This window comes from Microbacterium rhizosphaerae (genome assembly GCF_034120055.1).
GTDB lineage: Bacteria > Actinomycetota > Actinomycetes > Actinomycetales > Microbacteriaceae > Microbacterium > Microbacterium rhizosphaerae.
Window position 1 is genome coordinate 2,398,942 of record NZ_CP139368.1, and the last position, 224,882, is coordinate 2,623,823.

General features: G+C 70.3%; 220 protein-coding genes, 5 tRNA genes, 1 other RNA gene and 1 pseudogene (2 of these 227 only partly in view). 99 read left to right on the plus strand and 128 right to left on the minus strand.

What is annotated here, in order from left to right:
• The 4 genes from murA to SM116_RS10725 all read right to left on the minus strand — a co-directional run.
• Positions 1-568: the start of a UDP-N-acetylglucosamine 1-carboxyvinyltransferase gene (murA, locus tag SM116_RS10710; protein WP_320940973.1), read on the minus strand. The gene continues 797 nt to the left of window position 1, outside the view; 568 of the gene's 1,365 nt are visible here — the first part of the coding sequence; the start codon lies at positions 566-568; the stop codon falls past the left edge of the window.
• Between the two features lie 21 nt (positions 569-589).
• Positions 590-1,201: a 3-isopropylmalate dehydratase small subunit gene (gene leuD / locus SM116_RS10715; RefSeq protein WP_320940974.1), complete on the minus strand. Its 612-nt coding sequence runs from the start codon at positions 1,199-1,201 to the stop codon at positions 590-592.
• Between the two features lies 1 nt (position 1,202).
• Positions 1,203-2,687: a 3-isopropylmalate dehydratase large subunit gene (leuC, locus tag SM116_RS10720; protein WP_320940975.1), complete on the minus strand. Its 1,485-nt coding sequence runs from the start codon at positions 2,685-2,687 to the stop codon at positions 1,203-1,205.
• A 161-nt stretch (positions 2,688-2,848) separates the two neighbouring features.
• Entirely contained in the window at positions 2,849-3,874 is a 1,026-nt protein-coding gene (locus SM116_RS10725; protein ID WP_320940976.1) for a TerC/Alx family metal homeostasis membrane protein, read from the minus strand.
• Between the two features lie 238 nt (positions 3,875-4,112).
• Between SM116_RS10725 and SM116_RS10730 the strand changes: the two genes are divergently transcribed.
• Entirely contained in the window at positions 4,113-4,673 is a 561-nt protein-coding gene (locus SM116_RS10730; RefSeq protein WP_320940977.1) for an RNA polymerase sigma factor, read from the plus strand.
• Positions 4,674-4,681: 8 nt separating this feature from the next.
• Complete coding sequence (locus SM116_RS10735) at positions 4,682-5,809, plus strand: DUF4349 domain-containing protein (RefSeq protein WP_320940978.1); 1,128 nt, start codon at positions 4,682-4,684, stop codon at positions 5,807-5,809.
• Positions 5,810-5,890: 81 nt separating this feature from the next.
• On the opposite strand, the gene SM116_RS10740 is transcribed toward SM116_RS10735, so the two are convergent.
• Positions 5,891-5,966, minus strand: a tRNA-Glu gene (locus tag SM116_RS10740).
• 108 nt (positions 5,967-6,074) lie between these two features.
• On the opposite strand from SM116_RS10740, the gene SM116_RS10745 reads away from it, so the two are divergent.
• Positions 6,075-6,713 carry an MBL fold metallo-hydrolase gene (locus tag SM116_RS10745; RefSeq protein ID WP_320940979.1) on the plus strand — a complete coding sequence of 213 codons (639 nt, stop codon included), beginning with the start codon at positions 6,075-6,077 and terminating at the stop codon, positions 6,711-6,713.
• Positions 6,714-6,745: 32 nt separating this feature from the next.
• Positions 6,746-7,657, plus strand: a complete 912-nt coding sequence (locus SM116_RS10750) for a phosphotransferase (protein ID WP_320940980.1) — start codon at positions 6,746-6,748, stop codon at positions 7,655-7,657.
• Here SM116_RS10750 and SM116_RS10755 read toward each other — a convergent pair.
• Positions 7,629-8,381, minus strand: a complete 753-nt coding sequence (locus SM116_RS10755) for a hypothetical protein (RefSeq protein ID WP_320940981.1) — start codon at positions 8,379-8,381, stop codon at positions 7,629-7,631. The two genes, SM116_RS10750 and SM116_RS10755, sit on opposite strands and share 29 nt — an antisense overlap.
• 84 nt (positions 8,382-8,465) lie before the next feature.
• On the opposite strand from SM116_RS10755, the gene SM116_RS10760 reads away from it, so the two are divergent.
• Entirely contained in the window at positions 8,466-10,466 is a 2,001-nt protein-coding gene (locus SM116_RS10760) for a mannosyltransferase YkcB-related protein (RefSeq protein ID WP_320940982.1), read from the plus strand.
• Positions 10,467-10,528: 62 nt separating this feature from the next.
• Here SM116_RS10760 and SM116_RS10765 read toward each other — a convergent pair whose 3' ends face one another.
• The 4 genes from SM116_RS10765 to SM116_RS10780 form a co-directional block, all read right to left on the minus strand.
• Positions 10,529-10,708, minus strand: a complete 180-nt coding sequence (locus tag SM116_RS10765; RefSeq protein WP_320940983.1) for a CsbD family protein — start codon at positions 10,706-10,708, stop codon at positions 10,529-10,531.
• A gap of 173 nt (positions 10,709-10,881) precedes the next feature.
• Positions 10,882-11,961, minus strand: coding sequence for a YihY/virulence factor BrkB family protein (locus SM116_RS10770; RefSeq protein WP_320940984.1), 1,080 nt, complete (start codon positions 11,959-11,961; stop codon positions 10,882-10,884).
• Between the two features lie 173 nt (positions 11,962-12,134).
• A complete protein-coding gene (locus SM116_RS10775; protein ID WP_320940985.1) occupies positions 12,135-13,142 on the minus strand; it encodes a zinc-dependent alcohol dehydrogenase in 1,008 nt (335 codons plus the stop codon).
• Positions 13,143-13,238: 96 nt separating this feature from the next.
• Positions 13,239-14,954: an IlvD/Edd family dehydratase gene (locus tag SM116_RS10780; RefSeq protein WP_320940986.1), complete on the minus strand. Its 1,716-nt coding sequence runs from the start codon at positions 14,952-14,954 to the stop codon at positions 13,239-13,241.
• Positions 14,955-15,015: 61 nt separating this feature from the next.
• Here SM116_RS10780 and SM116_RS10785 point away from each other — a divergent pair, with 61 nt between their 5' ends.
• Positions 15,016-15,849, plus strand: a complete 834-nt coding sequence (locus SM116_RS10785) for an aldo/keto reductase (RefSeq protein WP_320940987.1) — start codon at positions 15,016-15,018, stop codon at positions 15,847-15,849.
• An 18-nt stretch (positions 15,850-15,867) separates the two neighbouring features.
• On the opposite strand, the gene SM116_RS10790 is transcribed toward SM116_RS10785, so the two are convergent.
• From SM116_RS10790 to SM116_RS10800, 3 genes are read right to left on the minus strand one after another with little or no spacing between them, the layout of a single operon-like run.
• On the minus strand, positions 15,868-16,503 hold the full coding sequence (locus SM116_RS10790) for a response regulator transcription factor (RefSeq protein WP_320940988.1): 636 nt from the start codon (positions 16,501-16,503) through the stop codon (positions 15,868-15,870).
• Between the two features lie 46 nt (positions 16,504-16,549).
• On the minus strand, positions 16,550-17,056 hold the full coding sequence (locus tag SM116_RS10795) for a flavodoxin family protein (protein ID WP_320940989.1): 507 nt from the start codon (positions 17,054-17,056) through the stop codon (positions 16,550-16,552).
• Entirely contained in the window at positions 17,053-17,511 is a 459-nt protein-coding gene (locus SM116_RS10800) for a universal stress protein (RefSeq protein WP_320940990.1), read from the minus strand. Before SM116_RS10800 ends, SM116_RS10795 begins: the two co-directional genes overlap by 4 nt.
• Before the next feature lie 156 nt (positions 17,512-17,667).
• On the opposite strand from SM116_RS10800, the gene SM116_RS10805 reads away from it, so the two are divergent.
• Together SM116_RS10805 and SM116_RS10810 are read left to right on the plus strand one after the other, a co-directional pair.
• Positions 17,668-18,240 (plus strand): pyridoxamine 5'-phosphate oxidase family protein, encoded by a 573-nt coding sequence (locus SM116_RS10805; RefSeq protein WP_320940991.1) that lies wholly within the window; start codon positions 17,668-17,670, stop codon positions 18,238-18,240.
• Positions 18,240-19,274: a zinc-dependent alcohol dehydrogenase family protein gene (locus SM116_RS10810; protein WP_320940992.1), complete on the plus strand. Its 1,035-nt coding sequence runs from the start codon at positions 18,240-18,242 to the stop codon at positions 19,272-19,274. Before SM116_RS10805 ends, SM116_RS10810 begins: the two co-directional genes overlap by 1 nt.
• Before the next feature lie 6 nt (positions 19,275-19,280).
• Here SM116_RS10810 and SM116_RS10815 read toward each other — a convergent pair whose 3' ends face one another.
• Positions 19,281-20,048, minus strand: coding sequence for a universal stress protein (locus SM116_RS10815; RefSeq protein WP_320940993.1), 768 nt, complete (start codon positions 20,046-20,048; stop codon positions 19,281-19,283).
• A gap of 191 nt (positions 20,049-20,239) precedes the next feature.
• Between SM116_RS10815 and SM116_RS10820 the strand changes: the two genes are divergently transcribed.
• The 3 genes from SM116_RS10820 to SM116_RS10830 are packed head-to-tail and all read left to right on the plus strand — an operon-like array spanning position 20,240 to position 22,160.
• Complete coding sequence (locus SM116_RS10820; protein WP_320940994.1) at positions 20,240-20,389, plus strand: hypothetical protein; 150 nt, start codon at positions 20,240-20,242, stop codon at positions 20,387-20,389.
• Positions 20,386-21,114: a cytochrome b N-terminal domain-containing protein gene (locus SM116_RS10825; RefSeq protein WP_320940995.1), complete on the plus strand. Its 729-nt coding sequence runs from the start codon at positions 20,386-20,388 to the stop codon at positions 21,112-21,114. The genes SM116_RS10820 and SM116_RS10825 overlap by 4 nt, the downstream gene beginning before the upstream one ends.
• Entirely contained in the window at positions 21,111-22,160 is a 1,050-nt protein-coding gene (locus tag SM116_RS10830) for a hypothetical protein (RefSeq protein WP_320940996.1), read from the plus strand. The genes SM116_RS10825 and SM116_RS10830 overlap by 4 nt, the downstream gene beginning before the upstream one ends.
• A gap of 43 nt (positions 22,161-22,203) precedes the next feature.
• On the opposite strand, the gene SM116_RS10835 is transcribed toward SM116_RS10830, so the two are convergent.
• Genes SM116_RS10835 through SM116_RS10845 form a run of 3 tightly spaced genes read right to left on the minus strand, consistent with a single transcriptional unit; the run spans position 22,204 to position 24,557 of the window.
• On the minus strand, positions 22,204-23,508 hold the full coding sequence (locus SM116_RS10835; protein ID WP_320940997.1) for an erythromycin esterase family protein: 1,305 nt from the start codon (positions 23,506-23,508) through the stop codon (positions 22,204-22,206).
• Entirely contained in the window at positions 23,505-24,140 is a 636-nt protein-coding gene (locus SM116_RS10840; protein ID WP_320940998.1) for a phosphoribosyltransferase, read from the minus strand. The genes SM116_RS10835 and SM116_RS10840 overlap by 4 nt, the downstream gene beginning before the upstream one ends.
• Positions 24,141-24,179: 39 nt before the next feature.
• The gene (locus SM116_RS10845) at positions 24,180-24,557 is read right to left on the minus strand and encodes a DUF805 domain-containing protein (protein ID WP_320940999.1); all 378 of its coding nucleotides are present in this window, start codon (positions 24,555-24,557) and stop codon (positions 24,180-24,182) included.
• A gap of 385 nt (positions 24,558-24,942) precedes the next feature.
• On the opposite strand from SM116_RS10845, the gene SM116_RS10850 reads away from it, so the two are divergent.
• A complete protein-coding gene (locus tag SM116_RS10850) occupies positions 24,943-25,605 on the plus strand; it encodes a BON domain-containing protein (RefSeq protein WP_320941000.1) in 663 nt (220 codons plus the stop codon).
• A 6-nt stretch (positions 25,606-25,611) separates the two neighbouring features.
• Here SM116_RS10850 and SM116_RS10855 read toward each other — a convergent pair whose 3' ends face one another.
• The 3 genes from SM116_RS10855 to SM116_RS10865 all read right to left on the minus strand — a co-directional run bounded on the left by SM116_RS10855 (position 25,612) and on the right by SM116_RS10865 (position 27,620).
• Positions 25,612-26,160, minus strand: a complete 549-nt coding sequence (locus SM116_RS10855) for a flavodoxin family protein (RefSeq protein WP_320941001.1) — start codon at positions 26,158-26,160, stop codon at positions 25,612-25,614.
• Positions 26,161-26,201: 41 nt separating this feature from the next.
• Entirely contained in the window at positions 26,202-26,471 is a 270-nt protein-coding gene (locus SM116_RS10860) for an SHOCT domain-containing protein (RefSeq protein ID WP_320941002.1), read from the minus strand.
• A 183-nt stretch (positions 26,472-26,654) separates the two neighbouring features.
• Entirely contained in the window at positions 26,655-27,620 is a 966-nt protein-coding gene (locus SM116_RS10865; protein ID WP_320941003.1) for a baeRF11 domain-containing protein, read from the minus strand.
• Positions 27,621-27,948: 328 nt separating this feature from the next.
• Here SM116_RS10865 and SM116_RS10870 point away from each other — a divergent pair, with 328 nt between their 5' ends.
• Complete coding sequence (locus SM116_RS10870; protein WP_320941004.1) at positions 27,949-29,043, plus strand: baeRF11 domain-containing protein; 1,095 nt, start codon at positions 27,949-27,951, stop codon at positions 29,041-29,043.
• A gap of 128 nt (positions 29,044-29,171) precedes the next feature.
• On the opposite strand, the gene SM116_RS10875 is transcribed toward SM116_RS10870, so the two are convergent.
• The 4 genes from SM116_RS10875 to SM116_RS10890 form a co-directional block, all read right to left on the minus strand.
• Positions 29,172-29,612: an Hsp20/alpha crystallin family protein gene (locus SM116_RS10875; RefSeq protein WP_320941005.1), complete on the minus strand. Its 441-nt coding sequence runs from the start codon at positions 29,610-29,612 to the stop codon at positions 29,172-29,174.
• Positions 29,613-29,626: 14 nt separating this feature from the next.
• Positions 29,627-30,289, minus strand: coding sequence for a BON domain-containing protein (locus SM116_RS10880; RefSeq protein WP_320941006.1), 663 nt, complete (start codon positions 30,287-30,289; stop codon positions 29,627-29,629).
• Between the two features lie 155 nt (positions 30,290-30,444).
• Positions 30,445-33,090: a cation-translocating P-type ATPase gene (locus SM116_RS10885; protein WP_320941007.1), complete on the minus strand. Its 2,646-nt coding sequence runs from the start codon at positions 33,088-33,090 to the stop codon at positions 30,445-30,447.
• Positions 33,090-33,554 carry a GyrI-like domain-containing protein gene (locus SM116_RS10890; RefSeq protein ID WP_320941008.1) on the minus strand — a complete coding sequence of 155 codons (465 nt, stop codon included), beginning with the start codon at positions 33,552-33,554 and terminating at the stop codon, positions 33,090-33,092. The genes SM116_RS10885 and SM116_RS10890 overlap by 1 nt, the downstream gene beginning before the upstream one ends.
• A gap of 160 nt (positions 33,555-33,714) precedes the next feature.
• Between SM116_RS10890 and acsA the strand changes: the two genes are divergently transcribed.
• The 8 genes from acsA (at position 33,715) to SM116_RS10930 (ending at position 44,561) form a co-directional block, all read left to right on the plus strand.
• Complete coding sequence (acsA, locus tag SM116_RS10895; protein ID WP_320941009.1) at positions 33,715-35,517, plus strand: acetate--CoA ligase; 1,803 nt, start codon at positions 33,715-33,717, stop codon at positions 35,515-35,517.
• Complete coding sequence (gene pdhA, locus SM116_RS10900; protein WP_320941010.1) at positions 35,514-36,515, plus strand: pyruvate dehydrogenase (acetyl-transferring) E1 component subunit alpha; 1,002 nt, start codon at positions 35,514-35,516, stop codon at positions 36,513-36,515. The genes acsA and pdhA overlap by 4 nt, the downstream gene beginning before the upstream one ends.
• The gene (locus tag SM116_RS10905) at positions 36,512-37,492 is read left to right on the plus strand and encodes an alpha-ketoacid dehydrogenase subunit beta (protein ID WP_320941011.1); all 981 of its coding nucleotides are present in this window, start codon (positions 36,512-36,514) and stop codon (positions 37,490-37,492) included. The genes pdhA and SM116_RS10905 overlap by 4 nt, the downstream gene beginning before the upstream one ends.
• Positions 37,485-38,885: a dihydrolipoamide acetyltransferase family protein gene (locus SM116_RS10910; protein ID WP_320941012.1), complete on the plus strand. Its 1,401-nt coding sequence runs from the start codon at positions 37,485-37,487 to the stop codon at positions 38,883-38,885. The genes SM116_RS10905 and SM116_RS10910 overlap by 8 nt, the downstream gene beginning before the upstream one ends.
• A complete protein-coding gene (locus tag SM116_RS10915) occupies positions 38,882-39,124 on the plus strand; it encodes an acyl carrier protein (RefSeq protein WP_320941013.1) in 243 nt (80 codons plus the stop codon). Before SM116_RS10910 ends, SM116_RS10915 begins: the two co-directional genes overlap by 4 nt.
• A gap of 18 nt (positions 39,125-39,142) precedes the next feature.
• Positions 39,143-41,104, plus strand: coding sequence for an ABC1 kinase family protein (locus SM116_RS10920; protein WP_320941014.1), 1,962 nt, complete (start codon positions 39,143-39,145; stop codon positions 41,102-41,104).
• 343 nt (positions 41,105-41,447) lie between these two features.
• Positions 41,448-43,121 carry a GAF domain-containing sensor histidine kinase gene (locus SM116_RS10925; protein ID WP_320941015.1) on the plus strand — a complete coding sequence of 558 codons (1,674 nt, stop codon included), beginning with the start codon at positions 41,448-41,450 and terminating at the stop codon, positions 43,119-43,121.
• A gap of 69 nt (positions 43,122-43,190) precedes the next feature.
• A complete protein-coding gene (locus SM116_RS10930; protein ID WP_320941016.1) occupies positions 43,191-44,561 on the plus strand; it encodes an MBL fold metallo-hydrolase in 1,371 nt (456 codons plus the stop codon).
• On the opposite strand, the gene mgtA is transcribed toward SM116_RS10930, so the two are convergent.
• From mgtA to SM116_RS10945, 3 genes are read right to left on the minus strand one after another with little or no spacing between them, the layout of a single operon-like run.
• A complete protein-coding gene (mgtA, locus tag SM116_RS10935; RefSeq protein ID WP_320941017.1) occupies positions 44,547-47,216 on the minus strand; it encodes a magnesium-translocating P-type ATPase in 2,670 nt (889 codons plus the stop codon). The genes SM116_RS10930 and mgtA overlap by 15 nt on opposite strands.
• Positions 47,213-49,660, minus strand: coding sequence for a phosphoenolpyruvate synthase (gene ppsA / locus SM116_RS10940; RefSeq protein WP_320941018.1), 2,448 nt, complete (start codon positions 49,658-49,660; stop codon positions 47,213-47,215). The genes mgtA and ppsA overlap by 4 nt, the downstream gene beginning before the upstream one ends.
• 50 nt (positions 49,661-49,710) lie before the next feature.
• Positions 49,711-50,184, minus strand: a complete 474-nt coding sequence (locus tag SM116_RS10945) for a hypothetical protein (RefSeq protein ID WP_320941019.1) — start codon at positions 50,182-50,184, stop codon at positions 49,711-49,713.
• A gap of 180 nt (positions 50,185-50,364) precedes the next feature.
• Between SM116_RS10945 and SM116_RS10950 the strand changes: the two genes are divergently transcribed.
• Together SM116_RS10950 and SM116_RS10955 are read left to right on the plus strand one after the other, a co-directional pair.
• Positions 50,365-50,931, plus strand: a complete 567-nt coding sequence (locus SM116_RS10950) for a flavodoxin family protein (RefSeq protein WP_320941020.1) — start codon at positions 50,365-50,367, stop codon at positions 50,929-50,931.
• An 88-nt stretch (positions 50,932-51,019) separates the two neighbouring features.
• Positions 51,020-51,457 carry a pyridoxamine 5'-phosphate oxidase family protein gene (locus SM116_RS10955; protein ID WP_320941021.1) on the plus strand — a complete coding sequence of 146 codons (438 nt, stop codon included), beginning with the start codon at positions 51,020-51,022 and terminating at the stop codon, positions 51,455-51,457.
• Positions 51,458-51,516: 59 nt separating this feature from the next.
• Here the strand turns inward: SM116_RS10955 and SM116_RS10960 are convergent, their stop codons facing one another.
• The 4 genes from SM116_RS10960 to SM116_RS10975 all read right to left on the minus strand — a co-directional run bounded on the left by SM116_RS10960 (position 51,517) and on the right by SM116_RS10975 (position 55,411).
• Positions 51,517-53,097 carry a hypothetical protein gene (locus tag SM116_RS10960; protein WP_320941022.1) on the minus strand — a complete coding sequence of 527 codons (1,581 nt, stop codon included), beginning with the start codon at positions 53,095-53,097 and terminating at the stop codon, positions 51,517-51,519.
• Positions 53,079-53,849: an ABC transporter ATP-binding protein gene (locus SM116_RS10965; RefSeq protein ID WP_320941023.1), complete on the minus strand. Its 771-nt coding sequence runs from the start codon at positions 53,847-53,849 to the stop codon at positions 53,079-53,081. Before SM116_RS10965 ends, SM116_RS10960 begins: the two co-directional genes overlap by 19 nt.
• A gap of 74 nt (positions 53,850-53,923) precedes the next feature.
• On the minus strand, positions 53,924-54,646 hold the full coding sequence (locus tag SM116_RS10970) for a glycosyltransferase family 2 protein (RefSeq protein ID WP_320941024.1): 723 nt from the start codon (positions 54,644-54,646) through the stop codon (positions 53,924-53,926).
• Between the two features lie 126 nt (positions 54,647-54,772).
• On the minus strand, positions 54,773-55,411 hold the full coding sequence (locus tag SM116_RS10975) for a TetR/AcrR family transcriptional regulator C-terminal domain-containing protein (protein ID WP_320941025.1): 639 nt from the start codon (positions 55,409-55,411) through the stop codon (positions 54,773-54,775).
• A 77-nt stretch (positions 55,412-55,488) separates the two neighbouring features.
• Here SM116_RS10975 and SM116_RS10980 point away from each other — a divergent pair, with 77 nt between their 5' ends.
• From SM116_RS10980 to SM116_RS11005, 6 genes are read left to right on the plus strand one after another with little or no spacing between them, the layout of a single operon-like run.
• The gene (locus SM116_RS10980) at positions 55,489-56,112 is read left to right on the plus strand and encodes a biotin transporter BioY (protein WP_320941026.1); all 624 of its coding nucleotides are present in this window, start codon (positions 55,489-55,491) and stop codon (positions 56,110-56,112) included.
• The gene (locus tag SM116_RS10985) at positions 56,058-57,215 is read left to right on the plus strand and encodes a class I adenylate-forming enzyme family protein (protein ID WP_320941027.1); all 1,158 of its coding nucleotides are present in this window, start codon (positions 56,058-56,060) and stop codon (positions 57,213-57,215) included. The genes SM116_RS10980 and SM116_RS10985 overlap by 55 nt, the downstream gene beginning before the upstream one ends.
• Positions 57,205-58,326, plus strand: coding sequence for a thiolase family protein (locus tag SM116_RS10990; protein ID WP_320941028.1), 1,122 nt, complete (start codon positions 57,205-57,207; stop codon positions 58,324-58,326). Before SM116_RS10985 ends, SM116_RS10990 begins: the two co-directional genes overlap by 11 nt.
• Positions 58,323-59,006, plus strand: a complete 684-nt coding sequence (locus tag SM116_RS10995) for an energy-coupling factor ABC transporter ATP-binding protein (RefSeq protein ID WP_320941029.1) — start codon at positions 58,323-58,325, stop codon at positions 59,004-59,006. Before SM116_RS10990 ends, SM116_RS10995 begins: the two co-directional genes overlap by 4 nt.
• Complete coding sequence (locus SM116_RS11000; protein WP_320941030.1) at positions 59,000-59,611, plus strand: CbiQ family ECF transporter T component; 612 nt, start codon at positions 59,000-59,002, stop codon at positions 59,609-59,611. The genes SM116_RS10995 and SM116_RS11000 overlap by 7 nt, the downstream gene beginning before the upstream one ends.
• The gene (locus SM116_RS11005) at positions 59,608-59,949 is read left to right on the plus strand and encodes a CHY zinc finger protein (protein ID WP_320941031.1); all 342 of its coding nucleotides are present in this window, start codon (positions 59,608-59,610) and stop codon (positions 59,947-59,949) included. Before SM116_RS11000 ends, SM116_RS11005 begins: the two co-directional genes overlap by 4 nt.
• Here SM116_RS11005 and SM116_RS11010 read toward each other — a convergent pair.
• The 4 genes from SM116_RS11010 to SM116_RS11025 form a co-directional block, all read right to left on the minus strand.
• A complete protein-coding gene (locus tag SM116_RS11010; protein WP_320941032.1) occupies positions 59,939-60,994 on the minus strand; it encodes a zinc-dependent alcohol dehydrogenase family protein in 1,056 nt (351 codons plus the stop codon). The genes SM116_RS11005 and SM116_RS11010 overlap by 11 nt on opposite strands.
• Before the next feature lie 119 nt (positions 60,995-61,113).
• Entirely contained in the window at positions 61,114-61,875 is a 762-nt protein-coding gene (locus tag SM116_RS11015) for an SDR family oxidoreductase (protein WP_320941033.1), read from the minus strand.
• An 81-nt stretch (positions 61,876-61,956) separates the two neighbouring features.
• Complete coding sequence (locus SM116_RS11020; protein ID WP_320941034.1) at positions 61,957-62,322, minus strand: sigma-70 family RNA polymerase sigma factor family protein; 366 nt, start codon at positions 62,320-62,322, stop codon at positions 61,957-61,959.
• 52 nt (positions 62,323-62,374) lie between these two features.
• Positions 62,375-63,283, minus strand: a complete 909-nt coding sequence (locus SM116_RS11025) for an RNA polymerase sigma-70 factor (protein WP_320941035.1) — start codon at positions 63,281-63,283, stop codon at positions 62,375-62,377.
• A gap of 198 nt (positions 63,284-63,481) precedes the next feature.
• Here SM116_RS11025 and SM116_RS11030 point away from each other — a divergent pair, with 198 nt between their 5' ends.
• On the plus strand, positions 63,482-64,030 hold the full coding sequence (locus SM116_RS11030; RefSeq protein ID WP_425563284.1) for an NUDIX hydrolase: 549 nt from the start codon (positions 63,482-63,484) through the stop codon (positions 64,028-64,030).
• On the opposite strand, the gene SM116_RS11035 is transcribed toward SM116_RS11030, so the two are convergent.
• Together SM116_RS11035 and SM116_RS11040 are read right to left on the minus strand one after the other, a co-directional pair.
• A complete protein-coding gene (locus tag SM116_RS11035; protein ID WP_320941037.1) occupies positions 64,031-64,606 on the minus strand; it encodes a YdcF family protein in 576 nt (191 codons plus the stop codon).
• Positions 64,607-64,745: 139 nt separating this feature from the next.
• On the minus strand, positions 64,746-65,813 hold the full coding sequence (locus SM116_RS11040; RefSeq protein WP_320941038.1) for a TIGR03118 family protein: 1,068 nt from the start codon (positions 65,811-65,813) through the stop codon (positions 64,746-64,748).
• 209 nt (positions 65,814-66,022) lie between these two features.
• On the opposite strand from SM116_RS11040, the gene SM116_RS11045 reads away from it, so the two are divergent.
• The 3 genes from SM116_RS11045 (at position 66,023) to SM116_RS11055 (ending at position 69,604) form a co-directional block, all read left to right on the plus strand.
• Complete coding sequence (locus SM116_RS11045) at positions 66,023-66,499, plus strand: hypothetical protein (RefSeq protein WP_320941039.1); 477 nt, start codon at positions 66,023-66,025, stop codon at positions 66,497-66,499.
• 101 nt (positions 66,500-66,600) lie between these two features.
• On the plus strand, positions 66,601-68,607 hold the full coding sequence (locus tag SM116_RS11050) for an ATP-dependent helicase (protein WP_320941040.1): 2,007 nt from the start codon (positions 66,601-66,603) through the stop codon (positions 68,605-68,607).
• A 73-nt stretch (positions 68,608-68,680) separates the two neighbouring features.
• Positions 68,681-69,604, plus strand: coding sequence for a DMT family transporter (locus SM116_RS11055; protein ID WP_320941041.1), 924 nt, complete (start codon positions 68,681-68,683; stop codon positions 69,602-69,604).
• A gap of 177 nt (positions 69,605-69,781) precedes the next feature.
• Here the strand turns inward: SM116_RS11055 and SM116_RS11060 are convergent, their stop codons facing one another.
• Together SM116_RS11060 and SM116_RS11065 are read right to left on the minus strand one after the other, a co-directional pair.
• Positions 69,782-71,005 carry a sensor histidine kinase gene (locus SM116_RS11060; RefSeq protein WP_320941042.1) on the minus strand — a complete coding sequence of 408 codons (1,224 nt, stop codon included), beginning with the start codon at positions 71,003-71,005 and terminating at the stop codon, positions 69,782-69,784.
• Positions 71,002-71,652: a response regulator transcription factor gene (locus tag SM116_RS11065; protein ID WP_320941043.1), complete on the minus strand. Its 651-nt coding sequence runs from the start codon at positions 71,650-71,652 to the stop codon at positions 71,002-71,004. The genes SM116_RS11060 and SM116_RS11065 overlap by 4 nt, the downstream gene beginning before the upstream one ends.
• 122 nt (positions 71,653-71,774) lie before the next feature.
• On the opposite strand from SM116_RS11065, the gene SM116_RS11070 reads away from it, so the two are divergent.
• The 7 genes from SM116_RS11070 to SM116_RS11100 all read left to right on the plus strand — a co-directional run bounded on the left by SM116_RS11070 (position 71,775) and on the right by SM116_RS11100 (position 79,150).
• Complete coding sequence (locus SM116_RS11070) at positions 71,775-72,386, plus strand: hypothetical protein (protein ID WP_320941044.1); 612 nt, start codon at positions 71,775-71,777, stop codon at positions 72,384-72,386.
• Positions 72,387-72,498: 112 nt separating this feature from the next.
• Positions 72,499-73,467: an efflux RND transporter periplasmic adaptor subunit gene (locus SM116_RS11075; RefSeq protein WP_320941045.1), complete on the plus strand. Its 969-nt coding sequence runs from the start codon at positions 72,499-72,501 to the stop codon at positions 73,465-73,467.
• A 14-nt stretch (positions 73,468-73,481) separates the two neighbouring features.
• On the plus strand, positions 73,482-74,150 hold the full coding sequence (locus SM116_RS11080; RefSeq protein WP_320944158.1) for an ABC transporter ATP-binding protein: 669 nt from the start codon (positions 73,482-73,484) through the stop codon (positions 74,148-74,150).
• A complete protein-coding gene (locus SM116_RS11085) occupies positions 74,147-75,349 on the plus strand; it encodes an ABC transporter permease (RefSeq protein ID WP_320941046.1) in 1,203 nt (400 codons plus the stop codon). Before SM116_RS11080 ends, SM116_RS11085 begins: the two co-directional genes overlap by 4 nt.
• Before the next feature lie 276 nt (positions 75,350-75,625).
• Complete coding sequence (locus SM116_RS11090; RefSeq protein ID WP_320941047.1) at positions 75,626-76,411, plus strand: alpha/beta fold hydrolase; 786 nt, start codon at positions 75,626-75,628, stop codon at positions 76,409-76,411.
• 381 nt (positions 76,412-76,792) lie between these two features.
• Positions 76,793-78,343 carry a hypothetical protein gene (locus SM116_RS11095; protein ID WP_320941048.1) on the plus strand — a complete coding sequence of 517 codons (1,551 nt, stop codon included), beginning with the start codon at positions 76,793-76,795 and terminating at the stop codon, positions 78,341-78,343.
• A gap of 597 nt (positions 78,344-78,940) precedes the next feature.
• On the plus strand, positions 78,941-79,150 hold the full coding sequence (locus SM116_RS11100; protein ID WP_320941049.1) for a hypothetical protein: 210 nt from the start codon (positions 78,941-78,943) through the stop codon (positions 79,148-79,150).
• A gap of 89 nt (positions 79,151-79,239) precedes the next feature.
• Here SM116_RS11100 and SM116_RS11105 read toward each other — a convergent pair.
• From SM116_RS11105 to SM116_RS11115, 3 genes are all read right to left on the minus strand, one after another.
• Positions 79,240-79,311: transfer RNA gene (locus tag SM116_RS11105), tRNA-Gln, on the minus strand.
• A gap of 84 nt (positions 79,312-79,395) precedes the next feature.
• A complete protein-coding gene (gltX, locus tag SM116_RS11110; RefSeq protein WP_320941050.1) occupies positions 79,396-80,934 on the minus strand; it encodes a glutamate--tRNA ligase in 1,539 nt (512 codons plus the stop codon).
• A gap of 27 nt (positions 80,935-80,961) precedes the next feature.
• Positions 80,962-81,918: a LysR family transcriptional regulator gene (locus tag SM116_RS11115; protein ID WP_320941051.1), complete on the minus strand. Its 957-nt coding sequence runs from the start codon at positions 81,916-81,918 to the stop codon at positions 80,962-80,964.
• Positions 81,919-82,029: 111 nt separating this feature from the next.
• Here SM116_RS11115 and SM116_RS11120 point away from each other — a divergent pair, with 111 nt between their 5' ends.
• Positions 82,030-83,070: an aminotransferase class V-fold PLP-dependent enzyme gene (locus tag SM116_RS11120; RefSeq protein WP_320944159.1), complete on the plus strand. Its 1,041-nt coding sequence runs from the start codon at positions 82,030-82,032 to the stop codon at positions 83,068-83,070.
• A gap of 1 nt (position 83,071) precedes the next feature.
• On the opposite strand, the gene SM116_RS11125 is transcribed toward SM116_RS11120, so the two are convergent.
• The 4 genes from SM116_RS11125 to SM116_RS11140 form a co-directional block, all read right to left on the minus strand.
• Positions 83,072-84,310, minus strand: coding sequence for an MFS transporter (locus tag SM116_RS11125; RefSeq protein WP_320941052.1), 1,239 nt, complete (start codon positions 84,308-84,310; stop codon positions 83,072-83,074).
• Positions 84,303-85,067, minus strand: coding sequence for a fumarylacetoacetate hydrolase family protein (locus SM116_RS11130; protein WP_320941053.1), 765 nt, complete (start codon positions 85,065-85,067; stop codon positions 84,303-84,305). The genes SM116_RS11125 and SM116_RS11130 overlap by 8 nt, the downstream gene beginning before the upstream one ends.
• Positions 85,068-85,147: 80 nt before the next feature.
• Complete coding sequence (locus SM116_RS11135) at positions 85,148-86,260, minus strand: branched-chain amino acid aminotransferase (protein WP_320941054.1); 1,113 nt, start codon at positions 86,258-86,260, stop codon at positions 85,148-85,150.
• Positions 86,261-86,329: 69 nt separating this feature from the next.
• Positions 86,330-87,394 (minus strand): 3-isopropylmalate dehydrogenase, encoded by a 1,065-nt coding sequence (locus SM116_RS11140; protein ID WP_320941055.1) that lies wholly within the window; start codon positions 87,392-87,394, stop codon positions 86,330-86,332.
• 219 nt (positions 87,395-87,613) lie between these two features.
• Here SM116_RS11140 and SM116_RS11145 point away from each other — a divergent pair, with 219 nt between their 5' ends.
• Positions 87,614-87,871 (plus strand): DUF6458 family protein, encoded by a 258-nt coding sequence (locus tag SM116_RS11145; RefSeq protein WP_320941056.1) that lies wholly within the window; start codon positions 87,614-87,616, stop codon positions 87,869-87,871.
• Positions 87,872-87,902: 31 nt separating this feature from the next.
• Here the strand turns inward: SM116_RS11145 and SM116_RS11150 are convergent, their stop codons facing one another.
• Positions 87,903-89,456: an MFS transporter gene (locus SM116_RS11150; protein WP_320941057.1), complete on the minus strand. Its 1,554-nt coding sequence runs from the start codon at positions 89,454-89,456 to the stop codon at positions 87,903-87,905.
• A 60-nt stretch (positions 89,457-89,516) separates the two neighbouring features.
• Between SM116_RS11150 and SM116_RS11155 the strand changes: the two genes are divergently transcribed.
• Entirely contained in the window at positions 89,517-90,074 is a 558-nt protein-coding gene (locus SM116_RS11155; protein WP_320941058.1) for a TetR/AcrR family transcriptional regulator, read from the plus strand.
• A 4-nt stretch (positions 90,075-90,078) separates the two neighbouring features.
• On the opposite strand, the gene SM116_RS11160 is transcribed toward SM116_RS11155, so the two are convergent.
• From SM116_RS11160 to SM116_RS11225, 14 genes are all read right to left on the minus strand, one after another.
• On the minus strand, positions 90,079-91,314 hold the full coding sequence (locus SM116_RS11160; protein ID WP_320941059.1) for an RNA polymerase sigma factor: 1,236 nt from the start codon (positions 91,312-91,314) through the stop codon (positions 90,079-90,081).
• Between the two features lie 3 nt (positions 91,315-91,317).
• On the minus strand, positions 91,318-91,716 hold the full coding sequence (locus tag SM116_RS11165; RefSeq protein ID WP_320941060.1) for a YciI family protein: 399 nt from the start codon (positions 91,714-91,716) through the stop codon (positions 91,318-91,320).
• Between the two features lie 135 nt (positions 91,717-91,851).
• Positions 91,852-93,456: a phosphoglycerate dehydrogenase gene (serA, locus tag SM116_RS11170; RefSeq protein ID WP_320941061.1), complete on the minus strand. Its 1,605-nt coding sequence runs from the start codon at positions 93,454-93,456 to the stop codon at positions 91,852-91,854.
• 121 nt (positions 93,457-93,577) lie between these two features.
• A complete protein-coding gene (locus SM116_RS11175) occupies positions 93,578-93,943 on the minus strand; it encodes a bacitracin resistance protein (RefSeq protein WP_320941062.1) in 366 nt (121 codons plus the stop codon).
• Positions 93,940-94,437, minus strand: a complete 498-nt coding sequence (locus tag SM116_RS11180) for a DNA polymerase III subunit gamma/tau (RefSeq protein WP_320941063.1) — start codon at positions 94,435-94,437, stop codon at positions 93,940-93,942. Before SM116_RS11180 ends, SM116_RS11175 begins: the two co-directional genes overlap by 4 nt.
• Positions 94,438-94,465: 28 nt before the next feature.
• The gene (locus SM116_RS11185; protein ID WP_320941064.1) at positions 94,466-95,293 is read right to left on the minus strand and encodes a peptidoglycan-binding domain-containing protein; all 828 of its coding nucleotides are present in this window, start codon (positions 95,291-95,293) and stop codon (positions 94,466-94,468) included.
• Positions 95,294-95,352: 59 nt separating this feature from the next.
• Positions 95,353-96,081 (minus strand): copper homeostasis protein CutC, encoded by a 729-nt coding sequence (locus tag SM116_RS11190; RefSeq protein ID WP_320941065.1) that lies wholly within the window; start codon positions 96,079-96,081, stop codon positions 95,353-95,355.
• Between the two features lie 64 nt (positions 96,082-96,145).
• Complete coding sequence (locus SM116_RS11195; protein WP_320941066.1) at positions 96,146-98,011, minus strand: bifunctional metallophosphatase/5'-nucleotidase; 1,866 nt, start codon at positions 98,009-98,011, stop codon at positions 96,146-96,148.
• Between the two features lie 153 nt (positions 98,012-98,164).
• Positions 98,165-99,190 (minus strand): ketol-acid reductoisomerase, encoded by a 1,026-nt coding sequence (gene ilvC / locus SM116_RS11200; RefSeq protein ID WP_320941067.1) that lies wholly within the window; start codon positions 99,188-99,190, stop codon positions 98,165-98,167.
• A gap of 88 nt (positions 99,191-99,278) precedes the next feature.
• Positions 99,279-99,788: an acetolactate synthase small subunit gene (gene ilvN / locus SM116_RS11205; protein WP_320941068.1), complete on the minus strand. Its 510-nt coding sequence runs from the start codon at positions 99,786-99,788 to the stop codon at positions 99,279-99,281.
• A 1-nt stretch (position 99,789) separates the two neighbouring features.
• Positions 99,790-101,595: an acetolactate synthase large subunit gene (locus SM116_RS11210; RefSeq protein WP_320941069.1), complete on the minus strand. Its 1,806-nt coding sequence runs from the start codon at positions 101,593-101,595 to the stop codon at positions 99,790-99,792.
• Between the two features lie 38 nt (positions 101,596-101,633).
• Complete coding sequence (ilvD, locus tag SM116_RS11215; protein WP_320941070.1) at positions 101,634-103,340, minus strand: dihydroxy-acid dehydratase; 1,707 nt, start codon at positions 103,338-103,340, stop codon at positions 101,634-101,636.
• Between the two features lie 9 nt (positions 103,341-103,349).
• Complete coding sequence (otsB, locus tag SM116_RS11220; RefSeq protein WP_320941071.1) at positions 103,350-104,135, minus strand: trehalose-phosphatase; 786 nt, start codon at positions 104,133-104,135, stop codon at positions 103,350-103,352.
• Positions 104,132-105,544, minus strand: a complete 1,413-nt coding sequence (locus SM116_RS11225) for an alpha,alpha-trehalose-phosphate synthase (UDP-forming) (protein ID WP_320941072.1) — start codon at positions 105,542-105,544, stop codon at positions 104,132-104,134. The genes otsB and SM116_RS11225 overlap by 4 nt, the downstream gene beginning before the upstream one ends.
• Positions 105,545-105,600: 56 nt before the next feature.
• Here SM116_RS11225 and SM116_RS11230 point away from each other — a divergent pair, with 56 nt between their 5' ends.
• On the plus strand, positions 105,601-105,810 hold the full coding sequence (locus tag SM116_RS11230) for a hypothetical protein (RefSeq protein WP_320941073.1): 210 nt from the start codon (positions 105,601-105,603) through the stop codon (positions 105,808-105,810).
• 31 nt (positions 105,811-105,841) lie between these two features.
• On the opposite strand, the gene SM116_RS11235 is transcribed toward SM116_RS11230, so the two are convergent.
• From SM116_RS11235 to SM116_RS11250, 4 genes are all read right to left on the minus strand, one after another.
• A complete protein-coding gene (locus SM116_RS11235; protein WP_320941074.1) occupies positions 105,842-106,276 on the minus strand; it encodes a GNAT family N-acetyltransferase in 435 nt (144 codons plus the stop codon).
• A gap of 43 nt (positions 106,277-106,319) precedes the next feature.
• A complete protein-coding gene (locus SM116_RS11240; RefSeq protein ID WP_320941075.1) occupies positions 106,320-107,504 on the minus strand; it encodes an acetyl-CoA C-acetyltransferase in 1,185 nt (394 codons plus the stop codon).
• Between the two features lie 77 nt (positions 107,505-107,581).
• Complete coding sequence (locus tag SM116_RS11245; RefSeq protein ID WP_320941076.1) at positions 107,582-108,229, minus strand: 3-oxoacid CoA-transferase subunit B; 648 nt, start codon at positions 108,227-108,229, stop codon at positions 107,582-107,584.
• A 2-nt stretch (positions 108,230-108,231) separates the two neighbouring features.
• Positions 108,232-109,011: a CoA transferase subunit A gene (locus SM116_RS11250; protein ID WP_320941077.1), complete on the minus strand. Its 780-nt coding sequence runs from the start codon at positions 109,009-109,011 to the stop codon at positions 108,232-108,234.
• 118 nt (positions 109,012-109,129) lie between these two features.
• Here SM116_RS11250 and SM116_RS11255 point away from each other — a divergent pair, with 118 nt between their 5' ends.
• From SM116_RS11255 to SM116_RS11275, 5 genes are all read left to right on the plus strand, one after another.
• Positions 109,130-109,915, plus strand: coding sequence for an IclR family transcriptional regulator (locus SM116_RS11255; protein ID WP_320941078.1), 786 nt, complete (start codon positions 109,130-109,132; stop codon positions 109,913-109,915).
• Between the two features lie 39 nt (positions 109,916-109,954).
• Positions 109,955-110,389, plus strand: a complete 435-nt coding sequence (locus SM116_RS11260; protein WP_320941079.1) for a MarR family winged helix-turn-helix transcriptional regulator — start codon at positions 109,955-109,957, stop codon at positions 110,387-110,389.
• Entirely contained in the window at positions 110,386-111,618 is a 1,233-nt protein-coding gene (locus SM116_RS11265; protein WP_320941080.1) for an MFS transporter, read from the plus strand. The genes SM116_RS11260 and SM116_RS11265 overlap by 4 nt, the downstream gene beginning before the upstream one ends.
• Positions 111,619-111,713: 95 nt before the next feature.
• Positions 111,714-112,547, plus strand: coding sequence for a 3-methyl-2-oxobutanoate hydroxymethyltransferase (panB, locus tag SM116_RS11270; protein ID WP_320941081.1), 834 nt, complete (start codon positions 111,714-111,716; stop codon positions 112,545-112,547).
• On the plus strand, positions 112,544-113,299 hold the full coding sequence (locus tag SM116_RS11275) for an SDR family oxidoreductase (RefSeq protein WP_320941082.1): 756 nt from the start codon (positions 112,544-112,546) through the stop codon (positions 113,297-113,299). The genes panB and SM116_RS11275 overlap by 4 nt, the downstream gene beginning before the upstream one ends.
• A gap of 1 nt (position 113,300) precedes the next feature.
• Here the strand turns inward: SM116_RS11275 and panC are convergent, their stop codons facing one another.
• Positions 113,301-114,176 carry a pantoate--beta-alanine ligase gene (gene panC / locus SM116_RS11280; RefSeq protein WP_320941083.1) on the minus strand — a complete coding sequence of 292 codons (876 nt, stop codon included), beginning with the start codon at positions 114,174-114,176 and terminating at the stop codon, positions 113,301-113,303.
• Between the two features lies 1 nt (position 114,177).
• Positions 114,178-114,250, minus strand: a tRNA-Lys gene (locus tag SM116_RS11285).
• A gap of 116 nt (positions 114,251-114,366) precedes the next feature.
• Here SM116_RS11285 and SM116_RS11290 point away from each other — a divergent pair.
• Positions 114,367-115,245, plus strand: a complete 879-nt coding sequence (locus SM116_RS11290; protein ID WP_320941084.1) for an inositol monophosphatase family protein — start codon at positions 114,367-114,369, stop codon at positions 115,243-115,245.
• Positions 115,242-115,817 (plus strand): hypothetical protein, encoded by a 576-nt coding sequence (locus SM116_RS11295; RefSeq protein WP_320941085.1) that lies wholly within the window; start codon positions 115,242-115,244, stop codon positions 115,815-115,817. The genes SM116_RS11290 and SM116_RS11295 overlap by 4 nt, the downstream gene beginning before the upstream one ends.
• Positions 115,818-115,890: 73 nt before the next feature.
• Here SM116_RS11295 and SM116_RS11300 read toward each other — a convergent pair whose 3' ends face one another.
• The 4 genes from SM116_RS11300 to ssrA all read right to left on the minus strand — a co-directional run bounded on the left by SM116_RS11300 (position 115,891) and on the right by ssrA (position 119,136).
• On the minus strand, positions 115,891-116,661 hold the full coding sequence (locus SM116_RS11300; protein ID WP_320941086.1) for an amino acid ABC transporter ATP-binding protein: 771 nt from the start codon (positions 116,659-116,661) through the stop codon (positions 115,891-115,893).
• The gene (locus SM116_RS11305; RefSeq protein ID WP_320941087.1) at positions 116,654-117,628 is read right to left on the minus strand and encodes an amino acid ABC transporter permease; all 975 of its coding nucleotides are present in this window, start codon (positions 117,626-117,628) and stop codon (positions 116,654-116,656) included. Before SM116_RS11305 ends, SM116_RS11300 begins: the two co-directional genes overlap by 8 nt.
• Positions 117,629-117,630: 2 nt before the next feature.
• Entirely contained in the window at positions 117,631-118,533 is a 903-nt protein-coding gene (locus SM116_RS11310) for an ABC transporter substrate-binding protein (RefSeq protein ID WP_320941088.1), read from the minus strand.
• A gap of 233 nt (positions 118,534-118,766) precedes the next feature.
• Positions 118,767-119,136, minus strand: a transfer-messenger RNA (tmRNA) gene (gene ssrA / locus SM116_RS11315).
• Between the two features lie 121 nt (positions 119,137-119,257).
• Here ssrA and SM116_RS11320 point away from each other — a divergent pair.
• The 3 genes from SM116_RS11320 to SM116_RS11330 all read left to right on the plus strand — a co-directional run bounded on the left by SM116_RS11320 (position 119,258) and on the right by SM116_RS11330 (position 122,821).
• The gene (locus SM116_RS11320; protein ID WP_320941089.1) at positions 119,258-119,923 is read left to right on the plus strand and encodes an SIMPL domain-containing protein; all 666 of its coding nucleotides are present in this window, start codon (positions 119,258-119,260) and stop codon (positions 119,921-119,923) included.
• A gap of 77 nt (positions 119,924-120,000) precedes the next feature.
• Positions 120,001-121,290, plus strand: coding sequence for a M20/M25/M40 family metallo-hydrolase (locus tag SM116_RS11325; protein ID WP_320941090.1), 1,290 nt, complete (start codon positions 120,001-120,003; stop codon positions 121,288-121,290).
• 52 nt (positions 121,291-121,342) lie between these two features.
• Complete coding sequence (locus tag SM116_RS11330; protein ID WP_320941091.1) at positions 121,343-122,821, plus strand: MFS transporter; 1,479 nt, start codon at positions 121,343-121,345, stop codon at positions 122,819-122,821.
• On the opposite strand, the gene smpB is transcribed toward SM116_RS11330, so the two are convergent.
• The 5 genes from smpB to prfB all read right to left on the minus strand — a co-directional run bounded on the left by smpB (position 122,822) and on the right by prfB (position 127,532).
• The gene (gene smpB / locus SM116_RS11335; RefSeq protein ID WP_320941092.1) at positions 122,822-123,298 is read right to left on the minus strand and encodes an SsrA-binding protein SmpB; all 477 of its coding nucleotides are present in this window, start codon (positions 123,296-123,298) and stop codon (positions 122,822-122,824) included. It lies immediately after the preceding gene.
• 85 nt (positions 123,299-123,383) lie between these two features.
• Positions 123,384-124,298 carry a permease-like cell division protein FtsX gene (gene ftsX / locus SM116_RS11340; RefSeq protein ID WP_320941093.1) on the minus strand — a complete coding sequence of 305 codons (915 nt, stop codon included), beginning with the start codon at positions 124,296-124,298 and terminating at the stop codon, positions 123,384-123,386.
• Positions 124,295-125,380 (minus strand): cell division ATP-binding protein FtsE, encoded by a 1,086-nt coding sequence (gene ftsE, locus SM116_RS11345; protein WP_320941094.1) that lies wholly within the window; start codon positions 125,378-125,380, stop codon positions 124,295-124,297. The genes ftsX and ftsE overlap by 4 nt, the downstream gene beginning before the upstream one ends.
• A 12-nt stretch (positions 125,381-125,392) precedes the next feature.
• Positions 125,393-126,290 (minus strand): IS5 family transposase gene (locus tag SM116_RS11350; protein ID WP_320941095.1). Its coding sequence is split into 2 segments (ribosomal slippage): positions 125,393-125,938 and positions 125,940-126,290, totalling 897 coding nucleotides; the frame shifts between segments, so codons are not numbered across the junction.
• Between the two features lie 129 nt (positions 126,291-126,419).
• Complete coding sequence (gene prfB / locus SM116_RS11355) at positions 126,420-127,532, minus strand: peptide chain release factor 2 (protein WP_320941096.1); 1,113 nt, start codon at positions 127,530-127,532, stop codon at positions 126,420-126,422.
• On the opposite strand from prfB, the gene SM116_RS11360 reads away from it, so the two are divergent.
• Positions 127,531-128,874, plus strand: a complete 1,344-nt coding sequence (locus tag SM116_RS11360; RefSeq protein WP_425563260.1) for an MFS transporter — start codon at positions 127,531-127,533, stop codon at positions 128,872-128,874. The two genes, prfB and SM116_RS11360, sit on opposite strands and share 2 nt — an antisense overlap.
• Before the next feature lie 336 nt (positions 128,875-129,210).
• Positions 129,211-129,804 carry a response regulator transcription factor gene (locus tag SM116_RS11365; RefSeq protein ID WP_320941097.1) on the plus strand — a complete coding sequence of 198 codons (594 nt, stop codon included), beginning with the start codon at positions 129,211-129,213 and terminating at the stop codon, positions 129,802-129,804.
• Between the two features lie 21 nt (positions 129,805-129,825).
• On the opposite strand, the gene SM116_RS11370 is transcribed toward SM116_RS11365, so the two are convergent.
• The 7 genes and pseudogenes from SM116_RS11370 to SM116_RS11400 all read right to left on the minus strand — a co-directional run.
• Positions 129,826-130,272, minus strand: a complete 447-nt coding sequence (locus tag SM116_RS11370) for a pilus assembly protein TadG-related protein (protein WP_320941098.1) — start codon at positions 130,270-130,272, stop codon at positions 129,826-129,828.
• Positions 130,269-130,751, minus strand: coding sequence for a TadE/TadG family type IV pilus assembly protein (locus tag SM116_RS11375; protein WP_320941099.1), 483 nt, complete (start codon positions 130,749-130,751; stop codon positions 130,269-130,271). Before SM116_RS11375 ends, SM116_RS11370 begins: the two co-directional genes overlap by 4 nt.
• A complete protein-coding gene (locus tag SM116_RS11380) occupies positions 130,726-131,127 on the minus strand; it encodes a TadE/TadG family type IV pilus assembly protein (protein WP_425563268.1) in 402 nt (133 codons plus the stop codon). Before SM116_RS11380 ends, SM116_RS11375 begins: the two co-directional genes overlap by 26 nt.
• Positions 131,128-131,180: 53 nt before the next feature.
• On the minus strand, positions 131,181-131,372 hold the full coding sequence (locus SM116_RS11385) for a hypothetical protein (RefSeq protein ID WP_320941101.1): 192 nt from the start codon (positions 131,370-131,372) through the stop codon (positions 131,181-131,183).
• 15 nt (positions 131,373-131,387) lie between these two features.
• Complete coding sequence (locus SM116_RS11390; protein WP_320941102.1) at positions 131,388-132,320, minus strand: type II secretion system F family protein; 933 nt, start codon at positions 132,318-132,320, stop codon at positions 131,388-131,390.
• On the minus strand, positions 132,317-133,183 hold the full coding sequence (locus SM116_RS11395) for a type II secretion system F family protein (protein ID WP_320941103.1): 867 nt from the start codon (positions 133,181-133,183) through the stop codon (positions 132,317-132,319). The genes SM116_RS11390 and SM116_RS11395 overlap by 4 nt, the downstream gene beginning before the upstream one ends.
• Positions 133,180-133,707 (minus strand): annotated as a pseudogene (locus tag SM116_RS11400) (ATPase, T2SS/T4P/T4SS family); the annotation flags it as partial. The gene SM116_RS11395 and the pseudogene SM116_RS11400, both read right to left, overlap by 4 nt.
• 39 nt (positions 133,708-133,746) lie before the next feature.
• Here SM116_RS11400 and SM116_RS11405 point away from each other — a divergent pair.
• The 14 genes from SM116_RS11405 (at position 133,747) to SM116_RS11470 (ending at position 143,555) form a co-directional block, all read left to right on the plus strand.
• Positions 133,747-135,126, plus strand: coding sequence for a recombinase family protein (locus SM116_RS11405; RefSeq protein WP_320941104.1), 1,380 nt, complete (start codon positions 133,747-133,749; stop codon positions 135,124-135,126).
• Between the two features lie 119 nt (positions 135,127-135,245).
• Positions 135,246-135,551: a hypothetical protein gene (locus SM116_RS11410; RefSeq protein WP_320941105.1), complete on the plus strand. Its 306-nt coding sequence runs from the start codon at positions 135,246-135,248 to the stop codon at positions 135,549-135,551.
• An 84-nt stretch (positions 135,552-135,635) separates the two neighbouring features.
• Positions 135,636-135,857 (plus strand): hypothetical protein, encoded by a 222-nt coding sequence (locus tag SM116_RS11415; protein ID WP_320941106.1) that lies wholly within the window; start codon positions 135,636-135,638, stop codon positions 135,855-135,857.
• A gap of 124 nt (positions 135,858-135,981) precedes the next feature.
• Entirely contained in the window at positions 135,982-136,944 is a 963-nt protein-coding gene (locus SM116_RS11420; RefSeq protein ID WP_320941107.1) for a hypothetical protein, read from the plus strand.
• Entirely contained in the window at positions 136,944-137,168 is a 225-nt protein-coding gene (locus SM116_RS11425) for a hypothetical protein (RefSeq protein WP_320941108.1), read from the plus strand. Before SM116_RS11420 ends, SM116_RS11425 begins: the two co-directional genes overlap by 1 nt.
• A gap of 202 nt (positions 137,169-137,370) precedes the next feature.
• Positions 137,371-137,598 (plus strand): hypothetical protein, encoded by a 228-nt coding sequence (locus SM116_RS11430; RefSeq protein WP_320941109.1) that lies wholly within the window; start codon positions 137,371-137,373, stop codon positions 137,596-137,598.
• On the plus strand, positions 137,595-138,038 hold the full coding sequence (locus SM116_RS11435; RefSeq protein WP_320941110.1) for a hypothetical protein: 444 nt from the start codon (positions 137,595-137,597) through the stop codon (positions 138,036-138,038). The genes SM116_RS11430 and SM116_RS11435 overlap by 4 nt, the downstream gene beginning before the upstream one ends.
• 150 nt (positions 138,039-138,188) lie before the next feature.
• Positions 138,189-140,267, plus strand: a complete 2,079-nt coding sequence (locus tag SM116_RS11440; RefSeq protein ID WP_320941111.1) for a phage tail protein — start codon at positions 138,189-138,191, stop codon at positions 140,265-140,267.
• A gap of 20 nt (positions 140,268-140,287) precedes the next feature.
• Positions 140,288-140,560, plus strand: a complete 273-nt coding sequence (locus SM116_RS11445; protein ID WP_320941112.1) for a hypothetical protein — start codon at positions 140,288-140,290, stop codon at positions 140,558-140,560.
• Positions 140,561-140,751: 191 nt separating this feature from the next.
• On the plus strand, positions 140,752-141,180 hold the full coding sequence (locus tag SM116_RS11450; RefSeq protein WP_320941113.1) for a hypothetical protein: 429 nt from the start codon (positions 140,752-140,754) through the stop codon (positions 141,178-141,180).
• Complete coding sequence (locus SM116_RS11455) at positions 141,180-141,629, plus strand: hypothetical protein (RefSeq protein WP_320941114.1); 450 nt, start codon at positions 141,180-141,182, stop codon at positions 141,627-141,629. The genes SM116_RS11450 and SM116_RS11455 overlap by 1 nt, the downstream gene beginning before the upstream one ends.
• On the plus strand, positions 141,629-142,168 hold the full coding sequence (locus SM116_RS11460) for a hypothetical protein (RefSeq protein WP_320941115.1): 540 nt from the start codon (positions 141,629-141,631) through the stop codon (positions 142,166-142,168). Before SM116_RS11455 ends, SM116_RS11460 begins: the two co-directional genes overlap by 1 nt.
• Positions 142,169-142,598: 430 nt before the next feature.
• Positions 142,599-143,366, plus strand: coding sequence for a hypothetical protein (locus SM116_RS11465; RefSeq protein WP_320941116.1), 768 nt, complete (start codon positions 142,599-142,601; stop codon positions 143,364-143,366).
• Between the two features lie 15 nt (positions 143,367-143,381).
• The gene (locus SM116_RS11470; RefSeq protein WP_320941117.1) at positions 143,382-143,555 is read left to right on the plus strand and encodes a hypothetical protein; all 174 of its coding nucleotides are present in this window, start codon (positions 143,382-143,384) and stop codon (positions 143,553-143,555) included.
• Here SM116_RS11470 and SM116_RS11475 read toward each other — a convergent pair.
• The 3 genes from SM116_RS11475 to SM116_RS11490 form a co-directional block, all read right to left on the minus strand.
• A complete protein-coding gene (locus SM116_RS11475; RefSeq protein ID WP_320941118.1) occupies positions 143,536-143,787 on the minus strand; it encodes a hypothetical protein in 252 nt (83 codons plus the stop codon). The genes SM116_RS11470 and SM116_RS11475 overlap by 20 nt on opposite strands.
• Before the next feature lie 585 nt (positions 143,788-144,372).
• Entirely contained in the window at positions 144,373-145,149 is a 777-nt protein-coding gene (locus tag SM116_RS11485) for an ATPase, T2SS/T4P/T4SS family (protein WP_425563261.1), read from the minus strand.
• A 68-nt stretch (positions 145,150-145,217) separates the two neighbouring features.
• The gene (locus SM116_RS11490; RefSeq protein WP_320941120.1) at positions 145,218-146,525 is read right to left on the minus strand and encodes an alpha/beta hydrolase; all 1,308 of its coding nucleotides are present in this window, start codon (positions 146,523-146,525) and stop codon (positions 145,218-145,220) included.
• Positions 146,526-146,651: 126 nt separating this feature from the next.
• On the opposite strand from SM116_RS11490, the gene SM116_RS11495 reads away from it, so the two are divergent.
• Positions 146,652-146,733: transfer RNA gene (locus tag SM116_RS11495), tRNA-Leu, on the plus strand.
• A 34-nt stretch (positions 146,734-146,767) separates the two neighbouring features.
• Positions 146,768-147,589, plus strand: a complete 822-nt coding sequence (locus tag SM116_RS11500) for a DedA family protein (RefSeq protein ID WP_320941121.1) — start codon at positions 146,768-146,770, stop codon at positions 147,587-147,589.
• 3 nt (positions 147,590-147,592) lie between these two features.
• Here the strand turns inward: SM116_RS11500 and ku are convergent, their stop codons facing one another.
• Positions 147,593-148,399, minus strand: coding sequence for a non-homologous end joining protein Ku (gene ku / locus SM116_RS11505; protein WP_320941122.1), 807 nt, complete (start codon positions 148,397-148,399; stop codon positions 147,593-147,595).
• Positions 148,400-148,506: 107 nt separating this feature from the next.
• Here ku and SM116_RS11510 point away from each other — a divergent pair, with 107 nt between their 5' ends.
• A complete protein-coding gene (locus SM116_RS11510; protein ID WP_320941123.1) occupies positions 148,507-150,900 on the plus strand; it encodes an ATP-dependent DNA ligase in 2,394 nt (797 codons plus the stop codon).
• On the opposite strand, the gene SM116_RS11515 is transcribed toward SM116_RS11510, so the two are convergent.
• The 4 genes from SM116_RS11515 to murI all read right to left on the minus strand — a co-directional run bounded on the left by SM116_RS11515 (position 150,897) and on the right by murI (position 154,201).
• Positions 150,897-151,811, minus strand: a complete 915-nt coding sequence (locus tag SM116_RS11515; RefSeq protein WP_320941124.1) for a cation diffusion facilitator family transporter — start codon at positions 151,809-151,811, stop codon at positions 150,897-150,899. The genes SM116_RS11510 and SM116_RS11515 overlap by 4 nt on opposite strands.
• Positions 151,812-151,901: 90 nt before the next feature.
• Positions 151,902-152,615, minus strand: a complete 714-nt coding sequence (rdgB, locus tag SM116_RS11520; protein WP_320941125.1) for an RdgB/HAM1 family non-canonical purine NTP pyrophosphatase — start codon at positions 152,613-152,615, stop codon at positions 151,902-151,904.
• Positions 152,612-153,352 carry a ribonuclease PH gene (rph, locus tag SM116_RS11525; protein ID WP_320941126.1) on the minus strand — a complete coding sequence of 247 codons (741 nt, stop codon included), beginning with the start codon at positions 153,350-153,352 and terminating at the stop codon, positions 152,612-152,614. The genes rdgB and rph overlap by 4 nt, the downstream gene beginning before the upstream one ends.
• Before the next feature lie 3 nt (positions 153,353-153,355).
• Positions 153,356-154,201 (minus strand): glutamate racemase, encoded by an 846-nt coding sequence (gene murI, locus SM116_RS11530; RefSeq protein WP_320941127.1) that lies wholly within the window; start codon positions 154,199-154,201, stop codon positions 153,356-153,358.
• A 39-nt stretch (positions 154,202-154,240) separates the two neighbouring features.
• Here murI and SM116_RS11535 point away from each other — a divergent pair, with 39 nt between their 5' ends.
• Positions 154,241-155,578, plus strand: a complete 1,338-nt coding sequence (locus tag SM116_RS11535; RefSeq protein ID WP_320941128.1) for a nicotinate phosphoribosyltransferase — start codon at positions 154,241-154,243, stop codon at positions 155,576-155,578.
• 5 nt (positions 155,579-155,583) lie between these two features.
• Here SM116_RS11535 and SM116_RS11540 read toward each other — a convergent pair whose 3' ends face one another.
• The 3 genes from SM116_RS11540 to SM116_RS11550 all read right to left on the minus strand — a co-directional run bounded on the left by SM116_RS11540 (position 155,584) and on the right by SM116_RS11550 (position 158,670).
• On the minus strand, positions 155,584-155,850 hold the full coding sequence (locus tag SM116_RS11540) for a DUF3039 domain-containing protein (protein ID WP_320941129.1): 267 nt from the start codon (positions 155,848-155,850) through the stop codon (positions 155,584-155,586).
• A gap of 73 nt (positions 155,851-155,923) precedes the next feature.
• Positions 155,924-157,492: a hypothetical protein gene (locus tag SM116_RS11545; protein ID WP_320941130.1), complete on the minus strand. Its 1,569-nt coding sequence runs from the start codon at positions 157,490-157,492 to the stop codon at positions 155,924-155,926.
• Positions 157,468-158,670: an ABC transporter ATP-binding protein gene (locus SM116_RS11550; RefSeq protein WP_320941131.1), complete on the minus strand. Its 1,203-nt coding sequence runs from the start codon at positions 158,668-158,670 to the stop codon at positions 157,468-157,470. The genes SM116_RS11545 and SM116_RS11550 overlap by 25 nt, the downstream gene beginning before the upstream one ends.
• 197 nt (positions 158,671-158,867) lie before the next feature.
• Between SM116_RS11550 and SM116_RS11555 the strand changes: the two genes are divergently transcribed.
• Genes SM116_RS11555 through SM116_RS11570 form a run of 4 tightly spaced genes read left to right on the plus strand, consistent with a single transcriptional unit; the run spans position 158,868 to position 161,013 of the window.
• Complete coding sequence (locus SM116_RS11555) at positions 158,868-159,560, plus strand: phosphocholine cytidylyltransferase family protein (protein ID WP_320941132.1); 693 nt, start codon at positions 158,868-158,870, stop codon at positions 159,558-159,560.
• 37 nt (positions 159,561-159,597) lie between these two features.
• Positions 159,598-160,422 (plus strand): hypothetical protein, encoded by an 825-nt coding sequence (locus SM116_RS11560; protein WP_320941133.1) that lies wholly within the window; start codon positions 159,598-159,600, stop codon positions 160,420-160,422.
• Between the two features lie 52 nt (positions 160,423-160,474).
• Positions 160,475-160,780 carry a hypothetical protein gene (locus SM116_RS11565; RefSeq protein ID WP_320941134.1) on the plus strand — a complete coding sequence of 102 codons (306 nt, stop codon included), beginning with the start codon at positions 160,475-160,477 and terminating at the stop codon, positions 160,778-160,780.
• Between the two features lie 26 nt (positions 160,781-160,806).
• The gene (locus SM116_RS11570; protein ID WP_320941135.1) at positions 160,807-161,013 is read left to right on the plus strand and encodes a hypothetical protein; all 207 of its coding nucleotides are present in this window, start codon (positions 160,807-160,809) and stop codon (positions 161,011-161,013) included.
• Here the strand turns inward: SM116_RS11570 and SM116_RS11575 are convergent.
• Entirely contained in the window at positions 161,010-161,324 is a 315-nt protein-coding gene (locus SM116_RS11575) for a helix-turn-helix domain-containing protein (RefSeq protein WP_320941136.1), read from the minus strand. The two genes, SM116_RS11570 and SM116_RS11575, sit on opposite strands and share 4 nt — an antisense overlap.
• Before the next feature lie 129 nt (positions 161,325-161,453).
• On the opposite strand from SM116_RS11575, the gene SM116_RS11580 reads away from it, so the two are divergent.
• Both SM116_RS11580 and SM116_RS11585 read left to right on the plus strand, forming a co-directional pair.
• Positions 161,454-162,848 carry a maltokinase N-terminal cap-like domain-containing protein gene (locus SM116_RS11580; RefSeq protein ID WP_320941137.1) on the plus strand — a complete coding sequence of 465 codons (1,395 nt, stop codon included), beginning with the start codon at positions 161,454-161,456 and terminating at the stop codon, positions 162,846-162,848.
• Positions 162,849-162,924: 76 nt separating this feature from the next.
• A complete protein-coding gene (locus tag SM116_RS11585) occupies positions 162,925-163,950 on the plus strand; it encodes a glycosyltransferase family 2 protein (protein ID WP_320944161.1) in 1,026 nt (341 codons plus the stop codon).
• Between the two features lie 13 nt (positions 163,951-163,963).
• Here the strand turns inward: SM116_RS11585 and SM116_RS11590 are convergent, their stop codons facing one another.
• Genes SM116_RS11590 through SM116_RS11600 form a run of 3 tightly spaced genes read right to left on the minus strand, consistent with a single transcriptional unit; the run spans position 163,964 to position 168,414 of the window.
• Positions 163,964-165,400, minus strand: a complete 1,437-nt coding sequence (locus SM116_RS11590) for a CDP-glycerol glycerophosphotransferase family protein (protein ID WP_320941138.1) — start codon at positions 165,398-165,400, stop codon at positions 163,964-163,966.
• On the minus strand, positions 165,397-166,686 hold the full coding sequence (locus tag SM116_RS11595; protein ID WP_320941139.1) for a CDP-glycerol glycerophosphotransferase family protein: 1,290 nt from the start codon (positions 166,684-166,686) through the stop codon (positions 165,397-165,399). Before SM116_RS11595 ends, SM116_RS11590 begins: the two co-directional genes overlap by 4 nt.
• 45 nt (positions 166,687-166,731) lie before the next feature.
• Positions 166,732-168,414: a S1C family serine protease gene (locus SM116_RS11600; RefSeq protein ID WP_320941140.1), complete on the minus strand. Its 1,683-nt coding sequence runs from the start codon at positions 168,412-168,414 to the stop codon at positions 166,732-166,734.
• Positions 168,415-168,514: 100 nt separating this feature from the next.
• On the opposite strand from SM116_RS11600, the gene SM116_RS11605 reads away from it, so the two are divergent.
• Positions 168,515-169,714, plus strand: coding sequence for an aminotransferase class I/II-fold pyridoxal phosphate-dependent enzyme (locus tag SM116_RS11605; protein ID WP_320941141.1), 1,200 nt, complete (start codon positions 168,515-168,517; stop codon positions 169,712-169,714).
• 16 nt (positions 169,715-169,730) lie between these two features.
• On the opposite strand, the gene SM116_RS11610 is transcribed toward SM116_RS11605, so the two are convergent.
• Together SM116_RS11610 and SM116_RS11615 are read right to left on the minus strand one after the other, a co-directional pair.
• The gene (locus SM116_RS11610) at positions 169,731-170,537 is read right to left on the minus strand and encodes a carbon-nitrogen hydrolase family protein (RefSeq protein WP_320941142.1); all 807 of its coding nucleotides are present in this window, start codon (positions 170,535-170,537) and stop codon (positions 169,731-169,733) included.
• Positions 170,538-170,587: 50 nt separating this feature from the next.
• The gene (locus tag SM116_RS11615; protein WP_320941143.1) at positions 170,588-171,439 is read right to left on the minus strand and encodes a LysR family transcriptional regulator; all 852 of its coding nucleotides are present in this window, start codon (positions 171,437-171,439) and stop codon (positions 170,588-170,590) included.
• Between the two features lie 70 nt (positions 171,440-171,509).
• Here SM116_RS11615 and SM116_RS11620 point away from each other — a divergent pair, with 70 nt between their 5' ends.
• Complete coding sequence (locus SM116_RS11620; RefSeq protein ID WP_320941144.1) at positions 171,510-172,472, plus strand: DMT family transporter; 963 nt, start codon at positions 171,510-171,512, stop codon at positions 172,470-172,472.
• A gap of 69 nt (positions 172,473-172,541) precedes the next feature.
• Here the strand turns inward: SM116_RS11620 and SM116_RS11625 are convergent.
• The 3 genes from SM116_RS11625 to SM116_RS11635 all read right to left on the minus strand — a co-directional run bounded on the left by SM116_RS11625 (position 172,542) and on the right by SM116_RS11635 (position 176,787).
• Positions 172,542-172,615, minus strand: a tRNA-Met gene (locus tag SM116_RS11625).
• Between the two features lie 46 nt (positions 172,616-172,661).
• Positions 172,662-175,574, minus strand: coding sequence for a UPF0182 family membrane protein (locus SM116_RS11630; RefSeq protein WP_320941145.1), 2,913 nt, complete (start codon positions 175,572-175,574; stop codon positions 172,662-172,664).
• Between the two features lie 88 nt (positions 175,575-175,662).
• Complete coding sequence (locus SM116_RS11635) at positions 175,663-176,787, minus strand: YlbL family protein (protein WP_320941146.1); 1,125 nt, start codon at positions 176,785-176,787, stop codon at positions 175,663-175,665.
• 128 nt (positions 176,788-176,915) lie between these two features.
• On the opposite strand from SM116_RS11635, the gene SM116_RS11640 reads away from it, so the two are divergent.
• Complete coding sequence (locus tag SM116_RS11640) at positions 176,916-178,286, plus strand: zinc-dependent metalloprotease (protein ID WP_320941147.1); 1,371 nt, start codon at positions 176,916-176,918, stop codon at positions 178,284-178,286.
• 750 nt (positions 178,287-179,036) lie between these two features.
• Here SM116_RS11640 and SM116_RS11645 read toward each other — a convergent pair.
• Positions 179,037-180,821: an ATP-dependent helicase gene (locus SM116_RS11645; protein WP_425563262.1), complete on the minus strand. Its 1,785-nt coding sequence runs from the start codon at positions 180,819-180,821 to the stop codon at positions 179,037-179,039.
• Positions 180,800-181,705: an NAD(+) diphosphatase gene (nudC, locus tag SM116_RS11650; protein ID WP_320941149.1), complete on the minus strand. Its 906-nt coding sequence runs from the start codon at positions 181,703-181,705 to the stop codon at positions 180,800-180,802. The genes SM116_RS11645 and nudC overlap by 22 nt, the downstream gene beginning before the upstream one ends.
• Before the next feature lie 64 nt (positions 181,706-181,769).
• Here nudC and SM116_RS11655 point away from each other — a divergent pair, with 64 nt between their 5' ends.
• Entirely contained in the window at positions 181,770-183,170 is a 1,401-nt protein-coding gene (locus SM116_RS11655) for a protein kinase family protein (protein ID WP_320941150.1), read from the plus strand.
• Here SM116_RS11655 and SM116_RS11660 read toward each other — a convergent pair.
• Together SM116_RS11660 and SM116_RS11665 are read right to left on the minus strand one after the other, a co-directional pair.
• Positions 183,104-186,550 (minus strand): ATP-dependent helicase, encoded by a 3,447-nt coding sequence (locus SM116_RS11660; protein WP_320941151.1) that lies wholly within the window; start codon positions 186,548-186,550, stop codon positions 183,104-183,106. The two genes, SM116_RS11655 and SM116_RS11660, sit on opposite strands and share 67 nt — an antisense overlap.
• On the minus strand, positions 186,547-189,798 hold the full coding sequence (locus tag SM116_RS11665) for a PD-(D/E)XK nuclease family protein (RefSeq protein WP_320941152.1): 3,252 nt from the start codon (positions 189,796-189,798) through the stop codon (positions 186,547-186,549). The genes SM116_RS11660 and SM116_RS11665 overlap by 4 nt, the downstream gene beginning before the upstream one ends.
• 160 nt (positions 189,799-189,958) lie before the next feature.
• Between SM116_RS11665 and SM116_RS11670 the strand changes: the two genes are divergently transcribed.
• Complete coding sequence (locus SM116_RS11670; RefSeq protein WP_320941153.1) at positions 189,959-190,183, plus strand: DUF3107 domain-containing protein; 225 nt, start codon at positions 189,959-189,961, stop codon at positions 190,181-190,183.
• 1 nt (position 190,184) lies between these two features.
• On the plus strand, positions 190,185-190,472 hold the full coding sequence (locus tag SM116_RS11675) for a GlsB/YeaQ/YmgE family stress response membrane protein (protein WP_320941154.1): 288 nt from the start codon (positions 190,185-190,187) through the stop codon (positions 190,470-190,472).
• A gap of 16 nt (positions 190,473-190,488) precedes the next feature.
• Here the strand turns inward: SM116_RS11675 and SM116_RS11680 are convergent, their stop codons facing one another.
• Entirely contained in the window at positions 190,489-191,202 is a 714-nt protein-coding gene (locus SM116_RS11680; RefSeq protein WP_320941155.1) for a ferritin-like fold-containing protein, read from the minus strand.
• A 163-nt stretch (positions 191,203-191,365) separates the two neighbouring features.
• Between SM116_RS11680 and SM116_RS11685 the strand changes: the two genes are divergently transcribed.
• On the plus strand, positions 191,366-192,883 hold the full coding sequence (locus tag SM116_RS11685; protein WP_320941156.1) for a DEAD/DEAH box helicase: 1,518 nt from the start codon (positions 191,366-191,368) through the stop codon (positions 192,881-192,883).
• A gap of 137 nt (positions 192,884-193,020) precedes the next feature.
• Positions 193,021-193,410 (plus strand): SHOCT domain-containing protein, encoded by a 390-nt coding sequence (locus SM116_RS11690; protein ID WP_320941157.1) that lies wholly within the window; start codon positions 193,021-193,023, stop codon positions 193,408-193,410.
• Between the two features lie 34 nt (positions 193,411-193,444).
• On the opposite strand, the gene SM116_RS11695 is transcribed toward SM116_RS11690, so the two are convergent.
• A complete protein-coding gene (locus tag SM116_RS11695) occupies positions 193,445-194,311 on the minus strand; it encodes a PHP domain-containing protein (RefSeq protein WP_320941158.1) in 867 nt (288 codons plus the stop codon).
• A gap of 117 nt (positions 194,312-194,428) precedes the next feature.
• Between SM116_RS11695 and SM116_RS11700 the strand changes: the two genes are divergently transcribed.
• From SM116_RS11700 to SM116_RS11710, 3 genes are read left to right on the plus strand one after another with little or no spacing between them, the layout of a single operon-like run.
• Positions 194,429-195,454, plus strand: coding sequence for an endonuclease/exonuclease/phosphatase family protein (locus SM116_RS11700; RefSeq protein WP_320941159.1), 1,026 nt, complete (start codon positions 194,429-194,431; stop codon positions 195,452-195,454).
• Between the two features lie 38 nt (positions 195,455-195,492).
• A complete protein-coding gene (locus tag SM116_RS11705) occupies positions 195,493-196,932 on the plus strand; it encodes an aminopeptidase P family protein (RefSeq protein ID WP_320941160.1) in 1,440 nt (479 codons plus the stop codon).
• Positions 196,929-198,752, plus strand: a complete 1,824-nt coding sequence (locus tag SM116_RS11710; RefSeq protein WP_320941161.1) for a gamma-glutamyltransferase family protein — start codon at positions 196,929-196,931, stop codon at positions 198,750-198,752. The genes SM116_RS11705 and SM116_RS11710 overlap by 4 nt, the downstream gene beginning before the upstream one ends.
• Positions 198,753-198,797: 45 nt before the next feature.
• On the opposite strand, the gene SM116_RS11715 is transcribed toward SM116_RS11710, so the two are convergent.
• Together SM116_RS11715 and SM116_RS11720 are read right to left on the minus strand one after the other, a co-directional pair.
• Positions 198,798-199,490 carry an alpha/beta hydrolase family protein gene (locus SM116_RS11715; protein WP_320941162.1) on the minus strand — a complete coding sequence of 231 codons (693 nt, stop codon included), beginning with the start codon at positions 199,488-199,490 and terminating at the stop codon, positions 198,798-198,800.
• A 27-nt stretch (positions 199,491-199,517) separates the two neighbouring features.
• Positions 199,518-200,219, minus strand: a complete 702-nt coding sequence (locus SM116_RS11720; protein ID WP_320941163.1) for a YflT domain-containing protein — start codon at positions 200,217-200,219, stop codon at positions 199,518-199,520.
• Between the two features lie 112 nt (positions 200,220-200,331).
• On the opposite strand from SM116_RS11720, the gene SM116_RS11725 reads away from it, so the two are divergent.
• Genes SM116_RS11725 through SM116_RS11735 form a run of 3 tightly spaced genes read left to right on the plus strand, consistent with a single transcriptional unit; the run spans position 200,332 to position 203,302 of the window.
• Entirely contained in the window at positions 200,332-201,606 is a 1,275-nt protein-coding gene (locus SM116_RS11725) for a magnesium transporter MgtE N-terminal domain-containing protein (protein ID WP_320941164.1), read from the plus strand.
• The gene (locus tag SM116_RS11730; protein ID WP_320941165.1) at positions 201,606-202,151 is read left to right on the plus strand and encodes a DUF1003 domain-containing protein; all 546 of its coding nucleotides are present in this window, start codon (positions 201,606-201,608) and stop codon (positions 202,149-202,151) included. Before SM116_RS11725 ends, SM116_RS11730 begins: the two co-directional genes overlap by 1 nt.
• Positions 202,148-203,302 carry an Mrp/NBP35 family ATP-binding protein gene (locus SM116_RS11735; protein ID WP_320941166.1) on the plus strand — a complete coding sequence of 385 codons (1,155 nt, stop codon included), beginning with the start codon at positions 202,148-202,150 and terminating at the stop codon, positions 203,300-203,302. Before SM116_RS11730 ends, SM116_RS11735 begins: the two co-directional genes overlap by 4 nt.
• Before the next feature lie 19 nt (positions 203,303-203,321).
• On the opposite strand, the gene SM116_RS11740 is transcribed toward SM116_RS11735, so the two are convergent.
• Positions 203,322-203,687 carry a twin-arginine translocase TatA/TatE family subunit gene (locus SM116_RS11740; RefSeq protein WP_320941167.1) on the minus strand — a complete coding sequence of 122 codons (366 nt, stop codon included), beginning with the start codon at positions 203,685-203,687 and terminating at the stop codon, positions 203,322-203,324.
• 75 nt (positions 203,688-203,762) lie between these two features.
• Here SM116_RS11740 and SM116_RS11745 point away from each other — a divergent pair, with 75 nt between their 5' ends.
• Entirely contained in the window at positions 203,763-204,416 is a 654-nt protein-coding gene (locus tag SM116_RS11745) for an O-methyltransferase (RefSeq protein WP_320941168.1), read from the plus strand.
• Positions 204,417-204,488: 72 nt separating this feature from the next.
• On the opposite strand, the gene SM116_RS11750 is transcribed toward SM116_RS11745, so the two are convergent.
• The 3 genes from SM116_RS11750 to dapE all read right to left on the minus strand — a co-directional run bounded on the left by SM116_RS11750 (position 204,489) and on the right by dapE (position 207,052).
• Positions 204,489-204,662, minus strand: a complete 174-nt coding sequence (locus SM116_RS11750; RefSeq protein WP_320941169.1) for a DUF3117 domain-containing protein — start codon at positions 204,660-204,662, stop codon at positions 204,489-204,491.
• A gap of 102 nt (positions 204,663-204,764) precedes the next feature.
• On the minus strand, positions 204,765-205,994 hold the full coding sequence (locus SM116_RS11755; RefSeq protein WP_320941170.1) for a hypothetical protein: 1,230 nt from the start codon (positions 205,992-205,994) through the stop codon (positions 204,765-204,767).
• A complete protein-coding gene (dapE, locus tag SM116_RS11760) occupies positions 205,976-207,052 on the minus strand; it encodes a succinyl-diaminopimelate desuccinylase (protein WP_320941171.1) in 1,077 nt (358 codons plus the stop codon). Before dapE ends, SM116_RS11755 begins: the two co-directional genes overlap by 19 nt.
• Positions 207,053-207,134: 82 nt before the next feature.
• Here dapE and dapD point away from each other — a divergent pair, with 82 nt between their 5' ends.
• Complete coding sequence (gene dapD / locus SM116_RS11765; RefSeq protein ID WP_320941172.1) at positions 207,135-208,091, plus strand: 2,3,4,5-tetrahydropyridine-2,6-dicarboxylate N-succinyltransferase; 957 nt, start codon at positions 207,135-207,137, stop codon at positions 208,089-208,091.
• A 13-nt stretch (positions 208,092-208,104) separates the two neighbouring features.
• Here dapD and SM116_RS11770 read toward each other — a convergent pair whose 3' ends face one another.
• Positions 208,105-208,584: a hypothetical protein gene (locus SM116_RS11770; protein ID WP_320941173.1), complete on the minus strand. Its 480-nt coding sequence runs from the start codon at positions 208,582-208,584 to the stop codon at positions 208,105-208,107.
• Positions 208,585-208,666: 82 nt separating this feature from the next.
• Entirely contained in the window at positions 208,667-211,393 is a 2,727-nt protein-coding gene (locus SM116_RS11775; protein WP_320941174.1) for a choice-of-anchor D domain-containing protein, read from the minus strand.
• 279 nt (positions 211,394-211,672) lie between these two features.
• Between SM116_RS11775 and ppk2 the strand changes: the two genes are divergently transcribed.
• A complete protein-coding gene (ppk2, locus tag SM116_RS11780; RefSeq protein WP_320941175.1) occupies positions 211,673-212,554 on the plus strand; it encodes a polyphosphate kinase 2 in 882 nt (293 codons plus the stop codon).
• Positions 212,555-212,566: 12 nt separating this feature from the next.
• Here the strand turns inward: ppk2 and SM116_RS11785 are convergent, their stop codons facing one another.
• A complete protein-coding gene (locus tag SM116_RS11785; protein WP_320941176.1) occupies positions 212,567-213,136 on the minus strand; it encodes a TetR/AcrR family transcriptional regulator in 570 nt (189 codons plus the stop codon).
• Positions 213,137-213,294: 158 nt separating this feature from the next.
• On the opposite strand from SM116_RS11785, the gene SM116_RS11790 reads away from it, so the two are divergent.
• Positions 213,295-214,731 carry an MFS transporter gene (locus SM116_RS11790; RefSeq protein WP_320941177.1) on the plus strand — a complete coding sequence of 479 codons (1,437 nt, stop codon included), beginning with the start codon at positions 213,295-213,297 and terminating at the stop codon, positions 214,729-214,731.
• 61 nt (positions 214,732-214,792) lie between these two features.
• Here SM116_RS11790 and ddaH read toward each other — a convergent pair whose 3' ends face one another.
• The 9 genes from ddaH to SM116_RS11835 form a co-directional block, all read right to left on the minus strand.
• Complete coding sequence (gene ddaH / locus SM116_RS11795) at positions 214,793-215,554, minus strand: dimethylargininase (RefSeq protein WP_320941178.1); 762 nt, start codon at positions 215,552-215,554, stop codon at positions 214,793-214,795.
• Positions 215,555-215,584: 30 nt separating this feature from the next.
• Positions 215,585-216,883, minus strand: a complete 1,299-nt coding sequence (locus SM116_RS11800; RefSeq protein WP_320941179.1) for a citrate synthase — start codon at positions 216,881-216,883, stop codon at positions 215,585-215,587.
• A gap of 165 nt (positions 216,884-217,048) precedes the next feature.
• Positions 217,049-218,167, minus strand: a complete 1,119-nt coding sequence (gene dapC, locus SM116_RS11805; protein WP_320941180.1) for a succinyldiaminopimelate transaminase — start codon at positions 218,165-218,167, stop codon at positions 217,049-217,051.
• 27 nt (positions 218,168-218,194) lie between these two features.
• Positions 218,195-218,515 (minus strand): ferredoxin, encoded by a 321-nt coding sequence (gene fdxA / locus SM116_RS11810; RefSeq protein ID WP_179489533.1) that lies wholly within the window; start codon positions 218,513-218,515, stop codon positions 218,195-218,197.
• A 10-nt stretch (positions 218,516-218,525) separates the two neighbouring features.
• Complete coding sequence (locus SM116_RS11815; protein WP_320941181.1) at positions 218,526-218,924, minus strand: DUF6113 family protein; 399 nt, start codon at positions 218,922-218,924, stop codon at positions 218,526-218,528.
• 51 nt (positions 218,925-218,975) lie between these two features.
• Positions 218,976-219,290, minus strand: a complete 315-nt coding sequence (locus tag SM116_RS11820; RefSeq protein WP_320941182.1) for an AzlD domain-containing protein — start codon at positions 219,288-219,290, stop codon at positions 218,976-218,978.
• Positions 219,287-220,027 carry an AzlC family ABC transporter permease gene (locus SM116_RS11825; RefSeq protein WP_320941183.1) on the minus strand — a complete coding sequence of 247 codons (741 nt, stop codon included), beginning with the start codon at positions 220,025-220,027 and terminating at the stop codon, positions 219,287-219,289. The genes SM116_RS11820 and SM116_RS11825 overlap by 4 nt, the downstream gene beginning before the upstream one ends.
• Before the next feature lie 67 nt (positions 220,028-220,094).
• Positions 220,095-222,008, minus strand: a complete 1,914-nt coding sequence (gene typA / locus SM116_RS11830; protein ID WP_320941184.1) for a translational GTPase TypA — start codon at positions 222,006-222,008, stop codon at positions 220,095-220,097.
• Between the two features lie 71 nt (positions 222,009-222,079).
• Positions 222,080-223,858 carry an ABC transporter ATP-binding protein gene (locus tag SM116_RS11835; protein WP_320941185.1) on the minus strand — a complete coding sequence of 593 codons (1,779 nt, stop codon included), beginning with the start codon at positions 223,856-223,858 and terminating at the stop codon, positions 222,080-222,082.
• A gap of 71 nt (positions 223,859-223,929) precedes the next feature.
• Here SM116_RS11835 and SM116_RS11840 point away from each other — a divergent pair, with 71 nt between their 5' ends.
• Entirely contained in the window at positions 223,930-224,532 is a 603-nt protein-coding gene (locus tag SM116_RS11840; RefSeq protein WP_320941186.1) for a PH domain-containing protein, read from the plus strand.
• A 5-nt stretch (positions 224,533-224,537) separates the two neighbouring features.
• On the opposite strand, the gene SM116_RS11845 is transcribed toward SM116_RS11840, so the two are convergent.
• Positions 224,538-224,882: the end of an ABC transporter permease gene (locus SM116_RS11845; protein ID WP_320941187.1), read on the minus strand. It continues 684 nt past the right edge of the window; only the last 345 of its 1,029 coding nucleotides appear in the window; its start codon lies off the right edge, out of view; it ends in the stop codon at positions 224,538-224,540.

Genomic DNA, 224,882 nt, shown 5'->3' on the forward strand with positions numbered 1-224,882 from the left:
GCTCGGTCGCGCCGACGCTCGGGTACGGCAGGTGGATGTTCGCACCGCGCAGGCCCGCCGGCGCCGAGAGGCGGATGCCGGTCGGCAGCTTGTCGACCACGGCGCCGAACTTGCGCAGGGCATCGAGGTGGAAGTCGATCGGGCGGTCGCCGATGCGGCATCCACCGAGGTCGGGGATGAACGCCTGCCCCAGACGGTGCAGCAGCGGTCCGCAGAAGAGGATCGGGATGCGGGACGCCCCGGCGTGCGCGTCGATCTCCTCCATGTGCGCCGACTCGACGTCGCGCGGATCGAGCATGAGCGAGCCCGGCTCGTCCGCCTCCTGCACGCGGACACCGTGGACCTCCAGCAGGGAGCGGACGACCGCGACATCGCTGATGTCCGGGACATCGCGCAGGATGCTGGGACTCTCGCCGAGCAGAGCAGCGACCATCGCCTTCGTGACGAGGTTCTTCGCGCCCTTCACCTCGACGCGACCGGTGAGGGGACGGCCGCCGCGGATCGAGAGGATCTCGCCTGCGCCTTCCTTACGACCGTCGGCCGAAATGGTGTCGTGCAGGAGAGTCATGCAGCCTCACAGGTGTCGGAATCAGGGAGTTGGCAGGGGCGGCACCGGAAGTGTGCGCGGCCTCCAACTCTCGCGGCGCGCCTCGTAAGCGGCGATTCGGTCTTCGTTTCGGAGGGTGAGCCCGATGTCGTCGAGTCCCTCCAGGAGCCGCCACCTAGTGTAGCCGTCGATCTCGAACGGAACGCGGATATCGCCCAGGACCGCCTCCTGCGCCTCCAGATCGACGGTCATCTCCACGCCGGGATGGGCCTCGATCGCGTCCCAGAGCCGCTCCACATCCGCCTCGCCGACCACCCCGGCGAGCAGCCCCTGCTTGCCGGCGTTCCCGCGGAAGATGTCGGCGAAACGAGGGCTCAGCACGACGCGGAAGCCGTAGTCGCGAAGCGCCCACACGGCGTGCTCGCGGCTGGAACCGGTGCCGAAGTCAGGGCCGGCGACGAGGATCGATGCGTGGCGATACGGGTCCCGGTTCAGAACGAACTCGGGATCCTGCCGCCAGCTGGCGAACAGGGCATCCTCGAAGCCGGTCTTGGTGACCCGCTTGAGGTACACGGCCGGGATGATCTGGTCGGTGTCGACGGCGGAGCGACGCAGCGGTGCGGCGATGCCGGTGTGGGTCTCGAACGTGTCCATGTCAGGCCTCCGCCCCGCTCGCGATGGGCTGTTGTGTGCTGATGGGCTCGAGATCCGACGGACTCGAGAGCGTTCCGCGGACCGCGGTCGCGGCGGCGACCAGCGGCGATACGAGGTGCGTGCGCCCGCCCTTGCCCTGGCGGCCCTCGAAGTTGCGGTTGCTGGTGGATGCGCAGCGCTCCCCCGGTGCCAGCTGGTCGGGGTTCATGCCGAGGCACATCGAGCAGCCGGCGAAGCGCCACTCGGCGCCGAACTCGGTGATGATCTTGTCGAGGCCTTCGGCCTCTGCCTCGAGCCGCACGCGGGCCGAGCCCGGCACCACCATGACCCGGACGTTCTCCGCCTTCGTCCGGCCGCGGATGACCGAGGCGAAGGCGCGGAGGTCCTCGATGCGGCTGTTGGTGCACGACCCCATGAAGACGGCATCCACCGGGATGTCCTTCATGCGCGTGCCGGCCGTGAGATCCATGTACTCCAGGGCGCGCTCGGCGGCGGCGCGCTCGTTGGCGTCCGCGAAGTCCGACGGGGTCGGCACGACGTCGCTGAGCGACACGCCCTGTCCCGGGTTCGTGCCCCAGGTCACGAAGGGCTCGAGTTCGTTCGCGTCGAGGTAGACCTCGGCGTCGTAGACGGCGCCCTCGTCACTGGGCAGCGTGCGCCAGTAGGCGACGGCATCCTCCCAGTCCTTGCCCTGCGGGGCGTGCGGCTTGTCCTTGACGTACGCGAAGGTCGTCTCGTCGGGGGCGACCATGCCGGCGCGTGCGCCGGCCTCGATCGACATGTTGCAGATCGTCATGCGGCCCTCCATCGAGAGGGCGCGGATGGCGCTGCCGCGGTACTCGAGCACGTAGCCCTGCCCGCCGTTCGTGCCGATCTTCGCGATCACCGCGAGGATGATGTCCTTCGCCGTCACACCGGGCTTCAGCGCGCCCTCGACCGTGATCGCCATCGTCTTGAAGGGCTTCAGCGGGAGCGTCTGCGTGGCGAGCACATGCTCGACCTCGCTCGTGCCGATGCCGAACGCCATGGCGCCGAAGGCGCCGTGCGTGGAGGTGTGGCTGTCGCCGCAGACGACGGTGATGCCGGGCATGGTCAGACCCAGCTGGGGGCCGACGACGTGCACGATGCCCTGCTCACGGTCGCCCAGCGAGTGCAGGCGGACGCCGAACTCCTCGGCGTTGCGGCGCAGCGTCTCGATCTGCGTGCGGCTCGTGGGGTCGGCGATCGGCTTGTCGATCGCGAGGGTCGGCGTGTTGTGGTCCTCGGTCGCGATCGTCAGGTCGAGCCGCCGCACGGGGCGCCCCTCGGCGCGGAGGCCGTCGAAGGCCTGCGGGCTCGTGACCTCGTGGACGAGGTGCAGGTCGATGTAGACGAGGTCGGGCCGGCCGTCCTCGCCCTTGACCACCACGTGGTCGTCCCAGACCTTCTCGGCCAGTGTGCGCGGCCGATCGGGGATGACGGATGCGTCGGAAACAGGCGTGCTCATGTGCTTCGTTCTCCTCGGATTGCCGGGCTGCTCTCCCGGCGAGAGATTCGGCCCGTAACGAACTCCGCGACGAGGGAGGCCTGGGACTAGGACTCGTCGCGGCCGCTAAGAAGGAGGCGAGCGATCCGCACGAGGCCAGGCTACCATCCTGGCCGAGACGGTCAGTCCGGTGAGTCGCCCGGTGCCGCCGCATCCGTCGCCACGGCCTTTTTCTCGCGACGCGACGAGATGACGCTCGCGACCGTCGCGACCGCCATCGCCGCGACGATCACGACGAGCGACGCCCACGTCGAGATCTCCGGCGCCCACTCCACGGGCTCGCCGCCGTTGATGAACGGCACCGAGTTCTCGTGCAGGGCGTGGAAGAAGAGCTTCACGCCGATGAAGGCGAGGATGAACGCGATGCCGTAGTGCAGGTACTTCAGGCGCTCCAGCAGACCGCCGAGCAGGAAGTACAGCTGGCGCAGGCCCATGAGCGCGAAGACGTTCGTCGCGAAGACGATGAACGCGCTGCGGGTGATGCCGAAGATCGCGGGGATCGAGTCGATCGCGAACATGAGGTCGGTGAAGCCGATGGCGACGAACACGAGCACCATCGGCGTCCAGATGAGCTTGCCGTCCACGCGCGTGCGCAGTCTCGAGCCGTCGTAGTGATCGCTGATGTCGATGAAGCGCCGCAGGAACCGCACGATCCCCGCCTCGGTCTGCGCGTCGTCCTCGAGCCTGCCCGGGAAGGCCTGCCGCCATGCCGTGTAGACGAGGAAGGCGCCGAAGACGTAGAAGATCCAGACGAAGTTCTCGATGAGGGCGGCGCCGAGCATGATGAACACCGCCCGCAGCACGAGCGCGATGATGATCCCGACCATCAGCACCTCCTGCTGATAGCGACGCGGGACCGCGAACTGACTCATCAGCAGCACGAAGACGAAGAGGTTGTCGATCGACAGGCTGTACTCGGTGAGCCATCCGGCGACGAACTGGCCGGCGGCGTCGGCGCTTCCCGTGACCCAGAACAGCAGCACGGCGAAGATGAGCGCCAGCACGACGTAGAACACGATCCATCCCGTCGCCTCCCTCATCGACGGGATGTGCGGGCGCTTCAGGATGAGGAGCAGATCCGCGACGAGGATCAGGGTCAGCACGATCAGCGAGGTGATCTCGAACCAGACGGGGATCTCGAATCCCATGGAGGCGGCCTTTCGGGGTCGGCTGTTCGCCGAGAGTCTCTCCCCCGCCTGCCGGCGGTGCGCACCCGGAGCCCCTCCGACGGAGCTCGTGATGACGAGTGCGCGAGTGTGCGGGATACTCCCCCTCGCGCCCCCAGCCTACGGGATGCACCGGGTGCGAGACGATCCGCCCGCTGCCGACACTTCCACAGAGAGACAATGAGATCCGCGGGCCCCATGGCTCGCGGGCGGAGGACCCATGGCGATTCCCCTGCGCTCGGATGCCGAACTGGCCGCGCTCGCGGGCGGCGGCAGCGAGCTGGCGTTCCGTGAGATCTACCGCGCCTACGCACGGCCGGTGTACTGGCTGGCGCACGGCATCGTGGGGAACGCGCCGGATGCCGAGGACGTGCTGCAGGAGACGTTCCTCGTCGCGTGGCGCAAGCTGCCGCAGCTGACGCTCGCGGGCGACTCGCTGCTGCCGTGGCTCGCGACGATCTGCCGGTTCCAGGCGTCGAACCGCGCACGCATGCTGCAGCGCGACCGCCACCGGACGGCATCCGATCCCGAGGAAGCCGACCGCGTCGCCGCGCCCGTCGACGTCGCGCAGCAAGTGGTGGATGGACAGCTCGTCGAGCTCATCCTCGCCCAGGTCGCAGAACTGGGTCCGCTCGACCGCGAGATCTTCCGGCTGTGCGCTGCGGAGGGCTACGCCTATCAGGCGGCCGCCGAGGCGCTCGGGGTGTCGCACGGCGTCGTCCGCAATCGTCTCTCGCGCATCCGCACCCGGCTGCGCACGACAGCGCGAGAGGAAGCATGATGACCGGAATGGATGCCGCGTCCCCGCGGCTGCCCGAGATCGACGACGCGCGCCTGGACGTCGTCGAAGCGGGACTGTTCGCCGGCATCGCCCGCGAACGCGAGGCACGCGGTCGCCGCAGGCGGAGGATCTGGATCGGCGCGGGAGCGGTGGCCGCCGTGGTCGTGGTCGCCCTGGTCATCGTGCCCGCGGCCGGGCTGCTGGGCGTCGGGGGCGCGACGAGCGGGTCCGGCGGCATCGCCGTCGCCCCCGTGCCGCCGCAGGGCGTGTCCGGCACCGGCGCCAACGACTCGGAGAAGTCGGTCGGATCCGGCTCCGCCGGCTCCGGTGCTGCGAATTCCACGGCCGGCGGCTCGGGCGCGTCGAGCGGCTCGGGCACCAGCGCCTCCCCGCGTGATGTCGTGACGACGGCGTCGGCGACCGTGCAGGTGGCGGACGTGCGCACAGCGGCATCACGGATCGGCGCGAACGCCAAGAGCCATGGCGGCTACGTGCAGAGCATGAACGTCGGCCAGACGGGAGCGGCGCCGCTTCCGCAGACCGGTCAGGGCGTGTCCCAGCCGATCGAGCCGTCCCCGCCGGTGTCCGGCGCCTGGATCACGGTGCGGGTTCCCGCCGATCGCCTCGACGACGTCGTGACGTCGCTCTCCGACGTCGGCACGGTCGAGGCATCCACCGTCGATCGTCAGGACGTCACGGACCAGGCCACCGTGCTGCGTTCCCAGGTGGCGGCCTCGCAGGCATCCGTCGACCGGCTCACGGAGCTCATGGGCAAGGCCGGATCGGTCGCAGACCTCCTGGCGGCCGAGTCCGCCCTCACCGACCGGCAGGCGGCGCTCGCGTCCGAGCAGCAGCAGCTGAAGGCGCTCGACGACCAGGTGGCCATGTCGACCCTCACCGTCACTCTCCTCCCGCACGAAGCGGCCAAGCCGGCGAGCGCCGCAGGCTTCGGCTCGGGGCTCGTCGCCGGCTGGAACAGCCTCGTCGCGGCACTGAACGGGATCGTGGTCGCGATCGGGTTCCTGCTGCCCTGGCTCGTCGTGGCGGCGATCGTCGCACTCGTCGTATGGGGCATCGTGGCGCTGGTGCGCAGGAGACGGCGCCCGTTGCCCCAGCCCATGCCGCCCGCGGAATAGGCCGGCCGGTCGGCGCCGGCATGGCGCAGCGCGCATGCCGAAAAGCCCTCCGGATCATGAGATTCGGAGGGCTCTTCGTGTTGGTGACCCCAGCGGGATTCGAACCCGCGTTACCGCCGTGAGAGGGCGGCGTACTAGGCCGCTATACGATGGGGCCGCGTTCGCAACCGTTCAATTATGGCATGGGCTCGGACAGGGACAAAATCGAGCCGCTCGGGCATCCCTCGCCCTTGCCGACTGCCGGACGGCGCGGTTGACTCGAGGTATGCGAGTCACCAAGCACGAGCACGCAGCGCTGCTCGTCGAGGACGCCGGCAAGGCCCTCATCGTCGATCCCGGATCCTTCACGAACCCCTTCACGGAGCTGCACAACGTGATCGGCATCGTGATCACGCACGAGCACGCCGACCATTGGACGCCCGAGCACCTCGAGCGCATCCTCAAGCAGACCGGACCCATCCCGATCCTCGGACCGGCCGGCGTCGTGACGGCCGCAGCCGACTTCGATGTCACCGAGGTGAGCCCCGGCGACACGGTGACGATCGACCCGTTCACGCTCCGGTTCTTCGGCGGCAGGCACGCCGTCATCCACGAGAGCATCCCCGTGGTCGACAACGTGGGAGTGCTCTTCAACGACGTCTTCTACTACCCCGGGGACTCGTACGCCGTGCCCGAGGGCGTCGACGTGAAGCTTCTCGCCGCGCCGGTGGGCGCCCCCTGGCTGAAGATCGGCGAGGCGATGGACTTCGTCCTCGCGGTGAAGCCGCGTCGCGTGTTCGGCACCCACGACATGACCCTGTCGGTGGCCGGTCGCGACATGGGGCGCGCCCGACTGGGCTGGGCGGCGGAACAGGACGGCGGAGAGCTCGTGGCACTCGATCCCGGCGACTCCGCGGATGTCTGAACGGCCGCTCTCGAACCTCGCGAACCCCTGACGTGGCGGAGCGACCGCCTGCGGAGGTCCGGATCGACGAGTCCGTCGTGCGCGGGCTCGTCGCGACACTGGGCGACGCGGTCCCGGATGCGCGCGGCCTCGCGCTCGCGCATGTCGCCGAGGGCTGGGACTGCAGCGTCTGGCGGCTCGGCGACGACCTGGCGCTGCGGGTTCCTCGCCGCCGGGCGGTGGCCGACCTGCTGGTCGGAGAGTCTCGCGCGCTTGCGGAGGTGGCGCCGTACGTCGAGGCGACCGGGGTCCATGTGGCCGCCGCAGTCGTCGTCGGGCAGCCGTCGGAGGACTTCCCGTGGCCGTGGACCCTCGTGCGCTTCCACCCGGGAACATCCGGTCTAAACGTGCCGCGCGAACGACGCGCCCCCTGGGCTGCGCCGCTGGCAGCGGCACTCGCAGCGCTTCACCGTCCCGCAGCCGACGAGCATCCGCGCAATCCGTTCCGCGGGGTTCCGCTCGCCGACCGGGCGGCAGCGGTCGGGGAACGACTCGATCGGGTCGCCGATGCGCTCACCCCCGAGGAGCACCGCGCCCTCGTCGAAGCGTGGCGCGACGGGCTCGGCGCCGCACCGTGGGCAGGACGACCCCTCTGGATCCACGGGGACCTGCATCCGGGCAACGTGATCGCCCGCGGCGCGGAGCTCGTCGCGATCATCGACTTCGTGGACATCACGGGCGGCGACCCCGCTTACGACCTCGCGGCCGGGTGGCTCGTGTTCGACGAGGCCGGGCGGCGTGACTTCGTGGATGCCTCGCCCCACGTGGATTCCCACACCTGGGCGCGTGCGCGCGGCTGGGCGGCCGCGATGGCCGCGATGCTGCTCCTCGCCGGCGACGACGATCCGTCCTACGCGCGGCTCGCGCGCGAAACGGTCACAGGCTTGGCGCAGTCGTCGGCATGATCGCCGTCCAGACCTCCACGGCGTCACCGGACTGGACGAAGCGCACGATCGAGCCGGCCGGCAGATCGAGGCCCGTGTACGTCTTCGTCCAGCCGGGGAAGATGAACAGGTCGACGCTCGCGGGGAGGGGACGCGGCGAGCAGCTCGTGCCGACCGCATCCTCCGTTCCGATCATGAGCACCATGCACTCCGAGCCGTCGCGGGCGGTCCCGGTGAACACATGGACGTGTCCGTACGCCTCGTGGCCGCGGAATGAGCCGGTGATGCCGTACATCTCCTTCAGCCACAGATCGGTGCCTTGCACGACAGGGGTGTAGTGCGAGTCGTCGGCGGCCAGGATGCGATCGGGGTGCGGCTGTGCGGCCGCCCAGCCGATCGCGCCGCCGACCGCGGCGATCACGACGCCCGCCGCGAGGATCGACGCGATGCGCCCAGGGCGCCTCGCAGTGAATCGGGCGGCGCCGTCCCGCAGGCGGGCGGAGAGCCGGGCGGGCTGCGGCTGCTCGAGGGCGTCGGGCTCGTCGCGCGGGGTGCCGCCGATCCGTTCCTCGGCGGCGGCAGGCATCGACACCGCAGCGAGGGGCGGCAGGACGATCTCCTCCAACTCGCGCAGGCGCTCCAGCGCCGCCGGATCGTCGAAGATGTCGGCATCCGGCCCGAACGCGCGTCGCCGCAGTACGGCGAGTTCGGCGCGTCCCTCATCATTGAGAACGGCACCGTTCACATGTCCAGTATCCGCTTTTCTGCACACAGGAACCGCACAAACAGCGCAAAGGACGGGCCTCAACCGCTCCCCTACGTTCGCATCATGACCATCACCGTTCCCGTCGCCCCCTCCGTGCCGGGCCCGCCGCTCGCCGAACCGACGACCGCGTCCGCGGCTCGGCCGGCGCGATCGGGCCGATGGCTGTGGACGGGCGGCCTCATCGCCCTCACACTCCTCGCCGCCGGCCTCACCGTGTGGGGGATCGGCAGCGGCTCCCGCTCCGAGTACTACGCATCCATCGCCCTGTCGATGAGCAAGAGCTGGTCGAACTTCTTCTTCGGCTCGTTCGACCCGGCCGGCACCGTCACCCTCGACAAGATTCCGGGCTCGTACTGGCTCCCCGCGCTGTTCGTGAAGGTCTTCGGCTTCTCGACCTGGTCGATCATCCTGCCGAACGCGCTCGCCGCGATCGGCGCCGCCGTTCTGACGGCCTTCGCGGGCAAGCGGCTCGCCGGACCCACCGCGGGACTGCTGGCGGGCGCCGCCGTGGCGACGACCCCGATCCTCGTGGCGGTCTCGCGGTCGAACCAGCCCGAGACGTTCTTCGTCCTCGGTCTCGCGCTCACCGCGTGGGCGGCGGTCAAGGCGCTGACGAGGTCCAGCTTCGGATGGCTGATCGTGGCGGGGCTGTTCATCGCCCTCTCGTTCCAGACCTACATGCTCGAGGCGTGGGCGGTGTGGCCGGCGCTCGCTGCCGCGTACCTCTGCACCCGGCAGCCGTGGGTGCGCAAGATCTGGCACACGCTCGCAGCGGGCGTCGTCAGCCTCGCGGCGTCGCTGTCCTGGATCGCCGTGGTGTCGCTGGTGCCCGCATCCTCCCGCCCCTACATCGGCTCGACCCTGCACAACAGTGCGTGGGAGATGGTGTTCGGCTACAACGGCCTGGGCCGTTTCGGCGACAGCACGGCGGATTCCACGGCGTACCGCTCGTTCACTCCCCCGTTCTCGGGCGACCCGGGCGCGTTCCGCCTGTTCAACGAGCAGCTCGCCGGCCAGATCGCCTGGCTGCTGCCGGCCGCGGCCCTCGGCATCGTGATCCTCGCGGTGCTGCGCTACCGCCCGGCGGTCACGGTCTTCCTCGGCGTCTGGTTCGCGACGTTCGCGGCGATGTTCTCGGTCGTCGCCGGAATGCACCAGTTCTACACGGCGGCCCTCTCGGTGCCGGTGGCCCTGTCGGTGGGCGTGGCGTTCGCCGTGGCGCGCCGGCGAGGCGTGCGCTGGGCGCAGATCTCGCTGATCGGGGTCGCAGCGGCCACCGCATTAAGCATCTCGTTCATCTACGGCGGCTACTCCATCGCCTTCGCCGTGGCCCAGCTCGTCACGGCCGTCATCGCTGTCGCGCTCATCGTCTGGGGGCGCGGGCGCATCGTCCGCGGTGCCACGTCTCTCGTGGCCGGAATCGCCATGCTCCTCACGCCCCTCGCCTGGTCGGTCGTCACGATCTCGCACCCGAGCTCGATCAACCCGGTCGCGGGCGGCGTCGCGGACATGGGCGGCGGCGGCGGCCAAGGGGGTCCCGGTGGCTTCGCCGGCGGTCAGGGCGGGCCCGGCGGCTTCACCGGCCCGCGGGGCGGCCAGGCGGGCCCGGGCGGTGCGCAGGGCGGGACTCCCCCGCAAGCGGGCTCCGGTCGGGGCGGCTTCACGGGCGGACAGACAGGCCCCGGCGGCGGTGCGGGCGGTGACACGGCGTCGTCGAGCCTGCTCTCCTACCTCGAGCAGAATCGCGGCACCGCGAAGTACCTCGTGGCGGTGTTCGGTGCGCAGAGCGCGGCGAGCCTCATCACGGCCACCGACGGCGAGTCGGTACTGCCCATCGGCGGATTCAACGGCACCGACCCCGCGCCGACCTTCGCCGCCTTCACCGAGATGGTCGCAAGCGGCGAGCTGAAGTACGTGATGGTGTCCGGCCAGGGCGGCTTCGGCGGCGGATTCGGAGGCGGCTCCCAGTCGGGCGAGGCCGCGCAGATCCGCTCGTGGGTCGAGCAGAACTGCACGCAGGTGACGGATGCGGGCACCTCCGGCCTCTACGCGTGCACCCCGTAGCATCCGCGCAGACGGCGGGGCCGGTCGCACACGCGACCGGCCCCGCCGTTCGTTCAGACCGCTCAGCGGTCGTCGGTGAGGTCGTCCTTGACGTCCTCGACACCGTTCTTCATGTCGGCCGACGCCTGGTCGACCTTGCCCTTGACTCGCGTGGAGTCATCGCCCGTGACCTTGCCCCAGGCCTCCTCGGCCTGACCCTTCAGGTGCTGAGCATCGTTCTCGATACGGTCGCCTTCACCCATTGGAACGCTCCTTCCCGCGGTGGGTCTCACCGCCCTCACGCTGTGCGCATCCTGGTCGGCGCGCAGCATCCAGTGAACCCGGCGTCCCCGGACAGGTCACGGGGATTGCCACCGGAGCACGCGGCGGGTACCCTCTGGCGCCTGGCGCCGAGACCGCCGCGCGGTCCCGAGGCTCAGCGCTCGCGCTCCTGCTGCTCCGCCTTCTGCGCGTCCTCGACCGCGAACCGGGCCTCCTCGAGGAGGAACTGCGCACGCCGCACGCGACGCTGAGCCAAGGTCGCCGCGGGCTCCAGGTGCGGGCCGCGACTCTCCGCCTCCTCGGTGGCGGTGATGATGTAGCTGCTGGACAGGAGGATCACCTGCGCCGACAGGTTGAACCAGAGCAGCAGCGCGACGAGCGATGCGAACGAGGCGAGGAGCGGGTTCGAGGATGCACCGCGCACGAACAGACCCGACAAGACCTGCAGGACGGTCAGCCCGATTCCTCCCAGAGCCGCGCCGACCCAGAGGTCGCGCGCCCGCGACCTGACTCCGGAGAGCAGGCGGAACACGAGCGCGATCGCCACCGTGTCGATGACGAACACGATGACCACGCCGAACGTCTGCGTGCCGACGACGGCCGGCCAGTCGTTCGGCGAGACGCCGAACCATCCGAGGACGGCTGCGATGCCCGCGGAGCCGAGGAAGGTCGCGGCGGCGGCGGCGAGGAGGAGCACGCCGAAGGCGAGGCCGACCAGCACGTTCCGGAGGATGACAGAGAGCCAGAGCGTATCGTCGACGAACTCGTCGGCGAGCACGCGCAGCGCCGTGCGCAGGCTCGTGATCGCACCGATCGCCGCACCGATCAGAGCGATGAGCGACACGATCCCCACCACGGTGAATCCGGCGGGCGCCTGGATCTTGTTGACGTCGACCACGTTGGCGATGCCCGGGATCACCGCCTCGAGAGCCTTCGTCAGAGCGTGCATGGCACTCGGGTTGTTCCCGAGCCAGATCGCGGCGAGCGAGAAGCCGAGGAGCACGCCGGCGAAGACGCTGAACAGCGCCCGGTACGTGACGCTGTCGGCGAGCATCGGACCGCGGTGCTCGGTGTAGAGCAGGACGGCCCGCACGACCCGGAATCGGAGGGCCCACGCCACCGCCGTGCGCTGCAGGGCCACGAACCCGCCCGGCCTCTTCTTCGCCCGGGCATCCCCCGCGCGACTCTGCTCGTCCACGTGCTTGCCGTCCACCACATGCTCGCTGTCCACCACGGGTGCCACGATAATCGCGCAGCTCTCCGGTGCAGTGGGGCTCGACAGCCCGCGCCCGGGCGGCTATTGAGAGCGTTCGGGAGCGCGCATGCCTGCACGTGGAGGATGTCACCACCCGCGCGATCATCCACCGCGGCGCCATGGGGACGAGCCGCCCGCTCGTCTCGTGCGTCTCAGAGGGCGACGTGGAATTTGGGTCCGGCGCCGGCACCGGCGGGCCGTGCGCCGGCGAGGATCCCGGGGAGCTCGTCGAGCGTGACCGTGGCGGCGATCAGGGGACGGGGGTCGACAGCGCCCGACGCATACGCCTCGATCGTCCCGGCGAGCCCGGGAGAGCCGCTGAGCACGCCCACCGCCGTGACATCCCGGAGCACGATCTCGCGGGTGTCGATGACACTCGGCACGCCGGCGAGGCCGATGTAGACGACCCGCCTCCCGGGTTCGACCAGCTCCAGCGCGCGACCGGGCAGGTGGGATGCGTTGGACGCGTCGATCACGGCATCCCACGGCAGATCCGGAAGCTCGTCCTGCCCCCACACGCCCGCGAACCCCAGCGAGCGGGCGAAGGCGAGCGAGCGCTCGCCGCGACCCAGGAGATGCACCTCGGCGCCGGCGGCCTGGGCGAACAGGGCGGACAGCAGCCCGATGGTGCCCGGGCCGAGAACCAGGCACCGATCACCGAGATGGATGTCGGCGCCCTGAGCGGCCCGGAACGCGTTGCCGCCCGGCTCGACCATCGCTCCCGCCGCATCGTCCACCGAGCCGGGAAGCCGGTGCAGGGAGGTCGCGGGGACGGCCACCTGCTCGGCGAGCGCACCGTGCCAACCTCCCCGGATGCCCACCTCGTGACGGAACTCGCACACGTGCTGATAGCCCCGGAGACAGCGGCGGCAGACGCCGCATCCCAGCATCGTGTCGCCCGTGACCCGCACGCCGACCCACGTCTCCTCGACGCCCGCGCCGACGGCGGCGACCGTGCCCATCCATTCGTGCCCGATGCGGATCGGATACGCCGCGTGGCCGCTGTGCAGGTAGGCCATCCCGCCCGTGAGAAACTCGACGTCGGTACCGCAGATGCCCGCGCGCTGCACATCGACCACGACCTGGCCGGCGGCGGGCTCGGGCCGTGCGACGTCCTGCACCTCCGCACGGTTCGGGCCGGTGATGACGAGGGCCCTCATCGCCGCCCGAACCCGCCCTCGATCAGCCGCCTGCCGTCACGGATGGATCCGTCGACGTCGATGCGATGCAGCCCGTCGGTGCCCGCGACGCCGGTGTCAGTGGGATTCACGGGTGACCTGTGATCCGCTGGAGCCGACGAGGAAGTCCAGGTCGGCGCCCCGGTCGGCTTGGAGGACGTGGTCGACGTAGAGGCGCTCCCATCCGCGCCGCGGTGTCGCGTATCCGTCGAGGGTCGCCTGGTTCGGGGTCCTGGCGGCGAGTTCGTCGGCGGGCACGTCCAGATCGAGCCTCCCGGCGCGCACGTCGAGGCTGATCCAGTCCCCGGTCTGCACGAGTGCGAGCGGGCCGCCGGCGGCGGCCTCCGGGGTGACATGCAGCACCACGGTGCCGTACGCGGTGCCCGACATGCGTCCGTCGCAGATGCGCACCATGTCCCGCACGCCCTTCTCGAGGAGCTTGGTGGGCAGCGGCATGTTGGACACCTCGGGCATGCCGGGGTATCCCTTGGGACCGCATCCGCGCAGGACCATCACGCTGTTCTCGTCGATGTCGAGGTCCGGGTCGTCGACGCGGGCGTGGAAGTCCTCGATGGAGTCGAACACCACCGCGCGTCCGCGATGCTTGAGCAGGTGCGGCGAGGCGGCGGCCGGCTTGACCAACGCGCCGCCGGGGGCCAGCGACCCGCGCAGCACCGTGATCCCCGCATGCGGCTGCAGCGGGTTGTCACGCGGAGTGATCACGTCGGGGTCCCAGATCTGCGCGTCGTCGAGGTAGTCGACCAGCGGGCGGCCGGTGATCGTCAGCGCGTCCGGGTCGAGCAGGTCGCGCACCTCCCGCATCACGGCCAGGAACCCGCCCGCGCGGTACAGGTCGTCCATCAGGTAGCGCCCGGCAGGCTGCAGGTTCACCAGCAACGGCACCTGTGCCCCGATGCGGTCGAAATCGTCGACCGTCAGCTCGATCCCGAGTCGTCCGGCGATCGCGAGCAGGTGCACCACCGCGTTCGTGGAGCCCCCGATCGCGGCCAGCGCGACGATCGCGTTGTGGAAGCTTCCCTTCGTGAGGAAGGTGGACGGACGCCGATCCTCCGCGACGAGCCGGACCGCCAGCATCCCCGTCTCGTGGGCTGCTTCCAGCAGTCGCGCATCCGGTGCCGGCGTGCCGGCCAGCCCCGGCAGCACCGTGCCCAGCGCCTCGGCGACGAGGGCCATCGTGGACGCGGTGCCCATCGTGTTGCAGTGCCCCTTCGAGCGGATCATCGACGACTCGCTCCTGAGGAACGCCGCCTCGCTGAGCGTGCCTGCACGCACCTCTTCGCTCAGGCGCCACACATCCGTCCCGCAGCCCAGCGCCTCATTGCGGAAATGCCCGGTCAGCATCGGGCCGCCCGGCACCACCACCGCGGGCAGGTCGACGGATGAGGCGGCCATCAGCAGAGACGGGATCGTCTTGTCGCATCCGCCGAGCAGCACCACGCCGTCGATCGGGTTCGCGCGGAGCATCTCCTCCGTCGCCATCGCCGCCATGTTGCGCCACAGCATGGCGGTCGGACGCACCTGCGTCTCCCCCAGTGACACCACCGGGAGCTCGAGCGGGATGCCTCCCGCCTCGTAGATCCCGTTCTTCACCGACTGCGCCACCTCCGTCAGGTGCGCGTTGCACGGCGTCAGATCCGACGCCGTGTTCGCGATCGCGATCTGCGGCCGTCCCTCGAACGCGCTCGACGGCACGCCCCGCCGCATCCACGCCCGATGGATGTATGCATTCCGGTCATCACCCGAATACCACTCAGAACTGCGCAACGAAGACATGCATTCACCAAAGCGTGAGCGAGCCCGTCTGGCAAGGGGCGATCTGGGCGAGGATGGAGTCATGGTCAGCATTCCGACGATCTCGCTGAACGATGCCACGTGGTTCCCGGAACTGGGGCTGGGCACCTATGGCCTGCGCGGCGATCACGGCATCGCCGCGATGGTCTCGGCGGTCGAATCGGGCTACCGTCTGCTCGACACGGCCGTCAACTACGAGAACGAAGCCGAGGTCGGCGAGGCCGTGCGCCGCTGCGGACTCGACCGCGACGAGCTCCTGGTGACCTCCAAGATCCCCGGACGCGATCATGGCTTCCAGAAGGCGATCGCGAGCATCGAGCGGTCGCTGAAGACGCTCCGCCTCGAGCGCATCGACCTGCAGCTCATCCACTGGCCCAACCCCGGCGTCGGCAGATGGCTGGACACGTGGCGGGGCATGATCGAGGCGCGCGAGCGCGGACTCGTGCGCTCGATCGGCGTATCGAACTTCACCGAGCAGATGCTCACGACGCTCATCGACGAGACCGGCGTGACGCCGGCCGTCAATCAGGTGGAGTTGCACCCGTACTTCCCGCAGGGCCCACTGCGCGCCTTCCACCGCGAGCACGGCATCCGCACCGAGAGCTGGAGCCCGCTCGCGCGTCGGACGGAGTTGGCCTCCGAGGCCGTCGTCGAGCAGATCGCCTCCGGGCACGGCGTCACCCCGACGCAGGCGGTGCTGCGGTGGCACGTCCAGATCGGGTCGACCCCGATCCCGAAGTCGGCGTCGCCGCAACGACAGATCGAGAACGCCGACGTGTTCGGGTTCGCGTTGACGCCGGAGGAGGTCGACGCGCTCACCGCGCTCGAGCGCGGACGCCTGTGGAACGGCGACCCGAACCACCACGAGGAGATGTAGCCGGCGGCGGGCGGCTCGTCAGACCCGGCGATCGCGTTCGATCTCGAACACGGCGGCCTGCGTGCGGTGCTCGAATCCCAGCTTCGACAGCAGGGACGACACGTAGTTCTTCACGGTCTTCTCCGCCAGGCCGAGATGCTCGCCGATCTGACGGTTCGTGAGCCCGTCGGCGATGAGCGCCAGGATCTGACGCTCACGGAGACTGAGCGATCCGAAGCGCGGATCCTCGTCGGGAGCCGCCCGCAGCAGCTGCGTCGCCTGCCGCTCCGCCGCCGGATGCAGCAGGCGCTTTCCGGATGCCACGGCTCGCACGGCCTGGGTGAGCTCATCGCCGCGAACGGCCTTGAGGAGGTAACCGGACGCGTCCGCGAGGACCGCCGCGAACACCGCCTCGTCGTCGTCGTACGCCGTGAGGATCAGGCAGCGGACGGACGGGAACTCCTGGCGGATCTGACGGCACACGTCGATGCCGCTCCCGTCGGGCAGGTGCACGTCGAGGATGGCGACGTCGGGAGTCGTCGCGGTGATCCGGGTCATCGCATCCCGGCACGTCGCGGCCTCGCCGACGACCGTCATGTCCGCCTGACCGTCGAGCAGCTCCGAGATGCCGCGTCGCACGATCTCATGATCGTCCACCAGGAACACCGTGATCATGGGAGGACCTTACCGGTCCTCGGGGACCGCTCACCCGATTCGCTGTTCACTCGCCCGTGATCACCCTTCCGACGCCCTCCCCCCATCGGCGTGCACGCTCCAGTTCGCCCTCCACGAGCGGACCCTCATAGCCCTCGACGAGGAAGCTCTGCGGCTCGAGCACGCGAAAGCCTCGCTTCCTGGCATAGCGCGTCGCACTGTGCGAGGCCGCGCCGGGCATGAGCGGCATGTCGACCTTCGTGTCGAAGGCCACGAAGACGACGGGATGCTCCGGGTCGGGCAGAGCTTGCATCCATTCCCGGATGCCGATCGGGACGTCGCCCTCGGCGGCGCCCCGGCCGGCCGCCTCTCTCCGGGTGGAGAGCCGTGACATCGAGAACGCGTGCGTCGGCCCGCCCACCACGAGCGCGGCCACGTCCGCGGAAAGCTCGCGAGGCGCTTCCGCGACATCCTCGACGGTGACCTCGGCGACACCGGACATCCCGTCCGCGACCGCCTCGGCGATCTGCTTCGTGTTGCCGAACATCGACTCGAACACCAGCCGGATCCTCATGGCGTGTCCTCGGATGCGCCGACGGCACGCCGCTCATGCACGATGAGCACCGGGCAGTGCGCGTGTTCGGCGCACGCGGCACTCACGGATCCGAGCAGGAGTCCCGCGAAGCCGCCGTGTCCCCTGCTGCCGAGGACGAGCATCGCACTGTCGGCACTGAGATCGATCAGCGTGCGCGACGGCGGGCCGGCGATGACGTGACGGGTCAGCTCGGGGGGATCGTCGGCGAACGCTTCCGCGATCGCCTGGTCGAGGATGTCCGCCGCGTCTTGCTGCGGCGACCAGTCCGTCGCGAACTCGAACTCGGTGAAGGCCGGGTAATACCACGTGGTCACGGCCTCGAGGGGGGCGTCGAACGCCTCCGCCATCCGTGCGGCGTACCGCAGTGCGTGGATCGAGGACGCAGACCCGTCCACGCCGACGAGGATCCGGTCGGAGTCGGTGAGCTCTTCCATGCGCCCACCCTCACGCCGACGGCGACCGATGGACGGGACGAAAGTCACATCGGCCGCGATGCGCATCCGTCGACGGGACTTTCGTCCCGCGACCACGCAACAGCGCGCCGTTGACTGATCCGAGGCTTCGGCAGGAACGACAGGAAGGACGCCCGGATGTCTGCATCCGCGTATTCAGCCGATTCCCGCGGTCAAGAGGTGGAGACGCTGGGTGTCGAGGAGTGCTGGCGACTCCTGCGCCTGGCGACGATCGGCCGCCTCGCCGTCTCCGGTCTGGATGGCGGCCTCGACATCGTCCCCCTCAACTACCTCACCTACGAGCGCTGCGTCTACTTCCGCACCGCTCCCGGCAGCAAGCTCGGAAAGCTTCAGGCGCACCCCGAGGTCGCCTTCGAGATCGACGGACAGGACGACCGGCGCCGCTGGAGCGTGGTCGTCCACGGCACCGCGCACCTCGTGCTGGACCCCGCCGAGATCGAGCGGTCCGGCATCGACTGGCTCATCTCCTGGAATCCGACGGCGAAGTCGCACTTCGTCCGCATCGACCCGGATGCCGTCACCGGCCGCCGCTTCCCCAAGCACTACCACGCCTCGTCTCTCGCCGAGCCGATGACGCCGGCCGCGGATGCGGCGCCGGACGACGACGCGCGCGAGTTCACTTCGCACGACGGCGTCCTCCCGAAGCCCTGGCCCATTCCGCATCGCACGCCGACGACGCCGGGCGACTGATGGACGAGTCGGCCGCGGCATCGCCCCCGCGCTCGGCGACGGGGCGGATGGCGGCGTGGGTCACCGACGCGGCTGCGGGATCCCTGACGCTCGGCGCGCGCCCGGTACCGGTGCCCCGAGCCGACGAGGTCCTCGTGCGCGTCGAGGCATGCGGCGTGTGCCGCACCGATCTCCACGTCATCGACCAGGAGCTTCCGGTGCACCGGCCGGGCGTCATCCCCGGTCATCAGGTCGTCGGCATCGTCGTCGATGCCGGTGCGCGCGTCTCGCAGCTGGCGCGCGGCGACCGCGTGGGGATCGCATGGCTGCGACGCACGTGCGGCTCGTGCCGCTGGTGCCGTGAGGGCCGGGAGAACCTGTGCCCGTCCTCGTCGTACACCGGCTGGGATGCCGACGGCGGCTTCGCGCAGTTCACGACCGTGCCGGAGGCCTTCGCCTACGCCCTGCCCGCCGACGCGGACGCGGCCCGCACCGCGCCGCTGCTGTGCGCCGGCATCATCGGGTACCGGGCGCTCTCCCGCACCGGGCTCCCGCCCGGCGGTCGTCTGGGCATCTACGGCTTCGGTTCGAGTGCGCACATCACGGCGCAGCTCGCCCGGGCGGCCGGGGCGCAGATCTACGCGATGTCGCGGGCTGAGCAGGACCGCACGCTGGCGCGGCAGCTCGGCGCGGTCTTCGTCGGGGATGCGACGGCCGAGCCGCCCGATCCGCTCGATGCGGCGATCGTCTTCGCGCCGGCGGGCGAGCTCGTCCCCGTGGCGCTGCGAGCGGTCACCCGGGGAGGAACCGTCGTGCTGGCCGGCATCCACATGTCCGACATTCCGGCGATGGACTACACGGAGGAGCTCTTCTACGAGCGCGACCTGCGCACCGTGACGGCGAACACGCGCGCGGACGGGGCCGCACTGCTGCGCCTCGCCCGCAACCTCGACGTCGGCCCGACGGTCACCGGGTACTCGTTCGCGCGGGCCGGGGAGGCCGTCTCCGCGCTGCGCGACGGGCGCGCATCCGGCTCGCTCGTCATCGTCATGTGATGCGACTCATTCGACCCACGACGGCTGCCGGTCCCCCGCGCGCGGGCGCGTGATCAGGATCGGCGCATTCGCGTTGAACAGCACATCCAGTGCGATGTCACCCGGGCCCCCGCTCCGGCGGTCGGATTGCGCCAGTCCGGGATCGATCACGAGCAGGGTCGCCGCCTGGGCCGCGTCGAGAAGCGCCGTCGCGGTATCGGCCGTCCGCGCTCGCGTACGCACCGTGAGCTGCGGCCATCCGTCGTGGATGACGCGCTCCGCGACCTTGACGGCGTCATCATCGCTATCAGAGCCGCCGCGACGTCCTGCGGATGAGATCACCTGGACGGCCTCGCCCCGTCGCGCAGCCTCCGTGGCAGCCATCGCGGCCGACGCCGCGGCGGTCTCGGCACCGTCGACGCCCAGAACGACGCCCGAGCGGAACCGGAGATCGACATCCGGGATCACGACGACCGGACACGGCGCCAAGGCCACGATCCGCACCCCGGTGAATCCGAACACACGTCCGTGCGCGAAGCCCGTCTTGCCCGTGCCGATGACGAGTACATCGTCGGGCCCGGCGAACGCCGCCAGCGTCTCGGGAACCTCGCCGGTCAGATGGACCGCCTCCGACGGTTCGCGACCCGGAGGGCGATCGTCCGTCCCCCGATCGTCGGCGAGGACGTGCACGGCGACGCACTGCACGCCTTCCGCGTCGGCGCGCGTACGCGCCCATTCCCATGCGAGCCGGGCGGGGTGGGAATCGTCGAAGGCCACCACATATCGCCGCACCATGGGACTCCCCCCGATCCACTTCGCCGTCCGGAACATCATCGTGCGCGACGCCGGGCCGCCCTCGCAGGGCCGAAAGTCCCGTCGACCGCGACGACGTCGAAGCCGCACCCGCGTCACGCGTCCGGACAGGACCTTCGTCCCGAACCGAGAGTCTGAGGCCTCCTACGGTGGCGACGAAAGAGGAGGCCAATATGGTCATCGTCGCCAGCGCGCCGGGAATCTACCTCGGCTGGGGCCCATACACCATCCAGCTCGGCAATCTCATCGTCATCGTGACCATGCTCCTGCTGTTCGCCCTGGCGCTGCTGCTGCCCTTCCCGAAGCCGAGGCGCCGGCGATGAGCGCGCGGCAGTCTCAGTCCGAGCGGTCGCCGGAGCGCGGCGTATGGCCGTCGGAACCGCCCGCTCAGCCGGAGGACGAGATCTACACGTGGACCGGGCGCGCGCGCCGCTGGCTTCTGAAGCGTCTCCCCCCGGACAAGCTGCTCCCCCAGGACCAGCCGAGCTACGTCGCGTCGTGGATCTACGTCTTCGGGATGGCGTCGCTGACGTCCCTGGCGGTCGTGATCATCTCCGGATTCGTACTCGCCCTCAATGGACCGGCCTGGTACCACCTGTCGAGCCTCGGGAGATTCACCAACAGCACGCATCTGTGGAGCGTCGAGCTGTTCTTCCTCTTCATGGTCGTGCACCTCTGGGGCAAGTACTGGATGGCGGCCTGGCGCGGCGGCCGGGTGCTCACCTGGATCACCGGTGTGATCGCGTTCGCGGTCTCGATCGCCGCGGCGTTCACCGGCTACCTCCTGCAGACGAACTTCGACTCCCAGTGGATCGCCTTCGAGGCCAAGGACGCCCTCAACGCCGTCGGCATCGGCGCGTGGTTCAATGTGGCCGACCTCGGGCAGATGTTCACGTGGCACATCGTGCTGCTGCCGCTCGGCGTGGGCGCCGTCGTCGCGCTCCACGTGCTGCTCGTGCGCATGCACGGCGTCGTGCCCCCCATCGATGCGAAGGAGACCGACGACCAGCTCGTCCATCCCGGCAACGAGTCGGAGGTGTCACGATGAACAGCACTCCGAGCATGACGTGGCGCGCACGGGGCGATCTGTTCAGCAAGCCGTGGCGCGGCCGCGTCCGCGACTACGACCTCTTCAAGGAGGTCACGATCGGATTCCTCGTCGTGGCCACGCTGACCCTGGTGCTCGCGGCGGTCTTCGGATCACCCGATGAACCGGGTGTCACCTTCGCCTCCTGGTCTGCGCACGACCCCGTGGACTTCGCCACGACGGCGACCGCGGAGCTCGCCGGCACCAGTGACACCGCGCAGTACGGGCCGCCGTACAACAGCACGGCGGATGCCACCCAGACCCTCGGTCCGCTCGACCTGCAGAGCCTGTCGGGGGTGCGCATCCCGATCGACACGGCGAACGCGTTCGTGATCGCCCCGCTCAAGACGCTCGTCCCCGTCCCGCCGGAGGTCGCGCAATGGACGGACGCGACGAACGCGCAGAAGACGGCCTGGACCGACGCCTACACGAAAGCGCTCGCCGCCGACAAGGGATCGACGCTGCCCGATCCGGCGGCGGGCGATTACGGTCCGGTTCCCGGGCTGATCACCGCGCTCACCGGGATGGCGCGCAGCGGCGCTCTCGACGGCGCGCTGTCGAGCCAGAGCGGCTTCTACGAGCTGAACTACACGCCGGCGATCCTGTTCCTCGGCGACGGGCAGTACTTCCAGAACCTGGCGGCCGAGCAGCACCTCACGGGAGACCAGTGGGGGATGATGAACGAGACCGGCAACACGCCCGGGCAATCCTGGCTGTGGCTGTTCTCGCTGTTCTATCAGGTGCCGCCCTTCTCGTCGGCCGACAACGCCGATCTGGTCGTCGTCCTGATCATGGGCGTGCTCACCGTCCTCCTGGCGCTCCTGCCCTTCATCCCGGGTCTGCGCACGTTCCCGCGATGGATCCCGCTGCACAAGCTCGTCTGGCGCGACTACTACCGCGCCGCGGGCGGTGCGCGGACGGAGCAGCACGCGACGAGCCCGGATCGACGCGAGCAGAGCGTGCTCGGATCGCCGGATGCGGATCTGCCCGCGCGGACTGCTCCCTGACGTCGGCGCCGGTCGCGTCCGCCTCGAGCGGATGCGACCGGCGTCAGTAGCCGCTGGGCGCCGTCTCGAACTCGTTCTCCTCGGGCGCCGTCTCGTGGTGGAGCGGCCGGAGCGCTCGGGTCTGCTCGACCCAGATGAGCGCGTCGTACCGCCGACCCATGACCGTCGGTACGTAGTTCCCCTCTTCGCGAGCAGGGTCGTAGACCACGCCGATCGCCCGATGTCCCGCGCGCGCCGAGAGCCACGGCGCCTCGCCGGCGCCCGTCCCACCGCCGAAGTCGAGCACGGCGGCCCCGTCGAATGCATGGTGCAGCACGTCCTCGTGACTGCCGGGGCGGGCGGCGGGGACGGGCATCCGCTCTTCGACGGCTCCCCATTCCTGCGCGGCCGTGACCTCCCCGGCATACGACGCCATCCCGACGAGCAGCACGTGGTCGGCGCCATACCTCTCACGCAGCAGCTGCCCGACGTTGAGCAGTCCGGCATGGCGCATGGATGTCGCGCGCGCATCTCCGACGTGCGTGTTGTGCGCCCAGATGGCGGCCTTGGCGCGCGGGCCCAGATGCTCCGTGAGCCGGTCGGCAGTGTCGACCATATGGATGTCGCGGATGTTCCATGACCCCCGGTCGGTGCGCACCATCGCCCGGTAGTACTGCTCGGCATCCGCCGCGACGATGGCGTTCTGGAGCGCGTCGAACGCGTCGTCGCCGTCCGCGGCCGCGCGCCGGCGCACCTCGACGAGGAGGTCGACGACATCGTCCTCGCACGAGAGCGGGACGAGCCGTGTCTCCCACGCGTAGCGCTGCGGGTCCTCGTCGAACGGCGCGAAGCAGCGCCATGCCTTCATGGCGACCGGCAGTGCGTCCGGCTGGCGCTCGGCCAGCCAGGAGATCGTCCGCGCCAGCGAGTCCCACAGGGAGTACACGTCGAGCCCATAGAATCCGACCCGCTCGCTCTCGGGTCGACCGAGGTTGTGCGCGCGCAGCCAGTCGAGGAAGTCCGCGACCTCGGCGTTCGCCCACATCCACGTCGGCCACCGGCTGAATCCCGCGAGAACCTCGCGCGCGTCCATCGCCGGGCCGGCGAGACCGCGGACCCAGCGGTCGATCCGCCAGCAGTCGGGCCAGTCGCCCTCCACCCCGATCCACGTGACGCCGGCTTCCTCGATCAGCCGCCGGGTCAGCAGCGCTCGCAGCGTGTAGAACTCGTGCGTGCCGTGCGACGCCTCGCCGATCGCGATGATCCTCCGGGATCGCGCACGCTCGACGATCGCGTCGAACGATCCGGCCCCGGTCAACGGCACCGCCAGCCGGCGGACGTCCGAGAGGATGTCCGACGTGCCGCTCATGATCCCACCCGTGCGGCGTCGAGGTGTGCGGCGACCTCGGCATCGGTCGTCGGGTCGAAGTTCCGGTAGTACTCACCGACGGCACGGAAGTCCGCGGGCGGCCTCAGGCAGATCACCCGGTCGGCTCCCTCGACCTGATGCATCGCGTCGCGTGCGCCGACAGGGGCGGCGACGATCACCCGGGCCGCGCCGAAGCGCCGGGCGACCGCGCACGCCGCCGAGGCGGTGGCGCCGGTCGCTATGCCGTCGTCGACGATCAGCGCGGTCTTGCCGCTCAGGTCCAGACGCGGTCGAGATCCGCGCAGACTCGCCACACGGGCCTCCAGCGTCTGGCGCTCGCGGCGCTCCACGGCCTCGAGCTGGGCCGTGGTGACACCCAGCCGGCGGATGAGGTCGGCATCCACGATCCGGACGCCGTCCTCCCCGATCGCCCCCATCGCGACCTCGGGATGGTAGGGCAGGCCGAGTTTGCGCACCACGATCACGTCGAGCGGCAGCCCGAGACACGAGGCCACCTCGGCCGCGACGGGGACGCCCCCGCGCGGCAGCCCGAGCACGACCGACGCTCTGATCCCCTCGTCGACCAGGTAGCGCCCGAGCCGCTGCCCGGCGTCTTTGCGATCCGAGAACATCTGATGCTCCTCCCCCTCCTGCGCCTGCAGAGCCTGCACTCACAGCGGCGTCGAGGCCGCGGGATGCGCGCGCGTGCCGACCCGGTCGGGCTGGGCGCAGAGCACGATGAGGATGATGAGTCCTGCGACGGGGAGCAGGAGCCAGAACAGGTTCGCCCACGAGCGATCCGCGGAGCGCAGTCGGCGCACGGTCACGGCCAACGTCGGCACGAGGACGGCGATGGCCCAGAGACCCGTGAGGTTCGGTCCCACGGGGAATGTCGAGTGCACGGACACGTTCCAGACGCTGAGCGTGCTCAGCGCGGCGTTCACGAGTGCGGTGAAGAGGATCCACCACCAGAACTCCGCGCGTGACGCCGTGCCGGTGAAGTCCGCGTACTTGCGGAACACCGTCGAGATCGATTGCGGAAATGTCATGACAGGATCCTCGCGCCGCCACGCCGACGGGATCGGGCCTAAGGTCCCTCGGGCTTGCGTCGAGCGCGACGCATCCCGACCGGCGCGCAATGCCGGCCGCGTGGCGGGGAGGCGCCCTCCGCCGAGAGCGCCTCCCCTGACTGCGACGGCCTGGGCAGTGCATCGACGCAGCTGATCGATCACTCCGTCCGAATCGGCCGTCCGGGGGCTGCCCGTGGCACAACGGTAACTCGCGCCCGCCTGCCCCCTCGGGACATAGGTCCCGCGACGCAGAGCGAGTGCGCCGATCGTTCGACCCGGCGACGGGACCTAGGACCCTGTCCCACCGCTTCGCGCAGACCAGGGTGGTGGTGTGCATCCACGCACCGCATGGAAGGAGAGCCCGATGGCCACCGCAACTGATCGCGACCTCGACGTGCAGACCCTGGTCCGCGCCGAGCTCATGTGGACCCCGGACGTCGACGCCGCCGGCATCGGGGTCGAGGTGAAGGACGGCGCTGTCACGCTCTCGGGTGACGTCGACACCCTCGCCGAGAAGCTCGCGGCCGAGAAGGCCGCATTCCGGGTGAGAGGAGTCCGCGCACTCGTGAACGGCCTCGAGGTGAGGCCGAAGACCTCGTGGTGGGTCGGAGAGACCGACGTCGCGCAGGAGGTCGACCACGCGCTGCGCGCGGCCAGCAATGTGCCGGAGACCGTCAAAGCCACGATCGCCGGCCACGCGGTGACCCTGATCGGCGAGGTGTCGCGGGAGTTCCAGCGGCGCGCGGCCGAGCATGCGGTGCGCAACCTGCGTGGCGTGTTCTCCCTGACCAATCTGATCACGCTCGCCGAGCGGCCCTCGGCACCGGATACCGAGAAGCGCATCCGCGAGGCCATCGCCCGCAACGCCCAGCTTGATGCGGACAGCATCCACGTCGCCGTCGACGGCAACGTCGTGAGGCTGACCGGCACGGTGAAGTCCTGGGCGGAGCGCCACCAGGCGGCAGAGGCGGCATGGGCTTCACCGCACGTCACCGAGGTGCGGAATGACATCTACATCGTCGCCTGAACCGTCTCAGCCGTCGCTGTCGCCCGGCACGGGCGGGACCGACTGCGCGCCTTGTCCGGTGAGGATCGTCGCGAGCTCCGCGCCCCAGCGGCGCGCCCGGTCGAGTTCACCCTCCACGAGCGGACCCCGGTAGCCCTGGACGTAGAAGCTCTTCGGCTCCAGGACGTGGAACCCCCGCCGGCGTGCGAGACGCGTCGCACTGCGGGATGCGGCGCCCGGGACGAGGGCCATGTCGGTCCGGGTGTCGAACGCCGCGAAGAAGAACGGTCGCGGATGCTCCGGCAGGGATTGCATCCATTCGCGGATTCCGAGCGGCGCGTCCTCGGGCGAGCCGCCGTGGCGAGCCGCATTCTCGCGTGTCGAGGGCCGCGACAGGGAGAAGACGTGCGTCGGTCCGCCCAGGATCAGCGCATCGAGATCCGCGGGGAGCGTGGTCGGCGCATCTCCGACATCATGGATCTCCACCTCGGTCGAGGCCGCCAGGCCGGCGGCGACGGCCTGCGCGATCTGCTTCGTGTTGCCGAACATCGTCTCGAACACGACGAGAACTCTCATGGCTCACCCGGCTCTTCCGTCAGTGTGTGCGACCGTCCGGGTCATCGTCCGCTGTGTGCGAGCTCGTCACGGCGTCGGATGTACTCGTCGTGGTCGATCTCGCCGCGCGCGTAGCGCTGGTCGAGGATGTCACGGGCCGGCGGTGCCGCCTCCGCTCCGACGGTCGGCCGCGCGCCGCCGCTCCTCGTGAGAAGACCGGCGATCGCGACGGCGGCAGCGATGATCAGGAGAGCCGTCACGATCCAGACCACCCACCACACCGGGTCGGTGCCTGTCATCATCCATCCGTACATCAGGTGCTCCTTCGACACGTCTTCATCTGTCAGGATGCCTTCCGGCGCCGCCACCCGATCAGGCCTTTGGTCCCGCGTCGTCGTCTCTCGACCGGGTTCACCCGCTGCCCGTGCTCGTCGTGCACGGCAACAGGTCGCTTTCGGAGTGACCTCCGCGCCTGCGGATCGGCGCGTACCGCCCGGCCCGTCCCGCGAGCTCGATCACCTCTCGGCGTCGGTACCAGGCTCCGGCGTATCGATCAGCCGCGTGTCCCTGGCGCCCTCCCGCAGGCCGGCTTCCATGGATGCGATGTCCCGCAGCGTCAGGAGCGGGTCCGTGTCGGACAGGCGCGAGCGCTCCGCCTCTCGCGCGCGCTGCGTCTGCTCCTTCACGACCGGGGCGGCGAGATCTGCGAGCTGGTCGGCGTCCAGCTCGTCCGCAGCGGCGAGCCCGGGCGCGAGGGGGAGGATCTGGGACGGTACGACCGAGTGCAGGATGACGTTGGCCTCGAGCATGCTGGCCAACGGCTCCGCGGCCGCGATGGCGAGCATCGCCCCGGCCTCCTGGACCACCGGCGCGACGTGCCTGATGAGCGCTTCGGCGTAGACGCGCAACCGCGTCATAGCCTCCTCCGAGAGGTGCGCGCCCGGAGCGGCTCGCTCATCCTCGGACTCGGTCTCTCGCTCGATGCCGGGAGGCGCGGGCGGGTCCTCGAGGTCGATGCTCCGCGCAGGATGCGCCGTCACGTCGATCAGTCGGGCCGAATCCTCGGAGGCGGCGAGGACGAACACGCGGGATGTCAGCGAGAGGGCCGCATCGACGAGCGGAGCGACGTCGAATCGATCGGATACCGTGACGCCCGGCGCGGCATCGGTGGTGAGGGGGAACACGTCGCACTCCTCAGGCGTCACGAAGATGCCGACGGAGCGGGGCCGGTGACCGAGCGGCGCAACGGCGAGACGCAACGAGGATGCCGCCCCCTCGAGCCGATCACGAACGCCGCCGATCACGCGCTCGGATGCCGCGGCATCCGTCAGTGCGCGTGCGACAAGCCGGATCTGGACCTCGGCCGCAGCGCTCGGGCGGTCCGATCCCAGCCACGCGTCCGCATCGCCGTAGACCGTGACGCACCACGGCGCCCGCACATCCGCGATGCGGCGAACCTCCGCCAGAGACAACGTCGCCACGGCGCGCTCCCTCCCTCGAACGTCACGTGCTCTCAGACTCGCCCGCCGCGCGGCCGGGAAGCAGAGACTTTGGTCCCGTCCTGCGTTCCGTGGAAGAGCCGGATGCACAGCATCACACCGACGGCGAACCGGCCGATCACCGCCAGGACGAACAGGCGGTACCCACCCCCGACACGGGGCATCGACGCCGGCCCGGCTACCCGGAGGACTTTCGTCCCGATGACGAACCTCGTGCGGGCCGTAGCGTGCTCCCCACGCATCGCGCCCGTCTGGAAGAGCCACGGAGGTGGCGCCGGGCAGACGATGTGGAAGGGAACGGGTGAAAGCCATGGATGCGGCACCGCTGTCCATGTCCGAAGTCCTCCGCGTGGCGAGCGTCGCCTCGCCGTGGTGCGTCTCCGTCTACAGCGACGACGACACGTGGCTCCGCGGGAACCACCGCAACGAGGCCGCGCAGGTGCAGATCCGGCTTGCTGCTCATGCGATGAACCGCGCGGGAGCACCCGCACACGTCGTCGCCGCGGTGCGCGCCCAGATGGAGCAGGCAGCGTCGCCCTCCCGCCCGGAGGCGGTCTCGTTCGACCATCGGATCCGTTCGGTCGGCATCTTCGCGACCCCGGAGTCGTGCGACGTGTTCGCCCTCGCCACCCTGCCCGCCCCGCGCGTGCACGTGTCGAATCGGTTCGTGATCGGCCCCCTGCTGGATGCCGCCCTGGCGCTCGGCCCGCGGATCTGCGTGCTCGCCGCGTCGGAGAACGCGGCGCGCCTGGTCGATGTCACGTCGTACCCCGCGCGGCTCATTGAGGTGCCCGACCTTCCTCAGGACCTGGCCAGCACCGTGAACCTCGACCTCACCCACGACCGGCAGACTCTGGCGCACCGGCGGATATCGGAGGAGCCGAAAGAGCGGCTTCGCGTCTACGCGAAAGCCCTCCTGCGCGCGGTGCATGAGCCCGTCAGACACGCCAAAGCGATGCTCGCCATCGTGGCCGCGGAGCCTCTCGCGAGCCTTCTGCACGCCGAAGCCGACCCGCAGTTCGCGGCGCTGGCGCCCGTGCCGGGCAACCCGGACCGGCTCAGCCTCGAAGACCTCGCCAACCTCGTCACGCCGCGCGCCGATGCACACCGAGAGCGTGCGCGCCGGCTGCAGATCTCGCGCCTCGAGAGCACCGATCCCGGCCTCGTCCTGGCGGACGTCGCCCAGATCCACGCGGCTCTGCGAAACGGCGCGGTGGACACGCTCTTCGTCGACCCGGATCCGCAGCGGGCCGTCGACGACGACCGACCGGAGAGTGCCGACCGCGCGGACGAGCTCATCCGCGAGGCCCTGGCCACCGATGCGACGATCGTGCCCTTGCGAGCCGGCGACCCGCGCAGCAGCCGGCGGGTCGCCGCGATCCTCCGCTACCGCGTCGCGGAGTGAACCGACTCGGCCGACGCGTTCCGCCTCCCACCCGGCCTCCCGCCGACTGCGTCTCGTCGGGGCGTCCGATCGTCCATCCGCCGCCCGCACGAGCGCGGGGAGCCGTGTCGGTGCACGGCTCCCCGCGTCTACTCGCCGGGCTGGCTCGTCGTGCTGATGGCGATCTGCCGTGGCGCGCTGGCGCCGTTGAGCGGGACGGTCACCTTCAGGATGCCGCCGCTGAAGGTGGCGGTGATGTGCTCGTCGTCGGCGCCGTCGGGAAGCGGGACGCTGCGGTAGAAGCTGCTGCTGCTCTCGCGGAGCATGTACGTCTTCTGCTTGTCCTCTTCCTTCTCGTGGTGCTCCGCATGGATGACGAGGGCGCCCTGGTCGACGTTCACCGTGATGTCCTTCTCCTCGAAGTTGGGGAGCTGGGCCTCGACGATCACCGTCTTCTCGTCCTCGGTGTACACATCCGTCGTCGGCATCGCGAATCCGCGCAGCGCGCGGAAGAACCGGTTGTCGAACAGCTCCCGGCTGAGGGAGTCGAGCTCGGCCAACGGGTCGAAACGGACGATGGTTCCTGCCATGATTCCTGCCCCTTTCAGAAGGCCTTGATGATGAGATGGTTGAGCACCTCGGTGACGTGGGGAGACGCCCAGGCGGCATCTGCAGCCTGCGCCGACTCCGCCCACGAATGCACGATGCCGGTGAGCGTGACTCTGCTGCCCTCCACGGCCACGTGGATGCTCTCGGCATCCAGCTGGGCGTGACGGGTCAGCGCGTCGGCGATGCGCTGCTGCGTGTCCGGCGCGGAGGGACGCTGCGTCAGCCTGATCATGTTGCTGATCGTGTAGACCCCGGGCAGATACTGCACCGCGTGCTGTGCGGCGTGCCGCTGGTACTCCCAGGCCGCCTCCCCGATGAGCAGCACGTGGTGGTCGGTGACCTCCGCCTGCACGCTCCGCGGCACGTTGACGGCGGTCTTGAGCGCATGATCGACCTCTCGCACGATGTCGATCTCACTCGGAGGAGTCCCCTTCGACCGCACGATGAGGTCGTCGGCGACCGTACGGACCCCGCGCACCCGCAACGCCGCGCTCTTGGCGGCGAGCTTCTCCGCATACGAGTCGACCTCGCCGGACAGGGTGACCGCGCCCTCCTCGACACTGACGCCGATGCCCGCGGAATCGACATCCGGCACCCACTCCAGTTCGTCACGGACCATGTCCTGGACGTCCAGGTCGCTCAGCGTCGCCTTGGTCATCTGTTCCCCCTTCCTCCCGTGCACCTCGTGCACACCCCCAGACTCGCCCGCAGCCGGCTCGGACGCAGAGACTAAAGTCCCGTGCCCCGGGCACCTCTTGCGCCGTGTAGCCGGGGCCGCGGGACCTTGGTCCCGGAGCGCACCGGACACGCGCCTCATCCTGGAAGGGAGGAGCTCCCCCCGGTTCGAGGTCGATCCGCGCGAATTCGGGAATCGCCGGAATCCCTCCCGGGGGCCGAATGCGAGGGGGCGTCGCTGGCGCGGACGCCCCCTCGTGCTCCACGGCGGATGAGCTTGTAGACGGCATCCACCACCGCCACGGCCGGGATGGCGGCTGCGGCGAGCAGCCATCCGGCCGGTGTCGGCCACGAGCCGCCGAGGACGGACGCCACCGCCGGGATGCCGAGGAGCGCGATCAGGAGTGCCACCTGGGCCCCCACGGCATACAGCACCAGCCGATTGGTCCGCAGGTCCAGGCGCCAGACGGGCCGCACGCTGCTCCGGCACGCGAACGCGTTGGCCGCCTGGCCGAGTACGATCGCCGCGAAAGCGGCCCCGGATGCGGTGCTCAGCAGCGCAGCCGACACGGAGGCGCCCCAGTGCCAGCCGCCGGCGAGAAGGATCACGAGGAACGCCGACATCGCCACGACGGCCTCCGTCATGCCGAGCACCACGAATGCGCGCACGATGAGTCCGCCGTCGACGATGGACCGCCGGCGGCGACCCTGCATCACGTCGTCGCGCGGCGGCTCGGCCCCGAGCGCCAGGGCGGGGAGCATGTCGCTTCCGATGTCGAGGGCGATCACCTGGAGCACCCCGATGGCGAGCGGAACCAGACCGCCCGTCAATGCCCAGACCACGAACGGCGCGAGTTCGGCCACATTGTCGGTGAGGTGGTACGTCAGGAACCTGCGCACGTTCTTGAAGGTCGCACGACCGAGCTCGACCGCGATCACGATGGTGGCGAAATGGTCGTCGAGCAGGACCAGATCGGCAGCCTCGCGCGCCACATCGCTGCCGCTCGCGCCCATCGCGACTCCCACGTCGGCCTCGCGCAGCGCCGGTGCGTCGTTCACCCCGTCGCCTGTCATGGCGACCACATGCCCGTGGCCGCGCAGCGCCCGCGCGATCCGCAGCTTGTCGGAGGGGGTCGCCCTCGCCACCACCACGCCGTCGTCGTGGTCGAGCGCGTCGGCGAGCTCGGCATCCGTCACCGGCAGGCTCGGTCCGTCCAGGACGACGCCGTGCGGACCGAGAAGTCCCACCTCGCGTGCGATCGCGGCACCGGTCCTGGGGTGGTCGCCCGTGATCATGGCGATGCGGATGCCGGCCGACCGACAGCGGTCGAGGGCCTCCGTCACGCCCTCCCGCGGCGGGTCCTCGAGGGCGAGCACCCCGACGAGATCGAGGTCGTGCTCCATCTCTACAGAGGCCTCGCCGGCCCAGTCCCTGCTCGCAACCGCGAGCACGCGCCGCCCGAGCCCGGTGAGCTCGTGCACCGCACGGGTCATCTCCTCGGGAACGCTCCGGCAGCGGGCGAACACCGCCTCGGTGCCGCCGAGGACGGAGACCCGGCCGGCGTCGAGCGACGAGCTGAGCATGCGATCCGCGGAGTAGGGGATCCGCCGGCCGTCCGGCTCGACGTCGAGCCCGACGCGCAGGGCGAGGCAGTGGAACGCCGCCTCCATGGGATCGCCGGATGCGTTCCACCCGGCCGCTCCCTCTTCGACGCGGCCGGTGACGCAGCGCAACGCCGTGCGGGCGACCGCCGGCACACGTGCGACCGCCGCATCCGATCCCTCGATCCGGCCCGTGGGGGCATAGCCGTCGCCGTGCACATGGACGAGGCCCGCGGGGGTCACCACCTCGACGACGTTCATCCGATTCTGCGTCAGCGTGCCGGTCTTGTCGGTGCAGATGAAGGTGGTCGCACCGAGCGTCTCGACGGCATCCAGTCGCCGCACGAGCGCACGACGCTCCGCCATCGTCTCGGCGCCGCGGGCGAGCGAGAGCGTGACGGTGGGGAGCAGGCCCTCCGGGATCAGCGCCACCGCCACGCCGATGGCGAAGATGAATGCGCCCGTGAGCGTCAGGCCCAGCAGCAGAGAGGCCGCGCCGAGACCGACCCCGACGATCGCGGCGATGACCGCCACGATCCGGACGACGCGCTTGAGCTCCACCGTCAGCGGGCTCGGCGGCCGCTTCGCGGAGACCGCGAGTCGTTCGATCTCGGCGAGCGCGGTGCCCGCACCCGTGGCCGCCACCACCGCGCGTCCCTCGCCCTGGACGACGAAGGTGCCGCTGCGCAGGCGGTCGCCCGCGCTGTGTGCAACCGCGACGCTCTCCCCTGTCACGAGCGACTCGTCCAGCTCGAGCCCGACCGCGTCCAGGACGTCGAGATCGGCGCCCACCCTGTCTCCGGCGGCCACCATGAGCAGGTCTCCCGGGACGAGCTCGGCAACCGGGATCGTCACCGTCACCCCGTCGCGGACGACCCGGGCAGCCGCGGGCAGCAGCTCTCGCAGACGCTGGACCGAGCGATCGGCTCGGTACTCCTGCCAAAAGGCGAACATCGCGTTCAGGAGCACGATCGCGACGATCGCGACGGCGAGCACCGGTGTCCCGGCGAGCAGCGCCAGGCCGGCAGCCACCCACAGCAGCACAGCGAGAAGATGCGTGAGCTCGGCGAGCAGCATCCGCCAGGGCGGCTCCCGCTTCGCCGTCTCGACGGTGTTCGGTCCGACCTCGGCCAGTCGGGCCGCCGCCTCCGCGGTCGTGAGCCCACCGACCGCGGCCGTCATCAGGTGACCGGCCAGTGGATGAGCGTTCGCCAGTGCGACGGATCGGGCTCGACGCGAGGGTCGCTCAGATAGCTCTCCCACATCGCGCCACCCGGAACCAGGCTGTGCGCCTCGATGAAGTCCTCGATGTCGTCATACGAGTCCGACATCGTCTCGTACGGCCCGATGTGGGTGGCTTCGACGGCGCGACCGCCGGGAAGGATGCCGGGTGCGACCTCGCCCGAGGCCGCGATCACCCGATCGACCGGGAAGCCGGCCTCGACATCGACGACGTCGGTCGGCATGCCGTAGTACTTGGCGAACGGGGGGCCGACGGGATGCGCACCCTGCGCGGAGACAGCCCGCATCGTGGCCGAGAAGGCCGTGGAGAAGAAGTCGCGCAAGTCGTCCATCGGCACGGTCCGGCGGACACCCGCCGTGTGCACCTCCTCGACCTGCTCGGTGATGTGGATGTCGTTCGCCATGGTCCTGCTTCCTTTCGCTTGCCGCAGCACACACCTTGCGCTACGCCGTCCGAGCCCCGTAGGCCGTTGGTCCCGCGGGGATGCGCGTCGACCGGCGCATCCCGCCCGCGAAGGGACCAAAGACCCGGGCGGCTCCGGTTCGCCGCCATAGCGTCTGGGCATGAAGGTGACGACGCCCGCGCCCACGCGATGGCCCGTGATCACGAAGGATCCGGCGCATCTCGCGGTCATCCCCAATCTCGTCGACTACGACCGCACGTATGCGACGTTCCGGTGGGCGGACGAGCAGCGGACGCTCGCCGGACTCGCCGACGGTCGCGTCAACATCGCCCATGAGGCCGTCGACCGGCACGCCCGCGGCGATCGCGCCGGCCGCGATGCCCTGCGGTTCGTGCGTGCGGACGGGAGCGTGCGCGCCGTGAGCTTCGCGCAGCTCGCCGACGAGACGGACCGGTTCGCGAGCGTCCTGCGCCGGCTGGGGGTCCAACGCGGTGAACGCGTGTTCTCGCTGCTCGGGCGTGCGCCGGCCCTGTACACGACCGCTTTGGGGACATTGAAGCACGGAGCGGTCTTCTGCCCGCTGTTCTCGGCATTCGGCCCCGAGCCCGTGTGTCAGCGGCTCGAGCTCGGCAGCGGGTCGGTGCTGGTCACGACCCGGTCGCTCTACCTGAAACGAGTCGCCGACGAGCGCGGACGGCTGCACGCGCTGCGCCACGTGCTGCTCGTCGACGCGGACGGCGCTCCGGAACCCGACACCCTCGACTTCGCCGCCCTCATCGCCGAGGCGCCGCCCTACGGCCGGATCGCGGCGATGGATGCCGAGGACATGGCCCTGCTGCACTTCACGAGCGGCACGACCGGTCGCCCGAAGGGCGCGGTCCACGTGCATGGGGCCGTGACCGCGCACTCCGCCACGGGCCGCTACGCCCTCGACCTCCACCCGGACGACATCTACTGGTGCACCGCCGACCCGGGCTGGGTCACCGGAACCTCCTACGGCATCATCGCGCCTCTCGTCCACGGCGTCACGACCGTCGTCGACGAGGAGGAGATGGAACCGGAACGCTGGTACGGGATCCTCGCCGAGCAGCACGTCACGGTGTGGTACACGGCGCCCACCGCGCTCCGCATGCTCATGAAGGCGGGCGCCGATCGTGCGCGGGAGCACGATCTGTCCTCGCTGCGGTTCGTCGCGAGCGTGGGAGAGCCGCTCAATCCCGAGGTCGTCGTCTGGGGACTCGAGGCGTTCGGCCTCCCCGTCCACGACAACTGGTGGCAGACCGAGACCGGCGGAATCATGATCTCCAACTACGCGGCGATGGACATCCGGCCGGGCTCGATGGGCCGGCCGCTGCCCGGCATCCAGGCCGCCATCGTCGCGCGCGACCAGACCGGGTCGCCCGTGGTCCGCGGAGGCGCCGCCGAACTCGTCACGGATCCCGACGTGGTCGGCGAGCTGGCACTCGAACCGGGATGGCCCTCCATGTTCCGCGGATATCTCGACGAGGACGAGCGGTACCGGCGCTGCTTCGTCGGCGGGTGGTACCTCACGGGCGACCTCGCGAGGCGGGACGCGGACGGCTGGTACTGGTTCGTGGGCCGCGGCGACGACGTCATCAAGTCCGCGGGGCATCTCATCGGCCCGTTCGAGGTGGAGAGCTGCCTGCTGGAGCACGAGGCGGTCGCGGAGGCGGGCGTGATCGGGGTGCCGGACGATGTCGCCGGCGAGGTCGTGAAGGCGTTCATCGAACTCAAGCCCGGGTACGAGGCGTCGGATGCGCTGCAGCGAGAGCTCATCGGCTTCGCGCGCAAACGGCTCGGCACGGCCGTCGCGCCCCGGCGGCTCGAGTTCGTCGCGGCACTGCCCAAGACCCGGAGCGGGAAGATCCTGCGGCGCCTGCTGAAGGCGCGCGAGCTCGGGCTGCCCGAAGGCGACACGTCGACATTGGAGGCAGGGCGATGACCGGTGAAGTGATCGCCGAGCGCATCTCCGGCGACCCGGCGCAGGCCCGGCACCTGCTGAAGCAGATGCTGCGCGTGCGACGCTTCGAAGAGGCGTGCGTCGAGCTCTACAGCGCGACGAAGATCCGCGGATTCCTGCACGTGTACATCGGCGAAGAGGCCGTCGCGGCCGGCGTGATGTCGGCGATCGGACCGGAGGACGCGGTCGTCGCGACGTACCGTGAGCACGGTCACGCGCTGCTGCGCGGTGTGCCCGCGAACACGATCATGGCCGAGATGTGCGGGCGTGCCGAGGGATGCTGCCGCGGACGCGGCGGCTCCATGCATCTGTTCGACGCGTCCACCCGGTTCTACGGCGGCAACGCCATCGTCGCGGGCGGACTTCCCCTCGCGGTCGGCCTGGCACTGGCCGACCGGATGTCGCATCGCGATCGCGTGACGGTGTGCTTCTTCGGGGAGGGCGCCGTGGCCGAGGGCGAGTTCCACGAGAGCATGAATCTGGCCGCGCTCTGGAACCTGCCCGTGCTGTTCTGCTGTGAGAACAATCTCTACGCGATGGGAACGGCACTGGATCGATCCGAGTCCCAGACCGACCTCGCACTCAAGGCCGCCGGCTACGAGGTCGCCGCCTGGTCGGTGGACGGCATGGACGCGCTTGCCACCCAGGACGCGGCGCGGCGCGCCGTCGACGCCATCCGTGCCGGAGGCGGGCCGCACTTCCTCGAGATGCGCACCTACCGGTTCCGAGCGCATTCGATGTTCGATCCCGAGCTGTACCGCGACAAGGCTGAGGTTCAGCGCTGGATGGAACGCGATCCCCTCACGCAGCTGCGCGACGCGCTGACGTCGGCGGACGCCCTGAGCCCCGAGGCGTGGTCGGCCCTCGAGCAGGAGGTCGACGCGGAGATCCGCGCCGCCGTCGCGTTCGCCGACGCCGGCACGCTCGAACCGGTCGAGGAGCTCACGCGCTTCGTATACAGCGAACGGACGGCATCGTGAAGACCACCTATCGAGAGGCCATGCGCGCCGCCATGCGGGAGGCCATGCAGCGGGATGACCGTGTGTTCCTCATGGGAGAGGACGTGGGCCGCTACGGCGGCGGGTTCGCGGTGAGCCTCGGCCTGCTCGAGGAGTTCGGTCCTGCCCGCATCCGCGACACACCCCTGTCGGAGGCGGGCTTCGTCGGCGCAGGGATCGGCGCCGCGCTCGGCGGCATGCGGCCCATCGTCGAGATCATGACCGTCAACTTCAGCCTGCTCGCCCTCGACCAGATCGTGAACAACGCCGCGACGCTCCTGCACATGTCGGGAGGCCAGTTCAACGTGCCCCTCGTCATCCGCATGACGACGGGCGGCGGACGACAGCTCGCCGCGCAGCACTCGCACAGCCTCGAGGGCTGGCTCGCGCACATCCCCGGCCTCCGCATCCTCGCACCGGCCACTCTCGAGGATGCGCGCGGCATGCTGTGGACCGCGCTCGAGGATCCCGACCCGGTCCTGATCTTCGAGCACGGATCGCTCTACAACGTCGGCGGCGAACTCCCCGACGACGCGGGTGCGGTGGACATCGATCGCGCGGCGATCCGCCGAGCGGGCGGCGACGTCTCGATCATCACGTACGGCGGAACGCTGCCGACGACGCTCGAGGCGGCCGCCTCCCTCGCTGAGGACGGCATCGATGCCGAGGTGATCGATCTCCGGTCGCTGCGCCCGCTCGACGACGCGACGATCCTCGCGAGCGTCGCGAAGACGCATCGCGCCGTGATCGTCGACGAGGGCTGGCGAAGCGGGAGCATCTCCGCCGAGATCAGCGCCCGCATCGGCGAAGCGGCCTTCTACGAGCTCGACGCGCCCGTGACCCGGGTCTGCAGCGCCGAGGTCCCCGTCCCCTATGCACGCCACCTCGAACTGGCGACTCTCCCGTCGGCGGCGCGCGTCGCCGCCGCCGCGCACGAGACGGTCGGGGCTCATGGGTGAGTTCCGCATGCCCTCGCTCGGGGCGGACATGGAAAGCGGCAAGGTCGTCGAATGGCTGGTCGCACCCGGCGACTACGTCCACCGCGGCGACCTCATCGCGGAGGTCGACACCGAGAAGACGGTGATGGAGATCGAGTCGTTCGAGGAGGGCGTCGTCACCGAGTTCCTCGTCGACCTCGGCCAGTCGGTGCCCGTGGGAACCCCCATCGCCCGCATCACCGGGACACCGGCCGACGGTGCGCACGTCGGCGCCCCTGTCGCGTCGGGGACGACCACGCCGAGTGCTCCGTCGCCGATGGCGACGACCCTCGCCGAGCCTCCCGAGGCGGAGGAACCGGCACCGGCGGTGACGCCGCCCGTCCGACGTCTGGCCCACGTGCTCGGCGTGGATCTCACGCGGCTCCAGGGCACCGGGAAGCATGGCGCCATCACCCGGTCGGATGTGGAGACCGCCGCGGGCCACGGCATCCCGCCCGCCGCATCCGCGCCCCTCGCTCCGTCGCCCGCGCCGGCAGGGGTTCGCCTGCGCTCCTCTCCTCGCGCGCGCCGGCTCGCCGCCGAGCGGGGCATCGACCTCGCCGAGGTCCGCGGCAGCGGACCCGACGGCGCCGTGCTCGCCGAGGACATCGCCCGCGCGGGCAGCCGCGAGACGCCTCCGCCGACGGCTGAGTCCTCCCCCGCCCCCGCCGCACCCGAGGCTCGTGCCCCTGCGGAGAGCACCACCGACCGCGTCGCGAAGATGCATCGGGCCGTGGGAACGCTGATGGCGCGATCGAAGAGAGAGATCCCTCACTACTACCTGAGCACGACCATCGACCTCACCGCGGCGGTCGACTGGATGCAGCGCACCAACGCCGGCCGGCCCATCGCGCAGAGGCTCGTCCCGGCCGCACTGCTCCTGTCCGCGTGCGCGCGGGCGGCGAAGGAGGTCCCCGACGTGAACGGGTTCTTCCTCGACGGGGCGTTCCAGCCGAGCACCGCCGTCCATCTCGGCGTCGCCGTGGCGCTGCGCGGCGGCGGTCTCATCGCGCCGGCCATCCACGATGCGGACACCCTGTCGGTCGACGAGGTCATGGGCCGACTGCGCGACCTGGTCGCGCGGGCCCGCGCCGGACGCCTCCAGCGCGCGGAGATGGCCGATCCGACGATCACGGTGACCAACCTCGGCGATCTCGGAGTCGAGTCGATCTTCGGCGTCATCTATCCGCCGCAGGTCGCGCTCGTCGGCTTCGGCCGCGTCGTCGAGCGGCCGGTCGCCCGCGACGGCCTGATCGGCGTGCGACCGACCGTCATCGCTACTCTGTCCGCAGATCATCGTGCGAGCGACGGCCTGGTGGGCGGCCGCCTCCTCGCACGGATCGACGAACTGCTGCAGAAACCGGAGGAGCTGTGAACGAACAGGATGCACGCGCGGCCGTCCTGGCCGCGATCACCGACGTCGCACCGGACATCGACGTGGACGGGTTGGACGAATCCGCCCGACTCCGCCAGGATCTCGAACTCGACTCGCTCGATTTCCTCGGAATCCTCGAGCGTCTCGCCGCATCGACCGGGGTGACCACGCCGGAGGAGGACTACGGGGCGCTGACCACCGTGCAGGCCCTCACCGGCTACATCGCCTCGCGCGCCTGACGGCGGGGCGGACCGCACATGCCCTACTGGCTCGCCGTCGGTCTGTTCGGGGTGGGATTCGCCGTGCTCGCGGCCTGGGCGGCACGCCGCCTCCTCGACCGATCGGTGGGATGGATGCGCTCCGTCGTGACCGCTTTCATCGTCTTCATCGTCGCGCTGCCCCTCACCACGTGGTCGCTGGACGCCGCGGGGGTCGTCCGCGGTGGTCAGGTCGTCGCCGAGCTCCCCATCGCCGTGTCGTTCTTCGTGGTGACGCTCGGGTGGCTGTTCGCCGGGGTGGTGGTGTGCATCGTGACCCTCGAGTTCGCCTGGCCCTCCCACGGGCTGCGCAATCCGATCGCATCCGTCCGGGAGGCGTTCCGCCGCCGCGACCGCGCGAAGAGGTACACGCAGATCCTGTCGATCGCCTCGCGACACGGGGTCGCGCTGTTCGGCGCGCCGCGCACGGCGCCCCGCGACCTTCCCACCGCGCTCGTGGACGCGATGAACGAGGCCGGCGTGACGTTCGTCAAGCTCGGTCAGGTGCTCTCGGCCAGGGACGATCTGCTTCCGCGCGAGTTCGTGGACGCCTTCGCGACTCTGCAGATGGAGTCGACGCCGATCTCCTGGGCGGACGCGGAGGCGGCGATCCGTGCCGAGCTGCGCCGGCCGCTCGACGAGGTCTTCGCCCGGATCGATCCGGAGCCCCTCGCCGCGGCATCGGTCGCGCAGGTGCATGCCGCGCAACTGCGGGACGGGAACGAGGTGATCGTCAAGATCCAGCGACCCCTCGCACGCCGGCAGGTGACGACCGATCTCGACATCCTGCGTCGCCTCGCCGCTGACCTCGAGCGCCGCACGGACTGGGCGAAGGAGTATGGTGCTGCGGCGCTGGTCGAGGAGTTCGCGAGAGGGCTGTATGACGAACTCGATTACCGGATCGAGATCGACAACGCCGAGATGCTCCGCGTCGCGACCGCCCAGTCGCCGTCACGGCTGCGCATCCCCATGAGCTACGCACAATTGTCCACCGAGCGCATGCTCGTGCAGGAGCGCGTGCGAGGGACCCCGCTGACGCACGTGTCCTCGGTCGAGCTGCCCGCGCAGGAGGCATCCGCGATCGCCGATGAGATCGCGTCGGCTGTCTTCGACCAGGTCCTGCTGCGCGGTGTGTTCCATGCCGACCTCCATGCGGGCAACCTCATCCTCGGCGCGCGGCGCGGCGAGGGAGAGCCCCGAGATGTCACCCTCATCGACTTCGGCTCGGTGGGAATCATCGAGAAGAGCCTCCGGCGCCTCCTCGTCCCGCTCCTCATCGCCATCGCGAACGAGGACGACACCGTGGCGACGGACCTCGTGCTGCTGATCTGCGGCTACGGCGACTCGCTGCGCAAGCCCGCCCTGCAGCGCGACATCGGTGTCGTCATCACCCGCGTGCGCAACAGCCCGACGCACGACGACATCTTCCGTCTGCTGCTCGATGCTCTGCGCCGGCACCGCCTCGCCATCCCCCCGTCCCTGCTGCTGGTGCTGCGCACGTTGAGCTCGCTGGAAGGCACGCTGCGGCTGATCCAGCCGGACTACGACCTGACCCGGCGGGGGCTCGAGCTCGCCCCCACCGCCGCCGTGCAGCAGCTCTCGATCCGGGATGCGATCCTCAGCGCTCAGTCGCGAGGGGCCGTTCTGATGGAGGGCGCTCGGCGACTCAGCCGACGGATCGAGAGCGTGTCACGCGCCCTCGACGAGGGTACGTTCTCGCTGCGGATGCGGGTCTTCGAGACCGGTGCGGAGCGCTCATGGGTCGACGCGCTGATGTCGCGCATGACGATCACGGTCATCGGCGTCACCCTCGTGATCGCCGGTGTCCTGCTCGCCGTCAGCAGCACCGGCCCGATGCTGACGACGGACGTGCGCGCCTTCGGGTTCCTCGGCAGCGTGCTCGCCCTCGGCGGCCTGCTCCTGCTGCTGCGCAGCCTCGGTCGCTCGTTCCGCGGCCGCTGATCGGCTCCGCGTGGGCAGCGCCGTGCGGTCCGGGGTCAGGGGAGGCGGCCCCCAGCGCACGCCTCCCCTTTGCTGCCGCAACCTCGGCTCCGATTGATGCAGCCCATCAATTCCTGCCGTCTTCGCCGGTCGCCGCGGGAGCTACCCGTGCGACACAGGTTAGAGCCCGGACGGATGGCACGGTCGGGACCAAAGTCCCGCAGGGCCGCCACACTCCCGCGCCGGGGAGCTGTCGAGGCGCGAGTGCTTTCCGGCGAACGTGCCAGGCGGGCCGCCCACCACTTTCTCCATCCGTCGGACCCATGCGGGTAGGATGTGGCCCGGACATGGTGAGGCTGGGGTCATGGAACATGAATCTCTGCGGTTCCCCGATGTTCCGCGCGCAGAGCTCGAGAGCACGATCAACGACCTGATCTCACAGGCGCAGCGTGTCCTCACGGCGCAAGGGCGTCTTCGTGCCCTGCTGCAGGCCTACCGCGCGGTGATCGAGGAGCTCGATCTCGATCGCGTGCTGTCGCGCATCGTCGAGGCCGGCGCCACCCTCGTCGGCGCGGGTTACGCCGCCCTGGGCGTCATCGACAGCCGAGGCCAGCTGGAGCGCTTCATCCATGTCGGAATCCCGCCGGAGCAGGTCGATCTGATCGGCCACCTCCCCCAGGGCCGGGGACTGCTGGGCGCCGTCATCGACGCGGGTGCGACCATCCGCTTGGAGCGTCTCGGCGACGACCCGCGGTCGGTCGGGTTCCCCGAGCACCATCCGCCGATGGACGGGTTCCTCGGCGTCCCGGTGCGAGTGCGTGACCAGATCTTCGGGAATCTCTACCTCACCGAACCTCAGGCGGGCGCGTTCACGGAGGAGGACCAGGAGCTCATCGAGTCGCTGGCGGTCGCCGCTGGGATCGCCATCGAGAACGCCAGGCTGTACGACGAGGCTCGCCGCCAGGAGCGGCTGAGCACGGCCCTGTCGGAGGTGCGGGCAGCGCTCCTCTCTCCCGACACCGTGGACGTCTTCGGCGTCGTGGCCGAACGCGTCGCATCCGTCGTCCCGGTCGAGCTGGTCATGATCGTGGTGCCGATGGACTCCGACCATGAGATGCGCGTGGATGCCGCGCGCGGGCCGGATGCCGAACGCCTCGCCCGCATCGTGCTTCCGGCCGACTCGACGCCGGGTCGCGCGATGAGTTCGGGCGGTCTCATCACCGACGAGGCCTGGGCGATCCCGGATCGCGGCATCGAGCTCGGTCCCACGGCCGCCGTGCCCTTGATGACGGCCGGGCGGCCCATCGGCGCCCTGTGCGTCTCGCGGAGCCCGGGTGGCGGTGCGTTCACGCATCCCGAGCTGTCGGCGATCTCGGAATTCGCCGCGCAGGCCGGCATCGCCGTCACCCTGGCGTGGGCACGCCAGGACCGCGAGCGCCTCGAAGTCGTCGAGGAGCGCAGCCGCATCGCCCGCGACCTCCACGACCACGTCATCCAGAGGCTGTTCGCGACCGGGCTGGGCCTGCAGGCGCTCGCCTCATCCGATCCGGCCCATGCCGTCGAGCTCGACGAGCGTGTCGGAGAGATCGATGCCGCCATCACCGACATCCGCACGGCCATCTTCGCGCTGCGGGGCAGGGGCACCGCGACCGTTCTGGCCCGGCACCGCCTCCTCGATGTCGTCAGTGAGCTCGCCCCGGCGCTGATCTCCACCCCCCGCATCACCTTCACCGGCCCGGTCGATCTGATCCTCCGAGAGTCGCTCGCCGACGACGTGGTCGCCGTCGTGCGCGAGTCCCTCGCCAACGTCGCTCGCCACGCGAACGCCGAGACCTCGGAGGTGATCGTCCTCGTCACCGACTCCGAGGTCGCGGTGAGCATCGAGGACGACGGAGACGGCGTGGATCCCGATGCCATTGGAAAGGGCGGCACCGGCAACCTCGCCCAGCGGGCCGCGGGCCGCGGCGGCACTTACACACTGGAGCGCCGCGCCGTGCGGGGAACCCGCGCGCAGTGGAGAGTACCGATCCCGGGGTGACCGCGGGGCGCCGCATCCGGGGTGACCAAAGTCCCCCGCCGCGACGACGCGGTCGACGATCATGGCGGAATGTCCGCGACTCTCACGTTCCTCGGCGCCACCGACACCGTCACCGGCTCGCGCTACCTGATCGAGGCCGACGGTACGCGGCTGCTCGTCGACTGCGGTCTCTTCCAGGGCTACAAGCTGCTCCGCGAGCGCAACCGGCGGCCGTTTCCCGTCGAACCGGCGAGCATCGACGCCGTCGTGGTCACGCACGCGCATCTCGACCACACGGGCTACCTCCCGGCCCTGGTCCGAGACGGCTTCCGCGGCCGCATCCACAGTACGCACGGCACAGCGGAGCTGAGCACCCTGGTGCTGCCCGACGCGGGCCGGCTGCAGGAGGAGGAGGCGTCGCACCACCGGCGGCACGGCACATCCCGGCACGATGCGCCCCAGCCGCTCTACACCGAGGAGGACGCGCACCTCGCGCTCGAGCACTTCGCACCGCACCCGTTCGACGAGGACGTCTCGATCGGCGGGATCCGCGTGCGCTTCGTGCCGGCGGGCCATATCCTCGGGGCGGCCCAGCTGCAGATCACCGCGGATGCGCGGCGCGTGCACTTCACGGGAGACCTCGGTCGCGTGGACGATCCGCTGATGCGTCCGCCGCGGCCCCTGGAGACGACGGATGTGCTCGTCTCGGAGTCCACGTACGGCGACCGCCGTCATCCCGGGGAGGACCCCACGGCGGCGCTGGGACGGATCGTCCGTGACGTCACCGGACGCGGCGGCGTCGTCATCCTGCCCGCGTTCGCCATCGGCCGCGCGGAGACGCTCCTGCTGCACCTCAGCCGGCTGGGCGAATCGGGCGCCATCCCCGAGGTCCCGATCTTCCTCAACAGCCCGATGGCCGTCGACGGCAGCGAGATCTACGCGCGTCATCCGGAGGAGCACCGCCTCCCGCCCGACCAGTTCCGCGCGATGTACCGGCTCGCGACTCTCGTGCGCACGGTCGATGAATCCAAGCTGCTGAACCTTCGCGGCGGCCCCGCCGTCATCATCTCGGCGAGCGGGATGCTCGAGGGCGGTCGCGTGCTCCACCACATCGCCGCGTACGGCTCGGACCCCGCGAACGCCATCGTGCTGACCGGCTTCCAGGCGGGCGGCACGCGCGGCCGCGCTCTGGAGCAGGGCGAGCGTACGCTGCGCATCTACGGGCGCGACGTCCCGATCAGAGCCCAGGTCCACGTGCTCGAGATGCTCTCGGCGCATGCGGACGCCGGGCAGATCGTCGACTGGATGCGCACGGCTCCCCAGCCGCCGCACGCGGTCTACCTCACCCACGGCGAGCCACCGGCATCCGACGCGCTCCGCATCCGCATCCGCCGCGAGCTCGGCTGGACCGCGCGCGTGCCCGAGCTGGCTCAGACCGTCGACCTCTCAGCGAGCCTGTGAGGGCGCGGAACGCTCCGTGAACCGCGCGGCGCGGCGCAGCACCCTCGTCGTGAGGCCGCGGCGTCGCACCGTCGGCACCGGAGCGCTGAGCTTCCTGAAGTACCAGACCTTCGCCGTCTCCACCAGCACGAGGTAGCCGAGGATCATGGCCACGAGCGCCAGAAAGAACGGGGCGGGCAGCGGCGAGAACCCGAGCAGCGCGCTCAACGGCGAATACGGCAGCAGCGCGCCGATGAGGACGACCCCGAGGACCGACACGGTCAGCGCGAGGGACGGGCGGCTGCGCAGGAACGGAACCCGTCGCGTGCGGACGGCGAACACGATCAGCGTCTGCGTCGCGATCGACTCGATGAACCATCCGGATCGGAATTCCGGGGGCGCGGCGTGGAAGACGGTCAGCATCATCCAGAACGTCGCGAAATCGAAGATCGACGAGATGGGTCCGAACAGGAGCATGAATCGCCGAATGGCGCCGATGTCCCAGTGCGAGGGTGCACGCAATTGCTCGGCATCCACCCGGTCGGTCGGAATGGCGAGCTGGCTGCTGTCGTAGAGCAGATTGTTGAGCAGGATCTGACCGGGGAGCATCGGCAGGAACGGCAGGATGACCGACGCGATCGAGGCGCTGAACATGTTGCCGAAGTTGCTCGAGGTGCCCATCATCACGTACTTGATGGTGTTCGCGAAGATGCGCCTCCCCTCGGTCACACCTGCGGCCAGCACGTCGAGATCCTTGTCCAGGAGCAGCACATCCGCCGCGTCTTTCGCGACGTCGACCGCGGAGTCCACCGAGATCCCGATGTCCGCCCGGTGCAGGGCGAGCGCATCGTTGACGCCGTCGCCGAGGAAGCCGACCGCCCGTCCTTTGTGGCGGAGCGCCCGGATGACGCGTGCCTTCTGCTCCGGCGAGACCCTCGCGAAGATCGTCGCGTCCACGGCCGCCGCGGTCAGTCGTCTATCGTCCAGCGCGTCGACCTGGTCGCCGGTGAGCGTGACCCCCTTCGGCATCCCCAACCGCTCCCAGACGTGCTCCGCGACCGCGGCGCTGTCGCCGGTGGCGATCTTCACCGCGACCCCGAGCTCCGACAAGCGACGCAGCGAGTCCGCGGCCCCGATCTTCACCGCATCCGTGAAGACGAGGAAGCCTCGCAGGAGGAGGTCGTGCTCCTCCCCGGCCTCGAGGCTCCGCACGTCGCCGACGGATCTCGTCGCCACCGCCACGACTCGGCATCCCTCCTCGTAGAGCTGCTCGAGGGCCGTCAGGGACGTAGCCGACACCGCCCCGCACAGGGGCAGGACCGACTCGGGCGCGCCCTTCACGACGAGAAGCCCACCGTCGTCCGCCGCGACGATCGCGCTCGACCTGCGACGCTCATGGTCGAAAGGCAGCACGTCGATCCGACGGAAGGCGAGGATCTCGTCGTCCGCGGCGCTTCGGACCTCCGCCAGCGCGGCATCCAGGGTGTTGAGCCCGACGACCGTGGCCGTTCCCGGATCGACATCGGACGCGAGGATGCCCAGGGCGAGCAGCCGCGATTCACCTGCACCCTCGACGGGGACGGCGCGCTCGAACTCGATGCGTCCCGTGGTGAGGGTGCCCGTCTTGTCGGTGACCAGCAGATCCAAGTCGCCGAGATCCTCGATGCACACCATGCGCTTCACGAGCACCCGGCGGCGTGCCATCGCCTTCGAGCCGGCGGCCAGGCTCGTGCTGACGACCGCCGGAAGCAGCTGCGGCGTGATCCCGACGGCGATCGCGAGGGAGAAGAGCAGCGATTCGATGATCGGTCTTCCCAGGAGCACGGCCGTGACGAAGATCCCGGTGGTCAGCACGAGCGCGACGATCAGCAGGAAGGAGGAGAACTGCCCGAGTCCTCGCTGGAACTCGGTCTGCGGTTCATGCGCGGACAGCCCGACGGCGATGCGCCCGAACTCCGTCTGCGACCCGGTCGCCACGACGACGCCCACCCCGCCCCCCGCGTGCACGACGGTCCCCATGAGCGCGCAGCCCGTGAGGTCTCCGACCCCGGTGCCCGGTGCGACGGCCGCTGTGGACTTCTCCACGGCGACGGACTCCCCCGTGAGGATGCCCTCATCGCATCTGAGGGCATCGCACGCCACGAGACGCAGGTCTGCCGGGACGACCGTTCCGACCGACAGGACCACCCGGTCGCCGGGGACGATCTCGGTCACATCGATGTTCCGCCGCGCGCCCTCGCGGATCACGACGCACATGTGGCGGAGTCGATCGTGCATCGCGTCGGCGGCCCGCTCGGCCCGGAACTCGTTCACGAACCCGAGCACCACGCTCACCACCAGGATGACGGCGATCACCGCGGCATCCGTGCTGTCGCCCACGAGAGCGGCGATCGTCGCGGTGGCGAACAGCAGCAGCAGGATCGGGCTGCGGAGCTGTCTGAGAAGCACATGCCAGGGCCGCGCGCGATGCATATGGATGACGTTCTCGCCATACCGCTCGAGCCGCTCGTGCGCTTCGGCCGTCGAGAGGCCCCCGCTGCCCGAGCCGAGCCCCGCATCCACGTCCGCCGCGACGACGGTCGCCGCCTGCCGAATCGGGCTGATCAGCGGAGCGTCGGCCCCTCTCGGTGGGCTCGCATCCACGATGCCGACGTCCACCCCGGGATCGGTCCTCACGCCGTACCCGACGTGGGCGCACCCGCGGTTCCGCTCCGGCTGTGCGGTGCGGGGCCGGCCAGCCGCGTCCACGTCGAGACCACGGCATCCGGGTTGAGCGACATCGATCGGATGCCGTGCTCCAGCAGCCACGCGGCGAAGTCGGCGTGGTCCGACGGTCCCTGCCCGCAGATTCCGACGTACTTCCCGCGCCGGTTGCAGGCGCTGATCGCGAGGTCGAGCAGCGCCAGCACCGCGGGGTCGCGCTCATCGAACGATCCGGCGACGAGCTCCGAGTCCCGATCGACGCCGAGAGTCAGTTGGGTGAGGTCGTTCGACCCGATCGAGAAGCCGTCGAACAGGTCGAGGAATGCGTCGGCCAGCAGGGCGTTGGAGGGGATCTCGCACATCATCATGACCTCGAGGCCGTTCTCTCCCCGTCGCAGGCCGTGGCTCGCCAGGGCGTCCAGCACCGCGGTGGCCTCGTGCGTCGTCCGAACGAACGGGACCATGATCCGGAGGTTCGTCAGGCCCATGTCGTCGCGCACGTGCTTGAGGGCCTCGCACTCCATGGCGAAGCACTCGGCGAAGCCCGCGGTGACGTACCGCGAAGCGCCGCGCCATCCGAGCATCGGGTTCTCCTCATGCGGCTCGTAGAGCTCGCCGCCCAGGAGGCCCGCGTACTCGTTGGTCTTGAAGTCGCTCAGACGCACGATCACCGGCTTCGGCGCGAACGCGGCCGCGATCGCCGACACCCCTTCGGCGACGCGCCGGACGAAGTAATCGCGCGGCGACGGGTAGGCGGCGGTGCGCGCCAGGACCTCGCTCCGCAGGGCGTCGGGCAGCCGATCGGCCTCGGCGAGCGCGCGGGGATGGATCCCGACCATCGAGCTGATGATGAACTCGAGGCGTGCGAGGCCCACGCCGGCGTTCGGAAGCCGGGCGAGCGAGAACGCCTGGTCCGGGATGGCCACGTTCATCATGATCTCGACCGGCAGCTCAGGAAGGTCGTCGACGACGGTCTCCTCGACCTCGAAGGCGAGCGCACCGCGGTAGACGCGTCCCTCATCGCCGCCGGCGCACGAGACCGTGACGCTGCCTTCGTCGTCGAGACGCGAGGTCGCGTCGGCGGTGCCGACGACCGCGGGGATGCCGAGCTCCCGGGCCACGATCGCCGCGTGGCAGGTCCGGCCGCCCTCGTCGGTGACGATCGCCGCGGCCCTGCGCATGATCGGCTCCCAGTCGGGGTCCGTGCGCTCGGCCACGAGCACCTCGCCGTCCGCGAACAGGTGCATGTCGGCGAGGCTGCGCATCACACGGGCCGGGCCCGCGCCGATCTTCGCGCCGACCGCGTGCCCGCTGACCAGCACCTCGCCCGGTTCGGTGAGCCGGTAGGTCTCGACCCGACTCGGATCCCGGAGGCCGACCGTCGTCACCGGCCGCGCCTGCACGATGTACAGCGTCCCGTCGACGCCGTCCTTGGCCCATTCGATGTCCATCGGGCGCCCGTAGTGCGCCTCGATGACGAGTCCCATCCGGGCGAGCTCCTCGGCCTCGTGGTCGTCGATGCTGAACCGCGCCCGCTCGGACGCGCCAACCGGGACGACCTCGGTGCTCGTCCCGGAGCGCGTCGTGGCGGTGAATCTCATCGCCACCGCCTTGGCGCCCACCTCGCGCTTGACGATCGCGGGTCGGCCGGCGCGCAGTGCCGGCTTGTAGATGCAGAACTCGTCGGGGTTGACGGCGCCCTGCACGACCATCTCCCCGAGTCCGTATGTGCTCGTGACGACCACGACGTCGTCGAAGCCGGACTCCGTGTCGACGGTGAACATCACGCCGGATGAGCCGATGTCGGACCGCACCATCCGCTCGACCCCCGCAGAGATGGCGACCGATTCCGCGCCGTACCCGTGCTGCGCCCGGTAGACGATGGCGCGATCGGTGTAGAGCGACGCGTACACCTTGCGCACGGCATCCAGGATGTTCTCGACGCCGGCGATGTGCAGGTAGGTCTCCTGCTGTCCGGCGAACGACGCATCCGGCAGGTCCTCCGCCGTCGCGGACGAGCGTACGGCCCAGGTCACCGACGCCGGGTCGTCCTCGGATGCGACGAGCTCCTGGTGCGCCGATCGGATGTCGCGCTCCAGCTCCTCGGGGAAGGGCTGGGATCGCACCCACTCGCGGATCGACGACGCGGTGGCGGCGAGAGCCGTCACATCCTCGACGTCCAGCGCGGCGATCGCATCCTCGATCCGCCGGTCGAAGTCGCCGTGCCGCAGGAATTCGCGGAAGGCGTCGGCGGTGGTCGCATACCCCTCGGGCACCCGCACGCCCGCCTGGGAGAGTGTGCCGATCATCTCGCCGAGCGACGCGTTCTTGCCGCCGACCACGGGAAGATCCGACATCGTGATGTCGCGGAACCAGAGAACGCGATCCGTCGCCTGGCGCACAGAGGTGGTGTTCATGCCTTGAGCCTCCGGCCTCGCGGGCGGCTCGCCAGGGACGAAGGTCCTATCTATCGCGCGCGCATCACGGGGTGGCGGGTCGATGCTCGGCGGACGGAGCCGTGGCGCAGGACGCCGGCGGGATGCAGCACCCCCATCCCGAGGAGCAGCAGCCCCAGCTCCAGCATGCCGAAAGCGAAGTAGACCGCCTGGAGCGGGCTGAAGGGGATGTAGATCATCTGCACGAAGATCCAGATCAGGCACGAGAATCCGGCTGCCGCACACGCGGCCGGCGCCCACGGCCAACGGACCCCGCATCCGATCGATGCGACCGCCTGCGGACCTCCCACGAGAAGCATCAGGACGAGGCCCGGCACGGCATAGCCGGAGAACGGCGATCCCCGCAGATAGTCGGCGGGCGGCACCAGGACGCTGCCGAGCCCGGGAGAGAGACTGCCCATGATCAGCACGGCTCCGCCCAGGAACGCCGTGAGCGCGACGAAGCCGGTCACCGCCACCAGCGTGAGCCGGATGCCTCTGTTCATCTCCCCCACCTCCGGGTGCGCCGGCACGGCGGCGCTTCACCGGAACGCTAAGGCGCCTGCAGCAGGTCTGCGGGGTCGAAAGTCCCGCGGACCGGCGGGACCTTCGACCCACATGCGAGAGGGGACTCCACGTGGACTGGGCTGAACGAACGGACCGGGCTGAACAGAAGGGGCCGTGCGATGAACGGACGAATCCACCACCCGCCGCGCGTCTCGATCGTGTACGAGTCGATGTTCGGGAACACGCGCCGGATCGCCGAGGCCATCGGCGAGGGACTGCGCGAGACGGTGCCGGTCGAGGTCGCTGCGGTGCATCGCCTCGAGCCCTGGCCCCTCGAGCCGGACATCGCCATCGTCGGCGCGCCGACGCATGTCCACGGATTGAGCCGGCCGTCCACACGGTCGGAGGCGGCCCGCTGGGCCGAGGATGCCGAGCGTGGACTGGAGCTCGACACGTCCGCACGCGGGATCGGGATGCGGGAGTGGCTCGACGACGCCCGGCTCGAGGTGGAGTTGTTCGCGGCATTCGACACGCGGGCCGACATGCCCGAGATCTTCACGGGCTCGGCCGCCGCGTCGATCGACCGCCGACTCCGATCGGAGGGCATCGCGCGGCTCGCGGACCCCCACAGCTTCCTCGTGGACCGGGAGAACCGTCTCGAGGAGGGCGAGGTCGAACGCGCGCGGGCATGGGGACGCGAACTCGGCGCGGCGCTGGCTCCCTACCGCGGCGAGTCGGAGGTATGAAGCGCGGCAGGACCTTCGGCCCACCGGGCCCGGGCACGCCGTCGCATCCTGATGCTCACGATGGCGACGCAGAGGGGATGGTGGATCGATGAACGAGCTCTCAGAGCCTGTCCTGGTCATGTCCGACGACGAGTGCTGGGGACGGCTTGCCACGCAGGAGGTGGGACGGATCGTCACCCGCATCGCGGACCGCATCGACATCTTCCCGGTGAACTACGTGGTCGACGACGGGAGTCTGCTGATGCGCACCGCGCAGGGCAGCAAGCTGTTCGAGCTGACGGTCAACGACGAAGTCCTCTTCGAGGTGGATGGTCACGACGACGCGCATGCGTGGAGCGTCGTGGTGCGCGGCCGGGCGCACGCACTCGACACGTCCGCGGAGGTGGAGCATGCCGACAGCCTGGGCTTGCGGCCGTGGATCCCGACGCTCAAGCGCGTCTACGTGCGGATCGTGCCGGAGTCCATGAGCGGGCGCAGCTTCGAACGCGGCCCCGAGCCGGACCGGTACGGAGTCCAGCCGTATTGAGGATCGCCGGGGTTCGGTGCAGGCCCCTGCCGGCGTCGACGACCTCGGGCTGAGCGCGCTCAGAGGGGGAAGGCCTTGACGCGCCGAAGAAGGTCGGGACCCGTGCGGTCCAGGATGCGGCCGCCGACGGTCACGCCCGCGACGATGGCACCGACTCCCACGAGGATGCCGACGACCAGCGCGAGCGCGCCGAGCGGGGCGGATGCGGTGGCCATCGCGACGATCGCGAGCACGGAGGCCGGCGCGCCCAGCACCAGGCAGGCTCCCATCACGACGAACACGATGAGGCCGCTGGCGACGCTCTGCCCCGGCACCGTCTTGAAGGGGCTGTCGCCGGCGGCGGGGACCGGTACGACCACGAGCGCCGACGACACGGCCGACGCGCCATAGCCGACCAGGAGCAGTCCGAGCGCGCCGCCCAGCACGGCCAGGAGGTGGTCCCACGTGCCCCCGATCGCCGCGACGGCGACCGCGACGGCGGTGACGGCTGGCAGCCCGACGGATGCCGCACCCAGCACTCGGCCCCAGCGGTCGGCGCGACCCGTGGCCCCCGAGGACAGCACGGCAGCGAATGCCGTGCCGTCATAGGAGATGTCGGCATAGCCGGTGACCGCCAGGATCAGCGCGACCATCACGGCCGAGACGCTGAAGAGCCATCCGTGGATTCCGCCGGTGAACGCGAACAGCGCCGGGAAGAGCGGGATGAAGATCAGCTGTCGCACGTAGCGCGGATCGCGCAGCCATGACGTCAGCGAGCGCGCCCAGGTCGCGCCCACCGCGCCCGTGGGCATGCCGCCGAACAGCCCGAGGGCACCCGACTTCGCCACCCGGGCGGCGCGTGCCGGCCGCGTCCCGCTCGACGCGTGCAGTGCGGAGGCCCACGCGGCCCACAGCAGCGCCAGGGTCGCCGCCGCGATCGCCAGCTTGCACACGGCCGACAGCCACCTCCCCGCAGCGACGTCACCGGGAACCGCCCACGCGGCGCCGATCGGCGTCCACCCGAGGATCGCGCCGGCGCGTCCGATCTGCGCGGAGAGGTCGCCCGCAGCGTCCAGCACACCGAGGATGCCCGTCAGGATCGGCCCGACCATGATCACGAGACCCAGCATCACGGTTCCGACGATCTCGCGGCCCCTCCGCCGCCCCGCAAGGCCCGTCGACACCGTGGTGACCAGCCGGCTCGCGACGACGCAGGTCAGCACACCGATCGCGATCGCCGGCAGCGCGGACACGGCCGCTGCCGGCCACCGCACCCACAGGACGATCGTCGCCGCAGCGGCAAGGGCCGTCACGATCCCGGGTATGCCGGCCAGTCCGGCGCCGGTCAGCGCGGCCATGAGCTGCGCCCTCGTGAGCGGGAACGGCGCGAGGCGCCCGGCATCCACCATCGCATCCGTCCCCGCGATCAGCAGTGGGCCGAGCACCCAGCCGAGCACGAGGAACGAGCCGCCGACGACCGCGATCGCGCGCGCGGTGGCGAGATCCCCCAGGATGCTCGCGGCGACTAGTCCGGCCACGACGGCCCCGAGCAGCCACAGCGCACCGAGGATGCCGAAGATGAAGCCGACCATCTGCCACGGGCTGCGGGCGAGGGTGTTCCCGAGGAGGCGGTAGCGCAGCCTCAGGACTGTCGCAACCACTCGGGCCCCTCCGAGGTGTGTCGACCGCCGACGAGCGTCAGGAACCGGGACTGCAGGCTCTCGCCACCGCGGACCTCTTCCACCGTTCCCGCGGCACGTACGCCGCCGGCGACGATGATCGCGACGTGATCGCACATGCGCTGCACGAGGTCCATCGAGTGACTCGAGACGACGACGCTGCCGCCCGAGGAGGTGTAGCTGCGCAGGACATCCTCGATGTTGGCCGCCGACACGGGGTCGACGGACTCGAAGGGCTCGTCGAGCACGAGCAGGCGCGGCGCATGCACGAGCGCGCACGCGAGGGCGATCTTCTTCGTCATGCCCGCGGAATAGTCCGCGACCATCGTGCCGGCCGCCTCGCGGAGATCCATGAGGTCCAGGAGGTCGGCGACCCGCGGCGCGATCTCGGGGCGCGGGATGCCGAACATCATCGCCGTGAAGGTGATGAGCTGCTCACCGGTGAGCCGGTCGAACAGCCGCACCCCGTCGGCGAGGTTGCCGATGATCCGCTTGGCTTCGACCGGGTGCTGCCACACGTCGATGCCGTGGACCTCGGCCGTCCCGGCATCGGGGCGCAGCAGTCCCGTCGCCATGGAGAGTGTCGTCGTCTTGCCGGCCCCGTTCGGCCCGACGAGCCCGAAGAACGATCCCGTCGGCACCTCGAGGTCGAGGCCGGCGACGGCGAGCTTCGCGCCGAACCGCTTGACGAGTCCCGACAACCGCAGGGCGGGAGCGGCTGGTGTCTGCTGCACAGTCACGACCCTAACGAGTCCGCCAGAAGGCGCGGCCGGGCGCTCATCGCCGCACCGTGTCCGGGATGCGGCGACTATCGCCCGCGCCGCACCGGACGTCGGCGATACTTGGCGATCGTCAGCCGGTTCGTGCGGTGATACGCGACGAGTTTGCGGTAGCGGAGCGTGCGTTCCACGGCGATGGTGACCAGCATTCCCGGATCGTGGCCGATTCTCTGGCCTGAATGCAGGAGCGCCAGCGTGACGTCGAGGTCTTCGCTGATGGCAGCATCGCCGCTGGTGACGACATCCCGGATCGCAGCCCACGCGGTGCGCCTGAGCGCCATGTTGTGGCCGTACATCACCGGTCGCTCGCCGATGATCAGCTCGTGCATCGTCCGGCCGAACGCATAGGCCGCGCGGCCGACCACGTGATCGCCCGACGAGAGGCGGGTGAAGCCGGCCGGCCCGGTCAGTCCCGCGAGGTCCGGATCGGCCGCGAACGCTCGACGGATGGATGCCGCCCAGCCTCGGGTGACCATCGTGTCCGTATCGATGCGCGCGATGACCTCGCTACTCGCGGCGTCGAAACCGGTGGTGCGGGCGTACGTGATGCCGCGCCGCGGCTCGGTCATGACGACCACACCGGCGTGCGAACGAGCGGTGGCAGCGGTGCCGTCGCTCGAGTCGTTGTCGACCACGATGATCTCGTCCACGGGATCGGATTGGAGGCTCAGGGCGGTCAGGCAGGCCTCGAGCATGACCTCGTCGTCGCGCGCCGGGATGACGACGCTGACGCTCACACGCTCATCGGTCACAGACCTGATTCTCCCGCACCCCGCTCCCGAGCGCCGAGCCCGTTGACAGCGACGGATGCGCGAGGTACCCCGGGCTCCCGCGGCTGCTCCGGCGCGACGAGTCTTGGTCGGTCCGGGAGCCCATGCTCACTCGGCGAGCGGCGAAGCGGTCCCGCCCGGCAGGTTCGACGGGGCGCGGCGGAGGCGCTCGAGTCCGCCGACGAACAGCTCGACGCCGAAGGCGAACTCGTCCGCGGTGTCGCCGCCGTTCTGCGGCGAGAGGCCGGCGGCGGGCACGACCACGCCGAGGCTGTCGTACTGCATGCGCTGCTGCTCGTGCGACACATGCCCGATGACGAAGTGCAGCAGGACGGTCGCGGCACGCGCCGCGAGGTCGGCGTCGTATCCGTCCGCCACGATGGCCGCTGTCAGCCGATCGTGAGCGGTCGTGCTGCCGAGCCCGAGCGCGAGGGTGCTGGAGACCACCTCCGCGCCGTCGCGGTAGGCGAGCAGAGCGTCGCGGAGCGCGGCCGCCGCGCCGTGGGTGTGCGACGCATCCCTCCCCGTACGCGGTGGGGCGGGCTGCGCGACGATCCGGTCCGCGAGGTCGGCGAGCAGGCTCTGCTTGTTCGGGAAATGCCAGTAGAGCGCGCTGGGCTGCAGGTCGAGGGCGGCCGCCAGTCGCCGCATCGTCAGCTCGGGCAGCCCGTCGTCGTCGAGGATGCGCAGGGCTGCCCGCGCGACATCGTCTCGCGTGTGACGACGCCCGCTTTCCGTTCCGGCCATCCCCCCACTATAGTGAACGCCGTTCAGGTGAACGGTGTTCAGGTGAACGGTGTCCAAGAACGGTGAAGGAGACGTAGATGACCGATCAGCCCCGAGCGCGACGCATGGATGCGACGGACATGGCGCGCGTGGCCGTGTTCGCGGCGATCGTCGCAGTCCTCGGCCTCCCGGGAGGCTTCACGGTCTTCGGCGCTGTGCCGATCACGGCGCAGACGCTCGGCGTGATGCTCGCCGGCGCGATCCTCGGGCCGTGGCTCGGCGCGCTGTCGATGACGGTGCTCCTCGCGCTGGTCGCCGTCGGGCTGCCCCTGCTGGCCGGTGGACGCGGAGGGATCGGGGTCTTCTTCGGGCCCTCCGCGGGCTACCTGGTCGGGTGGGTCGCCGGTGCGCTCGTGATCGGCCTCATCGTGCATGCCGGCGGTCGCAAGCCGGTGACCTGGCGGACCGTCCTGGGAATCGTCACGGGCGGGATCCTCGTCGTGTACGTGCTCGGCATCCCGGTGCAGAGTGCCGTGACCCACCTGCCTCTGGCCGACACCGCACTCCTGAGCCTCGTGTTCGTCCCGGGTGATCTCGTCAAGGCCGTGATCGCGACGGCGGTCGTGATGACGCTCGTGCGCGCGTACCCGCGTGCGTTCCGCCGCACGTGGCCGGCGCGCGTGCACGCCGCCGAGCCCGCAGAGCCGGTGCGCGTGCCGTGATCGTCCCGGTCCGCGGCGACACCGCAGGGCTTCTCAACCGACTCGGCGCCCTGCGCGCGGCCGGCGACGTTCCACTCGTCGGCGACGAGCGCTGGCCGCAGGCGCATCGGGATGCGGTTCAGGCCATCGCCGGCGGCACCGAGCCGCCGGCGGACGCCGCCTGGGCGACCCTGACGTCGGGCAGCAGCGGATCGCCCCGGATCGTGCTGCGTACCGCCGAGTCGTGGTCGGCGTCGTTCGCCGCCGTCGGGCGCTTGATGGATGCCGGCCCCGACGACGCGGTGCTGCTGCCGGCCCCGCCGGCAGCCTCCATGACGCTGTTCTCTCTCGCGCACGCACTCGGCGGCGGGCCGCGCCCGGTACTGGGCTCCGCGGACCGGTCCCGCGCGAGCTGCCTGCACGGCACGCCGCAGGCCCTGCGCGCCGTCCTGGACGCCGGGCCCCCGCCGGGGCTGCGCGCGGCGCTCGTGGGCGGTTCCCATGTCGATGATGCGCTGCGGGCTCGGGCGGCGGATGCCGGCGTCCGCGTGTGCGGGTACTACGGGGCTGCGGAGCTCTCCTTCGTCGCGGTCGACGAGGGAGACGGCCTCCGCGCGTTCCCCGGGGTGGAGCTGAGCATCCGGGATGGCGAGCTGTGGGTGCGCTCCCCCTTCATCGCCCTCGGCTACCTGGGCCCGGGCGGCCCGCTGCGGCGGGACGGCGACTGGGCCACGGTCGGCGACCGGGCGGAGCTGGTCGACGGACGACTGCGCCTGCTCGGCCGGGCGGATGATGCCATCCTCAGCGCATCGGCGACGATCGTGCCCGAGGAGGTCGAGGCTGTGCTCCGAGCCGTTCCGGGCGTCCGGGATGCCGTCGTGTTCGGACTGCCGCAGACGCGCGTCGGCGCCCTCGTCGCGGCCTTCGTGGAACTGGACGGCACATCGGGCGGAGCCGGGGCGAGGAAGAGCCTCCGCGCCGCGAGCCTCACTCGACTCGCCCCGGCGCACCGACCGCGGCGCTGGTACGCGGGAGAGCTCCCCCGCACAGCCTCGGGCAAGCCGGCGCGGGCCGAGGCGATCCGCCGAGCACGGGCCGGGGAGGTCGATCGCCTTGGCGTCTGACCGGCATCCCGTCATCATCGCCGCGCGGCGCACTCCCATCGGCACCCGCGGTCGCGCCCTCGCCGAGCTCGACGTCGCAGCGCTGGCCGCTCCCGTCATCCGCGCCACGCTCGCGGATGCGGAGGCGGCCCTGGGCCGACGTGTCACCGTCGCCGACGTGCTGCTCGGCAACTGCATGGGACCGGGCGGCAATCCGGGGCGCGTGGCGGCGCTCGCCTCGGGCCTCGGCCCTCTCGTTCCGGGCGGCACGGTCGACCGACAGTGCGGCAGCGGTCTCGCCGCGATCCTCGACGCCGCCGCCGCGACCCGCGGCGACGAGCGGATGCGCATCGCGGGAGGTGTCGAGAGCGCCTCCACGGCCCCCGTGCGCTCGAGGGGCGGTGTCCCGTACGCCAAGGCCCCGTTCGCCCCGGACGGCTTCCCCGACCCCGACATGACGCGCGCCGCCGAAGACCTGGCCGCAGAGGACGACATCCCCCGATCGCGCCAGGACGCGCACGCCGCGCGCAGCCACGCCCGCGCGCGGACGGCGCGCGACGCCGGTCGCTTCGACGCCGAGCTCGTCCCGTTCGCCGAGCTCGATCACGACGACGCCATCGGCACCGCCGAGCGTCTGCTCCCCCGTCTGGCCCCCCTCTTTCCCGGCGGGTCGCTGACGGCGGGGACCTCGACCCGCATCGGTGACGGCGCCGCCGCCGTCCTCGTCTCCCCCGGCGGCACGGGGCCCGGCCTCGCCGTCCGCGCCTGCGCGATCGTCGGCTGCGACCCGGCGCTGCCCGGCATCGGTGCGGCGCCTGCCGTACGGGCCGCTCTCACGTCCGCCGGTGCGACGGTCGCCGACGTCACCGCCTTCGAGATCGTGGAAGCGTTCGCAGCACAGAGCCTCGCCGTGCTCGACCGGCTCGGCATCGCCGAGGACGATCCGCGCGTGTGCGCGGACGGCGGCGCGCTCGCCCTCGGGCACCCCTGGGGAGCGAGCGGAGCCGTCGCCGTCGTGCGCCTGTTCAGCCGTCTCGTGCGCCGCGGCGCCGTGCCCGGCACTCTCGGGGTCGCCGCGGCATCCGTCGGCGGCGGTCTCGGCGTCGCCGCCGTCCTGGAGGTGGTCCGATGAGCATCCAGCTGGAGACCGTGTCGGTGCGCCTCGGGGATGCCGTCGTCCTGCGCGACGTGTCGGCCGACCTCGACGCGCGCACCGTCGCGGTGATCGGCGAGAACGGGTCGGGCAAGTCGACGTTCGCCCGGCTCATCGGCGGCCTCGTCGGTCCCACCGGCGGAACGATGCGGATCCTCGGTCTCGACCCCGTCACGCACGCCAAGCAGCTCCAGCGGCGCACCGCGCTCGTCTTCAGCAATCCGGATGCGCAGATCCTGATGCCCACCGTCGCCGAAGACGTCGCCTTCTCCCTCCGCGCCGACCGCCTCCCCGCGGTCGAGTTGCGTGAGCGCGTCCGCATCGCCCTCGACGGATTCGGACTCGCGGACCTCGCCGACCGCGCATCCCACGACCTGTCCGGCGGGCAGAAGCAGCTGCTGGCCCTCTGCGGTGCCTTCATCCGCAGGCCCGAGCTCGTCGTCGCCGATGAACCGACCGCCTATCTCGACGCCCGCAACGCGCGTCGCGTCGCCGATCATCTGTTCGCCGACACCGGGCACCGCCTCGTGCTCGTCACGCACGACCTCGACCTCGCACGGCGATGCGACACCGCCGTCCTGTTCGCCGAGGGACGGCTGGTCGCCGCCGGAGAGCCTGCGGCGATCGTCGCAGACTACGAAGCGATCCTGCGATGCTGACCCTCTACCGCCCCGGAGAAGGGCGCCTGCACCGCATGCCCGCGGGCCGCAAGACTCTGCTCGTCCTCGCCCTCGTGCTCGGCGTCTCCCTCCTGCCGTCGTCGTGGTGGGCCGCCGTGGTCGCCGCCTCGGCGACACTCCTCGCGTACGTCCTCGCCGAACTGCAGGACGGGATGCTGGGCATGCGCGAACTCGCCCGCCAGGTCGCCGCGCTGCGCTGGATCCTCGTGATCACGATCGTCAGCCAGCTCGTCTTCCTCGGCCCCGAGGCTGCCGTCGCCAACACGGCTCGCGTCGCCGCGGCGATCGTCCTCAGCGCGCTTCTGGTGCTGACCACCCGCGTCACCGCGCTGCTGGATGCGCTCGAACGCGGACTGCGACCGCTCGCTCGCCTCCGGCTCGACCCTCAGCTGGCGGCCCTCCTGCTCACCGTGACCCTGACCACCATCCCCACGCTCGCCCGGCTCGCGAGGGAGGTGCGCGACGCGCAGCGCGCCCGTGGCGCCCGCGGCAGCCTGCGCACCTTCGCCGTGCCGTTCCTCATCCTCGCCTCCCAGCACGCGTTCGAGCTCGGCGACGCCCTCACCGCGCGAGGCATCCGGTGATCGACCCCCGGCCGCGCGTCCTCGGCGCGGTCGTCGACGACCAGACCCGGTGCATCCACTACGGCACGCCGCTCGACATCATCGCCATTCGATTCGCGTGCTGCCGCGAGTTCTACCCCTGCCACCTCTGCCACGCCGAGACCGCCGGACACCCCGCAGAACAATGGCCCATCGCAGACCGGGAGGAGCACGCCCTCCTCTGCGGGGTGTGCGGACACCTGCTCACCATCGCCGAGTACCTCGAAGCCGACCGCTGCCCGGCGTGCCGCTCGGCCTTCAACCCCGGGTGCAAGCTCCACACCCACCTGTACTTCCGGGTGGATGCGATCAAGCCGTGAGGATGACCTTCAGCGCCTTCGTCTCGGCCGCTCGGCCGAACGTGTCGTAGGCGCTCAGGATGTCATCGAGGGCGAAGCGATGGCTGATGAACCCCGCCACGTCGATCTTTCCCTGGGCGAGCAGTTTGATCAGCATGCGCGACGTGTCTGTGTTGACGAGCCCGGTGGTGATCGTGAGGTTCTGTATCCAGGCCTTCTCGAGCGGGAACGTCACGGGCTTGCCGTGCACGCCCACGTTGGCGACATGGCCGCCGGGCCTCACGATGGCCAGCGTCATGTCCCAGGTGGCCGGCACGCCGACCGCTTCGATGGCGACATCCACGCCGAGACCGTCCGTCAGGGCGATCACCTGCTCTTTCCAGTCCGCGTCCGACGAGACGATGCCGTCGCTCGCGCCGAAGCGCTTCGCCTGCTCCACGCGGTTGGCATCCAGGTCGATCGCGATGACACGGCTCGGTCCATAGAGGGCGGCTGTGGTCATCGCCGCAAGACCGACCGGACCCGCGCCGATGACCGCGACGACATCGCCCGGCTTGACGGCGCCGTAGCGGATGCCGATCTCATGCCCCGTGGGCAGGATGTCGCTGATCATCGCCGCTTCCTCGGGCACAACGCCCTCCGGCAGCTTGTGGAGCGACGTCTCGGCGAAGGGGACCCGCACGTATTCGGCCTGCGTGCCGTCGATCAGATGCCCGAGGATCCAGCCGATCCCCGATGCTCCTTCGTCGGCCAGACAATGGGAGTACATGCCCTCGAGACAGTAGCTGCACTTGCCGCAGGCCGAGATGCACGAGACGATCACGCGATCTCCCACGGCGATCTCGGTCACCGCCTCACCGACCTCGGTGACGACGCCGACTCCTTCGTGACCGAGGATGCGACCGGGTTGCACCGCGGGCACGTCCCCCTTGAGGATGTGCAGGTCCGTCCCGCAGATCGTCGTCGTCGCGATCTTGACGATCGCGTCTGTCGGCTTCAGAATCCGGGGATCCGGCACCTCCTGCCAGACGATCGAATTCGGTCCCTGATACACCAACGCTCTCATGATCTCTCCTCGGCATTTCGCGGTGTGCGCTGATACCCATCGTGCGGCGCGCGGAAGGCGGGGCCGGGACCTTCGTCCCACCGTCTGGTGCGGGGATCCTCCTGCCCGCCCTGCCGTGGTCAGGAACGCGGGGGGTTGGCGGGAAGCCACTCCGCCAGCGTGGTGGGGAAGATCTCCGCACCGTCCAGGGGAATGAGAGTGCGCTCCTCGATGTGTGCGCCGTAGTACTGCGCGTCCGGATCCTGCACGACCGTCCGGGGATCGCCACGGAACGCGAGGCCTCGCCGGACGAACTCGTCCATGGGGAACTGCTCGGGTCCGGCGATCTCGAGATCGCCGTTGATCGGCCGCCCGGCTGCCGTGCGAGCCACGGCGGTGGCGACATCCTCCGCGGCGATCGGCTGGATGAGGGCTCCGGGCAGATGCACGGTGCCGTCGGCCACCACCGAGATGTCGGCGATGCTGCCCAGGAACTCGAAGAACTGGGTGGCGTGGACGAGCGAGTACGGCATCCCGGACTCCGTGATGAGCTTCTCCTGCGCGGTCTTGGCCCGGAAGTAGGGGATGTTCTGGGGGCGGTTGGTGCCGACGATGGTCAGCGCCACGTGGTGACCGACACCGGCGGCCGCCTCCGCGGCGAGCAGGTTGCGAGTGGAGGTGGTGAAGAACTCCAGCACGGCGTTCTCTTCGAAGGACGGCGAGTTCGAGACGTCGACGACGACCTGCGCTCCCGTCATCGCATCTGCGAGTCCCTCACCCGTCAGGGTGTCGACGCCGGTGCTGGGCGCCGCCGCGACGGCTTCGTGACCGTGCTCGGACAGCTTCGCGACCACTTTGGATCCGATGAGCCCGGTTCCGCCGACGACGATGATCTTCGCCATGTTCGTGCCTTTCGTTCGGGGGTGGCGCCGGAAGGGCGCCTCATGAGTGGTGACCGATCGTCGGGTCGCTTTGTGACACCGTCAGGGCATGTTCCAGTGCCGGAGCTTGTCGGGATTGACCACGAGCCATACGTCCGACGCCCTTCGTCCGCGAAGACGCAGAGCGAGCACCGCGACCACGCGCGCACCTTCATGGAACGCGATCGCGGGCGCGCCGTTGACGGTGGCCATCGTGGAACTCGACGCCGCGGTGGGCGTCAGCAGCTCGACAAGCGCACCGGCGGCGGCCCTGCGTCCCACGATCGGCGCGCTCGGCGCGGCGACGCGTCCCCCGCCGTCGACCAGCAGCGTGACCCCGCGGCGCAGCATCCGCTCCACACGCGTGCGATCGCCGACGCCCAGCGAGTCGCGGATCGCCTCGGCGACAGCCGCCTCGCGGCACGTCATCGGCTCTTCCGAGGGGCGATGCTGCGAGACCACGACGCGGCGACGCGCGGCGTCATGCTCCGGCCGGTGCGATGTGATGCAGCTTGTCGGGGCTCATCTGCCAGAGGAGCTGTAGGATGCCGTTCTCGGATGCGGTGACCGTCACAGCGGTGGTGACGACGCCGTTCTCAGACAGCGTCGCCGCCGGCTGACCGTTGATCTCGACCCAGCCGACGGTCTTCCCCGTCCAGAAATGCCCGGAGAACGCGGCGACGAACTTCGCGACGCGCTCGCGCCCGCGCACCGGGACCCGTGCCGCGAGCTTCACGCCGTTGCCATCGGTGTAGCTGACCACGTCCGAGGCGAACAGGTCCTCCAGGGCGCCCACATCCCCGCTCTTGGCCGCCGTGAGGAACGTCTCCAGCAACCGTCGATGCTCGCTCGCGGGGACCTCGGTGCGTCTGCTCCCGGAGAGATGCTTGCGCGCTCTGCTCACCAGCTGGCGCGCCGCGGGCGCCGTCGACCGCACGATGACGGCGATCCGCTCGTACGGATAGTCCAGGGCTTCGCGAAGCACGTACGCGGCACGTTCGGTCGGTGTGAGCTTCTCGAGCAGGAGCAGCACCGCGAACTGCAGGGCCTCCCCGCGCTCTGCCCCGAGCAGTGGATCGTCCTCCGTGTTCACCGGCTCGGGCAGCCACGGACCGATATACGTCTCCCGGCGCGAGTGGGCCGACTTCGCCTCGTTGATGCAGAGCCGCGTGGTCACTGTCGTCAGAAACGCCGCCGGCTCCTTCACCGCCGACCGATCCGTGTGCTGCCACCGGATCCACGCCTCCTGCACGATGTCTTCGGCGTCTGCGACGGTGCCCAGCATCCGATAGGCGATGCCGAACAGTCGGCGCCGCTCGCCTGCGAACACCGCTGCCGCCGCGTCGAGATCCGCCCGATCGCCCATCTCCCGGTCGTCCGTGTGTCTCACCCTTCGCCGGACCGATTCTGTCTCGCGCCGTCGTTCTTCGCAGCGCCCTACTCATCTTGACCGGATCGCCCTTCCGGATGTGACGTGCACCGCGGATCTTCCGCGCGATCGCACCGCCGAACTCTCCGGTGGGTCTCCCCGGCACCGGCTGGGGAGACCGGTTTGCGTCAGCGTGATCAAGCAGGAGACGATCTGGGGATGCCCGTGCACGATCTGCTCGCCAGCCTCGAGGAACTGCCGGCAAGCGATCTGCGGGACTCGTACATCCGCTGGGTCCGCACCGAAGGTGACACGGCGCTGCGTCGCGAGGGTGGGCCCGAGCACGTGACCGCATCCTGCCTCGTGTTCTCGCCGGAGTTCGACCGGGTCCTGCTCTGCTTCCACCGCAAGGGCCAGTTCTGGCTGCAGTTCGGCGGCCACATCGAGCCGGCCGACGCATCGGTGGCCGACGCGGCGCAGCGGGAGGCTCGGGAAGAGTCCGGCATAGCCGACCTCACGCTGCTCTCCCCTGCCATCGTCGATCTGGATCGCCACGACCTGCACGCGGGATTCTCCTGCGCCGCGCACTGGGACGTCGTGTACGCCGCCGTGGTACCCGCCGACGCCCATCTCACCGTGAGCGAGGAGAGCGAGGATGTCCGCTGGTTCCCGCTCGATGAGCTTCCCGAGAATGTGCCGCCGGGCTGGCGGTTGCGGGTACGGCAGGCTGCGCGCGAGGCGTCCTCGCGACAGCTTCGCCACAGCTGACTATGACGCGCAGGGCTCGAATATCGCGGGGACCATGGCCGCCGTCTGGTACGCGAATTCATACAGCCACCCGAGGATCGATCGGTGGGAGTCGTCTGCGACGAACTGCGCGCGGCCACCGAAGCACCGAGCGAAGATGAGGCGGGCGCGGAGGATGTGCGGTGCTTGGGTGACGACCACCACCGTGCTGAGCTGGCCGCGGTCGTACATCTCCTGCGCGTACGCCGCTTCCCCCCTCGTGGTGAACGGCGACGGGACGAAGCACGCGACGTCGATGCCTGGAGGCGGCGCGGGGCAGTACACGAGCTTTCCGGACGACGGCACGCGGTCGCTCGGAATCGAGACGATGACTTTGTCGGACACGCCCGCCTCCGCCAGGCGGTAGGCGGTGCGGATGCGGGGCTCCAGGGGCGGGCCGAGAACAAGAATCGCGTCGGCTTTCACGGGCGAGTCAGTCGCAGGGGTCACGTACAGCGCGACGCACACCGCTGCGAGCAGCGCCGCGACGGCCGCAGCCCCGGCAGCGAACCTGACCCACAGCGATACGCGTCGACCTTGCTTTCGCGCATCACCCACGGTCTTCCACCATAGGCGCCTCGGGTTCCGGCGCCCTCGCATCAGCAGTCGCGAGCCGATATCTACCGTCGACGGATAACACCGGTGTGGCCGGAGGCTGCTGGCGCGGCCCCCGGCCATCTCGCCCGCTCGTCGGCGCCTAGCCCTTCATAGCGGGCTGGAGCAGGCCCAGCAGGCCGTCCGACTCCCCGTTCGGCCCCGCGCTGAACCACACGGACTCGGTGCCACCGGCAACCTGGGTGCCGACGATGAGGCCCCAGAGGCCGTCGATGACCAGCGGTCCGCCAGACGTGCCGCGGAGAAGTCCGAGGACCGCCCCGGTCTGCGGGTCGAACACGTGGATGCGCCCGTCGCCGAAGTTCCCGACGAGCAGGTCGCCGCCGAACTGGCCGAAGCTCGCGGGTGCGAGCGTCATGCCCCACGGCGAGTTGAGCACGCCGTGGGTCGCGAACCGCTTCACGAAGTCGCCGCCCGTCGTGTAGACGTCGATGAATCCGTGGGCCGGCCCCGCGACGTCGTCGTGCAACGTCGCATCCTGCTTGGCGTACGTCACGAACACCTGGCCGTTGATCTCAGCCACGTTGAAGGGCGCGTAGCCGGCGGGCAGGTTCGGGTCGTGGAACATCGACGGCGTCGACACGAGGGTCCACGACGAGTTCCATGCGTCGATCCGGTTGGCGCGGAAGTTCGTCGCGAGCAGCAGCGGTCCGGTCGGGCTCTGCACCAGCGCCAGGCCTTTGAAGACCGAGTCGGGCATCTGCCCGCCGACCTGTGTGGCTGCGGCGCCTCCGGCCCATGCGGAGATGAAGCCGTCCTCGCCGGCGAAGATGAACCGTGCCGGTGTGGTGGTCCCCGGGACGTCGAACCCCGATCCGCTGTTGTTGAACACCTGGCCGGTCGGGGCTCCGCCCGGGATGGCGACCGAGAGCACCTTGGTCACCGGGCTGCCGGCGATGTCCGTCCGGTAGAGCGTCGTCTGATCGGATCCGTTGTCCGAGACCCAGACGGGCGTGTTGGGCCCGTGCGACAGGCCCCACGCGTTCACGAGCGCCGGATCCGTGAGCGCCGCGACCCCCGGTTGGTTCGACACGAGGTTGATCTGCTGAAATGTGCCGGTTCCGGCCGCGTTCGCCGGTCCGGCGGCCGCCACGGCCAGTGCCAGCGCTAGGCTCGCGGCTCCCCCGACGATGGTTCCTTTGGCAACCATGACATGTGCCTCCTCAAGGTTCGGCCTGCAACGGCGCAGACCCGTCCTCACACACACGAGGTGGACGCCGCCAGGGTTCATGCTGTGGTGGTTCTTCGGCGAACGCGGGACCTTCGCCCCTGTCGGTCGGTCGGCTGACTCGAAAGACTCGGCATGAGTACACGCGCCATCGCGTGCTCATCAGCCGGGTTGATGGAGGAGGCGAGACGATGTCGGCGAACCTGCAGACGACGCCCGAGCTGCCGGCGACTCGTCGCAGACCGAGCACGGCAGCCCGACGGTTCGGGTATCTGATCGCCATCCTCGTCAACGCTGCGATCCTGTATCTCATCAACGTGGAGCCGAGTTGGCGCGTGGTGCCATTCCTCACATCCGCGACTGTCGCGGTCCTTCCGTGGATCAATGGATCGATCATCGTCGGCATGGCGGCGAATCTGGTCTACCTCTTCACCGATCAGCGATGGGTGAGGGCGGCCGGCGACCTGGCGACAACGGCAGTCGGCCTTGCGGCGATGTTCCAGCTGTGGATCGTCTTCCCCTTCGAATTCCATCCGGCAGCGCCCTGGACACTTCTGACCCGCATCCTCATCACCCTCGCGATCGCCGGATCTGCCATCGCCATCGTCGTTCAGCTCATCCGATTCGTGCAGGTACTGGCCCGCCCGCCACGACACGATGGAACCTGAATTCCGGACACCGATGGCAACGGCGTGGTGCTGCGCGGGCGTTCAGCCACCGAAGTGGGTGTGGATGATGAATGTCCGGGGGTCTCGTTACCGTCAGCTCCGTGGCAGTAAGTGACGCGCTCGCCGGGCTGGACCCCGCACAGCTCGAGGCGGTCGAGCACGGCGATGGGCCGCTGGTGGTCGCGGCAGGGGCGGGCACGGGCAAGACGCGCGTGCTCACCGCGCGGGTTGCGCGGCTGCTCGAGGCAGGGGTGCCCCCTGAACGGATCCTGCTGCTGACGTTCACGCGGCGCGCGGCATCCGCGATGCTCTCTCGCGCCGCGGTCATGTGCGGCGACGCGCAGGCGGCACAGCGCATCGCCGGCGGCACGTTCCATGCGGTCGCGCACCGCATCGTCGCGGAGCACGCACAGCATCTGGGGCTGGCGGACGTGACGGTCATCGATCCCGACGACGTCATCGACCTGATCGACCTGCTGCGTGCGGAGCACGGGCTCGACGGCACCGAGGTGCGGCTGCCCACGACGCGCACCATCGCCGACATCGCCTCCCGCGCGATCAACACCGCGACGCCGGCCCGCGCGGTCATCGAAGAGCAGTTTCCCTGGGCGCTGGAACAGGCCGATGCGATCGCCGGTCTGTTGCGCCACTACCGCGCCCGCAAGCGCGAGCGCGGCCTGCTCGATCTGGATGATCTGCTCATCGCCTGGCGGGCGCTGGTCGCTGACCCCGATGTGGGAGCGCGGCTGCGCGCGCGCTGGGACTGGGTGCTCGTCGACGAGTACCAGGACGTCAACCAGCTTCAGGTCGACATCGTGCGCGGGCTCAGTCCCGACGGCCGCGGGCTCACGGTCGTCGGCGACGACGCACAGGCGATCTACGCGTTCCGAGGGGCGAGCGCCGGCCACCTGCTCGAACTCGTCGAGGCCTACCCCGATGCCACGCTCGTGCGTCTCGAACGCAATTTCCGTTCCACGCAGCAGATCCTCGACCTCGCGAACCAGGTGCGCCCGGGCGAACTGAGGCTGCGGCTCGTCGCCGACCGTCCGCAGCCGGGCGCCCGACCGACGCTGGTGACCTGCCGGAATGCAGACGACGAGGCGCGCACGATCGCGGACCGCATCCTCGCCGCACACGTCGATGGCACGCCACTGCGTTCGCAGGCCGTGCTGATGCGCACCGGATCCCACAGCGCGCAGCTGGAGGTCGAGCTCAAGGTGCGGGGGATCCCGTTCCACAAGTTCGGCGGGATCGGCTACCTGGAGACGTCGCATGTGCGCGACCTGCTGGCGAGCTTCCGAGTGGTGCTCAATGCGGCAGACGAGGTGTCCTGGTACCGCCTGCTCACCCGGCACCGCGCGATCGGCAAAGCGAGTGCGCGCGCACTCGCAGGGATCCTCGCGGACGGGGGCATCGATCGCGCGGCCGACGCGGTCGCGGCGGCACCCGCGAAGGGGCGCACCCTACTTGCCTCGACCTTGTCGCTGCTCGGCGCCGTCGACTCCACGACCGTCGTGCCGGAGCTGGTCGAGGCGTGCCGAGGCGCGGTGGATCCGCTGCTGCGCGCGTACTACCCGGATTGGCAGCGTCGGGTGACCGAGGTCGACGGCATCGCGCAGGCGGCCGCTCGACAGAGCGATCTCCGCACGTTCGTCAGCGAGCAGGCGATCGACCCGGTGAACGTCGCCGGCGACTGGGCGAAACAGCCACATCTCGACGAGGACTGGCTGACCCTCTCCACGATCCACTCCGCGAAGGGCCTGGAGTGGGACACGGTGCACCTCCTGCGCGCGAACGACGGCGCGATGCCCTCCGACATGGCTCTCACCTCGTCCGTCGGCCTCGCCGAGGAGGAGCGCCTCTTCTACGTCGCGCTCACCCGGGCGCGCGACGTCGTCGACGTGTACGTGCCCGCGCAGCTGCCCACGCATCCCTCAGCGTTCATGGCGAAGCATGTCGCCGCCAAGCCCAGCAGGTTCCTGACCGAGCCCGCACGCGCTCTCATGGAGTCGGTCAGCACGGCGGCCGTCACGTCCGGGCCTGCGATCACCCGGGCTGTCGGGGCGCCGCGCGTGCGCACGGATGCGTTCGACGAACTCTTCGCCTGACCTGCACACGCCGGCTGCCGGACCGGAACCACGGTCACAGCTGGGTGTGATCGGGGGCGCGTACGTTGGCGGCATGGTCGGCGGATTGGTCTCGTTGTCGCCGCTGCAGGCGCTCGGGATTCCGGTCGCCCTGCTCGGATCGGTGTTCCTGGCTTTCGGGGCCCAGTTCCAGCAGCGCGGCGTGGCCAGAGTCGACGCCGACAGCCGAGCCGACGCGAAGACGGGGCTCGGTGTGGGTCACCTGCTGGCGTTGGCCCGCCGGCCCGCGTGGCTCGTGGGAACGCTGATACTCGCCGGCGCCATCGTGCTGCAACTCCTCAGCCTGCTTCTCGCCCCGCTGACCGTCGTGCAGCCCCTGGGTGCGCTCGCACTCGTGATCACGGCCCTTCTCAACGCGCGCGCGACCAGGACGCGCCTCAGCAACTCGGCGATCCGCGCCATCCTCCTCTGCGTCGGCGGCATCGGCGTCTTCGTCGCGGTCGCCGCATACACAACGACCTCGATCCCGATCCAGACCGAGCAGCTCGTGATCGTGCTGATCATCCTCGCCTGCGTTCTCGCCATCCTCGCTGCAGGCTTCGTCCTCTTCCGTCGACGCTCGCCGACCGTCTACTACATCATCGCCGGAGGCATTCTCTTCGGGTTCGTGGCCACGCTCGCGAAGGTCGTCATCGACCGCGTCCAGACCATCGTCATGCACGGTTTCGCACTCGCGCCCGGTGACGGCCTGACCGTTCTCGCCGTCCTTGCGATCATCGTCGCGGCCCTCGCCGGCTCCTACCTGGTCCAGACCGCCTACTCGAGCGGATCTGCCGCCCTGGTCGTCGCCGGTCTCACGGTCATCGACCCCATGGTCGGCGTCACGATCGGCATCGTCGTTCTCGGCGAGGCGGTCGCCGCGCCCTCGTGGGTCGGGATCGTCTTCGTGCTCGCCGGCGCGGTCGCCGTCCTGGGCGTGTTCCGTCTTGCCCGGCTGAAGGAATCAGCACCCGCGTGACCCCGTGTAAGCCCCCATGCACCCCGCCGCCGTGTGGATGCGGCGGCGGGGTGCAGGCGTTGCACCGGCGAGGGATGCCGGGCCACGGTCATCCACGCCCCGGGACGCGCATCCGCTGTCAGGGCGGCGGGTCTTGCGGTGGAGGCGCACGACCGCGGGCCGCTCTCGTGAGCCGGCTCAGCGCGGCTGATCGGTCGAGGCATGAACACCGCTTCGGACCGCGGCCGGCTGCCGACTTCTCGGGAATGTCACGGTGATGTCCAGTCCCCCTGTCGGGGGTGCCACCGTTTCGACGGTCGCGGCGTGCGCGTGGGCGATCGACTGCACGATGCTCAGCCCCAGGCCGAAGCCGTCACCGGTCCGATCATCGAGCCGCGTGAAGGGTTCGAACAGCCGGGCGACCTCCCCGGGCGGCACCGGCGGTCCGCTGTTGACGACCCGCAGCATCACGTGCATCTCGTCCTCCGCGACGGAGACCCGGACAGTGCCGCCGCGTTCGTTGTAGCGGACGGCATTGTCCACGAGGTTTGCGACGAGGCGCCCGAGCAGGCTCGGATCGCCGTCGACCTCACCGGGCGCCGTCGCCACCGCGATCGTCATGTCTTCGGCACGAATCCGCTCCACCGCCATGCGCACGATATCGCCGAGCGCGACCGGCCCGGCGCTGTGCACGATGGCGTCGCTGCGGGCGAGGGTCAGAAGCGCGTCGATCAACGCGTCCGCTCGATCGGTCTCATCGCGCACGTCCTCTCCCATCCGTCGGAGCTCGCCGATCGAGGGCGACGTCCTGGCCAGGACAACGTCCACCGCGGTGCGGATGACGGTCAGCGGGGTGCGGAGCTCATGGCTGGCATTGGCGATGAAGCGCCTCTGCGAGACGAATGCCGCTTGCAGCCGATCGAGCATGCCGTCGAAGGTGTCAGCGAGCTCCCGCAGCTCGTCGTGCGGACCGTCAAGAGCGAGCCGGGCGGAAAGGTCCCCCTCCCCCGCAGCCCGAGCTGCATCCGTGATCCGCTTCACCGGTCGGAGGATGCGCCCCGCCACCACCCATCCGATCACGCCGGACAGGAGAGTCAGCACAGCAAGTGCGATCAGCGCATCCACCGCGAGCGTCTGCAGCATGGCGCCGCGCTGCACGGCGGCGAACGCGGCGGAGCTGTGCGAGAGGAGCACCGCGCACTTCTCGCGGAGATTCGCGTCGACGGGAACGCCCGTGGTGCCGAGATTGGTGCACGTCTTGAGCAGCTTCTCGTAGTCGGGCGGAACGCTGATGTCGGATGCATGAACGTTCGCGGAGACGAGGAGATACGTGAGCCCGACCAGGGCGGCGCCCGCGACGGCGAACAGGCCCATGAACAGGAGCGCCAGCCGCGCGCGGGCTGTCGAGAACAACCGTCTCACAGCCGGTACCCCGCCCCCACGACCGTCTCGATCACCGGGGGATCCCCGAGCTTCTTGCGAAGCCGCGCGAGCGTCACCGCGACGGTGTTGCTGAACGGATCCGCGTTGACGTCCCACACATGCTCGAGCAGCTCTTCGGCGCTCACCACGGCGCCGTCCGCGGCGGCCAGGCACTCCAGCACGCCGAACTCCTTCAGCGTGAGCGGCAGTGGACGCCCCGCGCGCGTGCAGCGCATCCGCGGCCGGTCGATCACGAGATCCCCGCGCCGGATGACCGCAGCTTTCGAGGGCTCACGGCGACCGAGCGCGCGGATGCGGGCGACCAGCTCTTCGAAGGCGAACGGCTTGCCGAGGTAGTCGTCGGCGCCGAGTTCCAACCCGTCCACTCGATCGGCGACATCGGCTGCGGCCGTGAGCATGATGATGCGCACCGGATCCTCCCGGCTGGCGAGCTCGCGGCACACCCTGTCTCCATGCACGACGGGCAGGTCGCGGTCGAGCACGACGACGTCATAGTCGACCTCCTCGGTCTGCTCGAGGGCGCGGGCGCCGTCGTAGACGACATCGGCGGCGAAGCCCGCATCAGTCAGGCCCTCGGCGATCAGGTGAGCCAATTGCCGATGGTCCTCTACAACGAGAACGCGCATGAACTCATTGTCGCGGCGACGGGATGACGCGGGCATAACACGCCGCGTTCGGCTCGTGTCATCCACCTCCGGATACAACGGGTTCATCGCCCCACGAGGGGCCGACATTCCGGAGGTGGATCATGAAACGCGGCCTCACCGCCCTCGCCGCGCTCACGCTGCTCGGCGCACTCGTCCTGGCCGGGTGCTCGTCGGCCGGGGGCCCGACGGTTCCCGCGCTCGGCTCGACATCGGGCACCGCGAACGCCGACGGCGGCTCAGGAGGCGATCGCGCCGCGAAGGTGCACGCGGTCGCCGAATGCATCCGCTCTCACGGCGCGCCGACCTACCAGGAGCCGGTCATCGACGCCGCCGGTCACGTGTACTCGGACACCCGGAGCCTCGACCGGCTGAGCCGCTCGGCCCTGGACGAGCTGGACCAGTCCTGCGGCGCATTGGCCGCGGCCGCCGGATACAGCCCGACCGACGAGCCCCCCGCCCCGCCGGCGCTGGTCGCCGCCGGGGTTCGCTCGGCCCAGTGTCTGCGCCAGCACGGTCTGCCGTCCATGCACGATCCGACGAGCGCATCGGCGTACACGCCGGGTCACGGATTCGGGCTCCGTGCCGGCGACCTGCCCAACAACGGCGCGCTGGGCAAGGACGACCCGGCGGTGCAGCGGGCCTTCGCCGCGTGCCGCGCGCTGCTCGACGCAGAGATCCGAGCCTCGGAGTTGACGAGCCTTGCGAAGGATTGATCGCTCCGCCCTCTCGTGGGCTGCGGCCGCCGTTGCGCTCGTGGTCCTCGCGGCGGTCGGTGGCGGGGCGTGGGCGACATCCGCGGCCCATCCGACGGCGACCGTCGCGGCCGTGCCCACGAAGACCGCGACGGTCGAGCGGACGACCCTGTCGAGTACGACACAGCTGTCGGGCACCCTCGGGCACGGCGCCTCGCGGCCGCTCTTCAGCCCGGCATCCGGAACGGTCACCGCGGTCCCGATGCTCGGGTCGACGATCACCGCCGGCGGTGTCCTCTTCACGGTCGACGGACGACCGATCGTGCTGATGGGAGGCGCTGAACCAGCGTGGCGGGACTTCCACGTCGGCATGAGCGCGGGAGCGGACGTCCGCCAGTTGGAGGCCGATCTCGTCGACCTGGGGTTCGCGTCGGGCCTCGGCCTGACAGTCGACGACACCTACACGTCGCGAACGGCGACCGCCGTCGGGCGGTGGCAGCGTTCGCTCGGCCTTCCCGCGACCGGGTCGGTGAGCCGCTCCGACCTCGTGTTCGAGCCCGGCGCCGTGCGGATCCTGGGCCTCACGGCGCCACTCGGCTCCCGTGTCTCGGACGGCGAGCCGGCACTCATGGTCGGCTCGACATCGGTCGAGGTCACCGCTGCCGTCCCCGCCGCCCAGACCGACCTCGTCCACCCCGGCGACAGGGTCACGGTGACGCTGCCGGCGGGACGGAGCGTGGCGGGTGCGGTGACTGCGGTGTCCACGGTCGCCGCATCCGACTCATCCGGCGCCGGCGGCCAGCAGAACAACGGTCCCGTCACCATCCCGGCCACGATCGTCCTGGACGACCCCTTACAGGCGGCCGGCCTCGACGAGGCGCCGGTCACCGTGCAGGTCACCGACCGGACCGTCACCGGCGTCCTCGCCGTGCCGATCACCGCCCTCGTCGCTCTCGCGGGCGGCGGCTACGGCGTCTACGTGGCACACGGATCCGCCCGCGATCTCGTCGCCGTCACGCCGGGCGTGTTCGCGGGGACCCGGGTTCAGGTCGATTCCGCCGCGCTGCGAGCCGGCGACCGAGTGGTGGTCCCGGCATCATGACCCATCTCGTCAGCATGGACAGGGTGAGCAAGGTGTACGGCTCCCCGGTTCCGTTCACCGCCCTTCGGGACGCCTCCCTGACGATCGATGCCGGCGACACTGTCGCGGTCGTCGGGCCGTCAGGGTCGGGGAAGACCACGCTGCTCGGCATCCTCGGGGGACTCGAGCGTCCCAGCAGCGGGGCGGTGCAGATCCTCGGGAACGATCTGGCCGCGCTGCCGGATGCGCAGGTGGCGGGCATCCGGGCCCACCGGATCGGCTTCGTCTTCCAGCGTTTCCACCTCATCGAGCACCTGACGGTTCTTGAGAACGTGGCGACGGGCCTGCTGTACCACGGCGTCGGCGGCCGCGCGCGCCGCAGTTCCGCACAGGCGGCGCTCGAACGCGTCGGACTCCATCGTCGCGCGTCGGAACGGGTCAGTCACCTCTCGGGCGGCGAGCGCCAGCGGGTCGCGATCGCACGGGCGATCATCGGGCATCCGAACCTGATCCTCGCCGATGAGCCGACGGGAAACCTCGACTCGGTGAACGGAGGGATGGTGATGAGCCTGCTCACGGGTCTTGCGGATGCCGACACCGCAGTCGTCGTCGTGACACACGACCCGACCGTCGCCACGAGACTCGGTCGTACGATCACCGTGCGTGACGGCGGGATCGTCGACAACACCGGGGAATCCGCATGAGCGCGGAATCGCCGCGGTCCGTGCTGCGTGTCAGCGACGCCGTCGCCGCAGGACTGATCGGGATGCGGGCGCGGAAGGCCCGCAGCATCCTCTCCGTCGTCGGCATCGCCGTCGCCGTCGCATCCCTCGTCTGCGTGACCGGCCTCGCCGCGTCCGCCCAGGCAGCCCTGATCGATCAACTCGGCAGGGACGGAAACCTCCTCACGGTCGCGGCCGGGCAGACGTTCAGCGGCAACCCCACGCCCCTGCCGCCGACCGCGGCGGCGATGATCCGCGCGATCCCGCCGGTCAGCTCGGTCGTCCAGGTCGGCTCCGTGCCCGGCGCGACTGTGCGCCGCACTGCCGCCATCCCCGCTCTCCAGACCAACGGCATCAGCGTGCTCGCAGCCGATCCCGCCCTTCTCGACGTGATCACCGCTCCGGTGATCGCCGGGCACTACCTCGACCCGGTCGGCCAGACCTACCCGGAAGTCGTCCTCGGCTACAGCGCCGCGCAGAACCTCGGCGTCGACCGGATCGACGCTGAGACCTCGGTCGTCATCGACGGAAGCACCTGGCCTGTCGTCGGCATCCTCGCGCCATCGAGCCTCGCCCCCGAGATCGACGACTCCGCACTCGTGTCCTTCCCGATCGCCCAGCGCCTCCTTCGGTTCGACGGCGCTGCCACGCGGATCTACCTACGCGCAGACCCCGACGAGGTCGCGGCGGTCGCCGCCATCCTCCCCTTCACCGCGTCTCCGCAGCAGCCGGAAGCCGTCGCGGTGCGCAGGCCATCCGCGATTCTGATCGCCCGCATCGCCGCCAAAGACGCCTTCACCGGACTCTTCATCGCCCTGGCCGGCGTCGTGCTCCTGGTCGGCGGTCTCAGCATCGCCAACGTCATGGTCGTGTCGGTCATCGAGCGCCGATCCGAGATCGGGCTCCGCCGCGCGCTCGGAGCGCGGTCACGCCACATCGCGACGCAGTTCCTCGCGGAATCGACCCTTCTCGCTCTGGGCGGAGGGGTAGCCGGCGCAGTCCTCGGTGCCGGCATCACGGCCGCGGTTGCGAGCGTGCAGCGCGAGGTCGTCGTGCTTCCGCCCCTGGCGCTGGCCGCCGCATTGACGGCGTCGATGGTGGTGGGAATCGCCGCCGGCGTCTACCCGGCGATCCGCGCGGCGCGGCTTCCCCCCGCCGAGGCGCTCCGTGCTCCCGAGTAGCAGACCATCGCGCTGTAAGAGCCGACCGCACCGGTCGAGCCGATCTGAGTGCAGACCGAGGTCATCCGAGCGTGACGCGCAATGACCGAATGGGGATGGCAAACGCGTGGTCTGGACGCCGTACGCGATGTGCCTCCATCAGGCATCGCGCGCTGCTGATCATGTCCTGACCTCGGGGCTGCACGGGGCGACTCAAGGGGGGACCTCTCGTCGCTATTGTGACGATAGGCAAGCGTGGTTTGCCCATCGGTATCGCGAAGGAGCGCTGGGATGCTCGTGACCACTGCCTCAGACGGGACCGATGTCGAGGCGTTCGACGAGGGTTCCGGCCCGATCATCCTCGTTGTGCCGCCGGGGATGGACGATGGCTCCGGCTATGCGCGGGTCGCGGCAACTCTGGCCGACCGCTTCCGCGTGCTGCGGCTGCGCAGGCGCCAGTACCGCCTTGACCTGCCCGCACCGGTCACGATCGCCGACGAGGTGCGCGATATCGAGGCGCTGGTTCGGGCAGTGGACGAACAGATGCTCCTTGTCGGCCACTCCTCCGGCGCTGTGGTCGCGCTCGAGGCGCTGGTGGCGATGCCGCACGCGTTCATCGGCGCCGTGCTGTACGAGCCCCCGGTGGTTACGGACCTGCCGCTCGGCGAGCCCGGAGCCGAGGCAGCCACCCGCGCAGCAGTGGATGCGGGCAAGCCCGGTGCAGCGTTGGCGATCTTCTTACGAGACGTCGTCCGCATCCCCGCGGCGGCTGCTTGGCTGACCCGTGCCGCCCTGCCGTTCATGCCGAAATACAAAGCTCTCGTCCCTCGCCAGATCGACGACCTCAGCTCGCTCATCGCGCTCGGCGACCGGCGCGATGCATACCGCGGCATCGCCACGCCCGTGCTCCTGCTCGGAGGGGGCAAGAGCCCCTCCCATCTCGCCGCCAGGCTGGACGCGCTTCAGGAGATCCTGCCCCACTGCAGCCGCGCCGTCATGCCGTCCCAGGGCCACACCGCGAACACCCAAGGCGTTGACGAACTCGCCAAGATCATCGCCCGATATGCCGAGACCCGCGACTGACCCGACGACACCTAACCGGCTGTGGTTTCGGTCCTGGGGTATGGCAGCAGACTGCCCAACATCGCCTCCACCGCGCGATGCCCGGTTGAGCATCCTTTGGCAAACGTGCGCCGACGAGCCGGGTAGCGAGGTGGGCAAGCACCTTCGCGGCCACTGGCGGCGTGGTCAGGGCTGATTCGGGTAACCGGAGGCCCAATTTGGGACGTATCCGGTGATGCACCTGCGACCGTGAATCGAGACCGGTTGCGCCCGCATCGCTGCATGCGATCGCGGCGGCCGAGTTGGTATCAACAGACCCGGCACGGCCTCTCCGGGTACGAGGGAGAGGTCCATCACGACGGGCGACACCGTCGTCGATTCAAGGGAGCCATCGTGCCACACGTGACGATCCAATCTCCACAGCCCGACTTCGTCGTGCCCGACGGTCAGGCCCTGCACGTCGCCGGGGTGGCGACAGGGACCGGTGGGTTCGAGCCCGTGCTCGTGGACGCAGTGCAGGTCAGCGTCGACGGCGGCCCGGCGGTGGCGGCGACCAAGCATGTGGTCGCTCATCAGAAGGTCCCGACCGTGACGTTCTCCGCCTCCGTCGCCGTGGGCGACCAACCGGGTGCGCACACGGTGACCGTGGTCGTGACCGACGACAACCAGGCCCACGCGTCGGCGTCGGTCCAGGTGCTGCGCGACATCTCCGTCGTCGTGCCGCCGCCGGCGATCCTCATCGACCTCGAACCTCCGTTCCCGACGACGGCGGACGACCCGTCGGTTCAGGACCTCGTCGGCACGGTGGCGCAGACGCTGGCCACCCAGGCCTCCCAGCTGACGTCGGCCGGGCTGCTGCTGGTCGGGCCCAACGTCATCGCTACGCAGGACGGCAGCGGCATACCGATCCTGCGACTCGGGGTCTGGCTGCTGGATGCGGGCTTCCCGGTGCAACCGCCGGCACCGCCGCAGTTCCCGCTCCCCCGCCTGTCCCCGCCGCAAGCGGTCGCCGGGTTCGCCCTCGTGCCGCCCCTGCGGCGCGGGCACCGCACCGGGTTCACCGACACACCCTTCGGTGTCCGTGTCCCCGAGACCACGCTGCAACGCCTCGCTGACTTCGCTCGTGTGCAGGCGGGGAACTCCGACGTGGAGTCGATCACGGTCACCCTGTCGGCGCCGGCCACTGCGTCGACCGTGGTGAGCGGCTCACACCTGGGGATCAGCTTCTCGATCGACATCGAGGAAACCCTGTCTGTCGCGCCGGTTGCCGGTGTCGATCCGCCTCAGTCGATTCCGCACGTCGACTCGGAGTATTCGACGAATGTGGGCAGCTTTCTGGACTGGCTGATCGGCGCGCTGATCCCCATCGTCGGCGGCATCCTCGTCATCGGATCTGTCGAGCTGGCGGAGAACGCCGACCAAGTGCCCGGCGTGGTCACCGGGCTGCTGTCCGGTCTCCCGGGCCGCGTGGCGGTGCACAACACGAGCCTGCCTGCGCAGGCGCAATCGCAGTTCGACTTTCCCCAGGTCGTACTCGACTGGTCGGCATTCGGCGTCAACGATGACGGGCTGGAAGGCGCCGGTGACGCGATCATCGCCGAGCGCAATCAGGCCGGTGCCCGCCTGACCGTGGCCGGCCCGGGATCGCTCAACATCCCCCACGGAGAATTCGACGTCGACACCGTGTACCGGCTCCAGCTCTGGCAGATCCGACCCGACGACGGCGGTCTCACCTGGCGGTTCCATCCCCCCGTCGGCACCGAGCACACCGGCACCGCCGACCCCGGAGTACTGGCCGAGGGCGCTGACGTCGACTTCGACTTCGTGCTCCCGCCCCACTCCCTGCAGGGGACATTCACCATCTCGGCCACCGCCATCGAGACATGCGGCACAGATGCCACCAAGACGATTTCCGCGACGGCGACGAAGTCCATCCTCGTCCGCACGCACTGACATGCAATCAGGCGGCGAGCCCCGTTGCCGCATCAGCGTCGCCGTGCAAGAAAGACGCCGCGACCACTCGTCCGCGGACGTCTCGATGCTCAGCAACGCGGGTTACCGTCGGAGCAGACATCGCACGCTATCCGTTCTCACCCGCCACGGCGCGGATGGCGTCCGTCGACGTGCCTTTTTTGTGTACGGGATCTGGGACTTTTCGTCGTACGGATGTTCTAACGGATTGAACCGCGGCATCATGGATATTCGTGGGGACGAACCGGCGATATCCGCACCACGCGGGCCAGCTAGCGGAGGAACGGGTGCTCCGCGAGGCCGCGCAGCACGGCCCGTTGCAATCCCTCACCCCTGAGCAAGTCAGGTATGGTGCTGTCCCCCTCACGACGGTTCCGGATCGGACGGTCGTGTGGGGGCTCGCCTGGCTGCGCTTCGGGGACGCGGATGTGCGGGCGACGGTGCAGATCCGCAGATGGACGGACAACGCGGTGGATGTGGTGGTCGACGTCGACGGGCAGGAGCAGCGCGTATGGATCTGGAGGTCTGCATGTGACCCCCTCAAGAACAGGCAAGACGCCTGGTCGTAGCGTCAGCGCCATGATGAACCTCGACGAAGGGCTCTATATCAAGCCCGATGGCACGTCTGTGCGGATTCCGCGTCGGAATCTCCCTCCGAACGCGCAGAACAAGAACTACGTGATCGGGATCTCGTTCTACGACGGTGACGGCGGGGACAAGGTGCTCGGGGACGTGGAAGAGCTCGAGGTGTGGGCGGCTCCCGGAGTGGGATTCCGGCCGCTGTCGTAGCTTCGCTATCGCACGTATATTGCACGACCGCTTCAGAACGGTCGACGCGACAAACGCAAAACCCCCGGATTACCGGGGGTTGTCGTTTGCTGGGGTACCTGGACTCGAACCAAGAACAACTGAACCAGAATCAGCCGTGTTGCCAATTACACCATACCCCAAGGCTTTTCGACCGAAGTCGTGCCGAGGATCGAGCTTACCCGATCCCCGGCACGCGGCCAAACCGAGCGCGCCGCTCGGGCGCGTCAGCCGACGGTCTGCACGAGGGCGCCGAGGCGGCGCACCGTCTCGGCCTTGCCGAGCAGCTCCATCGACTCGAAAAGCGGCGGCGAGACACGGCGGCCGCTCGTCGCGACGCGCAGCGGACCGTAGGCGACGCGCGGCTTCAGGCCGAGGCCGCCCTCCTCGACGGGGCTCACGAGCGCGTCGACGAGGGCGTGCTGGATGCCCTCCGCGGTGAAGTCGGCTTCGGGCACGAGCTGGAGCGCGCCGACGGAGGCGACGAGCACCTCGCCCGCGTTCGCGGGCAGGGAGGCGAGGGCGTCCTCCTGGTAGGAGACCTCGTCCGTGAAGAGGAAGCCGAGGAGCCCCGGAAGCTCGCCGAGCAGCTGCACGCGCCCCTGGACGAGCGGTGCGGCGCGGAACGCGAGCACGAGCTGCTCATGCGTCGGCTCGGCCTTGCCCGCGCCGAAGACGTCGGCATCGACGAGGTACGGCAGCATCCGCTCCGCGAAGTCCTTCTCCGCAAGCATGCGGATGTGATCGCCGTTGATCGCCTCCGCCTTCTTCTGGTCGAAGCGAGCCGGGTTCGGGTTGACGTTGACGATGTCGAACGCCTCCACCAGCTCGGCACGCGAGAAGACGTCACGATCGGGTGCGAGCGACCAGCCGAGCAGCGACAGGTAGTTGAGCAGGCCCTCGTGGATGAAGCCGCTCGCCCGCAGCAGGAACAGGTCCGCCTTCGGGTCCCGCTTCGACAGCTTCTTGGTGCCGGTCTCGCCGAGGACGAGAGGCATGTGCGCGAAGCGCGGGACGAACGTCGTGACGCCGGCATCCACCAGCGCGCCGTACAGCGCGAGCTGGCGCGCGGTCGACGGCATGAGGTCCTCGCCGCGGATCACGTGGGTGATGCCCATCAACGCGTCGTCGACGGGGTTCGTGAACGGGTAGAGCGGCACTCCCCCGGCGCGCACGAGCACGAAGTCCGGGAACGACCCGGCCGGGAACGTCACCTCGCCCCGGATCATGTCGACGTACGTGATGTCGTCGTCCGGTACGCGCAGGCGCCACGCGGGCTCGCGTCCCTCGGCGCGGAAGGCCGCCTTCTGCTCGTCGCTGAGATCGCGGTCGAAGTTGTCGTAGCCGAGCTGCTTCGCGCGCCCGTTCGCCTCGTTGCGCGCGTCGATCTCCTCGGGCGTCGAGTACGACTCGTAGACGGCACCGGATGCGATGAGCTTGTCGAGCACCTCGCGGTAGATGTCATGACGCTGCGACTGGCGGTACGGGCCGTGCGGGCCGCCCTTCTCGACCCCCTCGTCCCAGTCGATCTCGAGCCACGTCAGCGCGTCGACGAGCTGCTGGTAGCTCTCCTCGCTGTCGCGCGCGGCATCCGTGTCCTCCACGCGGAAGACCATCTTGCCGCCGGTGTGCCGCGCGTATGCCCAGTTGAACAGGGCCGTGCGGACCATGCCGACGTGCGGCAGTCCGGTGGGCGAGGGACAGAACCGCACGCGCACATCGGCGCCGCTCGCGGTCGTGGTTCGGGGATCGGGTGCAGAAGCCATCCTGCCCAGTCTATTCGGCGGCACCTCTCAGCCGAGGGGCGCCATGGCCGCCGACGCGGCCTCGAGTGCGCGCAGGAGCGCCGCGAGGGTCGTGCGCACGGACGGCACGCGATCCGCGCCCTGCGCCGTCACCACGTGCAGCGTCCGCTCGTCGCCGGGCGGGAGTGCCCGCGTCACGATCCCCGGCATCGGCGGGAAGGATGCGACCGCCAGCCGCGGCAGCGTCGCCACCCCGATTCCCTGCGCGACCAGGCCCTCGACGGCTGCGACGTTGTCGGTCTCGAACGTGATCCGAGGCTCGAAGCCGGCGCGGTCGCACACCTCGAGGAGGTGCCCCCGGCAGCGCGGGCAGCCCGCGATCCAGTCCTCGCTCGCCAGCGACGCCAGGTCGATGGATGCGGCTGCGGCCGCGGGGTGCCCGATCGGCAGCACGGCGAGCAGCTCGTCGCGCCCGATCGTCTGCACGGCAAGTCCCCGTGCACTGAGGCGGTGCGGGTCGTCGCGGTCGCCCGGATAGCTGAACGTCAGCGCGATGTCGACGCGGTCGTCGCGGACCGCCTCCACCGCCTCCGGCGGCTCGGCCTCGAGATAGGTCACCGTGATCCCGGGGTGGTGCTCGGCGAGGTCGGCGAGCAACCGGGGCACGAGGGTGGGCGATGCCGACGGGAACCCTGCGAGGCGCACGCGACCCGATCTGAGTCCCCGAAGCTCGGCCAGCTCTCCGGCCGCGGCATCCAGCGCCGTCGTGACCGCGGGAGCGTGGCGGGCCAGCACCCGGCCTGCCTCGGTGAGACGGACGCGCCGTCCCGCCCGCTCGACGATCGGCACGCCGAGCCGCTGCTCGAGCCGGCGCATCTGCTGGCTCAAGGCCGGCTGGCTGTATCCGAGCGCCTCGGCGGCGGCCGTGAGCGACCCCTCGTCGGCGATCGCCTTGACGACGCGCAGCGTCTGGACGTCGAAGTCCAGGTCATCGAAGTCGGCCATGAACCGATCATAATCCCGCGTTATGGATGACATGATCACCATGCCGTAGACGAATCACTTGCGGCTCGGCACCCTGGAATGGTGAGCACGCAGACCATCGGCCGGACGCGGATGCCGGACATCGGTCATGCGTTCGTGGGCGGTGCCGGGTATCTGTCCGCCTGCACGACGGGGCTTCCCCCGCAGGTGTCGCGCGACGCGATCATCGCGGACGTCCTGGCCGCAGCATCCGGCCGTCCCGACCCGATGGCCTACTCGGCCGCGGCGGAGCGCAGCCGCGCGCACTTCGCCCGGCTGGTGTCGACGGATGCCGACCACATCGCGATCGGATCGCAGACCTCCGTGCTCGCCGCCCTCGTCGCCACGGCGCTGCCCGACGGCGCCGTGGTCCTCTGCGCCGACGGCGACTTCTCGTCGATCGTGCTGCCGTTCGTGCACGCGGGTCGCGGAATCACCGTCCGCACCGCTCCCCTCGCGGAGCTCGCCGACGCGATCTCGGCCGAGACCGCCCTGGTCGCGTTCTCCGCCGTTCAATCGAGCACGGGCGAGGTCGCGCATCTCGACGCCATCGTTCGGGCGGCCGCGGCAGTCGGCGCCCTCACCCTGTGCGACGCGACCCAGGCGGTCGGGTGGATGCCGGTCGACGCCTCCCGCTTCGACGCCGTCGTCTGCCACGCCTACAAGTGGCTGTGCGCGCCGCGCGGCGTCGCCTTCCTCACCCTCTCGCCGCGCCTTCAGCGCCTGGCACGTCCCGTGTTCGCGGGCTGGTATGCGGGCGACGACCCCTGGTCGTCCTGCTACGGACACGACGTGGAGCTCGCTGCGTCGGCTCGCCGCTTCGACGTCTCTCCCGCCTGGCAGGCGTTCGTCGGGGCCGAGCCGGCACTCGCCCTCTTCGCCGACGCGGACGCCCGCGAGCTCTACGACTACACCACCCGGCTCGCCGCATCGTTCCGGGAGCGGTGCGGCATCCCGCAGCCCGCGCGTCCCTCCGCCATCGTGACCTGGCAGGATCCGACAGGCTGCGACCTTGCGCGTCTCATCGCGGCGGGTATCACCGCCTCCGGACGCGCGGGGCGCGCCCGCGTCGCCTTCCACGTCTTCAACGACGCGGGCGACGTCGCCCTCGCAGCCGCGGTCCTCGGATTCTGACTCAGCGCCGCCCGAGCGGCGAGAGCGCGATGACCGCCGCGACGATGACGAGCGCGCACAGCGCGAGTCCGCCGTAACCGATCCACCCGAGGATCGCGCCTGCCGCGGCCGCACCGATCGCGGCCGAGAACGCCATGATCGAATCGCTGCGCCCCTGTCGCCGCGGTCGCTGCGAGGTGACGGTGGCTTCGGTGAGCAGCGCCGCCCCGGAGACGGTCGCCGCACTCCAGCCGAGGCCGAGGAGCACGAGCGCGAGCATGACGCCGCCCTCCGCGTTCGACAGCAGTGCCGCAGTCAGCAGCGAGGCGATCAGCAGGCCCTGCCCGAGCAGGATCACCCGCAGCCGGCCCCAGCGGTCGGCGAGGATGCCGAACACCGGCGACAGCCCGTACATGCCGAAGACGTGGATCGCGATCGTGACGCCGACGACCGCCGTGACGGTGTCCGCGGAGACCATGTGCGCGAGGTGGACCGGCGTCATGGCCATGACCGACGCCATCACGACGTGCGAGCCTGCCACGGCGAAGATCGCGTAGCGTGCGGCGACGGGCCGGTCGACCTCGACGATGTGCTCCTTCCGCGCCTCTCCCGACCTCGCCAGACGCTGGGCCGTCAGCAGCGGATCGGGATGCAGCGCCACGAGGTAGAGCACGAGGGCACCGAGCTGCGCGGCGCAGGAGAAGAGGTACGAGCCGGTGAGAGGCGGCATGCCGAGCGTGCGTCCGAGCGACTCGCCGACGGGCAGCAGCAGCGGGCCGACGACACCGCCGACGGTCGTCGCCCACACGACGATGGACAGGTCACGGCCACGGCGCTCCGTCGTCGCGAGATCGGTGGCCGCGAACCGCGACTGCAGGTTGCCCGCGTTGCCTGCGCCGATCATGAGCACGCCGACGAGGAGCAGGGGGAACGACCGGATCGCGGCAGCCGTCACCACGACCACGATCCCCGCGAGCGCGAGCAGGTTGCCGAGACTGAGCGAGAACCGTCGTCCCCGGCGGGCGGCGAGGCGTGCGAGCGGGATGGCGGCGACCGCTGCGCCGAGGGTGACGGTGGCGGTGGCGAAGCCTGACAGGGAGTCCTGGCCGGAGATGTCCGCGGCCAGCAAGGCGCCCAGCGACACGGTGGCCCCGAACGCGACGCTTCCCAGCACCTGGCCGGCGGCGAGGGTCCCGACGGTCCGCCGCTGGATGCGGGCGACGCTGCCGGCGGTCAGCGGCGCGGCGAGGGTGTCAGGCATCCCTCGCCTGGTTCCGCAGCGTGCCGAGGCCGGTGATCTCCACCTCGACGGTGTCGCCCGCGACGAACGGGCCGACGCCCGCCGGCGTGCCGGTGAGGATCACATCGCCCGGAAGCAATGTGAACGCGGCCGACGCGTAGGCGATGATCTCGGCGACGCTGTGCACCATGTCGGTCAGCGGCGCCTGCTGCTTCACCTCGCCGTTCACGCGCGTGGTGAGGATCTTCCCCTCGACGTCGAACTCGGTCTCGATGGCGGGTCCGAGCGGGCAGAAGGTGTCGAAGCCCTTCGCGCGCGACCACTGGCCGTCCTTGCGCTGGAGGTCGCGCGCGGACACGTCGTTGGAGATCGTGTAGCCGAACACGTAGTCGAGCGCCCGGTCGGCGGAGACGTTCTTGGCGATCCGGCCGATGACGACGGCCAGCTCGCCCTCGAAATCGGTCTGCTCGGACTGGGTCGGGCGGACGATCGTGTCGCCGGGACCGATGACCGACGTGTTGGGCTTGAAGAAGAGCAGCGGCTCCGCCGGTGCCTCATTTCCGAACTCGGCCGCGTGCTCGCGATAGTTGCGGCCGACCGCCACGATCTTCGAGCGCGGGATGACAGGCGCCAGCAGCGCGGCGTCGGACAGCGGCACGCGCTCCCCCGTGGTGTCGTAGCCGGCGAACATCGGGTCACCCGCGAGGACGACCAGCTCGCCCTCGTCGACGATGCCGTAGCGGATGGAGTCCTGATGGCTGAAGCGCGCGATCCTCACCGCCCCAGCCTAGCCACGGGGGCGGACGACGAAGGGCGCCGATCCCACGGGACCGGCGCCCTCCGACCTCGGACGCGCGCTCAGGCGTCGAGGCGCAGCATCCATCCGTGGCGGTCTGCGACGCGGCCGTACTGGATGTCGGTCAGCTCATCGCGCAGCGACATCGCCAGCTCGCTGGATGCGGGGCCCTCGTGGACGATCTCGAAGTCGTCGGCGAGCAGCTTGCCGATCGGCACGACGACGGCGGCCGTGCCGCACGCGAACGCGCCGACGATCTCGCCGGATGCCGCGCCCTCGCGCCACTCGTCGATCGACACCTTGCGCTGCTCGACCGTGAGCCCGCGGTCCTTCGCCAGTTGGAGGATCGACGCGAGCGTGATGCCTTCGAGGATCGAGTCCGATTCCGGGGTGATGAGGCGGCCGTCGCGCGTGACGAGCACGAGGTTCATGCCGCCGAGCTCCTCGATGTACCGACCGTCGAGGAAGAGCACCTGCTGGCAGCCCTTCTCATACGCCTCGGCTTGCGGCAGCAGGCTCGAGGCGTAGTTGCCGCCCGTCTTCGCCGCACCCGTGCCGCCCTTGCCCGCGCGTGCATACTGTCGGGACAGCCAGATGTTCACCGGCTGCACACCGCCGGGGAAGTACGCCCCGGCGGGCGAGGCGATGAGGTAGTAGCCGACCTTCTGGGCCGCCCGCACACCGAGGAAGGCCTCCTTGGCGAACATGAACGGACGCAGGTAGAGGCTCGTCTCGGGAGCCGACGGCACCCAGTCCGCGTCGACGGCGATGAGCTGGCGCAGCGACTCGATGAAGATGTCGGAGGGCAGCTCCGGCAGTGCCAGGCGACGAGCCGAGCGCTGCAGGCGCGCGGCGTTGCGGTCGGGACGGAACGTCCAGATCGAGCCGTCCGCGTGGCGGTACGCCTTCAGACCCTCGAAGATCTCCTGGGAGTAGTGCAGGACGGCGGCGGCGGGATCGAGCGGAATCGGCCCGTACGGCTCGACCTGCGGGCGGTGCCAGCCGCCCTTGAGCGACCAGCAGAGATCGACCATGTGGTCGGTGAAGTGCTGTCCGAAACCCGGGTCGGCGAGGATCGCCGCGCGCTCGGCATCCGGTGTCGCGCTCTCATTGCGCGTCACTCGCCAGATGAGCCCTGCGGACGAGGGAGCCTGGAGTGGGAGGTCGATGGCCATTGTCGTGTCCTGTCTGCGCTCATGGGGGCGCGGGGGTGCTTCGCGGCGTCGTGTGCCGTCGTGCCCAGGCTACGCCCGGAGACGCCCTGCGATCGCGTCCCCGATCTGCGAAGTCGTTCGGAGTGCGCCGTCCCGTCCGGCGATGTCGTCCTCGACGGCGCGGGTGACGCGCGCGGCCTCGTCACGCAGCCCGAGGTGGTCGAGCAGGAGCGAGACGGAGAGGATCGCAGCCGTGGGATCGGCCTTCTGCTGCCCCGCGATGTCCGGCGCCGACCCGTGCACGGGCTCGAACATCGACGGGAACGCGCCGTCCGGGTTGATGTTCCCGGAGGCCGCAAGACCGATGCCACCGGTGACGGCGCCGGCCAGGTCTGTCAGGATGTCGCCGAAGAGGTTGTCGGTGACGATGACATCGAAGCGGCCCGGGTTCGTGACCAGGAAGATCGTCGCCGCGTCGACGTGCAGGTAGTCTACGGCCACATCCGGGTGCTCCTTCGCCACCGCATCCGCGATCCGCTTCCACAGTCCGCCCGCGTGCACGAGGACGTTCGTCTTGTGTACGAGCGTGAGCCTCCTCGAGCGCCGCTCGGCGAGGTCGAACGCGTAGCGCACGACGCGCTCGACACCGAAGGCCGTGTTCACGGACGTCTCGTTCGCGACCTCGTGCGGCGTGCCGCGCCGAATCGCACCGCCGTTGCCGACATACGGGCCCTCGGTGCCCTCGCGGACGACCACGAAGTCGACGACTCCCGGATCGGCGAGCGGCCCCGGAGCGCCCGGGTACAGCTTGGACGGGCGCAGGTTGACGTAGTGGTCGAGTTCGAAGCGGAGCTTCAGCAGCAGGCCGCGCTCGATGTTCGCGTCCTTCAGCCGCGGGTCGCCCGGCACTCCCCCGACCGCTCCGAGCAGGATCGCGTCGTGGGCCTTGATGGCGTCGAGGTCCTCGTCGGTGAGTGTGTCGCCGGTCTCGAGATACCGCCCGGCGCCGAGCGAGAACGCGGTCTTCTCGAAGCGGATGCCGCTGTCGGCCGTCGCCGCATCGAGCACCTTCTCCGCCTCGGAGACGACCTCCGGGCCGATCCCGTCACCGGGGATGACGGCGAGTTTCACGACACGGGACGACGCTTCCGGCACGGGGCACTCCTCACGATCGGCGCCCGAGACGGCGCACACTGCTCCAGGCTAGCCGTCGGCGGCAGGCCGCGACGACCGTGCGACGGCACGTGACGAGTCCGCGATTACCACGTCTGAACGTTCCACGCCACCCCCATGAAGGAACCGCTGCGTCGGTGGTTGTGTGGACAGACGAGCCGGGCCCGACCCCGGGACCGGCCGCTGGAAGGAGAGAATGACATGACCATGGGATTGGGTGTAGTCCTCGTCGTGATCGGCGCCATCCTCACATACGCCCTGCACATCACGGTGTCGTGGGTCGACCTTCAGCTCGTCGGATACATCCTCATGGTGGCCGGGGTGATCGTCTTCGTCATCGGCCTCATCAGGTTCTTCATGCACCGTCGCACGGTCGGCACGTCGCGCACGTACGTCGACCCCGCCACGGGCGACCGCGTGGCCCGCGAGGAGCGGGTCCTGCCGCCCGAAGACGTCTGATCGACTCCGCCCTCGGGCGCGGATCGGCTCCTCAGAGCCGATCCGTGTCGACGGACCGGCCGCGTCCGAGGGTCGTCGCCGCCACGACGGCGGCGGCGAGCACGAAGCCCGCACCGATGAGCGACGTCACAGCGACCCCCGCATCGAATGCGGCGGCGGCTGCGGCGTGCAGCGCGGCGCCGACCTGGCCGCCCACCTGATCCGCAACGTGCATCGCACCCGCGAGGGTCTCGCGCGCAGCCACCGCGGACGCATCCGGAACGCCGTCCGGAACCACCAGATTCGAGCGATACATCGCGGTGAGGATGCCGCCGAGGATCGTCGTGCCGAGCACGGCGCCGATCTCGTACGCCGTCTCCGAGATCGCACTCGCCGCCCCCGCCTTCGCGGCGGGCGCGCTGGACAACACGAGCTCGTTCGAGACGGTCTCGGCCATTCCGATGCCCACGCCCAGCAGCACCGACGCCGCGACCACGAGCGCCAGCGCCGCGTTGTGGCTCACGAACGACATGAGGATGTACCCCACGATCGACACCGACAGGGCCGCGGGGATCAGCATGCGGGGGGCCAGCCGCCGTGCGATCGGCACGACGACGAGGCTCGCGATGATCATCGCCACGAGCCCGGGGACGAGCGCGAGGCCCGCCTGCATCGGCGACAGGCCGAGCACGAGCTGCAGGTGCTGGGCGATGAAGTACTCGAACCCGACGAACGCGATGACACTCAGCAGGTTCACGAGGAGCGCGCCGGTGAAGCTGCCGACGGCGAAGAGGCGCACGTCGAACATCGGCGCCTCCACGCGCAGCTGACGACGGACGAAGAGCGCACCGCATCCGAGGCCCGCGGCGCCGAGCGCGATCCAGCCGAGCGTCGGCCCGTCGACCGCGATCTGCTTGATCGCGTAGACGACGAGCACCATGGTCGCGATCGACAGGAGGATGCTCACAGGATCGATCCGGCCCGGGTTCGGGTCGCGGCTCTCGGGCACGATGATCGGCGCGAAGACCAGGAGCGGCACCAGGACCGGGACGGCGAGCAGGAACACGGAGCCCCACGAGAAGTGCTCGAGCAGCATGCCGCCGACGATGGGGCCGAGGGCGGCGCCGGCGGAGAACGCGGCGGCCCAGATCGCGATCGCGAGCCTGCGCTGATCGCGGTCGGTGAAGATGCTCCGGATCAGCGACATGGTCGACGGCATCAGCACGGCCCCGAAGACGCCCATCGCGGCGCGCGCGGCGATGAGCCACTCGGCGGTCGGCGCGAAGGCGGCGAGCACCGAGACGACGACGAAGCCCGTCGCTCCGATGAGCAGGAGCCTGCGGCGGCCGTACCGGTCGCCCAGGGTGCCGGCGGTCACGAGGAAGGCGGCCAGGACGAGCGGATACACGTCGATCATCCACAGCTGCTGGACGGCTGTCGGCTCGAGGTGCAGCGCGATCTGCGGCAGCGCGAAATGCAGCACCGTCGCATCGACCGAGACGAGCAGCACCGGCAGCATGAGCACCGCCAACGCCGCCCAGCCGCGCCAGCCGACGCGCTCCGGCACGCGCACGGCGCTGCGGGGGGCTGCGGTCTGGACGGACATGTCTTCCTCGTTCATTTCTATACCGTCTGGTCGGTACACTAACTCTGGTATGGTAGCAGAATGAGTCGGCCCCCACGAGCGCGCGAGATCGTGCTGGACGCCTTCGAGCGCATCCTCGTCGAGGACGGAGCGCGCGGCGCGACCCTGGATGCGACCGCCCGCGCCGCGGGCGTCTCCAAGGGCGGACTGCTCTACCACTTCGCCTCGAAGGACGCCCTCGAAAGCGCGCTCATCGAACGCCTGCGCGTCCTCGTCGCCGCCGACATCGCGACGATCGAGAGTGCGCCGGAGGGTGTCGTCGCCTACTTCGTCCGCGCGTCGGTCATGGAGGACGACGACCTCGACCGCGCCATCATCGCCACCTCGCGTCTCGCCCAGAACGGCCACCCGGCCGCAACCCGGGCGCTCCTGGAGATGCGCGAGAGCTGGGAGGCCGTCCTGCGACCGCACACGAGGGATGCCGCGGCCCTGGACCTCGTCATGCTCGTGAGCGACGGCCTCTACTTCAACAACGCGCTCGGCGGCGACACTCCGCTCACCGTCGTCCCGAAGGGCGCCGCACTCGACGCGCTCATCGCGCTCGTCGCGCAGGTCGCGGCGCCGGAGGCCGCGGACTGACGGGTCAGCCGAGCGCGTCGAGCCGGCGCTGGAGGTAGCGGCGGGCGGCAGCATCCGTCTCCCGTGCCAGGGCCTCCGCGTAGTCCCCCCGGCCGGCGAGCTCGTCGCCGCAGCGCACGTCCATCTCGGCGCGCGCCGCGAACGCCTGCGCCGCGAGGACGCCCGCGAACAGCGCGTCGTCGGCGTCGAGCTCGAGGCGCGCGGACTCCGGTCCGAGCTCGGCGCTGTACCCGCGGGCGACGAGCCGCCCGAGCCGCGCGGACGGCGACGGCCAGACTGCGACCAGCCCGTCGTAGAGCTGCGCGATGGCCGGCCAGTCCGTCGACTCCCACGTCGGAGCGATGTCGTGCAGCCCGGCGATTCCCGCCTGCAGGGCGAAGCGGCCGATCCCGCCCTGGAGCGCCCGGGTCGCCAGCGACTCCCCCTCCGCGATGAGCGCCCGATTCCAGGCACGGCGGTCGGCGGTGGCGAGGTCGACGAGCTCGCCCGCCGGATCCAGACGTGTCGACTGCCGTGCTTCCGTCAGCAGCAGCAGGCCGAGCAGGCCGGATGCCTCGGCCTCCCCCGGGCACACTCTGAGCGCGTCGCGCGCCAGGTCGACGGCGTCCCGTCGCAGTCGCCCGCTCGTGTCCGCGGTGGGCGCCGCGTACCCCGCGGTGTACACGAGCGAGATCACCACCAGCGCGTCGGGCATGCGCTCGCGCACCTGCGCGTCATCCTCCATCGCGAAGCGGAGCGGCGAGTCGTGCAGCCGCTTCTTCGCACGCGTCAGTCGGGCGGCCATCGTCGCCTCGGAGACCAGCAGCATCGCCGCCACATCGCGCGTCGGCACACCGCACACGAACCGCAGGGCAAGGCCGAGGCGCGTCTCCTCGGCGACGTCGGGGTGGCAGACCATGAGGATCAGCTCGAGCCGCTCGTCGCCCGTGAAGGCGAACGCGGACATGTCGTCCTCCCCTGTGCTCCCCCGCACCGGTCGCGTCTCGAACGCCAGCGCGGGAAGAGCCCGCGCAGCCGTCTGGGCGCGCCGCACGTAGTCGATCGCGATGCGCCGTGCCGCCGTGGTGATCCAGGCGGAAGGGTTGTCCAGCCGGACCCCCGAGCGTTCCTGCGCGAGCGCACGCAGGAACGCGTCGTGCACGGCGTCCTCAGCGAGCTGGAGGTCGCCGATGTAGGCGGCCACCGCACCGAGGATGCGACCGGCATCCACCCGATACGCATCCTCGATGCGGGAAGTCACACCTCATTCAACCGCAGCGTCCATCGCCAGCGGGATCTCGTCGGCCGACATCGGCACCTGCGCGATCGGGTACAGCTCGAGCCACCCTCCGGTGGGCACGAGCGCTGCCAGCTCACGCGCCTGCTCGGGGCTGTCGGCGGTGAAGGTGTAGAAGCCGGTCACGACTTCGCGCACCTCGCCGAACGGCCCGTCGGTGAAGACGGCGCCCGACGCGGACGGCACGATGCGGGTGGCCTCGGACTGCGGTCGGAGGGGGGCGGATGCGGCGATCCGCTGGCCCGCGGCGACCACCGCCTCCTGGAAGACCTTGTGACCGGCAAGGTCCATCTCGATCTGCTCGGGCGAGAGGACCGACGGGTCCCACTCGGGCTCACGGATGACGATCAGGTATTCGGCGGACATCGTGCTCTCCTTGTCGCGGTGGCGTTCGGGTCCCGCGGGATGCGGAACACCGATACGACGTGGACGACCTGCCGGAATCGACAGCCTCGAGCAGATTCTTCCGGATTTCGGGCGATCAGTCCTCCGTGGTCGCGATCAGTCCTCGGTGATCGCGATCTGTGCGAACAGGTCGGCGTCGATGGCCTCGCGCACCTCGTCGAGCAGCTCCTCGTCCACGGGCGAGTCGACCGTCAGAACGGACAGCGCCTGGCCGCCCGCGGCGCGCCGGGCGATCTGCATCCCCGCGATGTTGATGCCGGCGTCGCCGAACTTCTGTCCGTACACGGCGACGATTCCGGGACGGTCGGTGTAGAGCATCACGATGTGCTGCTTCTCGATCGGCAGCTCGAGCGCGTAGTCGTTGATGCCGACGAGCTTCTCGATCTGCTTGGGCCCGGTGAGCGTGCCGGAGACCGCCAGCTGCGAGCCGTCCGACAGGGCGCCGCGCAGCGTGATGACGTTGCGGTACTCGGGGCTGTCGGCATCCACGATCAGACGCGACTCGACGCCGCGCTGGTCGGCGAGCAGCGGGGCGTTGACGTAGGAGACCGTCTCGCTGACGATGTTGGTGAAGATGCCCTTGAGCGCCGCGAGCTTGAGGACGCTGACGTCATAGTCGCTGAGCTCGCCGTGCACCTCGACGTCGAGGCTCGTCAGCGGCGACCGCGCGAGGCCCGCGAAGATCTGACCGAGCTTCTCGACGAGCGGGATGCCGGGGCGGACGTAGGGATCGATGATCCCGCCCGCCACGTTCACGGCATCAGGCACGAGCTCGCCGCCGAGGGCGAGGCGCACCGAACGGGCGACCGAGACCCCCGCCTTCTCCTGCGCCTCGTCTGTGCTCGCACCGAGGTGGGGCGTCACGACGACGTTCGGGAGGGACAGGAGCGCCTTGGCCGTCCCGCCCTCGGCCGGCGGCTCGGACGTGAAGACGTCCAGGCCGGCGCCGGCGATCTCCCCCGTGGTGAGCGCCTCGTGCAGCGCCGCCTCGTCGATGAGCCCGCCACGCGCGACGTTGACGATGTACGCGGTCGGCTTCATGGCGCGGAACTGCTCGGCGCCGATCATGCCGGTCGTCTCGGGCGTCTTCGGCATGTGGATCGTGACGAAGTCGCTCTCGGCGAGCAGCTCGTCGAGCGTGACCAGCTGCACGCCGAGCTGCTGGGCGCGGGCGCTCGTGACGTACGGGTCGTAGGCGACCACGCGCATGTCGAAGGCTTGCAGACGCGCGGCGATGAGGGCGCCGATTCGGCCCAGGCCGATGATGCCGACCGTCTTCTCGAAGAGCTCGGTGCCGGTGTAGGCACTGCGCTTCCACTGACCCGCCGCGAGCGACGCGTTGCCCGCGGGGATGTGGCGGGCGAGGCTCAGGATGTGGCCGATCGTGAGCTCGGCGGCGGAGATGATGTTCGACGTCGGCGCGTTGACGACCATGACGCCGGCGGTCGTCGCGGCCTTGATGTCGACGTTGTCGAGCCCGACGCCGGCGCGGGCGATCACTTGCAGCCTGGGAGCGGCGGCCAGCGCCTCCTCGTCGATCTTCGTCGCGGAGCGGATGAGCACCGCGTTCGCGTCGGCGAGGGCCGACAGCAGAGCCGGACGGTCGGTTCCGTCGACCGAGCGGACATCGAAGTCCGGCCCGAGGGCGTCGATCGTGGCGGGAGACAGCTCCTCGGCGAGGAGGACGACAGGCTTGGGCACAGAGGGACCCTTCGATGAGCGCGATCGGGGGATGCCACGCCGCACGCCATGGGGGGCGAGACAGGCTCAGCCTACCGTGGGCGGGAACGGCCTCCCCGCCGTATGACGCCGGGCGACGCGCTCAGGAGCCGAGCATCGACCCGCCGTACGCCGCGCCGTAGGCGACGATGTCGAGCCAGAACACCGAGACGAGGCAGAGGCCGGTGAGGAGGATGGCCGTGAACGGCAGCGCACGGCGGCGCCATCCGATCGCGAACGCGATGGCGAACACGACGATCGGAAGGACGACCGGAAGAAGCAGCACGAACCAGCCGTACGCGTTCAGCCCGAGGGGACCCGAGGCCTGCGTGACGAGGAACGCGACGGCGTTCCACAGGGCGTAGGCGTAGAAGAGGCCGAAGAATGCCGAGATCACCGCGATGAGCCAGGTCGGCATCGCGGCTCGGCGCTTCGCGGGAGTCGATGGGGTCGACGCATCCGTCGTCATCGTCCGACCGTCCCCACCATGATGAACGGCCACGGCAGCAGCAGTGCGGCGCCGCCGATGAGCCAGGCGAACCGCACCCATACGCGCGAGCGTGCCGTGAGCCACAGCACCGTCAGGAACCAGATCGCGGGCGCGGCCACGGCGAGCCACAGGCTCACCTGATACGCCACGGGGGCGACGAGGAAGTCGGCCGCGCCCTTCAGTCGCAGGCCGCCCACGACCCAGCCGATCGTCGAGAGAAGATAGATGCCGCCGAGCACGCCGATGACGAGCAGCGCGACGTTGCCGAGGGCGGGAGCGTGCTCGTCGGTCGGCGCCCCGACCGTCTCCGCTCCCCTGCCGACGGCCGTGTACCCGTCGGGCAGAGCCGGCCGCTCCGCTGCGGACTCATCCTTGCGCGTCGGCTCCGCCCGGGCGGAAGAGGAGCCGACGTGCAGCGTCGGGTCGTCCTCGTCGCCCCACGAGAGGGCGTCGTCGTCGGAACTCGGGGTCACCCGTCCAGCCTATCGGCGGCGGGATCCCTCACTCGAAGATGGGCACCGTCAGGTTGTGCCACGTGACCGGACCGGCGATGCCGTCCGCCGGCGGAGCGAAGCTCGCCTGGAACTGCCGCACGGCGGTGTCCGTCTCGGGTCCGAAGATGCCGTCGATCGTCACGCTCAGCAGGCTCTGCAACGCGCGGACGCTGTCCCCCGTGCTGCCCGTGTGCACGGTCGCGATGAGGTGCGGCCAGTCGAGCTGGCCGACGGTCGTCCCGAAGTCCGAGGAGCGGATGGTGTGCTGGAAGGCCTCGAGCGCCGCCCCGCTCATCGGCCCGAAGACGCCGTCCGCGGCGATGGACGCCCCGCGGGCGCGGAGCAGGTACTGCGCGGCGAGCACACGCCAGTTGTCATCGGTCGTCGCACCCTGCATGACGAGCGGCCAGCTGCCGGGCGCCATCATCAGGAACGACCAGGTCTGCTCGCCCGCTCTGCCGTCGGTCGTGAGGCCCCACGACATCTGGAAGTTCCGCACGTGGTCCTCGGTCTCCGGACCGAAGCTGCCGTCCACCATGAGGGGCGCGTCGCCCGGGAAGCGGAGCAGCCCGAGGCTCTGCACGGCGCGCACCGCGTCGCCGGTCGACCCCACCTGCGTCTGGACGACGGTGAGCGGCCAGGTGAGCGGCCCGACGACGCCGTCCTGAACGAGACCGGCGGACGCCTGCACGGACTTCACGGCTGCGGCTGTCAGCGGTCCGAACACCCCGTCCACGGTAAGCGGGTGACCGTGCGCACGCAGGAGGTACTGCAGCGACGGGACCCGTGGGTCGGTGGTGTTCTGCTGGAGCGTGGCCCACGGTTCGATGTTCACGGTGTCGTCCTCTCGGTCCCTGACGAACAACGAGAGGATCGCGCCGGGCCCGTGATACGTCAGACGGATGCGGCGGCCACCGCCGCGGCGACGAGCTGCGCGTCCGTCACCTCGAAGGCGTCCGCTCCCCCGCCCGGTCCGCTGACGCCGCGCTCGACGGGGCGAGAGGCCGACAGGTGCACGGCATCCACCCCCGCCGCCACCAGGGCGGCGATCCCGTCGATCGCGACCCCGCCGCCGGCCATCACCTCGAGCCTCTCGCCTGCCTCGCGCACCATCACGGCGAGGGTGTCGAGGCCGTCGGCGCAGCGCGGCGCACCACCCGATGTCAGCACCCGGCGCACGGGTAGCCCTGCAAGCTGCCCGACCGCGGCGACCGGGTCCGCGGATGCGTCGACCGCGCGGTGCACGGTCACGTCGAGGCCCTCGGCCGCGTCGATGAACCGATGGAGCGTGTCGAGGTCGAGGCGACCATCCTCGGTGAGCGCGCCGACGACGACGCCGTTCGCGCCGAGCCGAGCGGCCGCGCGGATGTCGCGCACCATCGTCTCCACCTCGTCGGCGTCATAGACGAAGCCCCCGCCACGGGGGCGGATCAGCGCATGCACGAAGGCTGCGCGCGCCGCCGACAGCATCCCGGCATCCTCGATCAGACCGGCGGACGGCGTGAGCCCCCCGAGCCGCAGACCCTGGGTGAGCTCCACGCGGGTGGCCCCCGCATCCATCGCGATGCGAACGCCCTCGGCGCTCTGCACGGCGATCTCCACGGCGACGGGGTGACGTGTCATCGCCTCAGGCTAGCCGCGGCATCCCTCCGCCCGTCACGTCCGAACGGAGGGATGCCGACACGCCTCAGAAGACCGGGACGCCGCCCTGGACCAGCTGCCAGTTGACCACGTGGAAGTCCTTGGGGTCGATGACTCCCGCGGCCGACGCATACGCGACGATCGCCTCGCGGATCGCGACCTGGGCGTTGTAGACCACCGGCGCCGTCGCGATGTGCGGGAACCCGCCGCCGCCGGACTGACGGTAGTTGTTGACCGCGACGACGAACCTCTGGTCCGACGCGACGGGCGTCCCGTTCCACGACAGGTTCAGGATGCGCGACCCCTGCGGCTGAGCGACATCGATGTCGTACGTGACACCGGAGAACTGGTCGTAGTTGTAGTCCGGGGTGTTCAGCGCGTTCGTCAGCGTCGCCGTGTTCACCGGCGTCCCGACCAGGACCTGGTTGAAGTACTTCGCCGAGTACTCGAGGTAGTCCTTGATCTCGGCGCCCGTGAGCACCGACGCCAGCAGCGTGTTGTCGTAGATGTACAGACCGGCGATGTCGCGGATCGTGACCTGGCCGGCCGGGAACGAGGCGAGGCGGCTGAAGGGCGCCGCGATCGAGACGATCGGGAGGGATGCCTCGGGCGTGCCCGCGATCGCCTTCGCCACCGTGTCGACCTGCACCTTGTTCACGTAGTCGAGGATCGCGGTGTCCTTCCAGCACGCCTCGGCCGCCGACAGCGCCTCGGTCGAGGTGGCGACCGGCTTGTTGACGTACGCGACGACCGCGTCGTGCTGCGACTGGATGACCGAGACGAGCGCGGGATCGTCCTGCACGGTGTTCGTGTTGACGGTGGCGACGCTCTTGCCGGCGATCTGCCACCTGCCCCGCACGAACTCGAGCTCGAGGTCGAACACGCTCAGCCGCTCGCCCCAGCAGACCGGCTCGCTCATGGCGACCGTCTCGCCCGTCGGGCCCGTCTCGAGGTAGTTGCGCTCGACGTGCGCGTGGCCGAAGAGGATCGCGTCGATGCCCGGCACCTGCTGAGCGATGAGCTTCGCGGCGTTCTCGTTCGGGAGGTCTCCGCCGTACGAGGAGGTTCCGCTGTCGCCCGCGTGGACGCTCACGACGAGCACGTCGACGCCCTCGCGACGGATGATCGGCACCCAGCGCTTGGCCGTCTCGACGACGTCGAGCACCTCGAGCTTGCCGCCCACGTTCGCCTTGTCCCAGATGACGATGCCGGGGTTCGTCATGCCGAGCACGCCCACGCGGATCGGCTTGTGGCCCTTCAGGTGGATCGTCTTGATCGTGTACGGCTTGTACGCCGGGACGGTCGTGCCGGCGCGCACGGCGTTCGCACCGAGGACCGGTGCATCCATCTGCGAGATCCACGTGTCGAGGAACTCGAGTCCGTAGTTGAACTCGTGGTTGCCGAGGGCGACGGCGTCGTACCCGATGGCGTTCATCTGCGCGGCCATGGGGTGGATCGCACCCGAGGTCGTGATCGGGTCGACCGTGGCGTAGTAGAAGCCGAGGGGCGTGCCCTGGATCGTGTCGCCGGCGTCGAACAGCAGCGTGTGGTCACGACCCCGGATCTCGCGGATGTGGTTCACGACGCTCGAGACACGCGCGAGGCCGACGACGTTGCCGGCCTTGTCGCTGTAAGCGGCGTTCGTGTAGTAGTCCCAGTTGAGGGCGTGCGAGTGGATGTCGGACGTGCCCATGATCGTGATCGTCACGGACCTGTCGGACCCGTCGGCGGCGAGGGCCTTGCCGGGGTTCGCGACCCAGCCGGCGGCGGCCAGGGCGCTGGCCGCCGAGACTCCGGTGAGGAATCCTCGTCGGCTGACCCCGCTGCGGCGCTCCTGTTCGATCTCGTCGGGAATCCGGCACGAGCACCACCGGGGTTCGGGGGCGGCGTCGTGGCTGTGGTCGTGAGGCATGTGTTCTCCCATAACCACCCACCCCACCATGCTGAGTGTTTCCTGGCAAGAGCCTGGAGATGAACTGTTCCTCATCCGCGCCAATCGGATGTCTTTCCGTCACGCGAGCGAGCCCGGCCCCATCCGGGACCGGGCTCGCTCAGGAACGACGGCTCAGCGCGCGGCTGAACCCTCCACGTAGTCGGAGTCCTGCTGCTTCCAGGCGAAGAGCGCGCGCAGCTCACGCCCGGTCGCCTCGATCGGGTGCTGTGCCTCCTTCTCGCGGAGCGCGAGGAACTCGGGGGCACCGGCATCCTGGTCGTCGATGAAGCGCTTGGCGAACGCGCCCGACTGGATGTCGGCGAGCACCGCCTTCATGTTCTCCTTGACGGACGGGTCGATGACACGCGGGCCCGAGACGTAGTCGCCGTACTCGGCCGTGTCGGAGATCGACCAGCGCTGCTTCGCGATGCCGCCCTCCCACATGAGGTCGACGATGAGCTTCAACTCGTGCAGCACCTCGAAGTAGGCGATCTCCGGCTGGTAGCCCGCCTCGGTGAGCGTCTCGAAGCCGTACTCGACGAGGTGCGACATGCCGCCGCACAGCACGGCCTGCTCGCCGAACAGGTCGGTCTCGGTCTCCTCGGTGAAGGTCGTCTCGATGACGCCGGCACGCGTGCCGCCGATGGCCTTGGCGTACGACTTCGCGGTGTCCCAGGCGTGGCCGGAGGCATCCTTCTCGACGGCGATGATGTCCGGGATGCCGCGACCGGCGACGAACTCGCGACGCACGGTGTGGCCGGGGGCCTTCGGCGCGACGAGGATCACGTCCACGCCCTCCGGCGCCTCGATGTAGCCGAAGCGGATGTTGAAGCCGTGCGCGAACGCCAGCGTCTTGCCCTCGGTCAGATTGTCCTTGATGGAGTCCTTGTAGATCGAGCGCTGGTGCTGGTCGGGCGCGAGGATCATGATCAGGTCCGCCCAGGCCGCCGCGTCGGCGACGTTCTTGACCTCGAAGCCGTCCTCCTGCGCCTTGGCGATCGACTTGGAGCCGTCCTTCAGCGCGATGACGACCTCGACACCGGAGTCGCGCAGGTTCTGCGCGTGGGCGTGGCCCTGCGAGCCGTAGCCCACGATCGCGACCTTCTTGCTCTGGATGATCGAGAGGTCGGCGTCGTCGTCGTAGATGATGTCAGCCATGTTGTGTGTTTCTCCTTAGTCGGTCCCCGAGCCTGTCGAGGGGTCGTACACGGCCCCTCGACGAGCTCGGGGACCGGTGGTTGTGATATCAGCCGCGCAGGACGCGTTCGGTGATGCTCTTGCCCCCGCGGCCGATGGCGAGCAGGCCGGACTGGGCGAGCTCCTTGATGCCGAACGGCTCGAGCGCGCGCAGCAGGGCGTCGACCTTGCCTTTGTCGCCCGTCACCTCGACGACCACGGCGTCCGAGGCATAGTCGACGACCGAGGCACGGAAGAGGTTCACCACCTCGAGCACGTTCGAGCGGTTGCTGTTGTCGGCACGCACCTTCACGAGCATGTGCTCCCGCTGGACGGATGCGACGGGGTCGAGCTCGACGATCTTGATGACGTTGATCAGCTTGTTGAGCTGCTTCGTCACCTGCTCGAGCGGCAGTTCGTCGACATCCACCACCACGGTGATGCGCGAGAGCCCCGGCACCTCCGTGACGCCCACGGCGAGCGACTCGATGTTGAAGCCGCGGCGGGCGAACAGACCCGCGACGCGGGTCAGCAGACCCGGCTTGTCCTCCACGAGGAGGCTCAGCACATGACTCGTCATGTCAGTCCTCCATCTCGTTGAAAGCGGGCGAGTGGTCGAGCGCGTACTGGATGTAGCTGTTGCTGACGCCCTGCGGCACCATCGGCCACACCATGGCGTCGGCGCTCACGACGAAGTCGATGACGACCGGCCGGTCGTTCGTCTCGAGCGCGAGCTTGATCGCGGCATCCACGTCCTCCTGCTTCTCGACGCGGATCGCGAGACAGCCGTACGCCTCGGCGAGCTTGACGAAATCGGGGATGCGGACGGTCCCGTGGCCCGTGTTGAGGTCGGTGTTCGAGTGGCGGCCGTCGTAGAACAGCGTCTGCCACTGACGCACCATGCCGAGGGACGAGTTGTTGATGATCGCGACCTTGATCGGGATGTCGTTGATCGTGCAGGTGGCGAGCTCCTGATTGGTCATCTGGAAGCAGCCGTCGCCGTCGATCGCCCACACGACGCGGTCGGGCTCCGCGACCTTCGCGCCCATCGCCGCGGGCACGGCGTAGCCCATCGTGCCGGCTCCGCCGGAGTTGAGCCACGCGTTGGGACGCTCGTACGAGATGAACTGCGCAGCCCACATCTGGTGCTGTCCGACGCCGGCGGCATAGATGCCCTCGGGGCCGGTCAGCTCGCCGATGCGCTTGATCACGTACTGCGGCGACATCAGGCCGTCGCTGGGCTGCGTGTATCCGAGCGGGAACTCGTCGCGCAGGCCCTCGAGGAACGACCACCACTCCGAGATGTCCGGAGCACCGCCGGCGACGACGCCGCGGAAGGCCGTCTCGAGATCGATCAGCACGTCGCGCACGTCGCCCACGATCGGCACGTCCGCCGTGCGGATCTTCGAGATCTCGGCGGGATCGATGTCGACGTGCACGACCTGGGCATGGGGGGCGAACAGCGACGCCTTGCCGGTGACGCGGTCGTCGAACCGCGCGCCGAGCGCCACGATGAGGTCGGACTCCTGGAGCGCGAGCACGGCCGGCACCGTGCCGTGCATGCCGGGCATGCCCAGGTGCTGCGCGTGCGAGTCCGGGAAGGCGCCGCGGGCCATGAGCGTCGTCACGACCGGTGCCCCGGTCGTCTCGGCGAGGGCGAGGAGCTCCGCGGCCGCGCGTGCCCGCACGACGCCGCCGCCGACGTACAGCACGGGCTTCTTGGACTCGGCGAGCAGCTGCGCCGCCGCCTGGATCTGCTTGCCGTGCGCCTTCGTCACCGGGCGGTAGCCGGGCAGATCGACCTTCGGCGGCCAGATGAACGGGGCCTCGGCCTGCTGGGCATCCTTCGTGATGTCCACGAGAACCGGGCCCGGGCGACCCGTCCCCGCGATCTCGAACGCCGCCGCGATCGCGCCCGGGATGTCCTCGGCGCGCTTGACCAGGAAGCTGTGCTTCGTGATCGGCATCGTGATGCCGACGATGTCGGCCTCCTGGAAGGCGTCCGTGCCCATGAGGGTCGAGAACACCTGGCCGGTGATGCAGACGATCGGCACCGAGTCCATGTAGGCGTCCGCGATCGCGGTCACGAGGTTCGTCGCGCCCGGTCCGGACGTCGCGATCGCGACGCCGGTCTTGCCGGAGGCGGAGGCGTACCCCTGCGCGGCGTGGCCGGCGCCCTGCTCGTGGCGCACGAGGATGTGGCGGACCGACTCCGCATCCATGAGCGGGTCGTAGACGGGCATGATCGCGCCGCCGGGCAGCCCGAAGACGTCGGTGACACCGAGGAGCTCCAGCGAGCGGACGACGGCCTCGGCGCCGGACAGCACCGGCGCGGTGGCAGGACGGGCGGGTGGCCGTGGAACGGCCGGGACGGTTTCTGCAGGCATGCGGACGACCTTCGTGCGAGACGGATGGAGAGTGAGGCCTAGCCCGTGACCGCGCCTTCTGCAGCGGAACGCACGAGCTTCGAGTATTTGGCCAGGACGCCACGGGTATAGCGCGGAGGGAGGGGCTCCCAGCCCTCACGGCGGGAGCTCAGCTCTGCCTCATCGACGAGTAGGTCGAGAGTGCGAGCCGCGATATCGACCCGTATCAGATCACCATCGCGCACGAGAGCGACAGGACCAGCGTCCACCGCCTCGGGTGCTATGTGGCCGATGCACAGGCCGGTTGTGCCGCCGGAGAATCGACCGTCCGTCAAGAGTAGTACATCTTTGCCGAGGCCAGCGCCCTTGATGGCGGCCGTGATCGCGAGCATCTCGCGCATCCCGGGGCCGCCCTTGGGACCCTCGTAGCGGATGACCACGACGTCGCCGGCCGCGATCTCGCCGGCCTCGAGGGCGTCCATCGCGCCGCGCTCGCGCTCGAAGACGCGCGCCGGACCCTCGAAGACCGCGGCGTCGAAGCCGGCGGTCTTCACGACCGCGCCATCGGGTGCGAGCGACCCGCGCAGGATCGTCAGACCGCCGGTGGCGTGGATGGGGTTGTCGAAGGTGTGGATGACCTCGCCGTCGATGGGACCGGGGTTCAGCACTGCGAGGTTCTCGGCGAGCGTCTTGCCGGTGACCGTCAGCGCGTCGCCGTGCAGCAGGCCCTCCTCGAGCATCGCCTTCATGATGACGGGGATGCCGCCGTGACGGTCGACGTCGTTCATGACGTACTTGCCGAAGGGCTTCATGTCCGCGACGTGCGGCACCCTGTCGCCGATGCGGTTGAAGTCGTGCAGGCTCAGCTCGACCTCGGCCTCCTTCGCGATCGCGAGGAGGTGCAGGACGACGTTGGTCGAGCCGCCGAGCGCCATGGCCAGGGCGATGGCGTTCTCGAACGCCTCCGGAGTCAGGATGTCGCGCGTCGTGATCCCCTGGCGCAGCAGGTTCACGACGGCCTCGCCGGAGCGGTGCGCGAAGTAGTCGCGGCGGCGGTCCGCCGAAGGCGGCGCTGCCGAGCCCGGCAGCGAGAGGCCCAGCGCCTCGGCGACGGACGCCATCGTGTTGGCGGTGTACATGCCGCCGCAGGCGCCCTCGCCCGGTGCGAAGGAGCACTCGATGCGCTTGAGGTCCTCCTCGCTCATGCGTCCGGCCAGACACGCCCCGACGCCCTCGAACGAGTCGACGATCGTGATGTCCTTCTCGGTGCCGTCGGAGAGCTTCACCCAGCCCGGGGCGATGGAGCCGGCGTACAGGAACACGCTCGACAGATCCAGACGCGCGCTGGCCATCAGCATCCCGGGAATCGACTTGTCGCATCCCGCGAGGAGCACGGTCCCGTCCAGGCGCTCCGCCATGACGACCGTCTCGACGGAGTCGGCGATGACCTCGCGCGAGACGAGCGAGAAGTGCATGCCCTCGTGGCCCATCGAGATGCCGTCGGAGACCGAGATGGTGCCGAACTGCAGCGGGTAGCCGCCGCCGGCGTGCACACCCTCCTTCGCGCCCTGCGCGAGCCGGTCGAGGCTCAGGTTGCACGGGGTGATCTCGTTCCAGCTGGACGCGATGCCGATCTGGGGCTTGTCCCAGTCCTCGTCGCCCATACCCACGCCGCGGAGCATTCCTCGCGAGGTCGTGGCCTCGATTCCGTGCGTGACGACGCGGCTGCGGGGTTTCATGTCGATGGAGTTGTCGGGCTGAGCCATGCGGGAAGTCTATTCCCGCAGCGCGACACGACGATTCGCGAGACGGACCAGCAGGGCCGCCAGCGCCGGGATGTCCGGCACGCTCACGGCGGCCGCGGTGGGACGGTCGCCGACATGGATGCCGAGGTCCTCCGGCCGCAGACTCTCGAGGGCGTCCTCGTCCGTGACGTCGTCGCCGGCGAAGACGACGGCGCTCGCACCGACGAGCTCCCGCAGCTGCGCCACGGCGCCGTCCTTGCCCTCGTGGCGGAACGAGAACTCGAGGATGTCGTGCCCCCTGCGGCGGCGCCACCGCGGCGCCGCGGCCATGACCATCGGCTCGACGATCTGCCGTGCCGCCTCAGCCGTCGCCGCGTCGGCGCGCCGGGTGTGCACGCCGAGCCCGAACGTCTTCGGCTCGATCCAGACGCCCGTCATACGTGCCGTGGCGGCCTCGGCGCGCGCCTGCAGCTCGTCGCGCAGGGCGATGTCGGCGGGGTCGTCGGGCGTGGCCCTGCGGCCCTCCCCCGGCAGCCAGACCTCGGCGCCGTGCGAGCCGGCCAGCAGCAGCGGCGAATCGTCGGCGTGCTCGGCGATGACGCGCAGATCGGGGATGCTGCGCCCCGAGACGAGCGCGACGGTCGTCGCGGGCGCCGCTGTCAGCGCCGACACCGCATCCCGAGCCGCGGGCAGCATCCGCGCCGCCATGGGGTCGTCGACGAGGGGCGAGAGCGTGCCGTCGAAATCCAGGGCGACGAGCAGCCGGTGCGTCACCGCGACCGCATCCAGCAGAGCGTCGACGTCGGCAGACGTCATCCGCCGCTCCCCTGCCACCGCTTCGACGCGGCGAGCGTCGCGAGGAACGCGCGCGACCAGTCGGTGACGGTGTGCTCGCGCACCCGCCGGCGGAGGGCGCGCATCCGTCGCCCCTGCTCCGAGGGCGACATCTCGACGGCGGTCATGATCGCCTCTTTGACGCCGTCGATGTCGTGCGGGTTGATGCGGATGGCGCTGCCGAGCTCGTCGGCGGCGCCGGCGAACTCGCTGAGGATCAGCACGCCGCGATTGTCGTTGCGCGTGGCCACATACTCCTTCGCGACGAGGTTCATGCCGTCCCGCAGCGCCGTGACGAGCATGACGTCTGCGGCGAGGAAGAGCGCGACCATCTCGTCGCGGGGATAGGCCTGATGCAGGTACCGGATCGCGGTGTGCCCCATGGTGTCGAAGTCGCCGTTGATGCGGCCGACATCCTGCTCGATCTCGTCGCGCAGCTGCATGTAGGCCTGGACGCGCTCACGGCTCGGGCTCGCGACCTGCACGAGAGTGACGTCCTCGACGGTCAGGCGTCCGTCCTCGAGCAGCTCGCCGTACGCCTTCAGCCGATGCCGGATGCCCTTCGTGTAGTCCAGGCGGTCGACGCCGAGGAGGATCTTGCGCGGGTTTCCGAGGCTCTCCCGGATCTCCGCGGCCCGTGCCCGCACCTCCGGCTTCTCCGCCAGATCGCTGTACGACTGCGCGTCGATCGAGATCGGAAACGCCTTGGCCAGGGCGACGCGCGTGGTGCCGTCCGGATTGGGCACGTGGATGCCGCTCGCCCGCGTGACGTACCGCAGTTGGCGCCGGACGGCACGGGCGAAATTGCCGGCGTCGGCGACGCGCTGGAAGCCGATCACGTCGGCGCCGAGGAGGCCCTCGAGCACCTGGCGGCGCCAGGGCAGCTGCGAGAAGAGCCCGTATGCCGGGAACGGAATGTGGTGGAAGTAGCCGATCGTCAGGTCGGGTCGCGCATTCCGCAGCATCCGCGGCACGAGCTGCAGCTGATAGTCCTGCACCCACACCGTCGCGCCCTCTGCGGCGACCTCGGCGGCGGCCTCCGCGAACCGGCGGTTGACGCGCACATACGCGTCCCACCAGACGCGGCGGTAGCGCGGAGCAGCGATGACGTCGTGGTACAACGGCCAGAACGTGTCGTTCGACATGCCCTCGTAGTAGAGCTCGACCTCGTCTGCGGAGAGCGTGATCGGAACGAGCATCGTGCCCTCGAACTCGAACGGCTCGACCTCGATGCCGGCCTGCCCCGGCCAGCCGACCCACGCGCCCTGGGACTCGTGCATCACGGGCTCCATCGCGGTCACGAGACCGCCGGGCGACCGGCGCCACCCCCCGTCCTCGTCGCGGTCCACTGGCAGCCTGTTGGCCACGATCACGAACTCCGCTCGATCCACGGCGCCTCCCGTCCTCGGCTTGTCCCTACGCTAACAGGCGCCATAACCTTGCTCTCATGCGCAGGTACATCTTCGGCACGGGCATCATCGGAGCGGTGACGACGGGGCTTGCGATGCTGCGCGAGCTGCGTGAGGGCCAGCCGTTCACGTGGCGCACCGCGCTGATCTGGCTCAGCTGGGGCATCACGGTCGCGCTCGCCGTCGGCGCGATCGTCGACCGCCGCCGCGAGGTCGTGGCCGCCAAGATCGCACGCGGCGAGCGCTGATCACACCGCGTTCGGGTCGTGTCGGTCGACCTCAGAGGTCGATCTCGTAGTGCACGAAGCCGGTGTCGTTCGCGACCACGTCGTACAGGCGCCGGGCCGTCGCGTTGGACTCCTGGGTGAGCCAGTAGACCTTCGCGCAGCCATGCTCCTTCGCCCACTCCACGACGTGCGCGATGAGCGCGCGTCCGGTGCCGCCCCCTCGCGTGCCGGGCGCGACGAAGAGGTCCTCGAGGTAGCAGTACGGCGAGATCGCCCACGTCGACGGGTGCGGCAGCCAGTTCACGAAGCCGACGGCGCGTCCGTCGTCGCGTGCGATCGCCCCGTGCATCCCGTCACCGGCGACGAGGCGCGCGAACGTCGCCTCCGTCACCTCATCGGCGAGCTCGCTCTCGTAGAACGTCAGGTAGCCCTGCCACAGCGGCAGCCATTCGTCACGGTCGGCGGAGGTCAGCGGTGCGATCTGCATGGCTCGACCGTACCGCCGGGCTCCCCTCCCGTGTCGGGGCGGCTCATCGGGTGAGGATGAGGGCGTCGCCCTGCCCGCCGCCGCCGCACAGCGCCACAGCGGCCGTCCCGCGTCCGCGGCGCACGAGCTCGTGCACCATGTGGACGACGAGACGGTTGCCGGAGGCGCCGATCGGGTGGCCGATCGCGATGCCGCCGCCGTGGATGTTCACGATGTCGCTGGACAGGCCGAGCTCCCGCTGCGAGCGCGCGACGACGGCTCCGAACGCCTCGTTGATCTCGACGACGTCGAGGTCCGCGGGAGTGATGCCCTGCTTCGCGCACGCCTTCTCGATTGCTCGAGCCGGCTGGGCGTGCAGGGAGTTGTCGGGGCCGGCGACCTGGCCGGAAGCGCCGACGACGGCGAGCACCTTCCATCCGTTCTCGTCCGCGTGCGAGCGCGAGGTCAGCACCACGGCCGATGCGCCGTCCGAGATCTGCGACGAATTGCCCGCGGTGATCGAGCCGCCCTCGGCGAAGGCCGGGCGCAGCTTCGACAGCGAGTCGACGGTCGTGTCGGGACGCACGCCCTCGTCGACGCTCACCACGACCGGCTCCCCGCGGCGCTGCGGGATCTCGACCTCGACGATCTCGTCCGCGAAGACGCCGGCTTCCTGCGCCGCCGCGGCGCGCTGGTGCGACAGCGCAGCGACGGCGTCCTGGTCCTCGCGAGAGATCTCGTACTTCGGGTTCAGGCGCTCGGTCGAGGCGCCCATGCTCTGGCGGTCGTAGGCATCCGTGAGCCCGTCGTAGGCCATGTGGTCGAGTACCTCGACGGTGCCGTACGACCAGCCGTCGCGCGAGCCCATGAGCAGGTGCGGAGCGCGCGTCATCGACTCCATGCCGGCCGCGACGACGACGTTCGCGTCGCCGAGGCGGATCATGCGCGCCCCGTCGATGATCGCCGTCAGACCTGAGAGGCAGACCTTGTTGACGGATGCGGCGGGCACGTCCCATCCGATGCCCGCACCGATCGAGGCCTGGCGGGCGGGGTTCTGGCCTGCTCCGGCGGGCAGCACCTGGCCGACCAGCACCTGGTCGACGGCCTCGGCCGGGATGCCGCCCTGCGCGAGCGCCCCTTTGATGGCCGCGCTGCCGAGCTGCACGGCGGTGAGCGGGGCGAGCTGGCCCTTCAGCCGGCCCTGCGGCGTGCGCGCCGCTGCGACGATGACGACGTCGTCCATGTTCATGATTCCATTCTCCTGCTGCGATTCGGGGGCGGCTCGGCGCGCTGTCTGCTCGCTGCGCCGGTTCGTCGTCTGCGCGCTCAGCCGCGCAAGGCGTCGGGAACCGCCAGCGGCGGCTCGGTCGCGGCCACGACCTCGTCGGCCGTGACGCCGGGAGCGAGCTCGACGAGCACGAGGCCGTCGGGCGTCACGTCGATGACGGCGAGGTCGGTGATGATCCGGTGGACGACGCCCCGCCCGGTGAGCGGGAGGGAGCACGCATCCACGATCTTGGGGGTGCCGTCCTTCGCAACGTGCTCCATCAGCACGATGACGCGACCCGCGCCGTGGACGAGGTCCATCGCGCCGCCCGGGCCCTTGACCATCTTCCCCGGGATCATCCAGTTCGCCAGGTCTCCACCCGCCGACACCTGCATGGCGCCGAGGATCGCGGCATCGATCTTGCCGCCGCGGATCATGCCGAAGCTGAGCGCCGAGTCGAAGAACGCCGATCCGGGCAGGGTCGTGACGGTCTCCTTGCCGGCGTTGATGAGGTCGGGGTCGACATGCGCCTCGTCCGGATAGGGCCCGACGCCCAGGATGCCGTTCTCCGACTGCAGGACGACCGTCACGCCGTCGGGGACGTAGTTGGGAACGAGCGTCGGCAGGCCGATGCCGAGGTTGACGTACGAGCCGTCGGAGAGCTCGCGCGCGGCGCGCGCGGCCATCTCGATGCGGGTGAGGGCCATGCTCATGCTCCTTCCGGCGCGGCCGCGACGGTGCGGCGCTCGATGCGCTTCTCGATGTCGGATCCGACTTCGACGATGCGGTGCACGTAGACGCCGGGGAGATGGATGCCGTCCGGGTCGAGCTCGCCGGGCTCGACGAGCCGCTCGACCTGGGCGATGCAGACGCGCCCGGCCATCGCCGCGAGCGGGTTGAAGTTGCGCGCGGCCTTGTTGAAGACGAGGTTCCCGTGGCGGTCGCCGGCCATCGCGTGGACGAGCGAGAAGTCGGTGGTGATCGCCTCTTCGAGCACGAAGTCCTTCTCTTCGCCACGGACGAGGAAGCTGCGCACGTCCTTGGAGGGCGAGGCGACGGCGATCGTCCCGTCCGGCGCGTAGCGGCGCGGCAGGCCGCCCTCGGCGACCTGCGTGCCGACCCCTGTCTGCGTGTAGAACGCGGCGATGCCGGAGCCGCCGGCGCGCAGCTTCTCGGCGAGCGTGCCCTGGGGCGTCAGCTCGAGCTCGAGGTCGCCCTCCAGGAACTGCCGCTCGAACTCCTTGTTCTCGCCGACGTACGACGACGTCATCTTGCGGATGCGCCCGGCGTTCAGAAGCACGCCGAGTCCCCAGTCGTCGACGCCGCAGTTGTTGCTGACGACGCTGAGCCCCGTCGTCCCCTGCGCGAGCAGGGCCTCGATGAGGAGCATCGGATTGCCCGAGAGCCCGAAGCCGCCGACCGCGAGGCTCGCGTCGTCGGGAATGTCCGCGACTGCCTCCGCGGCACTCGCCACCTGCTTGTCGATCATCCTGCTCCTTTGCGCGGGCTCGCCGTGAGGAGCCCTGCAGACGATCCTCCCCCTCGCCCGATCGTCACGCCATGCGGATGCTTGCCATGTGGATGCCGTCGTCGATAATGTCCACATCGTGGACACGCAGCGAACGGTCCCCGGCGCGCAGTCCATCGCCCGGGCCGCATCCATCCTCCGCCTCGTCACCGCCGCCGGCGAGTCGGGCGTCACGACGGGCGAGCTGGCCGTGCGCTCCGAGCTGACCCGACCCACGGCGCACCGCCTGCTCACCGCGCTCCGGCGAGAGGGGCTCGTCGACCAGGACGAGCCCAGCGGGCGATGGATGCCGGGACCCGAGCTCTATCTCATGGGAACGGTCGCGGCATCCCGCTATGACATCACCGAGATCGCGCGCGACATCGTGCGCTCCCTCGCCGTGCGCACCGAGGAGAGCGCGTTCCTGTCGGTGCGACGCGGAGACGAGACGGTGTGCCTCATGCGCGAGGAGGGCAGCTTCCCGATCCGCTCCTTCGTGCTGGCGGAGGGCGTGCGGTTCCCGCTCGGCGTCGCGTCTGCGGGCCTGGCCATCCTGTCGTTCCTGCCCCCTCACGATGTGGACGCCTACTTCGAGCGGCATCCCGACCTTTCGACGCGCTGGGGCCCGGCGCACGCGGAGCGCCGGCTGCGCACCCGGCTGCGCGAGACGAAGGAGCGCGGATACGCGCTCAATCCGGGGCTGATCGTCGAGGGCTCCTACGGCCTCGGTGCGGCCGTCTTCACGCGGGAGGGCCACCCTCAGTGGGCGCTGAGCCTCACCGGCGTCGAGTTCCGCTTCGGCCCCGATCGGCTGCCCGAGCTCGGCCGCACGCTGCTCGCACATGCGCACCAGCTGACGTCGCGCATCGCCTCGCGCGGCCACTGACCTCTTGTCAGATACATACCATCGGTATATACTTTTGGTATGCGTAAAGCCGATGACATCCTCGCGATCGTCAGCGCCGCGAACGCGCTGACCCGGATCGCGGCCATCCAGACCCACAACGACGCCCCCGCCGCGCAGTGGCGGGCTCTGAAGGTGCTCGAACACGACGGACCGCAGCGCATCGGCGCCCTCGCCTCCTACAGCCGCACCACCCAGCCGGGCATGACCCGCCTCGTCGGCCAGATGGTCGACGAAGGACTCGTGAGCCGCGGGGCCGATCCCGAGGACTCACGCGCCACGGTGGTGGCGATCACCGACGCCGGCGTCCGCGCCTTCGCCGAGTGGAAGGTCGACCTCGCCGACGCGCTCGAGCCGCTCTTCGCCGATCTCGCCGACGAAGACTGGGCCGTGCTCTCCCGCGCGGCCGACATCCTCACATCCCGCACAGCACCCGTGGAGGCAACCACCCGATGAGCGCGCACGCACCCGCATCCGCATCCCCCTGGCGGCAGCCTGCCCAAGTCTGGGCCGTCGCGTTCGCCTGTGTCGTGGCCTTCATGGGCATCGGTCTGGTCGACCCCATCCTGCCCGCGATCGCGGGGTCGCTGCAGGCCACACCCGTCCAGACCGAGCTTCTCTTCACGAGCTACCTCGTGGTCACCGGGCTCGCGATGCTCGTGACGAGCTGGATCTCCAGCCGTATCGGTGCGAAGGCGACCCTCCTCACGGGTCTGGCCCTCATCGTGGTCTTCGCGCTGCTGTGCGCCCTGAGCGGCAGCGTGGACGCGATCATCGGCTTCCGCGCCGGATGGGGCCTCGGCAACGCGCTGTTCATCTCCACCGCTCTCGCGACGATCGTCGGCGCGGCGGCGGGCGGCAGCGGAGCGGCCATCGTCCTCTACGAGGCCGCCCTGGGCCTCGGCATCGCCATCGGCCCGCTCCTCGGCGGGCTCCTCGGCGAGGTGAGCTGGCGCGGCCCGTTCTTCGGTGTCGTCGTGCTGATGGCGATCGCGTTCGTCGCCGTGGCGGTGCTCCTGCGCGGCCCGTTCGAGAGGCGCGTGCCCGTCCCGTTCAGCGCGCCCTTCAAGGCTCTGCGCATCCCGGCACTGGCGGTTCTGGCCGTCGTCGCGTTGTTCTACAACATCGGCTTCTTCGTCCTTCTGGCCTTTTCGCCGTTCCCGCTCGGCTTCAGCGCGATGGGCATCGGTCTGACGTTCTTCGGCTGGGGCGTCGCGCTCGCCATCACGAGCGTGTGGGTCGCGCCCTGGCTGCTGAGGTTCTGGCGCCGGACGACCGTGATGCTCGTGGTCCTGCCGCTGCTCGCCATCGACCTCGTCGTGGCCGGCATCCTGGTCGCGAGCCAGCTCGCGCTCGTCGTGTGCATCATCGTCGGCGGCTTGTTGCTCGGCATCATGAACACCGTGCTCACCGAGTCGGTCATGGAGTCGACCGACCTGCCGCGCTCCGTCGCCTCGTCGTCGTACTCGGCGGTGCGATTCCTCGGCGGCGCAGCCGCCCCGCCCATCGCCGCGGCCCTGTGGCACGCGTTCGGCCCGACCGTCCCGTACGTGTTCGCCGGCGCATCCGTCATCGTCGCGACCGCTGCGCTCGCGATCGGCCGCCGCGCGCTGAGCCGGGTCGACGAGCACGAGTCCGACGCCGAGGAGATCGGCGCCGCCGTCCTGGTCGGCGACGCCGCCTGAACCCGCGCACCGCGAGCGGCGCGCATCCCCCGTGGATGCCGGCCTCTCGCGGTCAGCGCGGCTCGGAGGACCTCGCAGACTGAGAGACTTGTCGCATGCGCACCACGATCGAGGCGATCCGTCGGTTCTCCGAGGACGGTGAGCGGTTCGCGATGGTGACCGCGTACGACTACACGAGCGCTCGTCTCGTGGATCGCAGCCGTGTCCCGCTGATCCTGGTCGGCGACTCGCTCGGAATGGTCGTGCAGGGCAACGACAGCACCGTCCCGGTCACGCTCGACGACATGATCTACCACACGCGCATGGTCGTGCGCGGAAGTGCGACCTCGCTCGTCGTCGGCGACCTGCCGTTCGGCACGACCGCGATCGAGGACGACGCGGTGCGCGCGGCGGTGCGACTCATGCGCGAGGGGGGATGCCAGTCGGTCAAACTCGAAGGCGGCACTCCCGTCGCCCCGCTCGTGCGCCGGCTCGTCGATGTCGGCATCCCCGTCATGGCCCACATCGGCTACACGCCGCAGTCCGTGAACACCCTCGGCACGCGCGTCCAGGGCCGCGACGAGGCGAATGCCCGCCGTATCGTGCTCGACGCCCTGGCGGTCCAGGAGGCGGGTGCCTGGGCCGTCGTCCTCGAGCTCGTCCCCGCCCCGCTCGCGGCCGCGATCACCGAGCTCCTCGACATCCCGACGATCGGCATCGGGGCCGGGGCGGGATGCAGCGGCCAGGTGCAGGTCTGGCACGATCTGCTCGGTCTCTACGACGACTTCGTCCCGCGCCACGCACGTCGCTTCCGCACGCTCGGCGACGAGGCCGCGGCCGCGCTCGACGAGTACGCGGCCGCCGTGGCCGACGGTTCGTTCCCGGCGGCGGAGAACAGCAGCACGATGGATGCCGGCATCCTCGCCCGCGCCATCGAGGACCTCGAGTGACGGTCGCCATGCCGACCGTCGCCCTGGTGACGGGCGCACGCACCGGCATCGGCCTGGCCACCGCGCGGCTGCTCGCCCGGCGCGGCGCGCACGTCCTGCTCGGCGGGCGGGATGCCGCGACCCTCGAGCCGGTCGTGGACGGGTTGCGCTCGGAGGGCCTCGCGGCCGACGCGTTCGTCGCCGACGTGGCCGACCCGGTCGCCCTCGCGCGGGCGTTCGCGCGCGCCGCCGAGGACGAGCTGGTGCCGCGCATCCTCGTCAACAACGTGGGGGCGCGCGACCGGCGCGGTGTCCGCGACATGGACACGGCGGGCTTCGCCGCCCTCGTGCAGGCGGACCTCGTCTCGGCCTACGACGTCGTGCGGGGCTACCTCGCCGGGCACGGCGCGCGACGCGGCGGGTCGATCGTCAACGTGTCGTCGATCGCCGCCTCGATCGGTCGCGCCGGCGACGTGGCCTACGCCGCGGCGAAAGCGGGGATCGAGGGGATGACGCGATCCCTGGCCGCGGAACTCGGGCCTGACGGCTACCGGGTGAACGCCGTGGCCCCCGGCACCATCGCGACGGAGGCGAACGACGACCTCATGACCGATGCCCGAATGAGCGAGGTCGTGCGCACGAGGACGTCCCTCGGCCGTTGGGGCCGGCCCGATGAGGTCGCAGCGCTCATCGCGTTCCTCGCGTCGGACGAGGCATCCTTCATCACCGGCCAGACGGTCGCGGTCGACGGCGGGCTGACGACGCTCTTCTGACTCAGGCGAGCGGCGCGTTGTCGATGAGCCGGACGGGTCCCACGCGCGCCGCCACGATGCCGAGCGCGCCCGCCACGACCTCGGCGAGCGGCTCGAAGGTCGCCGGGTCGACGATCGCCCAGTACTCGATCGCCGCACCGGCGTCCTGAAGGATGCGACGCGCCTCCGCCTCCAGGCGCGCGGTGTCGCGCTCCCCCGCCGCGACGAGATCGCGTGCCCGCTGAAGGCTGCGGCTGAGCGAGAGGGCGGTCTCCCGGTCGCCGGTGCCGAGGCGGGCGTTGCGGCTCGAGAGCGCGAGCCCGTCGACATCGCGAACGGTCGGCAGTGCCGTGATCGTCGTGGGCAGGTTCAGATCGGCGGCGAGCCGGCGGACGACCGCGACCTGCTGCGCATCCTTCTGCCCGAAGTAGGCGGTGTCGGCCCCGACCGAGACGAGCAGCTTCGTGACGACGAGGGCGACGCCGTCGAAGTGGGATGCGCCGCGCGTGGCGCCCTCCCAGCGTTCGCTCACGCCGCCGACGTGGACGGAGGTCGCGAAGCCCGCGGGGTACATCTCCGCGGCGCTCGGAACGAACAGCAGTGTCGCGCCGGCGGCCTGCGCCAGCTCGACGTCGCGGTCCTCGGTGCGCGGGTAGGCATCGAGGTCCGCTGCGTCGTTGAACTGGGTCGGGTTCACGAAGATCGAGACGACGACCTCGTCGTTCTCCTCGGCCGCGGCGCGGATGAGGGCCAGATGCCCCTCGTGGAGGGCGCCCATGGTCGGAACGACGCCGACCCTGTGCTCTGCGCGACGGATCGCGGCGCGGCGCTCACGCAGCTCGGACACCGTCCGCACAACGAGAGAACGGCCCCGCTCGGCGGGACCGTTCTCTGTCATGTGCACCCCCTGGGACTCGAACCCAGAACCCACTGATTAAGAGTCAGTTGCTCTGCCGATTGAGCTAGAGGTGCATGATCCGCTCGAAGCGAACCGAGAGACAACATTACCGGATGAACCGCCCTCGACGAAATCGCCGCCGCCCCCGGGCGTGCCGAGGATGCTCAGCCTTCCCGCCTACGATTGACCCGTGACCTCCCCCCTCACACCGTCCTCTGCGGCGGCGCCCGCGGCAGGCTCGCATGCCGCTGACCTGCGCGACGACCTCGCTCTCGCGCTCCGTCTCGCCGATGCCGCCGACGCGGTCTCGATGACCCGGTTCGACAGTCCCGACCTCGACGTCCGCACCAAGGCCGACGCGACGCACGTGACCGAGGCCGACCTGGCGACCGAACGCGCCATCCGTGAGATCCTCGCGGGCGAGCGCCCCGGCGACGGCGTGTTCGGCGAGGAGTTCGGCGCGGACGGCTCCACGGACCGCCGGTGGATCATCGATCCGATCGACGGCACCGCCAATTACCTCAAAGGCATCCCGATGTGGGCGACCCTCATCGCGCTCGCGATCGACGGCGTCCCGCGCGTCGGCGTCGTGAGCCAGCCCGCCATCGGGCGGCGCTGGTGGGCGGCGACCGGTCTGGGTGCCTGGACGAACGGGACGCAGCAGGATGCCGGTCCCCGACGGCTCTCCGTCTCGGCCGTCGACAGCCTCGACAGGGCGAGCGTGAGCTTCCAGAGCATCGCCCAGTGGGACGCCGCCGGCCGCCTGGACGAGCTCACGCGGCTCACGCGGGCCGTCTGGCGCGATCGCGGCTACGGCGATGCGTGGCCGTACATGCTGCTCGCCGAGGGCCGTCTCGAGCTCGTGGCGGAGTTCGACGTGAAGGAGTACGACATCGCCGCGCACGTGCCCATCGTGACCGAGGCCGGCGGCCGCTTCACCGCTTTCGACGGCTCCGACTCGATCGCCGCGCGCTCCTCGCTCGCCACGAACGGCCTGCTGCACGATGCGTTCCTCGATCTGCTGCACGGCGCACCCGCCGGCACCTCGACGCCGGGAGCGGACGCGTGACGCGCGGGATGCGGCGCCTGGCCGCCCTCGTCGTCGCCGCGGCTGCGGCATCCGTGCTCGTCGCGTGCGCACCCGCCACGCACTCGTCCTCACCGACCGGCGCACCCCGGGCGGGTTCCACTGCGGCCCCCACCGCCAAGACGCCCTCGAGCAAGCCCACGGCGGCCGGCACGCCCACGTGCGAGGGCATCATCCCCTCGACGACCGTCGACGCGTTCAAGAAGGTCGGCTGGTCCTCCCAGCAGGAGCCCTTCCAGATCGTCGACCAGCAGCTCTCCGGCGGCATCGAGTGCCGCTGGGCCGACTTCTCGGTCGCGAGCGACAACCTGCAGATCTTCGGCTGGGCGCCGATCACGAAGACCCAGGCGCAGTCGGCGCGCGACGCACTCGTCGCATCCGGCTGGCACGTCCTGGACGGGACGACCGACGGCGTCTACATCACCGAGGACAAGTCGACCGCGGTCTCGACCGACGACCAGGGGTACGGGATGACGTACCTCTTCGGGAACGGCTGGGTGAAAGTCGCCGACACCAAGCAGGGCCTCCTGCTGGTCGACTGGCCGCCGTCCTAGAACGCACCCACACACCGCGAGCCCGCATCCGATTCCTGCGGAACGGATGCGGGCTCGCGGCTGAGAGGGCGGGTCAGAGGACCTTCGAGAGGAACGCCTTCGTCCGCAGGTGCTGCGGATTGGCGAGCACCTCGCGCGGATCGCCTTCCTCGACGACGACTCCCCCGTCCATGAAGACGAGCTTGTCGGCGACCTCGCGGGCGAAGCCCATCTCGTGGGTGACGACGATCATCGTCATGCCGCTCGCCGCCAGGCCCTTCATGACGTCGAGCACCTCGCCCACGAGCTCGGGGTCGAGGGCCGACGTCGGCTCGTCGAACAGCATGAGCTTCGGATCCATCGCCAGCGCGCGAGCGATGGCCACGCGCTGCTGCTGGCCGCCGGAGAGGTGCGCGGGGTAGTAGTCGGCACGATCTCCCAGCCCGACGCGCGCGAGAAGCTCCTGGGCGCGCGCGCGCGCCTCCGCCTTCGGCACGCCCTTGACGCGCACCGGCGCCTCCATGATGTTCTCCAGGGCCGTCATGTGCGGGAACAGGTTGAAGCGCTGGAACACCATGCCGATGTCGCGGCGCTGCTTGGCCGCGTCCTTCGGCCGCAGCTCGTAGAGCTTGTCGCCCTGCTCGCGGTAGCCGACGACCTTGCCGTCGACCGAGAGCCGACCCGCGTTGACCACCTCGAGGTGGTTGATGCAGCGCAGGAACGTCGATTTGCCGGAGCCGGAGGGGCCCACCAGACACAGCACCTCACCGGGCATGACTTCGAGCGAGATCGACTTGAGCACCTCGTGGGAGCCGAAGCTCTTCGAAACGCCCTCGGCTCTCACCATCGGGGTCGTATCAGCCATGCGAGGCCCCCTCGTTCTTCGCCTTCATCGTCTGCACGGCCTCCGTGATCGCGCCAGGGTTGGCCGCGGGCATGGGCCGTTGCTCGCCGACGCCGCGCGAGAACCGCCTCTCGAGGTAGTACTGGCCGATCATCAGGACCGACGTGACCAGGAGGTACCAGGCAGACGCGACGATGAGCAGCGGCACCGGCGTGAAGGTCACGGCCGAGATATCCCGCGCGACGCCGTAGAGGTCGGTCGTGAGCGGGATGGCGGCCACGAGCGACGTCGTCTTGAGCATCGAGATGACCTCGTTGCCGGTCGGCGGGATGATGACGCGCATCGACTGCGGGATGACGATGCGGCGCATCGTCAGGCCCCACGACATGCCGAGGGCGATCGCCGCTTCCTCTTGGCCCTTGTCGACCGAGAGGAGGCCTGCGCGCACGATCTCCGCCATATACGCAGCCTCGTTGAGCGACAGGCCGATCACGGCGATGAGGAACAGGTTCTGGAGGAACCCCATGTCGACGGTCACGCCGATGTGCGTCCACGGCACACCGAGGAAGAGGTTCTTGTAGATGACCGCCGCGAGGCCCCAGAACACCAGCTGCACGTACACGGGCGTGCCACGGAAGATCCAGAGGTAAACCCAGGCGATGTACTTGACGACCGGGTTCGGCGACAGGCGCATGACAGCCAGGACGAGACCGAGCAGGATGCCGGCGATCATCGAGAGCACGGTCAGCTCGAGGGTGACGAGCGCAGCAGCGCTGATGCGCCTGTCGAAGATGTACTTGAGGACGTACGGCCAGCCGTACGCTTCCCGCTGCAGCGCATCGGCGATGAAGGCCGCGAGCAGGAGGATGAGGATGACGGCGAAGACGATCCGCCACGGATGCCGCAGCTTGATGGCCTTGATCGGCGCGGAACGCGCCGGCTCCGGCGCCGGGGTGGTCCCCGACGCCGGAGCGGACGTTGTCGACATGATCAGCCCTTCGAGGCCGCGTTGATCTCGGCGGTCTTGACCGCGCCGTCGGACACGCCCCACTTGTCGAGGATCTTGCCGTAGGTGCCGTCGTCGATGAGCGACTGCACGGCCGCCTGCACGGCCTTGTCCATCCCCGTGTTCTTCGCCACGGGGAACCCGTACGGCGCGACATCGAACGTCTTGCCGGCCGCCTGGAGCTTGCCCCCGGTCTGCTTGATGGCGTAGGCGGTGACCGGCGAGTCGGCGCTCATGGCGTCCACCTGACCGAGGATGACCGCGTTGGTGGCGTCATCCTGCTTGTCGAACCGGAAGACCTGGATGGCGGGCTTGCCGGCGTCGGTGCAGGCCTTCGACTTCGCGGGCACCTCGTCGGTGTCCTCGAAGGTCGTGGACTGCACGGCCACCTTGAGGCCGCACGCGTTGTCGGGGTCGACGGTCTTGCCCTTGGCCGAGGCCCACAGGATGCCGGCCGTGTAGTAGTTGACGAAGTCGACCTGCTGCTCGCGCTCGGTCGTGTCGGTGAACGACGAGACGCCGATGTCGTCCTTGCCGCCGGTGATCGAGGGCAGGATGTTGTCGAACTTGGCGATCGCGAACTGCGGCTTCAGGCCGAGCTTGGCGGCGATCGCCTTGGCGAGGTCGACGTCCCAGCCGACCGGGTTGCCGTTGTCGTCCTTGTACTCGTTCGGCGGATACGTGTTGTCCATGCCGATGACGAGGCTGCCGGACTTCGCCACGGCGGCCGGAAGGAGCTTGGCCGCAGCGGCATCCTTCGAGACCTGGGAGCTCGAGCCCGACGACGAGGAGCCGCCGGTGGGAGTGGAGTTGTCGACGCAGCCTGCGAGCAGCAGGACAGCGGCGGCGGCAGATGCCGCAGCAATGACGATACGTCGGGTTCGCATGTAGGACACCTCGGATGTGAAGGGCGATCAGGGTACCGCGGTAGCGTAATCGCCCCCGTCGGCCGAGTCATGGTAGCGCGGCGCAGTCGTGTCCGTATTGTGAGGTCTCCCAGCTTCTGTCCAGCCGGCCAGACACCCACCGATGGCCCGCAGACTTCGGCGACGGCCCGCAGCGAACAGCGAAGCCCGGCCGTCGTGCGACGGCCGGGCTTCGGGGCTCCGTGACAGCGGTTTCGTGGAGCTGGGGGGAATCGAACCCCCGTCCAGCACTGAGTCTCCACGCCTTCTCCGGGCGCAGTCTGCGCAGACGTTCTGCTCGGCCCCGACCTTTGTCACAGACACCTAAGTCGACAGGCCCAGTCTGGGAAGAGTCCCGAGCGGCGTCCAGACGCCGACGCTCAGCAAGATCCCTAGATGACGCCAGGATCCGTGGCGGGATCACCCACGGTCTGACGGACTATCGGGCTCGCTTACGCAGCGAGGGCGAAGTCAGTGCGCTTTGCATTGGCACTTATTGTTTTGCAGGGGGCGTTCACGAGATAACCCTGCATCCTCGGCCCGCTTCTCGTGGATTCACAGGCGCTGTCGAAACCGATCAGCCCCGTGGCCTTCTCTCGAAGGGACCGCTGTCACTCTGTGGAGTTGTGAATGGATGCCGGCAGCATCCGAGCATCACAGACTACAACCCGCGGTGGCCCCGTGCAATTCCGCCTAGGCTCAGAGCATGAGCGACATCATGGTGTCCGTTCGCGGCGAGCACGAGCTGCGGGTCACGCCCGAACGTGCCGTCGTGCGGCTGACGGTGACGGCGGACGGACCGCAGCGCGGCGCAGTCGTCGAGCGCATCGCGGCGCTCGCCGAACCCCTACGGGACGAGCTGGCGGCGCACCAGGCGTCCGGGGCCGTCGCCGAGTGGTCGAGCGAGCGCATCTCGGTGTGGGCGGATCGCCCCTGGAACGCGGACGGCGCTCGGCTCGCGCTCGTGCACCACGGCACGATCGGCATCACCGCCGAGTTCGCCGACACGACGGCCGCATCGGACTGGGTGGGCTCGGTCGGGCTGCGCGACGGCGTGCGCGTGGACGGAGTCGACTGGAGGCTCACGCCCGAGACCCGCGCCGCGCGTGAGAGGGAGGCGGCCACCGCGGCCGTCGGCGTCGCCGTCGCCCGTGCGACCGCGTACGCATCCGCCCTGGGCCTGTCGACGGTCACCCCGCTCGAGGTCGCCGATCTGGGCCTGCTCGGCCATCCCGACCAGGTCGGTGCGCCCATGCCGAAGATGATGCGGGCGGCCGCATTCGCCGATGCGGGGTCGGCTCCCGACCTCGGACTGCGTCCTGCCGACATCGTGGTGTCGGCAGCCGTCGAGGCTCGCTTCTCGGCCCGATGAGCGGGGCGGATCTGCCGGCTTCCGCACAGAGGACCCGCGTCATCCCCCGCGCGGGGGCCGCGGAGCGGCTCTCCCGCATGATCGCCCTTCCGACGGTGTCCGCCGAGATCGACGTGCGGGGCCACCGGCCCTTCGAGGCGTTCGCCGAGCTCATCGGCGAGCTGTACCCGCTCGTGGTCGAGCACCTGTCGTGCGAGCGGATCACCGACCTCGGCCTGTTGTACCGCTGGCGGGGCCGCGACAGCGGAGCCGACCCACTCGTGCTGATGGCGCACTTCGACGTCGTCCCCGTGGACGAGACGGACGCCTGGACCCATCCCCCGTTCGCCGGCGTCATCGCGGACGGTTTCGTGTACGGGCGTGGCGCCCTCGACGACAAGGGACCGCTGCTCGCGGTGCTCGAGGCGGCGGAGAACCTGCTCGCGGCCGGATTCGCCCCCGCTCGCGATGTCTACCTCTCGTTCGGCGGCAACGAGGAGACGTCCGGCAGCGCGGCCGAGGCGATCTCCGACACGCTTCGCGACCGCGGCGTGACGCCGTGGCTCGTGCTCGACGAGGGCGGAGCGGTCGTACCGTCGCCTTTCCCCTACGTCCGCGGCGACATGGCGATGGTCGGCGTCGCCGAGAAGGGCGCGGTCACCATCGAGCTCTCCGCCCGCGGCGAGGGCGGTCACGCCTCCGCTCCCCCGAGCATGACGGCCGTGCGTCGTGTGGCGCGCGCGGTCGATCGACTGGGCCCCGGCACGTTCCGCCCGCGCACACCCCGCGCGATCTCACGGATGCTCGAGCTGTTCGCCCCCCGCACGCGGGGGCTCGCGCGACTCGGCTATCGCCTGCTCGCCGCGGTTCCCCCGCTCTCGGCTCGCGCGCTCGCGGCGATGGGCGGCGAAGGGGCGGCCTTCGTCCGCACGACCGTGGCCGCCACGATGCAGTCCGGCGGCACGGCGGCGAACGTCCTGCCATCGCAGGCCTCCGCGACGATCAACCTGCGCATCGCCCTGGGCGAGACGGTCGAGAGCACCGTTCGACGGGTCCGCCGCCGCATCGCCGACCCCGAGGTCGCGGTGACGGTCGTGCAGGGCGACGACCCGTCACCCGAATCTTCGGCAGAGAACGCGCAATTCGCCCTGATCACGGCGGCGGTGGATGCGTCGCATCCCGGTGCCGCCACCGTTCCCTACCTCATGATGCAGGCCAGCGACGCCCGGCACTTCCACCGCTTCTCGCCCGCCGTGTACCGCTTCGCGCCGCTCGCCATGAACGCGGAGCTGCGTGCGACGATCCACGGAGTCGACGAGCGGGTCGAGATCGCCGAGCTCGAGCGCGGGGAGCGATTCCATCGGGCGCTCATCGAGGGGCTAAAGTAGCCGCGCCCGACCCTTCGACAGGCTCAGGGACCGACGCTGCGAAGGAGCACGCATGACCCCACGCGAGAGCACCCGCGCATCGCGCGTCACGCTCGGCACGCTCGCCGGCGTCGTCGGCTTCCTGGCGTTCGTCGAGTTCACGAGCGGCGTCCTGCAGGGGTACTACACCCCGATGCTGACGAACATCGCGCGGCACCTCGGCATCCACGATGCCGACGTGAACTGGCTGGAGGGCACCCAGCTCATGCTGTCCGCTCTCGTGGTCCCCGCGTTCGCGAAGCTCGGCGACATGGTCGGTCACAAGCGGATGCTGCTCATCTCGACGGCGTTGACGGCAGCGGCCGCCCTGGTGCTGCCGTTCACGGCGTCGTTCCCGGTGTTCCTCACGGCGTGGGCGCTCATGGGCTTCTACGTCGTGTGGCTGCCGCTCGAGATCGCGCTGATCTGGTCGCGGTCGCGCAGCATGGCGGGGCGCTCGACGATCACCGCGCGCGCCGCAGGGTTCCTCGTCGCAGCTCTCGAGTCCGGGGCGATCATCGGGGCGCTCGTCGGCGGAGCGCTCGTGGATGCGCTGCCCCTCACCATCGTGCTCCTCATCCCCGCCCTCGCCGTCGTCATCTGCTTCTTCGTCGTCATGTTCGGCGTGAAGGAGTCGCCCAACCCCGTCGGCGGTCGCTTCGACACGGTCGGCCTCGTCCTCATCTCCGTCGCGCTCATCGCCTTCACGGGCGGCCTCAGCCTGCTGCGTCTGAACGGCCCCTCCGACCCCTGGGGGTGGGCGGTCGTCGCGCTCGGCGTGCTCCTCGTCTGGCCGTTCGCCGGATGGGAGCTGCGGCGCGACGACCCGCTCATCGACGTGCGGATGTTCCGGTCGCCCGACCTCGGCCCGGTGTTCCTCACCGCCGGGCTCTTCGGCGTCAGCGTCCTCGGCGCGCAGGCGCCGCTGTCGACCTTCGCGCGCACCGATCCCGCCGTGTACGGCTACGGGCTCGGGACGACCGGGTTCCAGACGTCGCTCATCATCGGCATCTACCTCATCGCGATGATCACCGGCGCGCTGCTCTTCCCGCTCGTCGCGAGGCGCACGACGCCGCGCCTGACCCTCATCGGCGCGGCCGTGCTCGTGGGCATCGGCTTCCTGCTGTTCCTGCCGTTCCACACCTCGTACGGACAGCTCGTCACGAACATGGTGATCGTCGGACTGGGCTCGGGAGCGCTGGTGGCCGCTCTCCCGGCGGCCGCCGCATCCGCTGCCCCCGCCACCCAGACCGGCGTGGCCACGGGCCTCACGAACTCGGTGAAGACGGTGGGCGGCGCGATCGCGTCGTGCGTCTTCGGGATCGCCCTGCTGCACGGCACGACGGGTGCCGCCAGCGCCGCGGGCGGAACGGCCGGATCGTTCGCCGGGTACGTCACCGTCTGGGTCGTCTGCGGAGTCACGGCCCTCGTGGCGGCCGTGCTGCTGCTGTTCGTTCCGAAGCAGGCCTTCAGCGACCGTGCGGACGAAGCCGTCGCGGCGACCGCGCGCTGATCAGTCGCCGACGCGGTTGCGTGTGCGCATGGCGCGCTCGGCCTCGCGCTTGTCCTCGCGCTCGCGGATCGTCTGGCGCTTCTCGTACTCGCGCTTGCCCTTGGCGACGGCCAGCTCGACCTTCGCGCGACCGTCGGAGAAGTACAGCCGGAGCGGGATGAGCGTGTAGCCGCCGGCGGAGATCGCGTGCGAGAGCTTCACGATCTCCTCCTTGTGCAGGAGGAGCTTGCGCGTGCGCTTGGAGGCATGGTTCGTCCAGTGCCCCTGCGAGTACTCCGGGATGTGCACGGCGTCGAGGTACGCCTCGCCGCCGTCGATGTACGCGTAGCCGTCGGTGAGATTCGCCCGCCCTTGACGCAGCGACTTGACCTCGGTGCCCGTGAGCACGAGTCCCGCCTCGTACGTCTTCTCGATCGTGTACTCGTGGCGCGCGCGTCGATTGGTCGCGACGACCTTCTCTCCGCGTTCCCTGGGCATGGCTCTCTCCTGATCTGCGTGGTTCCGCTCCCCGAGCCGGTCGAGGGTGGGCAGCCTGTCAGTGTACTACGGGCGCTGCACAGACCTACGCGTGCAGCCAGCGCCGGATGGCGAATCCGCCCGACACCGCCGCCAGCACGACCCCGATCGCGATGACGATCGGAACGACGACGGCGACATCGCCCATGCCGACCCACGTCGTCACGAACCCGATGCGCGAGCGCAGGTAGTCCGCGACTCCGAATCGCACGATCGCCCACACGGCCGCGCTCGCCAGGATCGAGCCGATGAGCGCGGCGATGACGCCCTCGAGCACGAACGGCGTCTGAATGAACCGGTTGGATGCGCCGACCAGCCGCATGATGCCGATCTCCCGCCTTCGGGCGTAGGCGGACAATCGGATGGTCGTCGCGATCAGCAGGACTGCCGCGACGAGCATCAGGGCGGCGATGCCGACGGCGATGTAGGTCGCGACGTTCAGCGCCGAGAACAGCGGCTGCAGGTACTGCAGCTGATCCTTCACCTCTTCGACGCCCTGCATCCCGTTGAACGCCTCGATGATCGCGTCGGACTTGCTCTGGTCGACGAGGTTGATGGAGAACGTGGCGTTGATCTGGTCGGGCGTGATGATCGTCTTGTAGTCGTCGCCGAGCTGCTCGATCGCCTTCTGGTACGCCTGCTGGTTGGTCTGGAACGTCGTCGTGCGGATGAGGGCCTTCAGCGCCGGGCTCTCCAGCTTCTGCTTGACCGCGTCGATCTGCTGCGGGGTCGCGACCCCCTGCGTGCACGTGCGTGCCGTCGACACGGACGTGCACATGTAGACCGCGACCTGGGCGCGGTCCACCCAGAAGTCGCGCATCTTGCCGACCTGCATCTGCATGAGGATCGCCGAGCCCACGAACGTCAGCGACACGAATGTGACCAGGACGACGGAGATGACCATGGACGCATTGCGCCGCAGGCTCGTCATCGCCTCGCCGAAGATCAGCCCGACCCTCATCGCGTCGGCCCCACTTCGTCGTCCGTGTCGTGCGACAGGCCCAGGCGGTCCGCGATCCCGAGCTCGTCGAGATCGACATCGGGGTGGATGATCGGGTTCGTGCGCGTCGTCGCGGGCGGAATGGATGCCGCGGCATCCTGCTCCGGCGCGGCCTCTCCGGCAGCGGCGGTCTTCTTCGGCTTCTGCGCGGCCTGATCGCCGGTCTGCGCCTGCACCTGCACCGGCGCCTCGGTCGCCGCCGCCGCCTCTGTCCGGCCCGCCGCCGGGGCGGCGTCATCCGGAAGCGCCGCCATCGATCCGGTCTCGACGATCTCACGGTGCAGCTCGAGCACGGCGGTGAGGGCAGCGACAGCGGCCGCTCCCCGCTCGGGCTCGGGTGCGAGGCTCGGCAGGCTCGACGTGTCGCCGTAGCCGCCGTGCCGCTCGTCGCGGACCATCTCGCCTTCGCGCAGCTCGATGACCCGGCGCTGCATCTGGTCGACGAACCCGGCCTCGTGCGTCGCCATGAGCACCGTCGTGCCGCCGGCGTTGATGCGGGCGAGCAGCTGCATGATGTCGATGGATGTCGCCGGGTCGAGGTTGCCCGTGGGCTCGTCGGCCAGCAGCACGGGCGGACGGTTGACGAGAGCCCGTGCCATCGCCACGCGCTGCTGCTCACCGCCGGACAGCTCGTGCGGCATCCGCTTGCCCTTGCCCTCCAGGCCGACCAGTGCGAGCGCCTCGGGCACCGCCTGGTGGATGAAGGCGCGCGACGCCCCGATCACCTGCAGGGCGAAGGCGACGTTCTGCGAGACGGTCTTGGTCGGCAGCAGTCGGAAGTCCTGGAAGACGGCGCCGATCTGCCGCCGGAAGTACGGCACCTTGCCGTTCGACATCGAACGCAGGTCGCGGCCGAGGACGACGACACGTCCCTCGCTCGCGACGTCCTCGCGGAGGATCAGCCTCAGGCACGTCGACTTGCCCGATCCCGAGGCTCCCACGAGGAAGACGAACTCGCCGCGTTGCACCTCGAAGTCCACGTCGCTGAGCGCGGGTTTGACGGTGCCGCGATACCGCTTTGTCACGTTTTCGAACCGGATCATGGCGTTGTCAGCCTAGGGCGTGTCTCCTAACCGTTTGAGCCAGAGGGTGATGGCTCTTAGGACGGCTCCGCCGCGGTAGGTGAGGGCGAGTTTGTCGTAGCGGGTGGCGAGGCCGCGCCACTGCTTGTCTTCGTTGAAGCCGCGTTCGACGACGTTTCGGCCCTTGTAGTCCTGGATGTCGTAGCTGACCGGCCGCCCGCCGCGGGAGCCGCGCCGTTTGCGATGGCCCTGCTGGTCCGACGGCTCGGGTATGACGGCGACGATGTCCCGGTCCCGCAGGTGCTGCCGGATCGCACGGGACGAGTACGCCTTGTCGCCGCGGAGCCGGTCAGGGCGGGTGCGCGGCCTTCCGGGTCCGCGCCGGGCGACTTTGAGGTGGTCCATCAGGACGGGGAACATCGGCGCGTCGCCGGCTTGTCCCGGCCCGACGAGCACCACCAGCGGACGCCCGCGACCGTCGACGAGGTGATGGATCTTCGTGCTCAAACCGCCGCGTGACCGGCCGATCGCATGGTCAGGCGGTTCCTCGCGCAGATTCTTGTAACTCGAGAGAGCCCCCTGTGTCGCGCCGAAGGTTCGTCGCGTGCTGATGCGCACGGTTGATCGTGGAGTCCACGCTCACCGCCCAATCGATCTCACCGGCAGCGTCGGCGTCAGCGAGGATCTCCGCGTAGATCCGATCCCACGTGCCATCGCCGCTGAACCGGCGGTGCCGCTTCCACGCCGTCTGCCACGGCCCGAACTCGGCAGGCAGGTCACGCCATGGCGAACCGGTCCGGTACCGCCACACGATCCCCTCCACGACCCGCCGGTGATCCTGGAAAGGGCGACCGCCCTTCCGCGACGCGACCGGCATCAACGGCTCGATCCGAGCCCACGCAGCATCCGACAGCGACTCAGTACGCGACACGCTCACCAGCCTGCCGCCAACCACCCCGACAGGTTAGGAGACACGCCCTAGGCGGCTCCGCATGCACGAGGGCGAGCGACACCCGACCCACGGCAACCCGATAGGCGCTGCCGTCCGGACACGCCGGGATCAGTCGTCGTCGTCGCCGCGCTTGCGCCAGCGGATGCCCGCGGCGATGAAGCCGTCGAGGTCGCCGTCGAACACGGTCGCGGGATTGCCCACCTCGTAGCCGGTGCGCAGGTCCTTGACGAGCTGCTGGCCGTAGAGGAAGTACGAGCGCATCTGGTCGCCCCAGCTCGCGGTGATGACCCCCGCGAGTTCCTTCTTCTTGGCGGCCTCCTCCTCGCGCTTGAGCAGCAGCAGGCGGGTCTGGAGCACGCGCATCGCTGCGGCACGGTTCTGGATCTGCGACTTCTCGTTCTGCATCGACACGACGATGCCGGTGGGCAGGTGGGTGATGCGCACCGCCGAGTCGGTCGTGTTGACCGACTGTCCCCCCGGGCCCGACGAGCGGAAGACGTCGACGCGGATGTCGCCCTCGGGGATGTCGACCTCGACGGCCTCCTCCATCACGGGGATGACCTCGACGGCGGCGAAGCTCGTCTGCCTCTTGTCGGCCGAGCCGAACGGGCTGATGCGGGCGAGCCGGTGCGTGCCGGCTTCGACCGACAGCGTGCCGTAGGCGTACGGCGCATCCACCTCGAAGGTGGCCGACTTGATGCCCGCGCCCTCCGCGTACGAGGTGTCCATGACCTTGACCGGATACTTGTGCCGCTCGGCCCAGCGCAGGTACATCCGCATCAGCATCTCGGCGAAGTCCGTGGCGTCGTCGCCGCCCGCGCCGGAGCGGATCGTCACGACGGCGGAGCGGTCGTCGTACTCGCCGTCGAGGAGTGTCTGCACCTCGAGCTCGCCCACGATGTCCTCGAGCTCGGCCAGCTCGCGGCGCGCCTCCTCCGCGGAGTCCTCGTCATCCATCTCGATCGCCAGCTCGACGAGCACGTCGAGGTCGTCGAGACGCTGCTCGATGTCGGCGATGCGCTTGTACTCCGACTGGCGGTGGCTCAGGGCGCTCGTGACCTTCTGCGCCTTGTCGACGTCGTCCCAGAGATCGGGGGCGCCGGCCTCCTCGCTCAGGCGGGCGATCTCTGCCTTCAGGTTGGGGACGTCGACCACCGCCTGGATATCGGCGAACGTGGAGCGCAGGGCCTGTATGTCGGCGGACAGATCGAGATCGAGCATGACACTCCAGCGTAACGTGGATGCCGTGACCGACGCGCCCGATTCCCTCTCGGTGCGGGACGTCGTCTGGCGCCTCGCGCCGATGATCTACGGTCCGACGGTGCTTTTCGCCCTCGGCGAGGGCGCCATCATCCCGCTGCTCCCGATCTATGCGACGCGCCTGGGCGCCGGCGTGGCGATGGCCGCCCTGATCGGCGCCGCCCTCGTGGTCGGTCAGGTCTGCGGCAACCTCCCCGCCGGCTGGGCCGTGGCGCGCTTCGGCGAGCGGATCACGATGGCCTGCGCCGGCGGTCTCGCTCTCGTCGGACTCGCCGGCATGCTGCTGGCGCCGAGCCTCGGCGTGCTCGCGGCATCCGTGTTCGTCATCGGCTTCTGCGCCGCGACCTTCGGGCTCGCCCGTCACTCGTTCATGACGACACGCGTGCCGCTGGCCTTCCGTGCGCGCGCGCTGTCGCTGCTCGGCGGAGCGTTCCGCCTCGGCACGTTCATCGGCCCGTTCGTCACGGCGGCGCTGCTCGCGATCTTCGGGAACGACCACGCGGCCATCTGGTTCTTCGGCGCCTGCCTGCTCGCCACGATCCTGCTCGTGATGCTCGGTCCTGACCCGGAGCGGCAGCTGGTGACGCGCTCGGCCCCCGTCCGGGACGATCTGGTCGAGGACACCGGCGAGGCGGTGACGGGCTCGGTCTCGACCGCCGCGCTGCGGCGCCACGAGGGCGACACGGCTGCGCGCGCCGGCGTCTTCCCGACGATGTGGCGCTATCGCTCGGTGCTCTCCCGGCTCGGACTGGCCGCCGCATCCCTCTCCGCCATCCGCTCGGCACGGCAGGTCGTGCTGCCGCTGTGGGGCGTCTCGATCGGCCTCGACGCCCAGACCATCGCCCTCGTGGTGGGCGTCTCCGGCGCGATCGACTTCGCGCTCTTCTATGCGAGCGGCCAGGTCATGGACCGCTTCGGACGCCTCTGGGCCGCGCTGCCGGCCATGCTGCTCATGGGATGCGGCTTCCTCGCGCTGTCGTTCACGCACGGGGCGTCGGACGCCGCCATGTGGTTCGCGATGTTCGCCGCGGTGCTCGGCGTCGGAAACGGGTTGTCGAGCGGCATCCTGCTGACCCTCGGCGCGGATGTCGCGCCGCAGGCGGACCCGGCGGCGTTCCTCGGCTCGTGGCGGACGCTGACGGATGCGGGCGGCGCCGCCGCTCCCCTCATCGTGTCGGCGATCACGGCACTGTCGTCGCTCGCCCTCGCGACCGGGGCGATGGGGCTCGTCGGCCTGTTGGGGGCCGGTGCGTTCGTGCGGTGGGTGCCTCGGTCCGTCCCGCGGGGCAGGGCCGGCGCGTGACGGCGGCCGCGGGCAACGTGCTCCGCGACCGCCCTCCGCCCGCTCGAGAGCGGGCCGCATCTCTGGCTGATTGCTGACGACCTCCGTTCATGGGTCGCACACTGTGGGGTTGCGGCGACTCGTCGTGGTGGGCGAACTGCGATGTACGTGATCCCCTTTCGATCCCTTATCGGTTGGCCTAAGCTACAAACGCCGCTCTGGGGGCGGCTATCGGGTGAACTACGGATCGGGGCGTAGGACTACGCCCTAGGGCATGCGTTCGCCGTGACCCGGAACGACGTACGCAGGCGGAGCGTCGGAATGGACATCCATGTGCGAATAGCGAAGGCGCTGATCGTGGCAGCGCCGGCCGCTCTCGATGCGTACGCGAGCCTCGTCGGCCGGCTCGGCCTGGTGGCGATCACACACTCCAGCCGCGTCGGCGTCACGGCATCCCTCGCTTCCGAGCCCGCGATCGCGATCCTCGAGGTGGAATCGGGGGGATGCAGCCTGCTGCGCGAGCTGCGCGACCGCTACGCCGACGATCTTCCCGTGATCCTCGTCTCAGCCGAGCGCACGACCTCCGCCGACGTCGTGGCCGGCCTGCTCGTCGGGGCCGACGACTATGCGTCGGAGTCCATGGACGAGGAGGAATTCCTCGCACGCGTGCGGCGCCTCCTCGAGCGACGGCACCGCTCCGCCGAGCAGGCGAGCGACTTCGAGCGGCTGAGCAGCCTCACCGACCGCGAGCGGCAGGTGCTGGCGCTCATCGCGTCCGGCATGACTCAGAAGCAGGTCGCGACGACGCTCGGCATCAGCATCAAGACGGTCGGCGCGCACGTCCAGAACCTGCTCGTCAAGCTCGGCGTGCACTCGCGAGTCGAGGCGGTCGCCTTGGCGACTCGGGTGGATGCCGCGGCCCCCGCGGCGATGTCGCTCCTGTCGGCGTGAGCCAGCCCCGCCGGGCGCGCATCAGCGAAAAGCGGTGCGGCTCGTCGCGGTCGCGCCGAGCTCCCAGCCCTGCGGCACGAACACCGTGAGGACGGGCGGGTGCCACGTGGATGCCACCGTCACGCGCGACGCCGCGCCGTCGGGACTCTCGGCGCCGACGAGGCGCACGCCGCGTCCGGCCTCGGCGAGCAGGGCGGATGCCTCGTGCCGGACGCCGGCGCTCGTGAGCTCCGCATGAGGCCCTGTCGCATCGACGCGCAGGTGGAAGCCGTCCGCGCCGGCGAGGGCCGCGGCATCCGCGACCGCATCGAGCTCCTTCTGCGCGAGGTACAGCGACGTCGCGTCGACGCACACGAGGATCACCGCGAGCGCGAGCATCGCATATCCCAGAGTCAGCAGAAGGACGCTGCCGTCGTCGTCTCCGGCGTTGCGCCGTGCGCGCAGCCGTGTCGTCGCGGCCCGGATCATCGGCCGACCCACGTGGTCGACACCTTCTGCACGGCGGTGGCCTCGACGGGGATGCCGGCGAGCCGGTCCAGTCCGAGAACGGGTGGAGCCAGCGGGAGCGTGACCCGTGTCGCGACGCGGACCCTCAGGAGCGCACCGGCCTCGGGGCAGGTCGCCCCTGTGGGGTCGCACGACATCGAGACGGTCATCGCGCCCGGATCCATGCCGTACTCGCGCGCGACGGAGGCCGCGATCCGGTCTGCGCGCACGCGCGCCTCGGACACGTCGGTCGCCGTCGCGACGGCGCGGGCGATGTGCCGGGCTCCTGACTCGACGGCGAGCGCCTGACCCTGAATCTGTCCCAGGGCGACGACGAGGTAGACGAGCGGGACGAGCATCAGCAGACCGACGAAGATGAACTCGAGCGCTGCGGAGCCCCGGTCATCCACCCTGCCGGGGTCGACATCGCCGTGCTCAGCCGAATGACTCTGCCGGAGCATGGGCGGTCACCTCCATCGTGCGGGGAATGCCGAGGAGTCCCGCCAGCGGCAGCGGCGCGCGGACCGTCACGACGATGCTCGGACCTCCGAGGTCGGGACTCTCGCGGACGTCGATGTCCTCGGCGTAGGTCGAGCCGATCGCACGTGTCACGATCTCGCGTGTGCGCTCCACGCCGTCCGCGAGGGAGGTGTCTGCGAGCGCGGCCCGATAGGCGCCGTCCACCGCGGCGTCATGCACGACGTTCCGCACATACACGGCGAGTCCGAGCTGAAGGACTGCGAGCGTGAGCACCGTGAGCAGCGAGCCGACCAGGACGAACTCGACCGGGCTGGACCCGCCGTCGTCGGCGAGCACGCCTCGAGCCCGACTCGACATGCCCGCGCGAGCGCGCATCGCGACGCGCCCGAGGCCATGAGGACGAGGCGGCGTCACATCCCCGAGACCCGCGCGATGGCCTGCTCGAACAGCTGGGAGAGCGCGGGGCCCGCGAGCGTCCAGATCGCGAGCACCAGAGCCGCGGTCATCAGCGTGACGAGCACCCAGCCGGGGACGTCACCCCGTTCGTCGTCGTGGAGGTCGCGCAGCGCTACCCGCATGCGCGTGAGGGTTGCTGTGAACATCTCTGTCCTTTCGGGTCAGCCGATTCCGAGTCGGAGCATGAAGATCCCCGGATACACCGCGAAGACGACGCTCAGGGGAAGGATGAGGAAGACGAGCGGAATGAGCATGAAGACCTCGCGCTTGCCCGCCTGTTCGATGAGTCCCCGCTTGGCATCCTCGCGCGCGTCGATGGCCTGACTCTGGAGGACCCCCGCGAGCGGCGCCCCGCGTTCGAGCGCCGCGATGACCTGATCGAGGCTCCGCGTGAGCGCGGGAACGTCGAGCCGTGCCGCGAGCGCCGCGAGGGCGTCGGCGAGACTCGAACCGGTGCCGACGGCGAGCACGGTGGTGCGCAGCTCTGCCGTCAGCTCGCCGGCGCCGATGTCGCCGACGCGCCGCAGCGCGTCGAGCACCCCCTCCCCGGCGGACAGGCACAGCGCGAGGAAGTCCAGCACGGTGGGCAGCTCGTCCTGGATGCGCGCGATCCGCGTGCGCGCAGCGTGCGACAGGTGCGCGTCGCAGAGCAGCACGCCGACGGCGGCGAGCACCGGAGCGAGGAGCACGGCCGCGGGTGCCGCACGGCCCGCGACGGCGAGCCCGACGGCGGCGAGCGCACCGGCGAGCAGACCGGCCAGCGCCCAGGCGAGCTGGCGGCCGCGGAAGGCGGCGGCATCCATCGACGACCCCGCCTGCCGCAGTCGCCGCTCCACCGCCTCGCTGCCGCCCAGCAGCGAGCCCGCCCGCGCGAGCAGGGCGCGCCACAGCTCGAGGACGCCGGCCGAGGACGGGAGCGCGATGAGCGATGTGCCGACCGGATCGGTCACGTCCCGGATGTACGGCGCTATGCGGCGCGACAGGCTCGGCGCGCCCCACCGCGGGACGACGGTCAGCACGCACCACACGCCGAGGCCGAGCGCGGTGCCCAGCACGACCGCGATGGCCGCCTCGTTCGGCAGGAACCCGGTCATCCGAACCACCGCCGCGGCTCCGGGAGGCGCCCGATGCGGAGCATCAGCCGGTAGGCGACGAACGAGGTCAGGGCCCCCGCGATGATGAGCGCGACACCCTCCGGGGTCGCATACGCCCTGGCGCCCTCGGGGCGCAGCACGAGCAGACCGAGGATGACCCATGGCGCGATGACGCCGAGCATGGCGGCCCCGCGGATCCACGATTGCCGCGACTCGACCTCGGCGCGCAGGGCCGCGTCCGCCCGAACCGACGCCGAGAGCGCCCGCAGCACCGGGACGAGTTCCGTTCCGCCCACCTGCCGCGCCATGCGCAGGGTCTCGACGATCCGGTCGCCCACAGGATCGGCCAACTGGTCCTTCAACCGTCGTGCGCTCGAGTCGAAGTGCCCGGACGCGGCCAGATCGCGCGCGAAGCCCGCGAACGCCGGCCGCAGCGCTTCGGGTGCCGACGTGGACAGCGAGGCCACCGCATCCGGCAGCGACATACCTGCACGCACCGAGGCGATCACCAGGTCGCAGACATCGGGCCACAGCGTCCGGCGCCCGCGCATGCGCGCGGCGCGACGACCGCGGAGGTAGGCGATCGGAGCCGCGCCGCCGACGATCCCGCCCAGAAGCGCAAGGATCGGCAGTCCCGTGACGAGCCACGCGACGGCGGCGGCGAGCCCGCTCGCCACGGCGCAGGAGCCGATGAACCCCGCGCTCGTCAGGCGCGGGAGCCCTGCAGCGGCGGCGAGCCGCTCGAGCGCGCCGGTGTGCTCAGCGCCTTCCGCCGCGGCGTCCTCGTCGTGTGCGGGCCACAGCCACGGCGACAGCATGAGGAGGATGCCGGCGGCCAGCGCGGCTCCCCACACCAGCGTCACGCGGCGGCCTCGAACAGCGTGCGCGCCGCCACGGCGGAGCCGTCCACCCCGGTCGGCTCGACGATCTCCGCGACGCGACGCCGGCCCGCCGCATCCCGCTCGCAGTGTGCGACGAGATGGACGCCCATGGCGACGGCCGGGAGCACGAAACCCGCGTCGATGTTGCGGCCGGCCAGGAGCGGCAGGGCGGCGAGCTTGGCAAGCGCCTCGCGGGCTGAGCTGGCGTGTATCGTCGCGGTGCCGGGGACGCCGGTGTTGAGGGCCAGCAGCAGATCGAGCGCTTCGGCATCGCGGACCTCGCCGACGACGAGGCGATCCGGCCGCATGCGCAGCGCCTCCTTCACGAGCCGCCGAAGGGTCACCTCGCCCGTTCCCTCGAGAGACGGCTGGCGACCCTGCATCGCCACGAGGTCCGGCGCGTCCACCGCGAGCTCGAAGGTCTCCTCGACCGTCACGATGCGGTGCCAGGCGGGCGCGGCGGCCACGAGCGCGCCGAGCAGGGTCGTCTTGCCCGCGTGGGTCGCACACTGTCACCAATAGGTATGTTGGCGTACACTGTCGGCATGGCACCGAAGACGCGGGACGCAGCGCTCTATCTGCGCATCAGCATGGACCGCAGGGGCGACGGGATGGCAGTCGACCGGCAGCGCGACCTCGCGACAAAGCTCGCGAAGGAGCGAGGGTGGAACCTGGTGGGCGAGTACGTCGACAACTCGATCAGCGCCAGTCGCATCAACGTCGTGCGACCTGCCTACAACCAGCTGGTGGCTGACTACGAGGCGGGCAAGCTGGGGGCGATCATCGCCTACGACTTGGACCGGCTGACCCGCCAGCCGCGCCAGCTCGAGGACTGGATCGACGCCGCCGAGCACCGCGGACTGGCGATTGTCACCCTCAACGGCGAGGCCGACCTGACAACGGACGGGGGACGACTGTTCGCCCGGGTGCGCGTCGCGGTCGCGAAGGCCGAGACGGAACGCAAGTCGCAGCGACAAAAGGATGCGAACGCTCAGCGCCGCGAGCGGGGCGAATTCCGCCAGACCTCGCGCCTATTCGGGTACACCGTCGCGGGCCAGATCATCCCGGAGGAGGCGGCCGTGGTGCGCAACGTGTACGAGCGATTCGTCGCGGGCGAGTCGATCCGCTCGATTCAGCTCGACCTCGCGGCCCGTGGCATCCAGTCGGTGCGTGGCTCCGTCATCTCACGGCCGGGCATGAACCGAATGCTGACGAACGCGCGCTACGCCGGTCGTATGACGTTCGATAGGCAGCAGACCGGCCACCTAGGCACATGGGAAGCGATCCTGCCAGGTGCGCTATTCGACACGGCGCAGGGCATTATGACCGATCCCCGCCGCCTGTCGAAGCGGGAGGGCACCGACAGAAAGCATGTCGGCAGCGGCCTGTACTTCTGCGAATGCGGCCGGCGCGTGCGGATGACGGGCGGCAAGAAGGGTCGAGATTGGTACGGGTACACCTGCGCCAACGTCTGCTACACACGCTCGGGGCGTGACATCGATGAGTATGTTGAGGCAACCGTCGCGGCCTGGCTTGACCAGAACAAGGTGACGCCTCATCAGGACGAGGCGGCGAATGAGGAAGCGACCGACCTCGCACGTCTCCGCGAACGTCTCGCGCAGGTGGAACGCGACTACGACGACGACTTGATCGACGCGCAGCGCTACAACATCAAGCGGGCCAAGATCATGGCGGAGCTGGATGCAGCGGGCCGCGCTCAGCAGCGCTCGCGCGCCAGCGCTGCACTGGCATCCCTCGATTCGTCCAAGACGCCGTCTGATGCGTTCCTAGCTGCCCCGCTGGGCATCCGCGCGCAGATCGTGAACGAACACTTCACGGTGACGCTTAGAAGGCAGGGCAAGGGGCAGGGATCGCGAGGATTCCGGCCCGAGTCAGTCCAGGTCGAACGTAAGCGGGCCGCGTGATTCACCCTGCTGATCGCACCACTAGCAGTCGAACGTGTCTAATAAGAATAGACGACACGCGACGCGCCGTATTCGAACAAATGCGCCCTTTCCATCATGCACGAGGATAGGCTGAAGGCATGTCGCAAGTCGTCGTCAGATGCGGGGCCAACATCGGCAAGGGTCGCAAGTGCACCCGCGTCGTTGGCCGCATCTCGTCTGACAGCGTCCCGCTAGGGGATGGTGGCATCATCGTCAGCTGCCCGAAGCACGACGCGAGCTTTACGCCGGCTCACCTCGCCCACGCGATGCGCCGCCGTCTGAGCGCTGGCCACGAGAACATCCTCCCCAGCTCGACCGTTTACACGATCCCCGCGCAGACCATCGCGCGTCACGTCCACTGGGCGAACGCTCGGGGCTCTGACGTCGTGATCTTCGCCCGCTGAAAAACCGAACAACAACCCATTGGCCGATGAATCGGCCGTAGACCCTTCGCCCTGGGAAGCGCCATCCGAAAGGACGGCTTCCCCATGGCATCCCAGTTTCTGCTGGTGGCTCGATCCCGAGCCGGCAACGCGGCGCGCTATGGCACCCCTGCTGAGCAGGAGCGCGCCCGCGCGGACCTAGCTGAAGCACGCATTGCCGACGCAATCGAGAAGGTCGTCAACTCCGCTCCCCCGCTTCGCCCGGAGCAGCGCGAGCGCCTGGCCTCCCTCCTCCGCACCGCCGCGCCGAACGCGAGCGCGGCATGAACGCCGCCATCCAAGAGGCGGCGCACCAGCTCGCGGCGACTCTCGCGCCGCCGAACGAGGCCGAGCGCCAGCGCCTGGGTGAACTCCTCCGCGCCAGCCTCCCACCGCACACGGCGAGGGCAGCATGAGCCGACCACTGGAGGACTGGAGCTACAGCGACGACTTCGACGCGCTCGAACTCAGCGCGCCCGATCGCGCCGTGGCTCGCTACCTGTGCTGGCGTATCTCCAGCTCGACGGGCTGGTGGTACGAGTCCGCCGAAAGCATCGCCAGCAAGGTGGGATGCAGCTCGCGCACGGTCCGCCGCGCCCTCGACGCGCTCGAGCAAGTTGGCGGCATGGAGCGTCGTCGGCGGCGAAATGAGAACGGCTATCTGCACGACTACATCGTGGCCTTCCCATCGATCCACGAGCCCAACGGCGAGGAATGGGCGGCAGCGGCCCCCGTAGAGCATCTGGACTCTCAGTCCAGGCCAAAGGTCGAAGCATCTGGACTCTCAGTCCAGGCATCTGGACTCACAGACCAGGCATCTGGACTGAGTGGCCGCGCAGTCAAGAGGAAGAACGAGGGAAGAAACGAAGGGGAAGAACGAGGGGACGACGCTGACGTGTTCCCCATCGGCGAAACAGGTGTGGAAACCTTCTCGTCGGAAGTCGCTAACGCGACTCCGCGACGTGACGACGTGGAGCGCCTGCTCGACATCCTCGACGCGGAGATAGTCCGCAACGGCTCGAAGGCCCCGAGGCGCAACAAGGCCAACCGCGACGCCATGCGCCTGATGATCGACCGCGACGGCCGCACGCCGGGGCAGATCGCGCGCGCGATCTACTGGTGCCAGCACGACGACTTCTGGCGCGCCAACATCCTCTCCGCCGTCAAGCTCCGCGAGAAGTATGACCAGCTCCGGCTCGACGCCGCCCGCAAGCAACAGCCGCAGTCCAGCCGCAAGGGGCAGCGCCAGGAGCGGAACCTCGATGTCGTCGCGGAGCTGGCTAACATCCAGCGCGCGCGAGAGCGCGGGCTGGAGGCGGCTCACGCCGCGGCGCACTGGACTCCGTCAGTCGCTGCCGAGCAGGAGGCAATCTGATGGACGAGCGCATCGACAACATCATCACCGCGGTCTATGACCTCGGGGACGGCACCAGGGTCGCAGAGGGTATTGACCCGAACGGCGAAGCTGTGTTCGCCGTCCTCGGCGATCCGAACGGCGAGGACGGGTGCGCCTGCGCGCAGCACGCGCGGCACGAGCAGATCGGCAAGTTGCCGGCCGACATCCTCGCCCGCATCCACACGGGAGGGGCACGCCGATGACCAGCAGCGCATGGGATGAGTTGGGCGGCCGTCTTCAGCCGCTCACGTACTGGATGACCTGTATCGAGTGCGGCGAAGAGGTCGAGTTGCCCAACGGCCGGCCGCGTGTCTCGCTCTGCCCACGCTGCACGCTCCGTCGCGCCGCACGCGCCGAGAACGCTCGACGCGCCGCCGCGAACCGTTCACGGGAGGCGCGGGCGAGATGACCGAGCAGCTGCACACGATCACGCGCGGCCGGATCGCAATGACCCAGTGGCCCGGCGGACTCCGCGCCCACTACGGCCAGCAGCAGCGCGAGACGCATTACACGGCCACGTGCACGTGCGGATGGACAGCGGAGTCCAGCGTCTCGATGGTCGTGGTGCATCTATGCGAAGACCACACAGCCAAGACCGGCCACGAGGCCGAATCGATGAAAGGAAGATCATGACCACCACACCGCAGCAGCCCCACGGGGGCCGGCAGCAGCTCGTGCAGCACCCGCTGACGGGATACAGCGCCCAGGCGGCCGCGTCGTACGTGCGTCCCCTCGACGCCGACGAGAGCGCCCGCGCGCACACCATGCAGGCCGAGGCTCAGCGCGCAGCCGCAGCGCAGGCCGAGGCCGAAGCGCTCGCCCGGATCGACGCCGAGCGCGCAGCCGCAGCCGCCCGCTACGCGCAGACGCCCGAAGGTCGCGCCGAGGCCACGCGTCGCGCGGCCGAGGACGCGAACGCCAGCGCCTACGCCGAGGCCGCCGAGCGCGCCTCCGAAGCCGCCCGCGCCACTACCGACGGCCTCGGGCGCGCGGCTGCCCTCCGCGAGTCGATCCGGGCGAAGAGCGGCCAGCTGCTCTCGCAGAGCTTCGATGCCAATGGGCGGAGGGCCTGACATGGCCGTGAGTCACGTGGTCAGCACGACCACTGCCGGCGGCATGGCAGTCGTGAACTGCTCGTGCGGCTCCAGCCTGACGATCCCCGGGGGCGACGCTTCCTCGGCCGCGCTTCCCCAAATGCAGGCGTTCATGTCCGCGCACTCGCATTGGCCGATGCCAGGCGCGAGTCCGGGAAATCTCTTCTAGACCGCTCGGCCGGGCGTACGCGTGACGGCTGCCACGCCCGGCCGAGCACTACCCCCTCCCAACGAGCCCCGCAGAAACGAGATGAGCACGTGACGTACGTTGTTGGATCGGCCGAGATTGAGGTCGTGCCGAGCCTCAAGGGCTTTGACGAGAAGATCGACGCTCAGACACGCGACCTCACCGCGGGCATCCGCCTCGAGCCAGACATCGCCGGCCTGCGCGCGAAGCTCTCCGCGCTCGATGACCTCACCATCGGTGTCAAGCTGGACGACACGGCCGCGCGGCTGAAGCTGGACGCGCTCACCCGGGATCGCCACGTCGATGTTGACGCCAGCAGCGGCATGCTGGGCGGTCTTGTGCCGCCAGCCGCCCCCACGGTTCCGAGCGCGGGCGGCTTGGGCGCGGCCGGCGCAGGTGCCAGCGCTGCTGCTCCCTACCTCGGGATCGGCATCACCCTGCTGTCAGTACTCGCGACCGCGCTGATTCCCATCGCGGCCGTTGCGCTGGGCGCGTCCGCGGCGCTGGGCGCGCTCTTCGCCATCGCTGGGGGCGGCGTGGCGATCTTCGCCCTGCTCGAGCAGCGCGCCATCTCCACGAACGCGGCCTTCAAGGCGCAGCTGACCCCATCACTGAATGCGCTGAGCGGGGCATTCGACGCGCTCGTCTCGAAGAACGGGCCCGCGCTGCTCGCTCCGCTGACAGCAGGCATCCGACTGCTCGCCGGCATGCTGCCCGCGCTGACGCCGTTGATCACCGCGGTAAGCGGGGCGCTCATGGGCTTCCTCAAGCCGCTCCAGGACGCGGTCAGCTCGGGCGCGTTCGCCAAGTTCGTGGCCCAGCTCGCCCCGATCGCCGGGGGCGCTCTTAGTGGCTTCGGCACCATCCTGCTGAACGTGGGCAAGGGGCTGGTGTCGATGGTCCCGGCCCTGGTGCCGCTGGGGACCACGATCCTCAACGGAGTCATCAAGCTGAGCGACCAGTTCGCCAAGATCGGCCAGAGCCCTGAATTCAAGGGCTTCATCGCCTACGTGATCGCGAACATGCCGACCGTCACGAAGGTCGTAGGCAACCTGATCGCCATCACGGTGGGTGCACTCGTCGCCCTCGCCCCGCTGGGCGCAGGCGTCCTGAAGTCCCTGGCCACGATCACCGACGGCATCCGCGCGTTCGCTGACAACCCTGTCGTCAAGGGAATCTGGAACTTCCTGATGATCCCCACCGCGGACGCCCTCAAGGCGGTCGGGCACTGGTGGAGTGTGGAGCTGCCGAACTTCATCGGGCAGGCCCTGAGCAACGCCGGCAAGTGGCTGCTCGACATGGGCGGCAAGATTCTCGGCGGACTCGTGCAGGGGCTCGTGATCACCATCTACGTCGTCCGCGACTTCTTCACCGGCCAGCTCCAGGCCGCCGTCTGGCGATGGCTCGTGGCCGTCGTGCCGCAGGTCGTGACCGCCGGCATCCGCTGGATCACCGGGCTTGCAGCAGGCATCGCACAGGCGTGGCCCGGCATCGTCAGTTGGTTCCAGAACATCGGCCCCAACCTCATCCGGTTCCTGGCCGGCGCGGGCGTGTGGCTTGTCAACACGGGCGAGCAGATCGTGCACGGTCTGCAGGCCGGCATCGGTCGGATGTGGAACGGCTTCCTCGGCTGGATTCACTCACAGATCATGCTGATTCCCGCCGCGGTCCGCGACGCGCTCGGCATCAAGAGCCCGTCGACCGTGTTCGCGGAGATCGGCGAATACATGGGGCTCGGCCTTCAGCAGGGTGCCACCGCCAGCATCCGCCGGGCCATGGACGCCACCCAACTCCAGATCACGCGCAGAGCGGCGACACTCCACGCCCAGGTGGGGGCCACCCTCGCCACCCAGCTCGAGGCCACCGTCTCGGGAGGCTCGGGCGGACCGACCTCGCAGCAGATCGACCAACTCATCAAGGAAATTCAAGCGCTCCGGGCAAAGACTCCGAGCGCCCAGGACAACGCCCACGCCGCGCAGCTCGCTGCCCGCGCGGGCATCGCCCGAACGGGGATGGCCTGACCCGGGGGAAGGATGACCGCATGACCGAGAACGTTGACCCCTTCGAGCTGGACGCCGAACAGCTCATCCCCATCATCCAGTCCCTGAGTGACGGCCTCATGCAGGACGATGCCGCCGGAGTCTTCCAGGCCATCCAGCGCGGTGACAGCCTCGCAGCCGTCGCAACGCTGAACCGGATGAATCCTCACGAGCGCCTGCTGGCAGGCCTGCACATCGCCCTCTTCGCGAAGAACGCATACGAAGAACTCGCACGCGAGCGCAGCAAGAGAGACAACGAAGGCGACGACCAATGATCGAGCGAGCCCAACACGAGAAGACAACCGTGCGCCGCATCGCGTCGCGCAGACCGCGCCGAGCTATGCCGCGACGCAACGCGACCCCCTCCCCCGGTCACCCCCACCCCACCGGCGCAAACGGCGACTCGCGTATATGCGGTCGCGCTCGAGCTAGCGCTTAGCGCTTGAACGAAAGGCAAGGAACCCCGATGAGTGACACCAAGCCCATCGCCACGCCGCGGACTCTGGGCGCTGCCGGCAAGGCGCTGCACCGCGCAATCGCGCGGCAGTGGGCAGAGCTGGACCTGATCCCGGACGCCCGGGAGGCCGCGTTGCTACTGCAGGCAGCACGCGAGTCCGACGTGCTCGCCGCACTCGATACCGAGGTCGATGCGGCCATTTCTGCCGGAAAAGTGACCGTTACAGGGGCTCAGGGGCAGCCTGTGGAGCATCCGGCCATCGGCGCAGCCCGGCGCTCCCGGACGACGATTCAGACGCTGCTCCGCTCGCTGTCCTTCGACGTGCCGGCGGATGCCGAGGGCTCGATTGTTGGGCTGCCCGCACCGCACGCGCTCACCCCGGCCGAGATGGGGCGCAAGGGCGGGCTGTCACGCTCGCGGAAGACCTGGACCGCCTGATGGCCATATACAACGGCAAGCGCGCAGGGGCCGCCCTCGATGAGTTCGCGGCCACCGTCCGTCGCGGCTACGTCGCCTACATGGACAACTGGGTTGCGACCCGCTCGCCCTGGCTCTCCGCGGGCAAGAGCTGGGACCCGGAGACGGAAGAGTGGGCCGCGGAACGCGCGCAGCAGCAGGCGCGAGTAGAGCGTGAGTGGGCCGCGGAACGCGAGGACTGGACGGCCGGCGAGGCCTTCATCCTCGACACGGGCGAGATGTTCGACGCGCTCTATGCCATCAGAGACAACCACGCGGATCGGTTCACCTTCGCCGCCGATCGCGAGCAGACACGCCAATGGCTCATCCCCGGAGCAAACGGCGGCCGGGTCGTTGAGGTCGAGATTCGAAACGGGCCCTTCGGCCGCAACGCCTACCTCGCCGGCACCGACCAGATCGCGCCCGCGTGATGCCGTACGCCGACGCCGACCGCCAGCGGGAGCGCAACCGGACCGCCGCGCGCGAACGCATGCGGCGCATCCGCGCAGACGCCGAGGGCCGCGAGCGTCACAACGCCGCCGAACGCGAACGGTACTGGCGTCGGAAGAACGAGCGCACCCGCGCCGAGCGAGACGCCACCGCCGACCCCGTGTGCATCGCGATCCGGGAGGGCCACACCGCCGCGCGTGACCACGTCATCAACATGACCGCCGACCGCGAGCAGTACGTGCGCTGGGCTCGCGAGAAGATCGCGATCCAGGATGGCGCGCCCCTCATCCTGTCGTCAGCCGACGTCGTCCGTGCTCTGCAGCGCGCAGGCCTCGAGCGCCTCGCGCTCAGCTGGCGCGCCCGGATCGACTGCGCCGCGGCGCGCTGGTGGAGCGTCCCCGCGACCGGACGAATGCGCGAGGTCAGCGCGAACGGCAGACCGCTGCTCAGGGCTGCCGAGGCATGCCCGTCAGCGGGTCCAGCCCGGCATCCCACCGCCGCTTCTGCTCTGCCGGCGTGATCGCAGAGCCGTAGCCGTCGCGCTTCGGCGTGCCCATCTCGGGCGTCTCGATCATCTCCCGGCAGTGCGCCTCTGCCTCCGCGTAAGTGTCGTGCCAGCCCAACGTCTCCCGCTTCGACGGCTCGAGCTGCCACCGCTGCACGCGGTAGAGCATGTGCGTCTCGTGCGTCCTCTTGCTGACCGCAGGAAGATACCGGATCAGGAACCTTGGCGTGTGCACCGCGTTGGTTACGAGCCACGCTGTCGTCTCGACCTGGATGTATATCGCCCTCGCCACACCCAACCGGAACCCCTTCTCCGGCCGCCTCTCAGCGTACGCGCGGTGGCGGACACCCGGTCGGCTGGAGGATCGTAGGCTTTCCGACACACAAACCCCCGCTAGTCCAGGGATTGTGAGAAGTCGCTCATTCAGCCGATACGATCAAGACTCGTGTGGTCCGTCGTCTCGCTTGTCCTGCGCATCGGCGCAGTCGCGTGGGCGGCTCTGGTGGGTCTCGGGGCCGCTCTGATCGCGGCAGGTCTGATCAATCCGCTGCCAAAATTCGAGGGCACGGTATGGGTGATCAGCCTGATCATCCTCGGCGTGGACAACGTCGGGACGCTCATTGTTCGCGGTTCGCGTCGACGGCGGGGCCGACGGATGGACCGCCTCGAAGACGCGCTCATGGTGGCTCTGCTCCAGATTGTTCGAGAGACGCCTCAACTTCACCTCGAAGACCTCGGAGCTAACGCGTACGTCGTGAGCGGGCGCGATTCGAAGCGACTCCACCGTGTCGCCCGCTTGAGGCCTGGGCGATACCCCCAAGAGTCCGGGGTGGCATGGGGCTCTGGAAAAGGCATGGTTGGTGCCTGCCTGGACCAGAAGAAGCGCGTCTACAGGAACTGGTACGCCGTGGCGAAGAAGTACGGCAATACGGATATCTCTCCGGAAGCGTTCGAGAAGATCCCCGTGAACACGCGTTGCGGGTTCACATACGAGGAGTTCGTCTCGATCGTCGGAAAGTACTCCGAGGTGCTCGCTGAGCCCATTTGGGACCTACGGAATGATGGTCGGATCCTCGGCGTTCTCACCGTTGACAGGGCGTATCGCTCCGGCGAGAGTGAGTACACACCACTCCTCGACAAGCGTGCGACACACGAGTCGGCAGGCCTCGCGGCGTCGGTGGTATCGCGTATCGTGAGGCCCAAAGCAAGCTGAATGAGGAGGGGCACGATGGAATCACCGCTGACACCTCGTCAGGAAGAGTACTTCGAGATCCTCGAGCGCATCGACCCAAGTCCGGAGATGCGGCGCATTATTGAGGACACGAAGCGTGATCTGCGCGAGGGCGACAAGGTCGTTCGTGGCTTCACGCGTGTGAAGGGCTTCACGCCGAACGACCACTGAGGCCAGTAGGCGGCTCGACGGCCCCAACCTGCCTCAGCGCATCCGCCAGCGCGAGCGTCTGAGCCGCGCTCAGATCGTCTGGCAGCACCTCCACGTCCCACTGGACCCGCACGCCGTCGATATCGCTCCACAGCGCCTGCAGGACCGTGATTAGCTGCCCTTCCGCCGTCACGGGGACCAAGTCACCGCTGGCGACGCCTTCGGCTTCATCTACAACCCATGTTGTTGTCATACGGTCCAGTGTCCTCACGAATCGTCTAGGCGTAAGACCGTCGCGCGGGTGACTTTCGTTAGACGGCGCGCGGTTGTGGTCCGGCAGAAAGCCACTAGCCTCGCTTCATGCTGATGGCGCTTCCCATCCCGATTCCGGTGGACCTGACTCGGGATTGGTTCGACGTGCTAGCCCTTGTGGTGTCAGCCTTCGCCGCCGTGGGGACGCTGCTCGCGGTGTTCTTCTCCGTCTGGGTGGCGACACGCTCGTGGCGTGACGGCCGACGCGCGGAGGCATCGCGCGTGACCGCCTGGCCCGGTGACATGGACCGTCGGATTCCAGATACCGTCCTGCATCCCGTGGTCAATGGTGCGACGTGGGATGCTCCGGAGCGTCCGATCATCGTGATTCGCAATGACTCCGGCTCGACCATCCACAACGTCCTCATTGCGTATTCCAAGGCCTGGAGCTATCACAAGGTGGCCCCAGACGAGCCGATGAGTACGCCGCTCTGGCAGACGATGGTTCCTCCGGGCGACTGGTATGTGGGCGGCCCGGGCTACCACGGAGAGGCCCACGACTATCGAAGCGGGCTGATGATCGAGTTCACCGATGCGAACGGCCGTCGCTGGATGCGCGCGGCCGACGGGAGCCTGGCGAGGAGCAATCAGACATTGCTGGCGCGCATGCAGAAGGAATCGAAGCCGGACAACTCGTCGTTGAAGAGGCTCTGACGCCGCATCGATGATCGGGTTGTGTGGCGCCGGAGACGAGGATGCTGCGTCCCGTGGCCATCGCGTCACGCAGCAGCTCGGCGGCGTACGGATCGAGCGAGCCGATCGCGACGAGCCGATCGAGATCGCGATACGCGGGCAGGAACTTGCGGATGTTGACCGACCAATGCCGGCGCGTGATGTCGGGGATGACGACGTGCAGACGCGAGCCGTCGGGGAGCGACGCATCCACGAACGGCTGGGACAGGTCGACCCGGCGCCCGGTGGCCTGCAGCATCCGCTCGACCAGATCCCGGATCGCCGCATCCGTCAGCCGCAGCGGCACGCGCTCGGGCATCCCCTCGCGCGCGATGAAGATGCGGTCGGGTGCGTTGATCCAGAGCTCCTCCACCGTCGGGTCGTCGAGGTACGGCTGCAGCGGCCCGTAGCCGGCGACGGCGGCGAGCACCTCGCGCACGCAGGCCTGCTCGTCGTCCACCGGCGCGAGCCCCCGCGCGAGGGCGAAGTCGTTGTGGCGGCGGACCTCCGCCCACGCGATCTGCAGAGCCGTGTCGGGGTCGCGGGTCGGGTCCGTCTGCTCGGCGCGCAGACGGTCGCGCACACGATCGGCGACGGATGCCGTCGGTCCGGTCGTGAAGGCGAGAGTCACCGGAGCATCATGACAAGACAGCGCGAATCGGCCCGAAAGTTATCCACAATCGGTCGCTCCGACCCGCCCTACGCCGAGAGCCCCCACAGCGGGTACAGGACGTCGAGCCCCGCCGCCACTCCTCCGGTGAAGGCGAGTCCGATGTGGGTCGCGCCGGGGATCGGCGTGAGTGTCACATCCATGCCCACGGAGCGGGCGACTGAGGACACCAGCTTCGCGTCCGGGCCGTACTTGTGGTCGTCGGCGCCGTAGGTGAACACCGCGTGGACGCCGTTGTAGGTGCCGGCGGGTGCCTTCCGCATGATGTTGATCGGCTTGCTCGCCTCGAACGCGGCCACGTTCCCCGCGAAGATGCGCGCGAGGGCCAGCGGAGGGTGCACGGAACCGGGATACGGCTCCCCCGAGATGTCGACGATCGTGCCGAAGGTCTGCGGCATCAGCGCGCCGTACTTGATCGCGCAGCCACCGCCGTTCGAATAGCCCATGATCGCCCAGTACTTCGGGTCCTCGATCACGTGCAGGTGGGCCGCCGCCCACGCGACGACGTCCTTCGTGATGTAGGTCTGCGCGTTGCCGTACATCTTGGAGTCCGCGCACGTCGGATCACCCTGCGTGCCGATCTGGTCGGCGACCAGCACGATCGGCGCGAGACCCTGGTGCTTGAGCTGGTACTGCTCCACCACGGATGCGACGCGGGCGGGGCTGGGGTTGCCGGGATAGCCCATCATGAGGATCACGAGCGGAAGCGGCGGCGCATCCTTCACCAAAGCGGCGGGCGGCAGATAGAGGCCTGCGGGTCGGGCGTGGAAGCCGGACACGGTCGCGGGGATCGTGACGGTCCCCTGCTGACCGAGGTGCGGCATGTCCGCCGGCGGACGCCACGCCTGGTAGAGCGATCCGTCGCCGGGCGTCCATGCGGGCTGGTCGGTGGCGGTCGGCGACGGCTTCGGGAGGGCGATCGGGTGCCGCACCGAGATGCCGAGCATGTCGGCGACGGTCGCGTTGAGGCCGAAGACGGCGTTGATGCCGACGGCACCCGCTGCGATGAAGACGGGGATGCTGAGCACGGCGATGGTCTTGCGCCACCACCGCGAGCGCCACAGGTTCGCGACCGCCAGACCGACGGCGCCGAAGGCCGCGACGGCCCACCACAGGATCTCGAGCTGCAACTGCTCGCCGAACGCGTCGGTGATGTTCGAAACGACGAAGACGATGATCGCGACGAGGGTTCCCGCGAGGATGCCGAGCGCCGAGGCGAGGAGGCGTCCCCGGCCCGGACGACGGATCAGGAGGTACACGGCGAGCGCCAGCGCGGCGACGTACAACACGACGGGAACGGGACCGTCGAGCACCTGAGCGGTCAGAATCGCGTTCATCGGTCCTCGTCTTGATGGGGTCGGTTCACTGTATGCGGGCGCACTTTCGCGAGTCTGCGTGAGAGCCGTGAGATCACCGAGCCGCGCACACAACGCTCACAGGTCGCTCAGTAGAATTGCCGGAACGCGGGAGTGGTGAAACTGGCAGACACGCAGGATTTAGGTTCCTGTGCCTCCGGGCGTGTGGGTTCAAGTCCCACCTTCCGCACGGCGTCATCCTCTGCGCCCTCCGACGCCACTCAATGGACACAATCGACGGGAACTCCGTGCACGCTGCCGCACTCATCCCCTGGCTGGACCCTCAAGGGATCATCCACGCCGCCGGCCCCTGGGCGCTGCTCGTCGTCTGCGGCATCGTCTTCGCCGAGACCGGCCTCCTGATCGGCTTCCTGTTCCCCGGCGACACCCTTCTCCTGATCTCGGGCCTCCTGTCGCACTCCACCGGCACGTACCCGAACGGCGTCTTCGGCGTGAACGTGTGGTTCGTCGCACTCGCGATCGCCGTCGCGGCCTTCATCGGCGGCGAGGCGGGCTACTTCATCGGCCATAAGGGCGGACCCGCGATCTTCGAGCGCAAGGACTCCGGCCTGTTCAGCCGCGAGAACGTCGAGCGCACGAACGCGTTCTTCGAGCGGTACGGCGGCATGACGGTCGTCCTCGCACGCTTCGTGCCGGTGGTGCGCACATTCGCGCCGATCGTGGCCGGCGTCGGCCACATGCCGTGGCGCCGCTACACCCTGTACAACCTCGTCGGCGCGCTGCTCTGGGGCTTCGGCATCACGCTGCTCGGCTATGCGATCGGGTTCATCCCCTGGGTCGCCGACATCGTCACGAAGTACATCGACGTCATCCTCCTCGGGGTCGTCGTGATGACGATCTCCGTGACGGTGTTCCACTATCTCCGCGAGCGCGGGAAGGCGCGCCGCGAGGCGGCCGCCGCGGAGAGCGCCGAGGCGCCCGCCGAGCACGTCGACCTCGCGCTTCCCGAGGACGTGTTCGCGCCGCACACCCGTCGCGCGCACCGCGCCGCGTTGGAGCAGGAGAACGACGAGACCGCAGGCTGAGTCCTACTCGCCCGAGGCGCGCTTCGCGCGGTTGCGCTCGACGCTCGCGCGCAGCGCATCCATGAGGTCGATGACCTCTCCCCCGGTGCCTTCCTCGACAGCCTCGCCGAACGTCTCGGCGGTGTCGAAGGCATCGCCCTTCTCGAGCTTGGCCTGCACCAGCGTGCGCAGCTCCTGCTGGTACTCGTCGACGAACGCGCTCGGCTCGAAGTCCGCCGCGAAGCCGTCGACGAGGGATGCCGAGAGCTCGAGCTCCTTGTCGGAGATCTTGACCGGCGCATCCAGTGCCGGAAATGCCGCCTCGCGGACCTCGTCCGACCACAGCAGCGTCTGCAGCACGAGCACGTCGCCTCGCACGCGCAGCGCCGCGAGCCGCGTCTTCTGCCGCAGCGAGAACCGGACGATCGCCGTCCGGTCGGTGTTCTGCAGCGTCTCGCGCAGGAGCACATAGGCCTTCGGCGACATCGAGTCCGGCTCGAGGTAGTACGCCTTGTCGAACAGGAGCGGATCGATCTGCTCGGTCGGCACGAACTCGACGACCTCGATCTCGCGGCTGCGCTCGGCGGGGAGGGATGCGACGTCCTCCGCGGTGATGACCACCGTGCGCTCGCCGTCGTCGTAGGCCTTGTCGATATCGGCGTACGGCACGATCTCGCCGTCGATCTCGCACACCCGCTGATAGCGGATGCGGCCGCCGTCCTTGTTGTGGACCTGATGCAGCGAGAGGTCGTGATCCTCGGTGGCGGAGTACACCTTCACCGGGACGTTCACGAGCCCGAACGTCAGTGCACCCTTCCAGATGGCTCTCATCACTCCAGTACACACCTGTCGCACCTGCCACGGCTACCCCGGCCCCGGCTGCCTGGTCGCACGCCCGGCGGGCGCGAGCTGTATGGGCGCGTAGCTAGCCTGGGCGTATGCCCCGGGATGAGAGCACAGTGAGGATCGGAGGACGTCGTCTGCGCATCTCGAACCTCGACAAGGTCATGTACCCCGAGACCGGCACGACCAAGGGCGAGGTCATCGACTACTACGCGCGCATCGCGCCGGCGATGCTGCCCTGGATCGCCGGCCGTCCGGTCACCCGCAAGCGTTGGCCCGACGGCGTCGGCACCGAGGAGCATCCTGCCGACTGGTTCTTCGCGAAGGACCTCGAGCCCGGCGCCCCCGATTGGCTCGCACGGCTGCCGATCGACCATTCGAGCGGTGCGAAGGACTACCCCGTGGTGGATGACGTCGCCTCCCTCGTCTACCTCGCACAGGTGGCGAGCCTGGAGATCCACGTCCCGCAGTGGCGGTTCGACGCCCACGGCGGCAGGTCGAACCCGGACCGGATGGTGCTGGACCTCGACCCGGGTCCCGGTGTCGGACTCGTGGAGTGCGCCGAGGTCGCGCGCCGGGCGCGCGGCATCCTTCAGGACATGGGACTCGACCCGGTCCCGGTCACGAGCGGCAGCAAGGGCATCCACCTCTACGCGGCGCTGCCGGGAAAGCAGACCAGCGACCAGGTCTCCGCGGTGGCGCGCGAGCTCGCCCGCGCGCTGGAGGCCGACGACCCCGCTCTCGTCGTGAGCCAGATGGCGAAGTCGATCCGCCCCGGTCGCGTGTTCCTGGACTGGAGCCAGAACAACGGGTCGAAGACGACGATCGCGCCGTACTCGCTCCGCGGGCGACCGCATCCCACCGTCGCCGCACCCCGCACGTGGGAGGAGCTCCACGACCCGGACCTGCGCCACCTCACCTTCGACGAGGTGCTGACGCGTGCGCCGAGCGCACCGCCGGACGCGAGCGCACCGCTCCAGACCTACATCGACAAGCGCAGCGCCGACCGAACGCCGGAACCGGTCCCCGACAGCCCCCGCGCTGCGCCCACGGCCGTCGGAGGACTGCCGCGGTTCGTGATCCAGGAGCATCATGCCCGGCGCCTGCACTGGGACTTCCGGCTGGAGCGCGACGGCGTCCTCGTGAGCTGGGCGGTGCCCAAGGGCGTGCCGCCCGACGGATCCCGCAACAGCCTCGCGGTCATGACGGAGGACCACCCGCTCGACTACGGCTCGTTCGAGGGCGAGATCCCGCACGGCGAGTACGGCGCAGGCAGCGTGACGATCTGGGACGACGGCGTGTACGAGCTCGAGAAGTGGCGCGACAGCGAGGTCATCGCCACCCTCGACGGCCGGCCGGGCGGCCCGCTCGGCGGCCGCGCCCGGGTCGCCCTCATCCGCACCGGCGGCGAGGGCGAGAAGTCGACGTGGCTGCTGCACCGCATGGCCCTGGAGGACGAGCCGGCCCCTCACCCCGCGCGACCGAACCCGGAGCCCACAGCGCCCGCCGCGACCTCGCGCCCCACGGTCGCCCCCATGCTGGCGACCGCCGCGACCCCCGCGCAGGCCCGGAACGCCGTCCGGCGGTGGGGCGACGCAGAGCCGTGGGTCGAGGCCAAGTGGGACGGCATCCGCGCCCTCGGCATCTGGGATGGTGAGCGCCTGCGCCTGCGCGCGCGCAGCGGCGCCGACATCACGGAGAAATACCCCGAGCTGACCGGCGGCGACCTCGACCTCGGGCCGGATCCCGCCGTCCTCGACGGCGAGATCGTGGCGCTCGACGCGACGGGCCGGCCGAGCTTCACCCGATTGCAGTCTCGGATGAACCTCACCCGCTCGTCGGAGATCGCGCGCGAGGCCCCGCGCACCCCGGTGCAGTGGTACCTGTTCGACGTCCTCTCGTGGGGCGGGGCGGACGCCACCGACCTGCCGCTCGCCCAGCGCCGCGGCATCCTGGAGCGCATCCCCGTCCACGCTCCGGTCGTCATCCCGCCCGTCTTCGACGACCTCGAGGCGGCGCTGTCGGCGAGCCGGGCGCTCGGGCTCGAGGGCGTGGTCCTCAAAGACCCTCGTTCGCGTTACCGCAGCGGCTCCCGCGGTGAGGAGTGGCTCAAGGTCAAGCACACGCGCACGCAGGAGGTGGTGATCGGCGGAATCCGACCCGGACGCCGCCCCATCGCGTCCCTCCTCCTCGGCATCCCCGGGCACGATGGCCTGCGGTATGCCGGACGCGTGGGCACCGGATTCACCGAGCGCGACATCGAGCGCCTGCAGTCGCTGCTGACGCCGCTGCGCACCGACGTCTCGCCCTTCGCCACCGTCCCGGCCGCGGACGCGTCGGATGCGCTGTGGGTGCGACCCGAGCTGGTCGGAGAGGTCGAGTACGCGGAGCTGACGCCCGGCGGCATCCTCCGGCACTCGCGCTGGCGCGGCCTGCGCCCCGACAAGTCGCCCGGCGAGATCGTCCGCGAGGACGACTCTCCCGCCTAAGTGTGCGCCTCGTGCTCGATGTGCCCTGCCGGCTCCAGCTGGAACGTCGAGTGCTCCACGTCGAAGTGCGACGACAGGCAGGCCTGCAGGCGCGTGAGGATATCCCCGGCCCGGCCGTCGCGCAGCGCACCACCGTCCACGACGACGTGCGCGGTGAACACGGGTGCGCCCCGGGTCAGCTGCCACACGTGCACATCGTGGACATCCACGACGCCCGGCGTCGTGAGCATGTGGTCGCGGATCTCCTTCACGTGCACGCCCTTGGGCACCGACTCGGCCAGCACCGATCCCACCTCACGCAGCAGACCGATCGCACGCGGGATGATCATCGCGGCGATCAACAGCGACGCGATCGCGTCGGCGGGCACCCATCCGGATACCAGGATGATGACGGCGGCGAGGATGACGGCGGCCGATCCGATGAGGTCGCCCATGACCTCGAGGTACGCGCCGCGCACGTTGATGCTGCGCTTCTGGGCGGCTGACAGCAGCCACATCGCTAGTGCGTTCGCGCACAGGCCGATGATGGCGACGATGAGCATCGGTGCGGCCGCGACCGCCACATCGGCCGGATGCAGCAGCCGCAGGACGGCCTCGATCGCGATCCACACCGACAGGACGATGAGGATGATGCCGTTGATGAGCGCGCCGAACACCTCCGCGCGCTGATACCCGAAGGTGCGGCGTTCGTTGGCCGGACGGGATGCGACCCAGCTGGCGATGAGGGCCACGACGAGGGCCGCCGAGTCGGTGAACATGTGGGCCGCGTCGGCGAGGAGCGCGAGTGAGCCCGACACGACCGAACCGACGATCTGGACGACCATGACCACGCTCGTGATGCCGAGCGAGAGCGCGAGCAGCCGCCGGTTGGAGGCGCCGCGAATCCCTTCGGCCGGAGCATGGTCGTGCATGTGTCCAGGGTAGGACGGCGCATCCCCTCTCGTCCGCGGATCGGCCCAGTCGGGAATGAGAGTCGCTCTCAGTACCCTGTGCGGTCGGCCTCAGAGCTGCGCGAGCAGGGGTGCGAGCGCGGCGAACGCGCGGGCACGGTGCGACTGCGCGGCCTTCTCGGCATCCGTCCACTCCCCCACGGTCCTGTCCTGCCCGTCCGGGATGAAGACCGGGTCGTAGCCGAAGCCGCCGTCGCCGCGCTCCTCGGTCGCGATCCGGCCCGGCCAGACGCCCTCGACGACCCGCTCCTGGCCGTCCGGCGTGACGAGTGCGATCACCGAGACGAACCGCGCGGTGCGGTGCGGGTCGGCGATGTCGGAGATCTGGTCGAGCAGCAGCCGCCGGTTCGCCACCGGATCCTTCGCGTGCCCCGCCCAGTACGCCGAGAAGATGCCCGGGGATCCGCCGAGCACCGCGACGCTGACGCCCGAGTCGTCGGCGAACGCGGGCGCACCCGTGTGCCGGGCCGCCGCGCGGGCCTTGATCAGTGCGTTCTCGGCGAACGTGACGCCGTCCTCGACGGGCTCGGGTCCGTCGTATCCGACGAGTTCGAGGTCGGGTCGAGTCGCCGCGACGATCGCGGCGAACTCCTCGACCTTGTGCGGGTTGTGGGTCGCCAGGACGACTTTCGCTCCCCGGCCCTCTCCCGGTCCCCGGCCCTCTCCCGGTCCCCGGCCCTCTCCCGGTCCCCGGCCCTCTCCCGGTCCGCGGCCCTCTCCCGGTCCCCGGCCCTCTCCCGGTCCCCGAGCTTGTCGAGGGGTCATCGATCCGCCTCGAGGGCGGTGGTCTGCAGGTCGCGCAGCTGCCCGCATCCGTCCACGCCGAGCTCGAGCAGCTGGTCGAGCTCCCGCTTGTCGAAGGGGGCGCCCTCGGCGGTGCCCTGCACCTCGACGAACAGTCCGCGGCCGGTGACGACGACGTTCATATCGGTCTCGGCGCGGACGTCCTCGACGTAGGCGAGGTCCAGCATCGGCGTGCCGTCGATGATGCCCACCGAGACAGCCGACACCGAGTCGAAGAGCACCTGCGACTTCTGGCCGATGAACTTCTTCTCGCGGCCCCACGCGACGGCGTCAGCGAGCGCCACGTAGGCGCCGGTGATCGCTGCGGTCCGCGTGCCGCCGTCCGCCTGCAGCACGTCGCAGTCGATGACGATCGTGTTCTCGCCGAGAGCCTTGGTGTCCACGACCGCGCGCAGCGCGCGTCCGATGAGCCGCGAGATCTCGTGCGTGCGACCGCCGATACGGCCCTTGACCGACTCGCGGTCATTCCGGTCGTTGGTGGAGCGGGGCAGCATGGCGTATTCCGCGGTGATCCAGCCACGGCCCTTGCCGGTGAGCCAGCGCGGCACGCCGTTGGTGAACGATGCCGTGCACAGCACACGGGTGTCGCCGAACGAGATGAGCGCCGAGCCTTCGGCCTGCTTGCTCCAGCCTCGCTCGATCGTGACGGGCCGGAGCTCATCGACGGCGCGGCCGTCTGCGCGGACGATATCGGTCAAAGGTCAGTCCTCCTGGTGGGTGGCCGCACGGGCCCTCGGCAGATCGATGGCGCCGGTGTGCACCAGCGTGACATCGCGCACCTCGCGGCCCATCAGCCGGTGCGCGAGACGGATGAAGTCCGCGGCGCTGTCGCCCGTGGCCTCGTAGACGTGGGATGCCACGGCATCCGCCGCAGCCAGCAGGTCGCGGGAGACCAGCTGACGGTAGACGTCCTTCGCCGTCTCGGTGTCGCTCGAGACGAGCGACACGTCGGGGCCCATGACATAGCTGATCGCACCCTCGAGGAACGGGTAGTGGGTGCAGCCGAGCACGAGGGTGTCGACGCCGGCGCGGCGCAGCGGTGCGAGGTACTCCTCGGCGACGGCGAGCACCTCGGGCGAGTCCGTGACGCCGTCCTCGACGAACTCCACGAAGCGCGGGCACGCCTGCGCGAAGACGGTGAGGCGCTCGTTGACCTCGAGCATGTCCTGGTACGCCCCGGACGAGATCGTGCCGGCGGTGCCGATGACGCCGATGCGGCCCGAGCGACTGGTGGACATCGCCGTGCGGACGGCCGGGCCGATCACCTCGACGACGGGCACGTCGTACCGTTCGCGGGCATCGCGCAGCATGGCGGAGGATGCCGTGTTGCAGGCGATGACGAGCATCTTCACGCCCTCGTCGACCAGCGTGTCGAGCACCTCGAGCGCGTAGCGCCGGACCTCCGCGATCGGCTTCGGCCCGTAGGGCGAATGCGCGGTGTCGCCGATGTAGCGGATCGACTCGCGAGGCAGCAGAGACGACACGGCTCGGGCGACGGTGAGCCCGCCCACTCCGGAGTCGAAGATTCCGATGGGGGCGTCGTTCACGATGGACCAGCCTACCGGCGGCCTGGCTAGGCTACGCGCATGAGCGCTACGCCCGACTCGCCCGTCTCCACAGCTCTCCTGACGGACCGGTACGAGCTGACCATGCTCGACGCCGCCCTGCACGACGGCACCGCGTCGCGCCGTTGCGTGTTCGAGCTGTTCTCCCGGCGTCTGTCCGGCGGACGTCGCTTCGGCGTCGTCGCGGGCAGCGGGCGCCTGCTGTCGCTGCTGCGGGATTTCCGCTTCGGCGACGACCAACTGCGCTTCCTGCGCGACGCGCGGGCGGTGGATGCGCAGACCCTCGCGTACCTCGCGAACTGGCGGTTCACCGGCACGATCACCGGCTACCGAGAGGGCGAGCTCTACTTCCCCGGCTCTCCCATCCTCACGGTGGAGGGCGCGTTCGCGGAGGCGGTCGTCCTGGAGACGCTGGCCCTCAGCGTGCTCAACCACGATTCGGCCGTCGCCACGGCGGCCGCCCGCATGAGCATCGCCGCCGGCGAGCGCCCGCTCGCGGAGATGGGCTCGCGGCGCGCGGGCGAGCACTCGGCCGTCGCGGCCGCTCGCGCCGCCTATATCGCGGGGTTCGGCGCGACGAGCAACCTGGAGGCGGGGCGCCGGTGGGGCATCCCCACGATGGGCACCGCGGCGCACGCCTGGACCCTGCTGCACGACACCGAGGAGATGGCCTTCCGCGCCCAGATCGAGGCGCTCGGGCTCGACACGACGCTCCTCATCGACACGTACGACATCCGCCAGGGCGTGGAGACGGCGATCCGGGTGGCGGGGACGGGCCTCGGCGGCGTGCGCATCGACTCCGGAGACCTGCCGATCGTCGCGGCGGAGGTGCGCGCCCAGCTCGACGGGCTCGGCGCGACCGGCACGCGGATCACCGTCACGAGCGACCTGGACGAGTACGCGATCGCGGCGCTGGCGGCATCCCCCGTGGACGCGTACGGCGTCGGGACGTCGGTCGTGACGGGATCGGGCACGCCGACGGCGGGTCTCGTCTATAAGCTCGTGGCCCGACAGGATGCGGCCGGCTCGTGGATCGCCGTCGCCAAGGCCTCCGCGGACAAGGCGTCCAAGGGGGGGCGCAAGTCGGCGTTCCGCACCCTCGACGGCGGGACGGCGACGAGCGAGACGATCGTCGTCGCGGACGGCTTCGAGCATGCCCCCGCCGCCCACGACGATGCGCGGGCGCTGCAGACGGTGTTCGTCGAGGAGGGCGACATCGTGACGGCGTTCGAGGGGGCGGGCGGCGTCGCTGCCGCGCGGACGCATCATGCCGCCGTTCGCGAGGAGCTGCCGGTGCGCGCTCTGGGGCTCAGCAGGTCGGACCCGGCGATCCCGACCGTCTGGGTGGACCAGGACTGAGGGCGTCAGCCCATCAACGACTCGTAGATCTCCTTGCACGTGGGGCAGACCGGGAACTTCTCCGGGTCGCGGCCCGGCGTCCACTTCTTGCCGCACAGGGCCTTCACGGGCTTGCCGGTGAGGGCCGACTCGAGGATCTTCTCCTTGCGCACATAATGCGAGAACCGCTCGTGATCACCTGGCTCGATGTGCTCCTCGCGGAGGAGCTCTTCGAGCTCACGATCGAGAACGGCGAGCCCTCCCTGATCCGGGCTGTCCAGCGGTGTGCTCATCCTCCGAGTCTAACGGCGTCAGCCTCGCAGGGGGATGGATGCGCGGGTCGGCGCGGGCGGTCGGCGATCGCCGTCAGGCGGACTCGGCGAACTCCATGAGTCGCCCGGTGCGCTGCGAGAAAGCGGATGCGCCGATCGCGACGCCGGCGATGAGCACGACGAGCCCGATCGCGAGACCGCCCCACAGCGCTGCGGCGGAGAACTCCACTCTGCCGGTGACGGCCAGCCACGCCCACCACAGCGCGGGCGCGCTCACGACGAGCGATCCGATCAGCACGAGTGCCTGGGCCGTGCCCGCCCGGGATCCGCTCCGCTGGGGCTGCCGGAACGGACTGTCCCCCGGATGCGACACCGGGTAGGGCGCGACGACCGAGGCGATGCTGGAGAGCCCGAGTCCGCTGAGGAACAGCGATGCGCAGGCTCCGACCATTGCGGGCAGCGCGGCCCAGCGCCCGTGGATCGAGATCGCGATCGGCACGGCGATCGCCAGGATCGGGATGCCGATGAGCATCACGGGGATGATCCGCCCGATGCGGTCTGCCGAGCCCCGCACACCGCTCGCGATGTGCACCCACAGCGCGGTGGAGTCGTAGGCGAGGTCGTCGTGAGGCAGCCAGCCGAAGAAGAGCGCGAGGATCGGCAGCGGCACGAGCACGGCGACCTCGAGCGGGACCCCCGCGATGAGTGGAGGGATGATCGCGAGGACCGCCGCGACCGGGACGATGACGATGTTGGCGACGTAGCGAGGATCGTGCAGCCAGTAGACGAGGCTGCGCGCCGTGATCGCCCCGGCTGGCGTGCCTGGTGCCACGGCGAACCAGCCGAGCCCGCCCCGCTCGCGCACCGCGACGGGGCGCTCGGCCGTGCTGACCATGTGGGCGACGAGCCACAGCCACACCGCCGCCAGCACGAGCAGTGTGGCGAGCGAGATGACGATCGCCCAGAACAGATCAGCGCCGGCCCCGGGCACGAGCGCCGGGATCGCCCACGCCGCGCCGAGCGGCGTGTGCGCGAGAACGGATGCCGCCTGCGTCAGCTGGGTCGGCACCTCGCCGCCCCACTCCAGCGAGGCGAGGAAGACGCTCGCCGGAACGGCCACCACGATGACGAGGATGGCGAAGGCCCCGGACAGCTCACGGGAACGTCGATCGCGCAGCACGAGAGCGGCGGTCGCCATGCCCACCCGCGCGAGCAGCGAGCACGTGAGGACGCCGATGATCACGGCGACGACGCCGATGATGACGGGAACGCCGTGCGCGGCCCAGACGGCGACCAGACAGACGCCGAGCGCGACGGCGGCGAGGATCGGGATGCTGACGAGGCCGGCCGCCCCCGTCGTGAGCGCGAGTGCGGGCGCCGGCATCCCGAAGATCGAGAACCGGCGCGGATCCAGCTGGTCCTCGACACCCGAGATGAGCGGAGCGAGGAAGAAGCTGGCGGTCAGCGCAGCGCCGCCGAGCACGGTGACGACCCGCGCGGCGTCGTCGGACGCGCCGCGCAGGGTCAGCAGCATCCCGGCCGCCGCGACGACGACAGCCGCCAAGGCTGCCGCTCCGAGCCAGGCCCGGACGCCGTGCCCGCGCGGTCCGCGGAACGCGCCGACGATCAGGGCGAGTCTCAGTCGGAGAATGCGTGCAGCCACTCCAGTCCCTCCACGTCGCTGAGGCCGCCGGACAGCTGCAGGAATCGCTCCTCGAGCGTGCTCTTGCCGCGCACCTCGGCGACCGTGCCCTCGGCCAGGACCGTGCCCGCCACGAGCACGGCAACCCGGTCGCACACCCGCTCCACGAGCTGCATGCCGTGACTCGACAGCAGCACTGTGCCGCCGTGGGCGACGTACGTGTCGAGGACGTCGAGGATGACGGCGCTCGAGACCGGGTCGACGGCCTCGAACGGCTCGTCGAGCACCAGGACGCGCGGAGAGTGGATGAGCGCTCCGGCGAGCAGCACCTTCTTGCGCATGCCCGCCGAGTAGTCGGACACCGGACGCGACAGCGCATCCGTCAGATCGAACGCACGCGCGAGGTCGGCCGTGCGGCTCTCGGCGACCGCCGGCTTCAGCTCGCGCAGCACGCCGAAGTAGTAGAGCAGCTGGCGCCCGGTCAGCCGGTCGAATGTGCGCATGCGGTCGGGCAGGACGCCGAGCATCCGCTTCGCCTCGCGGGGGTGGGCGACCGCGTCAACCCCGTTGATCCGCACGGAGCCCGCGCTCGGGCCGATCAGGCCGCCGATCATCGACAGGGTGGTCGTCTTGCCGGCGCCGTTCGGGCCGACCAGGCCGTAGAACGACCCCGCCGGGACCGTGAGCGCGACGCCGTCGACAGCCTTCGTCTGACCGAACGTCTTGGTGAGGCCGGTGGCGGCCACGGCCGGGACTGCGGTGGATGCCGCCTCCCCCTCGTGGGCGGTCGACGCCGGTGCAGGCTCCAGCACCTGGGCGATGACAGGGGCGGGCCGAGGCTCGGGCGCCGGCTCGGCCTCCTCCGCCGGTCGGGACTCCGTCTCGGGCTGCGCGGCAGGAGCGGGAGCGTCGGCGGGTTCGACCGGCGCCGGGATCGGAGCATCCATCGTGTCGACCTCTTCGCTGACCAGGGGAACCGTCTGGGGGGCATCGTCCGCCGGGAGCGGCGGCCGCGGCGGCAGGGCGGCCGCGGCGGCCGCCGACAGCATCGGCTTCGGCGGCTTCTGCGTCGCGCCGGCGTCGCCGGGAGGGGCTGCCGACGATGCCTCGGGCCGGCGGGGCTGCGCGGGCCGGGGGTCCGGGCCGTCGCCCGTGGAGTCGGGGCGCGGCTCCGGCGGTCCTTCCGGCACGGCAGTCACCCGCCCACGCTATCAACCGACGGCCCGGCGACCGCCTGCCACGGCGATGCACGGCAAATCGATGGAAAGATCACGAATCGGCAACGTCGGGTGAACACTGTGCGGTCTATCAGGCGGTTTCGATACCCTGGTGCAGGCACGAAGGAGTGTCGCGTCGGTGAACCATCGATGAAGACACTCACTCCAGGAGCACAATCTTGACACTGCAGACCGTCATCCTCGCGGCCGGTATGGGCTCGCGGCTGGGGCGCAGCCTCCCCAAGCCCCTCACCGAGCTCAACGATGGTCGCAGCATCATGCGCCAGCAGCACGACAACATCCGCGCCGCCTTCGGCGCCGAGGCGCGCATCACGACCGTGGTCGGCTACCGTGCCGAGACCATCGTCGAGGCCTTCCCCGACGTCGATTACGTCTACAACGACCGCTACGACCAGACCAACACGTCCAAGAGCCTGCTGCGTGCGCTGAACGCCACAGGCCGCCACGGTGTGCTGTGGATGAACGGCGACGTCGTCTTCGATCCGCGCGTGCTCGGCCGTGCGATCGCGCTCATCGAGCGCGAGCAGTCGTTCGTCACCGTCAACACCGAGAAGGTCAGCGACGAAGAGGTCAAGTACACCGTCACGCCCGAGGGCTTCATCCGCGAGCTGTCCAAGACGGTGCGCGGCGGTGTCGGCGAGGCCGTCGGCATCAACTACATCTCGGCCGCCGACAAGCGCGCGTTCATCCGCCAGCTCGGCCGAGTCGACGACCAGGACTACTTCGAGCGGGGCCTCGAGCTCGCCATCGACGAGGACCGGCTGCTGCTGACCCCGCTCGACATCTCGGACCTGTATGCCGTCGAGGTCGACTTCACCGAGGACCTCGAGCGCGCGAATCTCTTCGTCTGACGGCTGACGCCCAGGTGGCGTTCGTAGGATCGGTGCGATGGCCCGCAAGGTTCACCGCATCCATTCCCTGCCGGACGGCTCGCCCTGGCAGGGCGGACTGCCGCCCCAGGGCTCTGACGAGCATCCGCTGAGCATCCGGGCGCTCGATCGCGTACTCGCCCTGCAGCGGCCCGTGGTTCTCGCACATCTGCGCGGCGTCATCAGACGGCATCCGGATGCCGGACCCGCCGAGCTCGCCCGCATCCTCGAGACGCGATACATCGCCGCGGTCACCAGCGGCGGGGCCGCGGTCGGCGCCACCGCCGTCGTGCCGGGCATCGGAACCGGAGTCACCCTCGCCTTGAGCGGCGTCGAGACGGTCGGGTTCCTCGAGACCACGACGCTCTTCGCGCAGTCGCTCGCGGAGGTGCACGGCATCCAGATCTCGAATCCGGATCGCGCCCGCGCACTCGTGCTCACGATGCTCCTCGGTGACGAGGGTGTGAACCTGGTGTCTCAGCTCGCCGGACAGGCGGCGGGAACCGGTCCGGCGCGGGCGTCGTACTGGGGCGACATGGTCACCAAGACGCTGCCGCGCGCAGCGGTCGGACCCGCCGTCGACCAGCTCAAGTCGATGTTCATCAAGCACTTCGCGGCGCGAGCCGGCGCATCCTGGATCGGCAAGGCGCTGCCCTTCGGCATCGGCGCGGTGATCGGCGGCGCGGGCAACGGCATCCTCGGACGTCGTGTCGTGGTGTCGGCGCGCCGAGCCTTCGGGCCGGCGCCACTCGAGCTGCCCGCAGACCTCGCGGACGCACGCGGTCAGCGCCTCGGTCGGAGACTGCCCGCGCTCCCGGTCCGGCTGTCCGTCCGCCGTCGTTGATTCGTATATCTCTTCGAGTCTCTATGTCCGACACTCGCCGTACTGTCGTCGTATGCTGCGAATCGTCACCGACGCCGACTGCCCATCGCCCGCCGCTTACCGCGTTCCCTGGCGCATCGAGCGCATATACGACGCCCACCCGCTCGTGGTGAACGACGGCTCCGCAGCGGCGGACTTCGTGCGGGTCTTCGTCGTATCCCCCCGATCGACGGTGGAGACCGTGCACTGGGGCCAGATGCTGCCCGGCGAGTCGGCCGAGCTCTGCCTGTGCGCGTGCGACCCCGACGATGTCGTCGCGACCATCGCCTGGTTCCGCCCCGACGATGGTGTCGAGTACGTCTGGAGGTTCGCGCCCTGAGAGCAGCGGTGACGGACAATGGAGACATGGGCCAGTTCACCGAGCGGTACGAGAAGCTGCAGACGTGGGCCGTGCTGCCCGCCGAGCCGTTCACTGCGGACGGCGACGCGGAGCGGCTGGATGCGGAGCCCGCAGCGTCGCCGACGGACCTCGGCGAGGCATCGACCTCGGTCTCCGTGACCCTGACCCCCGTCCGCCCGGCATCGGCAGGCGATGAGGCCCCCCGCGCCTAAGCCGAGTCGAGCTTCTCGCGGCGACGCAGCTCGCGCACGACGTCGCTCTGCGTCAGCGGCCGGATGTGGTCGGGAAGATCGGCGGCCGTGAGTCCTTCGACGAAGTAGGCCGGCGATACGCCGAACACCGTCGCGAGCTGGATGAGCGCGAACATCGTCGGATTGCCCATGCCGCCTTCGAGCCGTGCGACGTGGGAGATGTCCATATCTGCGAGCTCGGCCAGAGTGCGCCTGCTCATGGTCGTCTTGTGGCGCAGATCGCGGATCAGCTCCCCGAGCTGCGCGGACGCAGGTGACCGCGCTTCCCTCATGGACTCCGATTATGGAGGCAACGCATGCGTGCCGTAGGCATAGATGCGACACACGGTCGAGCGGCTCATGGCGCAACGCTGAGTGCAAGCGCTTGCACGCGTGTCGCCGCAGGCAATAGCCTCAGTGGCATGGACAGCACGCTGGCGTGTCTGGCCGCGTGGATGCCGCGACAGCGCTGGTACGCGGCCAAGGGCAGGACGCCCGTCCTCCGTCTCGTCGCCGACCTCGACTTCGAGGGTGACGAGAGCGGGGGCGACGCGTCGGCTCGTGGTGCGCGCGTGCGCACGCTGCTCGTCGCCGACGAGGGCTCTGATCCAGCCGTGCTCTACCAGATCCCGGTCGTCGAACACCCCTCGCCGGCTCCGCACGCGCTCGACGCCCACGCGATCGGAGCCGTCGCCGACGGCACCGTCCTCATCGACGGCATCCACGACCCGTCTTACGCGCGTGCGCTGCTCCGGCTGACGACGCGCGGCGGCGTCGTCCGGTCCGACGGCCTCACGGCAACGGGCACGACGACTCTCGAGGAGACCGAGGCGTCCGCCATCGCGCTCTCGGCACCCGCCGGCGTACTCGAGGGCGAGCAGTCCAACAGCTCGCTCGTCTACGCGGACGAGGGCACCCGGATCATCTGCAAGGTCTACCGGCAGCTGCAGCCGGGCCTGAATCCGGACATCGAGCTCGAGACGGCGCTCGCGGCCGCCGGATCCCGGAGGGTTCCCCGCCCGATCGGCTGGGTCCAGGCATCCTGGATCGACCGCGGAGTCGGGATCGACGCATCCCTCGCCTTCGCGCAGGAGTTCCTACCCGGCGTGGAGGATGCCTGGCGCGTCGCACTGCGCGCCGCCGCGGCGGGTGACGACTTCACCGCGCGCGCACGCGACCTCGGCGCAGCGACGGCCGAGGTCCACGTGACGCTCGCGCGCGAGCTGCCCGAGCAGGTCGCGGGCGCTGCCGAGCACGAGGCGATCTGCGATGCGTGGAGCCGGCGACTGGCGATCGCCATCGCCGAGGTCCCCGAGCTCGCACCGCGCCGCCAGGCGATCGAGAAGATCTACGCCGAGGGACGGGATGCAACGTTCCCCCCGCTCCAGCGCATCCACGGGGACTACCACCTCGGTCAGGTCGTGCTGGTGCCCGATCGCGGGTGGGTCCTCCTCGACTTCGAGGGCGAACCCATGCGGCCGATGGCCGAGCGCATGCTTCCGGATCTCGCCCTGCGCGACGTTGCGGGGATGCTGCGCTCGTTCGACTACGTCGCGGGGTCCGTGGCGCTAGAGCGCCCCGAGTCGGCCGACGACGCCGAGGCGTGGGCTGCGGCGGCTCGCGAGGCGTACCTCGTGGGATACGCCACGGCCTCGGGCCTCGATCGCGCCGCCTGCGCGCCCCTCCTGCATGCGCTCGAGCTCGACAAGGCCGTGTACGAGGCGATCTACGAGGCGCGCAACCGGCCGACGTGGATCGACATCCCGCTGCGCGCCGTCGACCGCCTCTCAGGGGTCGCGCGACCGTACATGGCATGATCGACGGGTGCATATCGGCGAGCGAGGGCGGAAGGACGCCCCGGTTCCCTCACCGGATGCCGGCGTCGCCTTCGTCATGCCGGTGCTCAACGAGGCCCGCTACCTCGAGCGGGCGGTCGAGACCGTGCTCCAGCAAGAGGTCCCGGGGCCGACGGAGCTCGTGCTCGCGCTCGGCCCCTCCAGTGACGGGACCACCGAGCTCGCGCAGCGCCTCGCCCGGCGCGACGAACGCATCACGCTCGTGGAGAACCCGGGCGCCGACATCCCGCTCGGCTTGAACCTCGCGATCCGCGCCTCTCGGGCGCCGACCGTCGTCCGCGTCGACGCGCACTCCGAGCTCTCCGCCGGCTACACGATGCGCGCGCTCGAGACACTGGCTGAGACGCGAGCGGCGAACGTCGGGGGCGTCATGCGCGCCGACGGGCGCACGCCCTTCCAGCGCGCCGTCGCGCGGGCGTACAACTCCCCCATCGGCCTCGGCGGCGGTGCGTACCACGGCGGCACGCAGGCCGGCGAGGCGGAGTCGGCGTACCTCGGCGTCATGCGCCGGGACGTGCTCGAGGAGGTCGGCCTGTTCGACGAGTCGATCCGTCGGGGCGAGGACTGGGAGCTCAACCTGCGGATCCGCGCCGCGGGGTATCGGGTGTGGTTCGACCCGTCGCTGTCGGTGACCTACTGGCCGCGGGAGAGCTGGACGAGGCTCGCCCGCCAGTTCCGCGCCACCGGTGCGTGGCGCGGCGAGCTGGTGCGCCGATTCGGCCGGCGCAACTCGCTGCGCTTCTTCGCGCCCCCGGCACTCGTCGTCGTCCTCGCGCTGGCCATCGTGGTCGGCATCCTGCAGATCGCGCACGTGCTCACGGGATGGTGGGCGGTCGCGGCATCCGTCGTCTACCTCCCCCTCGTGGCGTACGCCCTGCTCGTCCTCGCCGTCGCGATCGGACCGGGCGGCGGCAAGGGCTGGCGAGACAGGCTGTGGACCCTCGCCGTGATCCCGACGATGCACCTGTCGTGGGGCTTCGGGTTCCTCGTCGGCGTGCTGCGCGGCGCACACGACACCGTCGACACCTCTCGGCTGGGCAGCCGGAACACGCCGCTGCCGTAGCCCGCCGCGTGCGTCAGCGCGCGATCATGTGCTGATCGAGGATGCGGGCGACCACCCGCTGCGCGGCGTGGCCGTCGTCGCGCGGGTTGAACTTCTCGCGCCACTCGTCGTACCGGTCCGCATAGGCGGACGGGTCGGTGTCCGACAGGGCGGCGACGAGCTCGTCCTGCGAGCGGACGACGGGCCCGGGCGCATGCGCGACGAGGTCGAAGTAGAAGCCCCGCAGCTCGCCGCGATAATGCTCCATGTCCGGCACGAGGAAGAACATCGGCTTGCCCGTGACCGAGAAGTCGAACATGACCGACGAGTAATCGGTCACCAGCGCGTCGGCGACCAGCAGCAGCTGCGCGGTGTCGGGGAACGCCGTCACATCGATGACCCGCGCACCAGCGGCGTCACGCCCGGGCAGCAGCGTCCGGGAATGACCGCGCACCAGGACCACGGCGTCGGTCTGCGCGGCGAGCTGCGCGGGGTCGACGAAGTCGACCATCTCGGTGCGGTCGTCGCGCCAGGTGGGCGCGTACAGGATGACGCGCTCGTGGTCGCCGATTCCCAGGGCCGCGCGCGTGGCCGAGCCGTCGCCGGTCACCAGCACGTCGTTGCGCGGGTAGCCCTCGACCCAGATCGGCCGCGACAGGAAGGCGTAGGCCTTGCTCAGGATGCGGGCCGCGTACGGGTTCTGCGCGATCAGCACGTTCCAGCGGCGCGACTCGCGGATGACGGCGAGCGCACGGCGCGGGTCGAAGCCCGGCCGGTGCAGCGCGAGTCGCTTGAGCGGCGTGCCGTGCCAGGTCTGGAGCACGATCTGGCCCGAGCGACGGACGAAGCGCCGACGCAGCCAGTCGTTGACGACGAGCAGGCGCGAGGCGCCGCGTGCCCGCCACCACTCAGGGCTGCCCTCGACGACCGGCACGGCGCCCTCGGGCACCTCCACCGACAGGTCGACGACGCTCCAGTAGCGCGTCGCCCCCGGTGCCTGCTTCGCGATCTCGCGATCGATCGCCAGCGGGTTGCAGCTCGCGTTGCGACCGTAGAAGCTCTCGAAGAACACGGCGTTCTCCAGTCCGCCCGGCGGCCGCCCCGCGTAGCGCACCTCCAGTGCGCCCTGGCCCTCCCCGGAGTCGTACGCGGGGTCGATCGGCGGCCCGATCTGCACCGTGCTGCCGTCGAGCGACGCACGAAGGGTGCCCAGCAGCTCCACCGCGAGGGCGTTGGCCTGCGTCGCGGTGCCGTCCATGCGCAGCGTGTACGCGCCGGAGGGCAGGGGCAGCTCCGGTCCTCCCCAGCGCGATGCCCGCAGCGGCACCGTGGCGATCCATCCATCCCCTCGCGTCTCGACGATTCCGTCGACGTGCGCGCGGGCACCGACCAGTTCGACCGCCGGCGCCGTGCCACGGCCCTCGAGCACGAGTGCAGCACCGCCCTCGACGGTGAATCGGGCGTCGGTCATGAAGCTCCTTCAGCGAGGGGGACGACGGCAGTGCTGGAGACGGCGGGGACGCGTCGCGCCAGTCCTGCCAGGATCGCATGGTAGACCCGGACGGTGTTGCGGCCGTCGGCGAAGGCGTGCACCTGCGCATCGAGTTCGCGCGCGCGCACGAGACGCCGCTCGCGCTCCTCAGGATCGTCGAACAGGGCGCTCAGCTGCCGGATCGCCTCGGCCCATGTCGAGGCGACATCCGTGCCCGCGACGTCCGCGTAGCGGCCGTAGAAGCCGCGCTCGCGCCCGTACGCGCCGACGTCCGGGGCGAGGAACACCACCGGCACCGGCACGAGGGCCGTATCGAAGACGAGTGACGAGTAGTCCGTCACGAGAGCGTCGATGCCCGGCAGCAGCGGCGTGACATCGCGCACGAGTGCGCTGCCCAGGCCGCGGACGCGGTCCGTCTCGAACGGGACGTCGTAGTCGCCCGCGCCGAGAGGGTGGGAGCGCACCAGCAGCACGGCCTCACCGGCCTCCAGGGCCACCGTGAGCGCCCGCCATTCATCCTCGGTCGGCACGGCCGGGTCTGGGGCGCCATCACGCCAGGTGGGCGCGTACAGCACAAGCCGCGCCTCCCCGATGTCGCCGACGAGGTCGGCGATCGCGGCGCGCGCGCGGGCGCGGCGCTCGTCCGGCCGCCCCTGCGACAGCACGTCGACGCGGGGCTCCCCCGTGACCGGCACCTGGGCGTCGGAGATGCCGAACGCCGATTCGAGGCGGCCGCGTACGAGGTGCGAGGCGGCGGGCAGCACGTCGATGCTCTGCGCGGCGCCGCGGTACATCGCCGCCAGCAGCCGCCGGACGATGCGGGATGACGGCAGGATGCCGCTGCGCACGGTCGCGGGCGAGTCGAGGCCGATGCGCTTGAGCGGGATGCCGTGCCACAGCTGGACGACGAACGCCCCGGAGATCGCGTACCGGTTGGCATCGCCGAACCCGTGGGTGACCACCACCACACGGGCGCGTGCGGTGCGCCAGAAGCCGCGGATCGAGTGCTTCGGGACGGAGGGGATGCCGAGGGCCGCCGCATCCGTCGCCTCGTCGTCGGAGCCGGTGAGCCACACGGCCGCGTGTCCTCCCGCGGCCGCGACGCGCCAGAGAGCCAGCGCGCCGTCGCCGATTCCCGCGCCGCAGCCGAACACCCACTCGTCGTCCGAGCGCGGGACGAGGAGGGTCACGAGGCGTCCGGCCGCGTACAGCGGGATGCGGACGATCTTTCCCGCGTTGCCCGCGCTGAACGAGAAGGACGCCACCCCGCGAGCCTATCGCGGGGTGGCGTCCGTGCCGTGAGAGTGGACTCAGCTGGTCTTGAGCTCGCCGAGGGTCACCGTCGCGGTCTGCGTCTTGCCGTCGCGAACGTACGAGACCGTCGCGTCGCTGCCTGCGGCGAGCGCGCGCACCTGCGCGGTGAGGTCGACCGAGTTCGTGATCGGGACGTTGTTGAACTCGGTGATGACGTCGCCCTTCTGCAGGCCGCCCTTCTCCGCCGCGCCGCCCGAGGTGACGGCGTCGATCAGCGCACCCGTGGTGGTGGCGCCGGACGCGCTCGCCGCGTCGCCGACCGTCGCGCCGAGCAGGCCGTGGGTGGCCTTGCCGCTCTTGATGATCTCGTCGGAGACGCGCTTGGCGATGTCGGAGGGGATCGAGAAGCCGACGCCGATCGAACCGGACTGGCCGCCCGAGGACGAGCCCGCCGAGGCGATCGCGACGTTGATGCCGATGAGCTTGCCGTCGGCGTCGACGAGAGCACCGCCCGAGTTGCCGGGGTTGATCGCGGCATCGGTCTGGATCACCGCGATCTTGATGGTCTCCTGCGCCTGGGTCTGCGGGTTCTGGCCCTGGCCGAAGTCGAAGTAGAACGGGGCGTTGCCGTTCTGCCCGTTCCCGTTGCCATTGCCGTTCCCGTTCCCGTTGCTGCCGTCCTGCGAGTTCGGAGCTGCCGACGACGCGATCTCGATCGAGCGGTTCAGCGCGCTGACGATGCCGGTCGTGACGGAGTTCGACAGGGCCAGCGGCGCGCCGATGGCCACCGTCTGGTCGCCGACGTTGATCTTGCTCGAGTCGCCGAACGTGATCGGGGTCATGCCCGATGCGCCCTTCAGCTTGATGACGGCGAGGTCGTACGTCGGGTCCGTTCCGACGACCGTGGCGCTGTAGATGTGCCCGTCGCTCGTCGTGACCGAGAGCGTGGGGCTGCCCGTGGCGCCGTCGAGGGTCACGACGTGCGTGTTGGTCAGGACGTAGCCGTCCGCGGTGAGGACGACGCCCGAGCCGGTGCCCGCAGCGCTGCCCGCCGAGGCGTCGATCGTGACGACGCTCGGGAGCACCTTGGTGGCGACGGCGGTGGTGTTCGTGACCGACTTCGGGTTGTTCACCGTCACGGCGGCGGGAGCCTGGGCCGACGTCGTGCTCGACGTGCCCCAGAGGGCGGTGCCGGCGGCTGCGCCGCCGAGACCCGCAGCACCGCCGACGATCGCGGCTGCGAGGAAGATCCCGACGATGGCGCCAGCGCCCATGCGGCCCTTCTTCTCCTCCGTGGCCCCGGGGGCGGTCTGCGCACCGGGCGCCGGCTGCGCGGGCACGCCGAACGCCTGGCCCGGGTAGGGCTGGCCGGCGTAGACGGGCGGCGCGTCCTTCGGGTGGACCGGCTGCGCGGCGGCTGCGGCCGGCTGCGCGGGCACGGGCGGCACCGGCGGGACGTACCCGGCGGGTGCCGGCGGCACCGGCAGGGTCTGCTGCGTGTCCGCGGCCGGCGGCACCGGGGTGGGCTGGACGGGGTTCGCAGGCTGTGCGGCAGCGGACGGCGCGGGCGAAGCCTCAGCGGCGGAAGGCGTGGCCGGCTGCGCGGGCGCGGCATCCGCTGCCCCGACCGCCGGGGTCGGCTCGGTCGCGTGGACCGCCTCGGGCGCGGCGGCGCCGGGGGCGGGCGCGGCGTCGGCCGCGGGGGTCTCGTCGGGGGTGATGCCCGGGGTGTCGCTCATGTGGTTGCTCCTTCTGGACAAGCATCTTCAGCTTGGGGTGACCATCTGTGCGTTTCCTATGTCGAGGTTGGGACGCCGCTATGCGAGTAGCGTGTGATCCGTGCGAGAGATTCCCGGCGCGTGGCGGCGTGCCGCCCACGGGGCCGGCCTCCTGGCGGATGACGGATCTCCCATCCCTACCATCTTCGCCGAGATGAGCGCACTTGCGGTCGCCACGGGTGCGATCAATCTCGGACAGGGCTTCCCGGACGAGGACGGTCCGGCCGAGGTGATCGCCGCGGCGCGTGCGGCGATCGCGAACGGCGTGAACCAGTACCCGCCGGGACGCGGCATCCCCGACCTGCGCCTGGCCATCGCGGAGCATCAGCAGCGCTTCTACGGACTCGTCCTCGATCCGGAGCGCGACGTCCTCGTCACGGCAGGCGCGACCGAAGCGCTCGCGGCGGCCCTCCTCGGCCTCGTCGAGGGACCGGACGACGAGGTCGTCGTCTTCGAGCCGTACTACGACGCCTACGCCGCGACGGTGGCGCTCGCCGGCGCTCGGCTCGTCCCCGTGCCGCTGCGCGGCCCGCACTTCCAGCCCGACCTCGGCGAGCTGCGCAGCGCCGTGAGCGACCGCACCCGCATGATCCTCGTCAACGATCCTCACAATCCGACGGGAGCCGTGTTCCCCCGGGAGGTGCTCGAGGAGGTCGTGCGGCTCGCGGACCGCCACGATGCGATCATCGTCACCGACGAGGTCTACGAGCACCTCGTCTTCGACTCCGTGCACACCCCGATCGCGACCCTGCCCGGCGCATGGGAGCGCACGCTCACGATCTCCTCGGGCGGCAAGACGTTCTCCGAGACGGGATGGAAGATCGGCTGGGTCACAGGTCCCGCCGACCTCGTCGACGCCGTGCTGGCGGTCAAGCAGTTCCTGACCTACGTCAACGGCGCGCCGTTCCAGCCCGCGATCGCCACGGGGCTGCGCCTGCCCGACGAGTTCTTCCGCCGCGCGGCGAGCGCCCTGCGCGCCAAGCGCGACGTGCTCGGCGACGGGCTGCGCGCAGCGGGGTTCGACGTCTACGAACCCGCGGCGACGTACTTCACCGTCGCGGATGCGGCCCCGCTCGGGGCGACGGATGCGGCGGCCTTCTGCCGCGAGCTGCCGGCGCGCGTCGGCGTCGTCGCGATTCCGCTCACCGCATTCGTCACGGCCGAGCACCGCGCCGACTACGCGACGCTCGTCCGCTTCGCGGCGTGCAAGCGCATCGGGGTGCTCGACGAGGCGGCCTCCCGGCTCGCCGCCCTGCGCTGATGCTCTGCGGGCCGGCTCAGTCGCCGGGAACGACGCGGTAGCGCCGCAGCCGCAGGGCGGGGTTCACGCGCCGCACGTTCGCGATGGCCTCGGGGTCGAGGTGCGCCACGGCGACGTCGGTCGCCGTGCCGACGGACGCGATCGTCGTCCCCTGCGGATCGACGATCATCGAGAGCCCCACGCCGAGGGGCGGCGGGTGATCGGCGCCGGCGAGGTAGGCGGTGCTCTCGATCGCGCGAGCCGTGACGAGCGTGCGCCAGTGGTGCTCCTTGAGCGGGCCGCGCACCCACTGTGCCGGCACGAGGATGACGTCCGCGCCCGCGTCGACGAGCACGCGCGTGGCCTCCGGGAAGCGCAGGTCGTAGCAGGTCTGCAATCCGAACGTGAGGCCCGCGCGCTCGAACGTCTGCGGAGCATCCAGCGCACCGGGCTCGACCCAGTCGGACTCCCGCTGCCCGAACGCGTCGTAGAGGTGCTGCTTGCGGTACACCGCGAGCACGCCGGTCGCGTCGACGGCCACGGCGGTGTTCCGGATGCGTCCGTCCTCGGCCGCCTCGACCATGCCGGCGACCAGGACGATGTCCAGCGCCTCCGCGATCGCGGTGATCGAGCGGACGAACTCGCCGTCCAGAGCCTGGGCGTGCCGGGCGAGCGACTCGTCGAACGGGTCGACGAAGTAGCTCGAGTTCTCGGGAAACAGGACGAGCTGCGCTCCTCGTGCGGCGGCCCGGCCGGCCAGCTCGGCGATCTCCGCGATGTTGGCGGCCGTGTCGACGGTCGGCGCGAACTGGGCGACGGCCACAGCGAAGGTCGAGGTGCTCACGGCTCCATCCTCCCCGGCGGTCGGTGCCCCGGCAACCCGCGCGGCCCGCGCTATGCCGCCTCGACGAGGGCGCGCACGAGGGGATGCCACGGCCGTGTGCTCGGTCCGGACATCACGAGCCGCCGCGGCCGCGGCCGCGCGAGAGGCTTCATCACGAGGTCGTCGGGGAGCATGTCGCGCCCGAGCGACGGCACGATGGCGACGCCCATCCCCTGCTGGACCATGCGGAAGACCGTGCTCATCTCGCGCACGCGATGCGAGATCTCGTAGGGCAGGCCTTCGTCGTCGTGCATGCGCTGCACATGTCGCTCGCATCCGCCCGTCGAGACGATCAGCCCGTCGACCTGGAGCTCTGCGAGCGGGATGCCATCGAGCTCGGTGAGCGGGTGATCCCGGCGGACCACGGCCGCGAACTCGTCGGTCGCCACGAGCTTGCCTCCTGCCGGGAACGGCAAGGGCTCGACGAGGATCGCCGCATCGACGACGCCGGCTTCGAGCCACTCCGGCATCTCGTCGTCATCGCCCTCGAAGATCTGGACGTCGACGTGCGGCAGCGTCGCCGCCCACGCCGGCAGCAGATCGGGCAGGAGCCCTTGGCAGACGGTCGCCACCGCGCCGAGCCGGACCGTGCCCACCACGCTGCTCCCGCGCCGCGCCGCGCTCTCGAGGGCCGAGACGGAGGCGAGCGCCGCCCGCGCATACTCGACGACGCTGTGGCCGAGGCCGGTGAGGGAGGCACCCGCATCCCGCTGCACCAGCCGTCCGCCGACCTCTCGCTCGAGGCCCGAGAGCGCGTGCGAGACCGCGGACTGGCTCACGCCGAGCCGGGATGCCGCGGCGGTGAAGGATGCGCAGTCCACCACCGTCACCAGTGCTCGCAGCTGCGGAAGCGTCACGCCCATCGATGCTCCTCATGTCAGGATGAAGCGGATTCATTTGCCTCATGATCCGTCGGGTTCGAGACTAAGCCTCATGACGTCCATCGGCAATGTGCGCAGCACCCTCTGGGCCTTTCTCGCCCTGTCCCTCGTGTGGGGGTCGAGCTTCCTGTTCATCAAGGTGGGCTTGCAGGGCCTCGCCCCCACCCAGCTCGTGCTCGCCCGCATCCTGCTCGGCGCCGTCACGCTCGCCGTCATCATGATCGTCACACGTCGCCGGTGGCCGCGCGAGGGCAGGGTGTGGGGTCACATGGTCGTCGTGGGAACGTTCTTCTGCGCCGTACCCTTCACCCTCTTCGCCTGGGCGGAGCAGTACGTGCCGAGCAGCCTCGCGAGCATCTACAACGCCACGACGCCGATCATGACCCTGCTGCTCACGCCCCTGATGCTGCGCTCGGAGCGACTCGGCCGCGCCCGCGTCCTGGGGCTGGTCGTCGGCATCGCCGGAGTCGTCGTGCTCACCGCTCCGTGGCGTCTGATCGGCTCCGGCGACCTCGCCGCCACCCTTCCCGCCCAGCTCGCCTGCCTCGGGGCGACGCTGAGCTACGGCTTCGCCGGCCTGTATCTGCGTCGCTTCGTCAGCGGACTGCCCTATGACGCCGTGACGCTGTCCTCGGTGCAGCTCGCGATGGCGAGCGGAGTCGTGATCCTGCTCGCGCCGTTCGACGCACAGGGACCCGTCTCGCTCGACCTCCCCGTCGTCGCCAGCATGCTCGCGCTCGGCATCCTCGGGACCGGGGTCGCCTACGTCCTGTACACCCGTGTGCTGCGCGATTGGGGCGCCGTCCGCGCCTCCACCGTCACGTATCTCGCGCCCGTCGTCGGCGTCGTCCTCGGCGTCTTGGTGCTCGGCGAGAGCGTGCACTGGTACGAGCCGGTCGGCGGAATCATCGTCGTCGCCGGCATCGTCATCAGTCAGGGTGCAGTGGGCAGGCGCTGGCGCGCTTCTGCGCGACGGGATGACGCCGTCCCCGCGCCGAGCGTCGGTATCAAGTAGCGCCAGGGACGACTGTCACAGAGACAAAGAAGAAGAGGCGCCCTTGCGGGGCGCCTCTTCTTCTTTTCGTTGCGGGGACAGGATTTGAACCTGCGACCTCTGGGTTATGAGCCCAGCGAGCTACCGAGCTGCTCCACCCCGCGTCACGTAGAAAAGCCTAACACGGGATGAACGGATGGCCGAATCGGCCTACGGCCCACCGAGCGCGATGAGGTGCTGCACGGCATCCGTCAGCGCCTTGTCCGCCGTTCCGTACGCCGTCCAGTCGCCCGCCTTCATCGCCGCGTCGCGGTCGAGCATCGCCTGCTGCGCGGCCTTGAGCCACGCCTGGTACTCGGCGTTGTTCGACGTGCCGCCGCCCGATCCGCCGGTGCCCGGCGTGCTGGACGCGCTGGACGAGGGCAGGGGATTCGGCGTGGGCGTCGTGTTCGAGTCGCCGGCGGCGGCGCCCGAGTTGCCGCCGAACAGCGCGTTCAGCGCCTGGTCGAGGGTGTCCTCGAACGCGACGTTGTTTCCGAACGCCACGAGCACCTTTTGCAGCTTGGGCAGCTTCGTCTCCCCCGACGACTGCACGAACACGGGCTGCACGTAGATGAGGCCGCCGCCCAGCGGGAGGGTCAGGAGGTTCCCGTTCAGAACAGCGGACTGCCCCTGTTTGAGGAGGTTCAGGAACTGCGACACGCTCGGCTGCGAGTCGAACATGTTCTGCACCTGGCCGGGTCCGGGAACCGTGCTGGCCGCGTCGATCTCGAGCATCCTGAGCTTGCCGTAGTCGGAGCGCTTCTCCCCCGCCTTGTCGCCGGCGTTCGAGTCGACCGCGAGGTAGCCCAGCAGCACGTTCCGGGCCGTCTCACCGCCGTTCGATTTCGGGATGAAGGTGGAGAACATCGAGAACTCGGGTGACGGCTGGGTCGGCATCTGCATCGTCAGGTAGTACGGGGGCTGCAGCCGGTCCGGCTTCTGCGGATCGTTCGGTGTCGTCCACAGGTTGTCCTGCTGGTAGAAGGACTGCGCGCTGGTGACGTGGTACGTGCCGAGGATGGCGCGCTGCACCTTGAAGAGGTCCGTCGGATAGCGCACGTGGCTCATCAGCTCGCCGGACATGTCGGTCATCGGCTTGATGGTCGAGGGATACACCTTCTGCCATGCCTTGAGCAGCGGGTCCTGGGAGTCCCAGCTGTACAGCGTCACCTTGCCGCTGTAGGCGTCCACGGTGGCCTTCACCGAGTTGCGGATGTAGTTGATGTTGTCGAGCGTGTAGCGCGGCGCCGGGTTGTTCGAGTCCGCGATCGCCTGGGACAGGCTCACGGTGGCCGAGTACGGGTAATTGGCGCTCGTGGTGTAGCCGTCGACCACCCAGACGATGTGGCCGTCGACCACGGTCGGGTACGGGTCGGAGTCGAGCGTGAGATACGGCGCCGCCTTCGAGACGCGCGTCAGCGGATCGCGGTCGTACAGGATCTGCGACTTGTCGGTGATGTTGTCCGAGAAGAGGATCTGCTCGGACTGGAACTTCAGCGCGTAGATCAGCCGGTTGAAGAAGCTGCCCACGTTCGGGCCGCCGTTGCCCTGGAACGTCGACTTGGACTCGGTGATCCCGTTGCTGGACGGGTAGTCCAGCTCGACGGGCGGACTACCCTTCGGCGCACCGACGATCGAGTACTCGGGCGAGTCCTCGCCGAAGTAGACGCGAGGCTCGAAGTTCTCCTCATTCGTCAGGAAGCCCGAGGCCGGGATGCCGCGCTCGAGGAAGACCGGGTCGCCGTCGCCGGTGCGGTCGGTGCCCTTGGCGACGACCATGCCGTAGCCGTGCGTGTAGACGAGGGTCGTGTTCTGCCACGAGGCGCCCGCGCCGAGCTGCTCCATGTTGAGCTCGCGCAGCGAGACGACGGTGTCCTGGGACACCCCGCCGATGTCGTAGCGGTCGACGTCCAGCGGATCCTTGAACTGGTAGTACGAGCGGTACTGCTCGAGCTGCTTGACCGTCGGGCTGATGATCGCGGGGTCCATGATGCGGATCTGCGCCGTGGTCGCGGCATCCGCCCGCAGCTGGCCCGCCTGCGCATCCGTCGCCGCCTTGTACGCGATGTCCTGCATGCCGGCGACGCCGTAGGCGAGCTTCGTCTGCACGAGGTTGCGCTGATAGTACGGCTTCTCGAGCGCCAGCTGGTTCGGCTTGACCTGGACCGTCGTGACGAACCACGGGTACGCGACGCCCAGGACGATCGCCGACACGATCAGGAGCGCGGTCGCCACCAGCGGGTAGCGCCAGCGGCCGATGAAGGCCGTGACGAAGAAGAGGATGGCGACGATCAGCGCGATGACGGCGAGGATGGTCTGCCCCGGGATCGTCGCGTTGACCTCGGTGTAGCCGGGGCCCGTGATGCGGTCTCCGGGCTCGACCATCGTCTTGTAGCGGTCGAGCCAGAGGCTGACCGCCTGCAGCAGGATGTACAGCCCCGCGATGACGGCGAGCTGGATGCGGGCGGCCTTCGAGATGCGCAGCTCCCGCTGCCCGATCCGCACGGAGCCGTACAGGTAGGTGACGACGGCGCTGACGAGCAGGCAGACGAGCAGCGTCGCCGAGGCGAATCCGACGAGGCCGGTGTAGAACGGCAGCGCGAACAGGTAGAAGCCCGTGTCGAGATGGAACTGCGGGTCGGTCGTCAGTGTCTTCACTCCGTTGAGCCAGAGGGCGGTGGTCTCCCACTGCGCGGAGGCGGCGAAGCCGGCGAAGAAGCCGAAGAAGATCGGGATGCCCCACATGGCGAGCCGACGCAGCGGCTCGACGACCTCCTGGTAGCGGTCCAGCTGCGAGCTCAGTCGTGCGTAGACGGGCCGGAGGCGGTACGCGAGCTGGATGACGAGCCACACCGGCACCGCCATCCCCAGGAAGCCGATGAGGAACATCACGGCCCGCCCGCCCCACTGGGTGGCGAGCACACGCAGGAAGCCCAGCTGGCTGTACCACAGCCAGTCGGCGTACAGGCTCGCGAACAGGAAGAAGCCCACGATGAGCACCGCGATCACGACCAGGGTGATGGCCACGACGCGTCGGGTGCGGGAGGGGGCGGCCGGCTTCGGCGCGGAGGTCGACGTCACCGTCTCATCCTACGAGGGCCCGCCCGACGGCAGCCTGCGCCCGGTTGTTTGAGGGCCTGCTCACAGCGCGCCGTGACCCGGCCGTGTCCTACTTCGCGGTGCAGGTGGGCAGCTTGTCGAGAGAAGTCCCCGCGCGGACCGCATCCAGAACGGTCAGCGAGTCGTCGAGCGTCTTCACCGAGAACACGCGCAGACCGCTCGGGATGTGGCCGACCACCTCGTCGCAGTTCGTGTCCGGTGCGAGGAAGTAGGTGGCGCCGGCATCCACCGCGCCCCACATCTTCTGCCGGATGCCGCCGATCGCCCCGACGTTCCCTTCCGCGTCGATCGTGCCCGTGCCGGCGATGTGCCTGCCTGCGTTGAGCTGGCCGGGAGTGAGCTTGTCGATGATGCCGAGCGCGAACATCATTCCGGCACTCGGTCCGCCCACGTTGTTGAGCTGGATCGTGACCTGGATCGGGAAGACGAAATCGTTCGTCAGCGTCACGCCGATGAGCCAGACGTCCCGGCCGTCGACCGTGGTCTTCTTCGGGGTCACGCTGACCTTCGACGGCGTGCCGTCGCGGACGATGCCGAGCTCGATGGGCGAGCCGGCGGCGTGGTTCACGATCGTGCGGAGCTGATCCGCGGTCGTGATCGCCTGGCCGTTGGCCGTGTCGATGACGTCGCCCTTCTGGAGGATGCCCTGGGCCGCCGAGTCCTTGGTCAGGGAATACACCTCGATGTGCTGCTTCACGTCGTAGCCGAGATGGGTCAGGGCGGCTGCCGTGGCCTCCTTCTGCGAGTCCACCATCATGGCGGCGCTCTCCTGGTTGCGCTCGTCCGTCGACTGCCCCTGCGGGTAGACGGCGTCGATCGGCAGCACCTGCATCGACGGGTCGAACCAGGCGGTGGCGAGCTCGATCCACGACGGGGTGCGCTCACGGTTGCCGCGCACCTGCACGGTGAGCAGGTCGAGCGCCGGCTTCGTCGCGTAGGTCTCGGCGCCGCTCACCGTGATGAGCGGGACCTCCTTGCCGTTCTCGTCGGGCGCCGTGCCGAGCGTGTCGTAGACGGGGCCCGGCTGCTGGATGACGTACGCGGTCGGCAGGAAGCTGATCGCCACCAGCGCGACGAGGGCGACGGCGAGCGCCCAGAGACCCGCGATCGTGGCGCGCGAGCGGGGACGTTCCGGGGCAGGCACCACCGTCACGTCATCGTCGAACAGCACCACGTGCGCCCCTCTCTCGTCTCGGTCGTTCGCGACCGGCGTAAGCGAGGGTGGGCCCCGACCGGGAGTTGCGATGATCCGTGCGACTAGCGTAGATCCACATCCGATCTCTCTGCTGGAAGGCGGCTGAAGTGGCAGACGACGACGAGGACCGGGAGCCCGACCTCGAGGAGATCCTGCGGAGCCTCCTCGGCGCCGGCGGCGAACTCGACCCCGAGCAGCTCGCGCAGTTCGGCATCGACCCGGCGGCCATGCAGGCGGCGATGCGACAGCTGCAGGGGATGCAGAGCGCCGACGGCGGCATCGCGTGGGACCTCGCGAAGCGCCAGGCGCTGCACATCGCGAATCAGAGCGACCTCGGTGTGACCTCCGCCCAGCGCACGGATCTCGACCAGGCCTTCGCGCTCGCGACGCTGTGGCTGAGCGAGTCGACGAGCGTCTCGGACCTCGCCGTCACGCCCCACGCGATCACGCGCGGCGCGTGGGTGGAGAAGACGCTTCCGGTGTGGCAGGAGCTCGCTGAGCCGGTGGCCACGAGCATCGCCGATGCGCTGACCACCGCACTCAGCGAGCAGACGCCCGAGGACATGCAGGGTCTCATCGCGGGCGCCGGCAAGCTGCTGCGCTCCGTCGGCGGCTCGATGTTCGCCTCGCAGCTCGGGAACGTGGTCGGGAACCTCTCGCTGGAGGTCGTCAGCGGCGGGGATGTCGGCATCCCCCTCATGCCTGCCGGCGAGGCGGCCATCCTCCCGCAGAACTTCGCCGACTTCGGTCGCGACCTCGAGATCCCGGTCGATCAGCTGGCTCTCTATGTCGCGACGCGCGAGCTGGCTCACGCACGCCTGTTCCGGCACGCCCGCTGGCTGAGACTGCAGGTCATCGCGGCGGTCACCGAGTTCGCGCGCGGTGTGCGCGTCGATACGGATGCGCTGGAGGACCTGGCCTCCCGCTTCGATCCGTCGAGTCCCGACGAGCTGCGCAACGCGCTCGAGAGCGGTGCCCTGCTGCCGCAGCGCTCGCCCGAGCAGGAGTCGGCGCTGCGGAGCCTCGAGAACACGCTCGCCACCATCGAGGGCTGGGTCGACGTCGTGACCGAGGCGGCGACGAGCCGTCTTCCTTCCGCCGCCCGCATCGCCGAGGCCACGCGTCGCCGGCGGGCCGTGGGCGGACCGGCGGAGCAGGCGCTCAACTCGCTCGTCGGTCTCGAGCTGCGGCCGCGTCGCATGCGCGAGGCCGCCGCGATGTGGCGGGCCGTGACGGATGCCGTGGGCATCTCCGCGCGCGACGCGCTCTGGGACTACCCCGACCTCATGCCCACCGCCGATGACATCGACGACCCGTCCGCCCTTGTCGCGCGGCTCGAGGCCCTCGCCCGCGGTGAGGCGCCCGTGCCCGACGAGATGGACGACGCGCTGGCGGCGCTGCTGAACCGAGAGTCGGGCGACGGAGGGGCCGAGCAGGACGGCGGCACCGAGGACCTGGACGGCCCGCGCCCGGTCTGAGGAGGACTCCTCCACAGCGGGCGCGAACGCCGTCCGTTGTGCACAGACCTGCCGACGGCGGCGAGAGATCGAGGACGTGACCTGACAATCGAGTCATGCTGCGACTCGACCCCGCCTACCCGCCCGTGTGGTCCACGCCGACCCGGCTCCAGCTCGGTGCGGAGGCTGTCGCCGTCCTCGACGATCCACAGCCGTGGGAGCAGCGGCTTCTCCGCGACCTGCAGCACGGGTTCCCCGAATCCGCACTCGGGGCCGTCGCGGCGCAGTACGACGTCGGCGAGGCCCAGGCGCGCACGCTCGTCCGGCGACTCGAGGCGGCGCTCGCGCGGTCCTCACCGGTGCGGCGGACCGTACGACTCGAGGTGGCCGAATCGGTCGATTCGACGGATGCCGCGGCCATCGCCGATGCGCTGGCCGCCCACGGTCTCCTCGACTCCGGGCCCGGCGCGGCGGCGCCTGCGGAACGCATCCCGGTCGTGCTGCTCGTGCATCACGTCGTCGACCCGCGGCACGCCGCGGCGCTCCTGCGCGAGGACGTCCCGCACCTCCCGATCGTCCTGGCGGGCACCCGCGCCGCGGTGGGCCCGTTCGTCCGGCCCGGCGTGACGGCGTGCCTGGCCTGCGTGGAAGCGCATCGCGCAGATGCCGACCCGACGTGGCCGGCGATCGCGGCGCAGCTGCTCGGACGCCCGGGTGTCCCGGTGGGCCGCGCGTTCGCATCGGAGGTCGGCCTCGCCGCGGGGCGCCTGCTCAGCGAACCCTGGACGGCGCGCCCGGTCGCGCACTCCCTGTCGCTGTCGACCGGGTCGCTGCGGCGCGTGTGGCGCGCGCATCGGCCGCACGCAGACTGCCGCTGCCGATCTCTCGAAGAAACCGAGAGGCCTGTCGCTCGGCTCGGCCCCGGCCCCGCGACCACGACAGGGACAGGGTTCGTGCGGCGCGCGTGATCCCGACGTACGCCAGGCGCCGCTCCTCGTCGACCTGCTCGAACGTCGTCGCGTACGCGATGGGCAGAAGCCCTTCGCTCATGCCGACGAGGTGCACGTGGTCCCACTCGAGGCCCTTGGCCGCGTGCAGCGTCGCGAGTGTGACCGTGCGCATGCCCGGCTCGTCCTGCGCCTTCGCCCTCGCCACGAGCTCATCGGCGAAGGTGCGCAGCGTGGCACCCGGAGCCGCTTCGTCGGCCAGCCGCAGGATCGCCGCGCGAGCCTCCCACGCATCCCGCACGGCTCCGCCCGCGGGCGGCGGCTCGTCGGTCAGTCCGAGCGAACGCAGGACATCCCGCACCGCCTCGCGGAAGGTCGTCTCGAGGGGGGCGACGGCGGCGGCGCGGAGCGCCATGACCGCCTGGCGCACCTCCGGCATGTCGAAGAAGCGCGTGCCGCCGAGGACGCTCGTCGCCACCTGCTCGTCGGCGAGCGCGCGCAGCAGCTCCGGCGACTGGGAGCGCGCGCGGTACAGGACGGCGATGGCCCGGGGGTCGACACCTGCGGCGATCTGCGCGGCGATCGCTCGCGCCACCCCGCGGGCCTCGTCCTCGTCGTCGGAGAAGACGGCCACGGACGGCGTGGGCGCATCGCCCGCCGGTCGATCCGAGACGAGGTTCAGCGCGCCGGGTCGGCCCCGCATGAGCGAGTTGGCGACCGCCAGCACGGGCGCGTCGGAGCGGTGGTTGCGCTCCAGCCGCACGACTTTGGCGCCCTCGTGACGGCGTTCGAACTCGAGGAGGTAGCGCGCGTCGGCGCCGGCGAACGAGTAGATGGTCTGACTCGCGTCGCCCACCACGCAGATGTCGCGGCGGTCGCCGAGCCACAGTTCGAGAAGGCGGTACTGCAGGGGGGACACATCCTGGAACTCATCCACCGTGAAGTGCCGGTACTGCTCCCGCACCGCCTGTGCGACACGCGGCTCGGCCTCGAGCATCCCCGCGCACGCGAGCAGGACGTCCTCGAAGTCGAGCTGCCGTCGCTCGTCCTTGAGCGCCTCGTACGCGCGCTGCAGGTGGACGACGGCCAGTCCGTCGAGCTCGCCGACGCCGCCCGGGCGCGCCTGCGCGTACTGGTCGATGCTGCGCATCGTCACCTTGCGCCATTCGATCTCCGCCGCCACGTCGCGGAGGGTCGCGCGGTCGAGGTCCATCCGCAAGCCGTCCGCCGCGTGCGCGAGGAGGCGAACCTTGTTGTCCACGATGCCGGGCGCCGCGTCGCCGGCGACCGAAGGCCAGAAGAAGTTGAGCTGGGCGAGGGCCGCGGAGTGGAAGGTGCGGGCGGCGACGCCCTGCACGCCGAGCGCGCGCAGGCGCCCACGCATCTCGCCCGCGGCCTTGGCCGTGAAGGTCACCGCCATGACTCGCCCCGGCGAGTACGCCCCGGTGTCGACACCGTGCGCGATCCGGCGCGTGATCACCCGGGTCTTGCCCGTGCCGGCGCCGGCGAGCACGCACACCGGACCGCGGAGGGTCGTCACCGCCTCCAGCTGCTGCTCGTCGAGCCCCTCGAGTGCACTGCCGTCGCTCACGCGCCCTCCGCGTGCCATTCGGAGATGAGCGCGTGCGCGATGGAGGAGGGTCCGGGCAGTCCGATCTCTCCCTCTCCGCGCAGTCCCGCGCCGATCTCGTCCCGCGTGAACCACCGCAGGCTGATGATCTCGTCTCCGTCCGGAAGGACTTCGCCGTCGTCGAGCGCCGTGGCGCGGAAACCGAGCATGAGCGAGCGCGGATACGGCCACGACTGCGAGGCGCGGTAGCGGATGTCGCGCACCCGCACATGCGCCTCCTCGAAGAGCTCCCGCTCGACCGCGGATTCGAGGGACTCCCCCGCCTCGACGAAGCCGGCGAAGCACGAGTACCGCTGTCCGCCCCACGCCGCGTTCGCTCCGAGCAGCAGCCGGTCGGGATCGGTCGCGCTGTCGATCGCGACGATCACCGCCGGGTCGGTGCGCGGGAAGTGCTCGCGTCCGCACTCGGGGCACGCCCGCATCCATCCCGACATGCGCAGCTCGCAGCGTGCGCCGCAGAACGGGCAGAACTGGCTGTCGCGCAGCCAGCGGCCGAGGCTCACCGCGGTCACCAGGAGCTCGGCATCGGCCGCCGGCAGCGAGGCGCCGACGACGCGGAGCGGTCCCCAGTCGCCCTCGAAGGGTCGGCTCGCGCCGTCGGGCATGACGGCGCCCAGCACCGGTCCGTGTTCGTCCCGGCCGAGCAGCGCCCAGTGCGCACCATCGGGCACATCGGCAGGCGCGACGAACCGCAGCGAGGACGGTGCACGCAGCGGCGCACGGTCGTCGTGGACGACGAGGACGCGCGTGGTCGCATCCGCCCGGGCTCGCTCGACGAACACGGCGTCGGCCCGTTCTTCGGCCGCGCGGGGGATCCCGCGCCGGGCCAGCGACGGCAGCAGCGGCGACTCGTGGGCGGACATTCGATCCCTCTCTCCAGGGCGTGGCGAGGTCCCGCCGCGAGGAGGCCCGACCTACCCTGGGGGCATGGCACGCTCACCCCTCACTCTAGCGGCGTCGGTGACATCGGCTCTTCCCCGGGTGGGTGTCGTGAGCGTCGGTGCGCTGACCGACGGAGGCACCGGCCGGTACGACTCCGCGATCGCGGAGCTGGACGACGGACGCCGCGTCATCGTTCGGGCGTCGACGGATGACGCGGCCGCCGCCACTCTCACGGCACAGGCGCGCGCGCTGCGCGCCCTGACCCCCGGCGTGCGCGGGCTGCTGCCTTTCGCGGCACCGCAGCTGCTCGGCGAGGCGGACCTCGATTCGGGTCGCGCGGTCGTCGTCGACTTCATCGCCGGCTATCACGTGGATGCCGCGCACGTGCCGGCGGGACCGGGAGCCGCCACCGCGCTCGGCGAAGCGATCGCCGCCGTTCATGCGCTCCCTACGACAGTGGTCCGCTCCGAGGGGCTCACGGCACTCACCCCCGATCAGTCGCGCGGCGAGGTCGTCCGGCTCGTCGATCGCGCCGAGCAGACGCGACGCGCGCCGGCGGCCCTCATCGCCCGCTGGCGGCAGGCGCTGGCCGCCTCGCATCTCTGGCGATTCGAGGGGTCCGTCGTCCTCGGCGGGGTGGATTCGGTAGACTTCCTCTTCGCCGACGGCCCGCAGGGATTGCACATCGCCGCCCTGCTCGAGTGGTCGGGACTCGCTGTCGGCGATCCCGCGATCGATCTGCGGTGGACATCGTCCGCCCCCGCCGCGGCCGCCGACGTGTTCGAGGCCTACGCCGGTGCCCTGCACCGCGCGCCCGACGCCGGTCTGCGCATGCGAGCCCGCATGTACGCGGAACTCGAGTTCGCGAAGTGGCTGCTGCACGGCGTCGAGGAGGACGACGAGGAGGTCGTCGAGGACGCTGTCGCCCTGCTGACCGCGCTCGCCGACGGCGTGAGCGCCGACAGCCTCGTCGCAGACACCGAGTCCGATGTGGAGGACGCGCTCGCCATCCTCGGGCGCGTCGCGCCGGCCGCGACGGCCGCGATCGACACGTCTATGCAGACGGATGCATACGACGCCGACGCGCTCTCCGAATACCTCGAGACCGACGACCTGACGGCGACGGTGGGTCGCACCGCCGCGCCATCCGATTCCGCCGCCGAAGAGGCGATCACGGCGGACTCGCCGGTCCCGCCTGTGTCGGCGACGCGGCCGGAGGACACGCAGCCGATCGATCCGACCGAGCTCGTCGCGCTCGCCGAACGCGCCGTGGCCGGCCTGCGTCCGACCGACGGTGCAGCCCTGCAGGTGCTGGACGACTCCCCCGGCGTTCCGGTGGTCGCTCCCCTGATCGCCGACGAGATCGATCCCGTGGCGGATCAGGCGGATGCCGAGCGGGCCTCCCGCGCGGCGCTCCACCGTTGGGCGAGGTCGGACTCGGAGTAGATCCGGTCGTCCCGGAGGACGAGGTCGTCGCCGACGTAGTACAGCGCGACGTCGATCTGGTCGAGCGGGACGCCGTGCCGCTTGTGATAGGCCACGCGGTAGAGCGCGAGCTGCAGCATCCGCTCCTCGCGCTCCCGCGGCGTCGCGGGAGGCTTGCCGGTCTTCCAGTCGACGATCTCGATCCGGTCGCCGCGTCGGTAGACGGCATCCAGCTTGCACACCACGATGTGGTCCGCACCGGCACCGCCGTCGAGCGCGAAGTCGATCTCCGCTTCGACCTCGAGCGGGGCCAGCTGTCCCCACTCGGAGCCCTCGAAGATCGCCTGCAACCGGGCGAGCTCGGCCGCGTCCTCGGCTCCCGCCTCACTGTCGGGCTGATCGATGTCGGCCTCCCAGAGCCCGTCGTCCGGGGAGGGGCCGACGCCCGCGCGCTCCGCGCGCTGCTCCACCCACGCGTGGAAGAGCGTGCCGAGCCGCGTCTGCCGGTAAGGGCGCTCGGGCACGGGCCGCGCCACCGCGCGCACCGTCGAGTCGAAGGCGGTGACGTAGTCCTTGAACCGCGATGCCGGGATGCGGGTCGGCGCGGGGATGCGCGTCGCCGCCGTGCGGGCATCCCGCTCGGCGAGCAGCCGGATCAGCTCCTCATCGGGGACCGCATCCCCCGCCGCGATCGCCGCACGCACCTCCTGCGCCGCCGTTCGCACGACCGGGCCGCGCGCGCCGAGCGGATCCAGCGGCCACGCCAGGACCTGCCCGCCTCGGTCGAGGTACGGGTTGTCGCCGGGGTCTGCCTCGGGCAGCGGATCGCGGCCCAGGGCCTCGAGCATCTGCGAGAGGTACGGGCTCGGGCGACGCGACCGCAGCTGTCCTCCCCAGGTCGATCCGGTCAGCAGGAGATCGCTGCGGGCGCGCGTCACCGCGACGTACGCCAGCCGTCGCTCCTCCTGCTCCTGGTGGGCGCCGTTCCCCTCCTTGAACGCGGTGATCGCGTCGGCGAGCTCCTTCCTCGTGCCCTGCGCTCCGGCATCCCACTCGAGCGCGGGCAGGGCGCCGCGGTCGCCGCGGAAGGCGTACGGGAGAGTCCCGAAGCCGAGCCAGCCGAGCTTCGTGCGCGGGGCTTTCGGCAGCTCATCGGCAACGAGACGGACGACCGCCACGGCATCCCACTCGAGCCCTTTCGACCCGTGGATCGTCAGCAGCTGCACGACACCCGGCTGCTGAGGCTCGGTGCGCGGCACGAGCTCGTCGGTCTCCTCGGCGTGATCGAGCCATGCGAGCAGGCTCGACACGGAGCCCTGCTCATCGCCGGCCAGGAATCCGCGCACCTCGTCGAGGAACGCCCGCAGCTGTGCGGAGGCGACGCGCGCGGCGCCGCGCGTCTCGTTGGCCGCGAGCTCGACGTCGAGCCGCAGCTCCACCTCGATGAGCCGGATGAGGTCGGGGATCGGCTGCGCGGCCGCTCGGCGCAGCCGCGCGAACATCTCCCCCGCTTCCCGCAGCCTCGCGAGCCCCTCTGCCGTGAAGCCGCCGAGGAGGCGGTATTCCTCGCGCGTGGTGCGGACGAACTCCAGCGCGTCGATGATCGAGAGCTGTTCGTCGATCCCCGCCGAGCCGCGCACCCGGGCGGCGAGCCTCGGTTCGAGCGGCTGCAGCGAGCCGTCTCGCTTGGAGAGCGCGTCCGCCAGCTCTTGGAGCGCCCCCAGGTCGGCGACGCCCACGGCGAAGCGAGGCCCGGACAGCAGGCGGATGAGAGCGGAGCCCTGGCTGGGGTCGTGCACGACGCGGAGCGCCGCGACGACGTCGACGACCTCGGGCGTCGACAGCAGACCGCCCAGGCCGAGGATCCGGTGCGGGATGCCGCGCCGCGCGAGCGCATCGGCGAACGTGTTCATGTGCCGCTTCGCACGGAACAGCACCGCCCCCGAGTGGGCCTTCTGCTCGACAGCCGGCAGACCCGCCTCCGCGCGCTCGCGCGCCGCCGCCGCCTGTCCGGCTGCGTGCTCCGCGCGCACGTCCGCGAACCACTGGGCGACCGCATCCGCCTCGTCGTCGATCGTCGCCTCGAAGCGGCACGCGACCCGTCCGCTGCCCGCGCCCGGCCGGGACTGCAACGCGCCGACCGGCACCGCGCCGTGAGCCGTCCCGGCGACGAGGCTGTTGGCCGCGGCGAGGATGTCGACGTCGTTGCGCCAGCTGACCATGAGTCCGTGGTGCGCGCACTCCGTCTGCCGGGCGAAGGCGCCCGCGAAGGCGGAGAGGTTGTCGGCGGATGCGCCGCGCCAGCCGTAGATCGACTGGTTGGGGTCGCCCACGGCCATCACCGCGCTGTCGTGGAAGATCTCGGCGAGGAGTCGAGTCTGGATGACGGAGGTGTCCTGGTACTCGTCGAGGAGCACGACGCGATACTGCCCCCGCAGCTCCTCGCCGACGGCGGGCGACTGCTCCACGATGTCGAGGGCGCCGGCGACCTGGTCGGCGAAGTCGAGCGTCTCCTCGATCGTCTTGCGCTGCGCGTAGTCGCGCACGAGGCCGGTGAGCACCGGCAGGCCGGTCATCGCGGCATGGAACTTCTCGATGTCGCCGGGGCTCTGCAGCTGCGGATTCACGAACGGCTCGACGCGTCGCGCCCAATCGGCGGCGAAGGCGTCGATGCGATCGAGATCCGCGCGGTTGTCGAGCACGTCGCCGGCCAGCGCGCTGACGGCATCGACGACGGTCGAGAACGCCTCGCCGCGCTGGGCGAGCCGTTCGTCGGTCGATGCGATCACGACGCGCCGCGCGAGCAGCCACGATGCGGACTGGCTCATGAGGGCTGCGTCGGGATCGCGGCCGATGCGTGCGCCGTGCTCGCGCACGATGGCGTCCGCGAACGAGTTGTAGGTCGCGACCCGCGGGCGCAGGAGCGCGTCCTCGGCGAGAGACGGCGGCGGCGCAGCGCCGAGGCGAGCCGCCAGCGCATCGAGGCAGGCGCTCAGGGCGATCCGTCGGGCCCGGGGGGCGGCATCCCTCGATCCCGCCCAGAAGCGCGCGAGCTCCCCGGACTCCGCGAGTGCGTCGATATGCGGGACCAGGCCCCGCTGCGCGTACTCGTCGATGCTCGCCAGCCGATGGTCGATGCGCTCGGCGAGCTCGCCCGCCGCCTTGCGGGTGAACGTGAGACCCAGCACTTCGTCGCGCCGCACGTGCTCGTTGGCGATGAGCCACACCACGCGCCCGGCCATCGTCTCGGTCTTGCCGCTCCCGGCGCCCGCCACGACGAGCGCCGGAGCCGGCGGCGCCTCGATCACGGCGCGCTGCTCGGGTGTCGGGGCCGGCAGTCCGAGCGCGGCGGCGATGCCCTCGGCGCTGACGGTCGCGGGGCGCTCCCACGCCGGGCTCACGAGGCGGACACCGCCTTCACGGTGTGGATGCCGCACACGGCGAACCGGTCGGTGCGGCAGTGGGTGTCGAGGTGCGCGTCGAATGAGTCGGATGCCATCCCGGCGGCGACCTCGACGATGCGCTGCAGGAACGCCGTGCGCAGGTCGGGTGTCATGGGCGCCTGCCGGGCGAGGCGGTACTGCGTGTTCTTGAGGGTCTTCGACAGGACGAGCAGGCGCGCACCGGCGTTGGCGGCGCGATCGGCGCCAGGCACGTGGCCCTCGAGCAGCGCGAGTTGGTAGGCCGCAAGCTGCGGGTCCTCGACGACCTTGGCGTCCGAGACTCGATCCTCGGAGCGGCCGGTCTTGAGATCGACGATGACGACGCGCTCGGCATCCGGACGCTCCGCATCCGCGGGCACCTCCTCACCGCCGCCCGGCGGGTACACCTCGACCCTGTCGACCGACCCGCTGAGCAGCGCGATGCGCCGGCCCTCGAGGCTCTCGCCCTCCGCCATCGTAACGACCTCGGGCACGGAGTCCATGTCGACGCCGATGCGGAAGCGCGCCTCTGCGCCGATCGCGCGTCCGCCCTCGCGCGCCACCCGCGACAGATACGCATGGAGCCGCCCCACGAGGACCCCCGCCCACGCGTGCTCCTTCTGCGACAGCCACGGCGCCTCGAAGTCGAGCTCCCCCCAACGCGAATCGACGAGTGACTGCAGCTCGGCCAGCGCTCCGTCCGGCACCTCCTCGAGTGCGGCATGCAGGATCGTGCCGACCCCGGCCGAGGACGAGCGGCTGTCGCCGCCGAGCGCCCGCACGGCCCAGTCCAGCTCGCACTGCGCGAAGCCCTCGAGCTTGGACGGCGACACGTGCACCGGACCCCGCGCGGGGTCCCGCAGCGGGGCGTCGGAGCTCGGCGCGGCGATGCCATACCACTCGGAGGGATCCGCCCCGGCGACGTGAGCTTCTGCCAGGACGGACAGCTGCTGCGCCGCGTGGCGGCGCGCGGGCTCGAGCGACGAGGTCGTCAGCGTGCGCCTGTGCTGCGCGACGAGCCCGCGCAGGGTGAGGGGATGCTGCGGCACCGACGGTCCGTCGGGATCGTCGTCGGGCGGGGGGAAGTACGACAGCAGCGGGCTCGCGCCGAGGTCGTCGTCGTCCACCGCCGTCACCACGAGCCGACTGCGCGCGCGCGACACCGCGCGCACGAGGAGCCGGAGCTCGTCGTGCAGCACCGCGCGACGGCGGTCGAGAACGGCGGGGGTCTCCGGAGCCGATCGCCCTGCACGGCGCGCCGCGACATCGTCCGCGAGGCGCCACGTGTCGAGCAGGCCTCCGCGCAGGCGCACGTTCGGCCACACGCCGTCCTGCACGCCGGCGATGACGACGGCCTCGAACTCGGTCCCCAGCGCCGCCGCGGGCGTGAGCAGGGTCACCGTCTGTCCCCTGTCGGGAGCGGCGAGGATGTCCTCGGGCACGTCGCCGTCGAGGATCCGGTGCACGAACGGCCACGGTCCGTCCTCCGGAGCGCGCTCGACAGCGCGCTTGGCGGCGTCGAACAGCGCGACGAGGGCATCGAGCGCGTGATCGGCCTCCGCCGCGAGTATGCCGGCGCTCGCCGCCTGCTCGCGCCACGCGTCGGCGAGCCGCCGACCCGTCCCCGCCTCGCGCGCGCGATCCCACGCAGTCCACAGCAGATCGTGGATCGTCGCCCCGCGCTCCGCGTCCTCGCGCAGCCGCTGCAGCGTCACACCGAGCCGCTCGGCGATGCCGCCCTCCCGGGTGCCGAGGAGACCGAGCTCGAGCGGAGCGGCCAGCGCCGTCCGCAGCAGCTCGCGTGCGGGTGCGGCGGGCGGTGCGCCCTCCTCCTGCGCCTCGCGCAGGGCCGCATGCCGGAGACGCGCGCGCAGCCGGCGCAGGCCGACCGCATCCAGCCCGCCGAACGGCGAGAGCAGGGCCGAGGAGAGCCGATCCGGGTCCCGCTCGAGGGGCGCGGTGAGCCCGAGCCGCACGATCTCGACGAGGTCGCGCACGACCTGCTCCCGGCCCAGCGGACGCTGCACTCCGGCGGCGCGGGTGGGCACCTCCCGCGCCGCCAACTCGACCTCGAGCGACGCCACCTGACGCGTGTCGTGCGCGATGACGGCCATGCCCGACCACGGCACCTCGTCCAGCACGTGCCACTCCCGCAGAGTGCGGGCGATGCGGTCGACCTCCTCGAACGGCGACGGCGCCACGATCGTGCGCAGCGCGGCATCGTCCTGCTCCGGGCCGGGAGGGCGACGATGGTCGACGCGCCCCGCGGCGCCGATCGCCCCGGTCACGGTGCGCGTGACGCGGGTGAGGGACGCTGCCGCCCGGTGCGGCGCATCCAGCACATGCACCGTTCCCAGCACATCGCAGAGCTCGGCGAACAACTCGGGGCCGGCCCCGCGGAACGCGCCCGAGCCGATGTCGGGGTCGCCGAAGGCGAGTACCGCCACGCCGCGCGACTGCAGCGACCGGATGAGCTCGATCCCGCCGCGCGTCAGCTCCTGCGCGTCGTCGACGAGCACGGCGCGCAGCAGCGCGGGCGGCCCGAGCTGCGGCTCCGCGGCCTCCCCGGGCCGGGCGTCGCGGAGGATTGCGGCAGCCTCCGCGACCAGGTCGGCGGCCTCGCGGTGCGCCGCGCGCATCTGGCCCATGATGTCGCGGTAATCGCGCAGGAAGGATGCCGCTGCCACCCACGCGGGCCGCCCGCAGGCCGCGCCGAGCGCGGCGAGCTCCGCCGGTTCGACGTGCAGCTGGGCGCACTCGGCGATGAGCGTCCGCAGCTCCGTGCGGAAGGAGCGGGAAGCGCGGACATGCGATGCCAGCCCCTCCGGCCAGCGGTCCGCTCCGCGCGCGGCATCCTCGTCATCGCCGGCCAGGAGCTCGGCGATGATGCGATCCTGGTCACCGGCGGTCAGAAGGAGCGGCGGCTCGTCGCCGCGCTGAACCGCCGCGGCGCGCACGAGCTGGAAGGCGAAGGATGCGAGCGACCTCGCCAGCGGGCCCGCCGTCGCCTGCCCGGCCGCGAGGGCGAGCCGGTCGCGCAGCGCCGTCGCCGTCTGACGGGTCGGCGTGAGCACGAGCAGTTGCGCGGTCGAGAGGCCTGCCGACAGCAGCGCGCCGGCCCGCGCAGCGAGCGCTGAGGTCTTTCCCGTCCCGGGCGCCCCGATGACGACTCCCGATGCGTGCGCATCGAGGTCGACGACCGCGCGCTGCGCCGGATCCAGAACCATCCCGTCCATACGCAAGCCACCGTAGCGCGCGCCCCGGACAGCCGCCGTCAGGCGTTCGCCCAGAGCGTTCCGCGTCGGAGCCGGGGCGTGTGAGCCGTGTCGTAGAGTGGCGATGCGCCCTCAGAGATCGCGCGTTGGACATCGAGAAAGGCACCGCCCCGTGGAGATCCGCATCGGCATCGCGAACACCGGCCGTGAGCTCAACTTCGAGACGAACGACTCGGCCGACACGGTCAAGAAGGCGCTCGCCGACGCGCTGGACGCCAAGGCGACGCACGTCACCTTCGCAGACGCGAAGGGCACCACCTACATCGTGCCGACGGCCGGCCTCGCCTATGTGGAGCTCGGCACCGAGGAGTCCCGCCGCGTCGGATTCGTGGCCTGACATGCAGATCCTGCTGGCTCTGCTGTTCGGGGCGGCCGTCGGTGCGCTCGTGCATCTGACGCTCCCCGGCCGTGAGACCCGGGGGGTGGCGCTGACCCCCGTCGCAGGCGCCGTCATCGGCGGCGCCGTGTGGCTCGCGCTGACATGGGCGCGCTTGACGATCGACGATCCGTGGCTGTGGATCGCCTCGTTCGCGGCCCCGTTCCTCCTCTACCCCATCGTCGCGCTGCTGACGGCGAGCCGTCGCCACCACGACCGCGCGGAGCGGGCCCGGCTGCGCATCGCCTGATCGGCGGCGGGGGCCGCTACGCGGCGAGCCCCATCTCCGACATGCGTCGATCGTGCGCGGCGAGCAGCTCCGTGAAGACGGGTTCGACCTTCTTCTCGTCCGCCTCGTCCAGTCGCACGGGGGCGAGCGCCGCACGAGCGACGAGCAGCGTGTCACCGACGAGACGCCGTCCCCACAGCGACAGCAGCGACGCCCATTCCGGGTCGCTCTCGATCGTGCGCCTGAGAATGGTCAGGACGCCCTCGCTGCCGTCGGAGGCGCGCAGGATGCCGGCCGCTGCGCGGCCCTGCTCGCCGTAGCTCGACGAGAGCGACACGTAGAAGTCGTCGAGCATGCCCGCCGTGATGTGCACCGAGAGCATCGTCTCCGGCGTGCGCGTGCCGTGCGTCGCATCCCTGAACGCATCCAGCTGCTCGCGGAAGGGAAGCATGAGCGCCGTCGGGTCGTCACCGCCCGCGCGCATGAGCGCCACGAGCTTCTCGTGCTTGTCGAGTGCCGCACCCGCGGCGCGCGACAGAGCCTCCTTGTCGGCGAGTCCGGGCGTCGCCGAGATCAGCTCGCTGAGCGTCTCGAAGAACCCCAGCTGCAGGTAGGCGGCCTGCCCCAGGAAGGTGTCGATGTCGGGCGCGAGCTCGGCGAAATCGACGAGGGTGGTGTCCGACACCTCGTCTCGCGACCGCACGCGCAGGATGCGCAGCGGCTCGCGACGACGGCGCAGCCAATCCCACATGGAACCCACCTTAGAGGCGCTATCCGGGCTCTCACGGCATCGCCCGCTATCCTGGTATCCGCCCCGGCGTCGGATCGGGGCCCCGCGCCTGCGAAGAGATGAAGGGCGTGGATCCATTTTCCGCGACGCTCGCCGTCGCCCTCATCGCAGACAGGTTCATATTGTGACGACCTTCGCCGACCTCGGTGTCGACCAGGACATCGTCGACTCCCTTGCCGCTCGCGGCATCGTCGACGCCTTCCCCATCCAGGAGCAGACGATCCCCCTCGGCCTTCCCGGCCAGGACATCATCGGTCAGGCCAAGACCGGCACGGGCAAGACCTTCGGCTTCGGCATCCCCGTCGTCCAGCGCCTGGGCCTCGACCCGGAGCCGGGCGTGAAGGCGCTCATCGTGGTGCCCACGCGCGAGCTCGCCGTGCAGGTGTACGAGGACATCGACATGCTCACCACCAATCGCCCGACGAGCGTCGTCGCCATCTACGGCGGCAAGGCGTACGAGGGGCAGATCGAGCAGCTGAAGGCGGGCGCGCAGATCGTCGTCGGAACACCGGGTCGCCTCATCGACCTGGCCGGCCAGCGGCTGCTGGATCTCTCGCACGCCACCGAGGTGGTCCTCGACGAGGCCGACAAGATGCTCGACCTGGGCTTCCTGCCCGACATCGAGAAGATCTTCCAGAAGCTGCCCTCCGTCCGGCACACGCAGCTTTTCTCGGCGACGATGCCCGGCCCGATCATCGCGCTGGCCCGCCGGTTCATGTCGAACCCGATCCATATCCGGGCGACCGACCCCGACGAGGGGCTCACGCAGGCGAACATCCGCCACCTCGTCTACCGCGCGCACGCCATGGACAAGGACGAGGTCATCGCCCGCATCCTCCAGGCCGAGGGTCGCGGCAAGACCGTGATCTTCACGCGCACCAAGCGCGCGGCGCAGCGGCTCGTCGACGAGCTCGGCGACCGCGGCTTCAACGCGGCCGCCGTGCACGGCGACATGAGCCAGGAGTCGCGCGAGCGCTCGATGGCCGCGTTCAAGGCGGGCAAGCGCGACGTCCTCATCGCGACGGATGTCGCCGCGCGCGGCATCGACGTGGACGACGTGACCCACGTCATCAACCACACGATCCCCGACGACGACAAGGCGTACCTGCACCGCGCCGGCCGTACGGGCCGCGCGGGCAAGACCGGCATCGCCGTGACCTTCGTCGACTGGGAGGACCTGCACAAGTGGGCCCTCATCAACCGCGCTCTCGAGTTCGGACAGCCGGAGCCGGTCGAGACCTACTCGTCGAGCCCGCACCTGTTCGCCGACCTCGACATCCCCGCCGGCACGAAGGGCCGTATCGCCAGCGCGCCGAAGGCGCCCAAGTCCGAGAGCCGCGACCGGCCGGCACCGCAGAGCGCGTCCGAGGCGGCGGCCGAGGGCACCGAGCCCGGCGGCACGCGCCGTCGCCGCCGTCGCTCGCGCGGCGGCGAGCGCGTCGGCTCGACGTTCGAGGGCGAGAAGCGCACCCCGGTGGAGGTCGCCGCGCCCGCGGCCGGAGGCGAGAGCGCGGACTCCGGCGACGGTGTCGGCGTCGGCACGCACGACGGCGCGGGCAAGGAGCACCACGACGGCCACCCGGCACCCCGCCGGCGTCGCCGCCGTCGCGCGCCGCGTCCCGAGGGCGGCTCGGCCGCCTGACGCCCGGGCCGCAGGCCCGCGGCATCCATCTCCCGGTTCTGATGCGCCGGTCGTGGGCTCACGCCATAATCGCTTCTATCGGTCGCGTTCTCGCGATCGGAGGCTGCGCTGCAGCGCCCTTCTAACTAGGAGTGTCTATGGGCTTTGGGTCCAACCTCGGGGACATCATCTGGATCTTCCTCTGGTCGTTCTTCTTCATCGTCTACCTCATGGTGCTGTTCTCGATCCTGTCGGATCTGTTCCGCGACCACTCGCTCAACGGCTGGTGGAAGGCCGTCTGGATCATCTTCCTGATCTTCGTCCCGTTCCTCACCGCGCTGATCTACCTCATCGCGCGGGGTCAGGGCATGGCGGAGCGCGGCATGAAGCAGGCCGCCGCGGCCAAGAAGCAGCAGGATGCGTACATCCAGCAGGTCGCGGGCTCGTCGAGCGCGACCGATCAGATCGCGCAGGCGAAGGCGCTGCTCGACGCGGGCACGATCACCCAGGCCGAGTTCGACCAGCTGAAGGCCAAGGCGCTCAGCTGAGCCGAGACGCTCGTCCGGGAGCGCCCCTGTCCGCCTACGGGTAGACGGGGGCGCTTCCCGTTGCGCGGCCGACGATGCGCGCGACCATGTCGTCGTCCGTCGTGTGCTCTCCCGGCACATTCGGCTTGCCCTGACCGTGGTAGTCGCTCGAGCCCGTCACGATGAGGTCGCGGTCGGCGACGACACGGCTCAGGATGCGGATCCCCTCCGCCGTGTTCTCACGGTGGCCGAGCTCGAATCCGGCCAGGCCCGCATCGAGCATCTCGGTCAGGAGCGGCCGCGGCAGCACGCCCGCCCGGCCGGCGGGGTGCGCGATGATCGGCACTCCCCCGGCTCCCGCGACACGCGAGACCGCGGTGACCGGGTCGGGCGCGTACAGCGCCACGTAGTAGTCGCTGCGCGGGCTGAGGATGCCGCCGAAGGCCTCCGCCCGGTCTCGCACGTAGCCACGGGCGACGAGCGCATCGGCGATGTGCGGACGACCGACGGTCGCGCCATCGGAGGTCTGCGCGGCGATGTCGGCCCATGTCAGGTCGTAGTCGCGGCCGATGCGTGCGGCCATCTCCTGTGCTCGGGTCAGCCGCGAGTCGCGGATGCGCTCGGTGAGCGCGCGCAGAGGAGCATCGTCGGGATCGACGAGATAGGCGAGCACGTGCACGCTGCGCCATTCCCAGCGCGACGACAGCTCCATGCCGGGCAGGAGCGTCATGCCGAGTGACGTGGCGGCCTCGGCCGCCTCCGCCCACCCGGATGTCGTGTCGTGATCGGTGAGCGCGACCGTGCGCAGTCCGTGGCGGTGCGCCGCCGCCATGACGTCGGCGGGAGGCTCCGTGCCGTCCGAGACCGCCGAATGCAGGTGGAGATCGCTCGGTCCCTCGAACCTGTGCGCAGCGGCCGCCATCCTCCGAGGGTATCGGGCCCGGCGACGGGCGTGCGGACGTGCGACAGGAGTCCGCATCCACGCCGCACCCCACGTCTGCTCACGACTTGTCCAGGCTCCTCGCCTAGAGTCGCGAGAGTGTTGCGCGTGCTCGGGATCGTCGTGTCGCTCGCATGTGCGGCCGTTGTCCTGGTCCTGACCTGGCCGCAGCTGCTGAGGCTCGAGCGCACGTATCCGTTCGCCCAGACCGTCGCCTTCCGGGGCATCGCGGTGGGTGTGTGCGCAGCGCTGTGCCTCGTGCTCCTGCTGGTCGCGATCATCCGTCCCGTGCGTCCTCTCGCGCTGGCCCTCGCGGCCGTGGTGGGCATCGCCGCAGTCGGCGGCGTGGCTGTCCTCATGACCCGCGGCGTGGGCACCGACGCGCTGCCCGCCAAGGGCGCCAAGAGCATCCGCGTCCTCACCTGGAACACGGCGGGCGCCGCGACCAGTGCCCAGACGATCGCCCAGACGGCGGTGGCGATGGATGCCGACATCGTGACGCTGCCGGAGACGACGATCGAGACCGGCGAGAAGGTCGCGCTGGCGATGCGGGCGATGAATCACCGCATGTGGGCGTACCACACGCAGTACGGCGAGCACGGATGGGATGCGAGCTCCACCACTCTGCTCATCTCGCCCCGGCTGGGTGACTACGCGGTCGTCGCGTCGTCGGTGAACGGGTCGACCGGCACCTCCACCGTGCCGAGCGTGGTCGCGATGCCGGTGAACGGCATGGGGCCGGTCGTCGTCGCCGCGCACGCCGTCGCCCCCCGCGCCGAGTACGTCGCGCGGTGGCAGTCGGATCTGCGGTGGCTGGCCGATCAGTGCGCGTCGGCGGATGTCATCATGGCGGGCGACTTCAACGCGACCATCGACCATATGAGCGGCCTCGGCGTGAAGGACGCCACGCTCGGCAGGTGCACGGATGCCGCGAGCCGCACGGGCAACGGAGCGGTGGGCACATGGCCCACCTCGCTGCCCGCGCTCCTCGGCTCTCCCATCGACCATGTCATGACCACGACGACCTGGCGTCCCAGCGGGTCGGTCGTGCTCCGGTCGCTCGACGGCTCCGGCAGCGACCACCGGCCGCTCGTCGTCCAGCTGGAGCCCGCGAGCGGCGGCTGACCTGCGGCGGCACCCTCACGGGGTGCGAGGATGGAGGGATGAACCCAGGCGACGGCGCCACGAGCGCACCCACGGCAGAGGCCACCCAGGCCACGGAGTCGAGCGCGGACACGAACACCAATCGGCGGCAGCCCTTCCCGCAGGGCTTCCTCGACAGCATCTCGTCCGGCTGGTCCTCTCGCCCGGAGTCCGCGCCGCTCCCCCGGGCACAGGCATCCTTCGCGGCCGCCCGTCGCGCACGCGTGTCGGAGGCGTTCCCCGGCAAGCGTCTGGTGATCCCCGCCGGCGAGCCGAAGCAGCGCAGCAACGACACCGACTATCCCTTCCGCGCGCACTCCGCGTTCTCGCACCTCACGGGCTGGGGCGCGGACTCCGAGGCGGGCGCCGTACTCGTGTTCGAGCCGCGCGACGCCGCCGGCGGGCACGACGTCACCCTTCACTTCCGCGAGCGCGCCGACCGCACGACGTCGGAGTTCTACTCGGACGCCTCGATCGGCGAGTTCTGGATCGGGCCTCGCGCGGCGCTCGACGCCGTGGCCGTGGACCTGGGCATCCCGACGGCCCACATCGATCGCTTCGAGTCGCACGACGGCGACCTCGTCCTGGATGAGGATGACGCGCTCACGCGCTTCGTGTCCGAGCTGCGTTTCGTCAAGGACGACTACGAGATCGAGCAGATGCGCCTCGCGGTGGATGTCACTGCGGCCGGCTTCGACGACATCGTGCGCGAGCTGCCCGCCATCCTCGAGCACCCCCGCGGCGAACGCGTCGTCGAGGGCGTCTTCCACCGGCGCGCGCGCAGCGACGGGAACGGCGAGGGCTACGACACGATCGCGGCATCCGGCCCGCACGCGTGCTACCTGCACTGGACGCGCAACGACGGCGCCGTCATGCCGGGCGATCTCATCCTGATCGACGCGGGCGTCGAAGTCGACAGCCTCTACACCGCCGACATCACCCGTACGCTCCCGGTCTCCGGCCGGTTCACGGATGTGCAGCGGCGCGTGTACGAGACCGTTCGCGAGGCCGCCGACGCGGCGTTCGCGGCCGCGCGCCCCGGCGTACGGTTCCGCGACGTGCACGCGGCGGCGATGGAGGTCATCGCCCGCCGCGTCGCCGAGTGGGGGCTGCTGCCCGTCACCGCCGAGGAGGCGCTGGACGCCGACCGCGGCGGCCAGCACCGCCGCTACATGGTGCACGGCACGAGTCACCACCTCGGCATCGACGTGCACGACTGCGCCCAGGCGCGTCGCGAGATGTACTACGACGGACTGCTCGAACCGGGAATGGTGTTCACGATCGAGCCGGGACTGTACTTCCAGATCGACGATCTCACCGTGCCCGAGGAACTGCGCGGCATCGGCGTCCGCATCGAGGACGACATCCTCATGACTGCCGACGGTCCCGTGAACCTCTCCGCCGGCATCCCGCGGACGGCGGACGAGGTCGAGGCCTGGATCGCGGCTGCGTCCGCGTGAGCGCGCCGACGTACACCGCACCGGCCGCCTTCACCACCCGTCCGACCCTGACGGGGTCGTTCGGGATGGCGGCATCCACCCACTGGATCGCGACGGGCGTCGCCCAGGGAGTCCTCGAGCGCGGCGGGAACGCCTTCGATGCGGTCGTCGCGGGGGGCTTCGCGCTCCATCTGGTCGAGCCGCACCTCAACGGCCCCGGCGGCGATCTCGTGGGGATCTTCGCGACCGCGGCCGAGCCGAGCCGCCCCGTCGTCCTGATGGGTCAGGGACCGGCACCGGCCGGCGCCACGATCGACCACTACCGTGCCGAGGGCCTCGACCTCGTGCCCGGCGCCGGCGGCCTCGCCGCGGCGATCCCGGGTGCCGTGGACGCATGGCTGCTGCTGCTCCGCGCCCACGGCACGGCGACGGTGGAGGAGGTACTGCGGCCCACGATCGAGTACGCGCGCCGCGGAGTCCCCCTCTCCGCGAGCGCCGCGGCGACGATCGCCCGCGTCGCGGAGCTGTTCGCCGACCAGTGGCCCTCCTCGGCCGCCCTCTGGACGCCAGGCGGCCGCATCCCCGCCGAGGGCGACCTCGTGCGCAACCCCGCCTACGCCGACGTGCTCGAGCGGCTGGTGGCGGCATCCATCGGCCACGGCGATCGCGGCGCGGGCATCGATGCCGCGCGCGACCTCTGGGCCGAGCTCGTCGGGACCGAGGCGTCCGCGTTCCTCGCGACCCCGCACCGCCACTCGTCGGGCACCGATCACGCCGCCGTCATCCGAGCGGAGGACGTCGCCGGCTTCCGCGCCGGGTTCGAGGATGCCGTGACCGCGCCCTTCCGCGGTCACGTCGTCGCGAAGGCCGGGTCCTGGTCGCAGGGGCCGGCGCTGCTCGAGGCGCTGCGCATCCTCGATCCCCTTCCCGACGCGTCGCTCGATCCGTCGACGGCACGTGGCGCGCACACCGTCGTCGAGGTGCTCAAGCTCGCTCTCGCCGACCGCGACGCGCTCTTCGGCGACGGCGCGCCCGTCGACGACCTGCTGGGCGACGATTACATCGCCGTGCGCCGCGCCGAGCTCGGCGAGGATGCTTCGCACGAGTGGCGACCGGGCAGCCCGGAGGGCCGCATCCCGTTCCGGCCGCCGCTGAGCACCGAGCACGGGCCGGACGACGACGACTCCCTCGGCGTCGGCGAGCCCACCGTGCAGGGCACGGGCGAGCCGACCGTCCTGGCCACGGGCGAGACGCGCGGCGACACGTGCCACATCGACGTCGTGGACCGCTGGGGCAACATCGTCGCCGTGACGCCGTCGGGCGGGTGGCTGCAGTCGTCGCCCACGATCCCGTCGCTCGGCTTCTGCCTGGGAACGCGTCTGCAGATGATGTGGCTCGATGAATCGGCGCCCTCGGCTCTCCGGCCGGGAGCGCGTCCGCGGACCACGCTCACGCCCACGCTCGTGCTGCGCGACGGTGCCGCGGTCATGGCCATCGGGACGCCCGGCGGAGATCAGCAGGAGCAGTGGCAGCTGCCGGCGCTGCTGCGCATGCTCGTCGGCGGCTATGCGCCTCAGCAGGCCATCGACGCTCCGACCCTCCACACCACCGCGCTCGTCGACTCGTTCTGGCCGCGCACCTGGACGCCCGCGGGCGTCGTGGCGGAGGGCCGGCTCGGCGCGGAGGTCATCGCCGGGCTGCGCCGTCGCGGGCACGACGTCGCAGTCTCGGGAGACTGGTCGCTCGGACGCCTGTCGGCCGTGGGCATCGACCGCGCCACGGGGCAGCTCTGGGCTGCCGCGAATCCGCGCGGCGCGCTCGGCTACGCCGCCGGCCGCTGAACGCCCCCGGGGACTGCTCGATGCCCGAGCAGCTTCCGGCGCCCTTCACACCCTGCGCTCTGCGACGAGGCGAACCCGGAGGAAGCGCTCCACGCGCTCGGCGATCTCGGCCGCGAGGTCGGCGGGCGCGGCCTTCCGGCCCTTGACGTCGAACCCGTGGCCGCCGGGCGCCCACTCGAGCACTGCGTCCTGACACGAGGCGACGGCTTGTTCGAGCTGGTCGTGCGGGTCGACGAACGGGTCGCTCTCCCCCGACAGGAACAGCTGCGGCGCGGTGATCGACGGCAGGTGCTCGACCCGCGGGCTGTCCGGGCGGCCCGGCGGATGCAGGGGGTACCCGAGGTACACGAGAGCGGCCGGCTCGATCGCTCCCGCCGCGGCCGCCATCGAGGCCATCCGACCGCCGTACGAGCGGCCCGAGGCGACGACCGGCACGCCCGGAACGGCCTCGCGCAGCGCCGCGTCGGCCGCCGCCCACGTGGCGACCGCGTGGGCCGGGGGTCCCGGCATCCGTCGCCCTGCTTCGGAGTAGGGGAAGTTGAACCGCATCGCGGCGACGCCGTGCGCCGCCATGGCGGCCGCGAATCCGGCGATGAACGGGTGGTCCATACGGGTGCCCGCCCCGTGCGCGATCCCGATCGCCGCCCACGGCTCGTCGGGCACGGCGAGCATCGCGGATACGACCGCCTCCCCCGCGGGCAATGCCACGGTCAGGCTGCTCGGCGTCTCCTGATCCACCCTCGCATCATGCCGTACTCGCGTCGGTCAGCGCTCGGAGTCCGCACCGCTCCCCCCGGCTGTTCCGTCGTCATCGGCGCCCGGGCGATCCGCCTGCCCTGCCTCGACGTGCCCCGGCGCGGACGCGTCGTCCTCGGGCGTGATCCGTTCGCCGTAGCGCGGCGGCTCCGCCTGCCAGGCTGTCGCGTCCTGCTCGGGGGGCGCGGGTGGGGCCGCACCGGCCGCCTGCTCGGTCGACGCGGGAACCCGCGGCGGGATTGCGCCCGCCTGCGCACCGATCACCTGGCGGGCGCGATGGATGCTGTCCGGCCGCACCGTGACGTCGTAGTGGTCCGCGACCACCTGCATGACGGAGGCGTAATCGCGCCTGCGGCGCACCATCGCGTAGGTGAGGAGCGAGAACAGCATGCCGACCGCGATGCCGACGAACAGCACGCCGACGAACGCCTGGATCGGCACCGAGCTGTTGCCGAGCACGAAGACCGCCGAGAACAGCAGACCGATCAGCACGCCGTTGATCGCACCGGAACGCGCGGCGGCCGCGTAGCCGAGACGGCCCGTCACCCGCTCGATCGATCGCAGCCCGTACCCGACGATGGCGATCTCCTTGGCCGGGATGTCGCCGGCGATCAGGGTCGAGACGGCCTTCTGCGCCGCGTCGTACGTGGGGAAGCTCGCGATGCTCTCCCCCGCCTCGGCAGCGTTCGGCGATCCACCCATCATCGTCATGCCCCCATCCTCCCATGAGCGTCCGGCGCGCCCCGATGCACCTCCCCTGAGGACACCCGGAGCGCCGGTCACAGGCACCTGGGGCCGGCAACCCGCGCACTACGCTGGTTCCGTGAGTACGCAGAGGGTTTTCGTCGCGCGCCTGTCCGGGTGCTCGGTCTTCGACCCCGCGGGCGACCGGCTCGGCAAGGTCCGGGATGTCGTCGTCATCTACCGAAAAGCCGATCCGCCGCGCGTCATCGGACTCGTCGTCGAGATCCCGGGTCGGCGGAATGTCTTCGTCTCGATCGGACGCGTGACCTCGATCGCGACCGGGCAGGTCATCACGACCGGGCTCATCAATGTGCGCCGCTTCCAGCAGCGCGGTGGCGAGGTCCGCGTGATGGCCGAGCTGGTCGGCCGCAAGGTCTTCCTCGCCGACCGCACGCAGGCCGTCATCGAGGATGTCGCGATCGAGCGCAGCCGCACCGGCGAGTGGGATGTCGGTCAGCTCTTCCTGCGCAAGCCGAAGACGAGCGCATCCCCCTTCGCGAAAGGCCCGACCACCTTCGCGTCCTGGTCCGACGTGCGCGAGAGCCAGGACCCGGGCGAGGCGCAGTCGGCCGAGCAGCTGGTCGCGACCTACAGCGAGCTCAAGCCCGCCGACCTCGCCAACACCCTCCTCGACCTTCCCGAAGATCGACTGATCGAGGTCGCCGAGGAGCTCCCCGACGACCGTCTCGCCGACGCCCTCGAGGAGATGCCGGAGGACGACCAGATGCACATCCTCGAGCAGCTCGGCGACGAGCGGGCCGCCGACATCCTGGATGCGATGGAGCCCGATGACGCGGCCGACCTCCTCGGTCAGCTGCCGGAGGCACGCAGCGAGCAGCTCCTCGAGCTCATGGAGCCGGAGGAGGCGGAGGACGTCCGCGCGCTCCTGAAATACGGGCCGGACACGGCGGGCGGTCTCATGACGCCGGAGCCGATCGTCCTGTCCGCGGACGCGACGGTCGCCGAGGCACTGGCCCTCATCCGTCGTCACGAGCTGCATCCCGCGCTCGCCGCGGCGGTGTTCGTCACGCTGCCTCCCTACGAGACGCCCACCGGGCGCCTGCTCGGCACCGTCCACTTCCAGCGGATGCTGCGCTACCCGCCGCACGAGCGGCTCGGCGCGATCATCGACGACACCCTCGACCCGGTGCCCGCCACCTCCTCCGCCGCCGAGGTCGCGCGCCTGCTCGCCAGCTACAACCTCGTCTCCCTGCCCGTCATCGACCAGGCGCACCGCCTCGTCGGCGCGGTCAGCGTCGACGACGTCCTCGACTACCTCCTGCCCGATGACTGGCGCACGCACGACGCGGAAGAGGTGGATGCCGCGCCCACGACTCGAACGGGGGGCCGTTGATGGCACGCCAGACCCGACAGCCCTCGCTCGACGCGCCCCGCGGGCGCTCGGGCATGCTGAGCCGCAACCCGCAGCAGCAGTCCAGCGACCGGTTCGGCCGCTTCTCCGAGGCGTTCGCGCGCGCCATGGGCACCTCCGGGTTCCTCATCGGCATGACGATCTTCGTCGCGGTGTGGCTGACCTGGAACATCTGGGCGCCTCCCGCGCTGCAGTACGACCCGGCGAAGACGAATTTCACGCTGCTGACGCTCATCCTGTCGCTGCAGGCCTCGTACGCCGCGCCCCTCATCCTGTTGGCGCAGAACCGGCAGGACGACCGCGACCGCGTCCAGATCGAGCAGGACCGGCAGCGCGCGGAGCGCAATCTCGCCGACACCGAGTACCTCGCCCGCGAGATCGTGGCCCTGCGCATGGCGCTGACAGAGGTCTCCGGAGAGGTCGTGACGAAGGACACGCTGCGCCAGGAACTGCGCGGCCTCCTCGAGCAGCTGGACGAGCGCGACGCCCGCGCGGTGGCCGTCGAGCGGCCGGGAGGACCGGCGTGACCGCACAGGGCGACGCCCTGCTGGGCGACGCGGTGCGCGCTGCCGTCGGAGCCGTCTCGGATCCCGAGCTGCGCCGCCCCCTCGCCGATCTGGGGATGCTGCGCGACATCCGGGTCGACGGCGGCACGGCGCACGTCGGCATCGCGCTGACCATCGTCGGGTGCCCGGCCGCCCAGCGCATCGAGCGGGACGTGCGCGAGGCCGCCGCCTCGGTGGCCGGAGTGGATGCCGTCGACCTCACCGTCGGAGTCATGACCTCGGACGAGCGCCGCGAGCTGACCGAGCGCCTGCGCGGGGCTCGTACGCGGACGATCCCCTTCGGTCCCGAGTCCCTGACGCGCGTCATCGCCGTGACGAGTGGCAAGGGCGGCGTCGGGAAGTCGACCCTGACCGCCAACCTCGCGGTCGCCCTCGCGCGCCGTGGCCTTGCGGTGGGGCTCGTGGACGCGGACGTGCACGGCTTCTCGATCCCGGCGCTGCTCGGGCTCGTCGACGACGCGGGCCGCACAGTGAAGCCCACCCGCATCGACGAGCTCATCCTGCCGCCGGTCGCGTACGACGTGAAGACCATCTCGATCGGCATGTTCCTTCGGGAGGGCGACGAAGGCGCGGCGGTCGCGTGGCGCGGGCCGATGCTGCACCGGACCGTCCAGCAGTTCCTGACCGACGTGCACTTCGGCGACCTCGACGTCCTGCTCCTCGACATGCCTCCCGGCACGGGCGACGTCGCGATCTCCGTCGGCCAGCTCCTCCCTCACGCGGAAGTGCTCGTCGTGACGACACCGCAGACCGCGGCATCGGACGTCGCGGTCCGCAGCGGCCTCGTCGCGCGTCAGACGGGACAGCACGTCATCGGCGTGGTGGAGAACATGGGCGCGATGACCCTCCCCGATGGGACGGTCGTCGACCTCTTCGGGTCAGGGGGCGGAGAGCGTGTCGCAGAGGCGCTCTCCACCGCCGAGGAGACCGTCGCGCTGCTCGCCCAGGTGCCGCTGAGCCCCGCGCTGAGAGCGGGCGGGGATGCCGGCATCCCTGTCGTCGTCGCCGACCCGGATGATTCCGCGGCTCGTGCGATCGTCGACCTCGCGGCGCGGTTGTCGGTGCGACCGCGCGGTCTCTCCGGCCGCTCGCTCCCGGTCACGCCCCGCTAGGGTCGTACGCGTCGCCGGCTCAGGTCGCCTCCGCGTCGAAGGGCGGAACGTCTCCCGGAACGAAGGTCTGGATCGTCGCCGCCGCAGCGGGCGCTGCAGCCGCGGCCGTCGCGACCGACGCCACCGGCGCGTCGTCGAGGAGCGCCTCGCGGATGATGCGCCGGGGGTCGTACTGGCGGGGGTCGAGAGTGCGCCAGTCGAGGTCGTCGAAGTCCTCGCCCATCTCGTCCTTGACGCGGTCCCGCGCGCCGCGGATGAACTCGCGCGCGCGGACGGTGAACTGCGCGAGCGACGCCGCGTACCTCGGCAGCCGCTCCGGTCCGACGAGGAACGCGGCGATCACACCGATCACCAGCAGCTTCTCGATGGTGAGGCCGAAGATCATGAGTTCAGGTTACCCGCCGCGCCTGGCGGTGGCCCCACCCGCGCACGCGTAGGCTTCGGAACGGAGGTCTGGGATATGGGCGAGAAGGAGGCGCAGGCGGTCGACGGCGCGAAGGACCGGTTCGCGCGCGAGACGATCGTCGAGCCGGAGCACATCGCTCGGGCGCGTGCGCACGCCCTCGAGCTCGGTGCCGCACCGGTGAGCCCGCCCGTCGGCGCGCAGATCGCCGTGCTCGCCGCCGCCTCCGCCGCCCTGAACATCGTCGAGATCGGCACCGGTGCCGGCATCTCGGGTCTGTGGCTGCTGCACGGCGCCCCACGGGCGATCCTCACGACGATCGACACCGAGCCCGAGCACCTCGCCGCCGCACGGCAGGCGTTCGGAGACGCCCGCATCCCGCCCGCCCGCTCCCGGTTCATCACCGGACGCGCGGCCGACGTGCTGCCCCGTATGAACGAGGCGTCGTACGACATCGTGCTGGTGGACGCCGACCCCGACGGTGTCATCGAGTACGTGGAGCACGGCCTGAAGCTCGTGCGCCCGGGTGGCACTGTCCTCGTGCCGCGCGTGCTCGCCGGCGGCGCGGTCGCCGACCCGGTGCGGCGCGATCCGGTCACGACGGCCTACCGCTCGCTCATCACGGAGACGCAGAACTCCCCCGCGGTGATCGGCGCGCTCTCCACCGTGGCCGAGGGACTGCTGCAGCTCACGACGCTCCCCTCGGCATAGCCGTACCCGTCCGGGTCCCGGAGACGACGAAGGCCGGTCCGAAGACCGGCCTTCCCGTGATCGCGGAGGTGCTCAGGCGGCGCTGACGACCTCGCCGAGCACGTTGTAGAGCTCCTTGGCCTCGGCGTCGTTCACGGAGACGACGAGACGACCGCCGCCCTCGAGCGGCACACGCACGATGATGAGGCGGCCCTCCTTGACGGCCTCCATCGGCCCGTCTCCGGTTCTCGGCTTCATGGCTGCCATTCTTGGCTCCCTTTCGTCGCTGGTCTGGATCAAGTTTATCGTCTGTTACTGACAGGCCTGAAATCGCGGCGGATTCCGGCGGTTCCTCCGCATGTATTCCGGCTAGGGAATCTGCCAATAGGTGTTGGCGAGCGCATACATGTTGTAGATCCACCACCACTGCCCGACGATGCACGCGATCAGGACGCCGACCCGCCACGGCGTCGACTTCGGCGCCGCGACCGCGCCCCACAGCGGCGAGAGCGGGAAGAGGAGCCGGAAGATGCTCGACTGAGGGAAGAAGACCGCCAGGAGGTAGAGCAGGTAGCTCGCCGACCACAGCCGCAGCTCGACACCGAGCCGCCGCACGTGCGGCTCGAAGAGCAGGAGAGCCGCGATCGCCACCACCGCCGCGGCGAGGAAGACGTATCCCCCGTACTCGCCCCAGCCCCACACGCCCGACCAGAAGTGAGCGCCGACGAGGAAGCCGTCGAAGGGGAAGAAGTTGCTCGCCGAGTCCGGGATCCAGTTCCTGCGCCAGGCGAGCTCCGTCCGCAGGTAGGCGCTCGGATCCCGTGTCGCGATCCCGGCGATCACCTGCCACGCGAAGCCGACGACCGTGGCGAGGGCGGCGAGCGCCACGATGTGCACGATCTCGCGCACCCCGAGGGGCTCGCGCGTGCGGGTGAACCACCGCCAGATGCCGAACAGGCCCAGGAGCAGTGCGAAGGCCAGCACGCCGGGTCGCGTGAATCCCATGAGCGGGATCAGCAGGTACAGCCACCCGTAGCGCCGCTGCATGAGCAGCCACAGCGCCAGCAGCAGCCACAGCATGAAGAGGGCCTCGGCGTAGCCGACCTGGAAGAGCGCGGCGAGAGGGCCCGACACGAAGAAGAGGACCGCCCACGTCGACGCCGTGGCATCCAGCTTGAGCCGCAGCATGCGGAAGAGCACGAGTGCGGAGAGGTAGCCCGCGACGAGCGAGATGAACACCGCCGCGACCGGCCAGCCGCCGAGCGGGATGCCGACGAGCTTCGCCAGGTACGGATACAGCGGCAGGAACGCCCATTGGTTCTCGGTGACCTGTCCCTGCGGGTTCACCGGGACGGTGGACGGATACCCGTTGTCCGCCGTGAACCAGTACCACTGCGCATCCCAGCCCATGACAAGCGTCCCGAATGCGGCGTGCATCCCGAATCGGGATGCGGGACCCGACAACGCCGATGCGCCGAAGAAGAACAGCGTCGTGACAACGCGTGCGGCGACGTAGAGGACCGCGACGCGCAGGGCAGGGTGCTGCCACGCGCGTTCGAGGGCGCCCGGCTCGTCTCGGGTCAGCGTGCCGTCAGCCATGCCCGCAGTCCACGCTCGACGGCGTCGATCTGGGCGAGCGGCACCCGCTCCTCGTCGTGGTGGGCCAGCTGCGGGTCACCCGGACCGTAGTTGACCGCAGGTACGCCGAGGGACGAGAACCGGGCGACATCGGTCCACCCGTACTTCGGTCGGGGCTCTGCGCCCACGGCGGCGAGGAACTCCTGTGCGAGCGGCGCATCCAGACCCGGTCGCGCCCCCTCGGCCGCATCCGTGATCTCGACCTCGAAGCCGGCGAACACATCGCGCAGATGCGCGGCGGCGGCCTCGGCCGACCGGCTGGGTGCGAAGCGGTAGTTCACCTCGATCTCGCAGAGGTCGGGGATCACGTTGCCGGCGATGCCGCCGCGGATGGCGACGGCATTGAGGCCCTCGCGGTAGGCGAGCCCGTCGACGGTCACCTCCCGCGGGCGGTACTCGGACAGCCGCATGAGGATGGGCGCGGCGCGGTGGATGGCGTTCTCGCCCACCCACGCACGGGCGCTGTGCGCACGGATGCCGTGCGTGCGGACGACGGCGCGCATCGTGCCGTTGCATCCGCCTTCCACCTGACCGTTGGACGGTTCGCCGAGGATCGCGAAGTCGGCGGCGAACAGATCCGGGCGGTCTCGCGAGAGGCGCCCGAGGCCGTTGCGGTCGGCCTCGACCTCTTCGTGGTCGTACCACATCCAGGTGAGGTCGACGCGGGGCTCGGCGAGCTCGGCGGCGAGCTTCAGCTGCACGGCGACCCCCGCCTTCATGTCGACCGTGCCGCGGCCCCACAGGTAGGGCTCGCCGTCGATCTCGATGTCGCGCGTCGGCACGTTCGCGTTGATCGGGACCGTGTCGATGTGGCCCGCGATCGCCACGCGCTGCGGACGGCCGAGGTCGGTGCGCGCGACGATCGTGTCGCCGTCCCGGAACACCTCGAGGTGCGGGAGCGCGCTCACCGCCTCGAAGATCGCATCGGCGAGCGTCGTCTCGTCGTCGGAGACGCTGGGGATGTCGCAGATCGCGCGGGTGAGCGACACACTGGACGCGGACAGGTCGAGGCGCGGCATCCTCCGAGTCTATCGGCGCGCTCTCAGCCCCCTCTCCGTCATCGGACCGGAGTCCCGTCGCCGCGCTGGGTAGCCTGGAGGCATGAGCGACGAGCGATGGGTGTGGGGCTGGGGCCTGGTGACGACGACCGATGAGGGCGCCGTCCTCGACACGTGGTTCCCCGAGCCGGTGATCGGCCGTCTGCCGCTCGGGCTCGATCCGGCCATCGCCCCGGAGAACCTCGACCGGCTCGCCGTCCCCGACGAGCGCCGGCGTGTGCGCGTCGACGTCGTGGCGGTCGAGTCCGACCTGGATGCGGCCCCCTCGTCGACTCCGGATGCCTATCTGCGGCTGCACGCCCTGTCGCACCGGCTCGTGCGTCCCAACGAGGTGAACCTCGACGGAGTCTTCGGCCACCTGCCGAACGTGGCGTGGACCAACGCCGGGCCGATGCATCCCGAGGACGCCGCCCGCCTGCGTCCCGAACTCGCGCGCGATGGGATCCAGATCCAGGGCCTCGACAAGTTCCCGCGGCTCCTGGACTACGTCGTGCCGGAGGGTGTCCGCATCGCCGATGCATCCCGCGTGCGGCTCGGGGCGTACCTCTCTCCCGGCACGACGGTCATGCACGAGGGCTTCGTGAACTACAACGCCGGCACGCTCGGCGCCTCCATGGTCGAGGGTCGCGTCTCCCAGGGTGTCGTCGTCGGCGACGGCAGCGACATCGGGGGCGGCGCATCCATCATGGGAACGCTGTCGGGCGGCGGGCAGCACCGCGTCTCGATCGGGGCGCGCACGCTGCTCGGCGCGAACGCGGGCGTCGGCATCTCGCTGGGCGACGACTGCGTGGTCGAGGCGGGGCTCTACGTGACGGCCGGTTCGAAGATCGTGCTCGTCGACGAGGCGCCTCGCGCCGACGGCTCACGGCCGACGGTCAAGGGCGCGGAGCTCTCGGGCGTGCCCGGCATCCTCTTCCGCCGCAACTCGCTGACCGGTGCCGTCGAGGCCGTGCGACGCGCGGGCGCCGGAGTGACCCTCAACGAGGCCCTGCACGCCTGAACGACCGGGGAGGTCAGCGGACGACGACGTGGATGGACCAGCTGCCCTGACCGGGCGCGCACCCCATCGCCTCGCCGCAGCTGGTCCGGCTGGCGGTGAGCGCTCCTTCCCCCGCGGAGGCCGCGAGCGCCGTGAGGCGGACGGTGCCGCAGCCGACTCCGGGAAGGCATGATCCCTTCGGATCCGGCGTCGTGACGGCGTCACCACGCGGCCGGAGCACTCCGGTCGGCGCCGCGAACTGCCAGTAGGTGTTGTGGAGCGTCGCGACGATCCGGTCACCCGTGTGGACGGTGACCGTCATGCCGTTCTCGCTCTCGTCCACCGACACCACGCCGTCCACCGGCTCGGGCGTCGCGGTGCTGGCGCGCGGGCTCGGCACGGAGGCCGAGACGGAAGAGGAAGGGCTCGGATGCGGTGCCCCGACGGCGCTGCATCCCGTCACGGCCGCGAGCGCCACGGCGATCGCCAGAGCCGCTCCCCATCCCCTGGTCATCGCGCTCCCCTCTTCCCTCCGCAGGCACTGTCCCCCCGACCAGCATGGTGCAGGGGCGTGTGCCCCTGCACCATGCCGTCGGTCACTTGACGGTGATGGTCATGACCTTGAACTCGGACGCGCCGAGCGTGAAGGTCGTGGTCGTAGACTTGCCGCCCACCGAGGCGGTGAGCGTGTAGTACGACCCGCGCTGGTTGGGCGTTCCCGCCGTGGGAAGGCCCTGCGCCTCGAACTGCATCTGCGTCGGCGTGCACGCGTTCGGCGCCGTCCTCAGCGACAGAGGACCGACGTTCGTGTTGACGTTGGTCGACGTGCCGTGGCTCTGCAGCTTGAGCTTGGCCACACTCGGATACGGCACGCCCGCCTGGTTCACGACCAGCACTCGGATGCCGCGCAGCACCCCCTCGCCGCACAGCGGCACACTCGCATGAGCGCCGCCCTCCGGGTCGTTGTCGTCGATCGTCAGGGCGCCGGTGAACTTCCCGACGGCCATCGGCGCGAACGTCACAGGTTCGCTGAAGTGCGTGCCCCGCGCGAAGCGCGAGAGCGGATTCGTCGCTCCCGGTGCGCTGAAGGGCGGTGTCGGCGCAGCGTCGGCGGCGTCCACGATCAGCTCGGACTGTCCGTTGTCGGTGATGACGACCGGGGATGTCGCACCCGGATAGCCCGGCGCCTGACTCTGGATGACCGTGGGGCCGAACGTCACGGCCGCGGGCGAGGCGAGGATGCCCGGTATGAGCCCGGCACCCGTGAGCGAGACGACCACGGATGCGTGCGCCGGATCGTTCGACGCGATCGTCAGCGTGCCGCTGCGACCGCCCGCCGCCGAGGGGTCGAAGCGCACCGCGAGGTTCATCGACGCCCCGGTGCCGATGTTCACCGGGAGGGCGGGTCCGCCCACGATCGTGAAGTCCGCTCCATCGACGCCGCCGATCGTCAGCGCCGACACCGACAGCGCGCACGTGCCGCTGTTCGTGACGGTCAGCTGCGTGGTCACGCTGCTCGGGCTCGTGCGGTCGTCGGTGGCGACCCCGCCGAAATCGAGCGCGGTCGTGCTGACGTTCAGCACCGACTGACCGACCGACCCCGTGATCGGCACCGAGATGAGCGGGTTCGCAGGGTCGTCGGTGACGATCCGCACGGTACCCGTCACCGGCCCGCCGAGCGGTCCCGGAGGCGCGTATCGCACCGTGAACGCGATCTGCGCGCCGATGGCCAGCGTGGTGGGCAGCGTCGGCACGTTCAGCACCGAGAGCCCCGGCGAGCTTCCCGCGCCGATCGTGACGCTCGAGATGGTGAGCGGGGCGAGACCGGTGTTCGTGACGGTGATCTGCCGATCGCTGAACGCTCCAGGGCAGGCGACGCCGAAGTCGAGCGATCCGCTCACCGACGCCACCGGCAGCCCGACCGTCGCCGTCGCCGCGACCGAATTCGTCGCGGTGAGCTGCGCCGTCGTGGGCTGGCCCGTGAGGTTCGGCACGGTGTCGTTCGTGTCGACCACGAACGTCCCGGTGATCGGGCCGCTGGTCGTGGTCGATCCGGACGGGGCGACGGTGACATCGAACAGATCGACATCGCCGGGGTTCAGAGACGAGTGGAACGGCGCCTTCGGCGTGACGCTGAATGCCGCGTTCGACGTGCTGCTCAGGTAGGCGCCCAGGATGTCGAGCACGCCGCTGCCGGTGTTCTGCACCGCGATCTCGTGCGTGGCGCTGCCGCCGCGAGCGACGGTCCCGAAGCTCAGGTCGCCGGTGATGGATGTCGCCGGCCGGGCCCCGTACCGCTTCACGCACCCGTGGGGTGCGCTGTTGCTCCACTCGAGCTGCAGTTGATATGCATGCCCGTGCAGCACGACGTTCGTCCCGTCGGGTTCATACGGACCGTAGTTGAAGTTGCACTTGTCGCCGTTCTCACCGGCATGCCCATCGACGTCGTCGTACCAGCCGTCGCCGAACGGGTCGGTGTTCGCCTCGAACTGCTCGTGGCTGGTCACATCCAGGGCCACGTCCACACCGGCCACCGTGAAGTTCGCGGCCGGCGAGTTCGGCCACAGCGTGTCGTCGCCATAGCACGACCCGGTCGAGGCGTACGGGATGTACGCGTAGATCTTGTTGCCGTTGTTCCAGTGGTATGCGCAGTATTTGCCGTTGCTTCCCGAGTTGCCCAGGTAATCGTTCGCCGCGAAGCAGTCCGTGCTGTCCGAGCACTCGATGACGTTCTTGCCGGTGTAGACGAAGTACATCGTGGAGTTGCTCGGCGCCTGCCATGTCGGGTTGGCGGCGATCGCGCGATCGATCGAATCGCGGATGTCGCCGTCCGTCAGCGGGTCCGCGTTCGTGCCCGCGTGCGGGAACGTCGTCGTGTCGACCCAGTCGCCGCCGAAGAAGGCCTCGTTCGGCACCGGCTGGCCGGTGTTGTCGCCGTACTGGGTGAGGATGTCGTAGTACGGCGTGCCGCCGACATCGTGGAAGTAGTTGTCGACGGTCGCCCGGAAGTTCGCGTCGAACATCCCGCCCGCGGGATAGCCCGCCGGCTGGGTCGCCGGATTCCAGAAGATCGCGTAGTTCGTGACCGAGCGCATGACCGACCCGCCGTGATACGTCATGTCCGTCGTCGAGTCGAAGGCCGGCCCGCTGGGCTTCGACTGGTGCTTCGTCTTCGTGTACATGATGTGCGGTTTGACGGGATTCGGATGCGGATGCTTCGCCGATGCGACCGCGTCCGGCATCGGCGCCGCGAGCGCCATGCTTCCGGGGCCCGTGATGGCCAGCGCGACCGCGGCGGCAACCGCGACGACCCCGGCGACCATTCGACCGCGCGTGAGATGGCGGCGCGCACTTTCGGGCGCGCGCGAAGAGAGATACCGCATCAGAGACCCCCCGGCTCTGCGATGCGCTGCACCCTCCCTGTGGCCTACCCTGTGTCGGCCGATGGCGTATTCGCGCGGCATACTATACACCTCGGCATCTCCGGGCAACACCCGGTGTGGCGCCGACGACGGCGGCAGCGCCCGGGCTCACTCTCACGGAGGTCGAGGCCCCTCGCCGACGAGGCGCTATCGTCGGACCAGCGACGACGAGGGGGTCACATGAGCGCTCGGATGCCCAAGCGCCTGTACGAGGACGAGCTGAAGGTCCTGCAGGCGCGGCTGGTGGACATGCAGGCGTGGGTTCAGGCGACGGGCGCGCGCATCATCGTGATCTTCGAGGGGCGGGATGCGGCCGGCAAGGGCTCCACGATCAACCGGGTCGCGCAGTACCTGAACCCCCGCGTCACGCGCACGGTCGCCCTGCCGACGCCGACGGAGCGCGAGAAGACGCAGTGGTACTTCCAGCGCTACATCCCGCACTTGCCCGCCGCGGGCGAGATCGTGCTCATGGACCGCTCGTGGTACAACCGCGCCGGGGTCGAGCACGTCATGGGCTACTGCACGAACGCGGAGTACCACCGCTTCCTGCATCAGGCGCCGATCTTCGAGCGGATGCTCGTCGAGGACGGCATCCTGCTCCTGAAGTACTGGTTCAGCGTGTCGGATGTCGAGCAGGAGGTGCGGTTCCGCTCCCGCAACGACGACCCGATGCGTCGGTGGAAGCTGAGCCCCAACGACGTCGTGTCGATCACGAAGTGGGAGGACTACTCGCGGGCCAAGGACACGATGTTCGTGCACACCGACATCCCCGAGGCGCCATGGTTCGAGGTCGACAACGACGACAAGCGGCGCGGCCGGATCAACATGATCCACCATCTGCTCTCGCGGATCCCCTACACGCTCGTGGAGCGCGAGCCCATAGACATTCCCGATCGACCGGGCTCCGGCGGTTACGAGCGGCCGCCGCGCGACCCCGCGACGATCGTCCCGGACTACGCCGCCGAGCTGCTGCACAAGCACGGGAAGCACCGACTCCCGTCCGACGGCGATCGGGATGGGGAGGCGGCGGCGATCGCGCAGCACGAAGACGCGAAGCGCTGACGCCGGGCGCGCCTACCGGCGGATCGCGTTGATCGCGAGGTTGAGCACGCGCTCGCGCTGAGCCTCGTCGTCGAAGGCTGCGACGGCCGCCACGCCCGAGACGAGCTTGACCACATCGCCGATCGTGATGTCGGGGATGACCTCGCCCGCCTCCTGCGCGCGCACGAGCAGCGGCTCCCCCGCAGACAGCATGATCGAGCGGCATTCGACGAGCACCGACGACCGGCGGTTGAGCCCCTCCAGGAGCGCGTGCTTGGTGCCGACGTACGTGACGAAGCGGTCGAGCCACGCCCGCAGCGCCTCCCACGGCTCCAGGTCGCTCACCTCGTCGGCGGCCTGGGCGAGGGCATCGACTTCGCCGAGATACAGCGTCTCGATGAGATCGTCGCGCGTCGGGAAGTTGCGGTACAGGGTTCCGATGCCGACACCCGCACGGCGGGCGATGTCCTCCAGCGATGCCGATGAGCCGTCTTCGGCGAAAGCCTCGCGCCCCGCCGCAACCAGGGCATCGAAGTTGCGTGCAGCATCCGCGCGCTTGGGGCGACGCTCGTCCAGTGCGGACACGCGCTCTGCGACCGGCATTCCGGGAACCTTTCGACTCGTGGAGAAAAAGATCGATGACGGGACTTGCAAACCGGAGGATCCCTCCGGTAATGTCTATCCGGAGGGCACCTCCGATCGGAGACACACCCTCACTTTACCCCTCATCCACCGAATCCGCATCTCTGGGAAGGCCCTTCATGCCAACTTCCACCTCCACCCGTGCGGCGTTCCTCGCGATCGCGCTCAGCGTCGCCTCCCTCGCCCTGCTGCAGAACCTCGTCATCCCCGTCATCCCGCTCATCAGCTCGGACTTCGGCGTGACGGCGGATGCGGCATCCTGGACGATCACGTCGTGGCTCATCGCCGCCGCGGTCGCCACCCCACTCCTCGGCCGCATCGGCGACCTGCGCGGACGTCGCAACACATTCCTCGTCGTCCTCGCGGTGGTCGCCATCGGCGACATCGTCGCCTCGTACGCACCGACGCTCGGCGTGCTGATCTTCGCCCGCGTGCTGCAGGGCGTCGGCGGCGCGCTGTTCCCGCTCGCCTTCGGCCTGCTGCGCGACGTCATGCCGCGCGAGCGCCTCACCGGCGCGATCGGCGCCACCAGCGCCATCATCGGCATCGGCGGGGCCGCCGGCAGCGTGCTCGCGGGCCCTCTCGCCGGGCTCCTCGGCTGGCGCGGGATCTTCTCCGTACCGTTCGTGACAGCGGTGGCCGGCATCCTGCTCACCCTCGTCCTCGTGCCGGCCACCGGCACCCGCGCACAGGGCCGCGTCAACGTGCTCTCCGCGATCCTCCTGTCCGGCTGGCTGGTCGCCCTCCTCGTGCCGCTCAGCTCGGGCGCGCGCTGGGGATGGAGCGCTCCGCTCACGATCGGCCTGTTCGCCGCCGCGGCTGTGCTCTTCACCGCGTGGATCATCGCGGAACTGCGCTCCCGCAAGCCGCTCGTCGACCTGCGACTCGTCGCGAGCCGCTCCATCTGGCCGGTGAACGCCGCCGGACTGCTCATCGGCGCCGCGGCGTTCGGCTTCTGGGGCTACCTGCCGCAGTTCCTCGAGACGCCCGTCGCGTCGGGCTGGGGTCTCGGACTCGGCGTCCAGGGCGCCGGGCTCGCGCTGCTGCCGCTCCTGGTGGGCATGTCGAGCGTCGGATTCGCCACAGGCGTCATCGCCCGGGTCATCCCGCTCCGGGTCATGATGGCGCTCGGGGCGCTGTTCATGGCCGGGGGCATCGTGTTCGCGATCACCGCGCACACATCGCTGTTCACCCTCGCCATCGCCGGCGGCCTGTTCGGTCTCGGCATCGGCCTGGCTTACGCGTCCTCCGCCAGCATCATCGTGGAGAGCGTGCCGGCCGACCGCACAGGCATCGCGACCGGCGTCAACGCCAACCTCCGCACGATCGGCTCGGCCATCGGGTCGGCCTTCACCACGGCGGTCGTGTTCGGCTCGGTCAAGGCCGGCGGCGCTCCCGCCCTCGACGGCTACACCGTCGCCTGGCTGACGCTCGCCGCCGCCGCGGTCATCGCGGGGATCATCGTGCTCGCCGTGCGCCCCGCGCGTCGGGACGCGGCCGTGACGGACGACACCGCCGAGGTCGAGCCCGCCGAGCTCTACGCCGAGGCCGCCTGACCCGGCCCACACACGAGCGCGCGCCCGGGGACTCGCCGGGCGCGCGCTCGTGTGCGAAGGCTCAGGCGCGCACGCGCACCGAGAGACAGGTCACGCAGCCCTCGAGCTTCTCGAACTCCGAGATCGGCGTCGTGATCACCTCGAGACCGCGGTCGCGGAACAGCTGCGCGGTCTCCGGCGCATCCGACGACATGAGCACGGTCGCATCGTCGAGCACGACGACCGCCGTGCCGTGCTCCTCGGGCACGCCGAGGAACGACGGATAGACGCCCGGATCGTCGACCAGCGGTTCGTAGCCGATGATCGTGCCGTCCGGCAGCGCGGTGACGCCGCTCTTGAGGTGCAGCACCTTGGTGACGGGCACGGCGACGACCTCCCACCCCCGCGGGGCGAGGTGCGCGCGCAGCTGCTCGATGCCGTCGTCGTTGGTGCGCAGGGTGCGGCCGACGTACACGGTGCGCCCGACCTTCAGGACGTCGCCGCCGTCGAGGGTTCCGGGCTGCGCGATCTGCACGGAGGGGATGCCGGCATCCTCGAGCGCCTCGCGCACCGTGTCGATCTCCCCACGGCGCGAGTCGGCGCCGGGGCGAGTGACCACGGCGATGTCGCCGAACATGACCACCGTATCCTCGACGAAGACGCCGTCCGCATGCTCGTCAGCGGCTGCGATGTCGATGACGTCCCACCCGCGCGCGCGATAGACGTCCACGTACCGCTCCCACTGCTCCCGCGCGAGATCGGCGTCGACCGGGACCCGTTCGATGTGGGTCAGCTCGCCCTCGGCGAGGCGCGGCGACGGACGACGTACGAGGAGTCGTGGCATCCCTTCAGCCTAGCCGCGGCCGATCAGGCGTCAGACGGTGCCCGGGTAGTCGCGGCGTACGGCGCCCGTGTAGAGCTGCTGCGGGCGGCCGATCTTCGTGTGCGTGTCGGTGCCGGCCTCACGCCACTGCGCCAGCCAGCCGGGCAGGCGCCCGATCGCGAAGAGCACCGTGAACATGCGGGTCGGGAAGCCCATCGCCTTGTAGATGACACCCGTGTAGAAGTCCACGTTCGGGTAGAGCCGACGCTCGCGGAAGTAGTCGTCGTTGAGGGCGATCTCCTCGAGCTCCTTCGCGAGATCGAGCAACGGGTCGCTGATGCCGAGCTCGGCCAGCACCTCGTCCGCGGACTCCTTGACGAGCTTGGCGCGCGGGTCGTAGTTCTTGTAGACCCGGTGGCCGAAGCCCATGAGCTTGACGCCGTCCTCCTTGTTCTTCACGCGCTCGACGAAGCGCTGGACGCTCTCGCCGGATTCGCGGATGCGTCCGAGCATCTCGAGGACCGCCTCGTTGGCGCCTCCGTGCAGCGGCCCGTAGAGGGCGTTGATGCCGGCGGAGATCGAGGAGAACTGGTTGGCGCCCGTGGAGCCGACCAGGCGCACCGTGGACGTGGACGCGTTCTGCTCGTGGTCCTCGTGGAGGATCAGCAGGCGCTCGAGCGCACGGGACATCACCGGGTTGACCTCGTACGGCTCCGACATGACGCCGAAGTTGAGCTTGAGGAAGTTGTCGACGAAGCTCAGCGAGTTGTCCGGGTACAGGAACGCCTGCCCGATGCTCTTCTTGTGCGCGTACGCGGCGATCACGGGAAGCTTCGCGAGCATCCGCACGGTGTTGAGCTCGATGTGCTCCGGGTTGTGCGGGTCGGACTCGTTCTCGTAATAGGTCGAAAGCGCCGAGACGGCCGACGAGAGGACGGACATCGGGTGCGCGGTGTGCGGGAGCGCCGAGAAGAAGCGCTTGAGGTCTTCGTGCAGCAGGGTGTGGTGACGGATGCGCTCGTCGAAGTCGGCGAGCTGGTCGGCGGTCGGGAGCTCTCCGTAGATCAGGAGCCACGCGACCTCGAGGTACGTGCTGTTCTTCGCGAGCTGCTCGATGGGATAGCCGCGGTACCGCAGGATGCCTTGGTCGCCGTCGATGAACGTGATCGCCGAGCGGGTCGCCGCGGTGTTCACGAAACCGTAATCGAGGGCCGTGAGGCCGGTCTGCCGGGTCAGCGTCGACAGATCGATGCTCGGGTGCCCCTCTGTGCCGCGCAGGATCGGCAGCTCGGCGGTCGTCTCGCCGATGGTGAGAGTCGCGAGCTCCGGCTGGGTGGCCGCATCAGTCACGGCGCCTCCTTGCGATTTCTGGTCGTGGGGGGTGCGTCCGGCGGTCATGCCGGAACTGCGGATGCGGCAGATGGCCGAACCTTTTACAGCCTAATGCGCGCACACGACTACGTTGAACGCCACCAAAGGATGGCACGTATGGATGGAGGACCCCTACGAACCTGGTCAGCCGACGGCTGCAGACGCGCGCAGACGGGCAGCCGCGGCATCCACCCGCTCATCCGTCGCCGTGAGCGACAGGCGCACGTGCTGCGGGAAGTGCGTTCCGTAGAAATGCCCGGGACCGGCCAGGATGCCGAGTCCCGCGAGCCGATCCAGGCTCTCCCACGCGTCGCGGCCCTCCGTGGCCCAGAGGTAGAGGCCCGCCTCGCTGTGGTCGACCCGGAAGCCCGCCGCCTCGATCGCCGGCCTCAGCACGTCGCGCCGTCTCCGGTACAGCTCGCGCTGCCGCGCGACGTGCGCGTCGTCGCGCAGCGCGGCCGCCATCGCGGCCTGCACGGGAGCCGGCACCATGAGTCCGAGGTGCTTCCGCGCCGTGACGAGGCGCGAGACGATGGCGCCATCGCCCGCCACGAATGCTGCGCGATAGCCGGCGAGGTTGGACTGCTTGCTGAGCGAGTAGACCGAGAGCACGCCGTCCAGCGCGGATCCCGCGACCCGCGGGTCGAGCACCGACGGGATCGGCTCCCGATCCCACGGCGCATCCCAGCCCAGCTCGGCATAGCACTCGTCGCCGGCGACGACCGCACCGAGCTCGCGAGCACGGTCGACCGCCGAGCGGAGGCTGTCGGCTTCCAGCACCCGTCCGTCAGGGTTGCCCGGCGAGTTCAGCCAGACCAGGCGCGTCGCCTCCGGCCACTGCCCCGGGTCGTCCGATGCGAACGGGGTGGCGCCGACCAGGCGCGCGCCGACCTCGTATGTCGGATAGGCGGCGCGCGGATGCACGACGACGTCACCGTGACCGAGCCCGAGGAGCAGCGGCAGCAGCGCGACGAGCTCCTTGGAGCCGATCGTCGGGACGACCTGCTCGCGGGTCAGCCCGGGGACCCCCCGACGGCGCGCGTACCAGTCGACGATCGCGTCGCGCAGATCCGCGGTGCCGACGGTCTGCGGGTACGCGTGTGCATCCGTCGCCGCCGTCAGAGCGTCGACGACGACGGCGGGCGTCGGGTCGACGGGTGATCCGATCGACAGATCGACGATGCCGTCCGGGTGGCTGCGGGCGCGGGCGGCGTAGGGCGCGACCGCATCCCACGGGTAGTCGGCGAGATCGGCGACGCCCATGTCAGCGCGCCCGGGTCTCGAGGAACGTCACGGCGCCTGCGGCGGGAGGGCGGCGATGATCGGGTGATCCTTGTGGATGACACCCACCTTCGCGGCGCCGCCGGGCGAGCCGATGTCGTCGAAGAACTCGACGTTGGCCTTGTAGTAGTCCTGCCACTCGTCGGGCAGGTCGTCCTCGTAATAGATCGCTTCGACGGGGCACACGGGCTCGCAGGCTCCGCAGTCCACGCACTCATCCGGATGGATGTAGAGCGAGCGCTCCCCCTCGTAGATGCAGTCCACGGGACACTCGTCGATGCAGGCACGGTCCTTCACATCGACGCAGGGAAGAGCGATCACATACGTCACGTCTGTCAGTCTAGTTGCCCGCGGTGACCCCATTACGGGATCGGTCCGGCCACACGACGACGAGGATGGTCATGACCGGAACCGCGATCGTCCACACGAGTCCGAGGTTGATTCCGGCCAGCTCGTCGAGCTTGCCCGATGGCACGATGACCGAGCCGCCCGGGCCGGTGCCCGAGAACACCAGGATCGCCGCGAACAGTCCGAACCCGCACGCCAGTGCAGCCCACCGGTCTCGCGTGAGCAGCCGCACGGCGAGAAGCAGAGCGGCGGCGCCGATGACGGCGAGGATCAGGCCGACGGGCACGGGGCCGACACGGTAGGCGTGAGCGATCGTGCCCGCAATCCCGAAGACACCGCCCGCCAGGAGCGCGACGATCCAGGTGACGAGGCGACTCCACGAGAAACTCACGCGGCAAGTCTAGGACTCGGGTCGCACGGCGCCCGTCGCACGATGCTCGCCTCAGGCCGCCCAGCCCCACGGCCGGAGGAGCGCTGCCACCACGGCCGCCGCCGCCACGACGACGAGGAACGGCGCCCGCAGCATGAGCAGGCCGGCTGCGACGAGCACCGCCGGGACGCGGGCGTCGACGACGATGGCCTGCCCCTGACCGAGCGTCTGCACCGCGACGAGCGCGGCCAGCAGCGCGACCGTCAGAAGATCCGCGGTGCGTGCCGGACGCGGCGCCTCGAGCACCTTCGCCGGCAGCAGGTACCCCGCCGTCTTCAAGAGGACGCAGGCGATGGATGCGAGCAGCACGGCGTTCCAGAGCGTCATGGCAGTCCCTCTCGCTCGGGCACGTCGTCGGGCTCGGCGACGGAAGCAGTGCCCCGTCCGAACCAGCCCACCGCGATCGCGACGAGCGCGGCGATGATCACGGGCACGCCGGGCATGAGGACCGGCGTGAGGACCGTCGCCACCACGGCCGCGGCGACCCCGACGGCGATGGGCTGCCTCCCGCGCAGCCGCGGCCACAGCAGCGCGAGGAACGCCGCGGCGGCCGCGGCATCCAGCCCGTACGCGCGCGGATCGCCCACGACGTTGCCCAGCAGCGCGCCGACGAGGGTCGTCGCATTCCAGCCGATGTAGATCGCGATGCCCGTGACCCAGAACCCGACGCGCCGGGCGTGCGAGCGCGTCTGGGCGAGGGAGATCGCCGTCGACTCGTCGATCGTGAACGGAACAGCGGCGACGCGGCGCCAGAACGTCGTGCCGACGATCGGAGCCATGCGCATCCCGTACGCCGCGTTGCGCACCCCGAGCATCGCCGCCGACGCGATCGCGGACGGCAGCGCGGCGAGGCCGCCGGCCCCGAACACGCCGATGAACGCGAACTGCGACCCTCCGGTGAACATCAGGAGGCTGAGGACGCAGGTCTGCCAGACATCCAGACCGGATGCCGTCGCCAGTGCCCCGAACGACACGCCGTACGCGCTCGTCGCCACCGCGACGCCGATGCCGGCGCGTGCGGCACGACGCGACTCGACGCGCGCGTCGTCGTCAGGAGGTGCCACCGGACGAGCCTAGCGACGGAGGCGGACCGGACGTGCGGGCCACCCGCGCGTCCGTGGCCGCGTGTCGTTACGCGTTGGCGTCCTGACGCTTCAGGCGAGACGCGGCGCGTCCGCGCTCGGTCGCATCCAGGACCACCTTGCGGATGCGCACCTTCTCCGGAGTCACCTCGACGCATTCGTCGTCGCGGGCGAACTCGAGGCTCTCCTCGAGCGACAGCTGGCGCGGCGGGGTCATCGACTCGAACGTGTCGGAGGTGGACTGACGCATGTTGGTCAGCTTCTTCTCCTTGGTGATGTTCACATCCATGTCGTCCGCGCGCGTGTTCTCGCCGACGACCATGCCCTCGTAGACCTCTTCGGTCGGCTGCACGAAGAAGCTCATGCGCTCCTGCAACGCGATCATCGCGAAGGGTGTGACCACGCCCGCGCGGTCGGCGACGATCGAGCCGTTCTGGCGGGCGACGATGTGCCCGGCCCAGTCGTCGTAGCCGTGCGAGATGGCGTTGGCGATGCCGGTGCCGCGCGTGACCGAGAGGAACTCGGTGCGGAAGCCGATGAGTCCGCGGGACGGGACGATGAACTCCATGCGCACCCAGCCGGTGCCGTGGTTGACCATCGTCTCCATGCGGCCCTTGCGCACCGCGAGCAGCTGCGTGATCGCGCCGAGGTACTCCTCCGGAGCGTCGATCGTCAGGTGCTCGAACGGCTCCTTGACCTTGCCGTCCTCGCCCTTCTTGGTGACGACCTGCGGCTTGCCGACCGTCAGCTCGAAGCCCTCGCGGCGCATGTTCTCGACGAGGATGGCGAGCGCGAGCTCGCCGCGACCCTGGACCTCCCAGGCGTCGGGACGGCCGATGTCGACGACCTTGAGCGACACGTTGCCGATCAGCTCCCGGTCGAGGCGGTCCTTCACCATGCGGGCGGTCACCTTGTGGCCCTTGACCTTGCCGACGAGCGGCGACGTGTTCGTGCCGATCGTCATCGAGATCGCGGGGTCGTCGACGTGGATCGCCGGCAGCGCGCGCACATCCTCCGGGTCGGCGATGGTCTCGCCGATCGTGATGTCCTCGAAGCCTGCGATGGCGACGATGTCGCCCGGTCCGGCGCTGTCGGCCGGGTAGCGCTCGAGCGCCCGGGTCTTGAGGAGCTCGGTGATGCGGGCGTTCGAGTGCGACCCGTCGTGACGCACCCACGCGACCGTCTGGCCCTTCTTCAGGGTGCCGTTGAAGACGCGCAGCAGAGCGAGGCGGCCGAGGAACGGGCTCGAGTCGAGGTTCGTGACCCACGCCTGCAGCGGAGCCTCGTCGTCGTAGCTCGGCGCGGGCACGTGCTCGAGGATCGCCTCGAAGAGGGGCTCGAGGTCGTCGTTGTCGGGCAGTTCGCCGTTGGCGGGGCGGTTGCGGGATGCGGCGCCGGCCCGGCCGCTGGCGTAGACGACGGGAACGTCGAGCAGCGCGTCGACGTCGAGATCCGGGACGTCGTCGTGCAGGTCGGACGCGAGCCCCAGGAGCAGGTCGTGGCTCTCCTCCTCGACCTCGGCGATCCGGGCATCCGGCCGGTCGGTCTTGTTGACGAGCAGGATGACCGGCAGCTTCGCCTCGAGCGCCTTGCGCAGCACGAAGCGCGTCTGCGGCAGCGGGCCCTCGCTCGCGTCGACCAGAAGCACGACGCCGTCCACCATCGACAGGCCGCGCTCGACCTCGCCGCCGAAGTCGGCGTGGCCCGGCGTGTCGATCACGTTGATCGTCACCGGGACATCGGTGTGCACGCCGTTGTAGGTGATCGCCGTGTTCTTGGCGAGGATCGTGATGCCCTTCTCACGCTCGAGATCGTTCGAGTCCATCGCACGCTCTTCGACGTGGACGTGCTCGCCGAACGAGCCGGTCTGGCGCAGCATGGCGTCGACCAGCGTCGTCTTTCCGTGGTCGACGTGGGCGACGATCGCGACGTTGCGGAGGTCCGAGCGGAGGGCATGCGCCATGACGGTGTCCTTAGATCGGGGGATGCGCCCGGAATCGGGCCACCCTCCATCCTACCGTCAGGCGCACGACCTCACTCGTCGTCGTCGGAGACGAGCCCGAGCGCCTCCAGCCGGAGCGCGCGTCGTGCGTGCTGGATCTCCGGATCCGGCACCGGCACCGCGGCCAGCAGGCGCTGCGTGTACGCCTCCTGGGGGTAGCGAAGGATCTGCTCGCGCGTCCCGACCTCGACGAGCTTGCCGTGCCGCATCACGGCGATGCGATCGGCCAGCACGTCGATGACCGCGAGGTCGTGGGTCACGAACAGGCACGCGAACCCGCGCTCGCGCTGCAGCTCGCGCAGCAGCTCCAGCACGGTCGCCTGCACGGACACGTCCAGGGCGCTCGTCGGCTCGTCGGCCACGAGCAGCCGCGGGTTCAGGGCGAGCGCGCGCGCGATTCCGACACGCTGCTTCTGACCGCCCGAGAGCTCGTGCGGGAAGCGGGACGCGTATTGACGCGGCAGGCGCACCGACTCCAGCAGATCCCGCACGCGCTTCTCGAGCGCGTTGCCCTTGACCTTCTCTGCGAGGAAGATCGGCTCGCCGAGAGACTGCCCGATCGTCATGCGGGGGTTCAGCGAGCTCGACGGGTCCTGGAAGACGATGCCGACGCTCTTGTGGAGGTGGTGGATGACCTCGCGCGTCGGCCTCGAGATGTCGACGCCGTCGACGACGAGAGAACCGGAGTGGATCGGCAGCAGACCGACCGTCGCGCGGCCGAGGGTCGTCTTTCCGGACCCGGATTCGCCCACGAGCCCGACGACCTCGCCCTCGTGGATCGTGAGGTCGATCTGGTCGGCCGCACGGAACGCCGGCACCCGACCACGCTTCGGGTACTCGATCGCGACGTCGGAGAACTGCACCACGACCGGGGCCTCGAGAGACTTCTCGTACTCGGCGAGGACGCGCTGGGCTTCGGCCGTCGTCGCGGCGGACTCGGCGTCCGCCAGCGCGGCGGTGATGTCGACCGCCTCGCTTTCGGCGCTGCCCTCTCCGAGACGGGGCACCGCATCGAGCAACGCCCGGGTGTAGGGATGCTGCGGATTCGCGAACACGTCCTTGACGTCGCCGCGCTCGACGATCTCGCCGTTGCGCATGACGATGATGCGTTCGCCCATGTCCGCCACGACGCCCATGTCATGGGTGATGAGCAGGACGGCGGTTCCCAAGCGCTCCTGCAGCGACCGCATGAGCTCCAGGATCTCCGCCTGCACCGTGACGTCGAGCGCCGTGGTCGGCTCGTCCGCGATGAGCAGCACGGGGTCGCACGCGACGGACTGCGCGATCATGGCGCGCTGACGCTGACCGCCGGAGAGCTGATGCGGGTAGGAGGCGAACGCCTTCTCGGGGTCGGGCAGCTCGACGAGGCTGAGCAGCTCGATCGCACGCGCGCGCGCCTCGGAGGGCGACATCCCGAAGTGCTGCCGCAGGGTCTCGATGATCTGGAAGCCGACCGTGAGGACCGGGTTCAGGGCCGTCATCGGCTCCTGGAAGATCATCGAGATCTGCTTGCCGCGCACGCGCGTCATGTCGCGCGGCTTGAGGCCGATCAGCTCGCGGTTGCGGAGCTTGACACTCCCCTTGACGCGCGCGTTCTGCGGCAGCAGTCCGAGGATCGCCATGGAGCTGACGCTCTTGCCCGAGCCCGACTCGCCGACGATGGCGAGAACCTCCCCCGGTGCCACCGAGTACGAGATGTTCTTCGCCGCGGGAACCCAGATGTTGTCGACGGCGAAGTCGACGGTGAGGTCCTTCACCTCGAGCACGGGACCGGTCTCGGTGCGAGGGGTGGTGGGTGCGGGGGTGGTCATGAACGGATTCCTTCCGCGCGGAGCGAGCCTGTGGGCACGAACACGCGCACTGACGATGGGAGGATGAACTCGTGGTTGAGAGCTCGCGACTGGTCTACCGATCGAACACGAACAAGGTCATCTCGATCGCGGGCTGGGCGGTGCTGGGACTCGCGGTCGTCGCCGCATTCCTGGCCGGACGGCCCAGCGCCGTGCTCGGACTCGTGCCGATCGCGACGATCGCGCTGCTGATCTGGGAGCTGTTCTGGCGTCCGGCGATCATCGTGGAGGACGACGGCGTGACGCTGGTCAACCAGTTCCACACCGTGGTCATCCCGTGGGCGAAGATCGTCGACGTGGATACCAAGTGGTCGATGACGATCGTCACGCCCGAGCGCCGCTACCGCGGCTCCGCGGCACCCGCGCCCGGCGCGATGTACCGCCCGAACCTGTCCGGAGCGGCTCGCACCGGTCGTGTCGTGGACGGGAGCATCAGCAAGGCCGACGCTCCCGGCACCGACTCGGGCGACGCCGCCACCATCGTCCGCCGACGGCTGCACGCGATGGCGGATGCCGGCACGCTGCCGATCGGTCAGGCGGAGTCGGTGAGTGTCACGACCCGCGTGCACTGGATGAGCATCGCGGTGCTCGCCGCCCTTCTTGTGGCGAGCATTCCCGCGTTGCTTCGCGCCTGACGGGGTCATATCCCACCGAGGGTCGCCTCGGTGGCTGCCCCTCCGCCCACGTCCTGCGGCTGCTGGTCAGGACCGTCCTTCACGCGACGGGTCGAGAAGCGCCGGCTGCGCGGGTCGAACGCCTGACGCAGCACGTCGCCGAAGATGTTGACGGACAGCGCGAGGGTGACGATGAACAGAGCCGGCCACCAGAACAGCCACGGCCGGACGGTGAACGCCGACTGGTTCGCGCCGATCAGCAGACCGAGCGACACATCAGGAGAGCGGATGCCGTAGCCGAGGAGCGAGATCGCCGCCTCGAGCAGGATCGCCGACGCTGCCAGCAGCGAGCCGGAGACGATGATCACACC

Bases quoted from the DNA above. Each gene is read 5' to 3' on its own strand.
- ilvD (WP_320941070.1), bottom strand. From the start codon at position 103,340: ATGGCTCAGCCCGACAACTCCATCGACATGAAACCCCGCAGCCGCGTC.
- SM116_RS11820 (WP_320941182.1), bottom strand. From the start codon at position 219,290: ATGACGCTCTGGAACGCCGTGCTGCTCGCATCCATCGCCTGCGTCCTC.
- SM116_RS11665 (WP_320941152.1), bottom strand. From the start codon at position 189,798: ATGGTTCTGGATCCGGCGCAGCGCGCGGTCGTCGACCTCGATGCGCAC.
- SM116_RS10850 (WP_320941000.1), top strand. From the start codon at position 24,943: ATGGCCACCGCAACTGATCGCGACCTCGACGTGCAGACCCTGGTCCGC.
- SM116_RS10875 (WP_320941005.1), bottom strand. From the start codon at position 29,612: ATGGCAGGAACCATCGTCCGTTTCGACCCGTTGGCCGAGCTCGACTCC.
- prfB (WP_320941096.1), bottom strand. From the start codon at position 127,532: ATGCTCGATCTCGATCTGTCCGCCGACATACAGGCCCTGCGCTCCACG.
- ppk2 (WP_320941175.1), top strand. From the start codon at position 211,673: ATGAGCGCTCGGATGCCCAAGCGCCTGTACGAGGACGAGCTGAAGGTC.
- SM116_RS11645 (WP_425563262.1), bottom strand. From the start codon at position 180,821: ATGGCACGCGGAGGGCGCGTGAGCGACGGCAGTGCACTCGAGGGGCTC.
- SM116_RS11455 (WP_320941114.1), top strand. From the start codon at position 141,180: ATGGCCATATACAACGGCAAGCGCGCAGGGGCCGCCCTCGATGAGTTC.
- SM116_RS10820 (WP_320940994.1), top strand. From the start codon at position 20,240: ATGGTCATCGTCGCCAGCGCGCCGGGAATCTACCTCGGCTGGGGCCCA.
- SM116_RS11120 (WP_320944159.1), top strand. From the start codon at position 82,030: ATGCCGGACATCGGTCATGCGTTCGTGGGCGGTGCCGGGTATCTGTCC.
- SM116_RS11325 (WP_320941090.1), top strand. From the start codon at position 120,001: ATGATCGCCCTTCCGACGGTGTCCGCCGAGATCGACGTGCGGGGCCAC.
- SM116_RS11740 (WP_320941167.1), bottom strand. From the start codon at position 203,687: ATGATCTTCGGCCTCACCATCGAGAAGCTGCTGGTGATCGGTGTGATC.
- SM116_RS10825 (WP_320940995.1), top strand. From the start codon at position 20,386: ATGAGCGCGCGGCAGTCTCAGTCCGAGCGGTCGCCGGAGCGCGGCGTA.
- SM116_RS10975 (WP_320941025.1), bottom strand. From the start codon at position 55,411: ATGGCCGGAACGGAAAGCGGGCGTCGTCACACGCGAGACGATGTCGCG.
- SM116_RS10785 (WP_320940987.1), top strand. From the start codon at position 15,016: ATGGTCAGCATTCCGACGATCTCGCTGAACGATGCCACGTGGTTCCCG.
- SM116_RS11680 (WP_320941155.1), bottom strand. From the start codon at position 191,202: ATGTGGGATTGGCTGCGCCGTCGTCGCGAGCCGCTGCGCATCCTGCGC.
- SM116_RS10765 (WP_320940983.1), bottom strand. From the start codon at position 10,708: ATGGGTGAAGGCGACCGTATCGAGAACGATGCTCAGCACCTGAAGGGT.
- SM116_RS11790 (WP_320941177.1), top strand. From the start codon at position 213,295: ATGCCAACTTCCACCTCCACCCGTGCGGCGTTCCTCGCGATCGCGCTC.
- SM116_RS11385 (WP_320941101.1), bottom strand. From the start codon at position 131,372: ATGTTCACAGCAACCCTCACGCGCATGCGGGTAGCGCTGCGCGACCTC.
- gltX (WP_320941050.1), bottom strand. From the start codon at position 80,934: ATGGCTTCTGCACCCGATCCCCGAACCACGACCGCGAGCGGCGCCGAT.
- typA (WP_320941184.1), bottom strand. From the start codon at position 222,008: ATGGCGCATGCCCTCCGCTCGGACCTCCGCAACGTCGCGATCGTCGCC.
- SM116_RS11375 (WP_320941099.1), bottom strand. From the start codon at position 130,751: ATGCTCCGGCAGAGTCATTCGGCTGAGCACGGCGATGTCGACCCCGGC.
- ku (WP_320941122.1), bottom strand. From the start codon at position 148,399: ATGAGAGCCATCTGGAAGGGTGCACTGACGTTCGGGCTCGTGAACGTC.
- SM116_RS11125 (WP_320941052.1), bottom strand. From the start codon at position 84,310: ATGCCTGACACCCTCGCCGCGCCGCTGACCGCCGGCAGCGTCGCCCGC.
- SM116_RS11580 (WP_320941137.1), top strand. From the start codon at position 161,454: ATGGACAGCACGCTGGCGTGTCTGGCCGCGTGGATGCCGCGACAGCGC.
- SM116_RS11320 (WP_320941089.1), top strand. From the start codon at position 119,258: ATGAGCGACATCATGGTGTCCGTTCGCGGCGAGCACGAGCTGCGGGTC.
- SM116_RS11230 (WP_320941073.1), top strand. From the start codon at position 105,601: ATGCGCAGGTACATCTTCGGCACGGGCATCATCGGAGCGGTGACGACG.
- SM116_RS11085 (WP_320941046.1), top strand. From the start codon at position 74,147: ATGAGCGCGGAATCGCCGCGGTCCGTGCTGCGTGTCAGCGACGCCGTC.
- SM116_RS11500 (WP_320941121.1), top strand. From the start codon at position 146,768: ATGGACACAATCGACGGGAACTCCGTGCACGCTGCCGCACTCATCCCC.
- SM116_RS10885 (WP_320941007.1), bottom strand. From the start codon at position 33,090: ATGACGGCCGCGGTCGGTGGGCTCACGACCGCGGAGGCGGCGGCCCGA.
- SM116_RS10955 (WP_320941021.1), top strand. From the start codon at position 51,020: ATGAACGAGCTCTCAGAGCCTGTCCTGGTCATGTCCGACGACGAGTGC.
- SM116_RS10735 (WP_320940978.1), top strand. From the start codon at position 4,682: ATGGATGCCGCGTCCCCGCGGCTGCCCGAGATCGACGACGCGCGCCTG.
- SM116_RS11390 (WP_320941102.1), bottom strand. From the start codon at position 132,320: ATGACCGGGTTCCTGCCGAACGAGGCGGCCATCGCGGTCGTGCTGGGC.
- SM116_RS11590 (WP_320941138.1), bottom strand. From the start codon at position 165,400: ATGACCGACGCCCGATTCACCGTCGAGGGCGGTGCTGCACTCGTGCTC.
- SM116_RS11260 (WP_320941079.1), top strand. From the start codon at position 109,955: ATGCGTAAAGCCGATGACATCCTCGCGATCGTCAGCGCCGCGAACGCG.
- acsA (WP_320941009.1), top strand. From the start codon at position 33,715: ATGAAGGTGACGACGCCCGCGCCCACGCGATGGCCCGTGATCACGAAG.
- SM116_RS11770 (WP_320941173.1), bottom strand. From the start codon at position 208,584: ATGACCAGGGGATGGGGAGCGGCTCTGGCGATCGCCGTGGCGCTCGCG.
- SM116_RS11305 (WP_320941087.1), bottom strand. From the start codon at position 117,628: ATGTCGACAACGTCCGCTCCGGCGTCGGGGACCACCCCGGCGCCGGAG.
- pdhA (WP_320941010.1), top strand. From the start codon at position 35,514: ATGACCGGTGAAGTGATCGCCGAGCGCATCTCCGGCGACCCGGCGCAG.
- SM116_RS11415 (WP_320941106.1), top strand. From the start codon at position 135,636: ATGGCATCCCAGTTTCTGCTGGTGGCTCGATCCCGAGCCGGCAACGCG.
- SM116_RS11240 (WP_320941075.1), bottom strand. From the start codon at position 107,504: ATGAACATGGACGACGTCGTCATCGTCGCAGCGGCGCGCACGCCGCAG.
- SM116_RS10995 (WP_320941029.1), top strand. From the start codon at position 58,323: ATGAGCATCCAGCTGGAGACCGTGTCGGTGCGCCTCGGGGATGCCGTC.
- SM116_RS10910 (WP_320941012.1), top strand. From the start codon at position 37,485: ATGGGTGAGTTCCGCATGCCCTCGCTCGGGGCGGACATGGAAAGCGGC.
- SM116_RS11045 (WP_320941039.1), top strand. From the start codon at position 66,023: ATGTCGGCGAACCTGCAGACGACGCCCGAGCTGCCGGCGACTCGTCGC.
- ddaH (WP_320941178.1), bottom strand. From the start codon at position 215,554: ATGCCACGACTCCTCGTACGTCGTCCGTCGCCGCGCCTCGCCGAGGGC.
- SM116_RS11360 (WP_425563260.1), top strand. From the start codon at position 127,531: ATGACACTCCAGCGTAACGTGGATGCCGTGACCGACGCGCCCGATTCC.
- SM116_RS10810 (WP_320940992.1), top strand. From the start codon at position 18,240: ATGGACGAGTCGGCCGCGGCATCGCCCCCGCGCTCGGCGACGGGGCGG.
- SM116_RS10920 (WP_320941014.1), top strand. From the start codon at position 39,143: ATGCCCTACTGGCTCGCCGTCGGTCTGTTCGGGGTGGGATTCGCCGTG.
- SM116_RS10980 (WP_320941026.1), top strand. From the start codon at position 55,489: ATGACCGATCAGCCCCGAGCGCGACGCATGGATGCGACGGACATGGCG.
- SM116_RS11755 (WP_320941170.1), bottom strand. From the start codon at position 205,994: ATGGCTGACGGCACGCTGACCCGAGACGAGCCGGGCGCCCTCGAACGC.
- SM116_RS10800 (WP_320940990.1), bottom strand. From the start codon at position 17,511: ATGGAAGAGCTCACCGACTCCGACCGGATCCTCGTCGGCGTGGACGGG.
- SM116_RS10745 (WP_320940979.1), top strand. From the start codon at position 6,075: ATGCGAGTCACCAAGCACGAGCACGCAGCGCTGCTCGTCGAGGACGCC.
- SM116_RS10725 (WP_320940976.1), bottom strand. From the start codon at position 3,874: ATGGGATTCGAGATCCCCGTCTGGTTCGAGATCACCTCGCTGATCGTG.
- SM116_RS11535 (WP_320941128.1), top strand. From the start codon at position 154,241: ATGAGCGCTACGCCCGACTCGCCCGTCTCCACAGCTCTCCTGACGGAC.
- SM116_RS10830 (WP_320940996.1), top strand. From the start codon at position 21,111: ATGAACAGCACTCCGAGCATGACGTGGCGCGCACGGGGCGATCTGTTC.
- SM116_RS11265 (WP_320941080.1), top strand. From the start codon at position 110,386: ATGAGCGCGCACGCACCCGCATCCGCATCCCCCTGGCGGCAGCCTGCC.
- SM116_RS10945 (WP_320941019.1), bottom strand. From the start codon at position 50,184: ATGAACAGAGGCATCCGGCTCACGCTGGTGGCGGTGACCGGCTTCGTC.
- SM116_RS11585 (WP_320944161.1), top strand. From the start codon at position 162,925: ATGCCGGTGCTCAACGAGGCCCGCTACCTCGAGCGGGCGGTCGAGACC.
- SM116_RS10780 (WP_320940986.1), bottom strand. From the start codon at position 14,954: ATGTCTTCGTTGCGCAGTTCTGAGTGGTATTCGGGTGATGACCGGAAT.
- SM116_RS11445 (WP_320941112.1), top strand. From the start codon at position 140,288: ATGACCGAGAACGTTGACCCCTTCGAGCTGGACGCCGAACAGCTCATC.
- SM116_RS11405 (WP_320941104.1), top strand. From the start codon at position 133,747: ATGGCACCGAAGACGCGGGACGCAGCGCTCTATCTGCGCATCAGCATG.
- SM116_RS11575 (WP_320941136.1), bottom strand. From the start codon at position 161,324: ATGAGGGAAGCGCGGTCACCTGCGTCCGCGCAGCTCGGGGAGCTGATC.
- ilvC (WP_320941067.1), bottom strand. From the start codon at position 99,190: ATGGCTGACATCATCTACGACGACGACGCCGACCTCTCGATCATCCAG.
- SM116_RS10840 (WP_320940998.1), bottom strand. From the start codon at position 24,140: ATGTTCTCGGATCGCAAAGACGCCGGGCAGCGGCTCGGGCGCTACCTG.
- SM116_RS10790 (WP_320940988.1), bottom strand. From the start codon at position 16,503: ATGATCACGGTGTTCCTGGTGGACGATCATGAGATCGTGCGACGCGGC.
- SM116_RS11150 (WP_320941057.1), bottom strand. From the start codon at position 89,456: ATGTCCGTCCAGACCGCAGCCCCCCGCAGCGCCGTGCGCGTGCCGGAG.
- dapC (WP_320941180.1), bottom strand. From the start codon at position 218,167: ATGGGCGTCGCCGATCTCGCCGACTACCCGTGGGATGCGGTCGCGCCC.
- SM116_RS11655 (WP_320941150.1), top strand. From the start codon at position 181,770: ATGGCACGCTCACCCCTCACTCTAGCGGCGTCGGTGACATCGGCTCTT.
- SM116_RS10870 (WP_320941004.1), top strand. From the start codon at position 27,949: ATGGATGCGGCACCGCTGTCCATGTCCGAAGTCCTCCGCGTGGCGAGC.
- SM116_RS10855 (WP_320941001.1), bottom strand. From the start codon at position 26,160: ATGAGAGTTCTCGTCGTGTTCGAGACGATGTTCGGCAACACGAAGCAG.
- SM116_RS11600 (WP_320941140.1), bottom strand. From the start codon at position 168,414: ATGAGCGACACCCCGGGCATCACCCCCGACGAGACCCCCGCGGCCGAC.
- panB (WP_320941081.1), top strand. From the start codon at position 111,714: ATGCGCACCACGATCGAGGCGATCCGTCGGTTCTCCGAGGACGGTGAG.
- SM116_RS11245 (WP_320941076.1), bottom strand. From the start codon at position 108,229: ATGGCCCTCACCCGCATCGAGATGGCCGCGCGCGCCGCGCGCGAGCTC.
- SM116_RS11155 (WP_320941058.1), top strand. From the start codon at position 89,517: ATGAGTCGGCCCCCACGAGCGCGCGAGATCGTGCTGGACGCCTTCGAG.
- SM116_RS11310 (WP_320941088.1), bottom strand. From the start codon at position 118,533: ATGCGAACCCGACGTATCGTCATTGCTGCGGCATCTGCCGCCGCCGCT.
- SM116_RS11690 (WP_320941157.1), top strand. From the start codon at position 193,021: ATGGGCTTTGGGTCCAACCTCGGGGACATCATCTGGATCTTCCTCTGG.
- SM116_RS10815 (WP_320940993.1), bottom strand. From the start codon at position 20,048: ATGGTGCGGCGATATGTGGTGGCCTTCGACGATTCCCACCCCGCCCGG.
- SM116_RS10775 (WP_320940985.1), bottom strand. From the start codon at position 13,142: ATGAGGGCCCTCGTCATCACCGGCCCGAACCGTGCGGAGGTGCAGGAC.
- SM116_RS10760 (WP_320940982.1), top strand. From the start codon at position 8,466: ATGACCATCACCGTTCCCGTCGCCCCCTCCGTGCCGGGCCCGCCGCTC.
- SM116_RS11100 (WP_320941049.1), top strand. From the start codon at position 78,941: ATGATGAACCTCGACGAAGGGCTCTATATCAAGCCCGATGGCACGTCT.
- SM116_RS11055 (WP_320941041.1), top strand. From the start codon at position 68,681: ATGGTCGGCGGATTGGTCTCGTTGTCGCCGCTGCAGGCGCTCGGGATT.
- rdgB (WP_320941125.1), bottom strand. From the start codon at position 152,615: ATGACCCCTCGACAAGCTCGGGGACCGGGAGAGGGCCGGGGACCGGGA.
- SM116_RS10890 (WP_320941008.1), bottom strand. From the start codon at position 33,554: ATGGCGAACGACATCCACATCACCGAGCAGGTCGAGGAGGTGCACACG.
- SM116_RS11515 (WP_320941124.1), bottom strand. From the start codon at position 151,811: ATGCACGACCATGCTCCGGCCGAAGGGATTCGCGGCGCCTCCAACCGG.
- SM116_RS11510 (WP_320941123.1), top strand. From the start codon at position 148,507: ATGCCCCGGGATGAGAGCACAGTGAGGATCGGAGGACGTCGTCTGCGC.
- SM116_RS11370 (WP_320941098.1), bottom strand. From the start codon at position 130,272: ATGATCCGGGCCGCGACGACACGGCTGCGCGCACGGCGCAACGCCGGA.
- SM116_RS11190 (WP_320941065.1), bottom strand. From the start codon at position 96,081: ATGACACGTCACCCCGTCGCCGTGGAGATCGCCGTGCAGAGCGCCGAG.
- SM116_RS11835 (WP_320941185.1), bottom strand. From the start codon at position 223,858: ATGACCACCCCCGCACCCACCACCCCTCGCACCGAGACCGGTCCCGTG.
- SM116_RS11165 (WP_320941060.1), bottom strand. From the start codon at position 91,716: ATGTCCGCCGAATACCTGATCGTCATCCGTGAGCCCGAGTGGGACCCG.
- SM116_RS11785 (WP_320941176.1), bottom strand. From the start codon at position 213,136: ATGCCGGTCGCAGAGCGCGTGTCCGCACTGGACGAGCGTCGCCCCAAG.
- SM116_RS11620 (WP_320941144.1), top strand. From the start codon at position 171,510: ATGACGTCCATCGGCAATGTGCGCAGCACCCTCTGGGCCTTTCTCGCC.
- SM116_RS11750 (WP_320941169.1), bottom strand. From the start codon at position 204,662: ATGGCAGCCATGAAGCCGAGAACCGGAGACGGGCCGATGGAGGCCGTC.
- SM116_RS11695 (WP_320941158.1), bottom strand. From the start codon at position 194,311: ATGGCGGCCGCTGCGCACAGGTTCGAGGGACCGAGCGATCTCCACCTG.
- SM116_RS11675 (WP_320941154.1), top strand. From the start codon at position 190,185: ATGCAGATCCTGCTGGCTCTGCTGTTCGGGGCGGCCGTCGGTGCGCTC.
- SM116_RS10950 (WP_320941020.1), top strand. From the start codon at position 50,365: ATGAACGGACGAATCCACCACCCGCCGCGCGTCTCGATCGTGTACGAG.
- SM116_RS11065 (WP_320941043.1), bottom strand. From the start codon at position 71,652: ATGCGCGTTCTCGTTGTAGAGGACCATCGGCAATTGGCTCACCTGATC.
- SM116_RS11730 (WP_320941165.1), top strand. From the start codon at position 201,606: ATGGCACGCCAGACCCGACAGCCCTCGCTCGACGCGCCCCGCGGGCGC.
- SM116_RS10880 (WP_320941006.1), bottom strand. From the start codon at position 30,289: ATGACCAAGGCGACGCTGAGCGACCTGGACGTCCAGGACATGGTCCGT.
- panC (WP_320941083.1), bottom strand. From the start codon at position 114,176: ATGACAGAGAACGGTCCCGCCGAGCGGGGCCGTTCTCTCGTTGTGCGG.
- SM116_RS11475 (WP_320941118.1), bottom strand. From the start codon at position 143,787: ATGACAACAACATGGGTTGTAGATGAAGCCGAAGGCGTCGCCAGCGGT.
- SM116_RS11030 (WP_425563284.1), top strand. From the start codon at position 63,482: ATGCCCGTGCACGATCTGCTCGCCAGCCTCGAGGAACTGCCGGCAAGC.
- SM116_RS11460 (WP_320941115.1), top strand. From the start codon at position 141,629: ATGCCGTACGCCGACGCCGACCGCCAGCGGGAGCGCAACCGGACCGCC.
- SM116_RS10805 (WP_320940991.1), top strand. From the start codon at position 17,668: ATGTCTGCATCCGCGTATTCAGCCGATTCCCGCGGTCAAGAGGTGGAG.
- ftsE (WP_320941094.1), bottom strand. From the start codon at position 125,380: ATGATCCGGTTCGAAAACGTGACAAAGCGGTATCGCGGCACCGTCAAA.
- ilvN (WP_320941068.1), bottom strand. From the start codon at position 99,788: ATGACGAGTCATGTGCTGAGCCTCCTCGTGGAGGACAAGCCGGGTCTG.
- SM116_RS11490 (WP_320941120.1), bottom strand. From the start codon at position 146,525: ATGAACGCGATTCTGACCGCTCAGGTGCTCGACGGTCCCGTTCCCGTC.
- otsB (WP_320941071.1), bottom strand. From the start codon at position 104,135: ATGACGTCTGCCGACGTCGACGCTCTGCTGGATGCGGTCGCGGTGACG.
- SM116_RS11380 (WP_425563268.1), bottom strand. From the start codon at position 131,127: ATGTCGAGTCGGGCTCGAGGCGTGCTCGCCGACGACGGCGGGTCCAGC.
- SM116_RS11745 (WP_320941168.1), top strand. From the start codon at position 203,763: ATGGGCGAGAAGGAGGCGCAGGCGGTCGACGGCGCGAAGGACCGGTTC.
- ppsA (WP_320941018.1), bottom strand. From the start codon at position 49,660: ATGAACACCACCTCTGTGCGCCAGGCGACGGATCGCGTTCTCTGGTTC.
- leuC (WP_320940975.1), bottom strand. From the start codon at position 2,687: ATGAGCACGCCTGTTTCCGACGCATCCGTCATCCCCGATCGGCCGCGC.
- SM116_RS11565 (WP_320941134.1), top strand. From the start codon at position 160,475: ATGCTGCGAATCGTCACCGACGCCGACTGCCCATCGCCCGCCGCTTAC.
- SM116_RS11425 (WP_320941108.1), top strand. From the start codon at position 136,944: ATGGACGAGCGCATCGACAACATCATCACCGCGGTCTATGACCTCGGG.
- SM116_RS10730 (WP_320940977.1), top strand. From the start codon at position 4,113: ATGGCGATTCCCCTGCGCTCGGATGCCGAACTGGCCGCGCTCGCGGGC.
- SM116_RS11235 (WP_320941074.1), bottom strand. From the start codon at position 106,276: ATGCAGATCGCACCGCTGACCTCCGCCGACCGTGACGAATGGCTGCCG.
- SM116_RS11430 (WP_320941109.1), top strand. From the start codon at position 137,371: ATGACCGAGCAGCTGCACACGATCACGCGCGGCCGGATCGCAATGACC.
- SM116_RS10835 (WP_320940997.1), bottom strand. From the start codon at position 23,508: ATGAGCGGCACGTCGGACATCCTCTCGGACGTCCGCCGGCTGGCGGTG.
- nudC (WP_320941149.1), bottom strand. From the start codon at position 181,705: ATGTCCGCCCACGAGTCGCCGCTGCTGCCGTCGCTGGCCCGGCGCGGG.
- SM116_RS11435 (WP_320941110.1), top strand. From the start codon at position 137,595: ATGACCACCACACCGCAGCAGCCCCACGGGGGCCGGCAGCAGCTCGTG.
- dapE (WP_320941171.1), bottom strand. From the start codon at position 207,052: ATGCCGCGCCTCGACCTGTCCGCGTCCAGTGTGTCGCTCACCCGCGCG.
- SM116_RS11450 (WP_320941113.1), top strand. From the start codon at position 140,752: ATGAGTGACACCAAGCCCATCGCCACGCCGCGGACTCTGGGCGCTGCC.
- SM116_RS11705 (WP_320941160.1), top strand. From the start codon at position 195,493: ATGAACCCAGGCGACGGCGCCACGAGCGCACCCACGGCAGAGGCCACC.
- ftsX (WP_320941093.1), bottom strand. From the start codon at position 124,298: ATGAGGGTCGGGCTGATCTTCGGCGAGGCGATGACGAGCCTGCGGCGC.
- SM116_RS11210 (WP_320941069.1), bottom strand. From the start codon at position 101,595: ATGCCTGCAGAAACCGTCCCGGCCGTTCCACGGCCACCCGCCCGTCCT.
- smpB (WP_320941092.1), bottom strand. From the start codon at position 123,298: ATGCCCAGGGAACGCGGAGAGAAGGTCGTCGCGACCAATCGACGCGCG.
- SM116_RS11040 (WP_320941038.1), bottom strand. From the start codon at position 65,813: ATGGTTGCCAAAGGAACCATCGTCGGGGGAGCCGCGAGCCTAGCGCTG.
- SM116_RS11145 (WP_320941056.1), top strand. From the start codon at position 87,614: ATGACCATGGGATTGGGTGTAGTCCTCGTCGTGATCGGCGCCATCCTC.
- SM116_RS11010 (WP_320941032.1), bottom strand. From the start codon at position 60,994: ATGAGAGCGTTGGTGTATCAGGGACCGAATTCGATCGTCTGGCAGGAG.
- SM116_RS10925 (WP_320941015.1), top strand. From the start codon at position 41,448: ATGGAACATGAATCTCTGCGGTTCCCCGATGTTCCGCGCGCAGAGCTC.
- SM116_RS11020 (WP_320941034.1), bottom strand. From the start codon at position 62,322: ATGACGTGCCGCGAGGCGGCTGTCGCCGAGGCGATCCGCGACTCGCTG.
- SM116_RS11560 (WP_320941133.1), top strand. From the start codon at position 159,598: ATGGCCCGCAAGGTTCACCGCATCCATTCCCTGCCGGACGGCTCGCCC.
- SM116_RS11115 (WP_320941051.1), bottom strand. From the start codon at position 81,918: ATGGCCGACTTCGATGACCTGGACTTCGACGTCCAGACGCTGCGCGTC.
- SM116_RS11420 (WP_320941107.1), top strand. From the start codon at position 135,982: ATGAGCCGACCACTGGAGGACTGGAGCTACAGCGACGACTTCGACGCG.
- leuD (WP_320940974.1), bottom strand. From the start codon at position 1,201: ATGGACACGTTCGAGACCCACACCGGCATCGCCGCACCGCTGCGTCGC.
- SM116_RS11300 (WP_320941086.1), bottom strand. From the start codon at position 116,661: ATGGCTGATACGACCCCGATGGTGAGAGCCGAGGGCGTTTCGAAGAGC.
- SM116_RS10795 (WP_320940989.1), bottom strand. From the start codon at position 17,056: ATGAGGATCCGGCTGGTGTTCGAGTCGATGTTCGGCAACACGAAGCAG.
- SM116_RS11175 (WP_320941062.1), bottom strand. From the start codon at position 93,943: ATGACGACGGATGCGTCGACCCCATCGACTCCCGCGAAGCGCCGAGCC.
- SM116_RS11000 (WP_320941030.1), top strand. From the start codon at position 59,000: ATGCTGACCCTCTACCGCCCCGGAGAAGGGCGCCTGCACCGCATGCCC.
- SM116_RS11410 (WP_320941105.1), top strand. From the start codon at position 135,246: ATGTCGCAAGTCGTCGTCAGATGCGGGGCCAACATCGGCAAGGGTCGC.
- SM116_RS11330 (WP_320941091.1), top strand. From the start codon at position 121,343: ATGACCCCACGCGAGAGCACCCGCGCATCGCGCGTCACGCTCGGCACG.
- SM116_RS11570 (WP_320941135.1), top strand. From the start codon at position 160,807: ATGGGCCAGTTCACCGAGCGGTACGAGAAGCTGCAGACGTGGGCCGTG.
- SM116_RS11775 (WP_320941174.1), bottom strand. From the start codon at position 211,393: ATGGTCGCCGGGGTCGTCGCGGTTGCCGCCGCGGTCGCGCTGGCCATC.
- SM116_RS11070 (WP_320941044.1), top strand. From the start codon at position 71,775: ATGAAACGCGGCCTCACCGCCCTCGCCGCGCTCACGCTGCTCGGCGCA.
- SM116_RS11250 (WP_320941077.1), bottom strand. From the start codon at position 109,011: ATGATCGACAAGCAGGTGGCGAGTGCCGCGGAGGCAGTCGCGGACATT.
- SM116_RS11135 (WP_320941054.1), bottom strand. From the start codon at position 86,260: ATGGCCATCGACCTCCCACTCCAGGCTCCCTCGTCCGCAGGGCTCATC.
- SM116_RS11470 (WP_320941117.1), top strand. From the start codon at position 143,382: ATGGAATCACCGCTGACACCTCGTCAGGAAGAGTACTTCGAGATCCTC.
- SM116_RS11720 (WP_320941163.1), bottom strand. From the start codon at position 200,219: ATGACGATGATGGGTGGATCGCCGAACGCTGCCGAGGCGGGGGAGAGC.
- SM116_RS10845 (WP_320940999.1), bottom strand. From the start codon at position 24,557: ATGACATTTCCGCAATCGATCTCGACGGTGTTCCGCAAGTACGCGGAC.
- SM116_RS11195 (WP_320941066.1), bottom strand. From the start codon at position 98,011: ATGCCTCACGACCACAGCCACGACGCCGCCCCCGAACCCCGGTGGTGC.
- SM116_RS11615 (WP_320941143.1), bottom strand. From the start codon at position 171,439: ATGGGCGTGACGCTTCCGCAGCTGCGAGCACTGGTGACGGTGGTGGAC.
- SM116_RS11015 (WP_320941033.1), bottom strand. From the start codon at position 61,875: ATGGCGAAGATCATCGTCGTCGGCGGAACCGGGCTCATCGGATCCAAA.
- SM116_RS10930 (WP_320941016.1), top strand. From the start codon at position 43,191: ATGTCCGCGACTCTCACGTTCCTCGGCGCCACCGACACCGTCACCGGC.
- SM116_RS11080 (WP_320944158.1), top strand. From the start codon at position 73,482: ATGGACAGGGTGAGCAAGGTGTACGGCTCCCCGGTTCCGTTCACCGCC.
- SM116_RS11540 (WP_320941129.1), bottom strand. From the start codon at position 155,850: ATGAGCACACCGCTGGACAGCCCGGATCAGGGAGGGCTCGCCGTTCTC.
- dapD (WP_320941172.1), top strand. From the start codon at position 207,135: ATGAGCGACGAGCGATGGGTGTGGGGCTGGGGCCTGGTGACGACGACC.